The 230,686-nt window shown below is 60.2% G+C and carries 204 protein-coding genes, 2 tRNA genes, 1 other RNA gene and 2 pseudogenes (2 of these 209 only partly in view); 91 read left to right on the top strand and 118 right to left on the bottom strand.

Translation table 11 applies throughout. The features are described from left to right. On the top strand, window positions 1–1,407 hold the 3' portion of the coding sequence (kefC, locus tag HYX42_RS07790; protein WP_293402426.1) for a glutathione-regulated potassium-efflux system protein KefC. It extends 453 nt beyond the left edge of the window; only the last 1,407 of its 1,860 coding nucleotides appear in the window; its start codon lies off the left edge, out of view; its stop codon occupies window positions 1,405–1,407. A gap of 444 nt (window positions 1,408–1,851) precedes the next feature. Here kefC and HYX42_RS07785 read toward each other — a convergent pair whose 3' ends face one another. Continuing rightward, window positions 1,852–2,271 (bottom strand): XRE family transcriptional regulator, encoded by a 420-nt coding sequence (locus HYX42_RS07785; protein WP_293401547.1) that lies wholly within the window; start codon window positions 2,269–2,271, stop codon window positions 1,852–1,854. Window positions 2,272–2,363: 92 nt separating this feature from the next. On the opposite strand from HYX42_RS07785, the gene HYX42_RS07780 reads away from it, so the two are divergent. Further along, entirely contained in the window at window positions 2,364–3,731 is a 1,368-nt protein-coding gene (locus tag HYX42_RS07780; RefSeq protein WP_293401545.1) for a site-specific DNA-methyltransferase, read from the top strand. Between the two features lie 30 nt (window positions 3,732–3,761). Beyond that, window positions 3,762–4,247 (top strand): hypothetical protein, encoded by a 486-nt coding sequence (locus HYX42_RS07775; RefSeq protein WP_293401543.1) that lies wholly within the window; start codon window positions 3,762–3,764, stop codon window positions 4,245–4,247. Window positions 4,248–4,411: 164 nt separating this feature from the next. On the opposite strand, the gene HYX42_RS07770 is transcribed toward HYX42_RS07775, so the two are convergent. After that, window positions 4,412–6,424: a serine/threonine-protein kinase gene (locus HYX42_RS07770; RefSeq protein ID WP_293401541.1), complete on the bottom strand. Its 2,013-nt coding sequence runs from the start codon at window positions 6,422–6,424 to the stop codon at window positions 4,412–4,414. A gap of 130 nt (window positions 6,425–6,554) precedes the next feature. Continuing rightward, the gene (locus HYX42_RS07765) at window positions 6,555–7,445 is read right to left on the bottom strand and encodes an adenylate/guanylate cyclase domain-containing protein (protein WP_293401539.1); all 891 of its coding nucleotides are present in this window, start codon (window positions 7,443–7,445) and stop codon (window positions 6,555–6,557) included. Window positions 7,446–7,784: 339 nt separating this feature from the next. Here HYX42_RS07765 and HYX42_RS07760 point away from each other — a divergent pair, with 339 nt between their 5' ends. Both HYX42_RS07760 and HYX42_RS07755 read left to right on the top strand, forming a co-directional pair. Next, a complete protein-coding gene (locus HYX42_RS07760) occupies window positions 7,785–9,035 on the top strand; it encodes an adenylate/guanylate cyclase domain-containing protein (protein WP_293401537.1) in 1,251 nt (416 codons plus the stop codon). 8 nt (window positions 9,036–9,043) lie between these two features. Then, a complete protein-coding gene (locus HYX42_RS07755) occupies window positions 9,044–12,310 on the top strand; it encodes a response regulator (RefSeq protein ID WP_293401535.1) in 3,267 nt (1,088 codons plus the stop codon). A gap of 19 nt (window positions 12,311–12,329) precedes the next feature. Here the strand turns inward: HYX42_RS07755 and HYX42_RS07750 are convergent, their stop codons facing one another. The 5 genes from HYX42_RS07750 to HYX42_RS07730 all read right to left on the bottom strand — a co-directional run bounded on the left by HYX42_RS07750 (window position 12,330) and on the right by HYX42_RS07730 (window position 16,819). After that, a complete protein-coding gene (locus HYX42_RS07750; RefSeq protein ID WP_293401534.1) occupies window positions 12,330–13,322 on the bottom strand; it encodes a tripartite tricarboxylate transporter substrate binding protein in 993 nt (330 codons plus the stop codon). 284 nt (window positions 13,323–13,606) lie between these two features. After that, window positions 13,607–14,386, bottom strand: coding sequence for a sulfite exporter TauE/SafE family protein (locus HYX42_RS07745; protein WP_293401533.1), 780 nt, complete (start codon window positions 14,384–14,386; stop codon window positions 13,607–13,609). 82 nt (window positions 14,387–14,468) lie between these two features. Continuing rightward, window positions 14,469–15,059 carry a malonic semialdehyde reductase gene (locus HYX42_RS07740; RefSeq protein ID WP_293401531.1) on the bottom strand — a complete coding sequence of 197 codons (591 nt, stop codon included), beginning with the start codon at window positions 15,057–15,059 and terminating at the stop codon, window positions 14,469–14,471. Between the two features lie 126 nt (window positions 15,060–15,185). Then, window positions 15,186–16,166: a tripartite tricarboxylate transporter substrate binding protein gene (locus tag HYX42_RS07735; RefSeq protein WP_293401529.1), complete on the bottom strand. Its 981-nt coding sequence runs from the start codon at window positions 16,164–16,166 to the stop codon at window positions 15,186–15,188. A gap of 35 nt (window positions 16,167–16,201) precedes the next feature. Continuing rightward, window positions 16,202–16,819 carry a nuclear transport factor 2 family protein gene (locus tag HYX42_RS07730; protein ID WP_293401527.1) on the bottom strand — a complete coding sequence of 206 codons (618 nt, stop codon included), beginning with the start codon at window positions 16,817–16,819 and terminating at the stop codon, window positions 16,202–16,204. Window positions 16,820–17,053: 234 nt separating this feature from the next. On the opposite strand from HYX42_RS07730, the gene HYX42_RS07725 reads away from it, so the two are divergent. After that, window positions 17,054–17,827 (top strand): IclR family transcriptional regulator, encoded by a 774-nt coding sequence (locus tag HYX42_RS07725; protein ID WP_293401525.1) that lies wholly within the window; start codon window positions 17,054–17,056, stop codon window positions 17,825–17,827. 5 nt (window positions 17,828–17,832) lie between these two features. Here HYX42_RS07725 and HYX42_RS07720 read toward each other — a convergent pair whose 3' ends face one another. From HYX42_RS07720 to HYX42_RS07700, 5 genes are all read right to left on the bottom strand, one after another. Continuing rightward, window positions 17,833–18,534 (bottom strand): hypothetical protein, encoded by a 702-nt coding sequence (locus HYX42_RS07720; protein WP_293401523.1) that lies wholly within the window; start codon window positions 18,532–18,534, stop codon window positions 17,833–17,835. 112 nt (window positions 18,535–18,646) lie between these two features. Continuing rightward, window positions 18,647–19,924: a TRAP transporter large permease subunit gene (locus HYX42_RS07715; RefSeq protein ID WP_293401522.1), complete on the bottom strand. Its 1,278-nt coding sequence runs from the start codon at window positions 19,922–19,924 to the stop codon at window positions 18,647–18,649. After that, entirely contained in the window at window positions 19,921–20,490 is a 570-nt protein-coding gene (locus tag HYX42_RS07710) for a TRAP transporter small permease (RefSeq protein WP_293401521.1), read from the bottom strand. Before HYX42_RS07710 ends, HYX42_RS07715 begins: the two co-directional genes overlap by 4 nt. A gap of 1 nt (window position 20,491) precedes the next feature. Beyond that, window positions 20,492–20,950: a type II 3-dehydroquinate dehydratase gene (locus HYX42_RS07705; RefSeq protein WP_293401520.1), complete on the bottom strand. Its 459-nt coding sequence runs from the start codon at window positions 20,948–20,950 to the stop codon at window positions 20,492–20,494. A gap of 19 nt (window positions 20,951–20,969) precedes the next feature. Beyond that, window positions 20,970–21,986: a TRAP transporter substrate-binding protein gene (locus HYX42_RS07700; RefSeq protein WP_293401518.1), complete on the bottom strand. Its 1,017-nt coding sequence runs from the start codon at window positions 21,984–21,986 to the stop codon at window positions 20,970–20,972. 178 nt (window positions 21,987–22,164) lie between these two features. Here HYX42_RS07700 and HYX42_RS07695 point away from each other — a divergent pair, with 178 nt between their 5' ends. Beyond that, window positions 22,165–22,944 (top strand): IclR family transcriptional regulator, encoded by a 780-nt coding sequence (locus HYX42_RS07695; RefSeq protein ID WP_293401516.1) that lies wholly within the window; start codon window positions 22,165–22,167, stop codon window positions 22,942–22,944. An 11-nt stretch (window positions 22,945–22,955) separates the two neighbouring features. On the opposite strand, the gene HYX42_RS07690 is transcribed toward HYX42_RS07695, so the two are convergent. Both HYX42_RS07690 and HYX42_RS07685 read right to left on the bottom strand, forming a co-directional pair. Beyond that, window positions 22,956–23,258 carry a Dabb family protein gene (locus HYX42_RS07690; protein ID WP_293401514.1) on the bottom strand — a complete coding sequence of 101 codons (303 nt, stop codon included), beginning with the start codon at window positions 23,256–23,258 and terminating at the stop codon, window positions 22,956–22,958. Window positions 23,259–23,274: 16 nt separating this feature from the next. Then, window positions 23,275–24,120 (bottom strand): intradiol ring-cleavage dioxygenase, encoded by an 846-nt coding sequence (locus HYX42_RS07685; RefSeq protein ID WP_293401512.1) that lies wholly within the window; start codon window positions 24,118–24,120, stop codon window positions 23,275–23,277. Window positions 24,121–24,251: 131 nt separating this feature from the next. Between HYX42_RS07685 and HYX42_RS07680 the strand changes: the two genes are divergently transcribed. Continuing rightward, complete coding sequence (locus HYX42_RS07680; RefSeq protein WP_293401510.1) at window positions 24,252–25,181, top strand: LysR family transcriptional regulator; 930 nt, start codon at window positions 24,252–24,254, stop codon at window positions 25,179–25,181. A gap of 209 nt (window positions 25,182–25,390) precedes the next feature. Here the strand turns inward: HYX42_RS07680 and hsdR are convergent, their stop codons facing one another. The 5 genes from hsdR to HYX42_RS07655 form a co-directional block, all read right to left on the bottom strand. Continuing rightward, window positions 25,391–27,751, bottom strand: a complete 2,361-nt coding sequence (gene hsdR, locus HYX42_RS07675; protein WP_293401508.1) for an EcoAI/FtnUII family type I restriction enzme subunit R — start codon at window positions 27,749–27,751, stop codon at window positions 25,391–25,393. Next, window positions 27,748–28,869, bottom strand: coding sequence for a protein adenylyltransferase Fic (gene fic, locus HYX42_RS07670; protein WP_293401506.1), 1,122 nt, complete (start codon window positions 28,867–28,869; stop codon window positions 27,748–27,750). Before fic ends, hsdR begins: the two co-directional genes overlap by 4 nt. A gap of 257 nt (window positions 28,870–29,126) precedes the next feature. Then, a complete protein-coding gene (locus tag HYX42_RS07665) occupies window positions 29,127–30,326 on the bottom strand; it encodes a restriction endonuclease subunit S (protein ID WP_293401504.1) in 1,200 nt (399 codons plus the stop codon). Then, window positions 30,323–31,777, bottom strand: coding sequence for an N-6 DNA methylase (locus HYX42_RS07660; protein WP_293401502.1), 1,455 nt, complete (start codon window positions 31,775–31,777; stop codon window positions 30,323–30,325). Before HYX42_RS07660 ends, HYX42_RS07665 begins: the two co-directional genes overlap by 4 nt. A gap of 302 nt (window positions 31,778–32,079) precedes the next feature. After that, window positions 32,080–32,982 (bottom strand): LysR family transcriptional regulator, encoded by a 903-nt coding sequence (locus HYX42_RS07655; protein WP_293401500.1) that lies wholly within the window; start codon window positions 32,980–32,982, stop codon window positions 32,080–32,082. A gap of 269 nt (window positions 32,983–33,251) precedes the next feature. On the opposite strand from HYX42_RS07655, the gene HYX42_RS07650 reads away from it, so the two are divergent. Genes HYX42_RS07650 through HYX42_RS07640 form a run of 3 tightly spaced genes read left to right on the top strand, consistent with a single transcriptional unit; the run spans window position 33,252 to window position 36,542 of the window. Next, the gene (locus tag HYX42_RS07650; protein ID WP_293401498.1) at window positions 33,252–34,232 is read left to right on the top strand and encodes a PDR/VanB family oxidoreductase; all 981 of its coding nucleotides are present in this window, start codon (window positions 33,252–33,254) and stop codon (window positions 34,230–34,232) included. Between the two features lie 20 nt (window positions 34,233–34,252). Continuing rightward, entirely contained in the window at window positions 34,253–35,365 is a 1,113-nt protein-coding gene (locus tag HYX42_RS07645) for an aromatic ring-hydroxylating dioxygenase subunit alpha (protein ID WP_293401496.1), read from the top strand. A gap of 37 nt (window positions 35,366–35,402) precedes the next feature. Beyond that, window positions 35,403–36,542 carry an ABC transporter substrate-binding protein gene (locus HYX42_RS07640; protein WP_293401494.1) on the top strand — a complete coding sequence of 380 codons (1,140 nt, stop codon included), beginning with the start codon at window positions 35,403–35,405 and terminating at the stop codon, window positions 36,540–36,542. A gap of 64 nt (window positions 36,543–36,606) precedes the next feature. Here the strand turns inward: HYX42_RS07640 and HYX42_RS07635 are convergent, their stop codons facing one another. Genes HYX42_RS07635 through HYX42_RS07620 form a run of 4 tightly spaced genes read right to left on the bottom strand, consistent with a single transcriptional unit; the run spans window position 36,607 to window position 40,314 of the window. Further along, window positions 36,607–37,665 carry a maleylacetate reductase gene (locus HYX42_RS07635; RefSeq protein ID WP_293401492.1) on the bottom strand — a complete coding sequence of 353 codons (1,059 nt, stop codon included), beginning with the start codon at window positions 37,663–37,665 and terminating at the stop codon, window positions 36,607–36,609. 32 nt (window positions 37,666–37,697) lie between these two features. Further along, window positions 37,698–38,903: a 3-oxoadipyl-CoA thiolase gene (pcaF, locus tag HYX42_RS07630; protein WP_293401490.1), complete on the bottom strand. Its 1,206-nt coding sequence runs from the start codon at window positions 38,901–38,903 to the stop codon at window positions 37,698–37,700. Between the two features lie 40 nt (window positions 38,904–38,943). Beyond that, window positions 38,944–39,585, bottom strand: a complete 642-nt coding sequence (locus HYX42_RS07625) for a 3-oxoacid CoA-transferase subunit B (RefSeq protein WP_293401488.1) — start codon at window positions 39,583–39,585, stop codon at window positions 38,944–38,946. A gap of 12 nt (window positions 39,586–39,597) precedes the next feature. Then, on the bottom strand, window positions 39,598–40,314 hold the full coding sequence (locus HYX42_RS07620) for a 3-oxoacid CoA-transferase subunit A (RefSeq protein WP_293401487.1): 717 nt from the start codon (window positions 40,312–40,314) through the stop codon (window positions 39,598–39,600). Between the two features lie 170 nt (window positions 40,315–40,484). On the opposite strand from HYX42_RS07620, the gene HYX42_RS07615 reads away from it, so the two are divergent. After that, window positions 40,485–41,297: an IclR family transcriptional regulator gene (locus HYX42_RS07615; protein WP_293401486.1), complete on the top strand. Its 813-nt coding sequence runs from the start codon at window positions 40,485–40,487 to the stop codon at window positions 41,295–41,297. 24 nt (window positions 41,298–41,321) lie between these two features. On the opposite strand, the gene HYX42_RS07610 is transcribed toward HYX42_RS07615, so the two are convergent. Next, window positions 41,322–41,543, bottom strand: a complete 222-nt coding sequence (locus HYX42_RS07610) for a hypothetical protein (protein ID WP_293401484.1) — start codon at window positions 41,541–41,543, stop codon at window positions 41,322–41,324. Between the two features lie 197 nt (window positions 41,544–41,740). On the opposite strand from HYX42_RS07610, the gene HYX42_RS07605 reads away from it, so the two are divergent. After that, window positions 41,741–42,175, top strand: a complete 435-nt coding sequence (locus tag HYX42_RS07605; protein WP_293401483.1) for a DUF1841 family protein — start codon at window positions 41,741–41,743, stop codon at window positions 42,173–42,175. 262 nt (window positions 42,176–42,437) lie between these two features. Here HYX42_RS07605 and HYX42_RS07600 read toward each other — a convergent pair whose 3' ends face one another. Next, window positions 42,438–43,103, bottom strand: a complete 666-nt coding sequence (locus HYX42_RS07600) for a c-type cytochrome (protein ID WP_293401482.1) — start codon at window positions 43,101–43,103, stop codon at window positions 42,438–42,440. Window positions 43,104–43,271: 168 nt separating this feature from the next. Here HYX42_RS07600 and HYX42_RS07595 point away from each other — a divergent pair, with 168 nt between their 5' ends. From HYX42_RS07595 to HYX42_RS07560, 8 genes are all read left to right on the top strand, one after another. After that, window positions 43,272–44,126 (top strand): MoxR family ATPase, encoded by an 855-nt coding sequence (locus tag HYX42_RS07595; protein WP_293401481.1) that lies wholly within the window; start codon window positions 43,272–43,274, stop codon window positions 44,124–44,126. A 32-nt stretch (window positions 44,127–44,158) separates the two neighbouring features. Then, the gene (locus HYX42_RS07590) at window positions 44,159–44,395 is read left to right on the top strand and encodes a hypothetical protein (protein WP_293401479.1); all 237 of its coding nucleotides are present in this window, start codon (window positions 44,159–44,161) and stop codon (window positions 44,393–44,395) included. Window positions 44,396–44,397: 2 nt separating this feature from the next. Then, window positions 44,398–44,988: a GNAT family protein gene (locus HYX42_RS07585; RefSeq protein WP_293401478.1), complete on the top strand. Its 591-nt coding sequence runs from the start codon at window positions 44,398–44,400 to the stop codon at window positions 44,986–44,988. Window positions 44,989–45,094: 106 nt separating this feature from the next. Continuing rightward, window positions 45,095–46,315 carry a VWA domain-containing protein gene (locus tag HYX42_RS07580; RefSeq protein ID WP_293401476.1) on the top strand — a complete coding sequence of 407 codons (1,221 nt, stop codon included), beginning with the start codon at window positions 45,095–45,097 and terminating at the stop codon, window positions 46,313–46,315. A 21-nt stretch (window positions 46,316–46,336) separates the two neighbouring features. Next, complete coding sequence (locus tag HYX42_RS07575; protein WP_293401474.1) at window positions 46,337–48,370, top strand: BamA/TamA family outer membrane protein; 2,034 nt, start codon at window positions 46,337–46,339, stop codon at window positions 48,368–48,370. Beyond that, window positions 48,370–52,371, top strand: coding sequence for a translocation/assembly module TamB domain-containing protein (locus tag HYX42_RS07570; protein ID WP_293401472.1), 4,002 nt, complete (start codon window positions 48,370–48,372; stop codon window positions 52,369–52,371). The genes HYX42_RS07575 and HYX42_RS07570 overlap by 1 nt, the downstream gene beginning before the upstream one ends. Before the next feature lie 84 nt (window positions 52,372–52,455). Beyond that, on the top strand, window positions 52,456–53,511 hold the full coding sequence (locus HYX42_RS07565) for a hypothetical protein (protein WP_293401470.1): 1,056 nt from the start codon (window positions 52,456–52,458) through the stop codon (window positions 53,509–53,511). Between the two features lie 140 nt (window positions 53,512–53,651). Further along, window positions 53,652–53,726: transfer RNA gene (locus HYX42_RS07560), tRNA-Arg, on the top strand. Window positions 53,727–53,940: 214 nt separating this feature from the next. On the opposite strand, the gene HYX42_RS07555 is transcribed toward HYX42_RS07560, so the two are convergent. Continuing rightward, window positions 53,941–54,501: a PAS and helix-turn-helix domain-containing protein gene (locus HYX42_RS07555; RefSeq protein WP_293401468.1), complete on the bottom strand. Its 561-nt coding sequence runs from the start codon at window positions 54,499–54,501 to the stop codon at window positions 53,941–53,943. Window positions 54,502–54,620: 119 nt separating this feature from the next. Between HYX42_RS07555 and HYX42_RS07550 the strand changes: the two genes are divergently transcribed. From HYX42_RS07550 to HYX42_RS07525, 6 genes are read left to right on the top strand one after another with little or no spacing between them, the layout of a single operon-like run. After that, window positions 54,621–55,787: an acetyl-CoA acetyltransferase gene (locus HYX42_RS07550; RefSeq protein ID WP_293401466.1), complete on the top strand. Its 1,167-nt coding sequence runs from the start codon at window positions 54,621–54,623 to the stop codon at window positions 55,785–55,787. Beyond that, window positions 55,784–57,337 (top strand): AMP-binding protein, encoded by a 1,554-nt coding sequence (locus tag HYX42_RS07545; protein ID WP_293401464.1) that lies wholly within the window; start codon window positions 55,784–55,786, stop codon window positions 57,335–57,337. Before HYX42_RS07550 ends, HYX42_RS07545 begins: the two co-directional genes overlap by 4 nt. A 43-nt stretch (window positions 57,338–57,380) precedes the next feature. Continuing rightward, on the top strand, window positions 57,381–58,007 hold the full coding sequence (locus HYX42_RS07540) for a VOC family protein (protein ID WP_293401462.1): 627 nt from the start codon (window positions 57,381–57,383) through the stop codon (window positions 58,005–58,007). Between the two features lie 13 nt (window positions 58,008–58,020). Further along, window positions 58,021–58,623, top strand: coding sequence for an NAD(P)H-dependent oxidoreductase (locus tag HYX42_RS07535; protein WP_293401460.1), 603 nt, complete (start codon window positions 58,021–58,023; stop codon window positions 58,621–58,623). A 60-nt stretch (window positions 58,624–58,683) separates the two neighbouring features. Beyond that, the gene (locus tag HYX42_RS07530) at window positions 58,684–59,013 is read left to right on the top strand and encodes a hypothetical protein (protein ID WP_293401458.1); all 330 of its coding nucleotides are present in this window, start codon (window positions 58,684–58,686) and stop codon (window positions 59,011–59,013) included. 55 nt (window positions 59,014–59,068) lie between these two features. Beyond that, window positions 59,069–60,055 (top strand): tripartite tricarboxylate transporter substrate-binding protein, encoded by a 987-nt coding sequence (locus HYX42_RS07525; protein ID WP_293401456.1) that lies wholly within the window; start codon window positions 59,069–59,071, stop codon window positions 60,053–60,055. Between the two features lie 68 nt (window positions 60,056–60,123). On the opposite strand, the gene HYX42_RS07520 is transcribed toward HYX42_RS07525, so the two are convergent. The 4 genes from HYX42_RS07520 to HYX42_RS07505 all read right to left on the bottom strand — a co-directional run bounded on the left by HYX42_RS07520 (window position 60,124) and on the right by HYX42_RS07505 (window position 65,417). Continuing rightward, complete coding sequence (locus tag HYX42_RS07520; protein ID WP_293401454.1) at window positions 60,124–60,531, bottom strand: hypothetical protein; 408 nt, start codon at window positions 60,529–60,531, stop codon at window positions 60,124–60,126. Window positions 60,532–60,535: 4 nt separating this feature from the next. Continuing rightward, a complete protein-coding gene (locus tag HYX42_RS07515) occupies window positions 60,536–61,522 on the bottom strand; it encodes a tripartite tricarboxylate transporter substrate binding protein (RefSeq protein ID WP_293401452.1) in 987 nt (328 codons plus the stop codon). A gap of 68 nt (window positions 61,523–61,590) precedes the next feature. After that, a complete protein-coding gene (locus HYX42_RS07510; protein WP_293401451.1) occupies window positions 61,591–63,345 on the bottom strand; it encodes a hydantoinase B/oxoprolinase family protein in 1,755 nt (584 codons plus the stop codon). Next, window positions 63,342–65,417 (bottom strand): hydantoinase/oxoprolinase family protein, encoded by a 2,076-nt coding sequence (locus HYX42_RS07505; protein WP_293401450.1) that lies wholly within the window; start codon window positions 65,415–65,417, stop codon window positions 63,342–63,344. Before HYX42_RS07505 ends, HYX42_RS07510 begins: the two co-directional genes overlap by 4 nt. Window positions 65,418–65,655: 238 nt before the next feature. Here HYX42_RS07505 and HYX42_RS07500 point away from each other — a divergent pair, with 238 nt between their 5' ends. From HYX42_RS07500 to ligD, 3 genes are all read left to right on the top strand, one after another. Beyond that, a complete protein-coding gene (locus HYX42_RS07500) occupies window positions 65,656–66,375 on the top strand; it encodes a TetR/AcrR family transcriptional regulator (protein ID WP_293401449.1) in 720 nt (239 codons plus the stop codon). A gap of 321 nt (window positions 66,376–66,696) precedes the next feature. After that, window positions 66,697–67,713, top strand: a complete 1,017-nt coding sequence (locus tag HYX42_RS07495; RefSeq protein ID WP_293401447.1) for a Ku protein — start codon at window positions 66,697–66,699, stop codon at window positions 67,711–67,713. A 21-nt stretch (window positions 67,714–67,734) separates the two neighbouring features. Further along, a complete protein-coding gene (gene ligD, locus HYX42_RS07490) occupies window positions 67,735–70,353 on the top strand; it encodes a DNA ligase D (RefSeq protein ID WP_293401445.1) in 2,619 nt (872 codons plus the stop codon). On the opposite strand, the gene HYX42_RS07485 is transcribed toward ligD, so the two are convergent. After that, window positions 70,350–71,744, bottom strand: coding sequence for an MFS transporter (locus HYX42_RS07485; RefSeq protein WP_293401443.1), 1,395 nt, complete (start codon window positions 71,742–71,744; stop codon window positions 70,350–70,352). The two genes, ligD and HYX42_RS07485, sit on opposite strands and share 4 nt — an antisense overlap. Window positions 71,745–71,965: 221 nt before the next feature. Here HYX42_RS07485 and HYX42_RS07480 point away from each other — a divergent pair, with 221 nt between their 5' ends. Then, window positions 71,966–72,676, top strand: coding sequence for a carbonic anhydrase family protein (locus HYX42_RS07480; RefSeq protein WP_293401441.1), 711 nt, complete (start codon window positions 71,966–71,968; stop codon window positions 72,674–72,676). A 126-nt stretch (window positions 72,677–72,802) separates the two neighbouring features. Here HYX42_RS07480 and HYX42_RS07475 read toward each other — a convergent pair whose 3' ends face one another. Continuing rightward, window positions 72,803–73,375: a hypothetical protein gene (locus HYX42_RS07475; protein WP_293401439.1), complete on the bottom strand. Its 573-nt coding sequence runs from the start codon at window positions 73,373–73,375 to the stop codon at window positions 72,803–72,805. Window positions 73,376–73,463: 88 nt separating this feature from the next. Continuing rightward, window positions 73,464–73,685, bottom strand: a complete 222-nt coding sequence (locus tag HYX42_RS07470) for a CsbD family protein (RefSeq protein ID WP_293401437.1) — start codon at window positions 73,683–73,685, stop codon at window positions 73,464–73,466. A gap of 217 nt (window positions 73,686–73,902) precedes the next feature. On the opposite strand from HYX42_RS07470, the gene HYX42_RS07465 reads away from it, so the two are divergent. Then, on the top strand, window positions 73,903–74,319 hold the full coding sequence (locus HYX42_RS07465) for a MarR family transcriptional regulator (RefSeq protein WP_293401435.1): 417 nt from the start codon (window positions 73,903–73,905) through the stop codon (window positions 74,317–74,319). A gap of 82 nt (window positions 74,320–74,401) precedes the next feature. Next, complete coding sequence (locus HYX42_RS07460) at window positions 74,402–74,800, top strand: 4-oxalocrotonate tautomerase (RefSeq protein ID WP_293401433.1); 399 nt, start codon at window positions 74,402–74,404, stop codon at window positions 74,798–74,800. Between the two features lie 15 nt (window positions 74,801–74,815). Here HYX42_RS07460 and HYX42_RS07455 read toward each other — a convergent pair whose 3' ends face one another. The 6 genes from HYX42_RS07455 to HYX42_RS07430 form a co-directional block, all read right to left on the bottom strand. Further along, a complete protein-coding gene (locus HYX42_RS07455) occupies window positions 74,816–75,553 on the bottom strand; it encodes a 1-acyl-sn-glycerol-3-phosphate acyltransferase (protein ID WP_293401431.1) in 738 nt (245 codons plus the stop codon). A 2-nt stretch (window positions 75,554–75,555) separates the two neighbouring features. Beyond that, window positions 75,556–76,866 (bottom strand): dihydroorotase, encoded by a 1,311-nt coding sequence (locus HYX42_RS07450; RefSeq protein ID WP_293401429.1) that lies wholly within the window; start codon window positions 76,864–76,866, stop codon window positions 75,556–75,558. Between the two features lie 163 nt (window positions 76,867–77,029). After that, window positions 77,030–77,992, bottom strand: coding sequence for an aspartate carbamoyltransferase catalytic subunit (locus tag HYX42_RS07445; RefSeq protein ID WP_293401427.1), 963 nt, complete (start codon window positions 77,990–77,992; stop codon window positions 77,030–77,032). Window positions 77,993–78,064: 72 nt separating this feature from the next. Continuing rightward, the gene (gene pyrR / locus HYX42_RS07440) at window positions 78,065–78,577 is read right to left on the bottom strand and encodes a bifunctional pyr operon transcriptional regulator/uracil phosphoribosyltransferase PyrR (protein WP_293401425.1); all 513 of its coding nucleotides are present in this window, start codon (window positions 78,575–78,577) and stop codon (window positions 78,065–78,067) included. Continuing rightward, window positions 78,574–78,990 (bottom strand): Holliday junction resolvase RuvX, encoded by a 417-nt coding sequence (gene ruvX, locus HYX42_RS07435; protein WP_293401423.1) that lies wholly within the window; start codon window positions 78,988–78,990, stop codon window positions 78,574–78,576. Before ruvX ends, pyrR begins: the two co-directional genes overlap by 4 nt. A gap of 55 nt (window positions 78,991–79,045) precedes the next feature. After that, on the bottom strand, window positions 79,046–79,633 hold the full coding sequence (locus HYX42_RS07430; RefSeq protein ID WP_293401421.1) for a YqgE/AlgH family protein: 588 nt from the start codon (window positions 79,631–79,633) through the stop codon (window positions 79,046–79,048). Between the two features lie 76 nt (window positions 79,634–79,709). On the opposite strand from HYX42_RS07430, the gene HYX42_RS07425 reads away from it, so the two are divergent. Beyond that, a complete protein-coding gene (locus tag HYX42_RS07425) occupies window positions 79,710–81,185 on the top strand; it encodes a deoxyribodipyrimidine photo-lyase (protein ID WP_293401419.1) in 1,476 nt (491 codons plus the stop codon). A gap of 68 nt (window positions 81,186–81,253) precedes the next feature. Here HYX42_RS07425 and HYX42_RS07420 read toward each other — a convergent pair whose 3' ends face one another. The 6 genes from HYX42_RS07420 to HYX42_RS07395 all read right to left on the bottom strand — a co-directional run bounded on the left by HYX42_RS07420 (window position 81,254) and on the right by HYX42_RS07395 (window position 91,360). Further along, a complete protein-coding gene (locus tag HYX42_RS07420; protein ID WP_293401417.1) occupies window positions 81,254–87,412 on the bottom strand; it encodes an Hpt domain-containing protein in 6,159 nt (2,052 codons plus the stop codon). Between the two features lie 65 nt (window positions 87,413–87,477). Further along, the gene (locus HYX42_RS07415) at window positions 87,478–89,772 is read right to left on the bottom strand and encodes a methyl-accepting chemotaxis protein (RefSeq protein WP_293401415.1); all 2,295 of its coding nucleotides are present in this window, start codon (window positions 89,770–89,772) and stop codon (window positions 87,478–87,480) included. Window positions 89,773–89,801: 29 nt separating this feature from the next. After that, window positions 89,802–90,332, bottom strand: coding sequence for a chemotaxis protein CheW (locus tag HYX42_RS07410; RefSeq protein WP_293401413.1), 531 nt, complete (start codon window positions 90,330–90,332; stop codon window positions 89,802–89,804). A gap of 20 nt (window positions 90,333–90,352) precedes the next feature. Beyond that, window positions 90,353–90,718 (bottom strand): response regulator, encoded by a 366-nt coding sequence (locus tag HYX42_RS07405; protein WP_293401411.1) that lies wholly within the window; start codon window positions 90,716–90,718, stop codon window positions 90,353–90,355. After that, complete coding sequence (locus HYX42_RS07400; protein WP_293401409.1) at window positions 90,718–91,116, bottom strand: response regulator; 399 nt, start codon at window positions 91,114–91,116, stop codon at window positions 90,718–90,720. The genes HYX42_RS07405 and HYX42_RS07400 overlap by 1 nt, the downstream gene beginning before the upstream one ends. A 70-nt stretch (window positions 91,117–91,186) precedes the next feature. Further along, the gene (locus tag HYX42_RS07395) at window positions 91,187–91,360 is read right to left on the bottom strand and encodes a rubredoxin (RefSeq protein ID WP_293401407.1); all 174 of its coding nucleotides are present in this window, start codon (window positions 91,358–91,360) and stop codon (window positions 91,187–91,189) included. Window positions 91,361–91,442: 82 nt separating this feature from the next. Between HYX42_RS07395 and HYX42_RS07390 the strand changes: the two genes are divergently transcribed. Further along, the gene (locus HYX42_RS07390; protein WP_293401405.1) at window positions 91,443–92,414 is read left to right on the top strand and encodes a bifunctional hydroxymethylpyrimidine kinase/phosphomethylpyrimidine kinase; all 972 of its coding nucleotides are present in this window, start codon (window positions 91,443–91,445) and stop codon (window positions 92,412–92,414) included. A gap of 13 nt (window positions 92,415–92,427) precedes the next feature. Next, a complete protein-coding gene (hemL, locus tag HYX42_RS07385; protein WP_293401403.1) occupies window positions 92,428–93,729 on the top strand; it encodes a glutamate-1-semialdehyde 2,1-aminomutase in 1,302 nt (433 codons plus the stop codon). 34 nt (window positions 93,730–93,763) lie between these two features. Here hemL and purH read toward each other — a convergent pair whose 3' ends face one another. Genes purH through dusB form a run of 3 tightly spaced genes read right to left on the bottom strand, consistent with a single transcriptional unit; the run spans window position 93,764 to window position 96,684 of the window. Continuing rightward, entirely contained in the window at window positions 93,764–95,335 is a 1,572-nt protein-coding gene (purH, locus tag HYX42_RS07380; protein ID WP_293401401.1) for a bifunctional phosphoribosylaminoimidazolecarboxamide formyltransferase/IMP cyclohydrolase, read from the bottom strand. Window positions 95,336–95,383: 48 nt separating this feature from the next. After that, window positions 95,384–95,620, bottom strand: a complete 237-nt coding sequence (locus HYX42_RS07375) for a Fis family transcriptional regulator (protein ID WP_293401399.1) — start codon at window positions 95,618–95,620, stop codon at window positions 95,384–95,386. Further along, a complete protein-coding gene (dusB, locus tag HYX42_RS07370; protein WP_293401397.1) occupies window positions 95,617–96,684 on the bottom strand; it encodes a tRNA dihydrouridine synthase DusB in 1,068 nt (355 codons plus the stop codon). The genes HYX42_RS07375 and dusB overlap by 4 nt, the downstream gene beginning before the upstream one ends. A gap of 148 nt (window positions 96,685–96,832) precedes the next feature. Here dusB and HYX42_RS07365 point away from each other — a divergent pair, with 148 nt between their 5' ends. Continuing rightward, window positions 96,833–97,327, top strand: coding sequence for a YqaA family protein (locus tag HYX42_RS07365; RefSeq protein ID WP_293401395.1), 495 nt, complete (start codon window positions 96,833–96,835; stop codon window positions 97,325–97,327). A 2-nt stretch (window positions 97,328–97,329) separates the two neighbouring features. On the opposite strand, the gene HYX42_RS07360 is transcribed toward HYX42_RS07365, so the two are convergent. Together HYX42_RS07360 and ychF are read right to left on the bottom strand one after the other, a co-directional pair. Then, window positions 97,330–98,034, bottom strand: coding sequence for an rRNA pseudouridine synthase (locus HYX42_RS07360; RefSeq protein ID WP_293401393.1), 705 nt, complete (start codon window positions 98,032–98,034; stop codon window positions 97,330–97,332). Window positions 98,035–98,162: 128 nt separating this feature from the next. Beyond that, window positions 98,163–99,254, bottom strand: a complete 1,092-nt coding sequence (ychF, locus tag HYX42_RS07355; protein WP_293401391.1) for a redox-regulated ATPase YchF — start codon at window positions 99,252–99,254, stop codon at window positions 98,163–98,165. Here ychF and HYX42_RS07350 point away from each other — a divergent pair. Further along, window positions 99,253–101,115, top strand: a complete 1,863-nt coding sequence (locus HYX42_RS07350; protein WP_293401389.1) for a 7TM diverse intracellular signaling domain-containing protein — start codon at window positions 99,253–99,255, stop codon at window positions 101,113–101,115. The genes ychF and HYX42_RS07350 overlap by 2 nt on opposite strands. A gap of 35 nt (window positions 101,116–101,150) precedes the next feature. Here the strand turns inward: HYX42_RS07350 and HYX42_RS07345 are convergent, their stop codons facing one another. Next, complete coding sequence (locus tag HYX42_RS07345) at window positions 101,151–102,044, bottom strand: MOSC N-terminal beta barrel domain-containing protein (RefSeq protein ID WP_293401387.1); 894 nt, start codon at window positions 102,042–102,044, stop codon at window positions 101,151–101,153. 81 nt (window positions 102,045–102,125) lie between these two features. Between HYX42_RS07345 and HYX42_RS07340 the strand changes: the two genes are divergently transcribed. From HYX42_RS07340 to HYX42_RS07330, 3 genes are all read left to right on the top strand, one after another. After that, window positions 102,126–103,229 carry an FAD-dependent monooxygenase gene (locus tag HYX42_RS07340; protein WP_293401385.1) on the top strand — a complete coding sequence of 368 codons (1,104 nt, stop codon included), beginning with the start codon at window positions 102,126–102,128 and terminating at the stop codon, window positions 103,227–103,229. A gap of 22 nt (window positions 103,230–103,251) precedes the next feature. Further along, window positions 103,252–103,983, top strand: a complete 732-nt coding sequence (locus tag HYX42_RS07335) for a DsbC family protein (RefSeq protein ID WP_293401383.1) — start codon at window positions 103,252–103,254, stop codon at window positions 103,981–103,983. 85 nt (window positions 103,984–104,068) lie between these two features. Beyond that, the gene (locus tag HYX42_RS07330) at window positions 104,069–105,937 is read left to right on the top strand and encodes a peptidase M61 (RefSeq protein WP_293401381.1); all 1,869 of its coding nucleotides are present in this window, start codon (window positions 104,069–104,071) and stop codon (window positions 105,935–105,937) included. A gap of 6 nt (window positions 105,938–105,943) precedes the next feature. Here the strand turns inward: HYX42_RS07330 and HYX42_RS07325 are convergent, their stop codons facing one another. Then, window positions 105,944–106,762: an enoyl-CoA hydratase-related protein gene (locus HYX42_RS07325; RefSeq protein WP_293401379.1), complete on the bottom strand. Its 819-nt coding sequence runs from the start codon at window positions 106,760–106,762 to the stop codon at window positions 105,944–105,946. 101 nt (window positions 106,763–106,863) lie between these two features. On the opposite strand from HYX42_RS07325, the gene HYX42_RS07320 reads away from it, so the two are divergent. The 9 genes from HYX42_RS07320 (at window position 106,864) to mdoH (ending at window position 116,945) form a co-directional block, all read left to right on the top strand. Next, complete coding sequence (locus HYX42_RS07320; protein WP_293401377.1) at window positions 106,864–107,652, top strand: enoyl-CoA hydratase; 789 nt, start codon at window positions 106,864–106,866, stop codon at window positions 107,650–107,652. 49 nt (window positions 107,653–107,701) lie between these two features. Next, window positions 107,702–107,778 (top strand) — tRNA-Met (locus tag HYX42_RS07315). A gap of 66 nt (window positions 107,779–107,844) precedes the next feature. Then, the gene (locus HYX42_RS07310; protein WP_293401375.1) at window positions 107,845–108,306 is read left to right on the top strand and encodes a hypothetical protein; all 462 of its coding nucleotides are present in this window, start codon (window positions 107,845–107,847) and stop codon (window positions 108,304–108,306) included. 67 nt (window positions 108,307–108,373) lie between these two features. Then, window positions 108,374–109,726: a tRNA (N6-isopentenyl adenosine(37)-C2)-methylthiotransferase MiaB gene (miaB, locus tag HYX42_RS07305; protein WP_293401373.1), complete on the top strand. Its 1,353-nt coding sequence runs from the start codon at window positions 108,374–108,376 to the stop codon at window positions 109,724–109,726. Between the two features lie 71 nt (window positions 109,727–109,797). Beyond that, the gene (locus tag HYX42_RS07300) at window positions 109,798–111,183 is read left to right on the top strand and encodes a HAMP domain-containing sensor histidine kinase (protein ID WP_293402425.1); all 1,386 of its coding nucleotides are present in this window, start codon (window positions 109,798–109,800) and stop codon (window positions 111,181–111,183) included. A 25-nt stretch (window positions 111,184–111,208) separates the two neighbouring features. Continuing rightward, window positions 111,209–111,802, top strand: a complete 594-nt coding sequence (locus tag HYX42_RS07295) for a hypothetical protein (RefSeq protein WP_293401371.1) — start codon at window positions 111,209–111,211, stop codon at window positions 111,800–111,802. Further along, a complete protein-coding gene (locus HYX42_RS07290) occupies window positions 111,799–113,172 on the top strand; it encodes a sigma 54-interacting transcriptional regulator (RefSeq protein ID WP_293401369.1) in 1,374 nt (457 codons plus the stop codon). Before HYX42_RS07295 ends, HYX42_RS07290 begins: the two co-directional genes overlap by 4 nt. 210 nt (window positions 113,173–113,382) lie before the next feature. Then, complete coding sequence (locus HYX42_RS07285) at window positions 113,383–114,963, top strand: glucan biosynthesis protein G (RefSeq protein WP_293401367.1); 1,581 nt, start codon at window positions 113,383–113,385, stop codon at window positions 114,961–114,963. Further along, on the top strand, window positions 114,939–116,945 hold the full coding sequence (gene mdoH, locus HYX42_RS07280; protein ID WP_293401365.1) for a glucans biosynthesis glucosyltransferase MdoH: 2,007 nt from the start codon (window positions 114,939–114,941) through the stop codon (window positions 116,943–116,945). Before HYX42_RS07285 ends, mdoH begins: the two co-directional genes overlap by 25 nt. Before the next feature lie 256 nt (window positions 116,946–117,201). Here the strand turns inward: mdoH and ffh are convergent, their stop codons facing one another. Then, entirely contained in the window at window positions 117,202–118,560 is a 1,359-nt protein-coding gene (gene ffh, locus HYX42_RS07275; protein ID WP_293401363.1) for a signal recognition particle protein, read from the bottom strand. A 90-nt stretch (window positions 118,561–118,650) separates the two neighbouring features. Here ffh and ccsA point away from each other — a divergent pair, with 90 nt between their 5' ends. The 9 genes from ccsA to HYX42_RS07230 all read left to right on the top strand — a co-directional run bounded on the left by ccsA (window position 118,651) and on the right by HYX42_RS07230 (window position 129,461). Beyond that, on the top strand, window positions 118,651–119,451 hold the full coding sequence (ccsA, locus tag HYX42_RS07270) for a cytochrome c biogenesis protein CcsA (RefSeq protein ID WP_293401361.1): 801 nt from the start codon (window positions 118,651–118,653) through the stop codon (window positions 119,449–119,451). Next, window positions 119,448–119,693 carry a PP0621 family protein gene (locus HYX42_RS07265; RefSeq protein ID WP_293401359.1) on the top strand — a complete coding sequence of 82 codons (246 nt, stop codon included), beginning with the start codon at window positions 119,448–119,450 and terminating at the stop codon, window positions 119,691–119,693. Before ccsA ends, HYX42_RS07265 begins: the two co-directional genes overlap by 4 nt. Beyond that, window positions 119,690–121,390: an ATP-binding protein gene (locus HYX42_RS07260; RefSeq protein WP_293401357.1), complete on the top strand. Its 1,701-nt coding sequence runs from the start codon at window positions 119,690–119,692 to the stop codon at window positions 121,388–121,390. Before HYX42_RS07265 ends, HYX42_RS07260 begins: the two co-directional genes overlap by 4 nt. Before the next feature lie 5 nt (window positions 121,391–121,395). Further along, the gene (locus HYX42_RS07255; RefSeq protein WP_293401355.1) at window positions 121,396–122,892 is read left to right on the top strand and encodes a sigma-54 dependent transcriptional regulator; all 1,497 of its coding nucleotides are present in this window, start codon (window positions 121,396–121,398) and stop codon (window positions 122,890–122,892) included. A gap of 2 nt (window positions 122,893–122,894) precedes the next feature. Continuing rightward, window positions 122,895–123,491, top strand: coding sequence for a 1,6-anhydro-N-acetylmuramyl-L-alanine amidase AmpD (gene ampD, locus HYX42_RS07250; protein ID WP_293401353.1), 597 nt, complete (start codon window positions 122,895–122,897; stop codon window positions 123,489–123,491). A 545-nt stretch (window positions 123,492–124,036) separates the two neighbouring features. Then, the gene (locus tag HYX42_RS07245; RefSeq protein WP_293401351.1) at window positions 124,037–126,946 is read left to right on the top strand and encodes a ribonucleoside-diphosphate reductase subunit alpha; all 2,910 of its coding nucleotides are present in this window, start codon (window positions 124,037–124,039) and stop codon (window positions 126,944–126,946) included. A 144-nt stretch (window positions 126,947–127,090) separates the two neighbouring features. After that, window positions 127,091–128,341: a ribonucleotide-diphosphate reductase subunit beta gene (locus tag HYX42_RS07240; RefSeq protein WP_293401349.1), complete on the top strand. Its 1,251-nt coding sequence runs from the start codon at window positions 127,091–127,093 to the stop codon at window positions 128,339–128,341. A gap of 211 nt (window positions 128,342–128,552) precedes the next feature. Further along, on the top strand, window positions 128,553–128,990 hold the full coding sequence (locus HYX42_RS07235; protein ID WP_293401347.1) for a histone H1-like DNA-binding protein: 438 nt from the start codon (window positions 128,553–128,555) through the stop codon (window positions 128,988–128,990). A 72-nt stretch (window positions 128,991–129,062) separates the two neighbouring features. Beyond that, a complete protein-coding gene (locus HYX42_RS07230) occupies window positions 129,063–129,461 on the top strand; it encodes a DUF167 domain-containing protein (RefSeq protein ID WP_293401345.1) in 399 nt (132 codons plus the stop codon). Here HYX42_RS07230 and HYX42_RS07225 read toward each other — a convergent pair. The 7 genes from HYX42_RS07225 to HYX42_RS07195 form a co-directional block, all read right to left on the bottom strand. Beyond that, complete coding sequence (locus HYX42_RS07225) at window positions 129,454–130,347, bottom strand: carbohydrate kinase family protein (protein ID WP_293401343.1); 894 nt, start codon at window positions 130,345–130,347, stop codon at window positions 129,454–129,456. The genes HYX42_RS07230 and HYX42_RS07225 overlap by 8 nt on opposite strands. 33 nt (window positions 130,348–130,380) lie before the next feature. Next, window positions 130,381–131,520 carry a DUF3426 domain-containing protein gene (locus HYX42_RS07220; protein ID WP_293401341.1) on the bottom strand — a complete coding sequence of 380 codons (1,140 nt, stop codon included), beginning with the start codon at window positions 131,518–131,520 and terminating at the stop codon, window positions 130,381–130,383. Between the two features lie 69 nt (window positions 131,521–131,589). Further along, window positions 131,590–132,480 (bottom strand): 50S ribosomal protein L11 methyltransferase, encoded by an 891-nt coding sequence (gene prmA / locus HYX42_RS07215; RefSeq protein WP_293401339.1) that lies wholly within the window; start codon window positions 132,478–132,480, stop codon window positions 131,590–131,592. A 137-nt stretch (window positions 132,481–132,617) separates the two neighbouring features. Beyond that, entirely contained in the window at window positions 132,618–133,967 is a 1,350-nt protein-coding gene (accC, locus tag HYX42_RS07210; RefSeq protein WP_293401337.1) for an acetyl-CoA carboxylase biotin carboxylase subunit, read from the bottom strand. A gap of 18 nt (window positions 133,968–133,985) precedes the next feature. Next, window positions 133,986–134,441 (bottom strand): acetyl-CoA carboxylase biotin carboxyl carrier protein, encoded by a 456-nt coding sequence (gene accB / locus HYX42_RS07205; protein ID WP_293402424.1) that lies wholly within the window; start codon window positions 134,439–134,441, stop codon window positions 133,986–133,988. A gap of 384 nt (window positions 134,442–134,825) precedes the next feature. Continuing rightward, window positions 134,826–135,362 (bottom strand): TlpA disulfide reductase family protein, encoded by a 537-nt coding sequence (locus tag HYX42_RS07200; protein WP_293401335.1) that lies wholly within the window; start codon window positions 135,360–135,362, stop codon window positions 134,826–134,828. 19 nt (window positions 135,363–135,381) lie between these two features. Then, window positions 135,382–135,990: a hypothetical protein gene (locus tag HYX42_RS07195; protein ID WP_293401333.1), complete on the bottom strand. Its 609-nt coding sequence runs from the start codon at window positions 135,988–135,990 to the stop codon at window positions 135,382–135,384. 78 nt (window positions 135,991–136,068) lie between these two features. On the opposite strand from HYX42_RS07195, the gene mpl reads away from it, so the two are divergent. Then, a complete protein-coding gene (mpl, locus tag HYX42_RS07190) occupies window positions 136,069–137,496 on the top strand; it encodes a UDP-N-acetylmuramate:L-alanyl-gamma-D-glutamyl-meso-diaminopimelate ligase (RefSeq protein ID WP_293401331.1) in 1,428 nt (475 codons plus the stop codon). Window positions 137,497–137,709: 213 nt separating this feature from the next. Here mpl and HYX42_RS07185 read toward each other — a convergent pair whose 3' ends face one another. The 4 genes from HYX42_RS07185 to rodA all read right to left on the bottom strand — a co-directional run bounded on the left by HYX42_RS07185 (window position 137,710) and on the right by rodA (window position 142,386). Further along, the gene (locus tag HYX42_RS07185) at window positions 137,710–138,021 is read right to left on the bottom strand and encodes a hypothetical protein (protein WP_293401329.1); all 312 of its coding nucleotides are present in this window, start codon (window positions 138,019–138,021) and stop codon (window positions 137,710–137,712) included. 105 nt (window positions 138,022–138,126) lie between these two features. Next, window positions 138,127–139,272, bottom strand: coding sequence for a 3-deoxy-7-phosphoheptulonate synthase (locus tag HYX42_RS07180; protein ID WP_293401327.1), 1,146 nt, complete (start codon window positions 139,270–139,272; stop codon window positions 138,127–138,129). Between the two features lie 345 nt (window positions 139,273–139,617). Further along, entirely contained in the window at window positions 139,618–141,153 is a 1,536-nt protein-coding gene (gene tldD / locus HYX42_RS07175) for a metalloprotease TldD (protein WP_293401325.1), read from the bottom strand. Window positions 141,154–141,231: 78 nt separating this feature from the next. Then, complete coding sequence (rodA, locus tag HYX42_RS07170) at window positions 141,232–142,386, bottom strand: rod shape-determining protein RodA (RefSeq protein WP_293401323.1); 1,155 nt, start codon at window positions 142,384–142,386, stop codon at window positions 141,232–141,234. 63 nt (window positions 142,387–142,449) lie between these two features. On the opposite strand from rodA, the gene HYX42_RS07165 reads away from it, so the two are divergent. The 4 genes from HYX42_RS07165 (at window position 142,450) to HYX42_RS07150 (ending at window position 146,897) form a co-directional block, all read left to right on the top strand. Then, the gene (locus tag HYX42_RS07165) at window positions 142,450–143,040 is read left to right on the top strand and encodes a YqiA/YcfP family alpha/beta fold hydrolase (RefSeq protein WP_293401321.1); all 591 of its coding nucleotides are present in this window, start codon (window positions 142,450–142,452) and stop codon (window positions 143,038–143,040) included. Window positions 143,041–143,114: 74 nt separating this feature from the next. Then, the gene (locus tag HYX42_RS07160) at window positions 143,115–145,196 is read left to right on the top strand and encodes an RNB domain-containing ribonuclease (protein ID WP_293401319.1); all 2,082 of its coding nucleotides are present in this window, start codon (window positions 143,115–143,117) and stop codon (window positions 145,194–145,196) included. Between the two features lie 60 nt (window positions 145,197–145,256). Further along, window positions 145,257–146,105, top strand: coding sequence for a TonB C-terminal domain-containing protein (locus HYX42_RS07155; RefSeq protein ID WP_293401317.1), 849 nt, complete (start codon window positions 145,257–145,259; stop codon window positions 146,103–146,105). Between the two features lie 39 nt (window positions 146,106–146,144). After that, window positions 146,145–146,897 (top strand): transglycosylase domain-containing protein, encoded by a 753-nt coding sequence (locus HYX42_RS07150; protein WP_293401315.1) that lies wholly within the window; start codon window positions 146,145–146,147, stop codon window positions 146,895–146,897. 20 nt (window positions 146,898–146,917) lie between these two features. Here the strand turns inward: HYX42_RS07150 and HYX42_RS07145 are convergent, their stop codons facing one another. After that, on the bottom strand, window positions 146,918–147,904 hold the full coding sequence (locus tag HYX42_RS07145) for a tripartite tricarboxylate transporter substrate binding protein (RefSeq protein WP_293401313.1): 987 nt from the start codon (window positions 147,902–147,904) through the stop codon (window positions 146,918–146,920). A 222-nt stretch (window positions 147,905–148,126) separates the two neighbouring features. On the opposite strand from HYX42_RS07145, the gene HYX42_RS07140 reads away from it, so the two are divergent. The 4 genes from HYX42_RS07140 (at window position 148,127) to HYX42_RS07125 (ending at window position 151,023) form a co-directional block, all read left to right on the top strand. Continuing rightward, complete coding sequence (locus HYX42_RS07140) at window positions 148,127–148,738, top strand: lysophospholipid acyltransferase family protein (RefSeq protein ID WP_293401311.1); 612 nt, start codon at window positions 148,127–148,129, stop codon at window positions 148,736–148,738. Next, entirely contained in the window at window positions 148,738–149,718 is a 981-nt protein-coding gene (locus HYX42_RS07135; RefSeq protein WP_293401310.1) for a phosphatidate cytidylyltransferase, read from the top strand. The genes HYX42_RS07140 and HYX42_RS07135 overlap by 1 nt, the downstream gene beginning before the upstream one ends. A 5-nt stretch (window positions 149,719–149,723) precedes the next feature. Further along, window positions 149,724–150,236 carry a crossover junction endodeoxyribonuclease RuvC gene (gene ruvC / locus HYX42_RS07130; protein ID WP_293401308.1) on the top strand — a complete coding sequence of 171 codons (513 nt, stop codon included), beginning with the start codon at window positions 149,724–149,726 and terminating at the stop codon, window positions 150,234–150,236. 283 nt (window positions 150,237–150,519) lie between these two features. Further along, a complete protein-coding gene (locus HYX42_RS07125) occupies window positions 150,520–151,023 on the top strand; it encodes a hypothetical protein (protein WP_293401306.1) in 504 nt (167 codons plus the stop codon). A gap of 35 nt (window positions 151,024–151,058) precedes the next feature. Here HYX42_RS07125 and HYX42_RS07120 read toward each other — a convergent pair whose 3' ends face one another. The 21 genes from HYX42_RS07120 to HYX42_RS07020 all read right to left on the bottom strand — a co-directional run bounded on the left by HYX42_RS07120 (window position 151,059) and on the right by HYX42_RS07020 (window position 176,643). Beyond that, the gene (locus HYX42_RS07120) at window positions 151,059–151,235 is read right to left on the bottom strand and encodes a hypothetical protein (protein WP_293401304.1); all 177 of its coding nucleotides are present in this window, start codon (window positions 151,233–151,235) and stop codon (window positions 151,059–151,061) included. A 23-nt stretch (window positions 151,236–151,258) separates the two neighbouring features. Next, window positions 151,259–152,182, bottom strand: coding sequence for a UDP-3-O-acyl-N-acetylglucosamine deacetylase (gene lpxC / locus HYX42_RS07115; protein ID WP_293401302.1), 924 nt, complete (start codon window positions 152,180–152,182; stop codon window positions 151,259–151,261). A 182-nt stretch (window positions 152,183–152,364) separates the two neighbouring features. After that, a complete protein-coding gene (gene ftsZ / locus HYX42_RS07110) occupies window positions 152,365–153,594 on the bottom strand; it encodes a cell division protein FtsZ (RefSeq protein ID WP_293401300.1) in 1,230 nt (409 codons plus the stop codon). A gap of 154 nt (window positions 153,595–153,748) precedes the next feature. Then, entirely contained in the window at window positions 153,749–154,978 is a 1,230-nt protein-coding gene (gene ftsA / locus HYX42_RS07105; RefSeq protein ID WP_293401298.1) for a cell division protein FtsA, read from the bottom strand. 4 nt (window positions 154,979–154,982) lie between these two features. Then, window positions 154,983–155,786 (bottom strand): cell division protein FtsQ/DivIB, encoded by an 804-nt coding sequence (locus tag HYX42_RS07100; RefSeq protein WP_293401296.1) that lies wholly within the window; start codon window positions 155,784–155,786, stop codon window positions 154,983–154,985. Beyond that, window positions 155,783–156,712 (bottom strand): D-alanine--D-alanine ligase, encoded by a 930-nt coding sequence (locus tag HYX42_RS07095; RefSeq protein ID WP_293402422.1) that lies wholly within the window; start codon window positions 156,710–156,712, stop codon window positions 155,783–155,785. Before HYX42_RS07095 ends, HYX42_RS07100 begins: the two co-directional genes overlap by 4 nt. Window positions 156,713–156,834: 122 nt before the next feature. Next, complete coding sequence (gene murC / locus HYX42_RS07090; RefSeq protein ID WP_293401295.1) at window positions 156,835–158,250, bottom strand: UDP-N-acetylmuramate--L-alanine ligase; 1,416 nt, start codon at window positions 158,248–158,250, stop codon at window positions 156,835–156,837. Beyond that, window positions 158,247–159,326, bottom strand: coding sequence for an undecaprenyldiphospho-muramoylpentapeptide beta-N-acetylglucosaminyltransferase (gene murG / locus HYX42_RS07085; RefSeq protein ID WP_293401293.1), 1,080 nt, complete (start codon window positions 159,324–159,326; stop codon window positions 158,247–158,249). The genes murC and murG overlap by 4 nt, the downstream gene beginning before the upstream one ends. Further along, window positions 159,323–160,567 carry a putative lipid II flippase FtsW gene (gene ftsW, locus HYX42_RS07080; protein WP_293402420.1) on the bottom strand — a complete coding sequence of 415 codons (1,245 nt, stop codon included), beginning with the start codon at window positions 160,565–160,567 and terminating at the stop codon, window positions 159,323–159,325. The genes murG and ftsW overlap by 4 nt, the downstream gene beginning before the upstream one ends. Before the next feature lie 5 nt (window positions 160,568–160,572). Then, window positions 160,573–162,342 (bottom strand): UDP-N-acetylmuramoyl-L-alanine--D-glutamate ligase, encoded by a 1,770-nt coding sequence (gene murD / locus HYX42_RS07075; RefSeq protein WP_293401291.1) that lies wholly within the window; start codon window positions 162,340–162,342, stop codon window positions 160,573–160,575. Further along, the gene (gene mraY / locus HYX42_RS07070; protein WP_293401289.1) at window positions 162,339–163,517 is read right to left on the bottom strand and encodes a phospho-N-acetylmuramoyl-pentapeptide-transferase; all 1,179 of its coding nucleotides are present in this window, start codon (window positions 163,515–163,517) and stop codon (window positions 162,339–162,341) included. Before mraY ends, murD begins: the two co-directional genes overlap by 4 nt. Next, complete coding sequence (murF, locus tag HYX42_RS07065) at window positions 163,507–164,901, bottom strand: UDP-N-acetylmuramoyl-tripeptide--D-alanyl-D-alanine ligase (protein ID WP_293401287.1); 1,395 nt, start codon at window positions 164,899–164,901, stop codon at window positions 163,507–163,509. The genes mraY and murF overlap by 11 nt, the downstream gene beginning before the upstream one ends. Further along, window positions 164,898–166,388, bottom strand: coding sequence for a UDP-N-acetylmuramoyl-L-alanyl-D-glutamate--2,6-diaminopimelate ligase (locus HYX42_RS07060; RefSeq protein ID WP_293401285.1), 1,491 nt, complete (start codon window positions 166,386–166,388; stop codon window positions 164,898–164,900). The genes murF and HYX42_RS07060 overlap by 4 nt, the downstream gene beginning before the upstream one ends. Next, window positions 166,385–168,118, bottom strand: a complete 1,734-nt coding sequence (locus HYX42_RS07055) for a penicillin-binding protein 2 (RefSeq protein WP_293401283.1) — start codon at window positions 168,116–168,118, stop codon at window positions 166,385–166,387. Before HYX42_RS07055 ends, HYX42_RS07060 begins: the two co-directional genes overlap by 4 nt. Further along, window positions 168,115–168,468, bottom strand: coding sequence for a cell division protein FtsL (gene ftsL, locus HYX42_RS07050; protein WP_293401281.1), 354 nt, complete (start codon window positions 168,466–168,468; stop codon window positions 168,115–168,117). Before ftsL ends, HYX42_RS07055 begins: the two co-directional genes overlap by 4 nt. A gap of 181 nt (window positions 168,469–168,649) precedes the next feature. Further along, complete coding sequence (gene rsmH / locus HYX42_RS07045) at window positions 168,650–169,561, bottom strand: 16S rRNA (cytosine(1402)-N(4))-methyltransferase RsmH (RefSeq protein ID WP_293402418.1); 912 nt, start codon at window positions 169,559–169,561, stop codon at window positions 168,650–168,652. Window positions 169,562–169,570: 9 nt separating this feature from the next. Next, the gene (gene mraZ / locus HYX42_RS07040; RefSeq protein WP_293401279.1) at window positions 169,571–169,999 is read right to left on the bottom strand and encodes a division/cell wall cluster transcriptional repressor MraZ; all 429 of its coding nucleotides are present in this window, start codon (window positions 169,997–169,999) and stop codon (window positions 169,571–169,573) included. A 478-nt stretch (window positions 170,000–170,477) separates the two neighbouring features. After that, complete coding sequence (locus HYX42_RS07035) at window positions 170,478–172,355, bottom strand: STAS domain-containing protein (RefSeq protein WP_293401277.1); 1,878 nt, start codon at window positions 172,353–172,355, stop codon at window positions 170,478–170,480. A gap of 42 nt (window positions 172,356–172,397) precedes the next feature. After that, entirely contained in the window at window positions 172,398–173,495 is a 1,098-nt protein-coding gene (gene dksA / locus HYX42_RS07030; protein ID WP_293401275.1) for an RNA polymerase-binding protein DksA, read from the bottom strand. A gap of 478 nt (window positions 173,496–173,973) precedes the next feature. Continuing rightward, window positions 173,974–175,038, bottom strand: coding sequence for a GTP-binding protein (locus HYX42_RS07025; RefSeq protein ID WP_293401273.1), 1,065 nt, complete (start codon window positions 175,036–175,038; stop codon window positions 173,974–173,976). Window positions 175,039–175,461: 423 nt separating this feature from the next. Next, window positions 175,462–176,643 (bottom strand): class I SAM-dependent methyltransferase, encoded by a 1,182-nt coding sequence (locus tag HYX42_RS07020; protein ID WP_293401271.1) that lies wholly within the window; start codon window positions 176,641–176,643, stop codon window positions 175,462–175,464. A 128-nt stretch (window positions 176,644–176,771) separates the two neighbouring features. Between HYX42_RS07020 and HYX42_RS07015 the strand changes: the two genes are divergently transcribed. Then, complete coding sequence (locus HYX42_RS07015; RefSeq protein ID WP_293401269.1) at window positions 176,772–178,526, top strand: 7TM diverse intracellular signaling domain-containing protein; 1,755 nt, start codon at window positions 176,772–176,774, stop codon at window positions 178,524–178,526. Here HYX42_RS07015 and HYX42_RS07010 read toward each other — a convergent pair. The 3 genes from HYX42_RS07010 to dapF form a co-directional block, all read right to left on the bottom strand. Next, window positions 178,523–179,500 (bottom strand): tyrosine recombinase XerC, encoded by a 978-nt coding sequence (locus HYX42_RS07010; protein WP_293402416.1) that lies wholly within the window; start codon window positions 179,498–179,500, stop codon window positions 178,523–178,525. The two genes, HYX42_RS07015 and HYX42_RS07010, sit on opposite strands and share 4 nt — an antisense overlap. A 68-nt stretch (window positions 179,501–179,568) precedes the next feature. Then, entirely contained in the window at window positions 179,569–180,261 is a 693-nt protein-coding gene (locus tag HYX42_RS07005) for a DUF484 family protein (RefSeq protein ID WP_293401267.1), read from the bottom strand. A 33-nt stretch (window positions 180,262–180,294) separates the two neighbouring features. Further along, window positions 180,295–181,167, bottom strand: coding sequence for a diaminopimelate epimerase (gene dapF, locus HYX42_RS07000; RefSeq protein ID WP_293401265.1), 873 nt, complete (start codon window positions 181,165–181,167; stop codon window positions 180,295–180,297). A gap of 42 nt (window positions 181,168–181,209) precedes the next feature. Here dapF and HYX42_RS06995 point away from each other — a divergent pair, with 42 nt between their 5' ends. After that, window positions 181,210–181,776 carry a carboxymuconolactone decarboxylase family protein gene (locus HYX42_RS06995; RefSeq protein ID WP_293401263.1) on the top strand — a complete coding sequence of 189 codons (567 nt, stop codon included), beginning with the start codon at window positions 181,210–181,212 and terminating at the stop codon, window positions 181,774–181,776. A 31-nt stretch (window positions 181,777–181,807) separates the two neighbouring features. Beyond that, on the top strand, window positions 181,808–182,353 hold the full coding sequence (locus HYX42_RS06990) for a carboxymuconolactone decarboxylase family protein (RefSeq protein ID WP_293401261.1): 546 nt from the start codon (window positions 181,808–181,810) through the stop codon (window positions 182,351–182,353). An 11-nt stretch (window positions 182,354–182,364) separates the two neighbouring features. Here HYX42_RS06990 and HYX42_RS06985 read toward each other — a convergent pair whose 3' ends face one another. Beyond that, window positions 182,365–183,339, bottom strand: coding sequence for a tripartite tricarboxylate transporter substrate binding protein (locus HYX42_RS06985; protein WP_293401259.1), 975 nt, complete (start codon window positions 183,337–183,339; stop codon window positions 182,365–182,367). Between the two features lie 26 nt (window positions 183,340–183,365). On the opposite strand from HYX42_RS06985, the gene HYX42_RS06980 reads away from it, so the two are divergent. Both HYX42_RS06980 and HYX42_RS06975 read left to right on the top strand, forming a co-directional pair. After that, window positions 183,366–185,027 (top strand): MBL fold metallo-hydrolase, encoded by a 1,662-nt coding sequence (locus HYX42_RS06980; protein WP_293401257.1) that lies wholly within the window; start codon window positions 183,366–183,368, stop codon window positions 185,025–185,027. After that, window positions 185,027–185,530, top strand: coding sequence for a DUF2127 domain-containing protein (locus tag HYX42_RS06975; RefSeq protein WP_293401255.1), 504 nt, complete (start codon window positions 185,027–185,029; stop codon window positions 185,528–185,530). Before HYX42_RS06980 ends, HYX42_RS06975 begins: the two co-directional genes overlap by 1 nt. Before the next feature lie 46 nt (window positions 185,531–185,576). On the opposite strand, the gene nhaR is transcribed toward HYX42_RS06975, so the two are convergent. Beyond that, a complete protein-coding gene (nhaR, locus tag HYX42_RS06970; protein WP_293401253.1) occupies window positions 185,577–186,473 on the bottom strand; it encodes a transcriptional activator NhaR in 897 nt (298 codons plus the stop codon). A 287-nt stretch (window positions 186,474–186,760) separates the two neighbouring features. On the opposite strand from nhaR, the gene HYX42_RS06965 reads away from it, so the two are divergent. Continuing rightward, window positions 186,761–187,249, top strand: coding sequence for a tripartite tricarboxylate transporter TctB family protein (locus HYX42_RS06965; RefSeq protein ID WP_293401251.1), 489 nt, complete (start codon window positions 186,761–186,763; stop codon window positions 187,247–187,249). Between the two features lie 7 nt (window positions 187,250–187,256). After that, window positions 187,257–188,768 (top strand): tripartite tricarboxylate transporter permease, encoded by a 1,512-nt coding sequence (locus HYX42_RS06960; RefSeq protein WP_293401249.1) that lies wholly within the window; start codon window positions 187,257–187,259, stop codon window positions 188,766–188,768. A gap of 40 nt (window positions 188,769–188,808) precedes the next feature. On the opposite strand, the gene rnpB is transcribed toward HYX42_RS06960, so the two are convergent. Then, window positions 188,809–189,153, bottom strand: an RNA gene (gene rnpB / locus HYX42_RS06955) — RNase P RNA component class A. Between the two features lie 264 nt (window positions 189,154–189,417). Between rnpB and HYX42_RS06950 the strand changes: the two genes are divergently transcribed. From HYX42_RS06950 to HYX42_RS06940, 3 genes are read left to right on the top strand one after another with little or no spacing between them, the layout of a single operon-like run. Next, window positions 189,418–191,043, top strand: coding sequence for an NAD(P)/FAD-dependent oxidoreductase (locus HYX42_RS06950; RefSeq protein ID WP_293401247.1), 1,626 nt, complete (start codon window positions 189,418–189,420; stop codon window positions 191,041–191,043). A gap of 2 nt (window positions 191,044–191,045) precedes the next feature. Continuing rightward, window positions 191,046–191,666: a flavin reductase family protein gene (locus tag HYX42_RS06945; RefSeq protein ID WP_293401245.1), complete on the top strand. Its 621-nt coding sequence runs from the start codon at window positions 191,046–191,048 to the stop codon at window positions 191,664–191,666. Window positions 191,667–191,702: 36 nt separating this feature from the next. Next, window positions 191,703–192,428 carry a ProQ/FINO family protein gene (locus tag HYX42_RS06940; protein WP_293401243.1) on the top strand — a complete coding sequence of 242 codons (726 nt, stop codon included), beginning with the start codon at window positions 191,703–191,705 and terminating at the stop codon, window positions 192,426–192,428. 54 nt (window positions 192,429–192,482) lie between these two features. Here the strand turns inward: HYX42_RS06940 and HYX42_RS06935 are convergent, their stop codons facing one another. Then, a complete protein-coding gene (locus tag HYX42_RS06935) occupies window positions 192,483–194,321 on the bottom strand; it encodes an ABC transporter ATP-binding protein/permease (RefSeq protein ID WP_293401241.1) in 1,839 nt (612 codons plus the stop codon). Window positions 194,322–194,366: 45 nt separating this feature from the next. On the opposite strand from HYX42_RS06935, the gene HYX42_RS06930 reads away from it, so the two are divergent. Continuing rightward, window positions 194,367–194,804 carry an acyl-CoA thioesterase gene (locus tag HYX42_RS06930; RefSeq protein ID WP_293401239.1) on the top strand — a complete coding sequence of 146 codons (438 nt, stop codon included), beginning with the start codon at window positions 194,367–194,369 and terminating at the stop codon, window positions 194,802–194,804. A 6-nt stretch (window positions 194,805–194,810) separates the two neighbouring features. Here the strand turns inward: HYX42_RS06930 and HYX42_RS06925 are convergent, their stop codons facing one another. The 8 genes from HYX42_RS06925 to HYX42_RS06890 form a co-directional block, all read right to left on the bottom strand. Further along, the gene (locus HYX42_RS06925) at window positions 194,811–195,299 is read right to left on the bottom strand and encodes a thioesterase family protein (RefSeq protein ID WP_293401238.1); all 489 of its coding nucleotides are present in this window, start codon (window positions 195,297–195,299) and stop codon (window positions 194,811–194,813) included. A 27-nt stretch (window positions 195,300–195,326) separates the two neighbouring features. Then, the gene (locus tag HYX42_RS06920) at window positions 195,327–196,616 is read right to left on the bottom strand and encodes an RNA polymerase sigma factor (protein WP_293401237.1); all 1,290 of its coding nucleotides are present in this window, start codon (window positions 196,614–196,616) and stop codon (window positions 195,327–195,329) included. A gap of 32 nt (window positions 196,617–196,648) precedes the next feature. Then, window positions 196,649–197,062 carry a VOC family protein gene (locus tag HYX42_RS06915; protein ID WP_293401236.1) on the bottom strand — a complete coding sequence of 138 codons (414 nt, stop codon included), beginning with the start codon at window positions 197,060–197,062 and terminating at the stop codon, window positions 196,649–196,651. Window positions 197,063–197,091: 29 nt separating this feature from the next. Continuing rightward, window positions 197,092–197,625: an SRPBCC family protein gene (locus HYX42_RS06910; RefSeq protein WP_293401234.1), complete on the bottom strand. Its 534-nt coding sequence runs from the start codon at window positions 197,623–197,625 to the stop codon at window positions 197,092–197,094. Window positions 197,626–197,669: 44 nt separating this feature from the next. Then, window positions 197,670–198,095, bottom strand: coding sequence for a YciI family protein (locus HYX42_RS06905; RefSeq protein WP_293401232.1), 426 nt, complete (start codon window positions 198,093–198,095; stop codon window positions 197,670–197,672). A 105-nt stretch (window positions 198,096–198,200) separates the two neighbouring features. Further along, window positions 198,201–198,587, bottom strand: coding sequence for a YciI family protein (locus HYX42_RS06900; RefSeq protein ID WP_293401230.1), 387 nt, complete (start codon window positions 198,585–198,587; stop codon window positions 198,201–198,203). Between the two features lie 330 nt (window positions 198,588–198,917). Then, window positions 198,918–199,397 (bottom strand): aromatic-ring-hydroxylating dioxygenase subunit beta, encoded by a 480-nt coding sequence (locus HYX42_RS06895; protein WP_293401228.1) that lies wholly within the window; start codon window positions 199,395–199,397, stop codon window positions 198,918–198,920. Between the two features lie 151 nt (window positions 199,398–199,548). Beyond that, on the bottom strand, window positions 199,549–200,832 hold the full coding sequence (locus tag HYX42_RS06890; RefSeq protein WP_293401226.1) for an aromatic ring-hydroxylating dioxygenase subunit alpha: 1,284 nt from the start codon (window positions 200,830–200,832) through the stop codon (window positions 199,549–199,551). A 123-nt stretch (window positions 200,833–200,955) separates the two neighbouring features. Between HYX42_RS06890 and HYX42_RS06885 the strand changes: the two genes are divergently transcribed. The 8 genes and pseudogenes from HYX42_RS06885 to HYX42_RS06850 form a co-directional block, all read left to right on the top strand. Further along, window positions 200,956–201,858 (top strand): LysR family transcriptional regulator, encoded by a 903-nt coding sequence (locus HYX42_RS06885; RefSeq protein WP_293401224.1) that lies wholly within the window; start codon window positions 200,956–200,958, stop codon window positions 201,856–201,858. 92 nt (window positions 201,859–201,950) lie between these two features. Then, window positions 201,951–202,904, top strand: a complete 954-nt coding sequence (locus tag HYX42_RS06880) for a LysR substrate-binding domain-containing protein (RefSeq protein WP_293401222.1) — start codon at window positions 201,951–201,953, stop codon at window positions 202,902–202,904. Window positions 202,905–203,312: 408 nt separating this feature from the next. Further along, window positions 203,313–204,212: a transporter substrate-binding domain-containing protein gene (locus HYX42_RS06875; protein ID WP_293401220.1), complete on the top strand. Its 900-nt coding sequence runs from the start codon at window positions 203,313–203,315 to the stop codon at window positions 204,210–204,212. A gap of 149 nt (window positions 204,213–204,361) precedes the next feature. Next, window positions 204,362–205,084 (top strand): amino acid ABC transporter permease, encoded by a 723-nt coding sequence (locus HYX42_RS06870; RefSeq protein WP_293401218.1) that lies wholly within the window; start codon window positions 204,362–204,364, stop codon window positions 205,082–205,084. 1 nt (window position 205,085) lies between these two features. Further along, a complete protein-coding gene (locus HYX42_RS06865; protein WP_293401216.1) occupies window positions 205,086–205,772 on the top strand; it encodes an amino acid ABC transporter permease in 687 nt (228 codons plus the stop codon). A gap of 55 nt (window positions 205,773–205,827) precedes the next feature. Next, on the top strand, window positions 205,828–206,565 hold the full coding sequence (locus HYX42_RS06860; RefSeq protein WP_293402414.1) for an amino acid ABC transporter ATP-binding protein: 738 nt from the start codon (window positions 205,828–205,830) through the stop codon (window positions 206,563–206,565). Window positions 206,566–206,589: 24 nt separating this feature from the next. Continuing rightward, window positions 206,590–207,333, top strand: a pseudogene (locus tag HYX42_RS06855) (caspase family protein); the annotation flags it as partial. A gap of 315 nt (window positions 207,334–207,648) precedes the next feature. After that, window positions 207,649–208,482: pseudogene (locus HYX42_RS06850) on the top strand (amino acid ABC transporter substrate-binding protein); the annotation flags it as partial. 144 nt (window positions 208,483–208,626) lie between these two features. On the opposite strand, the gene HYX42_RS06845 reads toward HYX42_RS06850, so the two are convergent. Genes HYX42_RS06845 through HYX42_RS06835 form a run of 3 tightly spaced genes read right to left on the bottom strand, consistent with a single transcriptional unit; the run spans window position 208,627 to window position 211,514 of the window. Then, a complete protein-coding gene (locus HYX42_RS06845) occupies window positions 208,627–209,655 on the bottom strand; it encodes a DctP family TRAP transporter solute-binding subunit (RefSeq protein WP_293401214.1) in 1,029 nt (342 codons plus the stop codon). A gap of 36 nt (window positions 209,656–209,691) precedes the next feature. After that, a complete protein-coding gene (locus HYX42_RS06840; protein ID WP_293401212.1) occupies window positions 209,692–210,990 on the bottom strand; it encodes a TRAP transporter large permease in 1,299 nt (432 codons plus the stop codon). Next, entirely contained in the window at window positions 210,987–211,514 is a 528-nt protein-coding gene (locus tag HYX42_RS06835; protein WP_293401210.1) for a TRAP transporter small permease, read from the bottom strand. Before HYX42_RS06835 ends, HYX42_RS06840 begins: the two co-directional genes overlap by 4 nt. 194 nt (window positions 211,515–211,708) lie before the next feature. Here HYX42_RS06835 and pyrC point away from each other — a divergent pair, with 194 nt between their 5' ends. The 4 genes from pyrC to htpX all read left to right on the top strand — a co-directional run bounded on the left by pyrC (window position 211,709) and on the right by htpX (window position 215,333). Further along, complete coding sequence (gene pyrC / locus HYX42_RS06830; protein WP_293401208.1) at window positions 211,709–212,791, top strand: dihydroorotase; 1,083 nt, start codon at window positions 211,709–211,711, stop codon at window positions 212,789–212,791. Continuing rightward, window positions 212,791–213,567 (top strand): NYN domain-containing protein, encoded by a 777-nt coding sequence (locus HYX42_RS06825; protein WP_293401206.1) that lies wholly within the window; start codon window positions 212,791–212,793, stop codon window positions 213,565–213,567. Before pyrC ends, HYX42_RS06825 begins: the two co-directional genes overlap by 1 nt. 83 nt (window positions 213,568–213,650) lie before the next feature. After that, entirely contained in the window at window positions 213,651–214,322 is a 672-nt protein-coding gene (locus HYX42_RS06820) for a DUF3025 domain-containing protein (protein ID WP_293401204.1), read from the top strand. Between the two features lie 126 nt (window positions 214,323–214,448). Further along, complete coding sequence (htpX, locus tag HYX42_RS06815; RefSeq protein WP_293401202.1) at window positions 214,449–215,333, top strand: protease HtpX; 885 nt, start codon at window positions 214,449–214,451, stop codon at window positions 215,331–215,333. 176 nt (window positions 215,334–215,509) lie between these two features. On the opposite strand, the gene HYX42_RS06810 is transcribed toward htpX, so the two are convergent. From HYX42_RS06810 to argB, 13 genes are all read right to left on the bottom strand, one after another. Further along, window positions 215,510–216,295, bottom strand: coding sequence for an enoyl-CoA hydratase (locus tag HYX42_RS06810; RefSeq protein WP_293401200.1), 786 nt, complete (start codon window positions 216,293–216,295; stop codon window positions 215,510–215,512). A gap of 155 nt (window positions 216,296–216,450) precedes the next feature. After that, on the bottom strand, window positions 216,451–217,290 hold the full coding sequence (locus tag HYX42_RS06805; protein ID WP_293401198.1) for a thioesterase family protein: 840 nt from the start codon (window positions 217,288–217,290) through the stop codon (window positions 216,451–216,453). 28 nt (window positions 217,291–217,318) lie between these two features. Then, the gene (locus tag HYX42_RS06800) at window positions 217,319–218,209 is read right to left on the bottom strand and encodes an alpha/beta fold hydrolase (RefSeq protein WP_293401196.1); all 891 of its coding nucleotides are present in this window, start codon (window positions 218,207–218,209) and stop codon (window positions 217,319–217,321) included. A 225-nt stretch (window positions 218,210–218,434) separates the two neighbouring features. Further along, the gene (locus HYX42_RS06795) at window positions 218,435–219,634 is read right to left on the bottom strand and encodes an acetyl-CoA C-acyltransferase (RefSeq protein ID WP_293401194.1); all 1,200 of its coding nucleotides are present in this window, start codon (window positions 219,632–219,634) and stop codon (window positions 218,435–218,437) included. 49 nt (window positions 219,635–219,683) lie between these two features. After that, window positions 219,684–220,187 (bottom strand): DUF4442 domain-containing protein, encoded by a 504-nt coding sequence (locus tag HYX42_RS06790; RefSeq protein ID WP_293401192.1) that lies wholly within the window; start codon window positions 220,185–220,187, stop codon window positions 219,684–219,686. A gap of 2 nt (window positions 220,188–220,189) precedes the next feature. After that, complete coding sequence (locus tag HYX42_RS06785; protein WP_293401190.1) at window positions 220,190–222,604, bottom strand: 3-hydroxyacyl-CoA dehydrogenase/enoyl-CoA hydratase family protein; 2,415 nt, start codon at window positions 222,602–222,604, stop codon at window positions 220,190–220,192. Between the two features lie 396 nt (window positions 222,605–223,000). Then, window positions 223,001–224,797, bottom strand: coding sequence for an acyl-CoA dehydrogenase C-terminal domain-containing protein (locus HYX42_RS06780; protein WP_293401188.1), 1,797 nt, complete (start codon window positions 224,795–224,797; stop codon window positions 223,001–223,003). A gap of 7 nt (window positions 224,798–224,804) precedes the next feature. Continuing rightward, entirely contained in the window at window positions 224,805–225,446 is a 642-nt protein-coding gene (locus HYX42_RS06775; RefSeq protein ID WP_293402412.1) for a TetR/AcrR family transcriptional regulator, read from the bottom strand. A 266-nt stretch (window positions 225,447–225,712) separates the two neighbouring features. Next, window positions 225,713–226,576, bottom strand: coding sequence for a fumarylacetoacetate hydrolase family protein (locus HYX42_RS06770; RefSeq protein ID WP_293401186.1), 864 nt, complete (start codon window positions 226,574–226,576; stop codon window positions 225,713–225,715). A gap of 95 nt (window positions 226,577–226,671) precedes the next feature. Continuing rightward, window positions 226,672–227,322 carry a nucleoid occlusion factor SlmA gene (slmA, locus tag HYX42_RS06765; protein WP_293401184.1) on the bottom strand — a complete coding sequence of 217 codons (651 nt, stop codon included), beginning with the start codon at window positions 227,320–227,322 and terminating at the stop codon, window positions 226,672–226,674. A 191-nt stretch (window positions 227,323–227,513) separates the two neighbouring features. Then, window positions 227,514–228,953, bottom strand: coding sequence for a sensor histidine kinase (locus HYX42_RS06760; RefSeq protein WP_293402410.1), 1,440 nt, complete (start codon window positions 228,951–228,953; stop codon window positions 227,514–227,516). A gap of 111 nt (window positions 228,954–229,064) precedes the next feature. Further along, complete coding sequence (locus HYX42_RS06755) at window positions 229,065–229,763, bottom strand: response regulator transcription factor (RefSeq protein ID WP_293401182.1); 699 nt, start codon at window positions 229,761–229,763, stop codon at window positions 229,065–229,067. A gap of 102 nt (window positions 229,764–229,865) precedes the next feature. Further along, window positions 229,866–230,686, bottom strand: partial view of an acetylglutamate kinase gene (gene argB / locus HYX42_RS06750; protein ID WP_293401180.1) — the 3' portion only. 76 nt of this gene lie beyond the right edge of the window; only the last 821 of its 897 coding nucleotides appear in the window; the start codon falls outside the window, past its right edge; it ends in the stop codon at window positions 229,866–229,868.

The raw sequence follows: 230,686 nt of genomic DNA, 5'->3' as shown, positions 1-230,686 counted from the left end.
TCCATCCTGCTGTTCCAGGACGTGGCCGCCATCCCCATACTGGCGCTGCTGCCGCTGCTGGGCGCGATGTCTGGCGGTGATGCGGTCGAGCATGGCAACCGCGCACTGGAGGCGCTGAAGATCGTCAGCGTCATTGGCGGCATCATCCTCGGCGGCCGCATTCTCTTGCGGCCGGTGTTGAAATGGATTGCCAACAGCGGCACGCCCGAGATCTTCACCGCCGCATCGCTGCTGCTGGTGGTCGGCATCGCCGCGCTCATGCAGTTTGTCGGCCTGTCGATGGCGCTGGGGGCGTTTCTTGCCGGCGTACTGCTGGCTGAGAGCGAATACCGGCGCGAGCTGGAAACCGACATCGAGCCCTTCAAGGGCCTGCTGCTGGGCCTTTTCTTTATCGCCGTCGGCATGAGCATCGACTTTGGCGTGCTGCTCAAATCGCCTGGCCTGATCGCCGCCATCCTGTTCGGGTTTTTGGGCCTCAAGCTGGTGGTGATCTACGGCCTGGCCAAACTCATGAAACTGCCTTACCAGGAGCGTCCGGTGTTCACCGTGCTGCTGGCCCAGGGCGGCGAGTTTGCGTTTGTGGTGTTCCAGGCGGCTGCGGGCGCCAATGTGTTCTCTGCGGAAACATCGTCGCTGCTCATAGGCGCGGTTGCGCTGTCCATGCTGCTCAGCCCCCTGCTGCTGATTTTTGTCGACAAGGTGCTGCTGCCCAGCTACGCGAAACACAAGGGCCCGCAGCTTGAAGAGATTTCAGAGCAGCAGGAAAAACCCATCATCATTGCCGGCTTCGGCCGCTACGGCCAGATCGTGGGCCGCATGCTGTCGGCCCAAGGAATGTCGGCCACCGTGCTGGACCATGACGCCGACCTCGTCGAAACCATTCGGGCCTTCGGTTTCAAGGTGTTTTACGGCGACGCCACCCGGCTCGATTTGCTGCGCACCGCAGGCGCGGCCACGGCCCGAATCCTCGTGGTTGCCGTCGATGACATCGAGCAGTCGCTGAAGATTGTGGACATCGCGAAAGAGCACTTCCCGCAGCTTGAAATCGTCGCTAGAGCCCGCGATGTGACCCACTGGAACAACCTGAGGGATCGTGGCGTGATGAAGGTCGAACGCGAGCTGTTCGAGTCCAGCCTGCGCAGCGCCCGCTCGGTGCTGGAGCTGCTCGGCCAGCCACCGCACGAGGCGCGCCAGTCCGCCATGCGTTTTCGCCAGCACAACATCGAACTGTTCGAACGCATGTACCCGCACCGCAAGGACCGCAGCAAACTCATCGCTGTGGCGGTGCAGGGACGCCTGCAGCTGGAAGAACAGATGGCGCAGGAGCGCGAGCAACTCGCCCAGCGCCGGCCCGCAAGCTGGGACAAGGAAGCCGGGGCAGGGGCCAGGGAGGGGCCGGTGCCCTGATCCTCCCTGGCTCCCTCTCCTCTTGGGAGAGGGCTGGGGTGAGGGCTCTTCATCTGCGGCTGGATGCGACAGGTTTGAATGCCAAACCACCCCTCACCCCAACCCTCTCCCGCCAGCGAGCGAGGGAGCAAGAAATAAGAAGGAAGCAGCCAAAATTGCTATGAATTCAGTAGCTGCTCACGCCCGTATTTAAAGGGCTGCAGCCATTTTTACGCCTCAAAATCAGCTTTTTTTGACGTTTTTGATGCCAAAACAGGCTGTCGGGCAGCAATCAAAAGCGAGTTTTGCCGTATACGTTAAATTTTTAATGTATACGGCAAAAACACCAATTATCCATGTCATCCGGGGCTTGACCCGGGAGCCCTGCCGGATGTGGGACTGCCGCTCAAGCAGCGCCGGCTGAGGCGTCTGCCGTAGGTGATCTCGCCGGGTCTTGCAGCGCGGCTATTTACCGGGTTTGGCAGGTGGCACCGCTTCGCCATGCGCCCTGGCAAAAGTCAGGATCACTTCCCGCACCACCTTGCGCTGCGGCGCCGGCAGCGTGAGGAAGGCCGTAAACGTTTCCTTGTCCAGGTAGTCCAGTCCCTCGCCCCACTGCTTGCGATGCTCCTGGACGGAATGCCGCACAGCTTCACCGTAGCGCAGTGCGTGCGGCTCGACCTTGAGCCACTCGGCGAGCACCTGCAACTTGTCCTGTGAGGGGATGGCTTCACCGCGTAACCAGCGCCGCACCGCCTGCAGGGTGACCGACTTGCCGTAGTAACGCGTGTTGAACTCCCTCTCAAGGATGACTGGCCGCAGCGGATAGCCGGCTTGCGTCATTGCTTCCCGCAGGCGCCTTGCAAATTCTTCTTTTTCGGTCATGACCTGAAACTACGCAATCAGGCCTTCAAAAAAGAACTGTCTGTTCACTTTAAACTAAACTCTGTGTTTATTTTTTTATTCAACAGGAAGTCATGGCCAACTCCCTTCTGGAGCAATTGCCCGTCATCGTCGCCAACGGCCGCAAGGAGGCCGGGAAGATACAGCGAGGCATTAAAAACCGGCACCGCATGACCTTGCAGACCCGCGAAGTCGTGCTGCCGGCCAGGGGACAGCTTGCACAGGGCCCATCGGACGATCACCCCCCTGGTTCTGCGCTGACCCTGGACAAGCCCTGGGCCAACCGCCTCATCTACGGGGACAACCTGCTGGCCATGGGAGCGCTGCTGGCGGGCGATGAAACAACGCCCAGCCTGCGGGGAAGGGTCGACCTGATTTTTTTCGACCTGCCTTTCGGCGGCAAGGCCAACTACCGCACCGGCAGAATCACGCTGCCGGGGGGTGAACTGAAGCAAAAGCCCACGCCCATCGAGCAGTTTGCCGATTCAGGCACATGGCTTGACGGCATGGCTTTTTATCTCGCCATGATGACGCCGCGCCTGATACTGATGCGTGAGTTGTTGGCGGATACAGGCTCGATTTACCTGCATCTGGAGGGGCATGTGGGGCACTACGTGAAGGTGCTGCTGGATGAGGTTTTTGGGCAGGGCAACTTCACAAGCGAATTGATCTGCAATCAGCAAATGGCGCATGACGGCTCCAGCGGTTTGTTCCCCGTGGCGCATGACGCCCTCCTGTCCTTCGGGAAATCCGCTGCCTGTCACTTTCAGGCCCACTATCGGGCTCAATGCGAGCCGCATTCAGAAAAACCCATGAACGACAGCCAACGGGCTGAAAAGCTGCTCGAACGGATCATCCGGGCATCGTGTCCGGAGAAGGGCCTGGTCGCAGACTTCACCGGCGGTTCCGGCAACACTGCCGCAGCAGCCGAAAAATCCGGCCGCCGCTGGATCACCACTGACGCCGCTAAACCCGCATGCATGATCATGCGAAAGCGCCTGGTTGACCAGGGCGCAACACCCTTTCTCTACCAGACCGTGGGCGACGGTCCTGCAAAGGCCGCAACAAGCGCCAAAGCTCCCCTGGTTCCCGACTGCCGTATCGGCGATCTTTCGCACATCGTGCTCTCCCTGTACGGTGCACTCCCGCTGCCTCAGGACGTCAATCCGGAGTGCAATCTGGGCCAGATTGCAGGCATTGCCCTCGATGCACATCGCAGCAGCAAAACGCTGGTGCTGGCCGACTCCCCCAACAAGCTTACAGACGCGGCCACACTCGCAATGGCGATTGCCCAACGCGACAGGCTGATGGGCGGCTGGGAAAAGGTGGTGGTGCTGGGCTGGAACTTTGAGCCTTCAATGGGTGAAACGATCACCGCGCTGAACGATCCCCGGCTGGAGGTTCTGGTGATTCCGCCAGACCTGATGGACAGGCTGAAGTAAAAAGGCAGACTGGACAAACTGCGCGGGCAGTTGCGGTTCTCGTCGCTGCAACACCTGACGATTTACCCCATTGAACGCAGGACAGAAGGCGCGCAAGAGACCCTGACGGTCAAGCTCAAAAACCATGTGCTGCTCTCACCTGGAGCCATCAACCTCGACGATGCCAGCCGCGCCCGGCTTCAGGCGGTGATCGAAAGGGAACCACTGGCCCTGATCGACTATTGGGCGGTGGACCCGGACTACGATGGCAAGGTCTTTCGCTCCGTCTGGCAGGACTACCGGGGCAATACCGCCAGCGGCCAGGACGAACTTCGCGTCGCCACACAAGCGCTTGTCACAACAAGTGCAAAAGCCGGGCCGCGCAAGGTTTGTGTGCGGGCTGTGGACGTCTTTGGCTTTGAGGCAGAAGTGGTGAGTACGGTGGCGAACTGGACTTTGCCCGTTGAGGCCGCAAGCCAGCGCCTCGCTGCAGGAGCGCCCGCTTCGGATGGGCAGCAATCGCTATCAATTCAATAGCTGCTCTCGCACGTCCCTATTGACCTGGGGGCCAATTTGATACCTGGAAACGGCTTTTTCAGAGGCTTTTCAGGCCTTCGGCCTGCCCGAAAACCGCCAACAAGACCACTGGCAGGCCAAATGTTAACTTCCATATTAACAATTGGCCTTACGGGCCATTCAGGTTACCGGGACAGCCTTTCAGCCTCGCGCCGCTGCTCGATGGCGCGGCGCTCGACGCAGATGGCTGTGTTGGCGAAGGCGGGTTTGGCGCACTGCTCACTCATGCAGGTCTGATAGCCAAGCAGCATGCGGCCTTCGCAGGCCTGTTGCGGGGTAGCGGCAGCCGCAGGGGCTGCGGTGGCTGGGCGGTCGGTGGAATGGCTGGTGGATGGCGATGCGGCGGATGCGGTTTTGGCCGGTGCGGGTTTGGCCGCCTTGTCCTTGTCTTTTTCCTTGTCGGCTGCGGCTTTTTTGGCTGCTGCGGCACGTGCAGTTGCCTGTGCAGAGGCAGCAGCCTGCGGACTTGAAGCTGGCGCAGCAGGCGCCGAAGCAGACATCGATGCGGCAGGGGCAGGCGCACCGGCGGCCGAGGCGGCAGCAGCAGGTGCAGAAGCAGCCAGCATGGCCGATGCCGGATCAGCTGGCGACGATGGCGCGGAGGGCGACATCAATTTGTAGGCAATACCCGCGGCGGCCAGCACGGCAATGGCAGCACCTGCCATCAGGGCTGTTTTGGGTTTGGCAGTCGCGGACGCAGCAACCGGCGCAGCCGCTGCGGGCGCCGCTGCAACTTCAGCGGGCGCGGGAGAGGAAACAGCAGCCACTGCAGGAGCCGCCGTGCCCAGCCTTGTAGCGTCGGGGTCGGCGTCAGCCGCAGCAGATGGCAGGGCCTGGCCAAGCGGCAGCGATGGCGTTTGCGCAGCAACGGCTTCAAGCGCCTGCCAGGCAAGGTCTGTCTTGTCTGCAGTTTTTTCATCAGCATCACCGGCAGGGCCGGCCTGCAGCCCCGTCCTGTCCGGCGTGGGCGAGCCGCTCAGTTGCGTGACGGTGCCAGACCGCGTACCCACATCGGATTCATCGCCAGATACGCCGAGCTTTTTCAGGCGGCGGCGCGCGAGGTCAGCGTAAATGCCAGACGGAAACTTGGCGAGGAAGCCCTGGATGTCTTCCACATCAACCGATTCCTTGATGTCTTTCCAGTAAACCAGCTCCAGTTCCTGCGTGACGATGGAGGAACTGGTGGCACTGGTTCCGCTTGTACCGCTGTTCGTGCTGACGAGCGACTCGCCAGCCAGCATGGTGGCTGTCCAGGTGGCGTTGCTGCCCTTGCCCGGCACGGCTGCGGGCGGCACCACGGTGATGTCGTTGGCATCGCGGCAGGCGGCTGCCAGCGCGTTTGAAAACTCCTGCGCAGTGGGGTAACGCTGGTCGCGCGATTTGGCAAGCGCCCTGGCCACCACGGCATCAATGGCCGGTGGCAGGCGGTCGTTGTAGTAAGTCGCCGCAGGCGGCGTGTGGTTGACGATCTGCTGTATGACTGCAAAGTCGGTATCGCCATCAAAGGGCCGCTTGCCGGTCAGCAACTGGTAGAGCACTACGCCGGCAGCGTAAAGGTCGGCGCGCGCATCAATGGGCCGGCCCTGCAACTGCTCGGGCGACATGTATTTGAGCGTGCCGACGATGGTGCCCTGCGTGCGTGTGGCCTCGCCTGAATCCTGGATGCGCGCCACGCCGAAGTCGGCCAGCTTGACTCTGCCATCGGGCTCTATCAGCAGGTTGGCGGGCTTGATGTCGCGGTGAACGATGTTCTGCCGGTGTGCGTAGTCCAGCGCAGACAGCAGGTCGGCCATGATGCGCTGGCTTTGCTCCAGCGTGTAACGCTCGCCCTTGTCCAGATGGTGCTTGAGGTCGTCGCCCTGGATGAATTCCATGACCAGGAAGGCAATGTCGCCGTCGCGGTCTGAGTCGTAGACGCTGACGATGTTGGGGTGCTGCAGGCGCGCGGCGGAGCGGGCCTCGGTACGAAAGCGCACTTCGTATTCGGCGGCCGACTCGTCGGAGAGGTTTTCGACCTTGATGGTCTTGATGGCGACGCGCCGGTCGAGGTTGGGGTCCCGGCCCTCGTACACCAGCCCCATCGCCCCCTTGCCGAGCACGCGGACCAGATCGTAACGGCCAAGCTTTTTAAGACTCATGAGGGGTGGCAAAAGTGAGAAGGCGGGAGGGCGAGACAGGACCGGAACCTAGCCTCGAAGCAAAAAAGATTCTAGCCTGCATGTCCCGTGCCAGGCCGGGTTTTATGGGGCTATACCGCCAGCGTTCCGGTCAATTACGTACCGAAAACGCGATCAGAGGCGCGTTGTCATCAGCCTGCTCGCAGCCCGGCACGATCTGCCCGCTGCCGACCAGGTAACACTCGGTGCGCCGCAGCACCACGGGCTCACCCTGGTTGCCCAGGTAGACCCAGGTGCCGTAGCTTGATGCATCGGTCAGCACGAAATGCCCGCCGCGCCATTCCAGCGTGGCATGCATGCGCGAGACACGCGGGTCGTTGACAGAGAGCGTGGCGTCTGGCGAACGGCCCAGGCTGAGCTTGCCGCTTCTGGAGTCAAGCCGCACGCTTTTGCCGCCGAACTCCAGCTGCAGAAAACCCTCATGGTTGACCGCGAACATCGAACGGCCGGCCATGGTGGCGTCTTCATCGCGCCCGGTCTGCCACTCGACGCGGTAAACGTGGCTGGCTTCCGCCCTGCCCCGCAAATACATGGGTCCCATGCTGCGCAGCGACGCTTTTTGCACCGGCAGCAATGTTTTGAAAACGTGTTCAGTGGTGAGGATCTGCGCCGCACCGGCCAGGTCGGCCAGCCGCGCGGCAGAGTTGACGGTGTCGCCAAAACAGTCGCCGTCAATCTCGACGACTTCACCCGACTCTATGCCTATCTGCATCTGCACCGGCGCGCCTGTGCCGCCGGGCTGTATGGGTTTGCCCTCCAGCCGCTTTTGTATGTTGATGCAGGCAGCGAGCGCATCGCCCTCGGACTCGAACACCACAAACAGCCCGTCGCCCAGCACCTTGACCACACGCCCGTGGTGCTGCTCGAACACCTGGCCCAGCACGCCCATCAACTGGTTCACAAAGCGCGACGCAGCCTCGTCCCCCAGCCGCTCGTACATGCTGGTACTGCCTACAAGATCAGCAAAAACGACAGTGGTCATGGAAGTGGCTCAAGGACTGGCGAAGCAGACGTCAACACGCTGGCATGCGTCACAAAAAATTGTTGTCAATATATCAGTACCCCTTTTGAGAAACCCGTCGCAACAGACATCCGGATGAACAAAGCCGCCGTCATGCCTACACCATGTCGGGCTTTATCCGGGCGCTGATCCGGGTACCATGCGCTTGGTTTTGCGAGCATTCGAATGATAAAATCTCACTGTCAGTTTCATCAAAAAAATCATATTGATCATTCATAATGATTTTTACCGGTGCAATCGATTCGGGTTGACGAAATCCTGGTCGCCAGGTCCATCAGCCACCTTTTTCCAAGGTTTGCCATGAATCAAGACCCCCCCTCGCTGCCGACGACGCCCCCCAACCCCGGCACCGCGAACCCCGTGCCACGTTCACGCGTGCTTGTCGTCGACGACACGGAGGACAACCTGTTTCTGATGACAGGCCTGCTCGAGGACAAATACGATCTTCTGCTGGCCTCGTCTGGCAGGGAGGCCCTTGCCATCATCATGTCCCAGGCACCGCCTGACCTGATCCTGCTCGACATCATGATGCCGGAAATGGATGGCTATGAAGTGCTGCGCCGCATACGCCAGCACCCGCCGACAGCCACCATCCCCGTGATCTTTCTCACTGCCCTGAGCACCATGGAGGAAGAACAGCTGGGGCTGGACCTGGGCGCGGTTGACTACATTACCAAACCCATAAGCCCGCCCCTGTTGCTGACCCGCGTGCAATCGCACCTGGAGCGCAGCGGCAACGCCAGGCGCCTGCAGGCACTGTCTGAAAAACTGTCGCGCTATCTCGCACCTCAGGTTTACCAGTCACTGTTTGACGGTTCGCAGCAGGCCGAGATCCACACCGAACGCAAAAAGCTCACGGTGTTTTTCTCCGACATCAAGGACTTCACGGGTTCCACATCGAAGTGGCAACCGGAGGACATCACGCGCCTTCTGAACAGCTACTTTTCCGAGATGTCGCGCATTGCCGCTGAATATGGCGGTACGGTGGACAAATTCATCGGCGACGCCATGGTGATTTTTTTCGGCGATCCGCACAGCCGTGGGGTGCAGGAAGACGCGCTGCAATGCGTCAAGATGGCCATCGCCATGCAGCGTGCCATGACGGACCTTCAGGAATTGTGGCGCGATACGGGCGTGGGCAAGACCTTTCGCATCCGCATCGGCATCAACACCGGCTTTTGCGACGTCGGCAATTTCGGCAGCGACCTGCGCATGGACTACACCATCATCGGCCCGGAGGTCAACCTGGCTGCGCGGCTTGAACAGGCGGCCGAGCCGGGTGGCATCCTGATCTCGGGTGAAACCTACGCACTGGTCAAACACGAGATTGACACCGAGCCTTCGGTTTCCATCGACGCCAAGGGATTTTCCGAACCCATCACGGCTTATGCGGTGCGCGACAAGAGCGATCCGGGGGCGGGTATCCGCCAGCTGGTCCAGCGCGAATTGCAGGGTGTGTCCGCAAAGCTCGACCTGCCGGGACGTCCTGCAGCTGACCGCGCGGTGGTAGCCCAGGAGTTGCGCGCCATGGCAGACAGGCTCGGCACTTGAAGGCGGGCATGCGTCACGCGCTGCAAAAATACCTCGCCCGCATCCCCCTGCTGCAACATCTGATGGGGCGGCCCTCCGCGGCGGAGGAATCGCTCTCCACAGCGCTCACGGCGCAGGAAAAACGCATCAAGCACCTGACGGCGTCACAAACCTTCCTGACCAACGCCCTGAACGCCGCACCCGATGGTGTTCTGGCCATCCATTTCGCAAGCGGCGCAAAATACGTCAACCCACGATTCACCGAGATGTGGGGCCAGGCCCCCGATGCGCTGATGGCGCCAGGGCAGGAAATTGCCCTCATGACCCTGCACGCATCCCTGGTGAAGGACGGCGACCGATTCATCGCTCGCGCCAGGGAGCTGTGGATACACATGGACGGCGAGGTGTTCGACGAAATCGAGATGAAGGACGGCCGCCTTCTTGAGCGCGTCATTACCCCGGTGGAATCCAACGGCAAACGCGTGGGCCTGGTCTTCAACTTCCGCGATGTCACCGAGCGCACCCGCGCAGAGCGCAAGATTCGCTTCAACCAGCTGGTGGTTGAAAACTCCGGCCCGCTGTTCTGGCTGGACCCGGTTGCAAAACGCGTGGTGTATGCCAACAAGGCCGCTTGCGAAGAACTCGACTACCCGATTGAAGAATTCGTCGGACTTGAACTGTCTGCACTTGACGTGGACACCAGCACCGAGGCCGTGGCGCAGATCAGGGTCAGCCTGGAGGACTCTCCCAAACCGCTGCAATTCGAAAGCCGCTTTCGCTGCGGCAACGGCAAGCTGATTGATGTGGAGATCACGGTGTTCCTGGCGCAGGATGAAGAACGTGCCGTGCATGTGGCGACCTTCAAGGACATCACGGAGCAGAAACGCGCCGCCAATGAAATCAGTCGCCAGCGCAGCACCATGCGCGCGCTGGTCAGCTCCATCCCTGACCCGATTTTCTACAAGGACCATGAGGGCCGTTACCTCGGTTGCAACGATGCCTATGCGGCCATGGTCGGGCGCAGCATCGCGGAAATCCGGGGCCTGAGTTGCGAGGACCTGTTTCCGCCTGACGTGGCCGCCGCCATGCGCGCCCGAGACGAGGTCACGCTGCAGTCATTGCAGAAAATATCTGCCGAGCATTGGGTCACCTACCCCGATGGCCGGCGCGTGTTGCTCGACACCATGGTGTCCCCGCTCTGGTATGAAGACGGAAAGCAGGGCGGCCTGCTTGGCGTGAGCCGCGACATCACCGACCGCAAGCAGGAGGAGGACGCGATACGCCGCGCAAAGGAGCTGGCAGAAGAAGCCACCCGGATGAAATCCGACTTCCTGGCCAACATGAGCCACGAAATCCGCACCCCCATGAATGCCATCATCGGCATGTCGCACCTGGCGCTCAAGACCGACCTGACACCACGCCAGCGCGACTACATCGGCAAGGTGCAAAGCTCGGGCCAGCACCTGCTTGGCATCATCAACGACATCCTCGATTTCTCGAAAGTCGAGGCCGGCAAGCTCAGCCTGGAAAACATCGACTTCGAACTGGACAAGGTGCTTGACAACGTTGCCAGCCTGATTACCGACAAGTGCAGCAGCAAGGGCCTGGAGCTGGTGTTCAACGTCGAACCCGACGTGCCGCCCGCACTGGTCGGCGACTCGCTGCGCGTATCCCAGATTCTCATCAACTACGCCAACAATGCGGTCAAGTACACGGAGACTGGCGAGGTCGTGATCGCGGCACGCGTGAAGGAACGTACAGCGCACGATGTGCTGCTTCACTTCTCGGTCAGCGACACCGGCATAGGCCTCACCGACGAGCAGATCTCCCGGCTGTTCCAGAGTTTTTCGCAGGCTGACAGTTCGACCACGCGGCGCTTCGGAGGCACCGGCCTGGGGCTTGCAATTTCCAAGAATCTCGCCGGCCTCATGGGGGGCGATGTCGGCGTGACCAGTGTGCCGGGCTCCGGCAGCACCTTCTGGTTCACGGTCAGGCTGGGCATCAGCACCCTGCCCCGCCGCGTGCTGCTGCCCAACCCGGACCTGCGCGGCCGCCGGGTGCTGGTGGTGGACGACAACGTCCATGCCCGCGCCGTGCTGCGCGGGATGCTCGAGGGCATGACCTTCAGGGTGGCCGACGTGGCCTCCGGCGAGGCGGCCATGCGCACGCTGCGGTCCGCCGCGGCCGAAGGCGAACCGTTCGACATCGTCTACCTCGACTGGCGCATGCCCACCATGGACGGGATGGAGACGGCCAGGCGCATACGCGCGCTCGAACTTGAGCCTGACCCGATCATCCTGATGGTCAGCGCGCACGGCCGGGAAGAGATGATTCACGAGGCCGAAACGCTGGGCCTGAGCGGGGTGCTGGTCAAGCCCGTGAGTCCGTCCATGCTGTTTGACACCACCATGCAGGCGCTGGGTCAGGTGCGGCCCGAAAGCCGCTTCGGCGCACTCGGCGGCACCACAGGCATCGATCAACTGGCCACCGTGCAGGGCGCGCGCATCCTGCTGGCCGAAGACAACGACATCAACCAGCAGATTGCCTGCGAGCTTCTTGAAGATGCCGGCTTCTCGGTCGAAGTTGCAGAAAACGGGCAGGTGGCGCTCGACAAGGTGCAGAAGTCCAGCTATGACCTGGTGCTGATGGACATGCAGATGCCTGTGATGGACGGTATTGAGGCCACCCTGGCGATACGCCGCCTTCCCCGCCTGCAGACATTGCCGATTGTGGCGATGACGGCCAATGCCATGGCAGAAGACCGCCAGAGTTGCCTCGATGCCGGCATGAACGACTTTCTGTCCAAACCCATAGACCCCGATGGCCTGTGGCGCATGCTGATCAAATGGATACCCGGGCGCGGCGTGCTGCCCGGCCCCGCAGTGCCTGCTGCGCCGCCTGCAGCCGCCGATGCGCCAGCGGACAGCGGCCTGCCCGAAGGCATGGCCGGCCTGGACGTGCAGACCGGCCTGTCGCACATGATGGGGAAAAAGCCGCTCTATCTCGCGATGCTGCAGCGCTATGTGACGGGACAAAGGGACTGCGCCGACAACATCCGGCTGGCACTGGCTGCCGGTGATGCAGCGACCGCGCAGCGGGCAGCCCACACCCTCAAGGGCGTGTCGGGCACCATAGGCGCCACAGACGTTTCATTGCTGGCGGGGGCAGTGGAAACTGCCATCCGCGACCGGCAGGGCGACGAGAAGGTTGCAGCGGCCATCGGCGAGCTGGCTCCCCCGCTGACGGCCTTGACGGCCGCGCTGCACGACTGGCTGGCCCTGCACGCCCCGACCTGAGGCGGGAGTTGCTGCGGCCTTATTCAGGCTTGATGTTGAGCTTGTCGAGAACGCCCTGCCAGGTCCTGCGGTCCTGGTTGATGTACTGCACCAGTTGCTCCGGTGTGCCGGGGCGCGGGTAGGTGCCGAGTTCACGCGACTTGGCGATCACATCGGGCATCCTCAGCACATCGCCCATGTCCTGGTTCATTTTGGCCAGCATGGCGGGGTCCACACCCTTTTTGGCGATGACGGCAAACCAGCCGTAGGCCACGGCGCCCGGCACTGTGGCGTTGGCCAGCGGGAACTGCTCCAGGCCGGGCTCGACACGGTCACCCATGGAGGCCAGCACACGCATCTTGCCGCCCTGCACATTGCCGGCCACCACGTTGTAGGTCTCGACCATCATCTTGGTCTGGCCACCCAGCGTGGCCTGCATGGCCTGTGCGCCGCCGGGGTAATGCACCTCAAGAAACTGCGCGCCCGACTGCAGGCCCAGCAGGGCTGAAGCCAGGTGCGGCGCAGTGCCCCGGCCGTTGTCGGCCACTTCAATGCTGCCTGGTTTGGCTTTGGCTGCGGCGACAAATTCGCCCAGGGTTTTATACGGTGAGTCTGCAGGCACCGTGAGTACAAATGGCAAAACGGCAGCCAGCGTAACAGGCACGAAATCGCGGTTGAAGTCGTAGTTCACGCCCTTGATGGTGCTGGGCGCCACAGAAATGGCAGAGCCCTGCACAAAACCAAACACACTGCCGTCGGTGGGCGACGACAGGATGGTGTTCATGCCGATGACACCACTGCCGCCCGGCTTGTTGTCAACGATGACGGCCTGGCCCCATTTTTCGGTCAGCTTGACGCCCACCAGACGAATCAGCACGTCGGGTGCGGAGCCTGCGGGGAAAGGCACCACAAATCGCACGGGGGCGGTGGGCCATTTGGTGGCGGCTGTCTGGGCTTGCGCCATGGGACCAGCGGCCAGTGTTGCGACGGCCAGGGCCAAAGCAGCGCGACGCGCCATCGATACGTGAATCATCTTGTCTCCAGTCGGTTTTTATCGGTCTTGATCAGCCGACGCGCAGTTTGCGTCCGGCATCCGGAGGATGTTATTGAGCGGACAGGGGCTTGTCCATGCAAATTCGTTAATGACCGGAATTGACGGCGCTGATACTGCAGATTGTCGGCTTGCCCAGCTCTCACCCCGACCCTCTCTCAAAGGTAGTGGGAGGAATGCCGAAACGAAGCGAGGTTTTCGCAAGCAGAGCCGTGGAACCGGCTCAGCCGGGCCACAGGCGGGCGGCCCCCTCGGGGGGCAGGGCGCTACACGGAGTGAGCAACCGTGGGGGCTATAAAACCATCCCAGACCAGTTTGCAGCCGGTCAGCAGCATGCCGGCATAAAGCAGCCGGTAGAAAAGCACGGCGCTCATGGTCTTCGCCAGGCGCACGCCCACCCAGACACCCAGCGGCGCCAGCGGGATCAGCACCAGGGAAGTCGCCATATTGCGCGCATCAATCAGCCCCAGCCAGGCGTAGGGAATCCACTTGGACAGGTTGATGAAGAAAAAGAAATATGCCATGGTCGATGCAAACACCAGCGGCGACAGGCGCATGGGAATCACATAAAACGCGACCGGCGGCCCGCCCGCATGCGCGACAAAGCTGGTGAAGCCCGACACCGAGGTCAGGATCGCGCCGACCCAGCGCGGTGGATGCGGGGCGTCAGCACGGGGCGGAAACATCAGGCGCTGCGCGAGAAAAACGAGAATGAGGATGCCGACGATGCCGGCAACGATGCGGGCATCCAGCACCTTGAACAAAAGCGCCCCGATCACCGTACCCAGCAATCCAAACGGCAGAAGAAATTTCAGCAGTTTGAGGTCAACGCTCCTGCGGAATGCGGCCAACCCCAGCAGGTCAATCAGCAGCAGTATGGGCATGAGGATGGCCGCCGCCTGCGGCACCGTCACGGCCAGCGCCATCAGCGGCGCAGCAAGCGAGCCAAAACCCGCGCCAAAGCCGCTCTTGCTGATACCCATCAGCAGAACGGCGGGGATGGCGACGGCGTAGAAAAACGGGTCGGTGATGACAGGAAAACTCAAACCCGTCTTTTCTTGAAGCCCGCCCCGCGAGGGGCGGGTTGGGTGGGGGGAGCGTAAGGAATGCTGAAAGCCTGCTTCGTGCTTACAGCACGGAACAAGCCTGTTCAAACGACAGGCGCGGGTTGCGGTCAAACAGCTTGCTGTTGTCGCCGTAACCGAGGTTGATCAAAAAGTCGGCCTTGAAGCGGCCGTCAGGGAAGAACTCTGCATTGACCTTGGCCAGGTCGACACCGCTCATGGGGCCGCAATCAAGGCCGACTGCGCGTGCGGCAATCATGAAGTAGGCACCGCTGAGCGTGCCGTTGCGCACCGCCGTGCCCCCGGCCATGGGCGCATTGCCTTCGAACATTTCTTTCGCACCCGGCTTGTGCCAGATCTGCGGCATGTGCTCGTAAAAACGCGTGTCGTAGGCCACGATGACCGTGACAGGCGCGTCACGGGTCTTGTCGAGGTTGCCGGGCGACAGTGCTGGCAGCAGGCGTGCACGCGACTCGGCGCTGTTCAGAAAGACATAACGCGCGGGTTGCGTGTTCATCGAGGTCGCGCCCATCTTCGCGATGTCATAGACCTCCTTGAGCAGTTCCAGCGGCACAGGCTTGTCGATAAAACCGTTGGCGGTGCGTGCGTTGAAGAAGAGCTGGTCCAGGCTGGCCTGGGCAATTTTTGTCGTCATGATTGTTGTGCCTGAAAATAAAAAAGACAGCGCGATTAAACCACCGCGCTGCCGGATCTGCCGGACATGGGTTTTACAGGGGGGCCATGCGGGTTTTAACCCAGCCATGCCTGCCCCGCATGCGCCCTATTCCGCCTTGATGTCCAGTTCGCGTATCAGTTTTGACCAGAACTCGGTGTCACGCTTGACCAGCGCACGCGTCTCCGGCAGGGACAGGCTCAGCGAGCGCCCGCCCGCCTTGCGGAAGGTGTCGCTGACATCGCGTGAGGCAATGATGGTGTCCATCTCCTTACGCAGGCGTTCCAGCACCTTGGGCGGCGTTTTGGCTGGCGCAAAGAGGCCAAACCACGATTCAAGCTCAAGCTTTGCAACCCCGCTGTCGCGGATGGTCGGCACGTCGGGCAGCGTGGGCTGGCGCGTGGCGCCCGACACCGCGAGGGCGCGCACATTGCCGCTTTCAATCTGTGGGCGGGCCGTGGGCGAGAGGTCAAAGAACATGTCGACGCGTCCGCCTATCAGGTCCTGGTAGGCCATCTGCGCACCGCGGTAAGGCACGTGCGTGATGTCGACACCGGCCTGCTGCCAGAGCGCCGCGGCGAGCACATGCTGGCCAGAACCAACGCCAGCCGAGGCGTAGGTCAGCTTGCCGGGGTTGGCCCTGGCGTAGGCGATCACGTCCTTCAGCGTCTTGTAAGGCAGGTCCTTGCGGCACATCAGCGTGTAGCTGTACGAAACTGCCAGCCCCAGCGGCTCGAAGTCGCGCAGGCTGTTGTACGGCGGGTTCTTGTACAGGCCCATATTGAGGGCAATGTTGGAGATCGAACCGACCACCAGCGTGTAGCCATCAGCGTCGGCCTTCGCTGCCAGGTCGGTGCCATTGAGCGTGCCCGAACCAGTGCGGTTTTCAACCACCACAGGCTGCTTCAGCGCCTTGCCGAGCCTGTCGGCCAGCAATCGGCCCACCACATCAAAACCACCACCGGGTGGCTGCGGCACGATGACGCGCAATGGTTTGTTTGGAAAGGCCGGCGCCTGGGCAAACACTGACGGCGCACCGGCAGCGGCCAGCGCCGCAAGCGCCGTCCGGCGGTTGAGGGAATAGGTCATGAAGGTCTCCTGCGAAAATATTGGGGATCAGCTGTTCATCGTTCGAGCACACCACCGGCCAGCCAGCGTGCACCACGCGCATAAAGCTCATCGACCACGGGCCCCTGCAGCATGGGCATGTCCATCTTCACGGTGTAGCCGATGCGGGTCTGGATGTAGGCGAGGTGGCGGTAGCCCGCCGGCATGGACGCCAGCACCTTCGCATCCAGCCTGAGCTGCGCGGTCGAGTCCAGCGGATCAATGCGGTCTTTTTCGTAGATCGGCTGGCGATGCAGCACCTTCCACTCGCCTTCATGTTTGGTCATGAAGTCATAAAAGCGGCCTGTGCAGACCACGTCGCACATCACCGGGCCGTCTTCACCCTCGACGTTGCCGCGCTGGGAAATCGTCATCTTGGTTTGCGCAATCGCGCGGTCGCCCTTGACCTCGATAGCCGAGCCACCCAGAAAGTGAAGAATGCTCACACCCTTGGCCCAGCCTTCCTGGGTCACGCGGATGAAGTCGGCAAACGGGCCCTGGAACCAGGTCGCTTCCATGCGGCCTTCGGGGTGCCAGACGGTGGCAAAACGCGCCCAGTCACCGGCATCGCGCCAGACGGCCCAGCGTTCTATGGTCTGGCGTATGCGGAGTTCGTCGTTCAGGGTATCGGTCATCAGTGTCTTTCGGTGCAGTTTTTTGTCAGTTCATATAAAGAAACAAGTTCTTGTATATGAACTTTAATCAGGCAGGGCACTGACAGCTCCAAGGGTTTTCACTGATTTTTTGTATGTGCTGCGGAAAATTCATTTGTGAAATATGGAACGATGCTTCTGGTATCGATGGACAGAGTGCAGCTACTATCAGTTTTCTTGTTCACATATATAAACAAAATGTAAAATGCCAAGCGAATGACAGAACCCGCCACAGCCGTCAAATCTGCAGACCGTGTACTCGATGTGCTCGAACTGCTGGCGCAGCGCGGGCAGGACATGTCGCATACCGACATGTCCGAAGCACTGGGCATTCCCAAAAGCAGCCTGACACAGCTGCTGCGCAACCTCACGGCGCGCGGCTACCTTGATTACTCGGCAGTGTCGCGCGGCTACCGGCTGGGTGAAGCGGTGTCACGCCTGGCGGGGCGGGCCATGCAGGGCCGCAGCATCCTCGGCATCGTCGAGCCGGTGCTGGCGGAAATCACCGAGGCCTGCCGCGAATCGAGTGCCTTTAATCAGCTCTCAGGCATGCAGTCGGAAGTGGTGGCATCTGTCAGCAGCTCGCAGCGCCTGGTATCGCACATGCGCAAGGGCGACCTGGCGCCGCTGTATGCCACCTCGGGCGGCAAGGCGCTGCTGGCCTTCATGCCTGAAGCCGAACGCGAAGCTTATTTGCGCAGCGTGAAGTTCGAGGCTGTTACGCCCAACACCATTCGCAGCGAGAAAGAACTGCGAAAGCAGATCAGGGCCGTGCGGGAAACCGGCGTGGCTTATGTGTCTGAAGAATTCACGCCCGGTATCTGCGGCGTGGCCATGCCGGTGCTGTCAAGCGCGGGCATGGCGCTGGGCTCCATCAACGTCGCCGTACCGGCCGTGCGTTTCGACGACGTGGCGCGCGAACGGATTCTGAAAGCGCTGAACAAGGCACTGGTCGCCATACAGCGCAGTCTGGCGGCGCAGGCCGGCTGACTGCTTTACAGCGAGCCCTGCGCAGCAGGCTTCAGGTCGTGTTTCCCCAGTGAAAACGAGAGCGCGTAGATGTCATGTGTCATGGCTTCGACGGCGCCTGCAGCCTTGAGGCTCTGTGGCGACAACTCGTTCGCCAGGGCGTGTTGCAACACCTCTGTTTCATAAGACGACAGCAGCACGATCCAGTCGGCGACGGCATCTCCGCCGCGGATTTTCTGCTCCTGCGTCATGGCTGCCTCGGGCGTTTTGGTTTGCAGCAGGTGTGCCCCGGTGATGCCCCTGCTTTCAGCCAGGCGGGCAAGCAATTTTTCGAGCCAGTCCAGCAAGGGACCTTCCTGGCCCTCAGCAGGTGAAAGGCGAATCGTCAGCATGGCCCGGCCCAGTCCGCCGCCAAAACTGCTCTGCAGCTTGCACTGGCTGCGCACCATGTGCAGGTGGTGCGGCATCATCTTCATGGACCAGGGCGTCGGATTGTTGAGGCTTTGCAGGTAACCCGGCGACGTCAGCGTTTCATAGGACGCCAGCTCATACATCACAAAGAAGCCGGGCCCGCCGTCGATGTTGGACCAGCGTGAACCGCGGAGGAAGCCTTCAATGCCCATGCGCTCCGGAAAATGTTCGCGCGAGTGCCAGTCCTGGAACTCCTCGCGTTGCGCAGGCAGGATGTCCCACCACATGGCGACTGCAGCATTACCTGAAAGTGTCATAGCTAACCCTATTCCATTTCTAATTTATTGCGAGACCAGGCGCCCTGCCGCAGACAGTGTTGTAGCACGGCAAGGCGGGGCAACAACGTATCGTGATGAAGTAGAAATGGAATCAGTAGAACCAGCTTGCCGGCACGGTAACCAGTTTCGGAAACACCACCATCAGGAACATGATGGCGAACTCCGCGATCATGAAAGGAATGACACCCCTGGTGACATCGTCCATGCTGATCTTGCCGACACCCGCCACCACATTGAGCACCGTGCCCACCGGCGGCGTCACCAGCCCTATCGAGTTGTTGATGATGAACAGCACGCCGAAGTAAACCGGGTCTATGCCCGCGGCCTTGACCACGGGCATCAGCACCGGCGTGAGGATCAGGATGGTGGGCGTCATGTCCATCGCCGTGCCGACGGCCATGACCAGCACCATGATGGCGAACATCAGCAGAATGGGGCTGCCCATGAAAGGCTTGAGCAGTTCCACCACCATGGCCGGCAGGTTGGCGACGGTGATCAGCCAGGCACTGACCATCGCGGCAGCAATCAGGAACATCACGATGGCGCTGGTCTTGGCTGACGCCACGAACACGGCGTAGAGCTGCGACAGCTTGAGTTCGCGATAGATGACGGTGGACACGAACAGGGCGTAGACGGCAGCCACCACGGCCGCCTCGGTCGGCGTGAACACGCCCATGCGCAGGCCGACCAGAATGATGACCGGCAGGACCAGCGCCCAGGTGGCTTCGCGGAAGGCCTTCATGATCTCGGTGGCCGACTTGCGCGGCGGCGGCACGATCTTCTCGCTGCGCACCAGCCAGGCCCAGGTGATCCAGAGTGCGCCGCCAATCAGCAGGCCCGGCACGATGGCCGCCAGGAAGAGCTTGGAGATAGACACGTTGGCCGCGACGCCGAAGATCACCAGCCCGATGCTGGGCGGAATGACCGGACCGATGACACCCACGGAGGCGATCAGGCCACCGGCACGTACCTTGTCGTGCCCGGCCTTGACCATCATCGGCAACAGCAGCGCGGTGAGCGCGGCCGCATCGGCGACCGCCGAGCCGGACAGCGCCGACAGCAGGCAGCCGGCCATGATGGTCACGTAGCCCAGCCCGCCCTTGACGTGGCCGACCAGCGCCAGCGCGAGGTCGACGATGCGGCGCGACAGGCCGCCGACATTCATGATCTCGCCGGCCAGCATGAAAAAAGGCACAGCCAGCAGCGGGAAGCTGTCGGCGCCGCCGACCAGGTTCTGTGCCAGGATCTGCGCATCGAAGAGCTGCAGATGCCACATCAGGGCCACACCGCTGGCGAGCAATGCAAACGCAATGGGAATGCCCAGGGCCATGGCGGCCAGCAGCGAGCCGATAAAAATGGCAATGGTCATGAACGCGCTCCGATTTTGTCTGACTCTCGCGCGTCGTCCAGCACCTGCTTGAGCTGCACGGCCTCTTCCGACTCCTGCACCATGACCAGCTGGTCATCCGACAGCTGGCCGCTGACGACCTTCCACAAATCCAGCAGCAGCAGCCCGCATGCAAGCACGCCGAACACAAGACCCGAGAGATAGACGATGGACATCGACCAGCCGGTCGTGGGCGCAGTGACGTCCAGGTTGATCTTGACCTGCTCCCAACTGCCCATGGCCAGCAGCACGACGATGAAGATCATCAGCACGTGGCCGACGATGAGGCAGATCTTCTTGCCGATGACGGGCAGCTTGCCAACGACCATGTCGATGCCAAGGTGACCGTGTTCGCGCAGCGCGACGAGGGCACCGAGGAAGGTGCCCCAGATGAAGAGCCAGCGCGACACTTCTTCGGACACCGTGATGCCCGAGTTGAAGCCGTAGCGCAGCACGACATTGCCGAACACCAGCACGACCATGATGGCCAGGCCGAGTGCGATGAGGAACTCGATGCCCTTGCAGGCCTTGTCGACAAACTTGTCCATGTCAGTTTTGCGCGGCAGTGGCCTGCGCTTCACGCGCGATATCGGTCACGACCCGCAAGCCCTCTAGGTACGAGCGCGGACCGAAGCCCTGGATCGTGCCCTTCACGGCCGGCGAGATGATCGAGTGGTGGCGCCAGGGTTCACGTGTCGCAAGGTTGGACATGTGCACCTCGATCACCGGGAAGGGCATGGCCTTGATGGCGTCGTGCAGCGGCACGCCATGCTGGGTGAGCCCGGCGGGGTTGACCAGCGCGCCCTGCGCCGAGTCGATGTTCTCATGCAGGAAATCAATCAGCGCGCCTTCATGGTTCGACTGTATGGTCTCCAGCGTGACGCCCAGTTCCCCTGCCAGTTTTGCCAGCATGTCGTTGATCTGTGCGAGCGTCGTGGTGCCGTAGATGTGCGGCTCGCGCCGGCCGAACAGGTTCAGGTTCGGCCCGTGAAGGACAAGTATTTTCATGGAACTCAATTCATGGGGATCAGAACTTCGACACCCGCTCCAGCTCGGACTTGAACAGCGTCACGACGGCAGGGTCATAGGCGGCGGAGAACTTGTCATAGACGGGGCGCACTTCGGCGCGCATCTTGGCAAGCTCGGCAGCCGGAACGTCGTTGTACAGCATGCCCTTGGCCGTCAGTTCACCCAGCGCCTTGGCCGAGACTTCACGGCTGACCACACGCTGCCAGTTTTGTGCTTCGATGGCGGCATCCGCCAGGATCTTCTGTTCGGCAGCCGAGAGGCGGTCCCAGAAGCGCTTGCTGATCTGGATAGGGTTGGTCGCGTAAACGTGATTGGTGCCGCTCACGTACTTCTGCACTTCGTAGAACTTGCTCGACGCGATGACCGCGAAGGGGTTTTCCTCGCCATCCACAGCCTTGCTCTCAAGCGCTCCGTACAGCTCGGCAAAAGGCATGGGCACAGGGTTGGCCTTGAAGGTCTTGAAGGTTTCAAGGAACACCGGGTTCGGGATCACGCGCAGCTTCAGGCCTTCCAGGTCGGCACCCTTCATGATGGGGCGCTTGCTGTTGGTGACGTTGCGAAAGCCCAGGTCGAAGAAGCCCAGAACGATCACGCCCTTTTCAGGCAGTTTGGAGGTGAGCATCTTGCCCAGGGGGCCGTCGACCAGCGCGTCGGCCTGCTTCGCATTGGCGAAGAGGAAGGGAAAGTCCAGCAGGCCGAATTCCTTGACGATGCCGTTCAATGACGTGGTCGACGCGACCAGCATTTCCTGCACACCGCCCTGCAAAGCCGATTGCTGCTGCAGCTCATTGCCGAGCTGGGAAGCCGCGAATTCCTGCACCTTGATCTTGCCGCCGGTCTTGGCTGCAACGATTTCGGCGAACTTGCGGACGCCCAGGCTGGTCGGGTGGTCAGGGTTGTTCAGGTGACCAAACTTGATGGTGCGTTCCTGGATCTGGGCCATGGCGGGCATGGCAAAAGCAAATGACAGGGCGGCTGCAAGGCCAAGGGCGAGCGGGCGGCGGGTGAATTTCATGAACGGTCTCCTGATGAAGTTTTGAGGAAGTGGCGGGATTTTGCATAAATTTTCCACAAGAATGGAAAGTCTTTCCATAATGGAAAACCATTACCATTAATCAATTGCAGCCCCGCCTTGGGCATGGCCCAATAGCCCGGTTCAAACCGAAAAAACACGATACAACGCGACCCACGACATGAGCAACCTGCTGGAAAGAAGCTTCAAAACGCTGGAACAACTCGCGGTGCACCCCGAAGGGCAAACCGTCTCCACCATCGCAGCGACGCTGGACATGCCGCTCAGCGCGACCCACCGGCTGCTGGCCGAACTGGTGCGCTGCGGTTATGTGCGCCAGGTCAGGGAACAGGGTGAGTATGTACTCACCATCAAGCTGGTCTCACTGGGACTGGGATTTTTGAGCGCGTCTGGCGTGGTCGATGTGGCCCAGCCGCTGCTCGACCGCCTGGCTGAAGAATCCGGCGAGCTGGTACGCCTGGCCGTGGTGGATGGTGACGACCTGACCTTTGTGGCGAAGGCTCAGGGCGCGCGGCGCGGCCTGCGTTATGACCCAGACATGGGCCTGTCGGTGAGTTTGTCCTGCAGCTCGGCCGGCCATGCCTGGCTGTCGACCATGACAGATGAAGAAGCGCTTCAACTGGTCGCAAAACAGGGTTTTGGCAAGCCGCAGGATTTCGGTCCCAACGCGCCCACGACCGTGCAAGAGCTTCTCAAGTACATACAAACGGCGCGCAAACGCGGCTTCGCCACCATCAGCGAGGTGTTCTCGCCCGCCATGAGCGCCATGGCCGCGCCCATACGCTCGCCCTCGGGCACCATTGGTGTGGTGACGATTGCCGGCCCGCTGATTCGCCTGACCGAAGCGCGCATGGAAGAACTCTCCAATGCGCTGATCAGTACCGCCGAAGACATACAGGCCGCAAGCGGCGCGTCGGCGATGTTCAAAAAACGCGCCTGATTAGGCCGCGATCAGCCCGCCGTGTAATCGACCTGGTGCCTTGCAATACGCAAGTCACCAAGTTCGCCTTTGACACGCAAATGCTCGGGGTGCACCGCGTAAGCATCGAGCGCAGCCTGCGAATCAAACTCTGAATACAGCACGACATCGCAGGCGTAGTCAATGCGGCTGCTGTCCACGCCGATTTCAAGATTTAAAAGCCCCGGCACCTTGCCGCGCAGGCTTTCAAAGGCCTGCTTGAGTCTGGCGACGCCGGCGGCTTTTTCAGCCGCCGTGTCGCCGCGCACATTCCACATCACGATGTGTTTGATCACGCTGGGTGCCCGCGTTTCAGGCTTTGGCAGTCTGTTTGACCGGGTTCAACACAAAGTCGTATTCGAGGTCGTAGGTGCCGTCGGGCTTTTTCTTCCAGTCGGCCACCAGCGATGAGCGCACGCCAAACACCACGTCCGACTCGAGGTACTGGTCTTCGTCACGGAAGACGTGGGTGATGAGCTTCTCGTAACCCGGCGCGTCGATCATGAAGTGCAGGTGGGCGGGGCGCCAGGGGTGGTTCTTTGTCGCCTTGAGCATCGCGCCGACAGGGCCATCGGTCGGGATGGGGTAGGCCTCGGCCAGGATGGTCTTGAAGTAAAAGTTGCCGTTTTCATCGGCATTCAGAATACCGCGCGCCTGCGGTTTGGCCAGGTGTGCGTACTGCACGTCGTAGTTGCCGTCGGCATCGGCCTGCCAGACATTGATGAGGGCGTTGGGCACGGGTTTGCCGTCCAGCGATTTGATGGTGCCGTGCACCAGGCAGGGCTCGCCGCTGGCACCGCCGGCGACGTCTTCACCGAGCTTGAAGCGCGGTGCGTCTTCCAGAAAGAAGGGACCGAACACCGTGGGCTCTGTGCAGCCGGCGGGTTTGTCGTTGTTCATCGCCACCGTCAGCATCGACAGGCCCAGCGTGTCGCTCAGCAAAATGAATTCCTGGCGCTTGTCGTCGCACTTGTGGCCGGTGGCGGTCAGGAACTGTATGCCCTGCATCCATTCTTCTTCCGTCAGCTTCACCTCGCGCGCAAACGCGTGCAGGTGCTGGACCAGGCTGGTCAGGATTTCCTTCAGGCGCGGGTCGGGGGTGGTGGCCAGGCGGGCAATGACGGCCTGGGTGATGGTGTCCTGGTTAAGATTTCTCATGGGTGTCTCCTGTTGTTCGTGAATGTGGGCGTGAGATGGATGGTGGATGAATATAGACTGCGTCTGGCGGAATAAAAGCCTTCATACGAAAATCAGTTTTCCGCTAAACGAAAAACACACCGCTTCAAATCATGGACCGCTGGACTGAAATCGAACTGTTTGTGCAGGTGGCCGAAGCCGGCAGCCTGAGCCGCGCGGCTGAGGCGCTGGGCCTGTCGAATGCCGCCGCCAGCCGCCACCTTGCCTCGCTGGAAGCGCGCCTGGGCGCGCGGCTGGTCGAGCGCAACACACGCCGCCTCTACCTGACCGACACCGGGCAGGAGTTTTTTGCCCGCGCCAAAACCATACTAGGCGACCTGGGCGATGCCGAATCTGCCGTCAACGCCACGGCGCTCAACCCGACCGGCGTGCTGCGCATCACCGCCTCGCTGTCGTTCTCGCTGAACCACGTCGCGCCGCTGCTGCGCGAGTACACGGCGCGTTACCCCAATGTCACCGTGCATGTCGAGTCGGGTAATCGCTACATGGACATCATCGACAACAACATCGACGTCGCCATCCGCACGCGCGAGGTCGAGCCCGACTCCAACATCACCATCCGCAAGCTGGCCGAAACCCGGCGCATCCTCACCGCCTCACCGCGCTACCTGGCGCAGCACGGGGTGCCCAAAACGCTTGAAGACCTGCAGCGCCACAAGCTGCTGATCTACACACTGGCCAACAAGCCGCACGAGTTCAGATTCACCCAGGCCGGCAAAACAACGACGCTCAACCTGAAGGGCGTGATGGAAGCCAACGACGGCCAGATCCTGCGCGCCGCCGCGCTCGACGGCATGGGCATCCTGGTGCAGCCTTCGTACATCGTCTATGAAGACATCGTCGCCGGCCGACTGGTGCCGCTGCTCGACGACTGGGACCTGCCCCGCCTGGCCATCAACCTCGCCTACCCCAGCCGCAAACACCTGTCGGCCAAGGTGCGGACGTTCATCGACTTCATGGCCGAACACTTTGAAAAGATGGACTATGAGCGCAAGTGGACGGGGCGATTCGGGGTGTATTGACGCGCGAGGTCAGCCCTAGCCCCAACCCACGTGTAAAGTCGACTTTACATTTTGGCGGTTTGGTCGGTTCCGAACCGCAGTTTTGGCCAAAAATCGTCCAAAAAATGCCGTTTTTGAGTGCCAAATATGGCTGTAGACTAATGAATTCGTGCGTGAGCAGCTATGAAAAATGTAGCAAATCGAGGAACTGATCACGTTGTGCAGCCAGCTCAGCGCTGGTACAGATACTTCTGGAAGCCCACAAACACCTGCCGGATCTGCTCGGGTTGGCCGAGATCCCTCACCGCATCGGCGATGGCACCTTTGTACCTAAGCCTGAGCATGGGCGCCAGTTTCTCGCCGTCCAGTTCATCAACGCCCTGGTCAACATAGTGGCCCAGCACAAAGTCCAGAAAGGCCTGCTGTTTCGTATTGAAGTGCTGGTGCACCTGCGCCGTTGCCTTGTTCGCCCGCTGGGTCCGTGTCTCAACCGGCATGGCATAGGCTACGTGGGCCAGCACATCGAACAGGTCACACTTCTCTGCGTCGATGATCTTCTGCATTTCGGTGAGCGGGCCTTTGCCAAACCCTTTGTCAGCCAGGCCGTCCAGCAATGCCTTGCGGGTTTCCGGCTCACTCCAGAGGGTACGCAGCTCGGTTTCGTCTTTGAAGAACTCGGGCAGCGCGCCATACAGGCTGCCCAGAAATTCGGCCGCAGACAGTGGCTTGCCGTCCGGCCCCCAGTAGCTGGTGGCGCTCATGCTTTGAATCGTGCGCTCCTTGCCGTCGGCCAGTTTGACCTTGATGCGCGCGGGCCGGGGCGGTGGGTCGCCCCGTGGAGGCGGCTCCGTCACGCCCGCCGGGCCCTCGCCGGGTGGCCGGGGTACCGGCGGCGTTGGGTCCATCGGCTCACCATCCCACTCCGGGTCCGAAAACAGCTGGTGCGCCTTCACAAAGTCGTAAATCGTGAAGTAGTCCTTGCCCTCATACAGCCGGGTACCGCGCCCGATGATCTGCTTGAACTCGATCATCGAGTTGACGGGCCGCAGCAGCACGATGTTGCGTACATTGCGTGCGTCCACGCCGGTTGAAAGTTTTTGCGACGTGGTCAGGATGGTCGGAATCGTCTTTTCGTTGTCCTGAAACTCGCGCAGGTGCTGATCGCCCAAAGCGCCGTCGTTGGCAGTTACACGCTGGCAGTAGTTCGGGTCTGTGCTTGTCTTGTTCTGGTTGATCAGGTCGCGTACGGCCAGTGCGTGCTCCTGGGAAGCGCAAAACACCAGCGTCTTCTCGCGCTGGTCGATCATCTGCATCAGCTTTTTGACACGGTATTCCTCGCGCTGGCGGATTTCAATGATGCGGTTGAAGTCCGACTCCATGTAGCGCTTGCCCGCTTCTACCTCGCCCTGAACCAGCGTGTCGTCAGAGGTGTAAACGTATTCATCCAGCGTCGTGGCAATCTGCACCACCTTGAAGGGCGTGAGAAAACCGTCGTTCACGCCTTCTTTGAGTGAATAGGTGTAAACCGGCTCGCCAAAATAAGCGTAGGTATCGATGTTGTCCTTGCGCTTCGGCGTAGCCGTCAGGCCCAGTTGCACGGCCGGGGAGAAATATTCAAGTATGCCGCGCCAGTTGCCCTCGTCATTGGCGCCGCCGCGGTGGCATTCGTCGATGATGATGAGGTCGAAGAAGTCCTTCGGGTAATCGCCGAAGTAGCCTTGCTTTGCACTCTCGCCAGTTTCAGATTCAGACTCTTTTACAGAGCCACTCATGAAGGTCTGGAAGATGGTGAAAAACACACTCGCGTTTTTCGGTACCTTGCCCTTCTTGCGTATTTCTTCAGGGCTGATGCGAGCCAGCGCGTCTTCTGAAAACGCGCTGAACGATGTGAAGTCGTTGTAAGCCTGGTCGGCCAGTGTGTTGCGGTCCGCCAGAAACAGGATGCGCGGCTGCCGCGTGGGTTCGTCCTTGCTCTTCCAGTCTTTCAGGTTCCAGCGGCTTTGAAACAGCTTCCACGCAATCTGGAAGGCAATCGACGTTTTCCCGGTGCCCGTCGCCAGCGTCAACAAAATGCGGTCGCTGCCGGCGCTGATTTTTTCAAGTACCCGGCTGACGGCAATCTCCTGGTAGAAACGAATGTCCCAGGTACCGCTTTTGTTCGGGTAGGGCACGGCCGCAAACCGGTCGCGCCAGGCATTTTGTTCAGCAAAGGTCAGCGACCACAGCGCGTCAGGGCCGGGGAAGGCCGCAATGTCGCCTTCAACACCGGTGGCCATGTCAATGCCGTAAATCGCCTGGCCATTGGTCGCGTAGCTGTGGCGTATCGCCAGCTTGCCGGCGTAGCTCTTGGCCTGCGCCACGCCTTCGGTATGCGGTTTGTCCCAGGCCTTTGCTTCAATCACCGCCAGTTTGGTGTTGCGGTACACCAGCACGTAGTCAGCAATCTCAGGCTTGGCGCGCACGCCACCGCCTTGCAGCCGACCCTGGGTAATACGAAACTCGCGCCGCACCACACTGCCTTCCACCACGCCCCAGCCTGCGGCTGTCAAGGCGGGGTCGATGTGCTCGGCACGGGTTTCGGCTTCATTCATGTGGGCATCACATAAGGTTTGAATTCGTTGCTGTCACGGGTAAGCAGTTGCATCAGCTTGGGGTGAATGAAAAGCTTTTCCTTGGCCTCGGCGTTTTCAACCAGCACGCCAATGTCTACCAGCTGCTTCAAATACACCGATGCTGTCTGGCGCCTGGCAATGCCTGCATCCGTCAGGTTGCTGATGCGGCAGTAGGGCAGCTCAAAAATCAGACTCACCAGTTCGTGGGTGTATATCTTGGGCAGGCGGCTTTTGACATACGCCGTGGTGTGTTCGGTCAACGCACGCATGGCGGCAATCTTGGCCGTGGTCCACGTGGCGGTTTCTTCAATGCCTTTGAGGATGTAAATAATCCACGGCTCCCACTGTTGTTCACGCGTCACCTGCAGCAGCAGGCGGTAATAGTCAGCCTTGTTCTTAATGATGTAGCGGCTCAAATACAGAATCGGCAAGGTCAGCAGGTTTTCTTCAATCAGAAACAGGCTGTTGATGATGCGCCCCGTACGCCCGTTGCCATCGGTAAACGGGTGAATGGCCTCAAACTGGTAATGCCCCACTGCCATGCGGATCAGCGGGTCATGATCTACCTCGTTGTGCAGGTAACGCTCCCAGTTGCCCAGCAGATCGCGCAGCACGCCCTCACCCTCCGGAGGCGTGTACACAATCTCTCCGGTTGCGCCGTTGGACAGCCGCGTGCCCGGCGTGCGCCGCACCGACATTTGCACGGCCTTGATATGGGTGCAGATGTCTTCGGCGCTGCGGGTGCCCAGCGGGTACTGGCCGAGCGCGCCAAAACCTTCCAGCAGCGCGCGGCTGTAGCGCAAGGCCTCTTTCGTTGCCGGGTCAGCATGTTCTTCATTGCGCTGGTGTTGAAACAGCTTGTCTGCCGTGGTGACGATGTTCTCAATCTCGGAGCTGGCCCGCGACTCCAGCAATGGCAGGGTGTTGATCAGCACGGCCTGGTTGGGTATCAACTGCGCCGCCTGCTTCAGTTCAGCCAGCGCCGCCCGCGCCGTGATGCACTGCTTGAGCACGGCCCGCGTCTCCAGTTCCGCGCCCGGTGGCAGCGGCGGCAGAGTGTTGTAGGGCTGGTCAGCCCGCCAGAGTACAGCGCTCATGTTTAATTTTTATTGTTTTATCGACACGACCTTAGGTTTGGGGCAGTTTATGTCGATGGCATCGACACGTCAACCCGTTATGTCGAAATTTATCAATTAAATCGACGCATCTTCTCCATGTGTCGATGGCTTCACCGGTCTCTGGTCGCTCATGTATAGAAAACCGAGATTTCTTATCGGGTTGATGCCGATATGTTCATAAAACAGCGTTATCCCTTCACATGAGTCCAGCGCCACCGCCGAATTAAAAAATTCAACTACAAAGCGCCGGTGAAGGCTTGGTGCAGCAGCGACTTTTTGAGCTCGTCGAGGGCGGCGAGTTTTTGCTGGTAGATGGATTCGAGACGTTGGGTTTCTGCTCGCAAAGTATCGAGTTTGGTGACGGCTTCTCGTTGTTGAGGTAACGGCACTCTTGGAACAAGAAAATTACGCAGTATCTTGAGCGACACCGTTTTCTGCGCGGTGCCGGTGGCTCCATCATCAGCTTGTTTAAAAACTTGCGGCGCCAACAACAGATAGTTGAGCCAAGCGCTATCCGTAGTCGGTTTCGGGCGTACCAAGCCGATGTGTCGCTGAAAACAGAACTCCACGTCATCCTCAACAAGAACAGGTATTCCGAAGGAGCCTGTAACTGTATAGAGAACGTCTCCTTTTTTAGGCTTTCGGTTTGGCTTTAGATTTTTTAGATATTCATGCGACACCATATACGTGTCGCTGAAATCAATTTTTCTTGTCTTCTTGTTGATGTTCCCGATAGTGATGAAAGGTACACCGATCTCGCATTTAGGTGGCGGCATATGGTCGCCATCGGTGATGTCCGTCGCCAGTTCCGACAGCGCGACTAGCTCGCATGTTTCAGAAGCCGTAGTGAAAATGCCTTGCAGATAACTCTCAAACAGCGCACGAGCATTCCGCAGGTTCTTTTCGGCGTTGGCTTCGGCGGTGGCGATGCCGTCAAACGCTTCGTCGAGGATGGCGACGATGCGCTGCTGCTCGTGCAACGATGGATGCCGGATCGTGAACTCGCGCAATGTTTCAAGGTAAATACCCTTCTGCGCAACACCCCGTGCTTTTTCGTTCAAACGATCCGCACTATGCATGAGCGCAAGCATAAGGAAACGAGGAAGTACTTGATCTGTATGAGGCTTGATCACCGCCACGCTCCGCTGGAGTGCAAACAAAGGTGCATCGTCCAGGACCACGGCTGTACGCCCAATGGTTCCAACAATTGTGAGAAGAACATCACCCTTTGCGACTTTGGTGCGCCGATGTTCTAAGGCAAAGTCCTCCGCTGAAAGGTAACGGGGATTTTCGAAATTAATTTCATCATCCAGCACATTTTTGGAACTGAGCATCAGAAATTCGCTCTGCTCCATTCCCTTAGGGGGGTTGTGACTGCCATCGGTGATTCGCGTGGTGATTTCCGCCAGCGTACTAATTTTCCATTTGCTGCTCACACCAAACCCCGAATGGTCGCAAGCAGTTCTGTGCTCTCGGCATCCAGCGTAGCAATTTCATCCATGATGTCTTGAGGGCTACGATGCGCCACCTCGTCACCTCCGTTCGGATTCTTCACCGACAAATCAAACGTGCCAGTGTTGATCGCACTCATTTCCGCCGACCAAGACTGCGCTGACTTAGCGAAGGTCTTTTGTAGCTCGACGAAGTGCGTCAGGTCTTTGTCATTAAGCGCATTGGTCTTGCCCATGTTCCGCCCCGGGTCCAACTGGTAATACCAGACCTTGCGCGTGGGTGCGCCCTTCTCAAAAAACAGCACCACGGTTTTCACACCTGCACCCTGAAACGTGCCGCCGGGGCAATCGAGCACGGTGTGCAGGTTGCAGCTCTCCAGCAGCAGCTTGCGCAGGCTGACGCTGGCGTTGTCGGTGTTGCTTAAAAAAGTGTTCTTGATGACGATGGCGGCGCGGCCACCGGGCTTGAGAATCTTGATGAAGTGCTGCAGAAACAGGAATGCGGTTTCGCCTGTCTTGATGGGGAAGTTCTGCTGAACCTCCTTGCGCTCCTTGCCGCCAAAGGGTGGGTTGGCCAGCACGATGTCGTAGCGGTCCTTGTCCTGAATGTCCTGAATGTTGTCGGCCAGCGTGTTGGCGTGCACGATATTGGGTGCCTCGATGCCGTGCAGGATCATGTTCATGATCGCAATCACGTAGGCCAGGCTTTTCTTTTCCCGGCCGAAGAAGGTGTTGGTCTGCAGCGTGCGGTGGTCGCGGGTAGACAGGTTGGGTTTGGCGCTGAGGTAATCAAACGCTTCGCATAAAAACCCCGCTGACCCCACGGCACCGTCATAAATGCGCTCGCCAATTTTGGGAGCCGTCACCTGAATCATGGCGCGAATCAGCGGACGTGGCGTGTAGTACTCACCCCCATTGCGGCCGGCGTTGCCCATGTTCTTGATCTTGGCCTCGTACAGGTGTGAAAGCTCGTGCTTTTCTTCCTGCGAGCCAAAGCGCAACTCATCCACCAACTCAATCACTTCACGCAGGTTGTAACCGCTCTGGATGCGGTTTTTGATCTCGCCAAAAATTTCACCAATCTTGTATTCAATGGTGTTGGGCCCGGTGGCCCGCTGCTTGAAACCGTGCAGGTAGGGAAACAGCTTGCCGTTCACAAACTGAAGCAGGTCTTCACCCGTCATGGCGTTGTTGTGGTCGGGCTTGCCTTTGGCGTCTTTGGGCGCGGCCCAAGCTTCCCAGCGGTAGTCGGCGTCCAGGATGGCTTTGTACTTTTTGCCGTCCAGCGCAGCCTCGGTGGCCTTGTCGGTTTCAAGTGCGTCAAGGTATTTGAGAAAAAGCAGCCAGGACGATTGCTCGGTGTAATCCAGCTCGCTGGTGCAGCCGGCATCCTTGTGCAGGATGTCGTCGATATTCTTGAAAGTCTGTTCAAACATGCGGGGGCTGGTCAAAATCTTGTAGAGGCGGGATGAACACCATCCCGGAGGGGGAAGGTTACAGGAAATGAAGCGCTCTCCTGCCCAAAGCTAGCAATGACGTGATTCATGGCCGCCAGATAAAATGTAAAGTCGACTTTACATTTGCAGGCTTTGCGCAGTCCGGCAAGGCGGTTTTGGCCGAAAACCGTTCTGAAAATGTCGTTTTTGACTACCAAATATGGCTGCAGGCCAATAAATACGTGCGCAAGCAGCTATCGAATTAATAGCAAACTGACACTCCAGGCTGCTGTTCAACCGGCTCATGCAGCCGCTTCTTCGGCCATAAATCCCTCCAGATGGGTGGCCAGCCAGTCCACCAGCGCCTGAACACGTGCCAGCTTGTGGCTGCGGCGCGGCAGGTAGGCGCGAAACCAGGTCTCCTGCAGCGGGAATTTGCCCAGCAGCGGCAGCAGCTGCCCGGCGGCGAGTGCGTCACGCGCCACATACAGGGGCAGCGCCACCACGCCCATGCCGCGCACTGCCGCATCGAGCAGGGTACGGTTGTCATCGGCCAGCAGGCGCGGCCTGACCTCGACGCTGATGGCGCCCCGGCTGCTTTCGAACTGCCAGTTCACCCCGGTGGGTGCAAACACCAGGCAGCGGTGGTCGGCCAGCTCGCGCGGGTGCGCGGGTTCGCCGTGCGCGGCCACATAGCCCGGCGACGCAAACAACATGGTCTGCACGGCGCACAGCGGCACATCCAGCACGCCGTCATAGCTGGCGGTGCGCCCGCTGATGGCCATGTCAAAACCGCGCTCCTGCGGGTTGGTGGATTGGTCCACCAGCGCCAGCTCCATGGTGATGCGCTCGTGTTTTTCAAGAAAGGCGTTGATCACCTGGCCGAGGTAGACCATGGTCAGGGTGGTCGGCGCCATCACGCGAATATGGCCCTCCAGCTTGCTGTCGTCGCGCTGCACGGTGCTGACCAGCTCGTCGAAATCGGCCATCAGCACCGCTGCCCTCGCCTGTAACTGCTCGCCTGCCTCGGTCAGCACCACGCTGCGGGTCGAGCGCTCGAACAGGCGCGAGCCCATGGTTTTTTCAAGCTGGGCGATGCGCTTGGCCACCACCGAAGGCACCACATGCAGCTTGCGCGCCGCCTCTGAAAAGCCGCCACCGCTGGCCACGGCCAGAAAGGTTTTGAGGTTACCCAGCACGTCCATATTGATTCCAATTAGAGATAAGTGATCACTCTTTTTATCACCACTATTCTCATGCATGAATCAATAAACTGCCAGCACCCACAGAACACGGAAAAGAACTTCTGTCATCCCGGACTCGATCCGGGATCCATCGGTGATGAATCACCAGTGGTGGCAAGAACGGGAATCGGCGCTTGCATACGCCGTCTGGATTGCGGATCAAGTCCGCAATGACGAGCGGGAGAGTTCTGAAGACCCGTGGTTATGACAAGTAGAACGCTGGAGACAAGTTGCCAAAGAAAGAACACATCGCCGTCGTCGTCAGCGCGGTCACACAACTGACGCCGCGCATACGCGAGTACCTGCTGGCCGCAGGCGATGGCAGGCCCCTGCCCGCTTATGAGGCTGGCTCGCACATAGAAGTACTGATCAACCCCGAAGGCATTGGCGAAACCGTACGGCATTACTCGTTGATAGGCGGCACTGAAACGATTGACGATGGACGCAGCGCCTACCGTATCGCCGTGCAGCGAGAAGACCGGGCGCGCGGCTCGGCACATATTCACCACACACTTGAGGTTGGCTCGCAGCTCGCCATCTCGGCGCCGAAAAACGAGTTCAGGCTGGACCATCGCGACAGCAAAAGCCTGCTGATTGCCGGCGGCATAGGCATCACACCCATCTTCGCGATGCTCCGAAGCCTGGTGCAACGCAGGCGCCCTTTCGGGATGGCCTACACGGGCCGCAGCCGCGGCGAGATGGCGTATGTCGATGCAGTTCAGCGCCTGGCCGGACCGCACGCCCACATTCATTGCAATGACGAAGGCGGCCTGCTGGATGTGAAGGCGCTGCTCGCCGCGCAACCGGCCCACACCAGTGCCTATGTTTGCGGGCCTGCAGCGCTGATAGACGCTGTGCGTCATGCAGCGGCCGAACTCGGTTGGGATACACAGCGCGTGCGCAGCGAACTGTTCACACCGCCACCGACCGGCGACGAGGTGGCGTTTGATGTGGTGCTCAAACAATCCGGCCAGACGATCCGGGTCGGCGCCAACACCAGCATTCTTGATGCGCTGAAAAACGCCGGCCAGCACCCGCTGTTCGACTGCAGGCGCGGTGAATGCGGCCTGTGCCCTCTGGGCATTCTTGAAGCTGACGGCCCAATCACCCACCGTGACCGTTATCTGTCAGACGCCGAAAAAGCTTCCGGCAAGACGCTGTGCGTGTGTGTGTCGCGCCTGCAGGGCTCGCGGCTGGTGCTGGACGCATAGAACCTGGTGAAAGGCAACCCATGAAAACCATTCAACTCAAATCAATTCCTGCGATCACGGCAACAGACACCTATGCGTTCGCGCCTGGCGGTTTCGCAGACCACACGACGCCGCTCATCCTCAACTGCTGGTATGTGGCCGCGCTGGCCAGCGAGGTCTCGCGCGACATCATCAGCCGGCGCCTGCTGGGCACAGAAGTGGCGATGTACCGAACGCTTGCCGGCGAGCCAGTCGCCATACGCAACCGATGCCCGCACCGCTCTTTTCCGCTGGCCAAGGGCAAGCTCGACGGCGACATCCTGCAGTGCGGATACCACGGCATGCAGTTCGACCCCTCGGGCCGCTGCGTCAACATGCCCTCGCTGCCCATCACCCCCAGCAACGCCAGCGTGCGCAGCTTTCCGATGGTCGAACGCGGTCCGCTCATCTGGATCTGGATGGGCGAAGCCGACAAGGCCGACGAGGCGCTGATCCCCGACACGCACTGGCTCCATGATGCGAAGTGGAAGAGCGTGCAGGGCAGCTATTACATGAAATCCGACTACATCTCCATGCACGAGAACCTGCTGGACCAGACGCACTTTCCCTTTCTGCACCCCGGCGCCATCGGCACGCCCGAGTACGCACGCTCGAAACTCGATGTGCGCCAGGACGGCGAGGTCATCATCATCGACAGGCAACTGAAAAACTCACCGCCGCCCGGTGTGTACGGCGTGCCGACGGGCCTGACCGGCAAGCCGGTGCACCGCTATTCGGAAGCACGCTTTGCATCGCCCGCGCTGCACGTGGCCTTCGCCAGAATCGTCGACCCAACGCCTGCCGAAGGCGCGCAAAGCGACTACCGCTTCAACATCACGCACATCTTCACGCCCGAGAGCAACGGCGCCATTCACTACTGGTGGTTCAACTCGCGCGACTTCAAACTAAATGACCAGGCCGCTGACGACTACCTGCATGAAGCGTCGGCCAAAGCCTATCTCGAAGACGTTGACGCCCTCGAATGGATTCTGGATGTGGTGACGCAGGACGCACAACCGCAGTTCGACCTCAACTTTGCACCCGACAAACCAGGCCTGCTGATGCGCCGCGTGATCCATGATCGCGCTGCAAAAGAAGCCGGCGCCAGTTATTGAATTACCACTGTTTTTATATCAACCGAAGGAGACATGAATGGACAAGCGCAGTTTGATCAAGGCCATGGCTGCAACGCCACTGGCATGGGGTATGCAGAAGGCAGGAGCGCAGACCGCCGCTCCCTTCAGGATCGGCCTCCTGGCACCCATGACGGGGCCGTTTGCATCCACAGGCAAACAAATGGAGGCCGGTGCGCGGCTGTATATGGCGATGTACGGCAGCACCATCGCCGGTCGCAAGATCGAGCTGATCCTCAAGGACGATACGGGCGTGCCCGACATCACCAAACGCCTGGCACAGGAGATGGTGGTCAACGACAAGGTCGATGTGCTGGCCGGGTTTGGCCTGACACCGCTGGCACTGGCCGCCGCACCCATCGCAACGCAATCCAAAACGCCCATGATCAACATGCTGGCCGCGACGGCCAGCGTGATTGAGGCCTCTCCTTATATGGTGCGGGTGTCCATGACCCTGCCGCAGGTCACGATTGGCGTAGCCGGCTGGGCAGCAAAAAACGGCATTCGCAAGGTGGTCACCCTGGTGTCTGACTATGGCCCAGGTCTGGATGCCGAACGCACCTTCCGCGAACGCTTCGCTTTTAATGGGGGGCAGGTTCTTGAGTCGCTGCGCGTTCCCCTGCGCAGCCCCGACTTTGCACCCTTCCTGCAGAAGGTGCGCGACCTCTCGCCCGATGCGCTCTTCGTTTTCGTTCCCTCCGGCATCGGTACCGCAGTCATGAACCAGTTCAATGAGCGTGGCATGGCAAAGGCGGGCATCAAGCTGATTGGCACCGGTGACGTGGTGGACGACGACATTCTCAACAGCATGGGCGACACGGCGCTGGGCATTGTGACGTCCTACCCCTATTCCACAGCGCATCCGTCGGCCATCAACAAGAAGTTTGTTGATGAATATAAAAAAATCAACAAAACCATGCGCCCCAACGCGGTGGCCGTCTTCGCCTTCGACGGCATGCGCGTCATTTACGAAGCCTTGAAAAAGACGGGGGGCCAGGGTGGTGGCGATGCGCTTCTGGCGGGCATGAGGGGCCAGCTTTTTGAAAGTCCGCGGGGACAGGTTTACATCGATCCGAAAACACGCGACATCGTCCAGAACATTTATATGCGCAAGGTCGAGCGCAAGAACGGAGAGCTCTACAACATCGAGATGCCGTAAGCGCCAGTCCTGCCTGCCGCGATTTCCGGAATTCGCGGCGGCGGACGGGGCTTGCAGCAGGCGTTTAACCGGGCCGCGTCCCCTCAAACGCATCCTGAAACAGCTGCCGTATCGCCGTGCGTTCGAGAGGGCGAGGATTGTCGTACTGGTTTTGCATGGCGATGTCGCAGGCCTTGTCGAGGTCTGCTTCCTTCATGCCTATGTCTTTCATCGCCACGGGCGCGCCGTTGTTTTTGGCGAGGTCGAACACGGCCTGCGCAGCATTCTTGCCGCCCAGAGCTTCAGAGATCACCTGCATGGCCTGCGGCGCTGCGGCGGCGTTGTAGGCCAGCGCGTGCGGCAGGACGATGGTGTGGGTTTCTGCGTGCGGCAGATTAAAACTGCCACCCAGCGTGTGGCACAGCTTGTGGTGCAGCGCCATGCCGACATTGCCCAGCACCATGCCGCACAGCCAGGTGCCGTAGAGCGCATCGCTGCGCGCCTGCATGTCGTTGGGCGTTTTTTTGATGGCGGGCAGTGCACGCCCCATGGCGGCGATGCCTTCCCTGGCCATCAGGTCCATCACCGGGTTGCTGTCGGTGGCGTACAGGCCTTCGGCGGCATGCGCAATCGCGTTGATGCCGCTGGTGATGCTCATGCCGACCGGCAGGCCTGCGCTGAGTTCGGGGTCGTAAATCGTGGTGCGCGGCAGCACGCGGGCGTCCTTGCCGGTCTTCTTGATGCCGGCCTCGGTGATGCCGTAGATGGGCGTCATCTCGGAACCCGCGTAGGTCGTGGGGATGGCGAGTATCGGCAGACCCGAGTCAAGCGCAATCGCCTTGCCCAGCCCGGTGGTCGAGCCGCCGCCAATCGCCACAGCGCAGTCAGCGCCGAGCCGGTTGGCCACTTCACGCGCTTCACGTGCGGTTTCAATCGGCACGTGCATGACGGCGCGGTCAAACACACCGGCTGCGCGAGCGCCCAGCAGGTCGGCAATCATCTCGGCTGACTTGCGCTGCTCTGGCGTGGACAGCACCAGCGCCTTGGTGGCGCCGAGCAGCTCGATTTCGCGCAGCAAATGCTGCAGGCTGCCCGCGCCGAACACCACACGTGAGGGCTGGCCGTTGTAGACAAAACTTTTCATGGCCAGATCCTCACTTGCAGTTTTTTTGACGATCAGACGCGTTCAACGATCAATGCAATGCCCTGACCCACGCCTATACACATGGTGCACAGCGCGTAGCGGCCGCCCGTACGGTGCAACTGGTTGACGGCTGTGGTGACAAGTCGTGCACCGGATGCGCCCAGCGGGTGGCCGAGTGCAATCGCGCCACCGTTGGGGTTGACGCGCGGGTCGTTGTCCTGCAGGCCCAGTTCGCGCAGCACGGCCAGGCCTTGCGCCGCAAAGGCTTCGTTCAGTTCGATGACGTCCATCTGCTCAAGCTTCAGGCCGGTCAGCGCCAGCACCTTTTGCGTGGCGGGTGCGGGGCCTATGCCCATGATGCGCGGTGCCACACCAATCGTGGCCATGCCGACGACGCGGGCGCGCGGCGTGAGGCCGTTTTTCTTCGCGGCTTCTTCGGTGCCTATCAGCATGGCGCAGGCACCGTCGTTGACGCCGGATGCATTGCCTGCGGTCACGGTGCCGTCAGGGCGCACAACGCCCTTGAGCTTGGCCAGCGTTTCCATGGTGGTGGCGCGCGGGTGCTCGTCTTTGCTGACAACAATCGCGTCGCCCTTTTTTTGCGGGATGGTGACGGGCACGATTTCCGCATCAAACACACCGGCGTTTTGCGCGGCCACTGCCTTGAGCTGCGACGCCAGCGCCATCTTGTCCTGGTCTTCGCGGCTGATTTTGTAGTCGGTGGCGACGTTCTCTGCCGTTTCAGGCATCGCATCAACGCCGTATTTTTCCTTCATCAGCTTGTTGATGAAGCGCCATCCGATCGTCGTGTCATACATCTGCACATTGCGGCTGAACGGGCTGTCGGCCTTGCCCATGACATAAGGGGCGCGGCTCATGCTCTCGACACCGCCGGCAATCATCAGCTGTGCTTCACCGGACTTGATCGCGCGTGCTGCGGTGCCCACGGCATCCATGCCCGAGCCGCACAGGCGGTTGATGGTGGCGCCCGGCATTTCAATCGGCAGGCCGGCCAGCAGGGTCGCCATGTGGGCGACGTTGCGGTTGTCTTCACCGGCCTGGTTGACGTTGCCGTAGATCACATCAGTGACGGCCAGCCAGTCGACATTCGGGTTGCGGGCCATCAGCGCCTTGAGCGGCACCGCGCCGAGGTCATCGGTGCGTACGCTGCTGAGTGCGCCGCCGTAACGGCCGAAAGGGGTGCGCACTGCGTCGCAGATGAAGGCTTGTTGGGTCATGAAGATCTCCTGTTGATACTAAAAATTAATCTGTTGAAGCTCAGGCTGCGATGGACAGGCCGACCAGCTTTTCAAGCTCGGCATGACTCAGTCCATCCACCATGTCGATGAGCTTGAGGCCGTCCGGCGTGCAGGCCAGCGTGGCGATGTCTGAATAGATGCGCTTGACGCAGCCTATGCCCGTCAGCGGGTATGTGCATTTGTCGACGACCTTGCTCTCGCCTTTTTTGGTCAGCAAATCCATCATGACCCAGGTCTGCTTGGCACCTATGGCCAGGTCCATCGCGCCACCCACGGCGGGAATGGAGCCGGGCTCGCCGGTGCTCCAGTTGGCAAGGTCACCCGTGCTTGAGACCTGAAAGGCGCCGAGGACGCAAATGTCGAGGTGGCCGCCGCGCATCATGGCGAAGCTGTCGGCATGGTGAAAGAAAGCGCCGCCCTTGAGCAGCGTCACAGGCTGCTTGCCGGCGTTGATGAGGTCGTAGTCTTCTTCGCCCTCAGCGGGGGCCGGGCCCATGCCCAGAATGCCGTTCTCGCTGTGCAGCAGCACTTCAAGCGTGGAAGGAATGTGGTTGGCCACCAGCGTGGGCTGGCCTATGCCGAGGTTGACGGTCGCGCCTTCGGGAATGTCCTGGGCGACGCGTGCAGCGAGCTGGTCTTTGGTGCGTTTTTGGTAGGTCATTTTTTGCTCCGTTCAGGCAGCTTTTTTCGCGCCACCCGACTGGGTCGCCACGCGGTCAATCTTGACGATCTGGCTCACAAAGATTCCTGGCGTCACGACGGCCTCGGGATCAAGCCCGCCAAGCTCGACGATTTCATGCACGGTAGCAATCGTCTTTTTCGCGGCCATCGCCATGACAGGGCCGAAGTTGCGCGCAGCCATGCGATAGGTCAGGTTGCCCCAGCGGTCGCCGCGCTCGGCGCGTATCAGCGCCACGTCGCCGTGGATGGGCATTTCCAGCACATAGTGCTTGCCGTTGATCTCGCGTGTTTCCTTGGGCGAGCCGTCGGCGTTCTTGGCCAGCTCTGTGCCGTAACCCGTGGGCGAGAAGAAAGCACCCACACCGGCACCGGCGGCGCGAATGCGCTCGGCCAGGTTGCCCTGGGGCACCAGCTCGAGTTCGACCTTGCCGCTGCGGTACAGCCCGTCAAACACCTGGCTGTCGGCCTGGCGCGGAAAGCTGCAGATCACCTTGCGCACCTGCCCCGCCATGAGCAGAGCGGCCAGCCCGGTTTCGCCATTGCCGGCATTGTTGTTCACCAGGGTCAGGTCCTTTGCGCCCTGCGCGATCAGGCCGTCAATCAGTTCGATGGGAATGCCTGCGGTGCCGAAGCCGCCTATCAAAACGGTCGAGCCGTCCTTGACGTCGGCCAGCGCATCCGCGACCGAGCGGGCTATCTTGTTGATCATTGATTTGTCTCCGTTGGGTGCGGTTCAAAGGCTCCGCAGCGATCGCGGCAGGCCCCGCCAAGCAACCGATATGGATAAGAAACCCATTGCCTCCATGCCGATCATCCTTGAAAAATGTTCGACATAAGAACAATAGTTCGTATAATGAATTTTAGGAGATTTCACCCCACATGGCAAATGCCGCCTCACAACGAATTGCAGGTAGTGCAGACCTCAAGCCGGGCGACGCCTATGTGCAGTCGTTTGCGCGCGGGCTGGAGGTCATTCGCTCTTTCAGCGCCGATGCGCCCCGCCAGACGCTGACAGAGGTGGCCGAGCGCAGCGGTCTCACGCGGGCAGGCGCACGCCGCATTCTGCTGACGCTTCACTCTCTGGGTTATGTCACGCTGGAAGGCAAGGTCTTCAGCTTGAGCCCGCGCATTCTTGATCTCGGCTTTGCCTACCTGTCGTCGATGCCGATCTGGAACCTGGCAGAGCCGGTGATGGAAAAGCTGGTGGCCGAGGTGCGCGAGTCGTGTTCGGTTGCGGTGCTGGACGACACCGACATCGTTTATGTGCTGCGCATTCCCACGCACAAGATCATGAGCATCAACCTCGGTGTGGGCTCACGCCTGCCCGCCTATTGCACCTCGCTGGGCAGGGTGTTGCTGGGGGCTTTGCCGGATGATGAGCTGGCAGATCGCCTGGAACGCTCTGACATCACCACACGCACCAAATACACGGTGACGGACATGAATGATTTGCTGGCGCGCATTGAACAGACCCGCAAACAAGGCTGGTCCATGGTGAACCAGGAGCTTGAAGAAGGCCTGGTGTCTATGTCGGCACCGATTACAGATCGCGCGGGGCGAACCGTGGCGGCGCTCAATATCAGCGGGCAGGCCAACCGCACCAGCGCCAAGATCATGCAGGAGACGATGCTGCCGCAACTGCTGGCTGCGGCGAAAGATATCTCGCGCATGCTGACAATTCAACGCGCCTGAGCGCGTTGAACGTCAGGGCTACTTTCAGGACTTCCGGAATCCGGCTACTAAAACGATAGCGCCAAGAGCGACGGCACCCAGGCTCAGCCACTGGGGAATATTGACGGACTCGCGCTCCTTGACAGTCAGCTCGATGGGGCCGACCTTGGCGGCCGTCTTGTCCTTGGTGAAGCTGAAGCCACCCGTGAAAAAGCCTGCCAGGCCGATCACGACCAGTAGGATGCCTGCGATTTTTGCTGCGTTCATTTGGTTTTCCCCTCGCCGGGTTGTTGATAAAGATGTTTGGTAGCGCCGCGGCCCGGAACCGCATCACCCTGAGCCGTAATGTAGAGATGGGCACCAAAATCGTCTGTAGGACTCTGCCGGACAGCTGCGTCAACAAATTGCGTGAAGGCAAAACAGCACGCCAACAGCGGGAAAGGCCTGCGCGATAAACTCCCCGCATGTTCACGCCGTCACAAGCCGATGTCCGCCGTTTTTTCTGCGCGGTGCATGCCAAAACCAAAACCGGCCAGCCCATGGAGGCGATTGAAACCCTCGCCAGCCAGTGGATTGCCGAGCACCCCGAATACCACGCCGATTTTGAGGACGCCGACATGGCGCTTGAAAAGATGTACGACGTGGAAGGCGGCAAGACCAACCCGTTTTTGCACCTGTCCATGCACCTGTCGATCAGCGAACAATGCTCGATAGACCAGCCGCGCGGCATACGGCAGGCCGTTGAACTACTGACAGCAAGGCGCAACTCGCTTCATGATGCCCATCACGAAACCATGGATTGCCTGGGGCAGATGGTGTGGGAAAGCCAGCGTTCGGGACGTCCACCGGACGGCGCAGCCTATATCGACTGCGTGCAACGCAGGGCAACAAAGGATTAGCCCCCACGCTGTTTATTGGGGTCAGACGCCAATTTCGCTGCGGTGCGAAGCACCGAACCCTTCGGGCAAGCCACAGGCTTGGCGAATTTGGCGTCTGACCCCAATAACCAGCTGCCCCAGAGGGGGCCGCTGCGCCTGCGGTCTGGCAAAGCCAGTCCCGCGGCCCCTGCTTGCGAAGACATCGCTTCGACTAATGCACTCCCAATCTTCCGGAAACAAAAAAGCCGCTGAATCAGCGGCTTTTTTATGTGCGACTCCGTTTTTAGCGGAAGCGGCTTTCAGGAACAGTCTTCAATTCGCCGTCAACCGATGACAGATAACCAGCCAGAGCCTTCAACTCGGCATTGGTGTACTGCTTGGCCATGCCGGCCATGATGGCGTTGCCGCGGCCGACCTTGGCGTTGCCGGGGTCCATCTTGTAGGACTTCAGGGCCACAAACAGATAGTCAGCGTGCTGGCCCGCGATCTTGGGGTAGCTCGGGTCAATCGGCTTGCTGAAGTTGGCGCCGTGGCAGGACGCACAGTTGGCCTTGTTCAGCAGGGCCTGCACGGCAGGGCTGGGTGCCTTTGGGTCGGCAGGCAGGGTAGCACCGGCCACTACACCGCTGGCGCTGTAGTAGGCGGCCAGGTCGGCGATATCCTGGTCGGTCAGGCTTTCTGCGATACCGCGCATGCTGGGGTACTTGCGGTCGCCCTTCTTGTAGGCGTGCAGTGCAGATGAGATGTAGGCGGCGCTCTGGCCGGAGATCATCGGCACCTTGTAAATCTCGGGAAAAGACGACTGGTAGCCCTTGATACCGTGGCAACCAATGCACATGGCATTCTTGGTTTCACCGGCCTTGGCATCGCCCTTGATTTCCTGGGCCTGGCCTGAGGCCGTCGCAAATGCGACAGCTACAGCGAATATCGTAGTAAAAAGCTTGTTCATTTTGCGCGCACAATCGAGTGGGATTCAGGTGGGGATTGTTGTTATAAACAGCTTTTGATTATATCTGGGCGCGCCCCGCCAAAGCGCCGCCCGGCCTGAAACAGCGCAGATAGCGTCCCAAACCCCCTTCCCTTCACCCGGCAAACGACACAGAACGCACTTTTGAACATGAAATTCCAAGGCTCCAAAAACTACGTCGCCACCCAGGACCTGATGCTGGCCGTCAATGCGTCCGCCACCCTCAAAAAGCCCTTGCTGGTCAAGGGCGAGCCCGGTACCGGCAAAACCATGCTGGCCGAGGAAGTGGCCGAGGCCATGGGCCTGCCGCTGCTGCAGTGGCACATCAAGTCAACCACCAAGGCCCAGCAGGGCCTGTATGAATACGATGCCGTCTCGCGCCTGCGCGACTCGCAGCTCAGCAGCGTCGATGGGGGCGAAAAGGTCAAGGACATCCACAATTACATCGTCAAGGGCGTGCTCTGGCAGGCATTCACGTCTGAAACGCCAGTTGCACTGCTGATTGATGAAATCGACAAGGCCGACATCGAGTTCCCGAACGATTTGCTGCGTGAAATCGACCGCATGGAGTTTTATGTGTACGAAACACGCGAACTCATCAAGGCCAAACACCGGCCGCTGGTGTTCATCACCTCCAACAACGAAAAGGAACTGCCGGACGCCTTTTTGCGCCGCTGCTTCTTCCACTACATCAAGTTTCCCGATGCAGACACCATGCGCCAGATCGTGGACGTGCACTTCCCGGGCCTGAAAAAAGAACTGCTGGCCGCGGCCATGAAAACGTTTTACGACGTGCGCAACCTGCCCGGCCTGAAAAAGAAGCCCTCGACCAGCGAACTGCTGGACTGGCTCAAGCTGCTGGTCGCGGAAGACATTCCGCTCGAAGCGTTACAAAGCAAGGACGACAAGGTCGCGGTGCCTCCGCTCGTCGGTGCCCTGCTCAAGAACGAACAGGATGTGACCCTCTTCGAAAAGCTGGTGTTCATGCAGCGCAATAACCGCTAAACCAGCACTTCACTCATAAAAAAGAGACCTCCATGAACCAGAAATCGCTTCTTTTAGAAGGCCTGTCCGACGCCATTGGTTTTGTCGGCGGCGCCTTGCTCGGTTTCTGGATAGGAAAACTTCTGGGCCTGAATATTTTTGACGCCGGCTACAGCAATAGCAGCATCTTCGGTATCGTGCTGGTGGGACTGGGCGGCGGACTGGGCCTGCAGGTTGCCCGCCGCTGGCGCAACCGCAAAAAGCCCGATGCGGACAGCGCGGACACCTGACAATGGGTTTTGTTGATCCGGTCACACTCGAAGCGAGGGGCGTCAGGCTCGTACCGCTGGCGCTGCAACACGAATCGGGGCTGGCGGCAGCAGCTGCCGACGGTGAACTCTGGAAGTTGCGCATCACATCGGTGCCCGGACCGCAGGAAACCCGCAGCTATATCGAAACAGCGCTCAGCACCAGCAATCGCCTGGCTTTTGCTGTAACAGACGCCGAGACGGGCGAGGTGCTGGGTTCCACCAGCTATCACGATGTCGTCGCCAACCTCAAACGCGTGGAAATTGGCTACACGTGGTACGCGGCGCGTTGCCAGCGTACACACGTCAACACCACCTGCAAACTGTTGATGCTCACGCATGCCTTTGAAACACTGGCATGCAATATCGTGGGCTGGCGCACCGACAACTTCAATTTCGCTTCGCAAAAAGCCATCGAGCGCCTTGGCGCCCGAAAAGACGGTGTGATTCGCGGCCATGCCCTGCGCCGCGACGGCACCATTCGCGACACGGTGATGTACAGCCTGAGCGCCGGCGAATGGCCCGAAGTGAAAGCGCAACTGCTCTACCTGCTCGACAAGCCACGAGACCGATGACCCCCACGCTTTTCCCTTCGTGTAATACGCTGCCCCCCGAGGGGGCGTTGCTTGCTTGGGGCGGCCCGGCGCTGCGCAATCGCTCCATATAGCCGGAGATTTAGAAATGCTCATTGATTTTTTCTACACCCTGCGCTCGGCCAAACTGCCGGTCTCCGTCAAGGAGTACCTGATGCTGCTCGAAGCGCTGGAAGCCGGCGTGGTCGGGCCCAACAGCGGCAGGGATGAAGCGGACGGCTCACCTGGCGAAGGCGCGTACAAGATCGACGATTTCTATTACCTCAGCCGCACAGTGCTGGTGAAAGACGAAAAACACTACGACAAGTTCGACCGCGCCTTTGCGGCCTACTTCAAGGGTGTGGAGATGCTCACGGACTTCACCAAGGATGTGCCGCTTGAATGGCTGCGCAAGAACCTTGAGCTTGAACTGAGCCCTGAAGAAAAGGCAAAGATTGAAAAGATGGGCTGGGACGAGCTCATGGAAACGCTGAAAAAGCGTTTTGAAGAACAGAAAGAACGCCATGAAGGCGGCAGCAAGTGGATTGGCACGGGCGGCACCTCGCCCTTCGGCGCCAACGGCTTCAACCCGCAGGGCATACGCATAGGCCAGGAAAAAAGCCGCAACAAGAGTGCCGTCAAGGTCTGGGACCAGCGTGCCTACAAGGATTACGACGACACGCAAGAACTGGGCACGCGCAACATCAAGGTCGCATTGCGCCGCCTGCGCAAGTTTGCACGTGAAGGCCACGTGGAAGAGCTGGACCTGGACGACACCATCAAGTCCACCGCCGCCAACGCCGGCTGGCTGGACATCAAGATGGTGCCCGAGCGTCACAACAATGTGAAGGTGCTGCTGCTCATGGATGTGGGCGGCACCATGGATGAGCACATAGCGCGTGTTGAAGAAATGTTCTCCGCCGTGAAGACCGAGTTCAAGCACCTGGAGTTTTATTACTTCCACAATTGCGTGTACGACTTCATGTGGAAGAACAACCGCCGCCGCTTCAGCGAGAAGTTTGCGACCTGGGACATCATCCGCAAGTACAACAAGGACTACAAGCTCATCTTCATCGGTGATGCGACCATGAGCCCTTACGAGATATTGCAGCCCGGCGGCAGCGTTGAATACAACAACGAGGAAGCCGGTGCCGAATGGATGCAGCGGCTGACCAACGCCTTTCCCAAGTTCGCGTGGATCAACCCCGAACCCCAGGGCGTCTGGCAATACCGGCAAAGCATCAGCGTCATCCAGCAACTCGTCAACCAGCGCATGTACCCCCTGACCATCAAGGGGCTTGAAGAAGCCATGCGCATGCTCTCGAAATAGTGCTCAAGTAAACTGGCTGGCGTGACCCACACGCGTACATGCCAGGCGTGGCTGAGCCCGAAAGCGCTGCTGATGGCCGCAGCCATCGCGCTTGCAACATTCACCTCCCAGACCCAGGCGCAAAACACTGCGCCCCGCGTGACCGCGACTGTGGCGGGCGCTCCGGCCACAGCGCCCAGACCGGGCGAGAGCGCACCTGCAGCGACGTCGATGACTGCGGTGGCCACGCCTGCCTCCAACGTGACCCAGACCGCACCAGCCCCGGCCCCGCCGCCCGCCAGCGTCCAGGCGCCGCCCACACCCGCAGGCGCGACTGGGCCGTCCAGCGCCACACCCGAAGTCACGGCCTTCGATATCGTGGTCCGGGCACCAGCAGCCGTCAAGGAACTGGTGGAAAAACACATTGAACTGCAGCGTTACCGTGCAGTGACCGATCTGGATGACGCAGAACTCGCGCGCCTGGTCGTTCTGGCCGAGCGCAATGTGCGCAACCTGGTCGGCACCCTGGGTTATTTCAGCCCGGAGATCAAAATCACCCGGGAAGGCGCGGCCACCCAGCACCCGACCATCATCGTAGCCATAGACCCTGGCCCGTTCACGCGAACCGATGAAGTCGCGATTGATTTCTCCGGTGACATCGCCACCTCTACCGACAGGGATGCAGTCGCCCAGCGCAATGAAATCCGCCGTGACTGGCGGCTGCCGCAGGGCCAGCGCTTCACGCAGGATGCCTGGGACGGCGCCAAGACGCAGGCCCTGCGCGAACTTGTGGCACGGCGCTACCCTGCGGGCAAACTGGCCGACAGCCTGGCCGACATTGATGCGCCTGCGCAGTCCGCACGCCTGTCGCTGAAGCTGGATTCCGGCCCACTCTACCGCCTGGGCCCCATGCAGGTCAGCGGGGTTGAGCGCTATGACCCGGTCCTGGTGCCGCGCATCGCACGCCTGGCGCAGGGCTCGGTCTATGACCAGAAGCAGCTCGCCGATGCGCAGCTGCGGCTGGCATCGAGTGGCTACTTCGATTCGGCCTATATTTTTGTCAACCCTGAAAGTGACCCGGCTGCCGCGCCCGTGCAGGTGCAGGTGCGCGAAACAAAACTGCAGAAGATCACCCTCGGCGTGGGTGCCAGCACCGACAACGGCCCGCGCGTATCGCTGGAGCACACACACAACCGCGTGCCCGGTACCAACTGGCGCGCAGTCACCAAACTGCAGCTTGAAAGAAAGTCACCCTACGCGCAGACCGAGTGGACATCCATGCCCGACGCCGACAACTGGCGCTGGGTGGCACTGGGCCGTGCCGAGCGCATGGAAGACAAACAGCTCATCACGCGCTCACAACGCCTGCGCTTCGGCCGCACGCAATCGGGCGACAGCATAGACCGCAACATCTATGCACAGTACGACCGGGCACGGGTCCAGGACCTGAGTGCCACAGGCCTGTCCGCCGCCGACACCGGCGATGGCTCGGCACTCAGCGGCAACTATGTCTGGACGGGCCGTTACTTTGACAGCCTGCCCTTTCCGAGCAAGGGCTACGGGCTCGGGTTCGAGATGGGTGGCGGCGTGACGCTGGGCACCAAACGCCAGCCCTTCTTGCGGGCCGTGGGGCGTTACCTGGGCGTCACGCCGCTGGCCAATGGCCGCATCGCCACCCGTGCAGAAGGCGGCGCGGTAGTCGCAGCCAATGAGGCACGCGTGCCGAGCGCACAACTCTTTCGCACAGGCGGCGACAGCACGGTGCGCGGGTACGGCTATCGCGACATCGGCATTCCGCTCACAGGCGGCGTGGTGGGGCCGGGCCGCTACATGGCGGTGGGCAGCGTTGAGTGGCAACGTCCCATATTGAAAGACGGCTTGCCCAGCGAGTGGGAGCACACGGTGTTCATGGATGCAGGCGCGGTGGCGGATCGTGCTCAGGACCTCAAGCCCTCCGTCGGCATAGGCACGGGCCTGCGCTGGCGCAGCCCCATAGGCCCGCTGCAGATTGACCTGGCTTACGGCGTGAAGGTCAAGGCGCTGCGGCTGCACATCAACGTGGGTTTTGTTTTCTGATGCAGGCCGAAGACACCACACTGCACAACGCGCCACCCGAGGCTCGTTCCGCTCCGCGCTGGCTGAAGGCTCTGGCTGCAGCACTGGGCGGCATCGTGGTGCTGGCGGTACTCGCAACAGCCGGACTATGGTGGTGGGCGGGCAGCGATGGTTCACTGGCTACCGGTTTGCGCTGGGTCGCGCAGTACCAGCCACTTTCTTCTGAAGGTGCCATCGGTTCACTGCGCAAGGGCGGCGCGGTCAAGCGCCTGGCGTGGCAGCAGGACGGCATGACGGTGGAAGCCCATGATGTCGCCTTCTCATGGCAACCCTGGTCATTGCTGCACGCCACGCTCAAGCTCAACAGCCTGTCTGCGGCAACGATTCGTGTCGATGACCAGCGGCCTGCTTCAGCCGCACCTTCTCTGCCGCCCACGGCACTGGGCTTGCCGCTGCAAATTGCGCTGGATGACTTTGCAGTCGGGCGTTTTTTATGGGAGGGACCGCCTGTCGTAGAGGTGCAGGGTATTTCGGGCAACTACCTTTACACGGGTCTGCGCCATGAACTTGCACTGAAAAATGCGCAGTTTGCAAACGGCCACTATCAGGGCAAGGCCACGCTTGCATCAGCACAACCGCTTGAGCTTGATGCCCTGCTTGAAGGAACGGTGCAGGCGCCGGTGCCCGGGCGCACCACCACACTGCCACTGACATTCAACGCCAGCGCCAAAGGCCCGCTGGCGGAGCTGGCGCTCAAGGCCGTGCTGCAGATGCAGACTGGTACGGCAACTGTTGCAGGCCCTGTACCGCATGCAACTGCAACCGCTCGCGTCACCCCATGGGCGGCACAGCCGCTGCCCGAGGCAGATACCGACTTCCGCGCGCTGGACATTGCAGCGCTGTGGCCCGATGCACCGCAGACCCGCCTGACAGGGCGCGCCAGTGTCCGGCCTGCGACCACCACCACATCTGCCTGGGTTCTTCAAACACAGCTCGTCAATGAGGTGCCCGGGCCCTGGGACAAAAAACGCCTGCCGCTTGAAAACCTGCAGGCCCAGGGTGAATGGCGTGATGGCGCGGCCGTTGTGCGCACCCTCAAGGCCGGACTGGGCGGTGGAGAATTGAATGCCACGGGTGAATGGCTGGCCAGCCCCCAGGCATCAACGCCGACCACAGGCAGCGCAACAGCACGCCAGGACTGGGCGCTGCAAGCCACCCTCAAACAGGTCAACCCCGCAGCCCTGCATACGCAGTTCGCGTCGTTGCCGGTCAATGGCCGCGCCGATGTAAAAAGCCAGGGCAGCGCCATCGCTTTTGATGCCAGCCTTCAATCAGCAGATGGTGGAAATGCCAGACTTGCATCGCCACGCAACAGCAACCAGCTGCCCCTGCGCGATGCGACCGCTACAGGCCGCTGGGATGCCGGCCAGGCTGGTGGCACGCTGGCGCTTTCAGCCTTTCGCGTGCGCACTGATGATGCTGAAGCTGCAGGCTCGCTTGAAGCACAACCCGCAGCAAAGGCCGGCAAGGGCCGCTTCACATTCACAGCTCCCGGCCTGCAGGCGCAGGCGCAGGGCGAGCTGCGGCAGGCAAGCGGTGCAGGCACGCTGGAGGTGCAGGCAAAAGATGCTGCACAGGCGCTGCGCTGGCTGCAAAAACTGCCGGGCATGCCATCGGACATTCAAACTGCAAATGCCTCGGGTAACGCAGCACTCACACTCAACTGGCAAGGCGGCTGGCAAGACCCTGCACTGCAGGCAAAGCTGCAGGTGCCATCGCTGGACTGGCGCAGCAGCCCATCAAAAACGGCTGCAGCCAAAGCCACGCCATCAATGTCAGTGTTGCCTGCTACAGCGACGCAAGTTACCAGCGCTGCGGCGCCTGCAAACGTATTGAAGATCCGCGCGCTCGAAGCCAGCATCAACGGCAAACTCAGCCAGGCGCAAATCGCATTGCAAGCCAGGGTTGAAAGCGGCACACGCCGCTATGCACTGCAACTGACTGCAGATGGCGGGCGCATCACGGCTGCACGTCAGGGCGCACTGGACGGATGGGCGACTTCCGCATGGCAGTCAGTCGTGAAGCAATTCAGCCTGTCGCTTGAAGACCCGGCTTTGAGTGAAGGTGCGTGGCGCCTGTCAACACGCGGAAATGTGGCGGTGCGCTGGTCACCGGGTGCTTCGGGCGGCACTTTTGAAGCCGGCGCTGGTGAGGCAGTCCTCGCCGCGCCGTCACGCGCCGGTACGGCAACGCCTGCAGCGCCCCCGTCGCAGGCCATCGTGCAGTGGCAGCCCATACGCCGGCGCGGAGGTGAACTCAGCACCGCCGGCAGGATCACCGGCCTGCCCCTCGCGTGGATAGAACTGGTAGCAGGCCCGCAGATGGCCGGGGCAGGCCTGGCAGGCAACCTGGTGTTTGACGGCACATGGGATGCACAGCTGGGCGAGACCCTGCGCGTCAAGGCCAGCCTGGCGCGCAGCAGCGGCGACATCAGCGTGCAGGCAGAGACCGCGCAGGGCATTTCAAGCCGCGTTGCAGCCGGTGTGAAAGAAGCCAGGCTGTCGCTGGACAGCAGTGGCGATGCATTGACGCTGGCCCTGCGCTGGGACAGCGAACGCGCAGGCACCGCTGATGGGCAACTCACCACACGCCTGGCCAAAGACAGCGCAGGCGGCTGGGCCTGGCCTGACGATGCACCCCTGCGCGGCCAGTTGCGTGCGCAGTTGCCGCGCATAGGCGTCTGGTCTGTGCTGGCGCCGCCGGGCTGGCGGCTGCGCGGCACGCTGGGCGCCAATGTGGCCATCAGCGGCACACGCGCGCTGCCGCAACTCGCCGGCGACCTGACAGCCAATGACCTTGCGCTGCGGTCGGTGGTGGACGGCATAGAGTTCGGTAACGGCCGGCTGCGTGCGCGGCTTGACGGCACCCGCATGCGCATCAACGAGTTCACCTTGCAGGGTGCAGGCACCAGCAACACCGGCGGCACGCTGACGGCGCAGGGTGAAGCCGCCTGGCTGGACGGCAAGGCCCAGGTGCAGCTTGATGCCAGGCTTGACCGCCTGCGTGCCAGCATACGTACCGACAGGCAGGTCACGCTTTCGGGCGACCTGCAGGCAAAACTTGAAGGCCGGCAGGCGCAGTTCACAGGCAATCTCAAGGTCGATCAGGCGCGCATCCTGCTGCCCGATGAAGACACACCGCAACTCGGCGAAGACGTGGTCGTACGCAGCACCGGCGGCGCGGCGATGGGGAAAAAAGCGCCTGCCGAGGCCAATGCAGGCACGCCTGCTGCCAGTGAATCAGGCAAGCTGAAACTCGCAGTCAACATTGACCTGGGCACAGATTTCCGGGTGCAGGGCAAAGGCATGGACACCCGCATACGCGGCACCCTGGCGCTGACGGGCGATTCGATCACGGAGCCTCGCCTGGTCGGCACCGTCAATACCTTCGGCGGCCAGTACCGCGCCTACGGCCAGCGGCTTGACGTCGAGCAGGGTGTGCTGAGGTTCAGCGGCCCCATTAACAACCCGGCGCTGGACATACTCGCCATCAGGCCCAACCTCACGCAGCGCGTCGGCGTACAAATCACAGGCACCGCCCTGCTGCCCCGCGTGCGCCTGTACGCGCAACCCGAACTGCCCGATGCTGAAAAACTCTCCTGGCTGGTGGTCGGGCGCGCCTCCGCATCGGGCGGCGCAGAGGCCGCGCTGTTGCAGCAGGCTGCGCTTGCCTTGCTGGGCAGCAAAAACGGCGGCATGTCTGGCGGGCTGGCGTCATCTCTCGGGCTGGACGAACTGTCCTTCAGGGGCGCAGCCAGCAACACCGACGGCACCACCACGGAAGGCGCCGTGACGCTGGGCAAACGGTTTTCACGCAATTTTTATGCAGGCTACGAACGCAGCATTTCAGGCGCGCTCGGCACCCTGTTCGTGTTTTACGAACTGTCGCAACGTTTTACCGTACGGGCACAGGCCGGACAGCAAAGTGCGGTGGATCTGATCTACACCTTCCAGTACGACTGACCGAGAAAGCCATATTTAGTCGGTCTGTAGTTGGACTATCCTACGTACCTGCAAGATACTAAAAACAGATACGGGAGTGCAAAAGTGAAGCTAAAAAAGTTTGCAGTTGAACTATTGCTGGTATTTGAATTAACCGCAGTCAATGCAGTGGCGCAAGAGTGGCCAAAATTGTTGAATCCCACTCTGAATCAGCCAGAGTGCACGACAGCTCTTCATCTTGCACAATCTGCACACAAATCAACAGCCTTCAATCTCTGGGAGCCACAGCCGCTGCCTGATGACCTGGAAGGCACTTTGGTATTGGGGCCGCAAGGTGTGGATTTGTCCGGCGGAGACGCGCTTGATGTGAATCTGGAAGTATTCACCAAGGTTCCGCGTCCCGACTACCCGGCCCGGAGCATTTATTGGCAGAAAAAATCAAGTCACAGCAACCGCCTTGCTATTGAAGAGATACCGCATGGATGGCGCGGCGATGAATACGCTGTCCGTCTGGTTCCAGTAACGCTGACCACCGATGAATATTTTTCAACAACGAACCGCCGAGCAGGCAGCAAGCTAACAACCCTGATAGATGGAACGTGGCGAGCGCCATTGATCTTCCAGAACAGGACGACCAACAATCTGTGGCTCGTATATGTAGGTGAGCCTTATATGTTTTCTCCGGACTGGGTTGTCTACTTGCCGATTGACGGTCAACTTCAAGAGGTGTGCAAAGTTCAATTTCGTCCGGATGTGCGTCATGCCGCATTGCTACTGCCGGGCTCCGTTCAGCGACTTGCAACACTTCTTGATAAATCAATAGGCAACGGTGAAAACGAAGGAACGCTACGGCCCACAGCGCGTTTGAGAATCAATGTCAGCCAGGCTTGGGCAAATGCGGCATTGAGGCCTTGGGCTATGGGAACTCCATACAACTCCCGCGAAGAAGTCGACATGGGCCTATTCGCATGGGCACAAAGAGATAAGGTATCTCGTAAGACCTACGCAGAAATTCAGGCTCAATACAAAATAGCCGAAAAGGCACTTCAGGCCTATTACAGGAAGCAATTCAATATTCCGGCGGCTGAATCGCAATCCACCGCCCGCAGTGCATTAGACGCAGCATTTAGAACACACTACGTTTTTCCGAAGCCACGCTGATATTTGCTCCAGCCCGATCTTTTTTACTGGGCATGTGAAAAGCATCACTTCTTGCTCTACACCCAGCAGTACGACGGAGCAGGCGGCAAGCTCCGACCCAGCGAATACAATCCGGGCTTCCCTGCAGCAAAGCAGGGGTTGCGGCCATAGTTCAATGGATAGAACGGCCCCCTCCTAAGGGGCAGATAGGGGTTCGATTCCCTTTGGCCGCACCATTTCTTCCGCGTGATGGCCGGCAAGACGCCTGCAATGGCACTGCTTTTGCTATTGATTCAGTAGCTGCTCACGTGCGTATTTATTGGCCTGCAGCCGTTTTTCTCCCTCAAAATCGGGCTTTCCCAGGCCTGGAGCCGCGTTTTTTGGCGTCCGGATCGGTTCAGGCCATCAAAATGTAAAGTCGACTTTACATGTTGCTTTTGCAGATGCTGGTCAGGGCCGTCCCACCAGCTTGGCAATCAACTCGCTGGTGCTTGACACGCCGAACTTGCGCATCAGCCTGGCGCGGTGGGATTCGATGGTGCGAAAACCTATGCCAAGCTCGATCGCAATCTGTTTGCTGCTTTTACCGTTGACCAGGAACTGGGCGATCTCGCGCTCGCGTGCGGTCAGGTCTGTGGTGACCGGGCGGGCCGAAGAGATGTCTTCAAATACCCAGACCGCCACGTCAAACGGGTTCTGGCGGTCTTTGGTGCGGCCCGAGACGTGACACCAGAAGAGCTGGCCGTCGGCCTTGCGCATGATGCGGTCGTCGGCGTAGGCGCCCGTGGCCTGCATGGCGACGAAGGCGCGCTCGCCCGTGTGATCGAACTCCTGGCGCGAGGGGTAGATGCGTTCGAACGATTCGCCGCGCAGGGCTTCAGGGGCATAGCCAAAGATGTCGCAAAAAGCCTGGTTGTATGACTGGATGACCCTTTTCCGGCTGACGAGCAAGCCCACCGGGGCAATGTCGAACACCAGCAGCAGGTCGTCGTCGTAGTCAGGTAAAGCCATGTCTTGAAAGATGCGTGGGAGGGGTGAAAGTACTGGGAAACCCTAGCGTATTTTGACGCCTGTTCGAATCAGGCTGGCCGCCGTAAAGTCCTGCCTCTGACTATACAGAGGAGCTTGCAATGCCCGTTTCAATTGTGGGTTGGGGCCATCTCCCCTTCGGTAAATTCGACGGCATGCGCCTTGAAGACCTCATCGTCCGCGCCGCACGCGAGGCCTTGAGCCATGCGGGCGTGACCGGCAAGGATGTGGACGGCACCTGGCTGGGCAACCTGAACGGCGGTTTTGCGCCTGACATTTTTGCGTCGTCGCTGGCCTTTCATGCCGATGAAGGCCTGCGCTGGAAACCCGCCACCCGCCTTGAAAATGCCTGCGCGTCGGGCTCGGCAGCCATTTACGCAGCCTGCGATGCGATTGAATCGGGCCGCGCAAAAATAGCGCTGGTGGTGGGTGCAGAAAAGATGACCGATGTCAGCGGCGCAGATGTCACACGCATACTCGGCGACTGCGGCTATTCGGGCGAAACCGGCTCGCCGCCTGGCGGCTTCCCCGGCATCTTCGGTGCCGTGGCTGATGACTATTTCAGGACTTACGGCAACCAGTCTGAAACACTGGCGCGCATCGCCGCCAAGAACCATGCGAATGGCGCGCTCAATCCGTGGGCCCACATGCGGCGCGACCTTGGTTTTGATTTCTGCAACACCGTCTCTGACAAAAACCCCATCATTGCCGGCCCTTTGCGCAAGACAGACTGCTCGCTGGTGTCTGACGGCGCAGCTGCGCTGATCATCGCCAGCGATGATGTGGCCAAGGACTTCCCCCTTGCCGTATCCATACGCTCGCGCGTGCAGGTCAATGATTTCCTGCCGCTCAAAAACCGCCGCGCTCTGGACTTTGAAGGCCCGCACCGCGCCTGGAAGGCCGCCCTGCAGCAGGCCGGATGCTCTATCTCCGACCTGTCGTTTGCCGAAGTGCATGACTGCTTCACCATTGCAGAACTTCTCAGCTACGAAGCCATGGGCCTGGCGCCGGTTGGCCAGGGTGCGCGCGTCATCAACGACGGCACCGTCATGAAGGGCGGCAGGCTGCCGGTTAACGCCTCGGGCGGGCTGAAGGCCAAGGGACACCCCATTGGTGCGACCGGTGTGTCCATGCATGCCATCTCCGCCATGCAGCTCACTGGCCAGGCAGGCGACATACAGGTTCCAGGCGCCACCATGGCAGGTGTCTTCAACATGGGCGGCGCTGCTGTCGCCAGCTACGTCAGCATCCTGGAGCGCCGCCAGTGAACATTGCACAGCTGCTGCGCAGGTCTGCGGAAGTTTTTCCGGACCGGCCTGCCCTGTATTCAGGCGCAAAACTGCTGCTGGATTACCGCACGCTGGCGCAGCGCACGGCGTCGCTGGCGGGGTACCTGAAAGAACAATGCGGCGTCAAGGCGGGGGACCGCGTCGCCATTTTTTCCGCCAACTGCCCTGAATACCTTGAGGCGCTGAACGCCATCCTGTGGGCCGGCGCCATAGCCGTGCCGGTGAACTACAAGCTGCACGTGAAAGAGCTGGCCTATGTGCTCGGCGATTGCGGCGCGCGCGTGCTGCTGGTTTCCCCGGTGCTTGCAGGCGATGCGGCCACGGTGGCGGGTGCCGATGTGCGGCTGCTCACGTTTGCGTCCGGCGCCTATGCCGCGGCGGTGCAACACACACCGGCGTCCATGCAGCACCGCGAGCCCGAAGACGTGGCCTCGCTGTTCTACACCTCGGGTACCACGGGCCGGCCCAAGGGCGTGATGCAGACACACCGCAACCTGCTGGCCATGACCGCGTGCTACTTCACTGATGTCGACGACGTGGCCGCGCCTGACGCCATCGTCTATGCCGCGCCCATGTCGCACGGCGCCGGTCTCTACAACTACGCCTTCACGCTCAGGGGTGCGCGCCACGTGGTGCCCGCCTCGGGCGGGTTTGATCCCGCGGAGCTGGTGGACCTGGCCCGTGACGTCGGCAGCCTGTGCTTTTTTGCGGCGCCCACCATGGTCAAGCGTCTGGTGGACCACATCAGCGTGGTGAGGGCCGAGGTCAGCGGCTTCAAGACCATCGTCTACGGCGGCGGGCCCATGTATGCGGAAGACATCAAACAGGCGCTCGAAGTGATGGGCCCCCGCTTCGTGCAGATTTACGGCCAGGGTGAAAGCCCCATGACCATCACCGCCCTGTCGCGCGAACAGCTTGCGGATGCAGGCCATTCCAAATGGGAGCAGCGCATTGCGTCCGTTGGCGTTGCTCAGGCGCTGGTCGAAGTGCGCGTGGTCGACAGCGCCGGCCAGGCTGTACAGCAAGGCGTGGTCGGCGAGATTGTGGTGCGCGGCGACACCGTGATGCCCGGCTACTGGAACAAGCCCGAAGCGACCGCCGACACCCTTCAGACCGGCTGGCTCTACACCGGTGACACCGGCTGCATGGATGCTCACGGTTTCCTGACGCTGAAAGACAGGTCCAAGGACCTCATCATCACCGGCGGCTCCAACGTCTACCCGCGCGAGATTGAAGAAGTGCTGCTCACCCACCCCGCCGTATCAGAGGTGGCCGTGGTCGGTCAGGTCGATGCAGAATGGGGCGAGGTGCCCGTCGCGTTTGTGGTGTTGCGTGAGGGCAGCGGCCCCTGCGACGCCGAGCTTGATGCCTGCTGCCTGCAGGCCATCGCACGCTTCAAGCGGCCCAAACATTACCGTTACGTCAGCGCGCTGCCCAAGAACAGTTATGGCAAAGTGCTGAAGACGGATTTGCGGGCGCAGCTCCAGGCGACTGAAGCTACGGCCAAACCCGCAGCCGTAGCAGGTTGAGTTTTCTGACGTGTGATTTTTCAATGATTAAAAAGGAGACACCATGACGACAAGCGTAGCCACCAAACCCGAAGCCAGCACCGCTGCCCCCAACAGCGAAGCCCCCAACCTGATGTTCAGCCACATGGGCTTTGCCGTGAAGGACATGGCGAAGATGGAAGACTTCTACACCCGCGTGCTGGGCTTTACCGTCACCGACCGCGGGCATGCCGTGGGCATGGACCTGATCTTCCTCTCACGCGACCCGCAGGATCACCACCAACTGGTGCTGGTGTCGGGAAAACCGGACAACATTCCGCCCAACCCCTTCAATGCACAGTTCGGCAGCGTGATCAACCAGATCTCCTTCCGTGTGGGTTCACTCGACAGCCTGCGCAAGCTGCAAAAGGTGCTGGAACGGGAAAACGTCCAGAACATCTTCCCCGCCAACCACGGCATTGCGTGGAGCATCTACTGCCATGACCCTGACGGCAACAACCTGGAGTTGTTCGTCGACACCGAGTGGTACTTTCCGCAGCCCTTCCTGATCCCGCTGGACCTGACCCAGTCGAACGATGCGATCTACAAACAGACCAAAGAAATGGCGGTGGAGCAGCCCGGCTTCGAGATGAGCACCGACTGGAGAAAGCGCATAGGCGCACGCATGAACCGTTTTGTGCCCGGCGTTTGAGAAGGCAGCTGACATGACCACACTGTTCAAGCTGACCACCAGCATCTTCGGCGACCAGGGGCAATCGACCCAGCTCGTGGAGCGTTTTGCCACCTCCTGGCTGGCGAAGAACCCGGGTGCCAAAGTCATATCGCGCGACCTGGGGCTGAACCCGCCCCATCACCTTGAAGCGCCGGCATTCCTGGCCTCACGCGTTCCTGCTGCAGACCGTACGCCGGCGCAAAACAAGCTGCTCGAATACTCGGACTCGCTGATTGAGGAGCTTCGCCAGGCCGACGTGATTGTGCTGGGCCTGCCCATGTACAACTTCGGCATTTCGTCCGGAATGAAGGCATGGTTCGACCACATCGCACGAGTCGGCGTGACCTTTATGTATACACCCCAAGGCCCCAAGGGCCTGCTGCCCGAAGGCAAAAAGTGCTACATCCTGGCGACTCGGGGCGGCATTTATGCAGGTACCAACCGTGACACGCAGACTGGCCATGTCACCAACTTCCTGAGCCTGATAGGGATTTCCGACATCCAGTTCATCTACGCAGAAGGCCTGAACATTCCGGAAAAAAAGGCAGCGGCCATTGAAGGCGCAGGTGCGCAACTCGCGCAGTGGCTGGGTTGACGCAAGCGCCGGCCTCAAGATTTCAGACAGCCCCGTCCCGCAACCCGACAAGGAAAAACAATGTTCATGCGATGCGCCTACCTCATAGGCCAACCCCGACCCGGCAAGGGTGACGACCTGCAGAAAGCCCTGCGCTCTGCATTGAAGATGTACATGAAGTTTGAGCGCATCGTGTCGGCGAGGCTGTTGCTGGGCCAGGACCATGAGGAGGGCGCACCCGCCATCTACGCGACGCTGGAATTCTGGTTTGCATCCGAAGCCGACCTGCACGCCGCGCTGGACAAGCCCTACCGGCAGGAGTTCCGCACCTGGTTTGCAGCCAACGTGACGCCACTGTTCGACGGGGTGGTCAAACACATCAACCAGGATGTGACCGAACAAAACCCCTGAGCCTTTGCGGCGCCGCTCCATTTTTGACAACAACGACAACACACAGAAAGCCTTCATGATCCGACGCAAACTCCTGGCTGGCGCAGCCGCCGCCATTGCCCTGCCCCTGTCATTCACGCAATCCGCCTTTGCGCAGGCCGCAGCCAAGGTCTCACGCGTGATTGTTCCCTTCCCTGCGGGCGGTGGCACCGATGCGGTGGCGCGCCTGACGGCTGAAAAGCTGCGCGCCGACTACCCGGCCGGCATCATCGTCGACAACCGCGCAGGTGCATCGGGCCGGCTCGGCTCCGAGTACGTGCGTGACAGCGAAGCCGACGGCAGCACCATGCTGTTCACGCCCGACTTCGTCATGACCATCTTCCCCTACAGCTTTCGCAAGCTGAGCTACAACCCACTGCAGGACTTCGCACCTGTGGCACTGGCATCGAAAACGGGCTATGCACTGGTCGCCGGCCCCGGCCTGCCCGCCAGCGTGACCAACCTGCAGCAGTTTGTCGCCTGGGCCAAAGCCAACCCGAAGCAGGCGTCATTCGCATCGACTTCTGCCGGCAGTGCATCGCACTTCACCGGCATCATGCTGTCGCGCGCCATCAATACCGAGCTGCTGCACGTGCCTTACAAGGGCGGCGCGCTGGCGCTGCAGGATCTGATGGGCGGCCAGATCCCCATCAGCATCAACCCCATCGGCGAAGTGCTGCCGCACCTGAAAAGCGGGCGCGTGCGTGTGCTGGCCACCATGGGCGCACAACGCAGCCGCTTCGTGCCCGATGCACCCACGCTGGTTGAAAGCGGCCTGAAGGACATGGTGATCGAATCCTGGCTGGGCTTTTTCATGCCAGCCAAAACACCACCCGCCACCATCGCCAAAGCATCAGCCGCCATCAACGCCGTGCTGCAGCGCCAGGACATCAAGGACGGCTACGCAGGCATAGCCATGGACACCGTGCAAAGCACCCCCGCCAGCTTTGCCGCCGTCATCAAGGCCGACCAGGAGCGCTGGGCACCCATCGTCAAAGCTTCGGGTTTTACGGCGGAAGACTAAAAAAAACGACCCGGTACGACAACCGGACGCAAAAAAAGGGCCGAGGCATCTGCATGCCCCGGCCCTTTTTATGCCATCGCCAATGCCTCGGCCTGCGGCAAATCCCTCAGTGATGGCGCTTCAATCAGGTGCTGCTCGGCAAACGAAGTCAGGGATCGCTCGATGTCACGAATCAGCGCGCATTCCGCAATGCCCAGCGTCGGCAATTGCGCCAGCTCAGTCAGGAAGGTGTTGAGGCTGCCCGCTTCACCTTCCACGTAAGCGCATTTGCTGAAGAGACCATCCACGCCGGGCGTGCCGGCATGGGTGTCATGCAGGTAATCCAGCATGGGCTGCTCGAACGCACTGGCGGACAGGCTGCCGACACCCAGGTTGCACGCGCATGACAAGCCATTGAGGGCCACATGACCCTGACGTATCTTCTGCCACGCGGATACCAGCCTGATGACCCGCAACGCCGAAGCAGTCGCCGGCATCAGCTCACTCCGCCTTCAGGCCGGCCGCCTTGACAAGCTCACCGTATTTTTTGACTTCCGCTGCCCTGAATTCGTTGAACTGCTCGGGCGTCGACCATTTTGGTTGCGTCGACAACTCGGCGTAGCGCTTGATCAGCGCCGGGGACTTGAGGGCTTTCTGGACGGATGCGTTGATCCTGTCGATCACGCTCCTGGGCGTGCCCGCCGGTGCATCAAGACCGACCCAGACATTCAGTACAAAGCCGGGAATGCTTTCAACCATGGCCGGCACTGCGGGAAAGTCCGGCACGCGCTTGTCCACAGTCACACCAAGCGCCTTGATGCGGCCGCTCTTGACGGTGGGCACTACCGAGATATCACCAAACAGGTAGTCGATCTGGTCGCCCTGCAGTGCCGTGAATGCGGGCGCCGTACCCAGGTAAGGGATGTGCGGGACATTCACGCCGGTGGCCTGGTTGAGCATCACGCCCGCCAGGTGCGGCAGACCGCCGGGGCCGGATGAACCGTAGTTCATGGTAGTGCCCTTTTCCTTGATCAGGGAGACAAGCTGCGCCGCCGTCTCGATCTTCAGGCCGGGCCGCACCGTCAGTATCAGTGGCGACTCCGCAAACACCGACACGCCGGTCAGGCTGGTCGTGTAGTTATAGGTCAGGTTCCTGATGACCCAGGGGGCGACTGCGTGCTGGCTGGTGCTGACCAGCAGGGTGTAGCCGTCTGCAGGCGCGCGCGCCACATAACCCGCGCTGATGGTGGTGCCGCCGCCGGGCTTGCTGTCAAGCAGCACTGGCTGGCCCCACTCAGCCTGCAATTCCTGCGCCAGCAGTCTGGCCATCACATCGACGCCGCCGCCGGCCGGATAAGGGTTGATCAGTGTGACCGGTTTGGTCGGGAACTGCTGTGCCCAGCCTGCCGGTGCGAACGCCGCAGCGAGCGCAAGGCCCAAACTCATGGCCGCTTTTTTAACGGACATCGCTTTCAGGGAATCTTTCATGTCGTCTCCTTCAGTTATCAAAAAATATACCGCGCAGGCCCATGGGGATTGCGCGGCAACCACTCACCTCAAGCCTGCCGGCGCACGGCCCTTTGCCTGTCCGTCGCAGCTATATCAACCCGGCCTTCCGCAGTCAGCACAGCCTGGTACACATCGCGTGCCCGTTCGGGGCTGACATAACCCTGCAGCACGTCATTGGCCAGCGCAACAGCTGAACGCTCCTCAGGCGGGCCAAAGCCACCACCGCCACCTGCGCGAAGATGCAGCTTGTCGCCGACCTTCAGCCGCTGGTTGCGCACCTTGGCGCTGGGCTCGACCGGTATGGAAGAACCCTTGCGGGTAATGAAGACTTCGTTGGCCAGGCCCGAATGCCCGCCTTCCAGCCCCCAGGGCGCGCAGTGCATGCGCTCGGCCTGCACATCCACCGTGAAAGGCGTTCTTGCGTGGTACACCACCTCGGTGCCCAGGCCCCCGCGCTGGCGCCCGGCGCCGCCCGAGTCTTCACGCAGTGCGTGCCGCTCGATCAGGATGGGGTATTTGCTCTCCAGCTGTTCACAGGGGCTGTTGTGTGTGTCGCCATCGTTGGAGCAGACCACGCCGCTCATGCCGTCTTCAGACTGCTTGGCGCCCCAGCCGCCGCCGGTGGGGCCAACAAAGCCCAGGAAGAACTGGCCGTTCTTCGGCTCTATGCCGTGGAACATGGAAAACACCAGGTCGGCGTGGTGGGCGGCGATGGTCTTGTCCGGAATGGCGCTGACCATGGCCTTGAAAATCGTGTCGACCACCGTCATCGGGAAGGTCATCCACCAGCGCATGGCGGCGGGCTTCACCGCGCTGATGACGGTGCCTTCAGGGCATATCACCTTGAGCGGGCGGAAGCTCCCCTCGTTGATGGGGTAGTCGGTCGGGGATGTCAGGCACTTGTACGCCACCTGCGCGCACGAATAGCCGGTGCTGGGCCCCGAGTTGAAGAAGCCCCTGACCTGCGGGCTCATTTGCGACAGGTCCACCGTCAGCTCGTCGCCTTTCTTGATCACGCGGACCTTGATCGGTATGCGCACCCCCAGCTCAAGGCCGTCATCGTCCATGAAGGACTCCGCCTCGTAGGTGCCGTCGGGTATCAGCACCGTGCGCGCCCTGGCAGATGCCTCCGACCTGTCCATGATGTTGGCGACGGCTGCCAGCGTCTGCGTGCGGCCGTAACGTTCCAGCAGTTCAGTGAAACGTTTGGTGCCGGTGGTGACCGCCACAATCTGCGCCCGCAGGTCACCCATCGCGCGGTCGGCCACGCGCACATTCATCCTGATGATCTCCAGCAGGTCGTCGTTGACCTGCTCACCCTTCTGGTATTTCATGATGGGAATCTGCAGGCCTTCGGAATAGATGTCCGTGGTGACACCGCCCAGCGTTCCGCCCACATCCATCCAGTGGGCCATGCAGCAGGACCAGCCGGACAGCTTTCCACCGAGAAATATCGGCTGCGCAAACGTGAAGTGGTTCAGGTGGCTGCCGGTGATGTAGGCGTCGTTGGTCACCAGGATGTCGCCCGGGCTGATGCCGTCAGCGCCGTATTTTTCGCGCATGGCATTGACGGTGTTGGCCATGCCCTTGATGAAGCTGGGCAAGCCTATGCCTATGGATATGGTTTCGCCTTCTGCCGTGAACAGGCCCACCGTGAAGTCCAGCGCTTCATAGATGATCATGTTGTAGGCGGTGCGCATGAGGTTGGTTTTCATCTCCTCTGTCACCGCCAGCACGCCGTTACGGATGATTTCCGTCAGCACCGGATCGGGCTGCGCGGAAGCTTGTTCTTTCATGCTCATGCTGACATCTCTCCAATCTTGATTCGAAGGCTTCCGAAGCTGTCCACTTCCAGGACATCACCCGGCAACAGCACCGTGGTGGACGCGTGCTCTTCCACCAGCGCAGGGCCGGTGATCTGGTTGCCCGCGAGCAGTTTTTCGCGGTCATACACCCTTGCAGATGTGCGGCCTTTCAGTTCCGAGAAATAAACCTCACGCTCACCGCGGTGCGCGGATTCAGGCGGCGTGGCGGTGCCGGCCTCCACCCGCTGCATGGCCGGCTTGGGCATGACACCGGTGACCGCAGCGCGCAACGTGACGATCTCGACTTTTTCCTTTGGCGCGCACGTGCCGTAGCGCTGCTGGTGCACCTCGTCAAACTGGCGCTTGATGCCTGCGCTGTCGCGGCTGGTGAATTGCGCCAGATCCAGGTCCACGGTGACAGAGTGCTCCTGGCCCACATAACGCATGTCGGCCGAATAGCCGATGTGCACCGACGCAGGCTTGACGTCACTTTCCTTCAGCGCCTTCTGGCCAGCTGCAGCAAGCTCCACAAAAGACTTTTCGATCTCGCCGAAGTCCATGTCTTCGAGCTTGCGGAAGGTGGTGCGCACCGAGTCGTAGCGCAGGTCGGAGTGCAGCATGCCGAAAGCACAGAAATGCCCCGGCGCGCGGGGGATGATGAGGTCTTTGATGCCGATTTCACGCGCGATGGCCGAGGCATGCAGGGGGCCTGCACCACCGTAGGCAATCAGCGTGAAAGCCGCCGCATCAAAGCCGCGTTCCGTCGACACGCCCTTCACCGCGTAAGACATCTTGGTGACCGCGATGCGCAAAATGCCTTCTGCCGCCAGCGTGGCGTCCAGGCCCAGCGGCGCGCCAACCTTCGAGGCGATGGCCTGCTCTGCCGCAGCAACATCAAGTCGCATTTCACCGCCCAGAAAACGGTCTGCACCCAGCCTCCCGAGCAGCAGGTTGGCGTCAGTCACCGTGGGGAAGCTGCCACCGCGGCCATAGCAGGCCGGGCCGGGCTCTGCACCTGCGCTGTGCGGGCCGACGCGCAGCGAGCCACCGACATCCACATCTGCAATGCTGCCGCCGCCCGTGCCCACTTCAAACACGTCAACCAGCGGTATCTGTATCGGCAGGCCCTGCTGGTAGCCGCCCACAAAAGCCAGGTTGGTGGTCAGCACCTTGTGGTTGTGTATGACACCCGCCTTGGCGGTGGTGCCGCCCATGTCAAAGGCAATCGCGTTCGGCAGGTTCAGCTCGGCGCACAGGGCATGCGCACCAATCACCCCAGCTGCAGGGCCGGATTCGAGCATGCGCACGCACTGCACCTGCGCCTGGTCTGACTCATACAGTCCGCCGGTCGACTGCACCAGCAAAAACGCACCTTCAAAACCTTCGCCCTTGATGCGCGCGTCTATGCCTGAGATGTAGTTGCTGACGATGGGGCCCACATAGGCATTGGCAACGGCGGTCGAGCAGCGCTCGAACTCGCGGTACTCCTGCGACAGCTCGTGTGAGGCGGTGACAAACGCTTTGGGCAGACGGCCCTGCACGATCTTCTTGACTTCCAGCTCATGCGCAGGGTTGGCGTAGCAATGCAGCAGCAGGATGGCGACAGCCTCGACGCCTTCCTTTATCAACTCGTCGCAAATCGCATGCACGGCGTTAACGTCAAGCGCCCTGTGAACTGTGCCTTCGGCGGTCAGGCGCTCGGGCACTTCAAAGCGAAGTCTTCGCTCAACCAGCGGCACGTGTTTTTTGAAGAACAGGTTGTAGGCATCAGGCCGGTTGATGCGGCCTATCTCGTAGATGTCCCTGAAACCCTCGGTGACCAGCAGGGCGGTTTTGGCGCCCTTGCGCTCCAGCAAGGTGTTGATCGCCACCGTCGAGCCGTGCAGAAAGGTCTCGGCATTTTTGTAGCTGGTGCCGGCCTTATGCACGCCTTCGGAAATGCCGTCCACCATGTTTTTGGGTGTGCTGAGCGATTTGCCCAGCGTGATCGCGCCGGTGGCCGGGTCGAAGTAGGCCACGTCGGTGAAAGTCCCGCCGATATCGGCGGCAAGGCGGCTACCCTTCAGCATGGGCTGCTTTCAAGCAAGGCTGGGGAGGCCGGGCGGCGCCGGCGGGAGCGGGATGGATGGTCGGGCTTTGTGGTCATCGTCTGGTTCGGTCCGTATGATTGAAAAGTGCCTGAGGGCTGGGTTAGGAAAAATCTGCCGGTGCCGGGCGGCGTTAAAGCTGCCCACATCGAAATATCTGAATAAATGAATATTTAGTGAATGCTATTCACAAATTAACTTCCGGGGATTGGTAGAAACCATGAGTTCCGCATCGGAGAAGGTAGTCACTACCGCAAAAACCCGCGCCAAACGGAGCGTTGGGCGTCCAAAACAGGTTTCAATGGAGCAGATATTTGCTGCGGCGGCCACCATTGGGCTGGGCAACCTGACGCTTCAGGCCGTCGCCGAAGCCCTGGGCGTGACGCCGCCCGCGCTCTACCGGCATGTGCAGGGCCGCGAAGACCTGATTGCAAAATTTGTGAAACATGTGGTTGAGCGCTACCCCGCTCCCGAGTACCACGGCGAGGGCTGGGCGCACTGGGCCACGCTTTACGCCCGGGCCCTGATGGATGTGTATGGCGCGGTGCCGGGCCTGGCCGACTACAGCATTCGCCGCACAGACACCGGCCACAACATCCTGAACCGCCACGAAATCTCCATCAAGGCAGCCAAGGACTCTGGCTTCAACGAAGTCAGCGCCTTTTACGCCACCCGCGCCATCATCGAATTTGTCGCCGGCTGGGTGGCGCGCCACGAGCGCAGAAACGTCTTTGAGCGCGAACTCAAGGTCCACCCGGATGTGGAGTTCAAGACCCATGTCCTGGAAGAAACCGGCGACGACTACCCCAACCTCAAGGCAGCCGTAAAGGCTGTGACACAGCTTTCCGCATCACACCGTTTTGAGTTCACATTGCGTGCCCTGATTGCCGGACTGGAAAGTACCATGGCAGCGGAAGCAGCCTCAAAAACAAAAAATTGACGTACACATCCAATTTTTAACGTGTATGTTAAAAAACTTGAGAAAGTTAACTTCCATGTTAACTTTTAGCGTTCCCGCAAGCGCAAAACGGCCAAAAACACCTGAAAAAGGCCATTTTCAGATGCCAAATCGGGCTGTAGCCCAATAAATATGCACGTGAGAAGCTACTAAATTTATAGCAATTGCAATGTCGTCTCGGGTGGCTGTGCACGCGACCGATGGCAAACCAGCGCGCGCCAATACCCACGGCGCGCCGACAGGGGCCATTTGCCTTGTCCTACCGGTCAAACGGGCGGTACGCGCGAACATGAAGTGCCCTTCATGCGGCTCTCGCCACTCTATCGAAAGCACAACATGGCCGAAGCATCTTCACGTGTCCTCTGGAAAGGCGCCATCACCTTCGGGCTGGTACACATCCCTGTCGGCCTGCATTCGGCCACGTCCGAGCAGGGCATCGACTTCGACTGGCTGGACAAACGCAGCATGGACCCGGTCGGCTACAAGCGCATCAACAAGAAGACCGGCAAGGAAATTGCGAAGGAAAACATCGTCAAGGGCATTGCCTATGAGCAGGGTGAGTACGTCATCCTCAGCGAAAAGGAGATTGCCGATGCCTACCCCAAAACGACGCAGACCATAGAGATAGAAGCGTTTGTCGATGCGGGCGAGATTCCGTTCGTGTACCTGGAGCGGCCCTATTACATCGCGCCCATCAACAAGGGCGCCAAGGTTTACGCCCTGCTGCGCGAAACCTTGCTGAAAACCGGCAAGGTGGGCGTGGCGCGCGTGGTGATCCAGACCAAACAGCATCTGGCTGCGCTGATTCCTTCGGGCAAGGGCATGGTGCTGAACCTGCTGCGCTGGGGCGACGAGATTCGCCCCTGGACCAACCTTGAGCTGCCGCCCGAAGGCATCAAGTCAGCCGGCATACGCGACAACGAGATGAAGATGGCCGAGCAGCTCGTCAAAGACATGAGCACGAAGTGGGACCCCGAGGATTACAAGGACGAGTTCAAGGACGCCATCATGAAGCTGGTGCACCAGCGCGTGAAAGCCGGCAAGACAGAGACCGTCACCCCGCTGGAGCCTGTGGAGGATGGCGCCTCCGGCGGTGCGCAGATCATTGACCTCACCGAGCTGCTCAAGCGCAGCCTGAAAAAGCCGGGTGCTAACACCGGCAAGGCTGCGGCGACCGAAGAAGAAGATGATGACGACAGCGCGGAAGAAGCCGCGCCGGCAAGGAAAAAAGCTGCGTCAGGCACTGCCGCCAAAAAGACGGCGGCGAAGTCGCGCACTGCAGCGCCCAAAAGCGCAGCGCCCCGGCGCAAAGCTGCATAGCCGTCATTCGCAATCTGCGCCATGGCCAAAAACGATTCGCTTGAGCTCTACCGGCAAAAGCGTGACTTCGGTATCACGCCCGAGCCGGCCCCCAATGACAAAGCCAACGGCAAACCCAATGCAAAGGCGCTGGCCTATGTCGTACAAAAACACTGGGCCAGCCGGTTGCACTATGACTTCCGGCTGGAGTTTGAAGGCACGCTGAAAAGCTGGGCCGTGCCCAAAGGCCCCAGCCTGGACCCCAAGGTCAAGCGCATGGCGGTGCAGGTGGAGGACCACCCGCTGTCTTATGGCGACTTTGAAGGCACGATACCGGCCAAACAGTATGGCGCAGGCAAGGTCATCGTCTGGGACCGCGGCACCTGGTCGCCGCTCGAAGACCCCGTTAAGGGATTCAAGGCCGGCAAGCTGAAATTCGAGATTCACGGCGAAAAGCTGCGCGGCAAATGGACTCTTGTACGCATGAAGGGCAATGGCGAAAAGCAGGCGCCGTGGCTGCTGATCAAGGAGCACGACAGCGAAGAGCGCCCAACTGCCGACTACGACATCACCGAGGCCCTGCCTGACAGCGTGATGAAAAAACCCCGGCCCGCATCACGTCATCCCGGACCTGATCCGGGATCCATGACCCCGCGTGTCCCCAAAACCAAGCCTCTGCGGAAAACTGCGGCTGGATTGCCTGCCGCTGCAGTCAACACAAGGCTGCCATCCATGATCGAACCGCAGCTCGCGACGCTGGTCGAAACCGCGCCGGGGGGCGACTGGCTATACGAGCTGAAGTTCGACGGCTACCGGCTGATGACGCGGCTGGACGGCGACAAGGTGAACTGCTTCACACGCAACGGCCATGACTGGACAGCGAAGATGCCGCAACTGGCGAAGGCATTGAAGGCGCTGAAGCTGGACACCGCCTGGCTGGACGGCGAGATCGTCGTGCCCGACGAGGACGGCATCCCCAACTTCCAGCTCTTGCAGGGCGCTTTTGTAAGCCGTGGACGAAAGGCAGCACCCGCCAGCGCCAATGCGGCAGGCATCGTCTACTACGTCTTCGACCTGCCTTTTTATGCAGGCCATGATTTGCGCGATGTGCCGCTGGCAGAGCGGCGCGCCCTGCTGCAAAAAATCATGGCGAAGAACAAGTCACCCAGCCTGCGTTTCAGCGACGCTTTTGATGCACCATCTAAAGACCTGGTCAGCACAGCCTGCAAGCTGGGGTTTGAAGGGCTGATCGGCAAGCGTGCCGATGCGCCTTACCAGTCGCGCCGTTCGCCCGACTGGATCAAGATCAAATGCGGCAACAGACAGGAATTCGTCATCTGCGGTTTTACCGAGCCCAAGGGCTCGCGCAGCGGGCTGGGCGAGCTGCTGCTGGGCATCCATGATGACAAAGGCAAGCTGCAGTACGCGGGCAATGTGGGCAGCGGGTTCAATGACAGATTACTGCTGGCCCTGCGCGCGCAACTCGACAGACTTGAAACAGGCATATGCCCCTTTGACAGCGGGACTACAGTGGAAGGCAGGCCGCACTGGGTCAAGCCCCAACTGCTGGCTGAGATCTCGTTTGCGGAGTGGACCCATACCCATCGCGTGCGGCACGCGGTGTTCAAGGGCCTGCGCAGCGACAAAAAGCCGCAGGCCATTACCCGGGAGAAAGTCGTGAAAGCTTCTGACCTGAAAACTGCCGACAGGCCCGTCAAAAGGGGCACCGCGAAAACGCCTGTCACGGCGCCGCTGCCGAAATCCCTGCGCGTGACGCACCCCGAGCGGGTCATAGACAAACAAAGCGGCCTGACCAAGCTGGACCTGGTGAAGCACTACGCCGCAGTCGCCGGGGTGATGCTGCCGCACCTGAAGGGCCGGCCGGTATCTCTTGTGCGCGCACCGTCGGGGACAGGCGGTGAACTGTTTTTTCAGAAACACGCCAAGGGAGATGAACTCCCCGGTGTGAAACTGCTGGACCCCGCGCTGGACCCGGAGCACGACTCTTTGCTGGAGATCAGCAACATCAGCGGGCTACTGTCTGCGGCACAAATGAACACGATCGAGTTCCACACATGGAACGCCACGGCATCCAGCATAGGCAAACCCGACCGCATGACCTTTGACCTTGACCCTGGCGAAGGGGTGACATGGCCACAGATGCAGGAAGCCGCATTGCTGGTGCGCACGCTGGTGGAGGAACTGGGCCTTGTGCCTTTTCTGAAAACCAGCGGCGGCAAGGGCCTGCATGTGGTGATACCTCTCAAGCGCCTGCATGACTGGGACACGGTCAAGGGGTTCTCACAGTTCATCGTGCAGCACCTGGCGCGCACCATACCGCAGCGCTTTGTCGCAAAAAGCGGCCCCACCAACCGCGTTGGGAAAATTTTTGCCGACTACCTGCGCAACGGCTTTGGCGCGACGACGGTGAGTGCGTGGTCTGCACGGGCGCGGCCTGGCATGGGCGTGTCGGTGCCAGTCGCCTGGGATGAACTGCCCAAGCTCACCGGTGGCGCGCACTGGGATGTACAGAACATCGGTGAGCGGCTGGCAACCGGCAACAAACCATGGGATCGCTACCCTGCGTCCGCAAAGGCATTGACGGCGGCCATGAGATTGATGGACTTCAAGCCTGCCAAACCCCGGGCCCCAACACGCTAAAGGTGTCTGATGCGCAGCGCGCTGAAGGTACCCGCCACCGCGGCAAAACCAGCAGCCAGCCACAGGGCAATCAAAGGCCCCTTGCCGTCATGCGGATCGAACACACCGAAGATCATCGCCAGCAACACGGCGCCCATGATCTGCCCGGTCAACCGTGCTGTGCCCAGCATGCCGCCCGCGCCACCGCTGCGATGGGCAGGCGCGGAAGTGAGGATGATGTGGTTGTTGGGTGACTGGAAAAGGCCGAAGCCCATGCCGCAGATCAGCATGCGCCAGACGATGTCTGCATTAGTGGGTTGCGTGGGCAGCAGCGCCAGCAAGGCCAGGCCCAGGGCCATCAGGCCGAGGCCCGTACCGCCCAGCACGCCACCCGAAAGGCGGCCAATCAGCCTGCCCGCCACCAGCGCCGTCATCGCAATGCCAACAGGCCAAGCCGTCAACAACAGCCCCGCCTCAAGGTGGGTACGGCCATAACTGTCGAGAAGCAGAAAGGGAAGGCCCACATAGGCCAGCATCTGCGCGCAGAAAGCGCCTATCGAGGTGCCCATCGAGAGCGCAAACACAGGGATGCGCAGGAGGTCCACAGGAAAGAGCGGCAGCGGCTGCTTCAACTGCCTGCGCACGTAAAAGACGCCGATCGCGACACCCAGCGCCAGCTCTGCAGCCCCCAGCCACACGGGCACGCCCTGCCCTGCGGCACCCTGCACCTCCGGCCGTACACCCAGCCCGTCGAGACCCAGCACAACGAGGGTGAACATGAGGATATTGAGGACCACGTCAAGCCATGAAATGCGCGGGGTGTCAGCCCGGGGAAGGTTGTGCGGCAAGGCGCTGCGACCCAGCAGCAGGCAAAACACGCCGATGGGGACGTTGATGGCAAAAAGCCACGGCCACGATGCCACCGAGAGGACGGCCGCGGCAATCGAAGGCCCGGCGACTGTGCCGCCTGCCACCACCATGGAGTTCAATGCGATGCCGCGGCCCAGACGTGCACGCGGATAGGTCAGGCGTACCAGCGCCGCATTCACGCCCATGATGCCTGCCGCACCTACACCCTGCACACCCCGCGCCAGTGCAAGCGTGGTCAACGAATCTGCAAAGGTACAGGCCACCGATGCCGCCGTGAAAAGCGCCATGCCGAACAGGTACACACGCCGGTAACCCGCAGCGTCACCCAGTGTTGCCAGCGGCAGCAGCAGGGCAATGATGGCGATCTGGTAGGCGTTGATGACCCAGATGGACTGGGCTGCGGTGGCATGCAGCTCACGCGTGATGTCGGGCAGTGCCAGGTTGACGATGGTGCCGTCGAGTACCGTGACGAGGATCCCCGGAATAATCACCCACAGCGCCCGCGTGCGCTCACGCGGGGGCAAACCATCCTGAACAAACATGCTGACCTTTTTTGCAGGGATGCAGGCCAGCTGATGGCCATGCGCGTGCGCACCATGGGCTGGCCGGGAAAACCGCCTAGTTTAAAAGTATCGGGAGTAGAGGCCAGCCGCAGCCAAAAATGCTGTGCAAATACCCACCCACGGGTTTACCCACCTCAGTAAACCACCCTATTTGTAACAGAATACGCTCCCAATTTATAACTTTTACAGGGAGCTCAGCCATGGTTTCACGTCGCCAGTCACTGAAGAATTTTGTTGGTTTTGCAGCTTTGACCGGAGCTGCAGTGACCTCCGCCCAGGCGCAGGAGAGTTGCGCGGTATTTACCAAGGACAGCCAGACGGCCATGACACCGGATGCGGCATTAAAGCGCCTGCAGGATGGCAATGCCAGATTTGTTGCCGGCAAAACCGTCAATTGCGATTTGGTGAAACAGGTCAGGGAAACCGCCAATCAGCAATCACCCATTGCAGTCATCGTGGGCTGCATTGACAGCCGCGTACCGCCGGAGCTGGTGTTTGACCAGCGCCTGGGTGACATTTTTGCAGCGCGTGTCGCCGGCAATTTTGTCAATACGGACATCCTCGGCAGCCTCGAATTCGCGACCAAACTGGTAGGCTCCAAACTGGTCGTGGTGCTGGGCCACACCGAGTGCGGCGCCATCAAGGGGGCCGTGGACGACGCCAAACTGGGCAACCTGACCGCCATGCTGGCCAACATCCGGCCATCCATGAGCAAGCTCAAATACTCCGGCGTACCGAGCTCAAAGAACAAGGAGCTGGTGCAGCAGCTGGCAGACCAGAACGCCAAAGACGCTGCAGACATGGTGCTCAGGAAAAGCCCGGTGATTGCAGAACTGGTCAGGGATGGCAAAGTGAAGATTGTTTCTGCCATGCACGACGTCGCTACGGGGAAGATTACCTGGTTTGCGTGAGTCAGGATTTGCAGTGACCTGCTGCTGCGGCATTGCAGAGCTGATCCGCCATCCATGATGAACGGAGCGGTGATAAAAAAACCCGGCCATGCGCATGCATGCCGGGTTTTGTAATCTTCAAAGTGCTTACTTCATGCCGAACTTCGCCTTGGCGTCATTCACGCACGAATCTTTGGGTGCGCCTGCGAGCGCATCACAGCGCTCTTTTGCGGCCTTGTAATCGGCTTCGTTTTTTGCCTTGTTCGCGTCCTTGCTCGCATCGGTAACCTTGTCGCTTCCTGCCTTGTTCACGTCAGCCGAAGCCTTGGCAACTTTCGCATCTTCCTTTGCCTTGACCCGCGCGGCCCTGGCGTCCTTCACACAAACGTCTTTGGCATTGCCGGCCAGGTCATCGCATCTTTCTTTTGCGGTGTCGTAGGCGGCATCAGCCTTGGCGAAGCCCACCTTCTCCATGTTTTTGGGTGTGGGCTTGTACTGGGATTCGAGTTCGGCTTTGGCGACTTTTTCAGCGCCCTTCGCCTCGGACACGCAAATGTCCTTCGCGTTCGCCTTCAGGCCATCGCACTTTTGCTTGTTGACCTTGTAATCTGCAGAAATGCGGTCTTTCCCCGCCTTGTATTCGCCTTTCGTCAGCGCCATGGCGTTGCCGGCGAGAGTGCAGGAAAGTGCCATGGTGAGCACGAGCAACTTGTGTTTCATGATGGGGGACTCCTTTTGAAAGTAGGGTGAGTTTTACTGATCGAAATGCATACGGGGTCAGAAGCGCTGGTTGAGGGGCTCCGCAAACTCAGTAGCGTTCAAAAAAATTGGTCGGGTTTTTGGCATGCCAGTCGGTCACCTGCTGCTCGGCTTCATCACGGGTAATGCCGTGGCGCTCCTGGATACGCCCCAAGAGCTGGTCGCGCTTGCCTGCAATGATGTCGAGGTCATCGTCCGTCAGCTTGCCCCACTGCTCCTTGACCTTGCCCTTGAACTGGAGCCAGTTACCTTCAGCGGTGTCTTTGTTCATGATGATCTCCTTGGGTGATGAACGGGGCCGTGTCAACGAGGCAGAAATGCCTGATTGCCAGCCTGCCGCTTCACCTTAGTACTGCGCCTGCCGGCCGCTGGTAGTCCCCCGGAAGTGATGGTCGTAGGTAGCTGCCTACATCGGGCAGGCTTGCTGCCGGACATCACCTGATCAACATACAGTTGCATAGCTAATTAATATTTGCTAGACTTGCTGCATGTTTGAACACTGCCTGTATTTCAATACCACCGCCCTGGCCCGGCTGGTTGACAAGGAATGGACCATTGCCTTCAAGCCCTTCGGCGTGACACCGTCCCAGGGGTTCATGCTGCGCCTGGTACTCAAAAAGCCCGGCCTGCCGCAGCACCAGATTGCCGACGAACTGACGATTTCCCGGCCCACGGCCACGCGCCTGCTGGACGGCCTTCAGACCCTGAAGCTGGTGGAGCGCAGAAGCATCGAATCGGATGGCCGGCACTGGGCTGTCTACCCGACTGCAGATGCTGAAGCCATGCACGCCGCCATCAACAAGGCCAGCGGTGAGGTCACGCGCCGCATTCAACAAACCATAGGAAAGGACAATTTTGATGAAACCGTAGCCCATGTTCGCAGCGTGTCCGCCGCGCTGAAATAAACATGACAGCGCCAAATTTCCATTCACCCTTTTTTTATCCACATAGTTGCATAGCTAACCATATATTCAAGGAGTTACCAAAATGCCCATACTCAACGTCAAGGTCAGCCAGCCTGCCAGTGCACAACTCAGCACGCAAATATCTGAAATGCTGCTGGAACTCACCACGCGCATCCTGCACAAGAAGCGCGAGCTGACATCCATCGCCATCGACTACATCGCGCCCGAGCACTGGACAGTCGGCGGCAGCTCACTGGCGGTGCAAGGCAAAAACAGCTTTTATTTCGACATCAAGGTGGTGGACGGCACCAATACCAAAGACGAGAAGGCGCAGTACATTGCAGAATCATTCCAGGCTTTTGAAAAGCTGCTGGGCAATGTGCACGATGAAAGCTACATCCATATTCACGATGTGCGGGCGGAAGCCTACGGTTTTGGTGGCCGGACGCAGGAGTGGCGCTATATCAAGGCCAAACCCTGAACGGGTCAGGGGCGATCAGGCCTGGCGCAGGGCAGCGACGTCTTCGCGCAAGGCATGCGCCCACTCACGCCGGTCCTTGCCTTCAGCTAGTTGCGGCGCGCCAAAGGTGATCACCACAACAATGCCGGAGGCGCTCAGGGTGCGCCAGATTGAGCCCAGAAGCGTGTCGTCATCAACATAACAGGGGGCGGCGCTGCGCTGCCCCGTCGAGCTGTCAACAAACGAGATGGCGACAGGCTGCACAGGCACACCGGCAACGATGGCCGCCTGCAACAGGTTGGCGTGGAAGGGCAGCAGGCTTGTGCCGTCGCTGGTCGTGCCTTCAGGAAAGACGCCAATCACGTTGCCCTGGCGCAGGCTGTCTGTCATGTGGTGCACCACACGCATGGCGTCGCGCCGGGATTCACGTTCGATAAAAAGCGTGCCCACACCTGTGGCCAGACGCCCTATGAGCGGCCACTGCTTGATGTCGGCCTTGGAGACAAAACGGCAAAAGCGCGCGGCATGCAGCGAGGTGATGTCCAGCCAGGAGATATGGTTGGCCACCAGGAGCAGCGGGCCGGGAACAATGACATTGCCCGTCACCCGCAGCTCAATGCCGATGCAGGCCAGCATGCTTGCGGACCAGACCTGAATGCGCTGCTCGCGCTGCTCCTGCCCAATGCGCGGAAACACCAGCAGGATGGTGAAAAAACCCACCAGGACATGCAGCAGGGCACGAGCCAGCCTGATGCCGGCCTTGAAACTGCTCAAGCTCAGGCCTCGGGTTTCATCTGGTAGGCCAGATGACCGCCGACTATGGTGTATCGAACCCTGCCTGGCAACTGGTAACCCGAGAACGGCGTGTGTTTGCCCTGGCTTCGCAGTGCGGCGGGCTCGACCGTCCACATTGCAGCGGGGTCAAACACGCAGACATCGGCAACACCACCCTCAACCAGGCGGCCGGCGCTGGCCTGCAGCGACCCGAGGGACTCGCCAAGCACACGTGCCGGCTCACTGGTCAGCACGGCGAGCGCACGCGTCAGGGTTGCCGCCCCGCCACTGTCACCTGACCATTTGCAGGCCAGCGACAAAAGGAGTTCAAGACCGGTCGCGCCCGGTTCGGCTTCGGCGAAGGGCAGTGTCTTGGCGTCTTCATCCACGGGAGTGTGGTCAGACACGAGCGCATCGACGGTTCCGTCAGCAAGGCCGTGGCGCAGGGCGTCTCGGTCGCGCTGCTGGCGCAGCGGTGGGTCAAGCCGCGCGCGGCTGTCGAAGTAACCGATATCAACATCCGTCAGGTGCAGGCTGTTGATGCTGACATCACAGGTCACCGGCAGGCCCTGCGCCTTGGCTGCGGCCACCAGCGCCAGGCCGGCCGCGCTGCTGATGCGGCAGAAATGCACACGTGCGCCAGTGGAGCGCACCAGTTCGATGATGGTGTGCAGCGCAATCGTTTCCGCAGCAACGGGCACCCCGCTCAGGCCCAGCCGGGTTGCCAGCGGACCACTGGCCGCAACACCCTTGCCGAGGTGAATCTCCTGCGGCCTGAGCCAGACCGTGTAGCCAAAGCTCGATGCATATTGAAGCGCACGCATCAGCACCTGCGTGTTGCCTAGCGGAATTTCTGCCTGGCTGAAACCGACACAACCGGCCTCGGTCAGCTCGATCATCTCGGTCAGGGTCTCGCCCTTGAGCCCGCGGGTCAGGGCGCCCAGCGGAAACACGCGCGACTGGTGCAGTTTTTCTGCGCGGAACTTGAGCATCTCGACCAGCCCGGGTTCGTCAAGCACAGGGTCGGTATCGGGCGGGCACACCATGCTGGTCACCCCACCAGCCACAGCGGCCGCCAGTTCACTTTCAAGCATGCCTTCATGCTCATGGCCCGGTTCGCGCAGACGTGCGGACAGGTCAATCAGGCCCGGCATGACGATGCAGCCGGCGGCCTCAATCACCTTGTTGGGAGCAAAATCTGCGGGCGCGCTCTTCAGCGACACGATGCGGCCGCCTGCTATGGCCACATCACCCACCGCATCGAAGCTGGACGCGGGATCAATGATTCGCCCATTTTTGATAAGTATTTTCATTGTGTTATTCCACCGCAGAATAAAAGCAGATCCGGCGACTCAATTACAAGCGAAGAATATTCAGGCAAGCCAGGGCCGCGGAACCGGCTTCGCCGGGCCGCAGGCGCAGCGGCCCCCTCGGGGGGCAGCGCATTACACGAAGTGAAAAGCGTGGGGGCCACATTCATGCCTCGTTCCCCGCCACTATTCCCATTACCGCCATTCGTACCGCGATACCAAAGGTGACCTGCGGCAGGATCACACTCTGTGCGCCGTCGACCACAGCCGAGTCGATTTCCACACCCCGATTGATAGGGCCAGGGTGCATGACGATGGCATCCGGTTTGGCGAGCTTGAGCTTTTCAGTCGTCAGCCCAAAGCTCTTGAAAAATTCCTGGCTGCTGGGCAACAGGGCGCCCGACATGCGCTCATTTTGCAGGCGCAGCATGATGATGACGTCAGCCCCCTTGATGCCTTCTTCAAGCATGTTGCAGACACGTACACCCATTTGCGCCATGTCTGCAGGCACGAGGGTCCTGGGGCCCACAACACGCACCTCGGGGCAGCCCAGCGTGGTGAGTGCGTGGATGTCCGAGCGTGCAACGCGCGAATGCAGAACATCGCCCACGATGGCGACCGTCAGGTTGCTGAAGTCCTTTTTGTAATGGCGGATGGTGTACATGTCGAGCAGCCCCTGCGTGGGGTGCGCATGGCGGCCATCGCCTGCATTGATGACATGCACATGCGGCGCGACGTGCTGGGCAATCAGGTAAGGCGCGCCGGACTCGCTGTGGCGCACCACAAACAGGTCGGCGGCCATGGCGCTGAGGTTGGCAATGGTGTCGAGCAGCGATTCGCCCTTGGAAGCAGAGGAGCGTGCAATGTCGAGGTTGATCACGTCTGCCGACAACCGGGTGGCGGCGATATCGAAAGTAGTACGGGTGCGGGTGGAGTTTTCAAAGAAAAGGTTGAACACGGTCTTGCCGCGCAGAAGCGGGACTTTTTTGACCTCGCGGTCGCTGATGCTGACGAAATTGGCGGCTGTGTCGAGAATCTGCGTGAGGATGGCTTTGGGCAAGCCTTCAATGGAGAGGAGGTGAATGAGTTCACCGTTCTTGTTGAGTTGCGGGTTTCGTCGGTACAACACGTTTTAAGCTCCTCGGGCATGTTCTGGCTTGTTCATCTGCCGGTTTTCATGTGATTTTCTGGTCATGCGGGCTCACGCGTCCCTGTCCTGGACCTTGAAACTGAACTGCCCATTGTCGAGGCGCTCGAGCTCCAGGCTTTGCGACGCGGGCAGGGCCACACGCGCGATGGCCAGATCAGGCTGCACCGGCAGTTCGCGCCCGCCACGGTCAACCAGCACCACCAGCTTGACACTCGCGGGGCGCCCGTAATCAAAAAGCTCATTGAGCACTGCGCGTATGGTGCGGCCCGTGTAAAGCACGTCATCCACGACCACCAGATGCGCGCCGTTGACGTCAAAGGGCAGCATGGTTTGTGCGCTGGATGCCAGGCCACGGCTTGAAAAATCATCCCTGTGCATGGATGACGACAGAATGCCGGGCTCACCGGGCAGGCTGAGATCGCTTTGCAGGCGCCGGGCCAGCCAGGCACCGCCCGATGCGACACCGACCAGCAGGGGCAGCTCGTCATAGGTGGCCATCAGTTGCTGCATGTTGCGATGCAGGTCGCGGTACAGCGCTTCTGCGTCCAGCGTCAGGCTACTCATGGAAGACTCCTTAAAAACTGCTCCAGAATTATGCAGGCTGATGCGGCATCTGCGTCGCGGGCACCTGCAGAAAGCGCCTCTGTCGTGCTGTAGCGCTCGTCAACCTCAAACACCTGAAGACCAAAACGCCCGCGCAACTGGCGCGCAAATTTTCGTGCGCGCTCCGTGTTTTCGTGGCTCGCACCGTCGGGATGAAAGGGAACGCCAACCACCAGCGCGTCAGGCTGCCACTCCTTGATCCTTGCAGCGATGACAGGGAAGCGGGCATCGCCCTCTGCCGAAATGGTCAGCTGGGGTGTGGCGGTGCGGGTCAGGACATTGCCGGAAGCGACACCGGTACGTTTCAAGCCGAAATCAAAAGCCAGAAAAGTTTGCAGGCCGGCGGCCGGGGAAGGCATGGCCGTGAGGCTCATTGGACGGCCTTTGCACTCCGTGCTGCGGTATTCGCCCCGGGGCGGCCCGGCGGCTTCATGCGTGGCCGGCCTCGGGAGACAGCATCCAGCTTTGCAGGCCCAGCAGCAGCAGGGCCTTGTCGTAGCGCTCTTCAACCGGGGTGTCGAAGATCACGGCAGGGTCGGCCGCCACGGTGAGCCAGCTGTTGTCGGACAGCTCGGATTCAAGCTGGCCCTCGCCCCAGGAGGAATACCCCAGCGACACAAAAATGCGCCGGGGGCCATTGCCGGTGGACAGCGCCTCAAGGACATCCTTGGAGGTGGTCATTTCAAGCCCACCGGGGATGGTCATGGTCGATGCGTAGACAGACTCATTGCCAGGCATCATGGATTCGTGCAGCACAAAACCGCGCTCGGTCTGCACCGGGCCGCCCTGAAAGACGGGGGCCAGCGTGAGGTCCTGCCGGTGCAGGGGAAGCTCAACCTTGTCAAAAAGATTTTTGAGGCTGATGTCGCTGGGCTTGTTGATCACGAGGCCGAGGGCGCCACGCTCGGAGTGCTCACACATGTAAACCACGCTTTTGGCGAAGGTCTCGTCGTTCAAACCCGGCATGGCGATCAGGAAGTGATGCGTCAGGTTGATCGGCGATGAGTCGAGTGGCATGACCGCATTTTACGCCCAGCAGGCGGTGGCGTGGATGCAGTCACGCGGCCCAGGTTGCCTCTGTAAGATATGTTTCATGCAGAAAAAGTACAACACCGGCCTGATGTGGTTCAGGCGCGACCTGAGGCTGGAAGACAATGCCGCCCTCTATCAGGCGCTCAAATCCTGCCGCCGGGTGTTCTGCGTTTTTGTTTTTGACACGGCCATCCTGGACAGCCTGCCACGCGCGGACCGCAGGGTCGAGTTCATACGTGAGTCACTGGTAGAGCTGGATGAGGGTTTGCGCAGGCTTGCAGGCAAACATCACATCCAGCACGGCGGGCTCATCGTCACCCACGCTGTCGCCAGCGATGCGCTTCCGCTGCTCGCCACCCAGCTGTCGGCTGACGCGGTATTTACCAATCACGACTACGAGCCGCAGGCGCGGGCGCGCGATGCTGTTGTACAGGCAAAACTTGAACAGGAAGGCCGGGCATTCCACACCTTCAAGGATCATGTGATTTTTGAAAATGCAGAAGTGCTGACCCTGGCGGCCAAGCCTTACAGCGTCTTCACGCCCTACAAGAACGCCTGGCTCAAGAAGGTCGACGGGTTTTATCTCTCGCCCTACCCCGTGGAGAAATATGCCGGCGCGCTGGCGCCCCGGCCGGCTGAACATCAACGTGCTGTGCCAACACTGAGAAAACTGGGCTTTGAGGAAACAAACCTCAAGGCCCTGAAAATCCCGACCGGCATGAGTGGCGGCATACAGCTGTTTGAGGACTTTCTGGGTCGCATGACAGCCTATGGCGAGACCCGCAACTTCCCGGCGGTCAAGGGGCCCAGCTACCTGGGCATACACCTGCGCTTTGGCACGGTATCGATACGCAGGCTCACCTCCACTGCGCTTGAGCGCCAGAAAATGGGCGACGAAGGTGCAGCCGTCTGGCTCAGTGAACTCATCTGGCGCGATTTTTATGCGCAAATCCTCAGCAATTTTCCGCATGCCGCTACCGAAGCCTTCAAGCCTGAATATGACCTGATAGATTGGGAAAAAGGCCCCGAGGCCCAAGCCCTGTTTGACGCCTGGTGCGAAGGCCGTACCGGCTATCCGCTGGTCGACGCAGCCATGGCACAGATCAACCAGACCGGCTACATGCACAACCGCCTGCGCATGGTGGTCGCAAGCTTTCTGACCAAGGATCTGGGGCTGGACTGGCGTTGGGGCGAACGTTATTTTGCAGAGAAGCTCAATGACTTTGACCTGGCTTCGAACAACGGCGGCTGGCAGTGGGCTTCAAGCAGCGGATGCGACGCGCAGCCCTACTTCAGGATATTCAACCCGACGAGCCAGAGCGAGAAGTTCGACCCCGAGGGAAAGTTCATCCGCAGGTATTTGCCTGCGCTGGCCGGTCTGCCGGGCAGCGCCCTGCATGCGCCATGGCTGGCAAAACCGCTGGAACTCAAGTCCGCAGGCGTAGAGCTGGGCCAGAACTATCCCATGCCTGTTGTGCAGCACGATGAAGCGCGTGCACTGACGCTGCAGCGCTATGCCGTGGTCAAGAAATCGTGAGCGATGACGGCCCGGCAGCGAGTTGACGCTGAAAGCGGGGCCGCAAAGCGGACACCCGCATCAAACATTCAGGCCGAAGCAGGTACTGCCGTGTTGCAGTAATGACGTACCAGGCTCATCAACTCTTCTTCAGAGTAAGGTTTGCCGAGGTAATGATCGACACCCAGTTCCCTCGCATGCTCGCGGTGTTTTTCCGCGATGCGTGACGTGATCATGACGATGGGCAGGCTTGCCAGCCGCACATCACCGCGAATGTTTCGCGCGAGGTCGAATCCATCCATGCGCGGCATTTCGATGTCGGACAGTACCACCGCAGGCCGCTCTTCCTGAAGACGCTCAAGTGCCTGCAGGCCATCAGCGGCCATGGCGACCCGGTAGCCTTCGCGCTGCAGCAGACGCTGAGTCACACGGCGCACGGTGATGGAATCATCAACCACCAGAATCAGGGGAATCTGCGGGGTCACCTGTGTCAGTGCAGGCACCTGCGAACTTGCAGCGGAACCGGCTGAGGCAGTCTCCAGCATGTGCGGCTCTGCCTTGTCCGAGCTCAGGGCCCGGGCCACCTGGCCATACACCGACGCCAGGGCGACAGGATTGTAGATCAGCACTACAGCACCGGAAGCCAGAACAGACATGCCGGCCAGACCGGGCAGGCGCGAAAGCTGTGGCCCGAGGTTCTTCACCACAACCTCCTGGTTACCCAGCACTTCATCAACGTGCAGGGCAATTCGCTGGGCAGCGCTTCGGAAGATCACGACAGGTGTTGTTTTTGCCTGCGCTTCATTGCTGTTATGGGAGGACTGCAACAATGCACCCGACCAGAAGAAAGGCACTGATTCACCAGCGACATCCATTGTTCCGCTGTTGTAGGCTTGCTGGAGTTCCTTGGCCGTGGCGCGCCGGACGGTTTCCACCACGTTGGCCGGCACACCGACCGACAGGTTGCCTGCACGCAGCATCACGACCTGAGTCACAGCAGTTGTGAGAGGCAGTACAAGCTTGAAGTGTGTTCCCTTGCCCGTCACTGTCGATGTTTCGATACGCCCGCCGACCGCGTTGACCTCGGCGCGGACGACATCCATGCCAATGCCGCGTCCGGAGAGTTCCGTCACCTGGGATGCCGTTGAAAACCCCGGCATGAAAATCAGGTTGGCGGCATCCTGTTCGCTCAAAACCTGGTCAGCAGACACAAGCCCCAGGCTGATGCCTTTTTCACGAATGCGTTTGAGGTCAAGACCGGCGCCGTCATCGCTGAAGTCCACGGATACGTCATTGCCCTCCTGGCGCAGATTCACCGTGATCAGACCGGCGGCATCCTTGCCTGCGGCCACACGCGCTTCGGGGCTTTCAATGCCATGCGCCACACAGTTACGCAGCAGGTGTTCAAAGGCCGGGGTCATGCGGTCCAGCATGCCACGATCCATCTCAATGGTGCCGCCCAGCAGGTCAAGCTTGACCTGCTTGCCGGTTTCCTTGGACGCCAGCCGCACCACACGGTAGAGCCGGTCGGAGATGCCTTCAAACTCGACCATGCGGGTGCGCAAAAGATCGCGCTGAAGCTCCCGCGTCTGACGTGCCTGCGCAATCAGGTCGTCTTCGGTCGCTTCCACGGTGCGTTGCAGGGTGCGCTGCACGGTTGCAACGTCGTTCACGGACTCGGCCATCATTCGGGTCAATTCCTGGACACGCGTGAAACGGTCAAACTCAAGCGGGTCAAAGCCTGCCTGATCTTCCTTGGCCTGGGCCATGCGCGATTGCATCTGGCTTTCAGCCTGGACCTCAATGTCACGCAGTTGTTGACGGAGTCTGTTCAAGTTGCCACTCATGTCACTGAGCGAGCCGCGCAGCTGTGAAAGCTCGACCTCAAGCCGCGAACGCGTGATCATGACCTCGCCAGCCTGGTTGACCATGCGGTCCAGCAATTGTGAGCGTACACGGATGGAGGCAGAAGCCGCCTGCCGCAAGGGTTGCATGGCCATGGCCTGCGGCGCTGGAACCAGCGTCCTGGCAACGGGTGCAGGTGATGGGACAACGGGCGCATGATCTTCAGCGCCTGGTGTTGCAGGCACTGGCTCCACGCGCCCGGTGGTTTCCGGAGGCGCGACGGCCACAACGGCAACGGGCTTGCGTTCTACCGGCTCCTGCGCCTGGACAACAGCAGCATCGCCCTTGCGCAATGCGTCAAGCGTGTGCTCCATCGCATCGAAACGGGCCAACAGGGGTTCAAAATCCTGCTCGGCGGCCGACTCGGATCCCAGGAACTCGATTTCCGACTCAATGTGGTGGGCCATTTCACCTAGCCGCAAGGCGCCGGCAAGACGGGCACTGCCCTTGAGCGTATGCAAAGCGCGCAGGACTTCCATACGCGCACCCGCGTTGTCAGGTCTTGCTGACCACTGACGCAAAGCCGCACCTAGTTGAGGCATCAACTCGGCGGCCTCCTCGTCAAATATCGGGAAGAGTTCCGGATCAATCGCATCGACTGCATCGATGTCGTCGTCGTCATCTGGAAAAATTTCCGCTGGTGTTGATACGAAATTTTTCACCTGGGCGGGCGCATCCCGAACCAACGCAAGCAAAGGCTCTACAGACGCAGGCACGGGGATGGCCGCTACGGGCGGTCGATCCTCAGGCGCTGTTACTTCTGCTCTTGAAGGTACCGGAGCCTCTCGCTCCCCGTCCACGTGGGCAGGCATCTCATCGCCCTTCACACTCTCATCAAAACCTGAATCCAGATCCACCGGCCCAGAAGGAAATACGGAAGCGGGATCGGCAAACTCGAGGTCACGCAGCTGCGCCATAAGGATGGCATCAGGCTCCTTCAGGAAACCCGCAGCAAACTGATGCAGAAGGCGGCGAATATCCTCAGCCGCGCCGACAAAGAGGTCTGCATATTGAGTGGCAGAGCTGTGACTGTGGTGTGTCTGCGATTGCTGGAGAACGTGTTCCAGCAAGCGCGCAATTTCAGAAAGGGCTTCGAACCCCACCGTTGCCGAACTGCCAGCCAGCGAATGCGCCAGCGCAACGGTGGAATCCCCGATCGGATGGTCAAGCTCAAGCGCCCACTCGGACATCTCGGTTACCAGGCGACGCGACCATTCATCAGCTTCATTGAGATATACGTTGTAAAGCGGAATACCGATACGCAATGTCCCTATCACCTTGACTTGCTCATCATTACCGGCAAAAGCGCCCGATGCACCGGCTTGCGCTTGCAACGCTGCAGCATCCCCGGCTTCGGCCAAAACGAACTCGGGCAATGCAACAGCAACTTCAGAGGGCGCGGATTCGGCCGTGTTGCCTGCTTCGGCGGGCACTTCAAGGGACTGAAATTCAATGTCAAAGTCGGCGTCGGACAGTTCCACCGCCATGTCTGCTGCAGCCGACGCTGCCTCTGCAGGAGAGTTCAGTTCAAAGGACAGTTCAGGAACCTCAACAGCTTCGGCGACAGGCACTGCAGGTGCACCATCACCAATGGCGGCAGTGGCTTGCGGGACTGCGGAAAGCGCCGACAGGCTTTCGAAATCTATCCCCTGAATTTCTGCAACTGGCTCAGGTACGACTGCCGGTGCAATCGGCGGGGCAGGCTCCACTGTTCCGAAGAAATCATCGAAGTCAATATCGGCGTCACCTGCAGGCGCGGCAATATCGGATACCGGCGCTTCTGTTGCCAGCACAGGCGTTTCCGGCAAGGATGGCGCTGGCGCCGGCTCAGTCGACACACGCGCCTCAGGCGCCTCAGGCGCGCCGCCAGGCAGTACAAGGCCCACAAGCCGACCTTCCGAGCGCATCGCATCGGCACTGATACGAAATGTGGCAGCAGACCAGGCGCCATCACGATTACCTGCAATGTCTTCAATCCAGTTCGAAAAGGCCGTGAGCGCATTGGTTGACAGGAGCATCAGCTCCTCGCTGGCCGGTTTCTGATCAGCAAGCCAACTGTTGAACAACTGCTCAACGGACCACGCGGCTTCGCCGAATTCGTTGAGGCCCACCATGCGCGAACTTCCCTTGAGCGTGTGGAAGACACGCCGCAATACGGTCAACTCGCCTACATCACCCGGATTACGGGCCAGCGCCGCAAGAGCCTGCTGGCCATTGGCCGCCACCTCGCGCGCTTCCTCCAGGAAAATATCCCGCAGATCGTCTTCTTCGAAATCGACTTCCTCCGGCTGGCTTGCTGCCACGACAGCTGGCGGCGCCACAGAGAAGGCCAGGGTACTGAGTGCGCTAGCGGCGGCCTGCTCGTTATGCCCCGCGACCGCAACCAGCGCATCATGCGCATTTTTCGCAAGCCCCGGCTGGCCGGCGAGGGCAGCGTGCGTGGCAAGCGTATCCAGTTCAAAAGTAAGTTTCTCGGCAGACACACCGGCATCGGCATGCTGCACCAGGGAAATCACCTCCTCGGATAACAGCTCACTGCTGGTGGTGACGCTTGCAGCATCATCGGGCTTCTGCGTTCGTCCCATCAGGGGTCTGAGTTCACCCTTGATGTCATCGTAGACAAAGAGTTTTTTGGCCAGCGCAGGCTGGTAATTCAGCATATCGATAAGAAAGCTCAGAGCACCCAGATTGTTTCCAAGCTGCTCGAAATCTCCGGCCGTTCGCGCCGATTGCTGGTCGGTTTCGCCAACCATCATTTTTTCGACACTCTCCCGCATGCGCAGAACGGCCTGCGCCGCCTGCTCGAGTCCGAGCACCGACAAAACGCCACGCATCTGCGACAACTGCCCCGGAACTTCACGCAAAATCGTTCTGTCTTCAGGTTTGCGGAAAAACATGTCCAGGGATTTTTCAAGCTCACCCAGCGAGATGCGCAATTCCCCAACGACGCTTCCCATGGTCTGCTTGTCACTGACGCGCCGGTAAAGCTCTTCCATCCACGGCTCAAGCGGCTGTGGCTCACCACCTGCCCGAACGCCCTCAAGACGCTCGGCGAGATGTTTGGTACGGACAGTCAGCTGCGGGTCGTTGGGATCAAGGTCGTCAAATGCAGCCTCAAGATACAGCACGGAGGTCGCGACTTCCATGGCCAGACCAATGGGTGGAGCCTGCCCGGACTTAGCAGTGACATCAACGGCCCGCGACAAGGCCTGAGCCAACGGTTCACTGGGGGGGTGCAGTTTGACCAGGGAATCAGTGACCAGGCTGAACTGGTCAACAACCACTTTGAACTTTCCTGCATCGCCCGCAGAAAGAGACGACCATGTCTCCTTGGCCGAGAGGATGCGTTTGCGAGCCTGTGCCAGCAGGGCTGGGTCAAATCGCCCAAACTGCACGGCCTCGTAGTCCACCGGCTTGAATCGGGCTAACCCGTAAGCAGCCCGCACGGCAGACAACACGGGTGCATCACTTGCACGTGCAGCTACTGCCTGGGAACAGAAAAAAAGCAGATCCTGCGCAAGCCGCTCTGAAATTGCCGGATCGCCTTTTGCAAGGGAAGCGTATTGCAAAAGGATTCGCGAGGCAGCACGACGCACATGAATGTCGGACGGCAAAAGGTCATGGACCAGTGCCTGGAAATAAGCGGCCGCGATTTTCCAGAAAACCCGCGGCTGCCGCTCTGTCTGGGCGGCAGCAAAGGAAAGACTCATGTCTGCCAGGGTTTGTGCGGCCTGAGGAGCCTTGCCCTTCATGATTTGCAATACAGACTGGTCAAGCACCGATCTCGATGCAGATCCATACAGCTGCGGTTGCACCGCAGCACCTGTATCAGGCTCTATCCAGCGCCACTCGTAGGTCCAGAGATCTGCGGGATGAATACGATCGGCCTTGATCAGTTCCTGAACTTCGCGATACTGCGGAAACAGGGAAACCGGGGAAATTGGCTTGTCCGCCAACACGCCTTCCAGATACTCCGTCAATGCAAAACTGGCCCGCTCGATCCTGGCGGCAGCATCCTGCGTGCAATGCTCAGGTTGCTGCACGAATTTCTGAACCGCAGCCTCCATGGCGCGCAGCACCAGTGCAGGAGCAGCGAGGCCAACCATTTCAAGGGCTCCCACCGCCTGGTGCAGCTGCTGCCGGGCTATGCGTAGCTGGCTGGCATCAATCGCGGCAAGATCAGAACCGCGCGTCGCCTCGGCGTCCCGAACAAAGCGCTTGAGGGCCTTGGCCGAACCGTCCAGGGACTTTCGCAGCTCTTCAAGTACCCAGGCAAGAGGGCCGAGATCATTGACTGCCAGATCCAGGTCAGCGGCTGTTGAATTCTGGGCGTTGGATTGCATAAATAACGGACCGGTTCAAAGACGTAGTTCGCCGACAGGCACTAAAGGACAGGGACGCCGCGATATCAGGCAATCTTGAATCGTGACACCGACTGGCGCAACTCTTCTGCCATGCGGGACAGGTCTCGCACCTGCTGGGCTGTTGAACGGGTACCTTCTCCAGTTTGCTCAGTCACGGCAAAAATGTGCTGGATGTTTCCGGCCACCACGTTGGCAGACTCGGCTTCACGTGATGCAGAATTGGAAATCTGCTCGATCAGCTCAGCAAGGCGGCGCGACACCTGGTCAATCTCGGTCAGTGCGGTACCCGCGTTGTCGGACAGTTTGGCCCCTTCAACCACACCCTGCGTGGAGCGTTCCATAGCGGCAACCGCATCCTGGGTATCGGTCTGAATCGCTTTCACCAGTGCAGAAATCTGGCGCGTAGCATCCGCAGAACGTTCAGCAAGGCGCTGCACCTCTTCCGCAACCACGGAGAATCCGCGTCCGGCTTCACCGGCTGATGCCGCCTGAATGGCGGCGTTCAGTGCCAGCACGTTGGTCTGCTCGGTAATGTCCGAAATCAGCTCGGTAATTTCACCAATCTCCTGCGAAGACTCGCCCAGCCGCTTGATACGTTTGGAGGTTTCCTGAATTTGGTCGCGGATGGAATTCATACCGCCGATGGCGTTTTGTACGGCTTGAAGTCCCGACTCTGCAGCTGTCAGCGACTGACGCGCAACCTGGGACGATTCCTGCGCCTGCGCGGACACTTCGTTGATTCGGGATGCCATGTCCAGCACGGATTGGCCTGTTTCGCGAATCTCCCGGAGCTGCTCGGTAGAGGCTGCGAGAAGTTCGGTCGATGTACTTTCCACCTGCGCCGTCGTCTGCGCAACGCGGGTAGCCGTGTTCTGTACGTTACCTACAAGCTGGCGCAACTCTTCAACCGTGTAGTTCACCGAGTCGGCAATCGCGCCGGTAATATCTTCGGTCACGGTCGCTTCCTGTGTCAGGTCACCTTCAGCAACTGTCTGCAATTCATTCATCAAACGCAAAATGGCGGCCTGGTTGGCGTCATTCACGCGCTTTGCGTCCTGCTCCTGGCCACGGGCTTCAAGCTGCCGTTGCTCTGCAACTGTCTGACGCTGGCGACTGTCCTGCAGCTGGACGCGGGCAATACCAATCGCGCACAACAAACCAAAAAGTGCAGCCACCACCAGAGCCGTCACAGATCCGGCACTCAAGCCCGACTGCGAGGAGAGTTTGCCCTGCAGATCCTCAAGGTTCCTGCGAAGCGGCTCACTGTCAGCAATGATTGAGGCCTGGGCTTCACGCGCAGACACCAGGCCCTGAAGGTTACCCAGAATGGCGCCGGCCTGCACACGGGTCTGTTCATACAGAGCCATCAGGGCCTCCAGTCTTTCGCGTGTCTGCGGATCTTTGGCGCCAGCCAGCCGCAACTCGGGGCTGCCTTCCTGCAGGCCCTGTGCGATTTCCTTGAAGGAGTTCAAATCCTTGCCCAGCAGGAACACCGCCTCGGGACTCACACCTTCCATCGTCAGGAATTCGTTGGCTGATTTACCGATTCGCTGCGTCAACATCACCAGCTGGCCCGAAGCGGAGATTTCAGCAGGAGCTGCATTTTGTTGCAGCTTGAGGGAAGAGACAGTCTCGGCAATTTCCAGCAGGTCTGACGACTGGCGGTTAATGGTCCGGAGCGCATTGCCCACCTGCGTCAGAATATCCTTCTGGCCCATAACGGTTGCCGCGTTCTTCTCGGCACGCTCCATCAGCGGTGTAATCTTTTCGATATCAGGCTGAAGCTCGGCATTGACAGCTTCAACGCGAAGTGCCTCATCACCGGACTTCAGGCCACGAACCGTTTTGGCCATCACATCCGAACTTTCTTTAACGTCCGGGAATGCCTGGGCGCTACCCACCAGAGCCTGAGACACGGATTTCGCAAGACGCTGGGACTGCATCAGCGATTGGCCGGTTGCAGCCACCTGCTGGGCGACCGTGTCAGCCTGAGACAGCGCGCGGTAAGCCACCACACCCAGAACCAGCACCGACAGACCCAGCAGTATCAGCAGTATCCGCTGATGCTGCGCGATGGTGCGGCGCCCGAGAATGGGGAGCCTCAATAAATCCGGATTTTCGATGACCTCCGCCTCTTCTGGCGTTGCCATGCGACTTGGAGCAAAGTCTTCTTCGCCAGCCGCAGCAACCGAAGACGTTGCGGCATTGACGGCCGTCTGCTCCATGGCGCCGGTTGCCAGAGGGTCCGCAGGAATGCCGACCGAAGCAAGATCCATACTGTCGTCAGGCTGTGCGGACTTTGTTTTGAACAGATTCTGGATTTTTTCGATAACAGACATGGTGAGCCTTCCGGGGGAAACGTGGTGCGCTAGGCGCCGATAGTCAAAAAGTGTGCTTGCTGGGCAAGAGATTGGAGGTTGATTTCCTGCCAGGATGCGCCATTTTGATCCACATACAAGGGACCAAAAAATTCTGGCGCGTCTGGCGCCCTTTCCCTGAAATCGCTGAAAGCCTGCTGATTACGCAGGCCTGCCAGACGGTCGATCAACAGAGCGCAATTGACTTCAAGTGCCGCATTCAAGGCGATCAGCCGCGATTCCTTGCGCGCAATTTCCGTTTTGGGCGCAGCATTCTGTCCCGTTACATAATTGGCCAGATCGACAACCCCGAACAAGCCTCCCCGCAGGTTGGCTACACCGAGAAACCAGGACTGGGTATAAGGAACAGCCTGAGTCGCGCTCATCGGGAATATCTCGCCAGCCTGCGACATGGGAAAGAGATAATTTCTTCCACCTGCCTCAACTGCCAGCCAGGACGCCGCGACACCCTGCGTTCGCGCGATCTGCAATCTTTCAGCCAACCGGGTCTGGAGCTCTCTGAGTGCCTGTCTATTCGCCATGGTCAGCTATTTGGGGTGGATCAGCCCAGGGCCTTGATTTTTGCCATTAGTTCGCTCGCGTCCACTGGTTTGGTAATGTAGTCGCGGGCACCCTGACGCATACCCCACACACGATCGGTTTCCTGATTTTTGCTGGTGCACATGAAAATGGGAATGTCCGAGTACAGCGGGTCGCGTGTGATGGCGCGCGTTAGCTGAAAGCCATTTTGCCCCGGCATCACCACGTCCATCAGGATTAGCTCGGGTTTTTCCTCCGCCAGACGACGAAAGGCATCTTCAGCGTTCTCGGCGGTCTTCACGGTAAATCCATTCTTGACCAAAAGGTCAGTGAGGAACATCAATTCCGTCTTGGAATCATCAACTATCAATATCTTTTGAACTGCCATTACGCTACTCCTTGTTTGGCGCTGCCCAACTCCTGCACGGTCTGGAGCAGCTGGTCTTTTGTAAAAGGTTTGGTCAGGTAGTCCTGTGAACCCACCATTCGGCCCCTGGCCTTGTCGAATACGCCGTCCTTGGAGGACAGCATGACGATGGGGACATCTGCAAACCTGGCATTGCGCTTGATGATGGCGCACGTCTGATAACCGTCAAGACGCGGCATGAGGATGTCACAAAAAATGAGGTTGGGTTGATAGTCGTTGACCTTGGCCAGTGCATCAAAGCCATCCTCAGCCAAAAGCACTTCGTGCCCGCCCTGCTTCAGAAATATCTCGGCACTGCGACGAATGGTGTTGCTGTCGTCGATAACCAAGACCTTGAGTCCGGAACTTGTAGTGCTCACTGTCTTCGCTCCTCTGTTTGCAACTCTGCCAAAGCCAGGACGGCATGCAGTTGTCGTGCCACCCCGAATGTCAGATCTGCACCATTTCGAAGTCTTCCTTGCGTGCTCCGCATTCCGGACAGGTCCAGTTCATGGGCACCTGCGCCCAAGGGGTCCCGGCCGCAATCCCATGTTCCGGCGCACCGGTCTCCTCGTCGTAAATCCACCCACAAATCAAGCACATCCAGGTCATTGTTTGAGTCACAGCTTAAGTTGCCTTCGAATAGAATGCAACAATTGTATCGAGCCAGCGTTGCTTATTCGCGTACAGGGCAAAATCGCAGCCTATGGCAAACCCCACCCCCCCCTCGGTTGACAGCCGACAGATTCAAGCCGATGGCGCAGATGAGGCCCCTGCCTGCGTCATGACATTCAATGCCAGCGACCCCAGCGGCGCAGGCGGCTTGACTGGAGACATCACGGCGATTTCATCTGCTGGCGGTCACGCCATGGCGGTGGTGACCGGCGCCTATATCCGGGACACCGCTGAAATATTTGATCATTTTTCATTTGATGAAGAAGCGGTGACCGAGCAGGCAAGGACGGTGCTCGAGGATATGGCCGCAAGCGCGATAAAGGTCGGCTTTGTAGGCAGCCCCGAAAATATCAGCGCGATCGCAGAGATCGCTTCCGACTATGCCGATGTCCCCCTTGTTGCCTATATGCCCAACCTGTCATGGTGGGACGAAAACCAGATTGACAGCTATCTGGATGCATTTCGCGAACTCCTGCTGCCGCAAACCACAGTGCTGATCGGGAACCACAGCAGCCTCTGGCGCTGGCTTTTGCCAGACTGGCCGGGAGAGCGCAATCCCTCGGCCAAAGACATTGCCAAGGCAGCATCCGAGCTCGGCGTTCCGTACACGCTGGTTACCGGCATTCCCCTCCCCGACCAGTTCATAGACAACGTGCTCGCGACACCGCAAGCAGTCCTGTACAGTGAAAAATTTGAGCGTTTCGAGGCTGTTTTTGCGGGCGCTGGCGACACACTCTCTGCGGCGCTGGCCGCCCTGCTGGCCAATGGGCACGACCTGCAAACCGCCACCTCAGAGGCTCTGACTTATCTTGATCACAGCCTGGACGCCGGCTTTCACCCGGGGATGGGCCACATCGTGCCGGACCGACTTTTCTGGGCGCAGGCTGATGTCGACGAAGCAGACGAAGGAGACGGTCTTGAAGAAAAACCGCCTGAATCCGGTCTGGACCCCACTTCAAAGTCCTTTTTTGACCTGCCCCCCAACGGAACAACCAAGCATTAGAAAAGGCACGCCAGTGTACGGAACCTCACGCAATGAAATCCTGTTTGACCGCGCAAAGAAACTGATCCCCGGAGGGGTGAACTCACCAGTCCGGGCCTTCAAGGCGGTGGGCGGTACGCCCCGCTTCGTGCAGCGTGCCAATGGGTCACATTTCTGGGATGCAGATGGCAAACGTTATATTGATTACATAGGTTCCTGGGGACCCATGATTCTTGGGCATGGGCATCCTGCAGTTGTTGACGCTGTGCAGAAAGCCATGCTGGACGGTTTTTCCTACGGTGCACCCACTGAACGCGAAGTAGAGCTGGCCGAGGAAATCGTCCGGCTGGTCCCGTCCATTGAAATGCTCAGGCTGGTCAGCTCTGGTACGGAAGCTGCAATGAGCACCATACGGCTGGCGCGCGGTGCAACTGGTCGTAGCAAGATCATCAAATTTGAAGGCTGTTATCACGGGCATGCCGATGCCCTGCTGGTCAAGGCTGGCTCCGGCCTGGCCACCTTTGGCAACCCGACCAGCGCGGGCGTACCACCAGAAGTGGTGCAACACACGCTGGTACTTGAATACAACAACCTGGCGCAACTTGAAGAGGCCTTCGAGCTGCACGGCAGGGAGACCGCCTGCCTGATGATGGAGCCTATCGCCGGCAACATGAATTTTGTCAGAGCCAGTGTTCCTTTCATGAAACGCTGCCGCGAGCTTTGTACGCAGTACGGTGCGCTGCTGGTGTTCGACGAGGTCATGACCGGATTTCGCGTCGCGCTGGGCGGGGCACAGAGCGTCTACGCCAAAAGCCTTCCGGGTTTCAAGCCCGACATGACGGTGCTCGGAAAGGTCATTGGCGGCGGGATGCCACTGGCGGCTTTTGGCGGAACTCGTGCAGTCATGGAGCAACTGGCTCCACTGGGACCCGTCTATCAGGCCGGCACGCTCTCAGGCAATCCGGTTGCGACAGCCTGCGGTCTGGCCACCTTGCGCGAGGTACAGAAACCTGGCTTCTACGACGTATTGGCTGAGCGTACACGCACGCTTGTCTCCGGCCTGACAACGGCGGCCAGCAATGCGGGAGTTCCATTTTCGGGAGACAGCGAAGGCGGAATGTTCGGATTTTTCCTCTTCAACGACCTGCCGCAAAACTACGGAACAGTGATGACGACCGACGGCCCCGCCTTCAACCGCTTTTTTCACGCAATGCTGGACGCGGGCATTTATTACGCGCCGGCCCTGTACGAAGCGGGTTTTGTAAGCGCCTCCCATAGTACCGAAGATATTGCGGCCACTGTTGACGCGGCCGCAAGGTTCTTTTCGGGTCTTTAGTCGACCGATTCGCGCGCAGGCTTGTTCGGGCGATTCAATGCCTGAAATGCCTGACGCCCGACAGCACCATGACGACGCCCCGCTCGTTGGCTGCAGCGATCACCTCGTCATCACGCATTGAGCCACCTGGCTGGATCACGCAGGTAGCGCCTGCGTCGACAACAACGTCCAGCCCGTCACGGAAGGGAAAAAACGCATCGCTCGCGACCGCCGAGCCCTGCAGTTCCAGCCCTGCATTGGCCGCCTTGATCGATGCAATGCGCGCTGAATCGATCCGGCTCATCTGGCCTGCGCCCACACCAAGCGTCATGCCTGCGGAGCAGAAAACAATGGCATTGGATTTCACGTACTTGGCAACCTTCCAGGCAAACAGCAGGTCCTGCAGCTGCGCAGGCGTCGGCTGCAATTTACTCACAACTTTCAGGTCAGCCAGCGCAAGCTCGTGGTTATCGGCGGTCTGCATCAGCAAGCCCGAGCCGACCCGCTTCACATCCATCAAATTGCGGCCCTGTTTCCATGCGGTGTCTCCGCCTGGAGGCAAATCAATCTGGAGGATGCGCACATTGACCTTGGTCTTGAACACTTCCAGCGCCTGCGGTGTGAAGGCTGGCGCCATCAATACTTCGACAAACTGCTTTGAAATCTGCAGGGCGGCAGTTTCATCCAGCGTGCAATTCAGGGCAATGATGCCCCCGAAAGCCGAGGTTGGGTCTGTCTTGAACGCCTTGCTGTAGGCATCAAGAGCATCGGCGCCGATGGCCACACCGCACGGATTCGCGTGTTTGACAATCACACAGGCCGCCTCAGTGAAACTCTTTACGCACTCCCATGCGGCATCTGCATCCGCAATGTTGTTATATGACAGCTCCTTGCCCTGCAACTGCTTTGCAGTGACGAGCGAACCGGGCGCAGGGTGGAGATCACGATATAGTGCCGCCTGCTGATGGGCGTTCTCGCCGTAACGCAGTTCCTGCACCTTGATGAATCGGCCGTTGGCCTGGCCTGGAAACATGCTGTGCGTTCCGTCATCCTGAATGCCGGACAAATAGTCGCTGATGGCTCCGTCATATTGGCTGATACGGTTGAAGGCAGCGACGGACAGCGCAAATTTTGTTTTATCAGCCAGTTTACCGTCCGCTTTCAACTCTTCTAGCACACCCGCATACTGCGACGAGTCGGTCAATACACCTACATCCCTCCAGTTCTTGGCCGCCGACCGGACCATCGCAGGGCCGCCGATGTCAATGTTTTCAATAGCGTCTTCGAGGGAGCAACCTGGTTTGGCCACAGTCGCCTCAAAAGGGTAGAGATTCACAACCAGCAGGTCTATGGTGTCTATCCCGTGCTCCTTGATGGATGCCATGTGGGCGGGCAGATCGCGTCGCGCGAGGAGGCCGCCGTGGACCTTGGGGTGCAGGGTTTTCACACGGCCATCGAGCATTTCGGGGAACCCGGTATGGTCTGCAACCTCGGTGACTGGCAAACCTGCATCACCCAGCAATTTGGCGGTGCCGCCTGTGGACAGAAGCCTGATGCCCAGTGAATGCAGGGCCTGTGCAAATTCAAGGATGCCGGTCTTGTCGGAAACGGAAATCAGGGCGTTCATTTAATTGTTGTCTGGTTATGTTGAAAAAACAGGCGGGTGCTGGTGGGCTTACCTGATCAGTTTGTGATCAAGAAGTTTTTTGCGCAGGGTATTGCGGTTGAGTCCCAGCCACTCGGCAGCGCGCGATTGATTCTGGTCGGCGTGCTGCATCACAACCTCCAGCAACGGCTTTTCAACCACTCGCACCATCATGTCGTACATGCCATCTGGCTCGGTGCCGCGCAAATCCCTGAAGTAGCCTTCAAGACTGCTACGTACGCAGTCTTCGATCTGTTTTTTGCTCATGCAGCGGATTCCTCGATATTTTCATATTGTTTCAGTCCAGGCACCAGTCCGGCACGTTCATTCCCCGCCAGCGGAATCCGGTCCATCTGCCCCCCCAGGCTGTCAAAAAAAGCAGCCACGGCCAATAGTTGGGCATCGGCATCCTCCAGCAGATTCATGGCCGCACGGAAGGCCTCGCCACCGGGCAGGCTCTTGACATACCAGCCGATATGTTTGCGCGCGCTGCGTACGCCCGTAAATGCACCATAAAGCGAATAGTGATCCAGCAAATGATCAACCAGCAAACGCTTCACCTCAACCACCAATGGGGGTGCAAGGTGCGTGCCAGTGGCCATGAAATGCGTCACCTCGCGAAATATCCAGGGACGACCTTGCGCCACGCGGCCCAGCATCACGGCATCGGCCCCGGTGTAAGCCAACACGTCGCGAACTTTTTCAGGGCTGTCGATATCACCATTGGCCACCACCGGAATACGCAGCCAGGTCTTTACCTCGGCAATCGTGTCATATTCAGCAAAGCCCTTGTAGCCCTGCTCCCGGGTACGGCCATGCACAGTCACCATCTGCACGCCCGCACCCTCCGCTGCACGCGCAATCACCACAGCATTTTTATGTTCCTGCGCCCAACCGGTCCGCATTTTGAGTGTGACGGGCACGTTCCGCGGCGAACAGACAGCAACCACTGCTTCGACAATCTGCAATGCCAACGTCTCATCCTGCATCAGCGCCGATCCGGCCCATTTGTTGCAGACCTTCTTGGCCGGGCATCCCATGTTGATATCAACGATCTGTGCGCCTCGATCAATGTTGTAGGCGGCTGCATCTGCCATCATCCGTGCATCGGTGCCCGCTATCTGCACGGCAATCGGTTCCGCCTCTCCTTCGTGGTTGGCACGGCGCGAAGTCTTGAGCGTATCCCACAGGTCACGACGGGATGTCACCATTTCACTAACGGCGTAACCAGCACCAAGCGCCTTGCACAACATCCGGAAAGGCCTGTCCGTCACGCCGGCCATGGGCGCGACAAACACATTGTTTGCCAGGGCGTAAGTGCCGATTTTCATGTGGGTCAGGGAAGGCTTTGCTCAAAAAGAAGGCATGATTGTAGCTGCCTAAAATTTCAGCAATTGAAATCCGAGAGTCAGTTACCCACCTGGTTGCAGGTATCTTCCTGACAGCTCGCGTTGACCACCTGCCTATACTTGAAAACGAATGGAAGCCTGGATACAACACCTGATAGACCTGCTGGCGCTGCCTGAGTACGGCTTGAGCACGGTGTTTGTCGTGTCATTCATATCCGCGACCTTGTTGCCACTGGGCTCTGAACCAGTGGTGTTCGGGCTGGTGAAAATCAATCCCGCGATGTTCTGGCCTGCCGTACTGGTAGCGACAACCGGCAATACGCTGGGCGGCGCGCTCGATTGGTGGATAGGTTATGGAGCGCACAAAGCCGTCGACAAATATCAACACTCATCTCACCATGGGCGGGCGGTGCGATGGCTTGAAAAGCTGGGCCCCAAGGCTTGCCTGCTCGCCTGGTTGCCCGTGGTGGGTGACCCGCTGTGCGCAGTCGCCGGCTGGCTAAGGTTTTCCTTCTGGCCTTGCCTGGCTTATATGGCGATCGGCAAATTCCTTCGTTATTTCCTGATGACCGGCAGCCTCATCTGGGCCTTTCCGGGCACGGCAGGCAGGTTGTTCGGGGCCTGAGCTTAAAAACGCTCTTGAGGCAACAGATAACGCCAGTGCCCGATCGCCAGGCTGCTCATGGGCACGCGGCCTACCCGTATACGTTTCATGGCTTCAACGCGCAATCCAACGCTTTCGCAGAAATATGCAATCTGACCTGGACGCTCACCCTTGAGCGCAAAGCGCAGACGGGTTTCGTTTTGCCAGCTGACTTTTGCCGGCGGAAGCAATACGCCATTGAAAGTGAAGCCGTGATCGACCCGGTTCAGCCGTTCAAGCCCACCGGGTTTCATGTCACCACTGACATCGACAATCACCTCATGCTCCATTACTGCAGCGTCTTCACGCAGCTTGCGCGCAACACGCCAGTCGTCCGTGAAAACCACCAGTCCGCTGGCGGGGATGGCCAGCGGGCTTACCAGTTCGGCGGCACTGAAGTGTTTTTTGAGTTGCTTGATGCCTGAGCGGTCTTCAGGCGAGTGCGTGGCCAGTGACAAATCCGCCTCGTGACCTGCCGGCTTGTGCAACAGAATGGTCACCGATGCCGGTGCCAGAAGACTGGCATCCTTTGCCACTTCGATCAATTGCGCTGCAACGCGAAACTGCGGCTCTTCCACAACCACGCCATCAACCGTAACCCAGCCGCCCTCAATGTATTGCTCGGCCTCGCGACGAGAGCACCGGAGCATTTCCGCAAGTCGTTTGGCGAGGCGCACCGGCTCTGTCATGGCGTCTGTGTTGCCCGATTGCGCCAAGCCCAAGCCGCCGCGGAACCGGCTTTGCCGGGCCGCCAGCGGCGTCCCCTGCAAGGGCAGAATGGGCTACACACGGTGAGCACAGGCAGGGGTGTACATGGCTAGCTGCTAAACAGGAAGTTCATGACGTCACCATCCTTGACGACGTATTCCTTGCCTTCGCTACGCATCTTGCCGGCATCCTTGGCACCCTGCTCGCCCCTGAAAGAGATGTAGTCGTCAAAGGCAATCGTCTGGGCCCGGATGTAGCCCTTCTCGAAATCCGTATGGATCACGCCAGCGGCCTGAGGCCCCGTATCACCGACATGAATGGTCCATGCCCTGACCTCTTTCACGCCAGCGGTGAAATAGGTTTGCAGGCCAAGCAGCTTGTAGGCCGCCATGATGAGGCGATTGAGTCCGGGCTCTTCCTGACCGATCTCCGCGAGAAACATTTTTTTGTCCTCTTCGTCCATATCCGCCATCTCGGCTTCCATCTTGGCGCAAATGGCAACCACAGGCGCATGCTGCGCAGCAGCGTAAGCCTTGAGGCGATCAAGGAAAGGATTGTTCTCGAACCCATCTTCGGCAACATTGGCCACGAACATGGCAGGCTTTGCCGTAATGAGGAAGAACTGGTTCACGAGCGGGCGCTCTTCCTTGCTGAAATCGATGGTTCGAACCGGCTTCGTATCGTTGAGGGCAGCCTGGCACTTCTCAAGTATGGCGACCAGCTTGACAGACTCCTTGTCGCCCGAGCGGGCAGTCTTCGTGACGCGATGCAAAGCCTTCTCGACAGCCGCGAGGTCAGCCAGACACAACTCGGTCTGGATTACTTCAATGTCGGAGATGGGGTCCACCTTGCCGGCCACATGAATCACGTTGTCATCTTCAAAGCAGCGGACCACATTGACGGTGGCGTCGGTCTCCCGGATATGGGCAAGAAATTTGTTGCCCAGACCTTCGCCCGTGCTGGCACCCGCAACCAGCCCTGCGATATCAACAAATTCAACTATGGCGGGAACGATACGTTCGGGCTTGACGATTTCCGCCAATTGCGCCAATCTCGCATCGGGCAATTCCACCACGCCCACGTTCGGCTCGATAGTACAAAAAGGATAATTTTCGGCAGCAATCCCGGCCTTGGTCAACGCATTGAACAGGGTGGATTTACCGACGTTAGGCAAGCCTACAATGCCGCACTTCAAACTCATGACAAACCTTCAAAAACAGGTTGCAAAGTGTATTCGATACGACTTCCGGCCCGTATTCCTGCGCGAGGCAAGGTCATTGCACGGCCGATTTACTTCGTTTCTGGCAGCCTGTCTGCCCCTGCTGTTCTGCGTCGCGACCCATGCACAACCTGTCACCACGCTGACCGACCAGACACCCATGATAGACGTCAGCGGCGCCAGCAATTCATGGATAGATGTCGAAGGCAAAGCTGGCACTGACCTGATTGCAGCAGCCTCGCGCAAAGCCCTGTTCACTCCATCCAGAGCTGGCCAGGTCTATGCCCTGGGAAGGGAAGGCGTGCTCTGGCAGCACTACCGCTTTTCCAAGGCCGAGACATCGCAGCAGGAGTGGGTGCTGGCATTTCCACAACCTTTGCTGGACAGGGTCACGGTCTACCAGAGCACTGCTGCAGGAAACTGGAACAGCCTCACTGCCGGCGATACCTTAGCCGTAGCCACCTGGCCAGTGCCAGGTCGCTATGCCCAGTTCCAGTTGCGCTTGCCTGACTCCGGCGTACACGATGTCTATGTACGCATCCAGAACGTCACAAGCATGAGCGTGCCGGTCAGTGCAAGTACCCAAATCAGCCAAAGCCAGCGCCTGCAATTCGAATACCTGGTGGCCGGGCTGGTGTCCGGGGCCCTGCTTCTGCTTGTCGTGGCCTGCATCGTGCAAAGCCGCATTTACCGGGACCGCGCTTATGGCTGGTATGCACTCTACGCATCCATATTGACACTGGTCATGGCGGCCTGGACCGGCGTTGCAGGACATTTGCTCTGGCCCAACGCCGATGGCTGGAATGACCTTGCACCGGGCGTCCTGGGCATACTTGCCGGTGGTGCGGCCCTGCTGGTCATACACCATCTCTGTGGGCTTGGCTTGCGGCACCGCTGGTTTGAGCATGCCGGCCACCTCGCAGGCGTTGCGTCGCTCCCGCTCGCGCTGGCCTACGCCGTGCTGGAACGCCATATTGGCGTTCCCATGGTTGCAAGCTATTTAAGCCTGGTCGTGGTGATTGGACTGGCCCGAGCCTGGACGACCTGGAAACGCAATGACGTGATAGGGCTGTGGACACTCGCAGCCTTTACGCCCATGGCAGTCGCTACGCTGCTACTGCTCGTCAATGTCGTCGGCTTCATGCCGACGACCTGGCTGTCACGCTATGGCTTGATGATCGGGTTGATTTTCGAAATGCCGCTTCTTCTGATTGCCCTCAACATGCGGTCGAGGGAACGGCACAGCGTAGAGGCACGGGCACAGGCCCTTGTCAGCCAGGATGCACTCACGGGCCTGCTGACCCCCCACATTTTCCAGGACCGCTTCAAGCAGATTGTGGCGCGGGCAAGACGGCACCGCGAAGACGCAGCGGTGGTTTACATCGAGCTTGTGAACTACAAGTACATCAAGAAGACCTGGGGTACGGCAGTGGCAGAACAGAGTCTTCTGCGCAGCGTCATCAAACTTCGCCGTATCCTGCGCGATGTAGACACCGTAGGGCGCGTGGACGAGGCAAGGTTCGGCCTGGTTCTCGAAGGTGTTTCAACCCGTGGCCCAGTGACCGAACTGGCAGCCCGGCTGATTGCAGCAGGACTGATGCCGCTCAAGGGCCTCAAGCCTGAAATCGTGCTGCAATTTCATATAGCTGCCGTCTTGCTCAATGAGCGTCAGGGCAGCGACACCGAGATTGGCCAGGCGCTGGCGGACCTTGTTCAGCAAATGGGCCCACGAAGCCGGCGGCCGATTCGTTTTCTCGAACCCGAAATGACCAAACCGATGCCGCTCATGTCCGGCGAAGAAACCCCGGATGACGCTGCCCTGATGGAGCCATCCAGAGCCTGAGGAGGGGCTGGCCACCATAGCCCCCTTTTCATGCCCTAGTCAAAGCGGTAACTGGCGCCAACAGCCTGCCCCACCTTGAGAACATGCTCCAGACCCTCGAGAATGATGGCGTTCATGCCGAAGGTGACGGCACCGTCCACGCGGGCATCCTGCCTGTAGGCCTGCAGCGTGTCCCCGACTTCCGTGCCCGGGACAGCTGTCACCGGGTCAATGTTCGGTATCGGGCAACGCGGGCAGGGCTTGACTGGCCGGAGCCGCACCAGGCCCTGGTCTGTCGGAATGCCCAGCATGTCTAACCTGTCCTCATCGTGCGGTGACAAATCCTGTCCGGAATGGCCCAGGACCAGATTGGGGCGAAAACGTTCCATGGTCACTGCCGACGCTCCGGACTTAACCAGTTTTTCATTCAAGAAGTCCAGTGATGCCTGGCTAATGACCAATACCGGAAATCCATCGCTGAACTGGTTCAAGGCCTCAACCCCACCGGTCCAGTGGCGGCTACTGACCCGTTTGTGATCAGGGTCAAACCGCACGAGACGAGCAGTGACACCGAGGAAATCCGTGAACCACTGGGCGGCGATTGCCCCCATGTCGTAGGCCTTGACTTCCTCGTCCCAGATCCTGGCGTGCATCGGTTCTTCCACCTCGTTGAGGTTGACATGCAGGGCCAACATGCCGGGTGCGCGCAGCACCATCTCGTAGTTTTTCAGTTGCGGCCTGATGAGTGCCATACGCGGCAGCTGACGTTGCGTCAGGAATTCCCCCTGCCCATCCACCACCATCCAGGCCCGGTCAAACTCCAGGCCGGTTTCCGTGAGGATGGCCTCCTGCACCTCAATGCCAGCACATGATTTGACCGGATAGATGAACAGCTGCGAGATGACTGCATTCGCATCGGCGTCGAAATTTTCTTTTGATACATCGCTCACGAAAACGTCCTTTTAAGAAAACGGCAGTTGGCCAGGAAAAACTCCGCCACGCGATTTTGCGCCAGCCTCCTAGAATGAGGAATGTCCCAGCACTTTGATGTCTGTATCCGCGGCGGCGGCGTGGTCGGCCACACGCTGGCCCTGCTGCTTGCCCGCGAACGCCTGCGGGTCGTCCTCACGATCAAACCTGCCGTCCCGGTAGCCAGAAGCGAAGACGTTCGGGCGTATGCCCTGAACAATGCCTCCCGGGAACTGCTTGAAAGCCTCAGGGCGTGGCCTGAAGGGCTCAGCACAACTCCCGTTTCAAAAATGGAAATCTGGGGCGACGACGGCAGCGAAATTGATTTCACGGCCAGCGAAAACCCCCTCGATGCGCTCGCCTGGATAGTGGATGTTCCGGCACTTGAGCACCAGTTGGCGCAGGCAGTACGTTTCCAGCCGCAGATTGAATTACTTGCGGAGCCTGTCAAAGCCGCTCTGCAGGTCATTTGCGAAGGTCAAAAGAGCAGCAGCCGCAGCGAGTTCGGTGCCACCTGGACCGTCAAGCCCTACCCCCAAAAAGCGGTTGCTGCACGCCTCACATCAAGCCAGCCGCATCAGGGCATCGCACGCCAGTGGTTCAAAAACGGTGAGATTCTGGCGCTTTTGCCAATATCCGGCGCCGCCGGGAACTCTCTGGCGCTGGTGTGGTCTGTCTCTGCGGAGCGTGCAGATGCCTTGCAAAAACTCGGGGCCGAAGCGTTCTGCGCGGCCTTGCAGGCCGATTGCGGCGGCAAGCCCGGCCAGCTGACCTTGGCCAGCGAACGCAGCAGCTGGCCTTTGGCTCTCTCAAAGGCAGACCGCTGGGTGGGACCTGGCTGGGCCCTGGCAGGTGACGCAGCGCATACTGTGCATCCGCTGGCAGGCCAGGGCCTGAATCTCGGTCTGGCAGATGCGGCAGAACTGGCTGGCGTGATTGGCCAACGGGAATACTGGCGCGGATTGGGCGACGAAAAGCTTCTCAGGCGTTATGAACGTGCCCGCAAGGCGGACGTAGCAGCCATGGGTACGGTGACGGATGGCCTGCATGGCCTGTTTGCCCAGACAGACGTACGCTGGCAGGCACTGCGGCACTGGGGATTGAAGAATTTTGCGCGCAGCGGCCCACTCAAATCATGGGTGGTCCGGCAAGCAACAGGTTTATAAGTTTCGAGAATCAGGATTGAGCATGACATTTTCAAAAACCGCCTGGGCCCTGGGTCTGCTGATCACCGGTGTTGCCTCCATTGGCTGGGCTGCGCCGCCCTTGCCACAGGAAGCAACCATACGGAAGAATCTGGCGGAAAGGCTGCCCGCGTTCTCAAAAATCGACGAGGTCAGCAGGACACCCATGAACGGCCTGTTCGAAGTGCGCGTGAACGACAGTGATATTTTTTACACCGATGGCGAAGGCAACTTCCTTGTGCAGGGCAACCTCATCGACACAAAAGCCAAACGCAATCTGACGGAAGAACGTGTCGAGAAACTCAATGCCATTGAATTCAGCGCGATTCCGGTCAAGGACTCTTTCACGATCGTACGGGGTAACGGCAAACGAAAGCTGGTCGTGTTTGAAGACCCGAATTGTGGCTACTGCAAGCGGTTTGAGCGTGACCTGCAGAAAGTGACGGATGTGACCATCCACATGTTTCTCTACCCCATACTGGGTACAGACTCCACCGACAAGGCAAAAAACATCTGGTGCGCCAAAGACAAGGGCAAGGTCTGGCAGGACCTTATGGTGCGCGACCAGCCTGTACCCAAAGCCAGCTGTGATACCACGGCTCTTGAACGCAATATCGAGTTTGGCCGCAAATACAAGATCACAGGCACGCCCACCCTCTTTTTTGCGGATGGTTCGCGCGTGCCCGGTGCCATCAGCTCACAGCAGGTCGAGAAGTTCCTGGCGGATGCAAAGTAAAAAACCTTAAGGTTCTGGTTCGCCAGCAGGGCTGAAAAGCCCCGTGACAACCATGCCGCGGCGGCAGTGCGGTATTCTTTTACCCATGCCCCGCACCGTCCCCACACAATCATTGCCCGCCGCCCGCGTTGCCGCAAGCGCCCCCGTCCACTACCGCATTGAGATCGCCGACCCCAATGCCCACCTCTTCAGCATCACGCTGACGGTTGCAAAGCCTGCCGCGGAACAGCGGGTTTCGCTGCCTGTGTGGATTCCTGGCAGTTACCTCATTCGCGAGTTCTCCAAAAACCTGGGCGGGCTTGAAGCGAGGCAGGCCGGACGCGCAATTGCCGCAAAACAGCTGGACAAAAACACCTGGCAAATCAACTGTACGACAAAGCAGCCGCTGGTATTGCGCTACCAGGTCTATGCGTATGACAACTCGGTCCGCACAGCCTGGCTGGACAGGACCCGAGGGTTCTTCAACGGCACCAGCCTCTGCCTCAAGGTAGAGGAGCAGGAACACACGGCGCATGTACTCGAATTGCCTCAACCTGCAGGTCGCGACGCGGTTGAAGGCTGGTCGGTGGCCACAGGCCTCGCCGCAAAAAAAATCAACAGGCAGGGCTTTGGCAGCTACGTGGCGGCCGATTACGATGAACTCGTTGATTGCCCGGTCGAGATGGGCAATTTCTGGAGCGGCAGCTTCAAGGCCTGCGGCGTGCCACATCGTTTTGTCGTGGCAGGCGCACTGCCGGCTTTTGACGGTGAGCGCCTGCTTGAAGACGCCAAAAAAATCTGCGAAGCGCAGATCCGGTTCTGGCACGGCAGCAAGAAGCCCCCATTCAAAAGTTATCTCTTCATGCTCAATGCAGTGGACGATGGATATGGGGGCCTGGAGCACCGCAACTCAACGGCGCTGATCTGCAAACGACAGGATTTGCCGCGCCTGCCGGCACCTGACGAAACAAAATCCGGCAAGGTGTCGGAGGGCTACACCATTCTGCGTGGACTCCTCAGCCATGAATATTTCCACACCTGGAACGTGAAACGGCTGCGCCCGGCAGAATTTGCGCGTTACGACTATGACCGTGAAAACTACAGCGAGTTGCTTTGGTTTTTTGAGGGCTTCACGAGTTACTACGACGACCTGTTCCTGCGCCGGACAGGTTTGCTCGACAACGCTGGCTACCTGCGCCTGCTGAACAAGACCATCAACCAGGTCATGCAGACGCCAGGCCGCCTGCTGCAATCGGTGGCTGAGGCAAGTTTTGATGCGTGGGTGAAGTATTACCGGCAGGACGAGAACACCCCGAACGCCACGGTCAGTTATTACACCAAGGGCTCACTGTTAGCCCTGTGTTTCGACCTGACCCTGCGCCTCGAAGGCAAAACGCCGGCATCGTCGCTTGACGAGGTGATGCGCACGCTCTGGCAAAGCTGCAAGGCCGGACCCATGCGTGAAGAAGATTTTTCAGGGGCGTTGCAGGCAATTGGCCGGCGTTCATTTGCAGCAGAGCTGGCTGCCTGGGTGCATGGCAAGGGTGAACTGCCCTTGAAAGAGCTTTTGCAGGCACACGGGGTGTCGGTGTTTGAAGATCCCGCGCAACTTGCGCATCGCCTGGGAGTGCGTGTAAGTGAAAGCAATGGCCTGCAGGTCAAGGCAGTGCTGCGCGGCGGCATCGCGGAGAAGGCCGGTTTTGCTGCCGGTGATGAATGGCTGGGCGTAGAAACTGCAACAAAAATAAAGGCTGGCAATCCCACCACGGGTTGGCGCATTAACCGACTTGATGACCTGCCGCTTTACGCAGGCGGCGCCAAAAAAGTTATTGCACTGGTATCGCGCGACAAGCGTTTGCTGCGGCTTGAACTGGCCATGCCGCCGTCGCTCACGACCTGGCGGCTGGCGGTGCAGGATGCGACAAAAGTCGACCGCTGGCTGGGCGCTGAGCCAGCCCATGCCGCATCAACGTGAATCTGTTTACTCGCCTTGAAAAGCAGCAGGCCGCTTTTCAAGAAAGGCCGTCACACCCTCGATGTAGTCATGGGTCCGGCCCATCTCTGTCTGAAGATTGCGCTCGGCATCAAGCTGCTGATGCAGGGTTCGTGTCGTTCCCTCCCGCAGCAGATGCCGGGTAGCGACCAGCGCCTGTGTGGGCATGACAGCCAGGCGCTGGGCCATGGCCAGTGCGGCGGCTACTGCGTCATCCGCCACTTCCCAGATCATTCCCCATTCCTTCGCCTGCGCAGCAGACAGCTTGTCGCCGGTCATGGCAAGCATCGTTGCCCGCGCCAGTCCCAGCTTCTGGACCAGCAGCCAGCTGCCGCCCGCATCAGGCACCAGGCCGATTTTGCTGAAGGCCTGCACAAAACTGGCGTTGGGCGCGGCAAAGGCGATATCGCATGTCAGCGCCAGCGACGACCCCGCACCCGCCGCCACACCGTTGACGGCTGCAATGGTCGGCATCCGCAGGCTGGTGAGCCGGCGCGCGGTTGGGTTAAAGGCCTGCTCGATGACAGGCCCCGGATCGGCGCGCTCCACCAGGTTGGGGCCGGGCGCCAGGTCAAATTCGGACAGATCGGCACCGGCGCAAAAGCCGCGCCCGGCTCCGGTGATGACGAGCGCGCGTATGGTCCTGTCGGCCTCGGCACGGTCCAGTGCGGCACCCAGATCGCGGTGCATCTGGCGCGTGAAGCTGTTCAACGCCTGGGGGCGGTTCAGCGTCACCAGTGCGACGGCACCCTGAGTTGAATAAAGGACGGTTGTTTCGGCGCCGGCCGCAGGCCCGGGGTTTGTCATGGGATGTCTCCTTGGAAGTTTGCGCGTATCAGCATGCTCATTGTGCCTTTATGACGGTGCGGGCCATGGCATGATGGCATCCTGCAAAAAAGGAGACCTCCGTGACTTACGAAACGATTTTGACCTCGACCCAGGGCCCCAATACACGCAAGGTGGGCATCGTCACCCTGAACCGCCCCAAGCAGCTCAATGCGCTCAACGACCAGCTCATGGATGAACTGGCCAGCGCCCTGAAAGCCTTTGATGCCGACGACACGGTAGGCTGCATCATCCTCACGGGCAGTGAAAAAGCCTTCGCCGCCGGCGCCGACATCGGCGCGATGGCGCAGTATGGCTTTGCCGACGCCTACGGCAAGGACTTCATTACCCGCAACTGGGAACAGATTCGCGGCATACGCAAGCCCGTGGTTGCAGCAGTCAGCGGCTTTGCGCTCGGCGGCGGCTGCGAGCTGGCCATGATGTGCGACTTCATCATTGCGGCAGACAATGCAAAATTCGGCCAGCCCGAGATCAAGCTCGGCATCATCCCGGGCGCAGGTGGTACGCAGCGGCTGCCACGCGCAGTCGGCAAAGCCAAGGCCATGGACCTGGCGCTGACAGGTCGCATGATGGACGCCACGGAAGCCGAGCGCTCCGGCCTCGTCAGCCGCGTCGTGCCGCTGGACAAGCTGATGGAAGAAGCGCTGGGCGCGGCCCTGATGATTTGCGGCTACGGCCAGTTGGCTGTGATGGCGGCCAAGGAGTCGGTGAACCGCGCCTTCGAAAGCTCGCTGAGCGACGGTGTGATGTTCGAACGGCGCATGTTCCATTCGATGTTTGCCACGCACGATCAGAAGGAAGGCATGGACGCCTTCGTCAACAAGCGCAAGCCGGCCTTTACGCATTCCTGAAACCCGGCCCCGGCGCCGGTCTTTCAAGCCGCTATAATGTCGGCCTGACGGTGATATAGCTCAGTTGGTTAGAGCGCAGCATTCATAATGCTGATGTCGGTGGTTCAAATCCACCTATCACCACCAAAATTCAAAAGCCTCAGGCCTCAACACCCTGGGGCTTTATCACTTCACAGCCTCTGGATATAAACCATGAACCGCTGCACACATGTATTTCTTGCCTGCCTCCTGGCTGCAATGGGCATGGCACCGCTGACGCCCCCGGCACTGGCCCAGACGGGCGAAACCGTCAAACCCAACATCAGGCAATTCCCGAAACTCGCCAGGCGTGGCGAGCTGGTGATTGTCACCCCGCCAGATGTGGCCCTGGACGGCAAGGCAGACCGCCTGTCACCCGGCATTCGCATACGCGATGCCAACAACAACCTGGTGCTCTCCGGCACGCTTGTCAACGTGAAATTGCCGGTGAGGTACCTGCGGGACAACACTGGCCTGTTGCAGCAAATCTGGGTGCTCAATGCTGAGGAAGCCCGGCAAAAAATGCCTGGCGAGGACGGCGGCGGCATTTTGAACAACATCCGCTCCATGTTCGAGACGACACCTGCGTCTGACGACGGCAACACGCCCTACGACAAGCTGCCCCCGTACAAGTAACAAGGCCCTGCCCGGGCCCACGCCGGCATGTGCGGCAGCGCATCGGCGACACACTGGACAACAAATCATGAGCAAAAAAGTATTCATCAAGACCTTTGGCTGCCAGATGAACGAGTACGACTCGGACAAGATGTCCGACGTGCTGCGTGCCGCCCAGGGTTACGAGCCCACGCTGGACATGGATCAGGCTGATCTCATCCTGTTCAACACCTGCTCGGTGCGCGAAAAGGCCCAGGAAAAAGTCTTCAGCGACCTTGGCCGCGTCAAGCATCTCAAGGCCAAGGGCGTGCTCATCGGCGTGGGCGGCTGTGTGGCCAGCCAGGAAGGCGCGGCCATCATCCAGCGTGCGCCTTATGTCGATGTGGTGTTTGGCCCGCAAACCCTGCACCGCCTGCCCGACATGCTTGAAAAGCGTGCCCGCCTCAACAAACCCCAGGTGGACATCAGCTTTCCCGAAATCGAAAAATTTGACCACTTGCCCCCGGCACGCGTGGAAGGCGCAAGCGCTTTTGTGAGCATCATGGAAGGTTGCTCCAAGTACTGCAGTTACTGCGTGGTGCCCTACACCCGCGGCGAAGAAGTGTCCCGGCCGTTTGAGGATGTCCTGGTGGAGGTCGCCGTGCTGGCCGACCAGGGCGTCAAGGAGGTCACCTTGCTGGGTCAGAACGTCAATGCCTATCGCGGCCCCATGGGAAAGACCGCGGATATGGCGGACTTCGCCACGCTGCTTGAGTATGTGTCTGACATTCCCGGCATAGAGCGGATCCGCTACGTCACAAGCCACCCGAATGAATTCACGCAGAGCCTGATTGACGCCTATGCAAAACTGCCCAAGCTGGTCAACCACTTGCACCTGCCGGTTCAGCACGGTTCTGATCGCATACTGATGGCCATGAAGCGCGGCTATACCGCGATGGAATATAAAAGCACCATCCGCAAGCTGCGCGCCATCCGCCCTGACCTGGCCATGAGCAGCGACTTCATCGTCGGCTTCCCCGGTGAAACCGAAGATGACTTCGACAAGCTGATGAAGCTTATAGACGACGTGGGTTACGACACCTCCTTCAGTTTCATTTACAGCCCCAGACCAGGCACGCCTGCGGCCAACCTGCAGGACGATACACCGCACGAGGTCAAGCTCAGGCGACTGCAACGCCTGCAGGCCGCGATCGACGAGAACGTCCGCGCCATCAGCGCCAGCCGCCTGGGCACAGTGCAGCGCGTGCTCGTCGAAGGTGCGGCACGCAAGACGACTGACGCGCTCTTTGGCCGAACCGAATGCAATCGCGCTGTTGTGTTCAACGGCCCTGAAAGGCTGATAGGCCAGCTGGTGGACGTGCGCATCACCGAAGCACCGCAACGCTCATTGCGCGGTGAGGTCGTTCAGCTTGAGGCCCAGGACCTCGTCGTCACCGCCTGATAAAACCACCTGACGAAGGCACAAACGGAACAACAGTGTTCAAGCGGATTTCATTTCGCCAGCTTCTGGTGATGGCTTTTTTGCTCATCGCAGCGCTGCTGGGTGCCTCGTCGCTGCGTGCGCTCTACACGCTTGAATCTCTGACCACCCAGAGCCGGCAAAGCGCGGCAAAAGCGCTCGAGCTGAGCGCCGCAGCACAGTCACTGACGGAGCGCAGCGTCTCCATGGAGCGCGCATCGCGCCAGGCCATCGTGCTGGAGGACAGGGTGCTGCGCGACCGCTTCATCACCGCCGCGCGAGACGCAGCGGCAGTTCTTGAACGCCTGGCCAGGCAGGGTGTTCCCGACGAACTGATTACCCAATGGAAAACCCGTGTCGAGGCCATCACGACCCTCTTGACGGGGCCCATCGCCAGTGCCGTGGAGCGTGAGCAGCAGGTTGCGCGCGAGTTCCGCGAGATGGATGTCGTCAGCACCGCCATCGCCCAGCAGGTGCAGCAAACCATCGAGGCGCAAAACCGCGGCCTGCTGGACACGCTGGAATCCAGCCGCGCATCGCTGGCACGACAGGTGATTTCTGCGGTCGTGCTGGCCATCGCCCTTGCACTGGCATTCGGCATCTGGCTGACAAGGCCGCTCAGGCAGCTTGAGAAAGCCATCATCGGCCTCGGTGAAAACCGCCTCGATGAATCCATCGCCATTCAGGGACCTGCCGACCTGCAACTGGTCGGCCAGCGACTTGACTGGCTGCGCCTCAGGCTGGTCGAGCTGGACGCCGACAAGGCGCGGTTTCTGCGGCACATTTCGCACGAACTCAAGACACCGCTGGCATCACTGCGTGAGGGCGTGTCGCTGCTCGAAGACGGTGTGGCGGGCGAACTCAGCGACAACCAGCGCGAGGTCGCCAGGATACTGCGCCACAACACCGGCGTGCTGCAGGGCCAGATTGAAGACCTTCTGCAGTTCAATGCCGCAGCATTTGAGGCGCGCCAGCTGCACCGCGAAAAGACCGACCTCGTCCAGCTCGTGGAAGCCCAGGTTGAAGCACAACGCCTTCAGTGGCGCGCGCGCGAACTCAGGGTCAGCGTCGAAGGCGAGGCCGTGCAGATGGAAGTCGACGCTGAAAAAATCGGCACAGCCATCGCCAACCTGATTTCAAATGCCATACGCTTTTCTCCTGTCGGCGGCCTGTTGCGCATCCGGCTCAGGAAACTGCCGGAGAGTGTTTGCATTGACATTCAGGACGAGGGGCCAGGCATTGCTGAAGCCGATCGCAAACGCGTTTTTGAGCCTTTTTTTCGCGGTGAACGCCAGCCGCTTGACGCGATTCGCGGCAGTGGTATTGGCCTGTCCATCGTTCACGAATATATTTCCGCACATGGTGGCCGCGTAAATCTCATCCCCGACAGCCCCGGTGCACACTTCAGGATTGAACTTCCGCATGCTTTCAGACATTGATATACCGGCAAGGACGCGGCGCGCTGTGACAACAGCCAACGCGCTGCTGGCCATGTGCTTTTTTGCAGGATGCAGCACCGCTGTCACGCAGCCAGTGCAGCAGGTAAAGGCCGGCCCCGTCGCCGTGGAATTGCAGTCAGCACCCCCTGCCGTCACGCCGCCGCAGCCAGCCGCCGACGCCCTCACCCCCGTACTGGCCTATGCCGACAGGATTCGCACCCTCCCGGGCAACGAGCTCGCGCAGGAAATTGCGCGCCTGGGCGACGCCCCGACACCTGATGACCAATTGCGCCTGGCTCTCGCGCTGATACAGACCAGGCAGCTCTACGACCTCGTACGCGGGCAGGATCTTCTGCAGCGTGTTCTTGCCAGCGGCAGCGCCGAGGCACGCGCCCTGCACCCACTGGCCAGACTGCTGGCTGCACGCTACGCTGAACAACGGCGTGTTGAGGACCAGCTCGATCGACAGGGGCAGCAGTTGCGCGAGACCCAGCGCCGCCTCGACCAGACCAACGACAAACTCGAGGCCCTCAAGGAAATCGAACGCAGCCTCACACCACGGCCCGGAGCCTCGGCGCCGGCGGCCTCGCGCGGCCGGGCCAGAACGGCCATTCCGTGACGCAGAACACCGCACACCTGCTGGTCGTCGATGACGATGCGGACATGCTGCGCCTGCTCACCATGCGGCTCAATGCCGCCGGCTACAAGGTCAGCACAGCCACTTCAGCAGAAGCAGCCCTTAACCTGCTCGACATCGAAAGGCCGCAACTGGTACTCAGCGATGTGCGCCTGCCGGGCCGTGACGGCCTGGCCCTCTTTGACGACATACGCGCTCGCCACCCGTCGCTGCCGGTGATTTTGCTGACCGCACACGGCACCATTCCCGATGCGGTGGAAGCTACCGAACGCGGCGTATTCACCTACCTCACCAAGCCTTTCGACGGCAAGGCGCTGGAGGGCAAGATTGCGCAGGCCCTGGCGTTGAGCTCGCCGCCCTCCCCGGTGCAAAGCGGCGGCAAAAGTGACAGCTGGCAGGCCGAGATCATCAGCCGTTCCAGCCGCATGGCCGAAACGCTTGCTGAAGCCCGGCTGATCGCGCAATCCGATGCCAGCGTCATGCTGCGCGGTGAAAGCGGCACCGGCAAGGAGATGCTGGCCCAGGCCATTCACCGCGCCAGCGCGCGCGCCTCCCACCCGTTTATCGCTGTCAACTGCGGCGCCATTCCCGAGGCCCTGCTGGAGTCAGAACTCTTTGGCCACGTCAAAGGCGCCTTCACTGACGCCGTGGCCAACCACAAAGGCCTGTTCCAGGCGGCTGAAGGCGGCACCCTGCTGCTCGATGAAATCGGCGATATGCCGCTGGCCCTGCAGGTCAAGCTGCTGCGGGTGCTGCAGGAACGTGTCGTCAGGCCGCTGGGTTCCAGCCAGTCCATACCGGTGGACGTGCGCATCCTCTCGGCCACCCACAAGGACCTGGACGCCGCCATGGCCGACGGCCAGTTCAGGACCGACCTTTATTACCGCCTCAACGTGGTCACCTTGACCCTGCCGCCACTGTCCGAGCGGCGTGAAGACATCCCCCTGCTGGCCAACCACTTCCTGGTCAAGCTGGCGGCAAAATACAGCAAACGGCTCAGCGGTTTCGCGCCCGAAGCCCTGAAGGCACTGGCGACTGCGGCCTGGCCGGGCAATGTGCGCCAGCTTTACAACGTGGTCGAGCAGGTCTGCGCTCTGGCCACCACGCCCCTGATTCCCCTGACATTGATACAGCGCGCCCTGCGGGTGCCCAGCATCCAGGTGTTGACGCTGGCCGAGGCTCGCCAGCGCTTTGAACGTGGCTACCTGGTCGACCTGCTCAAGCTGACCGACGGCAACGTGGCCGATGCGGCCCGACTGGCCGACCGCAACCGTACAGAGTTCTACCGCCTGATGCAAAAGCACGGCCTCACGCCCGGCCACTTCAAGCCCGAAACTCAGGGTAATCCCTGATTTGACGTCGCTTGTCAGCGACTTCATAAGTGTTTGATTTAAAAGGATAAAGACCTTTTCCCTCGAGAATTTGTCGCCAGTTGGAGACAAAAAGTGGCTTTTTGCGGTCTGGTTTGGCGCTGATACAGTTTGTCACTGGAGATTTTCCCTTTAAGTCTTTGATTTAAATAGATTTTTTCCAACTGGCACAGGGTTTGCCCTAGTAGGGGCATGCAAGCCATTTCTATCCCCCTGATCACCGGCCAGACACTGGCCGGCTGGGCAGGCAAGGCAGCACGCACAACCCTGGTCCTGACTATCGGGCTGCTGGCTTTTGGTGCCCAGGCCTGGAACCTGGAAGACGTCGCCACACTGGCAAAAACACGCGCACAAGCGCCTTTCCAGGCTATGGGCCAAACGGTTCCAGCCGAGCTTGCGGCACTGGATTACGACGGCTACCGCGATATTCGTTTCAACACCGACAAGGCACTCTGGCGCTCAGAAGGCCTGGTTTACGAGACAAATTTTTTCCACGTCGGCCCACATGGCGACATCGTCCGCATCTCTGAAGTCACGGCCGACAGCGTCAAGACAATTCCCTACAGCGCGGGCAATTTCAGCTTTGGCAAAAACCGCCTGCAGCCGCAACCCTGGGGCGACCTCGGGTTCGCCGGTTTTCGCGTTCATACCGCCCTCAATTCGCCCAGCTACAAGGATGAGCTGATTGCCTTTCTGGGTGCCAGCTATTTCCGCGCCCTGGGTGCAGGCCAGCGTTACGGACTGTCGGCGCGCGGCCTGGCCGTGAACCCGACGGGCCCAGGTGCGGAAGAGTTTCCGCGTTTCACCGATTTCTGGCTCGAAAAGCCAGTTGCCAATGCCCCGCCCGGCACGCCACTGGTGATGTACGCACTGCTGGATTCGCCGCGCATGGCGGGTGCCTATCGTTTTGAAGTCAAACCCGGGGAACAGACCACAGTCGATGTGCGCGCGAAAATTTTCATGCGCGCAGGCGTCGCCCCTGCAACGACGCTGGGGATTGCACCGCTCACCAGCATGTTTTTCTTTGGCGAGAACCAGCCCCGCGCGGCAGATTTCCGCCCCGAGGTGCACGATTCGGACGGCCTGATGATGGTGACCGGTGATGGTGAATGGCTGTGGCGCCCCTTGCAGAACCCGGCGGCCACGCTGGTCACTTCTTTCGCCATGAAGTCGCCGAAAGGTTTCGGCCTGATGCAGCGCGACCGCGAATTCAAAAGCTACGAAGACACCGAAGCGCGCTACGAATTGCGCCCCAGCGCCTGGGTCACCCCGGTCGGTGACTGGGGCCCGGGCCGGGTGGAGCTTCTGCAGTTCAACACACCTGACGAAACGCACGACAACACCGTCGCCTACTGGGTGCCTGAAAAGCTGCCGCAACCCGGCGAGAGCATCGAACTGGCCTACCAGATCGCCTGGCAGGGCAGGAACCAGCAGTTGCCGCCCAACGGCTGGGTCACGCAATCCCGACGCGGCACAGGCTATTCACGGCTGGACGCGCAGGCTCTGAGCCAGCAGGTGCAGTTTGTCATCGACTTTGCCGGCCCTGCGCTTGACGCGCTGCCTGAAGGTGCACCTGTCAGGGCGATGACCAGCACCGATGCCAATGGCCGCGTGCTTGAAAGCCTGGCCTACAAAAACCCGGCAACCGGCGCCTGGCGCGCCACCCTGCGCGTGCAGCGCATGGACCCGGCAAAACCGGTCGAGCTGCGCGCCTTTCTACAGCACAACAGCAACTCAGTGAGCGAAACATGGACCAACCTGATCACACCGTGACATCTACAGTGAGCACCCGCAGCGCCCTGCGTGAAGAGCGTCACCCGAACTCGGTAACGGCGCCGCCGGTCAACCGCGGCTCCATGATGCCGAGGCCGTGGCGCGGCTTCTGGAACAGCATGGGCGCACTGACACTGAGCCCCCTGGTAGCACTGGTGAGCCCTGCCAAACCCGCTCCGTCCCGCAGGCAGCGCCAGGCTGAAAAGCTGCAACCGTGGCAACAGGCTGCCAAACGCCGCCGCGCCACCTTCCTGCTGCTGACGCTGGTCAGCACCGTCATCGCCACACGCCTTTTCATCGACATGCAGCCCGACTACGACAACGCCGGGCTGCAGTACGGCCAGATCGCTCTGTTTGCGCTGCTGTCGGCCTGGGTGGTGACCGGTTTCATGACGGCCATGATGGGTTTTTGGGTCACGCTGTTCGGTGACAAGCACACGCTTTCCAGCAAGAAAGTCCAGCACCACACGCTGGACCCATCGACGCGCACAGCCATCATCATGCCGATCTGCAATGAAGATGTGCGCACCGTGTTTGCCGGCCTGCGCGCCACCTGCGAGTCGGTGTCCACCACCGGCCACACCCGCGCCTTCGATGTGTTTGTGCTGTCCGACAGCAATGACAAGGCCATCATCAAGGCCGAACGCGCCGCCTGGGAAGAACTGCGCACACAGCTGGCCGGCCACCCCGAGCAGCCGCAGATCGAGGTCTACTACCGCCTGCGCAAACGCCGCACCGACCGCAAGGCCGGCAACGTGGCCGATTTCTGCCGCCGCTGGGGCAAGGACTACCGCTACATGGTGGTGCTGGACGCCGACAGCGTGATGAGCGGCGACTGCCTGGTCTCCATGGTCAAGCTGATGGAAGCCAACCCGACCGCCGGCATCATCCAGACCGCGACCCAGGCCATAGGCCACGTCACCCTGCACGCACGCGCGCAGCAGTTTGCCTCGCGCGTCACTGGCCGCCTGTTCACGCTGGGCATGCAGTTCTGGCAGATGGGCGAGTCGCACTACTGGGGCCACAACGCCATCATCCGCATCAAACCCTTCATGCAGCACTGCGCGCTGGCCCACATCAAGGGCACCGGCGGCATGGCCGGCAGCATCATGTCGCACGACTTTGTAGAGGCTGCGCTGATGCGCCGCGCCGGTTTTCATGTCTGGCTGGTGGCCGACCTGGTCGGCAGTTACGAGCAGCAGCCGCCCGACTTGCTGGCCGAGCTGCAGCGCGACCGCCGCTGGTGCCAGGGCAACCTGCAGAACTCTCGCCTGATTGCCGAGCCCGGCATTCACCCGGTTCACCGTTCCATGTTCGGCACCGGCGCCATGGCCTACCTGTCGGCCCCGCTGTGGCTGTGTTTCATGACACTGGGCACGGCCTTGTGGCTCTCGGGCTCGCCCATGATTGCCGACTGGGAACTGGTGCCTGCCGAACTGCTCGCGCTCTGGACCTGGACGCTGTGCATGCTGTTCTTGCCGCGCATTCTGGGCATCGTCGCCATCCTGATCAACCGCCAGCAGCAGTCATATGGCGGCACGGTCGGCCTGTTGCGCAGCGCCATGCTTGAAACGCTGATTGCCATGCTGCAGGCACCCGTGCGCATGCTGGCACATTCGCTGTTTGTCGTCGTGGCGCTGACCGGCCTGAAGCTGGAATGGAAGTCGCCCCCGCGCGAAGCCGCCGCCGTGCCATGGCGCCACGCGCTGCGCCAGTTGGCACCCATGAGCGGCCTGATCATGCTGCTGGCCGTCGGCATCTTTTTCATCGACGCCCGCGCGCTGGTCTGGCTGCTGCCGGTCGGCCTGCCGCTTCTGCTGGCGATTCCGATGACCGTCATTACCAGCAAGGTCGGTGTCGGCACCCTGATGCGCGCACAGAACTTTTTGCTCATTCCCGAAGAAACCCGCTCACCCGCGGTGCTGCGCCGCGCCTGGTTGCATGCCAGCAAGCGCGCCAAGCCGCTGCTGGTGGCAGCCTGATCAGCTGGTCATGGAAGATCTGGACCTTGGGGCAACCGATTGCTATTGATTTAATAGCTGCTCACGTGCGTATCTATTGGTCTGGATTCCGATTTTATGCCTGAAATCGGCCTTTTTTGCGCCTTTTCGGGCCTCAAAACACAGTGTGGAGCGCTTTCACAGCGCTGAAATGCTGATTTTTAATGTATACGGCAAAAATTTAACGTGTACGTTAAAAATTAACGTCTGAGGCCTGCAAACGCTCCTGCCTGGCTGGCTAGAACCTGGGCATGCCTTTCATGCCACCCATGCGCTTCATCATCTTCATCATGCCGCCACCCTTGAGCTTTTTCATCATGCCCTGCATCTGCTCGAACTCGTTGAGCAGGCGGTTGACTTCCTGCACGTGAACGCCTGAACCGGCGGCGATGCGGCGCTTGCGGGTAGCCTTGATGAGTTCGGGCTTGCGGCGCTCCAGCGGGGTCATGCTCTGGATGATGCCTTCCTTGCGCTTCATGTCTTTTTCGGCCTTGTCCATGTCGACCTGGCCGGCCTTGGCGGCCATCTGTGACGGCAGCTTGTCGAGCAGGTTGGACAGCCCGCCCATGTTTTTCATCTGCTGCAGCTGGCTCAAAAAATCATTCAGATCAAAACCGTCGCCCGACTTGAGTTTTGCCGCCAGCTTCTGCGCGGCCGCCACGTCGACACCGGCCGTGACCTGCTCGACCAGCGCGACGATGTCGCCCATGCCCAAGATTCGGCCGGCGTGGCGCTCGGCGTCGAAGACTTCAAGGCCGTCCAGCTTTTCACTGGTGCCCGAAAACTTGATGGGCGCGCCGGTGATCTGCCGCACCGACAGCGCTGCACCGCCGCGTGAATCGCCGTCGGTCTTGGTCAGGATGATGCCGGTCAGCGGCAGCGCCTCCTTGAAAGCCTTGGCGGTGTTGACCGCGTCCTGGCCCTGCATGGCATCGACGACAAACAGCGTCTCGACCGGGTTCAGTATGGAATGCAACTCCTTGATTTCGGCCATCAGGGCTTCGTCAATCGCCAGCCGGCCGGCGGTATCGACCAGCAGCACGTCGAAGAAATGCTTGCGCGCGTAGTCGATGGCGGCCAGCGCGATGTCGCTCGGTTTCTGGTCCGGCGTGCTGGGGAACCACTCGGCGCCGGCCTGGGCCGTCACGGTCTTGAGCTGCTCGATGGCGGCCGGGCGGTACACGTCGCCCGACACCGTCAGCACTTTTTTCTTGCGCTTTTCAATCAGGTGTTTGGCCAGCTTGGCGGTCGTCGTCGTTTTGCCCGCGCCCTGCAGGCCGGCCATCAGGATGACTGCTGGCGGCTGCGCGGCGAGGTTGATGTCGCTGACGCCTTCGCCCATGGTGGCGGCGAGTTCCTTGCTGACAATGCTGACCAGCACCTGGCCGGGGTTCAATGAGCCCATGACTTCCTGGCCCAGCGCCTTTTCTTTTACGCGGGCAATGAAGTCGCGTACCACCGGCAGCGCCACGTCGGCTTCCAGCAGCGCCATGCGCACCTCGCGCAGCATGTCCTGCACATTGGTTTCAGTGATGCGGGCCTGGCCACGCATTTCCTTGACTAGGCGGGTGAGTTTGTCGGTAAGGGCTGAGGCCATGGGAAGGCCCCACGAACGTGGGGCAGTTAGGTGGGAAGGTCGGGCGGGAAAGCGGGCTGCCGCAATGGCAGTAAAGGCTAAACTCTAGCCATGATTTTAGCTTTCGGCGCCTGGTGGGGTCTTGTGGCAGCGGTGGGTGCTGCCGTGAGCTATGGCATGCTGGCACTTGCCGCCTCCCGCCTGAGCAGCAACACGCTGCGCACCGTGCTGTTTGCCGCCTGGCTGTTTCATGCCGTGGCGCTGGCGGCGGGCCTGCTGGGCGAGCCGCCGCAATTTGGCTTTGCGCCGGCTTTATCGATGACCGTCTGGCTGGTGCTGACGGTGTATGCGATTGAAAGCCGGCTCTTTCCGCAACTGCAGGCGCACTGGGCATTGGCGGGGCTGGGCAGTGCGGTGGTGGTGCTGGCTGCGATCTTTCCAGGTGCTGCCTATCACAGGGTGGCCTCACCATGGCTGCCACTGCACTGGGCATTGGGCATTGCCTCATACGGCCTGTTTGCCGCCGCCGTTGTACATGGCTGGTTGATGACCCGTTCTGAAAAATCCATACGCCAGGCAGCGCAAAACAATGCTGGCGTTCCGCTCATGACGCTGGAAAGGCTGACCTTCCGTTTTGTCGAAGCCGGCTTCGTTCTGCTGTCGGCCACGCTGTTTGTGGGCTGGCTGTTTGCCGAGCAGCTCTATGGCCCCGGCCTGGCCTGGAAGTGGAACCACAAGACTCTTTTCTCGGTTCTCGCTTGGCTGGTGTTTGCAGGCCTGCTCATAGGCCGGGCGCGCCTGGGCTGGCGCGGGCTCAAGGCGGTGCGCGTGCTGTACCTGGGTTCGGGCCTGCTGCTGCTGGGCTATGCGGGCTCGCGTTTTGTACTTGAAGTGGTGTTGCACCGCACATGAAATACCTGCTCATACTCGGCATCGTGATGGGCGTGCTGTGGCTGCTCAAGAACAAGCGCAGGCTGGACCGCGATGAGCAGACCCCGCCACCCGCGGCCAAACCACGCACTGGCACCCAGCTCACCACGACCGAAATTGTCGCCTGCGATGTTTGCCATGTGCATCTGCCGCGCAGCGAAGCGCTGACCGGCCCCAAAGGCACTTACTGCAGCGCTGCCCACCGGCAGCAGGCCGGCGGATGAGCGAAACCTCCTCCTGGTTCGACGCGGCAGGCAGGGCGTCGGGCGTCTGGGAGGCCGAGACGGAGCAGGGTTCTTTCGGGCGTTTGTGGCGCGCATTCATGTCGGCACGCGTCACGATCGCAGCCATGCTCGTGATCCTGCAGGGCTCCATCTATGCGCTGGGCAGCCTGCCCAGCCGTTGGGCTGTCGTCATCTGCATCGGCTATCTGTGTGCCACCCTGGTGGTACGTGCGCTGGCCAGGCCCCGTCCGCCCAGCAACAACTTTGACCTGCAGTGGCTCTACACCATCGGGGTCGACGTGATGGCTTTTTCGGCGCTCAGCTACCTGCAGTCGGGCGGCGTCAACTACACGCCGCTGTTCGCGTTGCCCGTGCTGCTGGCATCCATCCTCGGGCCGTTGCTGCTCGCGCTTGGCACAGCCGCCAGCGTCACGCTGTTCCTGCTGGGCCATGCATGGTTGTTGTCCCTGCTGGCCATAGGCGAGTTGCCCTCACGGTTTTTACAGGCGGGCCTGAGCGGCTCGGGCTTTTTTGCGGTGGCGCTGCTGGCCAACCAGCTTGCGCTGCGGCTGGCACGGGAAGAACAGCGCGCAGAAGCCAGCCAGTCGGCGGCGCGCATGCAGACCCAGGTCAATGAACTGGTGGTAGAGACCCTCAGCGACGGTGTTCTGGTGATCGATGCCAGCGGCATTGCACGGTCCGCCAATCCGGCATCCGTACGCCTGCTGGCAACACGCCAGGGGATGCGCTCAGCGCCTTTTGTGCTGGCCAACGAACCGGCATGGCAGCCGCTTGCTGAAATCACAAGCCGGACCTTCATGCTGGGTACGCCCCAGGAAGGCGACGTCAACCTGGACGCCAGGCGCCTGCACGTTCGCACGCGCCTGGCCACATCGCAGGACGGCCGGCATGAAAGCCTGTGCGTGATGTTCCTCGAAGACCTGCGTGAAATGGAGGCCCGCGTACGCACTGAAAAAATGGCTGCCATGGGCCGCATGTCGGCTGCGGTCGCACATGAAATACGCAACCCGCTGGCCGCCATTTCACAGGCCAACGCCCTGCTCGAAGAAGACCTGCAGGACCCGGCCCACAAACAGCTGACCGCCATGGTCAGGCAAAACGCCCAGCGCCTGGCCAGAATTGTCGATGAGGTCCTCAACATCTCCCGCGCCCAGGTGGCGGAACCAGAACAGGCGGTCACCGCACTGGTGCTTGATGAATCCGTCCTTCGCGTCAGCGCGGACTGGGCCGCACAGACCTCGTCGGGCAGACTGATGAAGGTGAACACCGGGGCTGTACTGGCAGAGGTGATTTTCGATGCCGAACATCTTCGCCGCGTGATGATCAACCTTCTCGACAACGCGCTGCGCTACGCCACTGGCCAGCCTGGCGCCATTCAGGTCTCCACCCAGGGGCCTGCACAGGGTCAGGCGCGACTGTCGGTGTGGAGTGATGGTCAACCGCTTGAAAAAACCGTGCAAACGCATCTGTTTGAACCCTTTTTCTCGTCGGAAAGCCGCTCTACAGGTCTGGGTCTATACATTTGCAGGGAACTCTGCGAACGGTACGGCGCGGTGATAGGCTACCAGCGGACCACGCGCCAGGCCGTCGAAGGCAATGAATTTTTTGTACTCTTCAGGGCGCCAGTAGGCGCATCCAGTCCCGGATCAACATCCACAAGCACTTTTGCCGCCTGAACACGATGTCAACCCAAACCGCGCAGCCCCCCACACACGCCGCACCGGCACGCATCCTCGTGATTGATGACGAGCCGGACCTGCGCACGCTCTATGAACTGACCCTGCTGCGCGAAGGCTACCGGGTGGAAGCTGCAGGCGACCTGGCACAGGCACGCGCGCAACTTGAAACCAGCCAGTTTGATGCCGTCATCACCGACATGCGCCTGCCCGATGGCCTGGGTCTCGAGCTGCTGCGCGACATGGTCATTCAGCAGCGCCCCGAACGCTGCGTGGTGATCACTGCGCATGGCTCGGCCGAAAACGCAGTTGAAGCCCTCAAGGCCGGTGCCTTCGATTACCTCACCAAGCCGGTGGACCTCAAGCAGTTCCGCAATGTGGTGGCTTCGGCAGTGCAGGGCTCGCGGTCTGCCGCTGGCGCGACACCCGAACGTACAAAAACCCGGCATGCAGGCGCAGCGCCAGCCGCCTCTGCCCCAACAGGGCCGGATGCGGCCGTGCTGCAGCGCCTGGTGGGCAAATCTGCCGTCATGCAGGCCGTCAAGGCACGTGTGCTGAAGGTGGCCAAAAGCATGGCGCCCGTCCTGATACAGGGCGAATCGGGCACCGGGAAGGAACTGGTCGCGCGGGCAGTCCATGGCTGCAGCCACCGCGCCAGCGGCCCGTTTGTCGCTGTCAATTGCAGCGCGATTCCCGAAAACCTGCTGGAAGCGGAATTTTTCGGCGCGCGCAAGGGTGCCTACACGGGCTCGGCCCAGGACCGCCAGGGTTATTTCCAGGCGGCCAAGGGCGGTACGCTGTTTCTCGATGAAATTGGCGACCTGCCCATTGCCATGCAGTCCAAGTTGCTGCGCGCCATCCAGGAAAGGGTGGTCCGGCCGCTCGGTTCCGCACAGGAAGACACCGTTGATGTGCGCATCGTCAGCGCCACCCACAAGGAGCTTGACGCTGAAGTGCACGCCGGGCGCTTTCGCCAGGACCTGTATTACCGGCTGAATGTCATCGTGATCGGCGTGCCGCCACTGCGTGAGCGCCGCGAAGACCTGCCCGAGCTCTGCGAAGCACTGCTCGCACGCATCTGCCAGGAATCAGGTCTTGCCGTACCCACACTCACCGCATCAGTGATTGAACAGCTGAAGGCCTATGCCTTCAATGGCAATGTACGTGAACTTGAAAATGTGCTGCACCGGGCCGTGGCCCTGAGCGAAGGCGGCGAGCTGCACCTGGACCCGCCGGCCGCCAGTCATGCAGAGGCACCCGCCAGGGCAATGCCTGTCGGGGTACCGGGCAACCTGCAGGACTACCTCGACACACAGGAGCGCGACATTCTATGCAAGGTGCTTCAGGAAACGCGTTTCAACCGCACGGCGGCGGCTGCGAAACTGGGGCTCAGTCTGCGGCAGATCCGCTACCGTATCGCACGCCTGAACATCGCCACGCCGGACGGCGACAGCAACACTGATGGGGCGGATGTGAACGATGGCGAACCTGAACGTGCCTGAACATGGGTGAAGCAAGACCCGCCGGGCAGGCTGCATCGCTCTGGGACAAAGGCTGGTATCGCCACGCCCGGGCAGCGCCCTCACCCAATTTCGGCGCACGCCCTGCGGCAGCACAGACGGACCTGCTGGTAGTCCATTCAATCAGCCTGCCGCCCGGCGAATACGGCAACGGCAATGTGCAGCGCCTGTTCAATAACGAACTGGACTGGGATGCCCACCCTTACTTCCAGGGCATACGCGGCCTGCAGGTGTCATCGCACTTCTTTGTCAGCCGCGCAGGCGAACTCTGGCAATTTGTGAGCTGCGATGACCGGGCCTGGCACGCAGGGCAATCAAGCTACCGAGGCCGCGGTAACTGCAACGATGATTCCATAGGCCTGGAGCTGGAAGGCCTTGAAGGGCAAACCTTTGAGGCGGCGCAGTACGAAACACTGACGGGCATCTGCGCGGCGCTGATGGCGCAATACCCCATCCAACATATCGCGGGACATGAACACATCGCCGCCGGACGCAAGTTCGACCCCGGGCCTGGCTTCGACTGGCGACTGTTGCAGCGCAGCCTCTCGGCACCGGATCGGTACTTTCCCTTGGTCGCCTGAAACTTCGGCGAGCATGCCCGTGCGTGGTGCGTCCCGCACGCCGACGTCACACGCATTCAGACTCAATACACACAAGCTTTTGCAGCCCAAAAGCCCTTGCAGACCGCATGGATGTGCGCTTTGCACAGCAGGCTATCGACAGCACAAGCCTTCACGCACCCCCGCACTTCCCGGGCATTTGCATATGCCTGAAAAATGCCCCGAATCGGGCTCAAACGTAAGAAAAAGTTTCCAGTACAAATAGAGTGCGAAACGCTACCTGTAGTGCTTGAATTCACCCCAGACCCTAGGTATAGTGTGTAAGCCCGATCAAGTTTGACGTGATTATTTGACATGTTTGGTAACTGCGGCGCCCATACCTGGTGAACTTCTCAACCGGTATCAGCCCACAGAACAAGGCCTGTCAACAAGGGCCATCCGCAAGAGCAGTTGCAGCAAGCAGGACAGACATGAAAAAACAGACGTCAAGCAGCAGACAAGCACACACAGCAGATACGCAGACCTAGCGCTTATCCAGAACAACAAAGCCAACAAGAGGAAGATCAATGCAAACAGCCCAGAGCACCGTACCCACCGCCACCAGCGTGCCGACCTTCTCCCCACAAGGCAACGACAGCACTCCCCAGACCAACCCCTTCAGCAATTACCAGATCATCCGGCGCAATGGCGCCGTTGTTCCTTTTGAGCCGAACAAGATCGCCGTTGCCATGATGAAGGCCTTCCTTGCGGTGCACGGCACCCAGGGGGCGGCATCGGCCAGCGTGCGTGAGACGGTTGACGAGTTGACCCAGGCCGTCATGCGCGCCCTGATGCGCTCGCGCCCCGGCGGCGGTACCTTCCATATAGAAGACGTGCAGGACCAGGTCGAACTCGGCCTGATGCGCGGCGGCCACCATGAAATTGCACGTGCCTATGTGCTTTACCGCGAAAAGCGTACGCAAGAGCGCGCCCGCCAGCCGCAAGCCCAGGCACCAGCAGCAGTATTGCTGCACGTCATGGACGGCGGCAAAAAAGTCGAACTCGATGTCCGCAACCTGCAGGCCCTGATTGAAGCGTCCTGCGCCAACCTGGGCGCAGACGTCAAGCCTGACCCCATCGTTGCAGAAACCATGCGCAACCTGTATGACGGCGTGCCGATTGACGAGGTCTACAAGGCGTCCATCCTGGCAGCCCGTACCCTGATCGAAAAAGACCCTGACTACACCTACGCCACCGCGCGCCTGCTGATGCACACCATACGCCGCGAAGTGCTGGGCGGTGAAGTCACCCAGGAAGACATGGCGACCCGCTATGCCGAGTACTTCCCGAAATTTATCGCCAAGGGCGTGCAGAACGAGTTGCTGGACGAAAAACTCCAGCAGTTCGACCTGGAGCGCCTGGGCGCAGCCCTCAAGCCCGAGCGTGACCTGAAGTTTGACTACCTCGGCCTGCAGACACTGTTTGACCGTTACTTCCTGCACGTGCGAAAGCAGCGCATCGAACTGCCACAGGCTTTCTTCATGCGCGTGGCCATGGGCCTGTCACTCAACGAGATTAACCGCGAAGAGCGCGCCATCGAGTTCTACGAAATCCTGTCGTCCTTCGACTTCATGTCGAGCACGCCAACGCTGTTCAATGCCGGCACGCTGCGCTCACAGCTCTCGTCCTGCTACCTGACCACCGTGGCTGACGACCTGGGCGGCATCTATGACGCCATCAAGGAAAACGCTCTGCTCTCCAAATTTGCAGGCGGCCTGGGCAACGACTGGACACCGGTGCGCGCACTCGGCGCTCATATTAAAGGCACCAACGGCGAATCACAGGGCGTGGTGCCGTTCCTCAAAGTCGTCAACGACACCGCAGTTGCGGTCAACCAGGGCGGCAAGCGCAAGGGCGCCGTCTGCGCTTATCTCGAAACCTGGCACCTCGATATTGAAGAGTTCCTTGAACTGCGCAAGAACACCGGCGACGACCGCCGTCGCACGCACGACATGAACACCGCCAACTGGATTCCCGACCTCTTCATGCGCCGCGTGATGGAAAAAGGGAGCTGGACATTGTTCTCGCCATCCGACACGCCAGACCTGCACGACAAGTTCGGCAAGGAGTTTGAAGCCATCTACACCGCCTACGAAGCCAAAGCCGAGCGCGGCGAGATCAAACCTTCCCGCAAGGTCCAGGCGACCGACATGTGGCGCAAGATGCTGTCCATGCTGTTTGAAACCGGCCATCCCTGGATCACCTTCAAGGATGTCTGCAACATCCGTTCACCGCAGCAGCATACCGGCGTCGTGCACTCGTCCAACCTGTGCACCGAGATCACGCTCAACACCAGCGACACCGAAACGGCTGTCTGCAACCTGGGTTCCGTCAACCTCGTCCAGCATTTGAAGGACGGTGCGGTTGATCACGTGAAACTGCAAAAGACCATCACCACGGCCATGCGCATGCTGGACAACGTGATCGACATCAACTACTACGCCGTCAAGAAGGCCCGCGACTCCAACATGCGCCACCGCCCGGTGGGTCTCGGCATCATGGGTTTCCAGGACTGCCTGTACGAACTGCGCGTGCCTTATGCATCGCAGGAGGCCGTCGAGTTTGCCGACAAATCGATGGAAGCCGTCTGCTACCACGCCTACTGGGCGTCCACCGAACTCGCCAAAGAGCGCGGCAAGTACGCCAGCTACAAGGGCTCGCTGTGGGACAAGGGCATCCTGCCGCTGGACACCCTGGACATGCTGGCCGAGCAGCGCGGCGGCTATGTTGAAGTTGACCGCTCCTCCAGCCTCGACTGGGAGGCCCTGCGCAGGAAGATCGCCCAGGACGGCATGCGCAATTCCAACTGCGTGGCCATCGCACCGACGGCAACCATCTCCAACATCATCGGTGTTGACGCCTGCATCGAACCCTGCTTCGGCAACCTGTCGGTGAAGTCCAACCTGTCCGGCGAGTTCACCGTCATCAACCACTACCTGGTACGTGACCTGAAGCGCCTGGGCCTGTGGGATGACGTCATGGTTGTTGACCTGAAACACTTTGACGGCTCACTGCGCCCCATCGACCGCGTGCCACAGGACGTCAAGGCCCTGTATGCCACCGCGTTTGAAGTCGAGACCCAGTGGATTGTCGAAGCTGCAGCACGCCGCCAGAAATGGATTGACCAGGCGCAGTCGCTCAATATCTATATGGCAGGCGCCTCGGGCAAGAAGCTTGACGAGACCTACAAACTCGCCTGGCTGCGCGGGCTGAAAACCACCTACTACCTGCGCACACAGAGCGCAACGCATGCCGAGAAATCGACAGTGACTGCAGGCAAGATGAACTCAGTGGCGTCCAGCACCACCACTGCACCCAGCGCCATGAGTGCGCTTGATGCAGCAGCGGCCGCAGCACAGGCGCAGATGAATGCAACGCCTGCCACTGACATCAAGTTTTGTGCAATCGATGATCCAGGTTGCGAGGCCTGCCAATAAAAATTTCTCGCATGATGATGCTCAGTTGCATCGCCTGATCTGATCAAAGCGATGCAATTGAGCAACACAATTTTGTAGCGATGTGAATGAACACTTTTCATTTTGTATCGCTGCTTTCATAATCCCAAAGTATTGGAAATCTCTATGTTGACCTGGGACGAAGAAGTCAAACCATCATCGCAAAATCATCTTGCCAGCGGCTCTCCTGAAAGCCGTTCGATGGAACTTCCGCCTTTTTCTGTAACGTCCCCTTCGACATCTTCAGCACAACCACCAGTTCAGGCACGCATGCTGAACGATGGTGTATTCACTCCTGCACCTGCAGCAGCAACTCCTGCAACGCCAGCCGCTGCAACCGCCACAGCTCCTGCAGTACACAAGCGCGTCAAGGCTTCGGACAAACGCATCATCAACGGCCAGACCGACGTCAACCAGCTGGTGCCTTTCAAATACAAGTGGGCCTGGGAAAAATACCTCGCCACCTGCGCCAACCACTGGATGCCGCAGGAAGTGAACATGACGCGCGACATCGCGCTCTGGAAAGACCCGAACGGCCTGACCGAAGACGAACGCCGCCTGGTCAAGCGCAACCTCGGCTTTTTTGTCACCGCTGATTCGCTGGCAGCCAACAACATCGTGCTGGGCACCTACCGCCACATCACGGCGCCCGAGTGCCGCCAGTTCCTGTTGCGCCAGGCTTTTGAAGAAGCCATCCACACACACGCCTACCAGTACATCACCGAGTCGCTGGGCCTGGACGAAGCCGAGATCTTCAACGCCTACAACGAAGTCCAGTCAATCAAGGACAAGGACCAGTTCCTGATTCCCTTCATCGACGCGATCTCCGACCCCAACTTCAAGACCGGCACGCCCGAAACCGACCAGACCCTGCTCAAGTCGCTGATCGTTTTCGCCTGCCTCATGGAGGGCCTGTTCTTCTATGTCGGCTTCACGCAGATTCTTGCGCTGGGTCGCCAGAACAAGATGACGGGTGCAGCCGAGCAGTACCAGTACATCCTGCGCGACGAGTCCATGCATTGCAATTTCGGCATTGACCTGATCAACCAGCTCAAGCTTGAAAACCCCCATCTCTGGACGGCAGAGTTCAAGGCCGAGATCAAGGCACTGTTCCTCAAAGCCGTCGAACTTGAGTACCGTTACGCTGAAGACACCATGCCGCGCGGCGTGCTGGGCCTCAACGCATCGATGTTCAAGGGCTACCTCCGCTACATCGCCAATCGCCGTGCCACACAGATTGGGCTTGAAACATTGTTCCCGAACGAAGAAAATCCGTTCCCGTGGATGAGCGAAATGATTGACCTGAAGAAGGAACGCAACTTCTTTGAAACGCGCGTCATTGAATACCAGTCGGGCGGCGCCCTGTCCTGGGATTGATACGCATCAGATCAGAACGAATTGAGACGACACCCGAACAACATGATTTCAAGAATTGCAATGACCAGTGACAGCGCCGCAGAAGCGCGCACCGGGTATTGCTCCTGTGTTCGCGGCGCTGGGCCCGGTTTATCCGAAGGCCCAACGCCGTGAATCGCTTTACGTACTCCAAACGTGAAGTGCTCTTTGCAATGTGATCAAGGAGAAAACTATGGCAACTGCGAAAAAACCTGCGGCAAAAAAAGTAGCCGCGAAAAAAGCACCGGCAAAAAAAGTAGCGGCAAAAAAAGCCCCTGCTAAAAAAGTAGCGGCGAAGAAAGCCCCTGCCAAGAAGGCGCCGGCCAAGAAAGTAGCAGCAAAGAAGGCCCCGGCCAAAAAAGCTGCAGCTAAAAAGGCTCCTGCCAAAAAGGCTCCGGCTAAAAAAGTCGCTGCCAAGAAGGTAGCGAAAAAGGCTCCTGCCAAGAAAAAGGCTGCTGCCAAGAAAGTAGCGAAGAAACCCGCTGCGAAGAAAGCCGCGAAAAAGCCTGCTGCGAAGAAAGCCGCGAAAAAACCCGCTGCCAAAGCACCTGCTGCACCGGCTGCCCCTGCGGCTCAGACTACTCTGAACCCGCAAGCTGCCTGGCCGTTTCCGACAGCCAGCAAGCCGTAAGCAGTAAGGTACTTCTGCTTAAAAGCCCAGCGTCCTTGATGCTGGGCTTTTTTTATGGGCAAACATCAAAGCATGGCAACAGGAAACTCAGCCCTCACGGCACAACTCACCGGCGTTTCAGGAATGCCCTTTGTGCGCGAGGACAAAAGCGGCGGCGTCATCATCGACATACAGGTGATGCCCAACGCAAACAAAACGCAGGTTGACGGGCTTTATAACGAGGATGGCCCCACCAGTCCGGTTGCATTGAAGCTCAGGCTGAAGGCACCGCCTGTTGAGGGCAAGGCCAATGAAGCCCTCATCAAATGGCTGGCATCCCAACTGGACATCGCCCGCAACTCACTGGAGCTGGTGCGAGGACAGACTTCACGCAGAAAGCAGATCCGGCTTTCTGCGGAAACTGCAGCCACTGCGACCTGGCAGCGGCTGACAGATCAGCTTCACCGGCAGGCCGACTGCCGCTCTACTTGATGCCGTCGAGCGTGTAGTTCTGGCCGCCACGGTAGGCGATCTTGTGGGCGCCTACGCGGTTGCCCAGCTCGGCACACTTGACCAGCGACCAGCCCTGCTCCAGGCCAAACAGCAGCGCGCCGCGGAAGGCATCGCCGCAGCCGGTAGGGTCCACCACTTCTTTGGCCTTGCTAGGCGCAACCAGCGTTTTCTCGCCGCCGACCCATACCTCGGAGCCGTGGGCGCCCAGGGTGACGATCAGGCCTTCAACACGTTTTGAGAGTTCGGCAATCGACAGTCCGGTGCGGTCGCTGAGCAGCTTGGCTTCGTAGTCGTTCACGGTCACCCAGGTCGCCAGTTCGACGAAATGTGCGAGGTCCTTTCCATCAAACATGGGCAGGCCCTGGCCCGGATCAAACACGAACGGAATATTCGCAGCCTTGAACTGCTCTGCATGCTGCAGCATGGCATCGCGGCCGTCAGGGGAGATGATGCCAATCCTGATGTCGCTGCGCGCTTCGATGCGGGTAATGTGTGCCTGCATCATGGCGCCGGGGTGGAAGGCCGTGATCTGGTTGTTGTCGCGGTCAGTCATGATCATGGCCTGCGCCGTATAGGCATCAGTCACCTCGCGCACAAACTCCGTACTGATGCCCATGCCCTTCATGCGTGCGGCGTATTCGGCGCCATCACTGCCCACAGTGGCCATAGGCAAGGGTGTGCCGCCCAGCTGCTTGAGCGCATAGGCGATGTTGCCTGCACAGCCGCCGAACTCGCGGCGCAAGGCCGGCACAAGGAAGGACACATTGAGGATGTGCAACTGATCGGGCAATATCTGCTCCGAAAATTTTCCCTCAAAGGTCATGATGGTGTCAAAGGCGAGGGATCCACAAATTACAGCAGGCATTGTTTTCTCGTTTTAAAAATTTCAGGGAAAGGGTCAGGGATAAAAAGCAAGCATGCGGTAGCCGGCCACCCGTAGCGGGACAGCCGCTGATGCAGCAGCGGAGGTATCTGCAGCCAGCACCTGCATGACGACAAAACCGGCAAAGTCAGAACCAGAGACCAGCATGGTGCTGGAGGCGCCAAACTGGGCCGGGGAAAGCACACGCCTCACAACAGCCTGGTCCTGCATGTCGGTCAGCGTCACTTCAAGATGGGGCATGGCCACCGGCGTCGCACCAGTGTTTTTCAGGGAAAAACTCAAGCGGTAGGAATCGGCGTCCATCTTGTTGAAGGCAGAGCTGTCGATCACCACACTTTCGATACGGCGCAGCGGCCCGACATCGCAGTGCATCTGCTCGCAGACGGCATCAAGCCAGGGCCTGAGGGCAGGTTGCAGGGCAGCGATCTGGTCACGCTGCTGTATGGCTACCTGCAGCACAAGCCCGGCCGCGAGCAGCAGGCTCAACGCCACCAGCACCACACGCACAGCCGGCTTGCGCCAGAAGGCCTTGCGCCTGGCGTCCCTTACAAAAGAGACGTCATGCGAGGTAGCAGATTCATCCAGCAAGTGCCCCCGGACGGAGTCCTCTGTATAGAGCGGCGTTGAATGGTTGTCGCCATCCCTGTCCTGCGCCTCTGCCGCCATGACGCGCACGGCTTCACCGTATTCATCAGCTTCCACGCCATCGCGGTGATAGGGCTCGCGCTGCGGCTCGTCTTCCGGGACTGAAGCAGCCCGAAAGCTGTTGGCATGACTCTGGCCAGGCACAGCTTGTTCAACGTAGGGCTGCGAAGTGGAGACAGGCGGCCGGCTGTTGAAAAACACGCCAGGTGTCCAGGAGGGGTCATCCTGTAGTTGTTCAGCCTGAACAGGCTGAGGCGCGTGCTGGACAGGCGCGGACTCCTGTGGCGGCAGGTAGCCCTGAGGTGGCTGCCCGGCATAAGCATGCTGCTGCGGATCGGCGTCATGCGATGAAGGAGTCTGGGGCGTCGTTTGCGCGGGCTGAAGATGCAGAGAGGCATCAAACACTTCCGAGCAATGCCCGCATCGCACCCAGCCCTGCGAGACTTTGAGTTGGTCGGCCACGACTTTGAACATCGTGCCGCAGGCGGGACAGCGCGTGATGAGGCTCATCTAGCGCTGTATTGTAAGGGGCTGAAAGCTCCTGAATCAGGAGCAAAAAAGGCGAGCAGGCAGGCGGAATCAGACCCGGGCGGTCATCAGAATCCAGCCGTCCTCAGTATCAGCCACTTCAAGCGCGCACCATGGTGCGTAGGCGGCCTTGAGCTCGTCGGCCTGGCGCTCAAGAATACCTGCCAGCAGGAGGTTGCCGCCCTTTTCAACATGTGCGCACAGCAGCGGCGCCAATACCTTGAGCGGTGTTGCAAGGATGTTGGCCAGCACTGTCTGGTAAACGCCCTTGGCCTTGTCGGGCAACCCCGCATTCAGGGTGACGTGGTTGGCTTCGGCGTTGGCGCGTGTTGATTGCACAGCGGCTTCATCGATGTCCACTGCATCGATATCCATTGCGCCAAACTTTCCTGCACCTATCGCCAGAATGCCTGAGCCGCAACCATAGTCGAGCACGCGGCCCAGGGCTTTTCCGGCAGCGCCCTGCCCCGCTATCCAGCGCAGGCACATGCGTGTCGTCGGATGCGTGCCCGTACCAAAAGCGAGGCCCGGGTCCAGACGTATCAGCTGCTTCGCCTGTGCAGGCGGTTCATGCCAGGTCGGGACGATCCAGAACTCCGGCGTGATCTCTACAGGCGCAAACTGCGATTGCGTCAAACGAACCCAGTCCTGCTCGGGCACCGGCTGAATGGCGACCAGTTTGCACTCCGCAAAAAAATCCTGTGCCTGCAGCAGACTGCTGGCCTCCCGAGCCAGCGCCTCAGTGGCAAACAGTGCCACCACACGGGAGCGATCCCAGCCGTCTTTTGGGGGCGGCATGTCGGGCTCACCGAACAGCGCACGCTCGGCGGGGGTCTCGGCATCGGCGTCTTCGACCGACACACTGAGCGCGTCCAAAGCGTCAAGTGCCTCGCTAATGTTTTCGACGCCTTCTGCAGGTACCAGCAATACAAGTTCAAACATCTATGCCACGCACAGTAGAAGAAACAAAGTGTCCATGCTCTTAGGCAAGCAGGGGCCGCGGGACCGGCTTTGCCGGACCGCAGGCGCAGCGGCCCCCTCGGGGGGCAGGGAGCACACGCAGTGGACGACCGTGGGGGTCATCTGTCACGCTTTGACAACCACTCTTCCAGATAGTGGATGTTGGTGCCGCCATCGGTGAACTTGGCGTCCACCATCAGCTCTCGGTGCAGCGGGATGTTGGTGTTGATGCCTTCGACCACCGTCTCTGCCAGGGCCGTGCGCATGCGGGCCAAAGCCTGGTCGCGGGTGTCACCGTGCACGATGATCTTGCCGATCATGGAATCGTAGTTCGGCGGCACAAAATAGTTGGCATAGATGTGCGAGTCCACGCGCACGCCGGGCCCGCCCGGTGTGTGCCAGGTCGTGATGCGGCCTGGCGATGGCGTGAACTTGTAGGGGTCTTCTGCATTGATACGGCACTCGATAGCATGGCCCTTGAGTTGCACGTCGCGCTGCACGAAGGGCAGTTTTTCACCGGCAGCCACCATGATCTGGGTGCGCACGATATCTATGCCGGTGATCCACTCGGTGACCGGATGCTCGACCTGCACGCGGGTATTCATCTCAATGAAATAGAACTCGCCGTTTTCGTAAAGGAACTCAAAAGTGCCTGCACCGCGGTAGCCTATCTTCTTGACCGCCGCCACGCAGCGCTCGCCGATTTTTTCGATCAGCTTGCGGGGAATGCCGGGCGCTGGTGCCTCTTCAATCACCTTCTGGTGGCGGCGCTGCATGGAGCAGTCGCGCTCGCCCAGCCAGACAGCGTTTTTGTGCTGGTCGGCCAGGATCTGGATTTCAATGTGCCGGGGGTTCTGCAGGAATTTCTCCATATAGACCTCCGGGTTGCCGAAAGCTGCGCCAGCTTCGGCCTTGGTGGTCTGCACCGCGTGCAAAAGCGCCGCTTCGGTGTGCACCACACGCATGCCGCGCCCGCCGCCGCCGCCTGCGGCCTTGATGATGACCGGGTAGCCGACCTGCTTGGCCGTGCGCTTGATGGTGGCGGCATCGTCAGGCAATGCGCCTTCAGAGCCGGGCACGCATGGCACGCCAGCCTTGATCATGGTCTGCTTGGCCGAAACCTTGTCGCCCATGATGCGGATGGAATCCGGCGTCGGGCCTATGAACTTGAAGCCGCTTTTTTCGACGCGTTCGGCAAAGTCGGCGTTTTCGCTCAGGAAACCGTAGCCGGGGTGAATGGCTTCTGCATCCGTCACCTCCGCCGCCGAAATAATGGCCGGCATATTGAGGTAGCTGTCCTTGGACGGCGCCGGGCCTATGCAGACCGACTCATCGGCCAGCCGGATGTATTTGGCATCGCGGTCGGCTTCGGAATAAACCATCACGGCCTTGACGCCGAGCTCCCGGCACGCGCGCTGGATTCTCAGCGCGATCTCGCCGCGGTTGGCGATCAGTATTTTTTTGAACATCGTCTGGTCACCCCACCATCACTCAATGGTGAAGAGGGGCTGTCCATACTCCACGGCCTGGCCGTTTTCGCACAGGATCTTGGTGACCGTACCGGACTTGTCGGCCTCGATCTCGTTGAGGATCTTCATCGCCTCGATGATGCAGATGGTCTCACCCTCCTTGACCACGCTGCCGACCTCGACATAGGCCTTGGCGCCGGGTGCCGAGGACCGGTAGAAGGTGCCCACCATGGGCGACTTGACGGCGTGGCCGGCAGGTGCAGCCGGGGCGGCTTCAGCGACTGGAGCCGCCGCGCTGGCAGCAGGTGCGGCCGCCGGTGCTGCTACCATGGCCATGGCCGGTTGCTGCATCACAAGCGGTGCGCCGCTGGATTTGACGATGCGGACCTTGCCTTCGGCTTCGGTGATTTCGAGTTCGGACACATTGGACTCTGAGACAAGGTCAATCAGGGTCTTGAGTTTTCTTAAATCCATGGGGTCTCCAACGACGGTAGATGCCAGCGCGATCGGGTCGCTGTCAGGCTGTTGAGGCTTTTTAATCTGCATGTCACTCCGCGAGTGATATGACTGCGAATCGAAGGGCGGCACAAGGCCATTCTTCGTTAACTTTCGCTTACTTTCAGCTTTTACCCTTTAAAGCAATTGAAGGTCTTTTAAACGGCTGCAAGGCATTAAGCCACAGCGTCAGACCCGACCGGGAAAGCGCAGAGTGTACATCATGCAAGAGGATGTAAATCGGAAAATCGGCGGCGTTACGATTTTCGCGATAACCATCTTTAGATGACTTTTAAATTACTTTTGTCGTAATTTAGATGAGATACGCCACGGGCACCTGATTCAGATCCCAGATCTCAGATCTCAGGCTGCCGCCCATAGTTTGAGCTCTTCCGGCGTCACTTTGCCAATTTTGCGGTGCTGCACCTGCCCCGCCGCATCAAATACAACCGTAAACGGCAGGCTGCCTGCCGTGTTACCCATGGCCTTGCTGAGCTCAGTACCGCCCAGCCCCGCCATGCCGACCGCAAAATCCAGCGGTTTGGCCTGCAGCCATTTGCGGACTGCGCTCGGCTGGTCGACGGCCAGGCCCAGCAATTGCCAGCCCCTGGCCTTGTTGGCGACATAAAAACTGTTGAGCAGGGGCAACTCTTCAATACAGGGCGGACACCAGGTTCCCCAGAAATTGACCAGCAGCGGCTTGCCGCGAAAGGTATTCATGGTCAGCGGCCGGCCATCCGGCGTATCAAAACTCAGGCTCCAGAAGGGGTCGGCGCCGTTGGCCGAAGCAGAAACCGCCGAAACGGTCTGGTGCGGCTGAATCTTCCGCCACGCCACGCCAGCCCCGGCTGCGGCGGCGACTGCGGCAGCGCCGCCGTAGAGCATGCTTCTGCGATTCATATATATATAGGTGGTCCGCTCAGGTGGCTTCAGGCTGGTTGCTCTGCATGGCCACCAATTTTTGCACGGCGGCGATATCGCCCCGGGGCGTACGGCCTTTGGCGTCGGGCCTGAGCGCACCGCGCAGGTCGTTGTGGTCATACACCATGAAATGCACACCCACATTTTCATCGAGCGGCTTGCACAGGCTGCTCAGGCTCAGCGCCTCAACGCTGCCACCGGTAAAGCCCTTGACGGTGCGCGGCTCGTAATCAACGTTGTGTTCAATCAGCGCTATTTCGGCTGATTTGGGGTCATCACAGAACAACTGTATATATATGTCGGACAGCCGCGTGGCCGTTCCGTGCCAGACCGCACCGGCCAGATACGGCCGGAAGCCGCTCATGCGCTGCATCCATACCAGCGCCAGTTCGCGCAGGGCGCGCAGTTCGACAGGCTGGGTGTCGGCGCAAAAGATGGCGATGTATTCCAGCACTGCGTCCTCTATCAGGTCGTTGCCCGGCAGCTCGGTGCGCTGCGGCAGGGCCATCTGCTTGACGGCGCGGCGCTTGGCCTGGCCGTACTCCAGCCCTTCTTCCACGACCAGCGCAGCGGCGGTGGCGGCAATTTCGGATTGGAGTGTGTTCACGGTCTGATGCAAATGTCGGGCAAAAGAGGAGTTTAGGCCACGGCCGCCAGCATGCAGCCGCCTTCTAGAATACCCGCCATGCACATACATATTCTGGGGATTTGCGGCACTTTCATGGGCGGCCTGGCGGCGCTCGCGCGCGAGGCCGGCCACAAGGTGACGGGTTGCGACACCGGCGTCTACCCGCCCATGAGCGATCAGCTCCGCGCCCTGGGGATAGAGCTGATCGAAGGCTACAGCGCCGACCAGATGGCGTTTGAACCGGATGTGTTTGTGATCGGCAATGTGGTCTCACGTGCACGTTTGCCCGATGGCAGCGCCAAATACCCGCTGATGGAAGCCATATTGAACAGCGGCCTTCCGTACACCAGCGGCCCGCAGTGGCTGTCCGGCCATGTACTGCATCACCCCACGCACCATGCGACCGGCCCGCGCCATGTGCTGGCCGTCGCAGGCACACACGGCAAGACGACAACCACGGCCATGCTGACCTGGATTCTGGAAAGCGCAGGCCTGAAGCCGGGCTTTTTGGTCGGCGGCGTGCCTTTGAATTTCGGCGTCTCGGCCCGTTTGGGCGAAGGCAACACCTTTGTCATTGAAGCCGATGAATACGACACCGCCTTCTTCGACAAGCGCAGCAAGTTTGTGCACTACCGCCCGCGCACGGCCATCCTCAACAATCTTGAATTCGACCACGCCGACATCTTTGACGACCTCCCGGCCATCGAAAGGCAGTTTCACCATCTTGTGCGGACCGTGCCGTCACAGGGTAGTGTGGTCGTCAATGCGCAGGAAGCCAGCCTGCAGCGCGTGCTCGACAAGGGCTGCTGGAGTGAGCGGGTACTCTTTGGCAGCAGCCCATCGAATGTTGAAGGCTTCACCGCCGACGGCGAACCCAACGACTTCAGGGTGCTGAAAGCCGGCAAGCCTGTGGCCCGCGTGCAGTGGGCCGTCAGCGGCGTGCACAACCAGCTCAATGCGCTTGCCGCCATTGCCGCAGCCGAACATGTGGGCGTGGCGCCCGAAGTGGCGGCCGAAGCACTGGCGAGCTTCCAGAACGTCAAGCGCCGCATGGAAGTGCGCGGCGTGCTGCACCAGGGCGGCGGTGATATCACAGTCTATGACGACTTCGCCCATCACCCGACGGCCATACACACCACGGTGGACGGCCTGCGCCGCCAGCTCAACGCGGCAGGCAAAAAGGCCGACCGTATCCTCGCCATCTTCGAGCCGCGCAGCAACACCATGAAGCTGGGCACCATGACCGCCCAACTGCCGTGGAGCCTGGAAGCCGCAGACCTGGCGTTCTGCCATTCAGGCGGCCTTGACTGGGATGCGCAGGCTGCCCTTGCCCCCATGGGCACGCGGGCACAGGTGGCCGGCACGATTGATGAGGTGGTCAATCAGGTGAAGGCGGCTGCACGGCCTGGCGACCATTTGCTGTGCATGAGCAATGGCGGTTTTGGCGGCATTCACGCCAAACTGCTGACGGCGTTGAAAACCTGAAAACCGGCAATGTTAAGTTGCAAGTTAACAAATCGCCAAAATGTTAACCTGCAACTTAACATTTTGGTGTTTTGACGGTCTGGACAGGCTCAAAACCCGAAAAATTGGTTTAAAAAGGCCATTTTTAGAGGCTCAATCGGCCTCCAGACCAATAAACATGTACGTGGGCAGCTATAAAAATAGTAGCAAACAGAATGCCGGATCGGGTTGAAGTCAGTAGCTGATGCTCAGCGAGCCGACATCCACGTGCACCACCGGCTTGCCCAAAGCGGCGCTGGCGGCTCGCGCAAACTCATTCGACCATTTCGGCTCGGCAAACTTCGCCAGGCCTGCCGCTTCAGCGACGACGACCACCTTGTCGGCGGTCAGCAGCTTGCCCGTCGGGCGCAGCGGCTCGCAACCCATCTGCGTGAACTGGTCGTCCAGCCACCAGCGCGCCACATCGTGCGGCATGGGCTGGACTTCATTGAGGTCGATGCGCACCGGCGGCGCACCCTTGAATGTCACGCTGACTTCACTGCGCATGGCCGCTCCTTGCTGTATCGACTATGGATGTCACAGCGCGATGGTCGGCACTTGAAGGCTGGGCGGCAATTCGCGGAAACCCGCAAGCTGCCGCCGGGCTGGCGCTTACTTTTTAGCGCGGCGCGTCTCAACGGCCTGCGACAGCACATCCAGCACCTTGAGCGAATCGTCCCACGACAGGCAGGCATCGGTGATGCTCTTGCCGTATTCGAGCTTGCTGGAATCGTCCTTGCCCGGCGTGAACTTCTGCGCGCCGGCGTGGAGGTGGCTTTCGACCATCAGGCCGAACACCTGTTTCGAGCCGCCAGAAACCTGGTTGGCGATGTCGCGCGCCACGTCGAGCTGCTTTTCATGCTGCTTGGAGCTGTTGGCGTGGCTGCAGTCGACCATCAGCGTGGCCGGCAGTTTCGATGCTTCGAGCTCCTTGCAGGCCGCCGACACGCTGGCCGCGTCGTAATTGGGGGCCTTGCCGCCGCGCAGGATCACGTGGCAGTCGGGGTTGCCGTTGGTCTGGACGATGGCGACCTGTCCATTTTTATGCACCGACAGGAAGTGATGCCCGCGCGCCGCCGCCTGGATGGCGTCGGTCGCGATGCGGATGTTGCCGTCGGTGCCGTTCTTGAAGCCTATGGGCGCCGACAGGCCGGATGCCAGTTCGCGGTGCACCTGGCTTTCAGTCGTGCGCGCACCAATCGCGCCCCAGGCAATCAGGTCGCCGATGTACTGGGGTGAGATCACGTCCAGAAATTCACTCCCCGCCGGCAGGCCGAGACGATTGATCTCGATGAGCAGCTGGCGCGCGATGCGCAGGCCTTCGTCGATGCGGAAGCTCTCGTCGAGGTAAGGGTCGTTGATCAGGCCCTTCCAGCCGACGGTGGTACGCGGTTTTTCGAAGTACACACGCATCACGATTTCCAGCGTGCCGGCGTATTTTTTGCGCTGCTCCATCAGGCGGCGTGCGTATTCAAGAGCGGCGACCGGGTCGTGGATGGAGCAGGGGCCGATGACAACCAGCAGGCGGTCGTCAGTGCCGGCCATGATGTTGTGGATGCTCTTGCGGGTATTGCTGATCAGCGATTCAACGGGCGTGCCGCGAATCGGGAAGAAGCGGATCAAATGCTCTGGAGGGGGTAACACGGTGATGTCCTTGATGCGTTCGTCGTCGGTCTGGCTGGTTTTTTCGACGCTCGCATACCAGCTCTCGCTGGCTGGTTTGGACGGATTCGCTGTGGGGGTGGCTGGAGCATTCATCGCAATCTTCCTTCTTTGATTTCCTGAAACTTCAATGACTAAACAGTAAAAACGATTTGAAACCGGGCAAAAAAAAACCGCCGGGGGTCCGGCGGTTTTGAGAATCTTGTTGCGTTTTTTGAGGTTACGCGAAAGTCTCTCGACGGCCGGAGGCGGTTGAGAACCAAAAGTAACCAAAATAAAACGTTGCGGAGTGCATAAGCTGAAATGTAGCACAGCTTGAAATGGGGCCCAAAATACCTCTGCCGTTTTCAGATCAGGTGTGAACGCGAAGGCCCGCCGCAGACAGTGCTACAGCACGGCAAGGCGAGCCGACAAAGTGCACGCCTGATCTGGAAACGGCAATCAGGCCGTGCCGCCCACGGTCAGGCCATCAATGCGCAGGGTCGGCTGGCCGACGCCCACAGGCACGCTCTGGCCTTCCTTGCCGCAGGTGCCGACACCGCTGTCGAGCTGCATGTCGTTGCCCATCATGGTCACGCGGGTCAGTGCATCCGGGCCGTTGCCGACAATCGTTGCGCCCTTGACCGGATAAAGAATCTTGCCGTTTTCGACCCAGAAGGCCTCGCTGGCCGAGAACACAAACTTGCCCGAGGTGATGTCGACCTGACCACCGCCGAAATTGGTGGCGTACAGGCCCTTCTTGATGCTGGCAACGATTTCTTCAGGCGCCTTGTCGCCGCCCAGCATGTAGGTGTTGGTCATGCGCGGCATGGGCACATGGGCGTAGCTTTCGCGGCGGCCGTTGCCAGTCGGCTTGACCTTCATCAGGCGCGCATTGAGCGAGTCCTGGATGTAGCCCTTCAAAATGCCGTCCTCGATCAGCACATTGCGCTGGCTGGCATTGCCTTCGTCATCAACGTTGAGCGAACCGCGGCGGTCGGCAATCGTGCCGTCGTCCAGCACTGTCACGCCCTTGGCCGCGACGCGCTGGCCGATCTTGCCGGCAAATGCGCTGGAGCCCTTGCGGTTGAAGTCGCCTTCAAGCCCGTGGCCAATCGCTTCGTGCAACAAAATACCGGGCCAGCCGGAACCAAGCACCACCGTCATCTCGCCTGCCGGTGCAGGGCGCGCTTCGAGGTTGGTCAATGCCGCCTTGACGGCATCGGCCACGTACTGGCCGATCTGCTCGTCGTCGAAATAGGCCAGGCCGAAACGGCCACCGCCGCCGCCAGAACCCATCTCGCGGCGTACCTCGCCGCCTACCTTTTTCTCGGCAATCACCGTCACGCTCAGGCGCACCAGCGGGCGCACATCGGCGGCCAGCGTCCCGTCTGCGCGCGCGACCATGACGACGTCGTATTCACTGGCCAGCCCGGCCATCACCTGCACGATGCGCGGGTCTTTGGCCTTGGCGAGTTTTTCAACTTTTTCCAGCAGCTTGACCTTGGCCGTGCTGTCCAGCGTGGCAATCGGGTCCAGGTCCTGGTAGAGCGAGCGGCTGCTGGCCACCTTGCGGCCCGGCGTCTTCACACGGGCAGATTTGCTGGCGGCGGCGATGCTGCGCACGGTGCGGGCGGCGTCGAGCAGAGATGCGTCGGAAATATCGTCGGAATAGGCAAAGGCGGTTTTTTCGCCGCTCACCGCGCGCACACCCACACCCTGGTCAATGCTGAACGAACCGGTCTTGACAATGCCTTCTTCAAGGCTCCAGCCTTCGCTGCGGGTGTACTGGAAATAAAGGTCCGCATCGTCCGCGCCGTGGGAGGTGATTTCGCCAAGTGCCCGGCTCAAATGCGCTTCTGTCAGGCCAAAGGGCTTGAGCAGCAGGTTTTGCGCAATCTCCAGCCGTTCGGACGTTGACGCTGCGGTCGGCCTGACCGTGGAAGACGTCGTGGAAGCGTTGAGTTTTGAGGCCGGGGAAGAGCGGAGTGAGGTCATCAGGCCATTGTAGGCAGTCCGGCCTTATGGCGCGCCGGAAAGGGTATGCCGCGTTTTCAGGCCGTCAGGGCCAGGTGCTCATGACTGGACCAGCCGCTTGGCCTTGGCAATTGACATCAAAATCCCCACCGCCAGCCCCAACGTCACCATGGCCGTGCCGCCATAGCTGATGAAGGGCAGCGGCACACCCACCACCGGCAGGATACCGCTGACCATGCCCATATTGACAAAGGCATAGGTGAAAAAAATCATGGTCACGGCACCAGCCAGCAGGCGGGAAAACAGCGTGGGCGCCTCCATCGCAATCGCCAGCCCGCGCAGGATGAGAAAGATAAAGGCGGCAATCAGTAGCAGGTTGCCAGCCAGGCCGAATTCTTCTGAAAAGGCTGCAAAGATGAAGTCGGTCGTGCGCTCGGGAATAAATTCAAGGTGGGTCTGCGTCCCGGCCATGAAACCCTTGCCAAACACGCCGCCAGAACCAATGGCAATCATGCCCTGGATGATGTGAAAACCCTTGCCCAGCGGGTCACGCGACGGGTCCAGCAAGGTGCATATGCGCTGCTGCTGGTAATCATGCAGGATGGGCCAGCGTGCCCCGTCAGCGCACAGGCGCGGTTCGAACCAGACGACCAAAAAGACGGCGACCAAGCCCAGCACGACTGGCGGGGCAATCAGCTTCCAGCTCAGGCCGGCAAAAAATATCACGGCCAGGCCTGCAGCCAGCACCAGTAGCGAGGTGCCCAGGTCGGGCTGCTTCATGATCAGCCCGACCGGCACCACCAGCAGCATTCCGGCCACCAGGAAGTCCAGCGGGCGCAACTGACCTTCACGTTTCTGGAACCACCAGGCCAGCATCAGCGGCATGGCGATCTTGAGGATCTCGCTGGGCTGTATGACCACGCCCACATTGAGCCAGCGGCGTGCACCCTTTTTGGTGATGCCGAAAATCGCCACCGCCACCAGCAGGGCAACGCCAAAAACATAAAGCGGCACGGCAAACGCCATCAGGCGCTGGGGCGGCACCTGCGCCACCACAAACATGATGGCGCCGGCAATCAGCATGTTGCGGCCATGGTCCACAAAACGGGTGCCGTGGTCATAACCCGACGAATACATGATCATGAGGCCCGCGCAGGCCAGCAGGAAAACCGCAAACGCCAGCGGACCGTCAAAGCCCTGAAACATCGGCATGGAACGCTGGAAAAGGGAAGGTTTGTCGAAAACTGCGGCCATGATGCGGATTATCCGTCAGCTACCCATACGGCCACAGCGAAGGCCATGCCTTTACGATAGGCCATGCCCACCACCCACCTGCTCTACCTCCACGGCTTTCGCTCATCACCGCAGTCCGTCAAGGCACAAAAAATGGCCGCACTGGTGGCCAGCGGGTACCCGCAAGTGACCTGGTGGTGCCCGCAACTGCCCCCCTCGCCCAGACAAGCCATGCAGGAGGTCATGGACACCCTCAAAACATGGCCGCATGGCGATGGCATGGCCGTGGTCGGCTCGTCCCTGGGCGGGTTTTACGCGACCTGGGTGGCAGGGCAGACGGGCTGCAAGGCTGTGCTGCTGAACCCGGCTGTTGAGCCCTCGCGTGACCTTGGCAAATACATAGGCGAGCAGACCTCCTGGCACGACCCGGCAGAGACTTTTTTCTTCCGGCCCGAATTTGTGGATGAACTGAAGGCCTTGCACGCTGGCCCGCTCAAGCATCCCGGCCACTACTTCGCCGTGATTGCCAAAGGCGATGAGGTGCTGGACTGGCGCGAAATGACAGCGCGTTACAAAGGTGCCCGGATCAAACTTCTGGAAGGCGGCGACCATGCTCTCAGCGATTTTGACGACCACCTGCCGGCCATCCTGGACTTCCTGGATCTGGCGCGCTAAGCCATTGCAGGTGGGCTGATTACACTGGATGCCCTTCTCCTGACGACATTTGAAGACATTTAAAGGCGCACGTTTTGTTTGTATTGTTTGAAGAAGCCGGCAAGTTCCTGGCTGGCCGCATTTTGTCCGAGGCTGACAGCTCACTGCAGGTCGAGCTGGACTCGGGCAAGCGTGTCAAGGTCAAGGCCGTCAATGCGCTGCTGAAATTCGAAAAGCCCTCGCCCGCCGAACTGGTGGCCGCGGGACAAAAGCTCAGCCAGGACATAGAACTCGAACTCGCCTGGGAATTCGCCAGCGACGATGAATTCGGCTTTGCCGACCTGGCACGTGACTACTTCAGTGCCGACGGCAAACCCGCCACGCAGGAGCAGCAGGTCGCCGCGCTCTTCAGGCTGTTTGAAGCACCGCATTACTTCAGGCGCGCCGGCAAAGGGCGCTTCAAGAAAGCGCCCGCCGAAATTTTGCAACTCGCACTGGCCGCCATTGAAAAGAAAAAACAGGTTGCGCTGCAAATCACCGCATGGGCCGAAGAACTTGCCCAAGGCGAGTGCCCGGCACCCATACGCGATCAGCTCTACAAAATTCTTTTCAAGCCCGACAAGAACAGCGCCGAATACAAGGCCGTGGTCGAGGCCTCGCGCAACACCCACACCGCCCCGCTGGACCTGCTGCAAAAAGCCGGCGCCATCACCTCGGCCTACCAGTTTCACTGGAAGCGTTTTCTCTTCGAAAACTTTCCCAAGGGTACGGGGTTTCCGGCGCTGCAGGCGCCCTCACACAAGGAAAAACTGCCGCTCGCCAATGTCAGGGCGTTTTCGATTGACGATTCGGCCACCACCGAGATTGACGACGCGCTTTCAGTGCAGGGCCTGGGCACGGGCACCGTCACCCTGGGCATACACATTGCCGCGCCGGGTCTGGCCGTGCTGCCGGGCAGCCCGATTGACAACGTGGGACGGTCGCGGCTGTCCACCGTTTACATGCCGGGCTACAAAATCACGATGCTGCCCGACGAGGTGGTGCAAAACTACACGCTGCAGGCGGGCCGCAACTGTCCGGCGGTCTCGCTCTATGTGACGCTGGACGAAGCGACGCTCGAAGTGCGCGGGACGGACACGCGCATTGAACAGGTGCCGATCGAAAGCAACCTGCGCCACGATGTGCTGGACAGCACCTTCACTGAAGCGTTTTTTGAATCTGCGCAGACCACGCCACCACCGGCGGATGTAGCCTGGGCCAACGAAATGGTGTTTTTGCACCAGTTGGCAAAACACCTGAAAGCGCAGCGCGAGATCGCGCGCGGCAAGCCCGAGAACTTCAACCGCCCCGACTACAACTTCAGGCTGGACAACCCTTCCGGCCAGGAGCCAATAGGCAACGAGGTCGTAAGCATCACAACACGCCACCGTGGCGCCCCGCTCGATCTGATCGTGGCCGAGGCCATGATCCTGGCCAACAGCACCTGGGGCCAGTGGCTGGCTGAGCTGGGCGTGCCGGGCATTTACCGCAGCCAGGCCAGCATGGCGCCCGGCGTGAAGGTGCGCATGGGCACGAAGTCGCTGCCGCATGCGGGCCTGGGCGTGAAAAGCTACGCCTGGAGCACCTCGCCGCTGCGCCGCTACACCGACCTGGTCAACCAGTGGCAGATCATTGCCTGTGCCAAAAACGGGCCGACGGCCGCGCTGGTTGCCCCCTTCAAGCCCAAAGACGCTGAACTGTTTTCCATCATCTCGGGTTTTGATGCGGCTTACAGCGCCTATAACGGTTTCCAGTCGGGCATAGAGCGCTACTGGACGCTGAAGTACCTGCAGCAACACGGCATCACCGAACTGACAGCGACCTCCTTCAAGGACAACCTGGTGCGCGCCGACGAATTGCCGCTGGTTCTGCCTGCCGCCGGCGCGCAGGGCCTGCCGCGCGGCGCCGGGGTGCGGGTACGGCTGGGTGAGATCGATGAGATCACGCTGGACGTGAATGGCACCGTGATAGAGCGCCTGGACGTGGTGGCTGACGCAGATGCCGTTACGGCCGAAGAGCTGGATGAAGAAGATGAGGAAACCCTGGCCTCAGGCCCGATCCTGATCGCTGTCGACATGAGTGAGCCCGCAACTGATGCGGCAGGTATGGCGACGGGTGTTGTTTCTTCTGCATCCTGAGCCGGGCGCGCAGCGGTTTTGTCCGCCCTGCAGGCGTTCTTCAGCCGATAATTGACCCCTGTGAAAACCTTCAGCACACTGCAAATCGCCCTGGGCGCGTCCGTCCTGGTTCACGCGGTGGTGCTGACAACGCGTTTTGTAGACCCGGAGAGCTTTAACCGGGTGTTCCAGGACACGCCGCTGGAGGTGATCCTGGTCAACGCCAAATCGAATGAAAAGCCCGAAGTGGCCAAGGCCATCGCGCAGGCCTCGCTGGCTGGCGGCGGTGAACTTGAAAAAGGCCGTGCCGCCTCGCCGCTGCCGCCGTCTGCCCTGACGGAGCTGGGCGATGCCGCCGAAGAGGCGCAGCGCAAGGTCGAGTCCATGCAGCAGCAGCAGACGCAGTTGCTGGCGCAGATCAAAAAAGAACTGGCCGCCATGCCGCCGCCTGACCCCACGCTATCGGCCAATGACCCGGCGCAGGCGCAGCGCGAAGAAAAGCGCAGGCAGTTGATCAAGATCCTGGCGGAAATTGAAAAGCGCATCAACGAAGAAAACGCGCGGCCCAAAAAGCGCTACATCAGCCCCGCCACACGCGAAGAGGTGTACGCCACCTATTACGACAACCTGCGCCGCAAGATAGAGGAAAAAGGCACGACCAACTTCCCCGAGCTTGCAGGCAAAAAACTTTATGGCGAACTGACCATGATCGTCACCGTCAATTTTGATGGCCGTATCCTGGCCACCGAAGTGGTTGAAACCTCCGGCAACCTGACGCTGGACAGGCGCGCGCAAACCATCGTCAGGGGTACCGGCCCCTTCGAACGCTTCAGCAGTGCCATGCGCCGGCGGGCCGACCAGATTGTGGTGGTCTCACGCTTCAGGTTCACCAGGGACGAAACGCTTGAAACCAAACTCACCAGCCGCTGAGTTGCACCGCATGGCCATCACCAGGAAAAATCACCTCGTATGAAAGCCTTGATGCGCCTGGTGGGGCTGATCGTGATTGCCGGGTTGGCCTTACAGCTGTATTTCGTGGCGCGCATCGCCGTGATGATTGCGGTCAACCCCGAGTCAACAGCCTTCCAGCGCTCGGAGACTTACCGCGTGGCCACCACTACCGGCAGCCTGAAATGGCGACAGCAGTGGGTGCCTTACGACAAGATTTCGGACAACCTCAAGCGCGCCGTCATCGCCTCTGAAGACGCGAGTTTCATCGAGCACGACGGTGTCGACATCGAGGCGCTTGAAAAAGCCTGGGACAAAAACGCAAAGGCCGAGCAGCGCGTGCAGAAGCAGGGCAGCCGGGCAACACCCTCGGGCAAGGCACAGCTTGCACCGGCGAAGGCACCGAAAATTGTGGGCGGCTCCACCATCACGCAGCAGCTGGCAAAAAACCTGTTTCTCTCGGGTGAGCGCACGCTGCTGCGCAAGGGCCAGGAACTGGTGCTGACCCTGATGCTTGAAATGATGCTGAGCAAGGAACGCATCCTGGAGATCTACCTCAACAGCGTGGAATGGGGCGAAGGCGTGTTCGGCGCCGAGGCCGCAGCGCAGCATTACTACCGCAAGCCCGCAGCCGGTTTGAGTGCCTATGAAGCCGCACGACTTGCCGTGATGCTGCCCCGCCCCAAATACTTCGAAACGCGCTCTGGTTCGGGTTACCTGGCCTCGCGTGCAGGCACCATCGCCGCGCGCATGGGCGGGGTCGAGCTGCCCTGAGTGCCCCGTCCGCAGGCTATTTATTCGCCTGATATGGACAGCGCGGTGATGGTGTTGGACCAGAGCTTGTAGTCCGCCTGCAGGATGTCGCGCAACTGCGTCGGTGTCACAGGTGCGCGCACCATGCCCAGGCCCTTCAGGCGCTCGGCCACTTCGGGCAAGGCTGTCACACGGTTGATTTCCTGGTTCAGCAGGTTTCTGCGGGTGGTGTCCATACCTTTGGCGGCAAACACGCCGTACCAGTTGGTAACTTCAAAGCCCTTCAGTGTCTCGGATGCGCTTGGAATGTCGGGCAACAGGTCAGAGCGTGTCGACTCGGTCACGGCAATAAGGCGTACCTTGCCGCTGCGGGCATGGGGCAGGAGCAGCGACGCACCACCGGCAAACATGTTGACCTCACCCTGCACCAGCGCAGCCACCGCCGGGCCACCGCCCTTGTAAGGCACGTGCACGATATCGAGATTGGCAACTTTGGCCAGCATGGCCAAAGTCAGGTGATTGTGCGAGCCCATGCCACCCGACGAATAGTTGAGCTTGCCCGGGTTGGCGCGTATGTAGGCGAGCAGTTCGGGAAAGGTTTTGACTGGCAGGTTGCTGGAAACCGCAATCACGTTGATCGCATAGGCCAGCATGGCCACGGTATCGAAGTCATTCATCGGGTCAAAAGGCAGCTTTTTGTAGAGACTGCCATTCATGGCATGGGTAGACATGGCGCCTATCTCCAGTGTGTAGCCATCGGCGGGCGAACGCGCCACAAGAGCGGCACCTATGTTGCCACTGGCACCCGCAACGTTCTCGACCACAAATGGCTGGCCTGCTGCAGGAAACATGTTCTTGCCAACCAGACGCCCCAGGATATCGGTCGAACCACCAGGAGAAAAAGGAACAATCAGCCGCACCGGCTTGTTCGGATAGGCACTGCGGTCCTGCGCGCCGGCGCCAAACGGAAGCAGCGCACCGGCCAGGCCAGCGCCCATCATGGCGCGGCGAATGTGTGAAAAAGTCATGAGGTCAGGATCTCCGTTATTTATGGTCGCTGGGGATGCATGCGCTTCAAATGTTGCTGAAGCCAGCTGGCCCGTTCAATGTTTTAATAGATAAAACAATGTATCTCTGAATATAACGATATTAACCCGCGGCCAAGCGCTGAAAAATAGGGGAAGTCCCCATGCAGGCACATGCCCCCAGCCCGGGGGTGAAAGGTCTCGACAGCCGCTTATCATTGCCCCATGCTCGCAAAGTTGATGGGTTGGTTTTTACTGGGCCTGATACGCCTGCTCACGGGCGCACAGGCGCGCTGGCTGGGTTGCCCGCCCAAGGCAGAGCAGCGCATTTATTTCGCCAACCACCAGAGCCATGCCGACCTGCTGCTGATGTGGGCCGCGCTGCCTGAAGAGCTGCGCAGCATCACTCGCCCCATTGCCGCGAAAGATTATTGGACCAAAACCGCCTTCAAGCAGTGGGTGACCACGGCGGTATTCAACGCCATCTATGTGGACCGCGCCAAGACCAGCGACCAGGACCCGCTGGAGCCGCTCATCGAGGCCCTGACCAATGGCGACTCCATCATCCTTTTCCCTGAAGGCACGCGCGGCAACCAGGAAGAGCCGCAGAGCTTCAAATCCGGCCTCTACAACCTGGCGAAAAAATTCCCTGATGTTGTGCTGGTTCCCGCCTGGATCAATAACGTGCAGCGCGTCATGCCCAAGGGCGAGGTGGTGCCGGTGCCCATTCTGTGCTCGGTCACTTTCGGCGCACCGATTGCGCTGGACGCCGATGAAGAACGCGGCCACTTTTTGACCCGCGCGCGTGATGCCGTGATGGCGCTGAGGGAAGCCTGATGAACAGCTTCCTGCGCAACCTCTCGCCGTCCAACCAGGTCGCGCTGCTCTTCGTCGTTGTGTTCGGCCTGCTGGCCATCATCAGCGTCGTTGCCTTTGTGATGGCCCTCAGGGACCACCGCGAAGACGATGTCTACACGCAGAAGCTGCGCGAGTTCAGCCGCCTGCTGCGCACCTCATGGGCCATGACCACCGTGTTCTGGGTCGGCTGGGCGCTGGGCGAGACTGTGGCGACTGTGCTGTTCGGGCTGGTCGCATTTTTTGCGCTGCGCGAATTCATCACGCTGTCGCCGACCCGCAAGGGCGACCACCGCAGCCTGGTGCTGGCGTTTTTTGTCGTGCTGCCGGTGCAGTTTGCGATGGTGATCACGCGCTCGTTCAATCTCTTTACGGTGTTCATCCCGGTCTATGTGTTTTTACTGCTGCCGGTGGTCAGCGCGCTGGCCGGTGACACACAGCGTTTTCTGGAGCGCAACGCCAAGCTGCAGTGGGGCATCGTCGTCTGCGTCTACGGTTGCAGCCACGTGCCGGCGCTGTTGCTGCTGAACTTTCCGCAGTACCAGGGCAAGAACGCCTTTCTGGTGTTCTTCCTGGTGTTTGTGGTGCAGAGCTGCATGATCGTGCAGCACCTGGTGGGCCGAAAGCTCAAGCGCCCACCCAGTGCGCCTGACGTCAGCAAAAGCTTTAACTGGACCAGCTGGATGATTGCCGTGGTCGTCGGCAGCCTGCTGGGCGGCCTGATGGCCGGGCTCACCCCCTTCAAGCCGGCGCAGGCCGTGGCGATGGCGTTTATTGCCTGCGTCTCCGGCTCGCTGGGGCACCTGGTCATGAAAGCGCTCAAACGTGACCGCGGCATTCCCAACTGGGGCAAACGCGGTATAGGCGTCACAGGCGCCAGCGGCCTGCTGGACCGGGTGGACGCGCTGTTTTTTGCAGCGCCTGTGTTCTTTCATTCGGTTCGCTGGTACTTTGGGGTCTGACCAGAATGAGAATTTTAGGCATCGACCCCGGCCTTCAGATCGCAGGTTTTGGCGTGGTGGACGTTGATGGGCATGAGCTGCGTTACGTCGCCAGCGGCACCATCACCACCAAACACCTGGACACCCGCAACCTGCCCGCGCGGCTCAAGGTGCTGTTCGACGGCGTGCGTGAAGTGATAGACCGCTACCAGCCCGACTGCTCGTCTGTGGAGATCGTCTTCGTCAACGTGAACCCGCAAGCCACGCTGCTGCTGGGCCAGGCACGCGGCGCCTGCGTGACGGCGCTGGTGTCTGCCAACCTGCCGGTGGCGGAGTATTCCGCGCTGCAGCTTAAAAAATCAATCGCCGGTTACGGCAAGGCCGGCAAGGCAGAAATGCAGCAGATGGTGATGCGTTTGCTCAAGCTGCCCGCCCTGCCGGGCAAGGACGCGGCAGATGCGCTGGGCCTGGCCATTACACACGCGCATGCGGGGCGCTCTGCCGGCCTGCTGGCTGCAGCTTTGGCGTCAGGCAGATGACTTAATGCTTCATATATAAAGCGTTAATTACTTAATGATTTATTTATGACACATTAAATGTTGAACAGGCAAATTTGACCTGTTTTAGCCCGCCAGAAGCGCCAAAAAAGGCCTTTTTGAGGCATTTTCAGAGGCCTTTTTGGTCTGTAGCCCTTTAAATACATGCGTGAGCAGCTACAAAATATATAGCAAACAAGGATCTGGCAAGACGATTTTCTTTACCGATGGCGGCACATTGCTCACCCGCCAGACTTTCCCCACCATCAACCACTGAGGAGACAAGATGAGAACCCCGCTTTTGACACCAGGCCTGGTGCTGATGGCATTTTTGACAGGTTGCGCCAACCTGCAGCCGGCCATTCCGGAGGGCTACACAGGCCCTAAAGCCACGGTCCGGGATTCAGGAATGCCCGTGGCCGGGAATCTGGCACACGTTTTTACCGTCAGTCAGGTTGACGGGCGATCCATCAGAAACAGCCGGGGAGCGACCCTGAGCGCCAACTATGGCAGAGGGTTTTCGATCACGCCGACCGTGATCGCGCGAGACGTTCCTGCAGGTAGCCTCAAGCTGACCTTGAGCGGACAGACCATGTATGCAGCACCCATCCTTGCCATGATGAACCCGACCTGCACGGTGGAAGGTGTGGTCGAAGTGTTTATTGAGAAAGACACGCCATATATCGTCAAGGGCTTGCTCGACCAGAACGCGTGTTCTGTCTGGCTGGAAGAGGACCGCGAATCCGGAAAAATCGTCGGGACCAAAATCACCGGACCTGGCGTGAAATAAGCCTGCTTCCGCGGGGCCTGAGGCCCGGATTGATGTCAGGCGATGCGCTCAAGCACCAGCACCGCGAAGAATCCCAGCCCGGCAAGAATCGTCCATTTGAGGATGATGAGGCCGATGCGCTTGAAGCGCGCCTGCCCTGTGCCAGCGTAGAACATGAAGGAAACGATGGCTGCAAGCAGCAGCAGGAAGATGAGCCAGCGAATAAGGAGCATGGGCGCTTGAATCTGCAGCCGGCCTACCAGGCCCTGGCCAGGGTGGCAAACCCTTGGGGCGCACGCTTTTCGTCATCGAAGGTGACGATTTCATAAGCATCGCTGCGGGACAGCAACTCGCGCAGCAGCTTGTTGTTCATCGCATGGCCGGAGCGGAAGGCGCTGTAGGCGGCCAGCAGCGGCTTGCCCAGCAGGTGCAGGTCGCCCATGGCGTCGAGTATCTTGTGTTTGACGAACTCGTCGTTGTAACGCAGGCCGTCGCTGTTGAGCACCTTGTAGTCGTCCATGACGATGGCGTTGTCCAGCCCGCCGCCGAGCGCCAGGCCGTTGGCGCGCATCATCTCGACATCCTTGGTAAAGCCAAAGGTACGGGCGCGCGCAATGTCGCGGGTGTAGGAGCCGCTACCCATATCAAATTCGACGCGCTGGCCGGTCGAATCCACCGCCGGGTGGGCAAAGTCAATTTCAAAACTGAGCTTGTAGCCGTCATAGGGCGTCAGGCGCGCCCACTTGGTCGAAGCGCCCTCGCCCTCGCGCACTTCCACCGGCTTGATCACGCGCACAAACCGCTTGGGCGCATCCTGCAGCGCAATGCCTGCCGACTGCAGCAAAAATACAAATGAAGAAGCCGAACCATCGAGAATGGGCACTTCTTCGGCCGTGATGTCAACATAGAGGTTGTCGATACCGAGGCCGGCGCAGGCCGACATCAGGTGCTCGACGGTATGGACCTTGGCGTGGCCGGTCGAGATCGTCGATGCAAGTCGCGTGTCGGTCACGGCGATTGCAGAGATCGGAATGTCCACCGGCTGGGGCAGGTCAACACGCCTGAACACAATGCCTGTATCGGGCGCGGCAGGCCGCAATGTCAGCTCAACCCGCTGGCCGCTGTGCAGGCCCACGCCTACTGCCTTGGTCAGGGACTTGAGTGTTCGTTGTGCAAGCATGCTGCTATTTTAAAGAGGGCAGATAAACCGTACGTAAAGCACGGTCGATGCTGTCGTCATTGCGCCGGGCGCGCATGACAAGGCGTCATCCCGGGCTTGACCCGGGATCCATGACCCCAGCCCCGTAAGCAGGAGCGGGATCATGGATTGCGGATCATGTCCGCAATGACAGTTGCGGGTTTTTAGTCTGCCTGTTTACGGAGAAACGCCGGGATCTCGAAGTCATCCATACCGCCAGAAGCCAGCGCATCGACCTTGGCTGCGGCCTGCGTACGGTTGGTGCGCCAGACGCTTGGCACAGCCATGTTGCCGTAGTCAGGCTGCGCCGTTCCCATCGAAGGCTGCGCCACGTTACCGCCACCAGCCACCGAGTTCAAGGTAGGCACGTTGAAAGGAACGTTGTCGGTGCCAGTGCGCAGCACCTGCAGCGGCGGGGCCGTGCGACGCACGCCCTGGCGGCTCAGGCCGGTGGCCACCACGGTGACGCGTATGTCTTCGCCCAGCTCGTCGTCATAAGCTGTTCCGTAGATCACATGCGCATCAGGCGATGCGTAGGCGCGTATGGTGTTCATCGCCAGCCTGGATTCGCTCAGCTTGAGCGAGCCTTTGGCGGCGCTGATCAACACCAGCACACCCTTGGCGCCGGACAGGTCAATGCCTTCGAGCAGCGGGCAGGCCACTGCCTGCTCGGCCGCGATACGGGCACGGTCAGGGCCGTTGGAACGCGCAGTGCCCATCATGGCCTTGCCGGGTTCACCCATGACGGTGCGCACGTCTTCAAAGTCGACGTTCACATGGCCCGGCACATTGATGATCTCGGCAATGCCGCCGACGGCGTTTTTCAGCACGTCATTGGCATGGGCAAAGGCTTCGTCCTGCGTGACGTCGTCGCCCAGCACTTCGAGCAGCTTTTCGTTCAGCACCACGATCAGCGAGTCGACATTGGCTTCCAGCTCGGCCAGACCCAGGTCGGCGTTGGTCATGCGGCGGCCGCCTTCAAACTCGAAAGGCTTGGTCACCACACCGACGGTGAGGATGCCCATTTCCTTGGCGATGCGTGCAATCACGGGTGCTGCGCCGGTGCCGGTACCACCGCCCATGCCGGCGGTGATGAACAGCATGTGCGCGCCGTCGATGGCCGTGCGGATGTCGTCCACGGCCAGCTCGGCTGCATCACGGCCCTTGTCAGGCTTGCTGCCCGCACCCAGTCCGGTGCCGCCCAGCTGTATGGTCTTGTGTGCGCTGCCGCGGCTGAGCGCCTGCGCGTCTGTGTTCGCGCAGATGAACTCGACGCCCTGGACGCCGCAGTCAATCATGTGCTCGACGGCATTGCCGCCGCCGCCGCCGACACCAATCACCTTGATCTGTGTGCCCTGGTTGAACTCTTCGATTTCAATCATTTCGATGCTCATGGGGAGCCTCCGTTTCAGTAATTTGCAGTTGCCAAAAATTTATGAATCTGTTGTTGTATTGACGTGTTTTCATGAAGGTGGGTCTGCGCCCCCTGACCGCGTGCATCTGGGGGCCGCCCGAATCAAACCAAAAAAGTGTTTCATTCATTGCCCCTTAGAAATTACCGACAAACCAGTCCTTGACCTTGCCGAAAGCGTTGTGAACGCTGCCCGCCTTCTGCGCGACCTTGTAGCCGCGCATGCGCGCCATGCGTGCCTCCTCGAGCAGGCCCATGACCGTGGCGGCGCGCGCCTGCGCGACCATGTCCGACAGGGCGCTGGAGTAACGCGGAATGCCGCGCCGCACCGGCTTCAGAAAAATGTCTTCACCCAACTCGACCATACCGGGCATCACGGCGCTGCCGCCAGTGATGACGATGCCTGACGACAGCACTTCCTCGTAACCCGACTCGCGGATCACCTGCTGCACCAGCGAATAAATCTCTTCAATACGCGGCTCGATCACGCCAGCCAGCGCCTGCTTGCTCAGCATGCGCGGTGCGCGGTCGCCAAGGCCCGGCACCTCGACCTGCGTGTCGGGGTCTGCCAGCAACTGCTTGGCGTAACCACTTTCGACCTTGATGTCTTCTGCGTCCTTGGTCGGGGTGCGCAGCGCCATGGCAATGTCACTGGTGATCAGGTCGCCAGCGATCGGGATGACGGCCGTATGGCGGATTGCACCGCCCGTGAAGATGGCCACGTCGGTCGTGCCTGCACCTATATCCACCAGCGCAACACCAAGCTCCTGCTCGTCCTGCGTCAGTACGGCCAGGCTGGAGGCCAGCGGGTTCAGCATCAGCTGGTCCACTTCAAGCCCGCAGCGGCGCACACACTTGATGATGTTTTCAGCCGCGCTCTGCGCACCGGTGACGATGTGCACCTTGGCTTCAAGACGGATACCGCTCATGCCTATGGGTTCGCGCACGTCCTGGCCGTCAATGACAAACTCCTGCGGCTCGACCAGCAACAGGCGCTGGTCGGTCGAGATGTTGATGGCCTTGGCGGTTTCAATCACGCGCGCCACATCGGCCTGCGTGACTTCCTTGTCCTTGACCGCCACCATGCCGCTGGAATTGATGCCGCGTATATGGCTGCCGGTGATGCCGGTATAGACACGCGCAATCTTGCAGTCGGCCATGAGCTCGGCCTCTTTCAGCGCCTGCTGGATGCTCTGCACAGTGGCATCGATGTTGACCACCACACCGCGCTTGAGCCCGTTGCTGGCGGCAATGCCGAGGCCGGCGAGTTTGAGCTCACCGCCGGGCAGGACTTCCGCCACCACGACCATGACCTTGCTGGTACCAATGTCCAGACCCACCACGAGATCTTTGTATTCTTTGGCCATATCGTTACCTTTTGACTTTCCTGTCCTCTTTGTCACCTGGGTTGATGGTGGTGACCCCTCTTAACCGGATGGCGTAACCGTTGCCGTAGCGCAGGTCGGCTGATTCGAAATCCTTGCCGTATTTGGCGGAGACCTGGGTGAAGGTCGAGATGAAGCGTTGCGCGCGCGCCTGGATTTCATCCAGCGAGCCATGACCCAGCTCAAGCGCTGCGCCGGTGTCGAGCCGGGCGCGCCAGCTGCCCTGGCCGGTAAGCTCAAGACGCGTCACGGCGGTATCCAGCTTGTCGAACAGCGGCGCCAGCATCTGGTAGGCCTGCAGCACCAGCCCCGACTGGCCTTGCGGGCCGGCCAGCTCGGGCAACTCTTCGGCTTCGACCTCGCCCTGGTTGGCTTCAAACACTTCACCAAAACTGTTGACCAGGCGCGATTCGCCTTCGGGGCCCCAATAGGCGATAGGCTGGTGCTCCTGCAGCACCACCTTGAGCCGGTTCGGGAACTGGCGCTTGACCACAGCCTTGCGCACCCAGGGCACCGACTCAAACACGGCGCGCGTGCGGCCCAGGTCCACCGTAAAAAAGTTTCCGGCCAGCCGCGGCGCAACGTTGGCGCGAAGGGTGACGGCGTTGTTGTGCGCGAGGTCGCCCTGAACGCTGATGGCGCCCAGGTTGAACAGGGGCTGGCGTACCAGCCAGGCCACAGCTACCGCCAGCACCATGGCCACAAACGCCAGGATGAACAGGGCCGACAGGCCGTTCATGAACCTGACATCGGCCGGTATCTGGATGGGCTGTGGCGTTCTGCGGCTCAAGCGGCGCCCTCCTGTTTGTAGTCGAGTGCTGCGGTCTTCAGCAGCTCAATGCACAGGTCTTCATAGGACAGGCCTGCAGCACGCGCCGACATGGGCACCAGCGAATGCCCGGTCATGCCCGGCGAGGTATTGATCTCAAGCAAATATGGCTTGCGAGTGGTCCTGTCTATCATCACGTCGGCCCTCGCCCAACCGCGGCAATTGAGCGTGCGGTAGGCCTTGACCACCATGTCCTGGATGACGGCTTCTTCACCGGCGGGCAGACCGCATGGGACGATGTACTGCGTGGTGTCCGTGAAGTATTTGTTCTGATAGTCGTAATTGCCTTCAGGTGCAACGATGCGAATGACCGGCAAGGCCTTTGCGTCCGGACCGCTGCCCAGCACCGGGCAGGTCACCTCATCACCTGAAATGAACTGCTCGCAGAGGATGTCGGCATCGAGCTTTGCAGCCTGCTCAACGGCTGCGGCCATACCGGATGCGTCCACAACCTTTGTCAGGCCTATGGAAGAACCCTCACGCGCAGGTTTCACGATAAGCGGCAAGCCCAGCGTGGTGGGTACGGCATCAACGTCAGCAACGCTGTAGGCACCACGGCGCAGCAATACATATTTGGGGGTGGGCAGGCCTTCAGCGAGCAGCACACGTTTGGTCATGACCTTGTCGATGGCCATGCTGGAAGCCATCACACCGGAGCCGGTATAGGGAATGCCCAGCAGCTCGAGCGCGCCCTGCACCGTGCCGTCTTCACCGAAGCGGCCATGCAGTGCAATGAAGCAGCGATCAAAGCCCTCTTTTTTGAGTTCACCCAGATCACGTTCTGCCGGATCGAATGCGTACGCATCCACACCGCGCGACTTGAGCGCCTGCAAGACACCACTGCCCGACATCAGCGAGATTTCGCGCTCGGCAGACATCCCGCCCATCAACACAGCGACTTTACCGAATATGGCCCCCACGCTTTCCACTTCGTGTGATGCGCTGCCCCCCGGGGGGGCTGTGCTTGCTTGGGGCGGCCCTGCGCGGCGCACGTTGTCGGCATTGACGGTCATGCCTTGCCCTCCTCTGCCCAGACGATGTCCACCACCTTTGCAGGCACGGCGCCTATAGACCCGGCACCCATGCACATCACCACATCACCGGCGCGCGCGTTGTCATAAATCGCTTGCGGCATGGCATCTATGTCGTCGACAAAAACCGGTTCGACCCTGCCAGCCACACGTATGGCGCGCGCCAGTGACCGGCCATCTGCCGCAACAATGGGCGCCTCCCCCGCTGCGTAGACCTCGGACAGCAGCACCAGATCGGCCTCCCCAATGACCTTCACAAAATCTTCAAAGCAATCACGTGTACGGGTATAGCGGTGCGGCTGGAAAGCCAGCACCAGCCGGCGGCCCGGGAACGCGCCGCGAGCAGCCGCAAGCGTGGCGGCCATCTCGACGGGATGGTGGCCGTAGTCTTCAATCACCGTGAACTGCCCGCCATCGCCGGCACGCAGGTCGCCATAACTCTGGAAGCGGCGGCCCACACCCTTGAAGTCAGCCAGCGCTTTCTGTACGGCTGCATCGGGAACGTTGAGTTCTACCGCCACGGCAATCGCCGACAGCGCATTCAGCACGTTGTGCTGCCCCGCCAGGTTCAGCTCGATGTCGAGGTCAGGCAGGGTCACACCGTTACGGCGCTGCGCGGTGAAGTGCATTTGTGCACCCACAGGCCGCACATTCACCGCACGGACCTGTGCGTCTTCACCAAAACCATAGCTGGTGATGGGGCAGGACACCTGAGGCACGATCTCACGCACCGCAGGATCGTCCGTGCACAGAATCGCTGTGCCGTAAAAAGGCATGCGGTGCAGGAAATCGACAAAGGCTTTCTTCAGGTTGCCGAAATCATGGCCATAGGTTTCCATATGGTCGGCATCGATATTGGTCACCACCGCCATGACGGGCAGCAGATTGAGAAAGGATGCATCGGACTCGTCAGCCTCGACGACGATGTAGTCACCGGAGCCGAGCTTGGCATTGGCGCCCGCGCTGTTGAGCCGGCCACCGATCACAAAGGTCGGGTCCAGCCCGCCCTCGGCAAGAATGCTGGCCACCAGGCTGGTGGTGGTGGTCTTGCCATGTGTGCCTGCAATGGCGATGCCCTGCTTGAGGCGCATCAGCTCTGCCAGCATGAGCGCGCGCGGCACCACAGGTATGCGCTTTTCACGTGCGGCCAGCACCTCGGGGTTGTCGGCCTGCACTGCGGTAGAGGTCACAACGGCATCTACTGTGGCCAGATTTTCAGCCGCGTGACCCACATAGGTCTTGATGCCAAGCGAAGCCAGGCGCCTGAGCGTCGGACTGTCCGAAAGGTCGGAGCCTGAAATGACATACCCAAGGTTGTGCAGCACCTCGGCGATGCCGGACATGCCGGAGCCACCCAGGCCGATGAAGTGAATGTTTTTGATGGCGTGTTTCATGTGGCCAGCTCCTCACAAGCGGCGACCATGCGCGCTGTGGCCTCTGTCTTTTGCATTTTTTTGGCCTGTACGGCTTTGTCAAGCAACGCAGTGCGCTGAATGTTTTTCAGGAAGTCCGCCAGTTTTTCGGCAGAGAGATCGCGCTGCTGTTCCATCCACCCACCACCCTGATCGACAAGGAATGTCGCATTGGTGGTCTGGTGGTCATCGACAGCTGCAGGGAAAGGAACGAACAGCGCCGCCGCACCAATGGCAGCAATTTCCGTGACCGTACTTGCGCCTGCACGGCAGATCACAAGGTCGGCCTGGGCAAACGCTGCAGCGGTGTCATCAATAAAAGGCGTCAGCGTCGCAGTGACGCCTGCAGCCTCGTAATTGGCGCGCAACTCGTCAATCTGTTTGGCGCCGCTCTGGTGTGTGACGACTGGTCGCCCAGACGGCTCAATCAGTGCGAGCGCTTTGGGAACCACGGTGTTCAGGCCGCGTGCTCCAAGGCTGCCCCCCACGACCAGCAGTTGCAGTGGGCCCGTGCGGCCGGCAAAACGCGCTGCCGGATCGGCTTGTGCGGTGAATGCGGGGCGCAATGGATTGCCCACCCATTCGGCGTTCTTGAACACCTTGGGGAAAGCGGTAAACACCCGGTCGGCCACCGTCGCAAGAATGCGGTTGACCATGCCGGCGACGGAGTTCTGTTCATGCAGCACCAGCGGTTTGCCCAGCAGCACGCTCATCATGCCGGCAGGAAAAGCGATGTAACCGCCCAGCCCCACGACCACATCGGGCCTGACCTTGCGTATCACCTGGATGCTTTGCCAGAAGGCCTTGAGCAAACGCAGCGGCAGGAAGGCCAGCGTGGTCAGGCCCTTGCCGCGTACGCCCGAAAAATCAATGGTTTCAAATGCAAAGCCGCGCGGGGGTACGAGCTGGCTTTCCATGCTCGGATGTTCAGCGCTGCCCTTGCCACCCAGCCAGTGGACGCGCCACCCTTTTTCCCGCAAGGCGTCTGCGACGGCCAGCCCCGGGAAGATATGCCCGCCGGTACCGCCAGCCATGATGAGCGCGCAGTGCTGTGTCATGCACGGCCTCCGCGCATAAGCAATCGATTCTCGTAGTCAATCCGAAGCACCACCGCCAGAGAAACAAGGTTCATCAGGATGGCGGAGCCACCGTAACTCATGAGCGGCAAGGTCAGGCCCTTGGTAGGCAATGCGCCCAGATTGACGCCAATATTGATAAAGGTCTGGAAGCCCATCCAGATGCCCACACCCTGCGCCACAAGGCCAGCAAACAGGCGGTCCAGTGCAATCGACTGGCGGCCTATGTGCATGATGCGGCGGGTCATCCACATGAACAGGCCGATCACCACCAGAACGCCGATGAAACCAAACTCTTCGCCAATGACTGCCATCAGGAAGTCAGTGTGCGCCTCGGGCAGCCAATGCAGTTTCTCAACACTGCCGCCCAGCCCCACACCAAACACCTCACCTCGCCCAAACGCAATCAGCGAATGCGAGAGCTGGTAGCCCTTGCCCATTGAATACTTGTCGCTCCACGGGTCAAGGTAGGCAAAGATGCGCTCGCGCCGCCAGTCACTGAGCATGACCATCAGGCCGAATGCGACCACCACCACGGCAGAGATCACAAAAAACATCCGGGCATTGACGCCACCCAGGAACAAAATGCCCATCGCGATTACCGAGATCACCATGAAGGCGCCCATGTCGGGCTCTGCAAGCAGCAACAGACCGACGATGGCAATCGCAATCGCCATCGGCATGACGGCGCGGAAGAATCGCTCCTTCACATCCATCTTGCGAACCATGTAGTCGGCGGCATACAGCAGCACCGCAAACTTCGCCAGCTCGGACGGCTGGAAGTTCATGAAGCCCAGCGTGATCCATCGGCGTGCGCCGTTGACGCCCTTGCCGATAAAAGGCACCAGCACCAGGATGAGCAGCATCAGCGATGCCACAAACAGCCAGGGCGCCACTTTCTCCCATGTGGTCATGGGCACCTGGAAGGCGAGTACGGCGACGATGAATGCAACGATCAGCGAAACCACGTGGCGCGTCAGGAAGTGGGTATGCGCATAGCGCGCAAATTTCGGGTTGTCGGGCATCGCCACCGAAGCGGAATAAACCATGACAAGGCCCCACATCAGCAAGGCCACAATGACCCAGACCAGCGCTTTGTCAAAACCCGCCATGCTGACCGGTGTCGATGGGCTGCGCGACAGGCTTTGCCCGCCCAGGCGTACCGGCAAAACATCCGATGTGGCTTTACCCAGACCGGAGAACCAGCCTGACAAACGCGTGATGGCAGTCACAGCGTCACCCCCTCATCAAGCGCCAGCGCCTGCACGGCAGCGTGAAAGACCCTGGCGCGGTGTTCGTAGTTGTCGAACATGTCAAAACTCGCGCAGGCTGGCGACATCAGCACGGCATCGCCGGTTTTTGCATGCTGTGAAGCCATGCTCACGGCCTCTTCCATGGTCACGGCATCCATGAGCGGCACCGACGTCCCCTCAAGCGCAGAACGTATGGCCGGGCCATCGCGCCCGATCAGCACCACCGCCCTGGCATAACGGGAGACCGGTGCAGCCAGCGGCAGAAAGTCCTGCCCCTTGCCTTCGCCGCCCATGATCACCACCAGCTTGCGATCTTCGCCCAAACCTGCCAGCGCAGCCACTGTGGCGCCTACGTTGGTGCCTTTGCTGTCGTCAAAATATTCAACGTCACGAATCACCGCGACGGACTCCACACGGTGGGGCTCGCCGCGATATTCGCGCAGGCCGTGCAGCATGGGTGCCAGATTGCAGCCCGCAGCGGTAGCAAGGCCAAGCGCTGCCAGCGCATTGGTGGCATTGTGCCGGCCGCGGATGCGCAGCGCGTCCATGGGCATGAGACGCTGGATAAACAGCACCACTTCTTCGTCCTTGCGGCGCTTGAAAGTTTCGTCAGCTTCAGTTGCACGCACCAGCCAGGCCATACCGTTGACTGTTTCAATGCCATAGTCGCCGGGACGTTCCGGACTGTTGCTGCCGAAGGTGATGTAGGGGCGCGGCGGAGGCTGCTTGCCTTTGACCGGCGGCGATGGCTTGGGCAGTGCCGCCATCACAGCGGTGTCATCGCGATTGAGCAACATCAGCCCATGGCCGTAGATGCGGTTCTTGGCCTGTGCGTAGGCCTCCATGGTTTCATGCCAGTCGAGGTGGTCCTGCGAGATGTTGAGCACCGTGGCGACTGTTGGCTCAAAATTATTCACGCCGTCCAGCTGAAAGCTGGAAAGCTCCAGCACCCACACTTCGGGCAATGCGGGCAGCGCCGGCAGGGGTGGTGGCTCTGCAGCAATCGTCGCCATGACCGGGATCAGGGCAGGTTCATCAGACTCATCTGTCCCAGGCAACTCGCCAGCTTCAATGGATTCAACGCCCTCACCCTCATCAGGCATGTCTTCTGTATCCGCATCAGGAGAGACAACAGGAGACACAGGCAACGCAGCAACCTGCTGTTCAGCAGCTTTTTCTTTCTCCTGCTCTTCTTCCTCCGCCTTCGCAGCAGCATCGGCCTGCGCCTGCAACGCTGCATCCAGCTTCTCGGCCAGTGTGTCCAGAAGCGTAGGTCCGATATTGCCGGCTACGGCGACAGTCTTGCCGGCACGTTGTACCAGTTGCGCGGCGAGCGATGTCACCGTGGTCTTGCCATTGGTACCAGTGATGCCTATGACCTGCGGCGAATAGCCGCGGTCATGCCTGAGATCTGCAAGTGCATGCGCAAACAGGCTGAGTTCGTTGCCGCGTGCAGTTCCCCTGGCCTCTGCCGCATTCATGACGCCGGCAATGGAGGCTGGCGACAGCCCGGGACTGCGCAGCACCATGTCAAACGGCGCACTGGCGAACAGGGCTTCGTTCATATCTGAATGCACAAAAACCACATCGGGCAGGCTGCTCTTGAGGGTTTCAAGCTGCGGGGGTGCAGCCCGGGTATCGGCAACAGTGACCCTGGCTCCATGGCGGACGCACCACCGCGCAAGGGCCAGGCCGGACGCACCCAGGCCCAGCACAAGAATGTTTTTCTGGTCGAGGTGTTTCATCTCAGCTTGAGTGTTGAAAGACCAACCAGGCACAGCAGCATGGTGATGATCCAGAAACGCACAACCACCTGGGTTTCTTTCCAGCCGCTCTTTTCAAAATGGTGGTGCAGGGGCGCCATCTTCAGGATGCGCCTGCCGGTGCCAAAACGCTTCTTGGTGTATTTGAAATACACGACCTGCAGCATCACCGACAGGGCTTCAGCCACAAATATGCCGCCCATGATGGCCAGCACAATTTCCTGGCGCACGATGACGGCCACAGTTCCCAAAGCTGCACCCAGGGCCAGCGCGCCCACATCGCCCATGAAAACCTGGGCTGGATGTGTGTTGAACCACAAAAATGCAAGACCCGCACCGGCCATGGCCGAACAAAAGATCAGCAACTCGCCGGAGCCCGGAATGTAGGGAAAGAGCAGGTACTTCGAGAAAACCGAACTGCCCGTCACATAGGCAAACACACCCAGTGCAGAACCCACCATCACTACAGGCATGATGGCCAGGCCGTCCAGGCCGTCAGTCAGATTCACGGCGTTGCTCGATCCCACAATGACCAGGTAGGTCAGGATGACAAAACCGAACACGCCCAGCGGATAGCTCACCTCCTTGACGAATGGAACCAGCAGACCTGCCTTGGGCGGAAGGTTGACATCAAACCCTGACTGCACCCAGCTCACAAACAGCCCGATCACCCGCAGGTTGGAACTCTCCGAAATGCTGAACACGAGGTAGAGCGCGGCAACCAGGCCGATCAGCGATTGCCACAAGTATTTCTCGCGCGAGCGCATGCCTTCGGGGTCTTTGTGTACGACCTTGCGCCAGTCGTCAGCCCAGCCGATGGCGCCAAAGCCCAGCGTCACCAGCAGCACGATCCAGACAAAACGGTTGGACAGGTCTGCCCAAAGCAGCGTGGCGATCGCAATCGCCAGCAGTATGAGTACACCGCCCATGGTTGGCGTCCCGCTCTTGTTGAGGTGGGTCTGCATCGCGTATTCGCGTATTGGCTGGCCGATCTTCAGCGACACCAGCCTGCGGATGACAAAAGGACCGGCAATCAGGCCGATCAGCAGTGCCGTCAGTGCAGCCATCACCGCACGCAGGGTCAGGTATTGAAAGACACGGAAAAAACCGAGTTCAGGGGAAAGCGACTGGAGCCACTGGGCCAGGTTAAGCAGCATGACGTTCCCCCTCAGGATTCTTTTGTGTGTAGTCGGTCATCGCCTGCACCGCGCGCTCCATCTTCATGAAACGCGAGCCCTTGACCAGTACGCTGCCAAGCCCGGAAAGCTCGGCGAGCACCGCCTTGTTAAGCGACTCGATGTCGGCGAAATGCCGGCCAGCCCCAAAACTGCTGGCCGCCAGTGCCGACTGCACGCCGAGCGCAAACAGTTTGTCGACGCCGCGTTCGCGGGCATATCCGCCGGCTTCACGATGAAAGGCCGGGCCTTCATTGCCCACCTCGCCCATGTCGCCCATCACCAGCAGACGCGGCCCAGGCAGTTCAGCCAGCACGTCAATCGCTGCACGCATGGAATCGGGGTTGGCGTTGTAGGTGTCATCCACCAGGTTGAGCGGCCTGCCGCCGACCTGGATCACCAATGCACGTGAACGCCCCTTGACCGGTTCGAAGGTGGAGAGTCCGGCAGCGATGTTCGTCAAGGGACAGCCTGCAGCCAGCGCACAAGCCGTCGCGGCGAGTGCATTCTTGACGTTATGACGGCCTGCGATCCGGAGCGTGAAATCAACAGGACCCCGGGATGTTTGCGCCTGGACGTCCCACGAATTTCCCGACCAGCGCGCTGAGCCCGTGACATCAGCAGTGCCGGCAGCTTCCGCAAAAGTCAGCACCTTGCGGGAACCAGCCAGAGATTTCCAGAGTGGTGTGTAGACATCGTCCGCCGGGAACACGGCGGTGCCCTCCCCGCCCAGCGATGCGATGACCGATCCGTTCTCCCGGGCGACAGCTTCCACTGTGGCCATGAACTCAAGATGTTCACGCTGCGCATTGTTGACCAGCGCTACCGTAGGCCGCGCAATCCCTGCAAGATAGGCAATCTCACCGGGGTGATTCATGCCCAGTTCGACCACACCCGCGCTGTGGTGCTGCCTCAGGCGCAACAACGTGAGCGGCACACCGATATCGTTGTTGAGATTGCCTTCGGTTGAAAACGCATCGCCCTGCTTCCATGCACGCAGGATGGAGGCAATCATCTGCGTCACGGTGGTTTTGCCATTGCTGCCCGTTACGGCAATCAGCGGCAAGTCGAATTGGGCGCGCCAGCCAGCTGCGAGACGCCCGAGGGCCAGCCTTGAATCCATGACTTCAAGGCCATCAAGTCCGGCAGCCGCCAGGCCGCCATGGGAAATGGCCGCCGTCGCCCCCTGCTGCCTGGCCTCGGACAAAAACAAATTCGCATCGAAACGCTCGCCCTTCAGCGCGACAAACAAATCCCCTTCCTGCAAGGTGCGCGTATCGGTATGCACACGCTTCACCGCCAGCAGGGGATTGCCCACCAGGACACCGGAGCCAACCCAGCCGAGCGCTTGCTGCAATGTCATCATGAGGCGCTCCCCATGGCAGGCGGCCTTGCAGCCAGTTCGGTTTCAGCGTGCGTTCGGTCAGAAAAAGGATGTCTGACGCCCTTGATCTCCTGGTAGTTTTCGTGCCCCTTGCCGGCAAGCAGGATGACATCAGCGGCTTTGGCTTCGCGTATGGCCTGCCTGATGGCCGATGCCCGGTCAGCTTCAACGTATACGGCATCACTGTGCGTCAGCCCGAGCAGGATCTGGCTGATGACGGCTGCAGGATTCTCACTTCGCGGGTTGTCACTGGTGATCAGCAAGCGGTCTGCATTTTTTTGTGCGACCGCGGCCATCAACGGACGCTTGCTGGCATCCCTGTCGCCACCGCAACCGAATACACACCACAGGCGTCCGTTGCGGCTTTGCGCCACGGGCTGCAATGCCATCAAGACCTTTTCAAGCGCATCAGGCGTATGGGCGTAGTCGATGACAACCAGCGGCATGCCTGCCAGGGCCAGTGTTTCAAGACGCCCCGGTACAGGCGACAAATCTTCACAGGCATGCGCGGCGTCTCGCAGGCTCACACCCAGAGCACGCATGGCGGCCATGACGCCAAGAAGGTTGGACACGTTGTAGAGGCCGACCATGGCTGTTGACAAACGTTGCCTGTCTGCGCCCTCAACCACATCAAATGAAAGACCTGCGAGGCCATGGTTTATCTGCTCGGCCCTGATGCGGGCGGGCCCGCCAACCGAGACCGTCCACACATCAAGGCCTGTACCCGACAGCACCCCGTCAAGTTCATGGCCACGGTCATCGTCGAGATTCAGGACGGCAGCTTCGAGGCCGGGCCAGCTGAAAAGCTTTTGCTTCGCTCCCCAGTACTCCGCCATCGAGCCGTGGTAATCGAGGTGGTCCTGGGTGAAGTTGGTAAAGATGGCCACCTTCACACGGGTCGCGTCGAGACGCTGTTCGGCGATGCCTATGGATGAGGCTTCCAGCGCGCACGCGGTGAAACCTTCATCAACAAAACGCCTGAGCTGCTGCTGCAGCAAAACCGGGTCTGGGGTGGTCAGGCCGTTAAAGACCATCGCGCCCGGCTCTCCTATGCCCAGCGTGCCGACAATGCCGCAGCGGCGACCGGTCTTTCCCAGCGCCTGCGCCAGCCACCACGCCGTCGAAGTTTTTCCGTTCGTTCCGGTCACAGCAACAACCTGCAGGTGTTTGCTGGGCTCTTCAAAATATGCGGCAGCTATGGGTGCGGCGGCAGACCTCAATCCGGCATAGGTCGCAATTTTTTCGTCCGCAAAATTGAAGCTGGCCGAGCCTTCGTCTTCAACCATGCAGGCCTGGGCGCCCGCTTCAATCACATCGCCCACATATTGCCTGGCATCGGTGGCCGCACCTGGCCAGGCAATGAACCCGTCACCGGCACCCACCTTGCGGCTGTCTGCCCACAGGCTGCCGGTGACGCGCGAACGCAGCCAGCCGGCGGCTTCAAGGGGTGTGTTCAGCCGGGTGTTCAAAACGACTCCACAACAGACTGGGTGACGATCTGCGGCTTGACCGACATGTCGGGCTGGACGCCCATCATGCGCAGGGTTTGCTGCACGACCTCACTGAATACAGGCGCGGCAGCCACCCCACCGAAGTAGTTGCCATCGCTGGGCTCATCGATCATCACGGCCACGATGATGCGCGGCGACTCGATCGGCGCCATGCCGGTAAACCATGCGCGGTACTTGTTGCTCGCGTAGCCCTTGCCCACCTGCTTGTGTGCCGTGCCGGACTTGCCGCCCACCGAATAACCGAGGGTCTGCGCCAGCTGGCCGGTGCCGCCCGGTGCCGCCGCCATCTGCAGCATGCGGCGCACGGCCTTTGCGTTTTCAGGCGAGAAAACCTTGATGCCGGCCGCAGGCTCGCTGCTCTTGAGCATGGTCACGGGAATGATCTGGCCGTCGTGCGCAAATGAGGTGTACGAATGCGCCATCTGGAACAGCGAGGCCGACAGGCCATAACCATACGACATGGTGGCCTGCTCGACTGGCCGCCAGGTCTTCCAGGGCCTGAGCCTGCCTGTCACCGCACCGGGAAACTGGATCTGCGGCTTCTGTCCATAACCAAGCGCGGTGTATGTGTCCCACATTTCATGTGGGCTCATCTTCTGTGCAATCTTCAGCGCACCGACGTTGCTCGATTTCTGGATCACACCTTCGACAGACAGCGTGCCGTAGTTGTGTGTGTCACTGATGGTGAAGCCGCCTATGTTGTACCGGCCTGGGGAGGTTTCAATCACCGTGTGGGGCGTGACACGCCCGGCCTCCAGAGCCATGCCGACCGTGATCGGCTTCATGGTGGAGCCCGGTTCGAACGTATCGGTCATTGCGCGGTTGCGCAGCTGTTCGCCAGTAAGATTCTGGCGCCTGTCTGGCACATAACTGGGGTAGTTGGCGAGTGCAAGCACTTCGCCGGTGATGGTGTCCAGCACCACCACGCTGCCACCTTTGGCCCTGCGCAACGTCACGGCATCGCGCAGCTTCTGGTAAGCGACGAACTGCACCTTGCTGTCGATGCTGAGCTGTATGTCCTTGCCTTCGAGCGGCGGGACCTGCTCGCCCACATCCTCCACCACACGGCCCAGCCTGTCCTTGATGACACGACGCGAGCCGGCGCGGCCCGAAAGATCCTTGTTGAAGGCGAGCTCGATCCCCTCCTGCCCGCGGTCTTCAACATTCGTGAAGCCGACAACATGCGCTGCGGTTTCGCCTTCAGGATACTGGCGTTTGTATTCCTTGCGCTGGTAAATGCCCTTGATGCCCAGCGCAGCAATCTTCTGCGCAACCGGGTCATCAACCTGGCGCTTGACCCAGACAAAAGTCTTGTCTTCGTTGCCGAGTTTTTTATTCAGTTCTGCCAGCGGCATCTCCAGAAGTTTGGCCAGTTCAGCCAGTTGCTGCTTCGTGGCTTCAACGTCTTCAGGAATGGCCCAGATGCTGGGCGCCGGCACACTCGATGCGAGAATCAGCCCGTTGCGGTCAAGAATGCGGCCGCGGTTGGCAGGAAGCTCCAGTGTGCGGGCAAAGCGAACCTCACCCTGGCGCTGGAAAAAGTCATTGCCGAACACCTGTACATAAGCCGCCCGCCCTGCGAGGCCTGCAAACGCAACCGCAATGCCGGCCACGATGAGCTTGCTGCGCCATACCGGCGTCTTGCTGGCCAGCAAGGGGCTTGAGGTGTAGAGAACGCTTTTGCTCATGGCGTGCCCCCACTCTGGCGTGCGGTCGCGCCGGTCTTCTTTTCAGTCTTCTCAACCACGGTCGCAGAAGCGGCAGCCCTGGGCGCACTGCTGTCCGTTGCGTACTGCGTGATGGCCGGCGTGACCGTTCGCATCTGCAGGTTTTCTTTTGCGAGCTTCTCGACGCGCAGGGGTGTGGCCTGGGCGCGTTTTTCGACCTGCAGGCGTTCGTTGTCGGATTCAAGCTTGCGGCTTTGCGCAGCAGCTTTTTCAAGCTCGACATACAGGCGGCGCGACTCATACTGCGTGCGCACAAGATAGAGCGCACTCGCCAGAACGGCAATCAGCAGTACGAGATTAAGCCTGGTCATGTGAACATGACCCCCACGCCTGTCACCGCGTGTATTGCGCTGCCCCCCGAGGGGGCCGCATTTTGCCTTGCGGCGGCACGGCGGCAAAATATCGCCCCCACGCTTGTCACTGCGTGTACTGCGCCGCCCCCCGAGGGGGCCGCATTTTGCCTTGGGGCGGCCCGGCGGCAAAACATTGCGCTCATGCTTCAGTCCTCTCCGCAACACGCATCACGGCACTGCGTGCGCGCGGGTTGCCCGCCACTTCTGCGTCGGAAGGCCTGATGCGCCCCAACCCCCTGAGCCTCATCTTTTTGGGCTCGGCGAAGGGCGCACGACGGTCGAACACTTCTTTCGAGTGCTCGGCAATGAATTGCTTGACGATACGGTCTTCAAGTGAATGAAAACTGATTACCACCAATCGGCCTCCCGTTTGCAATACTTTCAGCGATGCAGCTAGCGCCTGTTGAAGCTCTTCAAGCTCGGCGTTGATGAAAATCCGAAAAGCCTGAAATGTGCGCGTTGCAGGGTCCTTGCCCGGCTCGCGGGTTTTGACCGCGCCAGCCACGACTTCGGCCAGTTCAGCGGTGCCTCGAAGAGGGCCCCGTTCCTGTCGGCGACGATCAATCGCCTTTGCAATCTGCCCAGCAAACCGTTCTTCACCATAGTCACGAATCACCTCCGTCATGCTCTCGATGGATGCATCTGCCAGCCAGTCGGACACACTCTGGCCGCGCGTGGTGTCCATGCGCATGTCCAGTGGGCCGTCCGAACGAAACGAAAATCCGCGGGCAGGGTTGTCGATTTGCGGTGAGCTGATGCCAAGGTCCATCAGGATGCCCATGGCGCTTGATGCAGGCAATTCGCCGAGCTGGTTGAAGCCCTCGTGGCGAATCGAAAATCGCGCGTCCTTGATGCTGCCGGCCTCGGCGATCGCTTCCGGGTCCTTGTCGAAGGCCGTCAGCCGGCCCTCGGGCGACAGGTGCGAGAGGATCAGCCGTGAATGTCCGCCGCGCCCAAAGGTCGCGTCGATGTAATGTCCATCCGGCTTGATGTGAAGCGACTCTATGGCTTCGTTCAACAAGACGGTGCGGTGTGTCCATGTGTCCTGCACCGTCATCTTTCAGAACGAAAAGTCCTTGAAGACGTCGGGCATTTCGCCCTTCATCTGTTCGGCTTCCTGGGCGGAGTATGTAGCCGCATCCCAGAGTTCGAAGTAGTTGCCCATTCCAAGGAGCACGGTGTCCTTGCTGATGCCGGCGGCGGCGCGCAATTCGGGCGACACCAGCACGCGGCCGGTGGCATCCATGTCAACATCCATGGCGTTGCCGAGAAAGATGCGCTTCCACCACTGGGCCTGCATGGGGAGCGATGCGATGCGGTCACGGAATTTTTCCCACTCGCTGCGGGGGAAAATCATCAGGCACCCGTGCGGGTGCTTGGTCATGGTCAACTGGCTTGCACTGGTGGCGCTCAGGACGTCCCTATGCCGGGTTGGCACGGAGAGCCGACCCTTGGTATCGAGAGTTACAAAAGAAGCGCCCTGAAACACAGTTAAAAACCCTTAGAAAACACTTTTCACCACTAAATTGCACTTCCTCCCACTTTAGCAGGAAAGATTTACCACGCAAGGGCTTTGAAACAAATTTTTTCAATGAAATCAATGACTTAGAAGCATCTCTACAAGTCTTTTGAAATTCAAAAGATGTTCTACATTAAGCACTTAGCGCGTGCAATGAAAGTAGTGCTTTAAGGCTTCGGTGTTTTTTTGTTCAGGTTTGGGAAGATCTGTGCCTGACAGGACGGCATTTGCGCCAGGAACGGCCAGGCCACTGAAGCGCGTGCAACTGCCCGCCGGAATGCCACTCCATCGACAGGCAAGATCCCGCCAAACCCGATGTCTCGCGAGACAGGAGACCGCCGAAGGCCACCTGCGCACACGGACAGCAAAGGAAGGTGAGGGAAAGGAAGCGAGCGGAGTGGAGCAGAAGAGCAGGGAATGCCGCACACCGCGCGGGGTGCCTGCGGGGTCAGTCCACGCGCGTGAAAACCCGGGCGTGCTCGGTGATACCGATCACATTGAAGAAGGCCGCAACAAGGCGGTTCACATCTGAAAACTGGACACTGCGGTTCTCGGCCTGCCTTGCAGATACCCAGTTGAGCAGGGTACCGGCAGCGGAAAAATCAACGCGTATCAGCCTGGAGCATGAGATAACCATGATGTCGGCACCCAGGAGCTTGTTCTCCAGCTGGTCAAGCATGCCTATGGCGTCCCCCACAACCTGTCCCGACAACTCAATCGACATCACACTGCTCATCTGTGAGGACATCCCTTCCATCTGGGTGTCCCCATCCATATGACTGCTCAGGCCGGATGGTGCGGAATCGCGATAGGCTTCACCGATGATGGTCTGGCCAGCGATGGCGCTGCCGTCTTTCTCGATGTGTTTGTACTCGCAGCGGGCGCTCTCCCATGAGGGCGGGGAGACCTCATAGGTCACACAGAAGTCCAGCGCAGCGAGTTCAAATTCGTCCGGCCGGTGAGTGACACGCAAGGCTTCCATGCGCAACTGCCACCAGTCCTGCGGCGTCTCCTGCTGCCCGGAGGGCGTGGCCTTCTGCAGCACCTGCTGCAGCTGTGCATCCCCCATGAAGCGAAGCTGCACCGGCTGCGCGGACCAGCTGCTGAACACCTGGCACAGCGGCGTGACTGCCGCCTGGTCAATGGATTTGAGGTTGCTCCAGTCCAGCCGCCAGGGCATGGGCGCCTTGGCGAGCGCAGCCTTCATCGCCGCAATGGTTTGCACGCCCATGGATGAGGGGCTGATCCAGTCGGCGGCCTGCCCGGAGGCGGCCGCCGGGGCTCCGGACGAGCCTATTTGATGGACCATGTCGGGCATGGAAAACCACTGCGGTGCAGAACGGTCAAACATCTGCACAAACTGTATGGCTGCGCTCTCGAACTTGTCCTGCTGCGCTGTCGCGCGGTAAAAATCAAAAAGGGCCATCCATGTTTCAGGGTGGGCTACCCGGGCACCACCGGGTGCCAGCATTTCCAGCAGCCCGGCCTCTGCGCCGGCATCATCGCCGTTGGCAAAGCGGATGGAAGCCTCTTCGAGTTCCGCATCGTGGGCTACTTCGGCCACATCAACCGCCATCATGCGGGACGGCGAGAAGCCGCTGGGCGCGCCCTCGTCACTGACACCCACACCGGCAAGGCCGCCGAATTTTGCGGCCTGCACGGGCGCATTCGCAACCATCGGCCGAGAGGGGGCAGAAGGAGGCGGCGGCGAGAAAGAGGGGAAATCAAGCGGGGCCAGATCGATGCGCGGCGCCGGCGCGTCAGCCGGCGGTTTTGCCGCAGCCGCAGCGGCCTTCTGCGCCGCCAGCCTGGCCATCATTTCGAGGTTGGCGGGCTCGGTGCTCGCATAACCGACAGGCACCGAGTTTGGAGGTGCCGAAGACGCCATGGGCGGGGGAGCGTTTACAGGTGCGCGGCTGGAGGGATACAACGAGCTGTTGACCGAGTCAGCAGTGGAGGCACCACCCTGCTTGGTCTTCCACCACTGCATGGACATCTGCGCCTCGATCTCGTCGATCTTCTTGAGCGTGTTGGCGCGGTCATCCGGCTTGGACGGCATGCTGCTCTGGAAAAACGAGGGCCTTGCGCCGGGGTCCTGACCCACCATGGCTTCGCGCTTGCGCATCTTGCGCAGCATGTCGAACTCGCGCTTGCGCACAAAATCGTTGCGCCGCTTGCGCTCTATCATTTCCTTGAGCAGTTGCTTGCTCAGGGCTTCGTCCCGGTCTGTTTCCTTGTTGTCAAGATCAGACCAGCTCGTCGCAGGGTTGCGGACGAACTTCACTACCTTGGAGAGCAAACCCGCGGAGGTGTCTTCTTTGGACATGGGACGCGCTTCAAAGGCCTTTAAAAGGTGCCGGGCCTGGCGTTAATCGCCAAACATTTTCTGCTTGAGCTCACGTCGCTGCTGGGCTTCAAGAGACAGGTTGGCGGTGGGTCGGGCAATCAGCCGGCCCACGCCGATGGGTTCGCCGGTTTCGTCGCAATAACCATAGTCACCGGAGTCAATGCGCGCAATCGACTGCTCGATCTTCTTGAGCAATTTCCGCTCCCTGTCGCGGGTGCGAAGTTCAAGTGCGTGTTCTTCTTCAATCGTGGCGCGGTCTGCAGGGTCAGGCACCACGACCGTGTCTTCACGCAGGTGCTCGGTGGTTTCGCCGGCGCTGTTGTGGATGTCCTGCTTGAGGATGGACAGCTTGTGGCGGAAGAAGGCCATCTGCTTTTCGTTCATGTACTCGCTGTCGGGCATGGCCTTGACCTCTTCGTCGGTCAGGGTTTCGGCAGATTTCGTCTTCCAGTTATTGGCAAGCTTCGGGTCTTTTTTGGCGGCCACATGGGGTGGCGGCGCGATCACGCGTTCGGTCATTGTTGAGTAGCTGGCTTTGGCTGCGTCTGGCGCATGGGTAGGCACCATCGGTGCGGGGGGGGGCATTTGTGCATGTGCACGGGCAGAACTCCTGCGCCCGGGCTTCAGGGGCGGGGGCGGCGGGAGTTGTGAGGATTTTTCAGCAGGCCGGACGACGGGTGCTGCGACCGGTGCCGGGGCTGGTGCTGCGGCTTTCACCGGGCTGGCTGCCTTGACAGGTTTGGCTGCTGCTTTCGGAGCCGCCTTGGCAGGAGGTTTCGCAGGCGCTTTTGCTGGCGCCTTGGCGGCAGCCTTCACCGGCTTGGCAGCCTTGGCGACCTTGGCCGGAGCGGCCGGCTTTTTTGGTGCCGGTTTGGCGACAGGTTTGGCTTTGGCGGCCGGTTTTTTTGCAGCAGGTTTCACGGGGGATTTGGGCACAGGTTTTTTGGCAGCGGCAGGCTTGGCAGTTTGTTTGGAAGCAGGTTTGACAACGGCCTTGACGGCAACCGGCCTGGCGACAGCTTTCGGCTTTGTTTTCGCAGCGGCTTTCACCGCAGTCTTTCCCACAGGTTTGGCCACGGTTTTAACCGGTGCCTTCGTCTTCTTTGCAGGTGCTTTCACTCGATGTCTCCTCTGGATGCCGCTTTTATCGCTTCAACAGAAAACCTGGCTGCAAACCCTGTGCCCTGGCTCAGGGCGCAGGCCCGGGTATTGCAGTCGGCGCGCGATTGTAGCGGCTGGCCGGGAGGCCGTGAGCGTCTTGAAACAAACCGTTGGGGAATCGATACAAACATGAGGCTCCACCACGCATTTCAGCGTTTTTCCAGAAAGTCTGGACAGCCTACATCAAATTAGGGCCTGTCATCCCATAAATCACTTCCGCGTGGCCCCCGGAAAGGATTGCAATCTAGGCGCGAAACGAAGCCGGGGTAATCCCCGGTGAGGCTTCGCAACAACGAGTGCAGTCTTTTCCGGGGGCCACCCGAAGGGCTGGGCTGCAAGGGATGCCCCGCGTCGTTGCAACCCTTGACCGGGGATGACCCCGGCCTGCGGTCTGCGCCTAGCGCTGCATCCCTTGCAGTCCCAGCGCGGAGGCGATTTATGGGATGGCAGGCCCTAGGCACTGCTCCAGACCCTGCATCAAAATATCCTTGGGCAGGTCGATGCCGATGAAGACCATCTTGCTGTTGCGTTTCTCGTCAGCGCCCCAGGCCGGGCCAAGGTCGCTGCCCATGAGCTGGTGCACGCCCTGGAAGATCACCTTGCGGTCCGTGCCTTCCATATTGAGTACGCCCTTGTAGCGCAGCATGCGCGGGCCGTAAATATTGACGATGGCGCCCAGGAAGTCTTCCAGCTTGGCGGCGCTGAAGGCCTTGTCGGAGCGGAAGACAAAACTCTTCACGTCATCATCATGGTGGTGATGGTGGCCGTGGCCTTCATGGGCGTGCGACGGGTGGTCGCAGTGCTCGCCATGCTCGTGGTCATGCCCGGCATGGTCATGGTCATCTTCCTTGAGGAACTCGGGGTCAATCTCCAGCTTGGAATTGAGGTTGAAGCCGCGCAGGTCAAACACGTCATTGATGGCCACTTCGCCGAAATGCACCGTCTTTTGCGGCGCGCGCGGGTTCATGTGCTTGAGGCGGTGCATCAGCGCATCGACCTCGTCCTTGGCGACAAGATCAGACTTGCTGATGAATATCTGGTCGGCAAAACCGACCTGGCGGCGCGCTTCCTGACGGTCATTGAGCTGGGTGGGCGCGTGTTTGGCGTCTACCAGCGTCAGGATGGAGTCCAGCAGGTACTGTTCGGCGATCTCTTCGTCCATGAAAAAGGTCTGCGCCACCGGGCCGGGGTCGGCCAGGCCGGTGGTTTCAATCACCACGCGGTCAAATGTCAGTTCGCCCTTGCGCTTTTTGGTGGCCAGCAGCTGCAGCGTGTCGCGCAGGTCTTCGCGGATGGAGCAGCAGATGCAGCCGTTGTTCATCTGGATGATGTTTTCCTCGACATCGTTGACGAGGATGTCGTTGTCGATGTTTTCTTCACCGAACTCGTTTTCGATGACGGCAATCTTCTGGCCATGGGCCTCGGTGAGGATGCGCTTCAACAGCGTGGTCTTGCCAGAGCCGAGGAAGCCGGTGAGTATGGTGACGGGAATCAAGCTCATGGTGTCTGCCTAAAAACTGAAAACTGGTGAAACCGCAGCGAAAACCGCTGAATAAAGCGCCGTAGGCCGCTGGCCAGCCTCAAAAGGACGGGCCTGCGGCTGTCGGCGAAGCAAGGAGTTTAGCGGTCAGGCCCCGCAGCGTACTCAGGGCCTCTGAATACCTGCTTTGACGTACCTGTTTCACATTCCGGTTTGCAGATTTTGCTATTTAATTTATAGCTCCTCACGTGCGTATTTAAAGGGCTAGAGGCTGTTTTGATGCCTGAAATGAGGTCTTTTTTGACATTCTGGAGCTGCTTTTTCGCGTTCCGGGGCACCCAAGGCCCTCTGGATGTCAAATTTTAATGTATACGTTAAATTTTTGACGTATACAGCAAAATTCTCTGGCAGGCCTTCGCCGGCCATTGCGCCAACCGCCCGGCGTTACTTTCTGACCAGCACCAGTCCCTTGAGGTATTCACCCTCGGGAAAGGTCACCGTCATGGGATGGTCAGGCGCGCCGCCCATGCGCTCGCTGATAAAGGCGTCCATCTGGGCATCAATGCCGGCCGAGGCGACGATTTTGTGGAACAGGTCGGCGCTGATGCCGCCCGAACAGGAATAGGTAAACAGCACGCCGCCCGGTTCAAGCAGGGTCAGCGCCAGCCGGTTGATATCCTTGTAAGCGCGCGCGGCGCGGTCGGCGTGCGCGGCGGTGGGCGCAAACTTGGGCGGGTCGAGCACGATGGCGTCAAAGGTCTGGCCTTCGGCGATGAACTGCCGCAGCGAGGCGTTCACATCGGCGTCCATCATGGTGGTGCGGCTGGCGTCAAAACCGTTGAGGGCCACATTGGCGGCGGCGCGTTCAATCGCCGGGCCGGACGAATCGATGGACGTGACGTGCGCCGCGCCACCCGCCAGCGCCGCCACAGTGAAACCGCCCGTGTAGCAATAACAGTTGAGCACGCGCTGAAACTGCCTGCGTTTTGTATATTGCGCAAACTTGTAGCGGCTGTCGCGCTGGTCCAGGTAAAAGCCGGTCTTGTGGCCTTCGGCGATGTCCAGGCTCAATTTCCAGTCGTGTTCGGTCAGGGTGATGGCGGTACTGCCAGACCCCGCCAGCCACCCTGTGGCTTCCGGCAGGCCTTCAAGCGAGCGGACGCTTGCGTCTGACCTTTCATACAGGCGCTTCAGACCGGTTTCAGCCAGCATCGCCTTGACGATGACATCCTTCCAGCGCTCGGCGCCGCAGCTTGAGAACTGCGCGACCAGGGTATCGCCATAGCGGTCCACCACCAGGCCGGGCAGCCCGTCCGACTCGCCATGCACCAGCCGCATGCCATCGCTCTGGATGTCAAACAATTGCCGTGCCGCAATTGCGCTTTTGATGCGCGCCGCAAAAAAGGCGTCGTCAATGCGCTGGGCCTCATCAAAACTCCAGACCCGCGCTCGGATTTTCGATTCAGGGCTGAACGCAGCCCAGCCGAGGAAGCGGCCGTCATGGCCCTCGACCCTGACTGTTTCACCCGCATCACCGCTGCCTTTGGCAATCGCGCCGTCAAAAATCCAGGGGTGGCGCCGCAGCAGGGATTTTTCCTTGCCTTCTCTGAGTCTTAAGGTCTTCATGCCGCTATTGTCGCGTGCGCAGCCAGATGGCCGCAGGAACTGTCAGCCACGGCGCGCCGCAAGCGCCAAAACTTTGCGACAATGCCTGGTTAATGTTTTTTAAGTACATATCGATGCAGATGCGGGCAATGTTGCTTGCAATACTTGCAACAGGCTTGTTTGCTGCCCTTGCAAGCCCGGCGGCGTGGTCACGCACCGTGCTTGACCTGGACGTCCAGCGACAGCCCGTGGCGCTGGAAGACTGGGGCGACTACTGGATAGATGCCAGCGCGAAATTGACCGCACTGCAAGTCGCCGCCGGAGCAGGCGTCAACTGGCAACCGACGGACAGGAACGCGATCTACAAGGCCACGGCCGGCAGCGTCCTGTGGATACGCTTTACCGTGCCACCGGCCCCCGACGCGGAACGCTGGTATGTCGAGCTCCCCTATTCGTCCATCAACAGGGCTTCGCTCTACACACTGGACATGTCTGGCCAATGGAACGAGCAAAAGGCCGGTGACCTGGTGGCCGTCAGCAAATGGCCGGTGCCCCATCGCCATCCATTACTGCCTATCGCCGTGTCAGCGGAGACGCCCAGCCAGTACCTGCTGCGCCTTGAGAACGGTCACCGGTTCAGCGCCCCGCTCCAGTTTGTCAGCGAGGGGTTCCTGAACCACTCGGAGCAGCGGGTTTCGCTGATTCTTGGCATCTTTTTTGGCCTGGCCGGCCTGGCTGTCCTTGTCTCGGCCATCAGCGCCATCTCGTTGCGTGACCATGCCTACGGCTGGTACGCCCTGTCGGTCACACTGATGGCCCTGACGCAGGCCACGCTGACCGGCATTGCGGGCCTGCACCTGTGGCCAGACGCAGCCTGGTGGAACGACGTGTCGACATCCGTGCTCCCCACGCTCGAACTGGCCAGCACGCTGATGTTTGTGTCGGCCGCCATTTCACTGCCCGAGCGTTCGCTGCGGCTGCACCGCGGCCTGATGGCCGTGGCTGTGCTGGGCGTGGTGATGGCCGTGGCGCTGGCGCTGGTTCCTGTCGAACGCCGGATGGGCATCTTCTCGCTCTATGTGTTTTTGCCGCAGGTGCTGGCCGTCTACGCCATGGCCTGGGCATGGAAGCGTGGCGACCGGTTCGCCCCGTGGCTGATGATTGGCCTGTCCCCCATATTGATTGCGGGTGCGTGGCTGATGGCGCGCAACGCCGGCCTGGTGCCCATCAGCTTCATGACCATGCACGGCTCCCAGCTGGGTGTGGCCATCGAGTTGCCCATCGTCATGGTCATCCTGATGCTGCGCAGCCAGCACCGGCGCGAAAACACACGCCGGATCCAGGGCCTGGACCGGGTTGACCCGGCCACCGGCCTGATCAACGGCCATGTCTTTGCCGAGCGCCTGATGCGCATGATTGCACGCTCCGAAAGACTCAAGCACCAGAGCGCCGTGATGATCATTGACATCGTCAACACCGACCAGATACAGCGCGACTTTGGCCGCAAGGCCGCGGAGGATTTGCCGCTGCGCGTGGCAGAGCGCCTGCTCTCGACCGCGCGCGAGATCGACAGCGCCGCACGCCTGTCGGAGCGGCGCTTCGGCATGCTGGTTGACGGCCCCTTCAGCGCCGAAGACGCGGCCACACTGGGCCCACGCATCGTCGCGCGCTGCCTGATGCCTTACAAGGGCATGCATGTCGACTGCATCGCGCAGGTCCGCATCGCCTATGCGCTGGTGCCCTACCAGGGCTCGAACGCACAAGGCGTCCTGACGGCACTGGAGGAAAAACTTGCTTCGGTATCAATTGAAGACAGAAAAGCCGTCTTCATGCTCGGCGAAACCACGCCGTCCAAACGCCGCCGCCAGAGGCCGCGCCCCGAGCGCCAGACCGATACCGTTTAGGTTTTTGTCTTGCCCGCGGCTTTTGTCGCCCGGGGATGTGCCGCGTCATACACCTTTGCCAGATGCTGGAAATCCAGCCGCGTGTAGACCTGTGTGGTCGTGATGTTGGCGTGGCCCAGCAGCTCCTGCACTGCACGCAAATCACCGCTGGACTGCAGCACGTGGCTGGCAAATGAATGACGCAACATGTGCGGGTGCACGGGCGTTGCCAGCCCGGCGCTGAAGGAGCGTTTTTTGAGCCGCACCCGGATGTGCTGCGGCGTGAGGCGGCCGCCGCGCGGGTTGATGAACAGCGCCGCATCATCCCTGGCCCAGCCCTGCCGCGCAGACATCCATGCCTTCAGGGCTTCCATGGCCTTGCTGCCGACCGGCACGCTGCGGCGCTTGCTGCCCTTGCCAAGCACATGCGCCTCGGCCGCATCCAGGTCTATCCAGCCGCGCGCCTGTGCGCTGGCCTGCACGTCCAGGCCTACCAGTTCACCGATACGCAGGCCGCAGCCGTAAAGCAGCTCGGTGATGCAGCGGTCACGCGCCTCGGCAAGAGGGTTGCTCTCAGCGCCCCCGTGCACATTGCCCTGGTAACTGGCCAGTTGCACGGCCTCGTCCACACTCAATGCCTTGGGCAAGGGCTTGGCGGCTTTGGGTGAGCGCACATCCTGGACCGGGTTGCTGACCACCAGCCCTTCCCGGCCCAGCCAGGTGTAAAAACCGCGCCAGCCGGAGAGGATGAGCGCAATGCCGCGCGCACTTCGGCCACCCGCATGCATCTGCGCCACCCAGCGCCGCATGTGGGTGTTCTGTACCGCCGTCAGCCCCACACCGGCCTGCAGACAATTGGCCTGCAGCTTTTGCAGGTCAAGGGCATAAAGTTCTGTGGTGCGCTGTGCGAGGCGTTTTTCAACCCGCACATGCTCAAGATAGCGCTCGACCAGTGGATCGGCCTCCAGCACCACCTCTGGCACCGCATCCTGCAGCGCAGCAGACGGACTGTCCGCGACCTGCGTTGCGGAACCCCGGCCGGCGGCGCTGCTCATGGCGAGGTCTATTCGGCGTCGGCCTGGGGCAGCAGCCGCGTGAGCGCGGCGCCGGCGAGGTCGCCGATCTGGGCAAGAAACTCGGTACCCATGTCGCTCTGGAAACGCTCCGGGTCAGGCGAGGCCAGCACCAGCATGCCAAAGGCCTCCTGGCCCACTGCCGAGCGCAGGGGCACCAGCGCGATCGACATGGCCGAGGCGGGTTCCGGCAGCCAGGTGGCCGCTTCGAAACCGGAGTTGACGCCGCAATAAGGCGCGGTCAACGACGATGCAAAAGCCCGCGCATCGTCACTGATGCCGCTGCTGAAAGACTCGCCCGAAAAAATGCCGTTCACGGTCCAGACCTTGATGGCCGCCTGCGGCACGGCGAACTGCTTTTTGAGCTCGCCCACAATGGTTTCGGGCAGGTCGCGCGCATGGGCGGTGAGCAGCAGGTTGCGGGTGCAGCGCTGCAGCTTTTCGGCAATCGCCACGTTCTCCTGGCCGTGGCGGATCATCTCGACCACCTTGGACTCCAGCCCCTTGATCTTGTCACGCAACAGGCCGGCCTGGCGCTCCTGCAGGCTGACGGCGCGGCTGCCATGGCCGCTGGACAGCTGCACGGTCGCCAGCAACTCGGCATGGCGCTCAAAAAAGTCGGGCGTGTTCGCCAGGAAGTTGGCGATGTCGTCTTCGGTGATGGAGTGGTCGGTTGGGTTCATGTGAAGGATTGTCCAGTCTTTCTGCTGTTGAAGCTAGATGTCATCGGGGACGGTTATTTCGGATTCAAACACGGTGGTCGCAGGCCCTGTCATCATCACGGGCGCATTGAGCCCGCCAGACCATTCAATCGTCAACTGGCCGCCATGCGTCTCTACATCGACACGGTTGCCCAGAAGCCCCAGCCGTATGCCCGCCACGACTGCCGCGCAAGCGCCTGTGCCGCAAGCCAGGGTTTCGCCTGCGCCGCGCTCATAGACGCGAAGTTTTATCTGGTTGCGCGAGACGACCTGCATGAAACCTGCATTCACACGTTTTGGAAAGCGCACATGGTTTTCAATCAGCGGACCGGTCTCAAGCACCGGGGCAGCCTCGGCGTCATTGACGACTTGAACAGCATGCGGGTTGCCCATGGACAGCACTGCCACCATCACCGGGGCGGATGTCCCCTCAAGCACCAGCGGCCACATTCCCCAGGCGCCATAGGCCACAGGCAATGCACCAGTCGCGTCAAAAGGCACCCTGGACAAGTCAAACACGGGCGCACCCATGTTGACGCGCACGCGGCCATCGGCCTCCATGCGGGGTTCGATGATTCCGCTCAGGGTCTTGACCACCACGGAGTCCTTGGCTGTCAGACCCTGCTCACGCACGAACTGCAGGAAGCAGCGCGAACCGTTACCGCACTGTTCAACCTCGCCGCCATCGGCGTTGTGAATGACGTATTCAAAATCAATGCCGGGAGCAGGCGACGGTCGCACCGACAGGATCTGGTCGGCACCAACACCGAAATGGCGGTCAGCCAGAAAACGGTATTGCGCGGTGGTCAGGCCCAGCAGGCCTTTGGTCTCGTCGAGCATGACAAAGTCGTTGCCCGCGCCCTGCATTTTTGTAAAGCGGATTCGCATGGGCCAATTATCGCGGCATGTTGAGCGGAGCATGTTGTACTCTTGCAGTTCTACCAACTTCCCGAGCCTGCCATGCGCCTGCCTGAATGGACCCCCGAACTCAAACCCCAGCCTGAAGACCTGGTACAGGCCGTGCTGCAACGCCGGGGCGGCAAACTGTTGCCACTGGACCGTGGCCTGCTGTGGAGTGAGCCCTTCACACGCGGCTGGAATGTTTTTGTCAAGGCCGTGCGCATGGACATGGGCGGCAGCAAGAAGCTGCGTGAACTGGCGATTTCGACCGTATCGCTGCTGACCGGCGCCGATTTTGAATACCAGGCGCACTCAAAAGAGTTCCTGGCGCAGGGCGGCACGCAGGCCGAGCTGGACGCCATGAAAGACGCGCTGGCGGACAACCCCCGCGCGCCTGCAGCCAGCACCACGCTGGGCGCGATTGAGAAAGTCGTGATCCAGTACGCCGCGCAAATGACACTCGACGTGAAGGTGCACGACACCGTGTTTTCGGAACTCAAAAAACACATGGATACGACCGATATCGTTGAACTCACAGGCGCCATAGCCACCTACAACATGGTGGCGCGCTTTCTTGTAGCCCTTGAGATCACCTGATCTCACCTGAACCCATTTGAATATTGCCATCATGCGAATTCCCGACTGGTCCAACGATCTCAAACCGCAACCCGACGAACTTGTAAAGGCCATCCTGGCGCGTCGCGGCGGCGAACTCATCAACCTCGACAAGGCATTACTCTGGAGCGAGCCCGTCGCGCGCGGCTGGAATGTCTACCTCAAGGCGGTGCGTACCGAGTTGCCGACCAGCCGCAAGCTGCGCGAGCTGGGCATCTGCACAGTCGCCCTGCTGACCGGTGCGCACTACGAATTCCACCACCATGCGCCGGACTTCATCACGGCCGGCGGCTCACAGGCCGAACTCGACGCGCTGCAGGCCACGCTGAAGGAAAACCCGCGTGGCGTGCCCGCCGCTGCGGTGCTGGGTGCCGTGGAAAAGCTGGTGATTCAATACGCCGCGCAGATGACACTTGACGTCAAAGTGGGCGATGAAGTGTTTGCCGCGCTGAAGCAGCATTTCGACACGACGGAAATAGTGGAACTCACCACCGCCATCGCAACCTACAACATGGTGGCGCGCCTGCTGGTGGCGCTGGGCGTGACGCCGGAGGAATAGCCGGAAACGGTCTAGTCTGCTTTTATGTTGTTGTCCTTGACAACCTTGGCCCAGATATCCATCTGCCGGTCGACAAAGGTTTTTGCCGATTCGGGTGTTCCGCCCACCACGTCAATGCCCTGCGCCGCCAGCTTGCTGGCGATCTCGGGGTTCTTCAGCGCCTTGTTGATTTCTTCATTCATGCGCCTGACGATCTCGGGCGGTGTTTTGGCCGGGGCCAGCACCGCCCACCAGGCGGGTGCCTCAAAACCCGGGTAGCCGCTCTCGGCCATGGTCGGCACGTCGGGCAGGTTGGGGCTGCGTTTTGAAGTCGTCACAGCCAGCGGGCGCATGCGCTTGCTGTCGATATGCGGCTTGGTGACAAACACCGAGCCAATCGACAAAGGCACATGCCCGGCCACCGCGTCATTCATGAGCGGGCCGCCGCCCTTGTAAGGCACATGCGTCCACGCAATGCCGCCGTTCTTGCCCAGCAGTTCCATGGCCACATGGCCCAGGCTGCCCGAGCCTATCGTGCCGTAGCTGACGTTTTTCTTCGCCTTCGCGGCAGCCACCACATCGGCAAAGGTTTTGTAGTCGCTGCCTGCAAAGGTGGCGAGCACCATGGGCGAGGTGCCCACCAGGATGACGGGCGGCAAATCCTTCTTGCTGTCGAAAGGCAGGTTGGGAATCAGCGCCGGGTTCACACCATGGGTGTCAAACACCACGGCAAAGGTGTAACCGTCTGCGGGTGATGCGGCGACAGCTGCGGCGCCTATGGAGCCGGACGCGCCGCCCTTGTTTTCAACAATCACGCTCTGCCCGAGTTGCACCTGCAGGGGCTGCGCCAGAATGCGTGCGACCTGGTCTACCGAACCGCCGGGCGGGAACACCGCCACCAGCTTGATGGGACCACGCATGGGCCAGGCCGGCCCGCTCTGGGCCCAGGCACCAGCCGCAGCGGAAAGAACCAGAATACCCAACAGCATTTGACGTTTTGCAAGCATTCCGGTCTCCGTGATGTAATGTTTTGATGGTACGAACAAAGCAACTCCTTTACCCTCAGCGCAAACCCGCAGACCTTCGTGCTGCCGCCACAGTCCTGCTGCTGCGCGACTCGGCAGACGGCATTGAGGTGCTGATGACACGCCGCTCCATGAGCGCCAGTTTTGCCCCGGGTGCCTATGTGTTCCCCGGCGGCGGCATTGATGCTGCGGATGCACAGGCACACGGCCAGTCCACCCGGCGGCCGGGACAGAGCGACCTGCACCTGACGCAGGCAATTGCCGCGATACGTGAAAGTTTTGAGGAGCTGGGTGTGCTGCTGGCGCGGCATGCCGATGGCACACATGCCACAACAGCCGACATCGCAGCACTGGATCGCAAGGCCCCGTTTGCAGCGCAATGCAAGCAGCGTGGCCTGACGCTGGCGGGCGACGAGGTGTTTGTGCTGGCGCACTGGATCACGGACCGCGACCTGCCGCGCCGCTTTGACGTGCCGTTTCTTGTCGCACGCATGCCGCATGGGCAGGAACCGGTGGCCGACGAAGCCGAGCAGTTTGAGCCGATGTGGGTGCGGCCTGCTGACGCACTGGCAAAACACCAGGCCGGAAATTTTTTCATCATCTTCCCGACCATACGCACGCTTGAACGCCTGCAGCATTACCCCAGCGTGCACGCCGTGCTGGAGGCCTGCGCATCAGAGCAGCCCCTGTGGACATCCTGCCCGCGTGCGGGCTTTCTCGGTGGCAAGGAAGCGCGCTACATGGAGCATGAATCGCCCTTCGGCGAACTGGCCCTGACCAGCCCCGACGGGCAGATGGTGCACCACCTCGACTGGCAGACAGACCAACCCGTGGCGCTTTTGAAAAACGTCATGCGCCTGACCGCGCCCAACCCCGGCGTGATGACCGGCCCGGGCACCAACAGTTACCTGGTGGGTGATGCGGCTACAGGCTATATCGCCATAGACCCCGGCCCGCTCGATATCGACCACCTGCAGCGCCTTCACGCTGCGGCGGGCGGTGACATCCGCCAGATTGTCTGTACACACTCGCACCCCGATCATTCACCCGGCGCCAAACCCCTGCAGGCGCTGGTCGAAGCCGGCGGCAGGCCCAGGCCGCCGATTTACGGCCTGCCCTCTCTGCCCACCGCACGTGCCGACAGCCAGTTCACACCGGACATCGTACTTGCACACCATGCACACCTCGTCCTGTCTGGCGAAGGCGCTGATGGGCCCATCACCCATAGCCTCAAAGCAATCCACACACCCGGCCACGCGGCCAACCATGTCTGCCTGGTGCTGGTCGAAGACGGCCTGCTCTTCAGCGGTGACCACGTGCTCAACGGCAGCACCACCATCGTGAACCCGCCTGACGGTGCGATGACCGCGTACCTCGATTCACTCGACGCGCTGAGCGCCGCCTGCGACGAACACGGCATAGCCTTCATACTGCCGGCCCACGGTTATGTACTGGGCGATGCCAAAGGCGCGATTGCACAGCTCAAAAGCCACCGGCTCAAGCGCGAGGCGAAAGTGCTGGCCGTGATGCAGGCCAACCCGGGCGGTACGCTCGACGACTGGGTGCCGCTGGCCTACGACGATGTGCATGAGCGCGTCTGGCCGATTGCCAAACGCTCGCTGCTCGCGCATGTGGAGCGCATTCGGGAGTTGCAGCAGGCAGGCCATTGATGGGCGAAGAAAAGCCACATCATTCGCATCCCGATGCAAGGCGGCGTGCGCTGCACGCGATTGCGCTGTTTGAGGCCGTCAAGGGCCTTGCAGCACTCGCCGCCGGGCTGGGACTGCTGGGGCTGCTGCACTATGACGTTCACCGCCTGGCGCTCGCGCTGCTCTGGCGTTTTCATCTCGACCCGCAGATGCATTACCCCGAGTTGCTGCTGCACTATGCAGACCTGCTCAACGCCATCAACCTGCGGACCATGGCGCCTGTGGCCATCGCCTACATAACCGTGCGCTGGCTGGAGGCCTGGGGGCTTTGGAAAGAAAAGGCCTGGGCTGAATGGCTGGCGGCGCTCTCGGGCGCGCTCTACATTCCGCTGGAGGTCGCGCACCTGGTACACAGGCCCGGCCTGATCAATGCAGGCGTGTTGCTTGCCAATATTGGCGTTGTTACCTTCATGGCCTTCCAGCTATGGCGAAGACTGCACGGTACGCATCAAGCCGAGAGTTGAGAGCTCGGCAGCAAACGCCGCCTTGAGGTTGCGGCCGGGAAAAGAATCAAGTCATGGCAAGCTGTTTGCGTGCTGCCTGCGTGATGGCGACCACGCAAGGGTGCTTCACACGCCGCTCGACTGATACCGCATAAAAGTGCTCCATTATTTCGTCGGAGTGTCCAATCGCCTGCACGCCATATTGGGTGACGGTTTCCTTGTCCAGCACGCTGGCCGCCATGAATACGCCGCGACCCTCGCGCCCAAAGGTTTTCATCAATGTGCCGTCATCAAATTCGCCGACCATGCGGGGCTTGATCTGGTACTTGGTAAGCCATGCCTCCAGCGGCTTTCGGATGGATGCGGATGTGCCCATGACCAGCATGGGGGCACCGTCAAGGCATTGGGGAAACTCTCCCTTCAGCCTAGCCCTGACGGCGGGCGTACCGTAAAAACTCATGGGTGAGCTTCCCAGCGGATGGTTGAAAGCCTTGATATTGGTCCGGCTGGTAATTGGTTCTTCGGCGATCACCAGGTCCAGTCGGTTCAATGCCATCTGCGCCAGCAGTTCGGGGAACTTGCCTTCGCTGCAGATCAGCCTGATTGGCCGCCCGATCGACAGCGTGGGTTCCAGCAGGCGGTAAACCACGGACTTGGCAACCGACTCTGCGACACCGACCCGAAACTCCAGGGCGGTCGGACTTTCCTGCGCCTGCCCCAGGACATTTTGCATATCCGAACCCAGCGCAAATATCTGGTCCGCATAACCAAGCGCCAGCCGTCCCTCATCGGTGAGCTCAAGTTGTCGCCCCCTCTTGCGAAACAGCCGCACCCCCAGGGACGACTCAAGCAACTTGATCTGGCCCGACAGGGTTTGCGGCGTGGTGTGCAGTTGTTCGCCCGCACGAACAATGCCTCCAGCCCTCGCCGCGACCCAAAAGTAGTGCAGATGCTTGAAATTCATGGCGTGCCCAAGTGCTGTGTAAGACGCCCCGATTTTAGGTTTGTCTCATGCATTGATCGTTTTTTTCGAAGTAAAGCCTCGCTAAATACGAATTTACGCGAAATGCGATCGGCCCTACCCTTCGGCCTGCTGCTCGCAGATGACAGCTGAACTGGCAGCCGGGGCCCGCTTCAGCACCGGCTTGCTGGTTTGCAATGCAGGCATGTAACAACTGCTCTGAGTCGCACTGAATAGTTTGGCTCGGTACCCAGCGGGCAGCCTGCTTTTTTATAAAACGGAGACAAAACTTGCATATCAAAAACCAGCCTGACTTTTACTGCGGCCTCATGTTCCTCGGAGTGGGCACCGCCTTCGCATGGGGTGCGACAAATTACAACGTCGGTGACGCCGCCCGGATGGGGCCTGGCTATTTCCCGCTCATGCTCGGTGTTCTCATGGCACTGGTGGGTGTGGGCGTTGCTTTGAAGGCCATAGGCCGAAGCGGATCCGACCCTGAAAAAATCGGCAAATGGGCGTGGCGACCCCTGGTCTACGTCATCGCAGCGAATGTCGTGTTTGGCCTGCTGCTGGCGGGACTGCCAGCAATCGGGCTGCCCGCATTCGGAATGATCGTGGCCATCTACGCCCTCACCTTCATCGCCAGCATGGCCCAGGCGGACTGGAAGTTCCGCGCCACTTTCATCCTCGCAACCACTCTGGCCATAGGCAGTTACCTTGTATTTGTCCTGGCGCTGAAACTGCAATTCCCCGTCTGGCCGGGATTCATCACAGGCTGAGAACGACATGGAAATACTTTCACACCTTTCCCTGGGATTCGGCGTGGCTTTCACGCCCATCAACCTTGTTTATGCATTTGTCGGATGCCTGCTGGGCACGCTGATCGGCGTATTGCCGGGCATCGGCCCTGCAGCGACCATCGCAATGCTGCTGCCGGCCACCTACGCATTACCGCCAGTGTCTGCCCTCATCATGCTGGCCGGCATCTACTACGGCTCGCAATATGGCGGTTCCACCACAGCCATTTTGGTGAACCTGCCCGGCGAGTCATCGTCGGTCGTGACCTGCATTGACGGCCACCAGATGGCCAAGAAAGGCAGGGCCGGCCCCGCACTGGCGGCTGCAGGGCTAGGCTCGTTTTTTGCCGGCTGCGTCGGCACGGTGATGATCGCTGCCTTTGCGCCTGCTCTCACAGAGCTGGCCTTCAAGTTCGGGCCGGCTGAATATTTTGCACTGATGGTGCTTGGCCTGATTGGTGCCGTGGTGCTGGCATCGGGCTCCCTGCTCAAGGCCGTTGGCATGATCCTGCTGGGATTGCTGCTCGGACTGGTTGGAACAGATGTGAACTCCGGCGTGGCGCGCTTCAGCTTTGACGTTCCTGAGCTCACCGACGGCATCGGTTTTGTGGCCATCGCCATGGGCGTCTTCGGCTACGGCGAAATCATCAGCAACCTCGCGCAGCGGGAGGACCAGCGGGAAGTGTTTGCAGTCAAGGTGCAGGGACTGTTCCCCACAAAACAGGATTTCCGCGACATGACACCGGCCGTTCTGCGAGGCACCGCATTGGGCTGCGCGCTCGGCATACTGCCCGGCGGTGGCGCACTGCTGTCGGCCTTTGCGGCATACACCGTAGAGAAAAAATTGAAGGCCCGTCCCGGCGAGGTGCCCTTCGGCCAGGGCAACATACGCGGCGTGGCCGGCCCCGAGGCAGCCAACAATGCAGGAGCCCAGGCGTCGTTCATTCCCTTGCTGACACTGGGCATCCCCTCCAATGTGGTGATGGCGCTGATGGTGGGCGCCATGACGATTCATAACATCCAGCCCGGACCTCAGGTCATGACCGGCAACCCGGAGTTGTTCTGGGGGCTGATCGCCTCGATGTGGATTGGCAACGCCATGCTGGTGATCCTGAACCTGCCGCTCATCGGCATCTGGATCAAGCTGCTCACCGTGCCTTACCGCTTTCTGTTCCCCGCTATCGTGTTGTTTTGTGCAATTGGCGTCTACTCGACCAACAACAACACCTGGGACATCTGGGTGGTGGGTGTTTTCGGCGTAGTGGGCTATATCTTCAACAAGCTGAAAGCCGAGCCGGCGCCCCTGCTGCTAGGGCTCATCCTTGGCCCCATGATGGAAGAGAACCTGCGCCGCTCGCTGCTGCTGTCGCGCGGGGACTGGAGCACATTCGTCACGCGACCAATCTCCGCAGGCCTGCTTATCGCCTGCATCGTCTTGCTGCTTATAGTGCTGCTGCCGGCGGTCAGGAAAACGCGCGAGGTGGCCTTTGTTGAAGAATAGGCCCGCTGATGGTTGCGCAAGCACGTCCGCCTTGAATAAAGTGTGAAGCCCGCCGATAAGCCGGATTCTGTGCGCCGCGTCATCTTGCGATGCGCGCGGTGTGACCGCCATTAATCTGGGCCGGGGGTCGCCCCCACGGCTCGGTGCTACCTACCCGCCAGCTCTGCGGAGCTACATCAACGCTGGCCTACTTGGTATTGCTGCGCGTAGAGATTGCCCGTTTCACCCGGCGATCCGGGTTGCCCCAAAAAGCCGACTCGTCTCTGTTGCTCTGATCCTCACCTCACGGTGGAGAGGTGTTACCTCCTACGCTGTCCTGTGCAGTCCGGACGTTCCTCCAGTGCTTCCTTTCGGAAATTGCACCAGCGGCGGTCTGGCAGGCTTCACAGAGTGATTATCGGGGCAATATGCAACAGCACTCAAAAACAGCTGTTATAGCTATAACAGCTGTTTTAAAGCCATTTCAAAGGCCTTGCGCTCCATCCAGCACCCCGATTCAACCCCAAAAGGGGCTATTTTTGATGCCAAAAACGGCTGCAAGCCAATAAATACGCACGTGAGCAGCTGCCAAAATCGTAGCATTTTGATCAATTGACCACCCGCCTAAAATACGTGCTGATCCGGAAAACAGATCCCACGAAAGTCCAGAATGATTCGCCTGACCGAACTCAAGCTCCCGCTTGACCATGCGGAAGATGCACTCCCCGCATTGATCGCCAGAACGCTCGCCATACCGCCGGGCGACATTGCCAGCCACAGCATCTACAAACGCAGCTACGACGCGCGCAAGCAAAAGCTGCTGCTGGTCTACATCGCCGACGTCGCCCTCACCTCCCCCGAACTCGAAGCCCGCCTGCTGCAAAAATTTGAAGGCAACCCGCACATACGCCCCACGCCAGATCAGGCCTACTACCCCGTCACCCATGTGGATGCCGCACCCGAAGTCCGGCCTGTGGTGGTCGGCTTCGGCCCCTGCGGCATCTTCGCGGCATTGCTGCTGGCGCAGATGGGTTTCAAACCCATAGTGCTGGAGCGCGGCAAAAAAGTGCGTGAACGCACGAAAGACACCTGGGGCCTGTGGCGCAAAAAGGTGCTCAACCCCGAATCGAATGTGCAGTTCGGTGAAGGCGGCGCCGGCACGTTTTCAGACGGCAAGCTCTGGAGCCAGATCAAGGACCCGCGCTTCCTGGGCCGCAAGGTGATGACGGAATTCGTCAAGGCTGGCGCACCTGAAGAAATTTTGCTGGTCAGCAAACCGCACATCGGCACCTTCAAGCTGGTCAAGGTGGTCGAGAACATGCGCGAGCAGATCATCGCGCTGGGCGGGGAAGTGCGCTTTCAGCAACGCGTGAGCGACGTGCAGATCGAGGGTGGGCAGATTCGCGGCCTCAAGGTCGAGAACCTGGCCGACGGCAGCAGCTACGAAATGCGCGCCGACCACGTCGTGCTGGCGCTGGGCCACAGCTCACGCGACACCTTCGCCATGCTGCATGAACGCGGCGTCTACATGGAGGCCAAGCCTTTTTCCATAGGCTTTCGCATCGAACACCCGCAAAGCCTGATTGACCGCGCACGCCTGGGCCAGCATGCCGGCCACCCCCTTCTGGGCGCGGCCGACTACAAGCTGGTGCATCACGCCGCGAACGGGCGTTCGGTCTACAGCTTTTGCATGTGCCCGGGCGGCACGGTGGTGGCCGCAACGTCTGAAGAAAACCGCGTGGTGACCAACGGCATGAGCCAGTACTCGCGCAATGAACGCAATGCCAACGCAGGCATCGTTGTGGGCATCTCACCGGCTGATTACCCCGGTGGACCGCTGGCGGGCATTGCCTTCCAGCGCCAGCTGGAGTCGCATGCCTTCACGATGGGCGGCAGCAACTACGAGGCGCCTGGCCAGCTGGTAGGTGACTTCATCGCAGGCAAGCCATCCACGCAACTCGGCAGCGTCGAACCGTCTTACAAGCCGGGCGTGCTGATGACAGACCTCGCCACCGCCCTGCCTGAATACGCCATCACGGCGATGCGCGAGGCACTGCCGGCTTTCGGCAAAAAGATACGCGGCTTCGACATGCACGATGCGGTGCTGACCGGCGTCGAGACGCGCACCTCGTCACCGCTCAAAATGACACGCGGCGATGACTTCCAGAGCCTGAACGTCAGGGGCCTGTACCCTGCAGGCGAAGGCGCCAGTTACGCGGGCGGCATTTTGTCGGCCGGTGTCGATGGCATTGAAGTGGCCGAAGCCGTGGCACGCAGCAGTACCAAACAAAGTTGAACATGAACGAAGACATCCACTTTTACGAACCATCCAAAGGCCACGGCCTGCCGCACGACCCTTTCAACGCCATCGTTGGACCGCGCCCCATAGGCTGGATGTCGACGCAGGATTCAGAAGGCCGGCTCAACCTCGCGCCCTACAGTTTTTTCAACGCCTTCAACTACACGCCGCCCATCATCGGCTTTGCCAGCATTGGCGCCAAGGACAGCCTGCGCAACATCCGGCAAACCGGTGAATTCGTCTGGAACCTGGCAACACGCCCCCTCGCCGAACAGATGAACCAGACCTGTGCTGCCGTGCCGCCCGATGTCAGCGAGTTCGAGCTGGCCGGCTTGACACCTGGCGCCTCGCGCTGCATCAAGGCCCCGCGCGTGGCTGAAAGCCCCGTCTCCTTCGAATGCAAACTGACACAGCTGCTGCAGTTGCAGGGCCTGGATGGCGTGCCCGTCGACACCTGGCTGGTGCTGGGTGAAGTGGTGGGCATTCACATCGCACGCCACCTGCTCAAGGATGGCATTTACGACACCGTCACTGCACAACCCATACTGCGCGCCGGCGGCCCTGCCGATTACTTTGAAATCACACGCGACAATCACTTCAAGATGTACAGGCCGCGCTGAAGCGCAACGGCGACCTGCAAACCAACTGGACAAGTAATGACCGACATGACAACCTCTGCAGCCGCCGCCCCGGCCGAAAACGCTGGCAAGCCAGATGCGGCGCGCAAGCCCCGCCCCCAGGGCAACAGGCGACCACATCCTGCCAAAGCTGCACCACAGGCGCGCCCGCAGCGTGAGGTCAATCCGCTTCTGGAAAAACTGTTTGAGCTGCACCCCAAACTGTTCGGTGCGCAGTTCCTGCCGCTCAAGCTCGGCATTTTTCAGGACCTGCTGGCAAGGCACCCGGACGTGTTCAAAAAAGATGAACTCAAGCTCGCCATGGGCCAGCATGCGCGCTCAACACGCTACCTCGAAAGCGTGGCCGCCGGGCTGGCGTGCCATGACCTTGACGGCAACGCAGTAGAACCCGTGTCGCCAGAACACGTGCACCACGCCATCCTCGAAGTCTTCCGCCGCCGCCAGGCGCGCTCGAAAGAAGACCTCAGGCCCCGCGTGATCGCAAGGATAGTCGCCGCCATCGAAGCGTCCGGCCTGCCGCGTGAGGAATACGCGGAACGTGTCAGGGTGCAGGACGAGTCTGCGAATTCACTTGTCGATGAGGCACTTTCCCAGCTCAAGCTCGAGGCAGCCAAACGTGATGCATTGATGGCCACCTTCAAGGCCAGCGGGAAGACCGAGGCCGAGTTTGCCGAGATGTACGGGATGGATGTGCGTGAGGTTGCGGCTGTACTGGAACGGGTCAGGCGGGATCAGGCGGCCTGACAGGGCCGGTCAGGTTGCCGGCTTGCGGCCGCGCCCTTCACCCCAACCAGAACCTCACTCGGAGCTTTGCTGCAAGGTCCACATCTTCAAATACCTCTGCCCCAAAGCCAGAAGTTCAGCGTGCGTTCCCCGCTCGACAATCCGCCCCTCTTCCATCACCAGGATCTCGTGCGCATCCACAACGGTAGAGAGCCGGTGTGCAATCACCAGCGTGGTCTTGTTCTGCGCTGCGGCCCGCAGTTCGGCTTGAATCGCACGTTCGTTCGCTGAGTCCAGCGCAGAAGTAGCCTCATCAAAAATCACGACCGGCGGGTTCTTGAGCAGCGTTCGGGCAATCGCCACACGTTGTTTCTCGCCACCGGAGAGTTTCAGGCCGCGTTCACCCACCATGGTGCTGTAGCCCAGAGGTGTCGAGGCGATGAAGTCGTGAATGCGCGCCGCACGGGCCGCGGCCTCGACCTCCGCATGCGAGGCGCCGGGTTTGCCGTAGGCGATGTTGTACTCAACCGTGTCGTTGAAGAGCACCGTGTCCTGCGGGACGATGCCAATCGCCTGGCGCACGCTGGCCTGCGTGACTTTTTTGATGTCCTGCCCGGCGATGGTGATGCGGCCGCCCTGCACGTCGTAAAAGCGGAACAGCAGGCGCGCCAGTGTGGACTTGCCGGCGCCCGATGACCCAACCACCGCCACGGTCTTGCCGGGCGGTATTTCAAAACTCACGTCTTTAAGGATGGGCCTGGCCGGCTCATATGAAAAATTCACATTTTCAAAACGCACCGCCGGCTCTTCACGAATCTGTAGCGGCTGCGCGCCAGGCTCGTCTGCAATCTCACGCTCTTTCTCAAGCAGCGTGAACATCTTGTCGAGGTCGGTCAGGCTCTGTTTGATCTCGCGGTAAATCACACCCAGAAAACCCAGCGGAATATAGAGCTGGATCATGAAGGCGTTGACCATCACCAGGTCGCCCAGCGTCATGCGGCCATCGACGACGCCCTGGGTGGCACGCCACAGCATGGCCACCAGGCCCACCGCAATGATGAGCTGCTGGCCGGTGTTGAGCATGCTCAGCGTGCGCTGGCTCCTGATGGCGGCGCGCCGGTACTTCTGAAGACTGCCGTCGTAACGGTTCGCCTCGAAAGCTTCGTTGTTGAAGTATTTGACGGTTTCGTAATTGAGCAGCGAGTCGATCGCATGGCTGTGCGCGGTGGAGTCCAGCGCGTTCATCTCCTTGCGGAACTTGGTGCGCCACTCCGTTACCGTCACGGTGAAGGTGATGTAGAGCACCAGCGCTGTCAGCGTGATCCATGCAAACCAGGCATCGAACTTGACCGCCAGAATGCCCAGCACCAGACCGACTTCAAACAGCGTGGGGATGATGCTGTAAAGCGAATACGAGATCAGCGAATGCACGCCGCGTGTACCGCGCTCGATGTCGCGCGTCATGCCGCCGGTCTGCCGCTCCAGGTGAAAGCGCAGGCTCAGCGCGTGCAGGTGGCGGAACACTTCCAGCGAAATCTTGCGCGACGCGCCTTCAGTTGCCTTCGCAAACACCAGTTCGCGCAACTCGCTGAACAGCGAGGTCGACAGGCGCAGCAGGCCATAACCCAGCAGCAAGGCGACAGGCACAACCAGCACGGCCTGCACATTGCCGGGTTTGAGGCTCATGGCATCAACCAGGGTTTTGAGCAGCACAGGCACACCCACATTGCCCAGCTTGGCCGCAAGCACAAACATCAGGGCCGCCAGCACGCGCCACTTGTAGTCCCACAGGTAGGGGAAAAGCCGTTTGAGCGTGCCCCAGTCAGACCGTGGGGGCGGCGGAACAGCGACACCGTTCACCAGAACAGGCGGCAGGGCATGGAAAGAATCAGGGCTGGAGGCACGGGAGCGCATGGAGGACAATCGTTGTGTTGTATTTACTTTTTGCAGATTGTGCCTATGTCTTCTGAATCAAGCGCCCACTCGGGTACTCTGCCCGAAACCCTTCACGTCGAATTGCCAACCGACAAGGAGCTGGTGCTCAAGGTCATCCCCATGCCGGGCGACTGCAATGCCAATGGCGATATTTTCGGTGGCTGGGTGATGTCTCACGTCGATCTTGCTGGCGCGGTTCTTCCTGCGCGTTATGTAGACGGCCGCATGGCTACGGTCGCCGTGAACCAGTTCATCTTCAAGCAGCCGGTACGCGTGGGTGACCTGCTGTCTTTTTTTGCATCCGTCACGCGCGTCGGCACAACGTCAATCACAGTGCAGGTTGAGGTGTATGCGGAGCGCCTGCGTAGCCAGGGCAAATACGTCAAGGTGACCGAAGCCAGCCTGGCCTATGTCGCGATTGACGATTTTGGCCGGCCGCGCAAGATAGTCAAACCAGCATAGGTCATCTCAGGAAACGATATAGGCCGCAGCGCCCGTAGACAGCAGCGTGCCGTCAGCACCAAAGAACTCCATGCGTGTGCTGGCCACGCGTGAACCCAGGCGCAGCACTTCGGCCTGAAGTTCGAAATGGTCGCCAATGGCCGGGCGCAGGTAGTCCACCCGCAAATCTATGGTACCGAGCTTCGCAAAGCGGTTGATCCGCTGCAGCGGCGTCTCGTCCATGTGGCGCGCGCCTATGGCCGCCATCACGGCCAGGCCAGCCAGCGCGTCGAGTGCCGCACTCACCACACCGCCATGCACGCGGTGATAGCTGTAGTGGCCCACCAGCTCGGGCTTCATGTCGACGCGTGCCCTCACCAGTTCAGGCTTGAGCACGGTCACCTTGAGCCCCAGCACCTTGTTGAAGACAATCCTGTTTTCAAACAGGTCGGTGAGGCCTGCAATGAACTCTTCTTCAAACACGGCAGGTGCAGGCGCGGGATGTGATTTCGTCATGTCCGGATTGTCACGCAGGCTGAAAGCTCAATGCGCATGGAGCTGCGCAGCCCTCTCCAGCAACAACTCACGCTCGCGCACATTGCCTGCCAGTTGCGCCGCGCGTTCGAACTCTGCCCTCGCTTCGCTGGTGCGGCCCAGTTTCGCCAGCAGGTCACCGCGCACGCTGGGCAGCCACTGGTAGTTCTGCAATGACTTGTCTGCACCCAGCACATCGACAATCGCCAGCCCCGCCGCCGGCCCGAAGGCCATGCCGACGGCGACCGCGCGGTTGAGTTCGATGACGGGTGACGGCGTGGCTTGTGCCAGTGCGTCGTAAATGGCGACTATCCGCGCCCAGTCGGTATCTTCGCCTCTTGCCGCACGGGCATGACAGGCCGCAATCGACGCCTGAAGTGCATAAGAGCCCAATGGCCTCGCGCCTGAATGCGCAAGCGACTCGGCGCTCTTCAGGGCGGCCAGTCCGCGCCGTATCAGGAGGCGGTCCCAGCGGCTGCGGTCCTGTTCGAGCAGCAGCACCGGGCGCCCTGCCTTGTCCACACGCGCTGCGGCGCGCGAGGCCTGCAGTTCCATCAGGGCCAGCAGTCCCTGCACCTCGCCTTCGTCGGGTGCGAGGCCGCCCAGCATGCGTCCCAGTCGCAGCGCCTCATCGGTCAGCGCAGGACGCATCCAGTCCTCGCCCGCTGTTGCGGTGTAACCTTCATTGAAGATGAGGTAGACCACTTCGAGCACCGAAGCCAGCCGGACATTGAGGTCGTCGCCGGCCGGTACTTCAAACGGCACTTCCGCCTCGCTCAGGCTGCGTTTGGCGCGCACGATACGCTGCGCAATCGTCGGTTCGGGCACGAGGAAGGCACGGGCAATTTCATGCGTGGTCAGGCCGCCCAGCAATTTGAGCGTGAGCGCGACCCGTGCTTCGGTTGAGAGCAGCGGGTGGCAGGCGGTGAAGATCAGCCGCAGCAGGTCGTCGGCGATTTCGGCCTCCTGCCTGGCGGCGTCCAGGCCATCGACAAAGTCGGGCACGACGTGGATCTCCTGCGCTTCCATGTCGTGGCCGACCTGCTCGAGTTTGCCCTGCAGCGACTTCTCGCGCCGCATGCGGTCAAGCGCCTTGTTTTTGGCCGTAGCCATCAGCCATGCGCCAGGGTTGTCAGGCACACCGGACGCGGGCCAGTGCTCCAGCGCGGAGACCAGCGCGTCCTGAGCGAGCTCTTCGGCCAGACCAATGTCCCGCACCATGCGCGCCACTGCACCGACGATTTTGGCGGACTCTATGCGCCATACGGTGGCTATGGCCTGGTGGGTGGCTGAATGCATCCGTCGAGTTTCCCGGATTCGGCGAGAAAGGTTCAGGCGGCTGGAGAAGCTGCATTAGGGTCCATCCAGAAGACCTCCCACACGTGTCCGTCAAGGTCGGTAAAGCCATGCGCATACATGAAGCCGTGGTCCTGCCGGGGGTTGGGAGCGGTACCGCCAGCGGCCAAAGCCCTGGTCACCAGTTCATCAACCTCCTGGCGGCTTTCGCACGACAGCGCAATCAGCACCTCCGTCGTTTTGGTGGCATCGGCAATCGCCTTCTTCGTGAAACCCTGGAAGAAGGATTCAACCAGAAGCATGGCGTAGCTGTGGTCCTTGCTGATGATCATGCAGGCGCCCTGATCGTTGGTGAACTGCGGGTTGAACTCGAAGCCCAGGCTTTTGAAGAAGGCCTGGCTGCGCGCCATGTCCTTGATGGGCAGGTTGATGAAGGTTTGACGTGACATGTGGTTTTCCCTTGAGGTGGCGATATGAATCAGGCCTGCTCGGCCTTGCGCTTCAGCGCGGCCAGGCCGTCGGCGAAATCCTTGCCTATCATCTTGTCCATATTGAAGATGACGCCCATGAACTTCGAGATGAAAGGCGCAGGCCCGGCCATGGCCCAGGTGACGGATGTCTGCGCGCCCTCGGGCAAAAGCGTAAAAGTGATGACGTTATCGGCCTTGAAGGGCGCGGTCATCAGCAGCCGCATCTGCACCTGCGAAGGCGCCTGGGCCTGCGTGATTTCAAAAAAGCCGCTGCCGGACTTTCTGCTTTCAAAGTCATAGTGCGCGCCGGGGCCGCTGGCCGGGCCAGCGTAGCTTCCCTTCATGGCCGGGTCCTTGTGGTTGTAGGGATTCCACGTGTTGAAGGCGTGCACATCGTTGATGAGCGGGAAGATTTTTTCTGCCGGTGCGGCAATCACCGTGCTGCGCGCAACGCTGAAGGTATCGGGCCGCTGCGACGCCATTGCCGCAACGACGGCAATTGCAAGCACCAGCAGGCCGAGAAGGGTAAGGGCGATGTGCATGACTTTTTTCCTCATTTCCGGATCGCTTCTGAATGACTTCTGAATCACTTCTGACTGGGGGTGTTCATCTCCCGAAAGCGCTCTACCTGCTCATTAGGCTCAAAGTCGTCCAGTTCATACAGCTGGCGCACTTCGACCACCGCAGGCTTGCCTTCACCTGCCGGGTTGGGGTAGCGGCGCGACCACTCCATGGCTTCTTCGCGGTTGCGCACCTGGATGATCGTGAAGCCGGCAACCAGCTCCTTCGCTTCTGCGAACGGGCCGTCGGTGATGCTGCGCTTCTGGCCGTCGTAGTGAATACGCCAGCCCTTGCGGCTGGGTTGCAGGCCGGCGCCGTCGAGCAGCACGCCGGCGCGCGACAGCTCTTCCATGTAGTCGGCCATGTCGGCCATCAGTTTTTCGTCCGGTGCCTGGGGGGTGGTTTCGGCCTCGAATTCGGGTGTCGATTTGACAATGATCATGAAACGCATGGCGGTCTCCTGGTTCAACAGAAAGGAAAAAACAGGCCAAAAATCAGGCCCTCACCCATACGACGAACGGCTCGCAGGGGAATCGACACCCCGCCGGCAAAAAAATCAGTTCAGCCTGAAAGTGGAGTCGGCATCGGCATCGTCGTAGCAGGGGCCAGTGGAGCGCACCTCAACGGTCGCCCACTCTGCCGCCGGGCACTGCTGGGCAATGGCGACGGCTTCGGCCCAGGTCTTGCAGCTGAGCAGGAAGAAACCGCCAATCATCTCCTTGGCTTCGGCAAACGGGCCATCGACCACCGCCGCCTTGCCGGCACGCAAGTTGACCCGCGCGGCGCTGGCATGAGAGCTGAGCGACTCGCTAGCCACCAGCACCCCACGCGCCTGCAGATCCTGGCCGAAACGCACCATGCGCTCATACACCGCTTCACCCTCGGCAGCGGTTCGCGTACGGCGCTGGGCGGGGTCTTCAACGATCAACAACATATAAGACATGGGATCCGGGCTCCAGTGATCAGGTGTTGCAGGCCGGCAAGGTGCTGCCGGTCGATGTGGAGGCATTGTCCCGGTTTTTGCGGGGCAGCAAAATACGCCGGATTTACTATATTTTTGATAGCTGCTCACGTGCGTATTCATTGGGCTGCAGCCTGATTTGGCAGCTAAAAATGGCCTTTTTTAGCCATTTTTCGGCCTGGACGGGCCCGCCGGACCGCCCAAAGCCCCAATATGTAAAGTTTACTTTACATATCCTGGCCAGGTCTTCCCGCATCGTCTCCCGGACAAGCTCTCCCGCTAACGCATGCCGTGCAGACCGCCTGTCGTTCCTCAAATCGGGTAAATGATGGAGTTCGGGATCATCTCGCTGTCGTAGATGCAGTGGCGTGATTCGAACTTCAGGCCGTCGGGCGTCCTGACCACCACGTCGATATAGCGGCCGGTGTTGAACACCGTGCTCTCCTGCGAGAGCTTGGTGCGAAAGACAGCGTAATTGGCTTCGCTTTCAAAACGCTGGCCGTCAGCCTTGTGGATGATGGGCGCGCCGACCACGTGGCGCTGGTAGTAGGGGTCATGAAACAGCGTCTCGCGGATGCCGTAGGCGCGGTCTTTCAGCATGCCTTTACTTTCGAACATCAGCGTGGCCAGCGGAAAACCGCGTTCATGGTTCTCGCGCGGCACCAGCTTGTACGAACACTCTTCAGTGAAAAACTCGGGCCACAAATCCCAGTCGCCTGAGTCGACGGCTTTGGCGTAGTTGGCGTAAAGCTGCGTGAGCTGGAAGTAATCCTGGAAGTCGATGGCGATCATTTCAGTTCTCCGCCAGATCTCATTTGATCCGGGACTGCAAAACGCGAAGACAGAGGCAAGGAGACCGCGGGACTGGCTTCGCCAGACCGCAGGTCTCGCCCCCTTGAGGGTGGGAGGGCCTTACACGACGTGAAGGCCAACGGGGGTGTTTTCATTTTTCTTCCATGACCTTGCGCCAGTATTTGTACATGCCGCGTATCAAGGTTTCCGTGACCATGTGATCCGTGTCTTCAACACCGCGCCCGCCCAGCTCGGCCAGTGTGCGGTGAAACGGTTTCTGCTCAAAACCCTGCTGAGAGAACTCGATGACCTCACCATCGTCAGCCGACACAAAACCCGCCGGGCCGAACAGGTTGGCCTGGCGCAGGCGGCGCTGCGTCATCTCGGGGGTGTCTTCTTCAAACCCGAAATGCGTCCAGACAAAATCAAACTTGCCGTGGCCCACCGGCTGTATGTGCCGCGTCGACACACTGTTGACCTGCTGCTGCAGGATGACGCTGGGGAAGATCGTCATCATCACCGCCGTCGGCCCGCCCCACCAGGGCTCGGGCACGATGTCCAGGAAGCGCGGGTCGTTCAGCTCCATGCTCTCCTTGAAGCTGGACACCTGCGTGACCTGCTCCGACTTGCCGGCGCTGCCGCGCGTGGAGATCATGGCCGCGTGGCGATGGTGCGCGTCCATCTTCAGCTCTGACTTGTTGTCGGCGCGCCAGAGGCCGAAGGTCACAAACCAGGTGTGCAGCAGCCCCGGGTGGTAAGGGTCCTTGATGTTTTCCTGCATCAGCTTCCAGTTGCCGGGAATGCGCTGGCGGTTGTAGCCCAGGATGGTGAGCTTGCGGCCGTCGAAGAGGCGGTCGAAATAGCCGAGGATGGTCGGGCCCATGAAGTCTTCAAACGACTCGATGTCATGGTCGAAGCTGGCGAACACCACACCGCCGCGCGTGGCGACCTTCAGTTTTTTCAGGCCGTGGTCTGCTGTCTTGAAGTCCTCCGGCATGCCGCCATTGACCTTGCCATCCACCCGCACCCCACGCCTGAAGGGCACACCCAGCAAATCGCCCTTGAGGTTGTAGCCCCACTGGTGGTACGGGCAGACAAAACCCTTTTTGTTGCCGTGGCGCTCGCGGCAGAACTGCATGCCGCGGTGCGCGCAGACGTTCTCGACCACATTGATTTCGCCGTCGCCACCGCGCGCCATGATGACCGAGCGCTCGCCGATCACCGTGCGCTTGAAGTCGCCATGGTTGGGAATTTCGGCTTCCAGCCCGACGTAGCACCAGTGGTTCTTGTAGAAAAAGCGCTCCAGCTCTTTTTTGTGCAGTTCATCACCGGTGTAGGCCATGAAGGGGATGCGGCTGGTGCCGTCGGACTCCCAGTGAATCCCGGACGGGAAGGTGGGGTTGGCCTCTGGAGCGGCCACACTTTGTTCAGTCATTGTTGTCTCCGTTTATCTGCCCTCGCAGAACGGGGCACGCCCATGATCCCGCAGCCTGCGAAATCAGTCAATGCAATGGTGATAATGCAATTCATCATCTGAATCAATAATCATGGAGACACCATGGAACTCGAAGACCTGGATCTGAACCTGCTGGTGGTGTTCAACCAGCTGCTGACTGAACGCAAGGTGTCAAAGGTGGCGGAGAACCTGGGGCTGGGCCAACCTGCGGTGAGCAACGCGTTGGCGCGCATGCGCAAGCTGTTTGGCGATGAGCTGTTTTTACGCACATCGCGCGGCATGGAGCCGACGCCCTTTGCAGCGCAGCTGGCCGGGTCGGTCACGGAAGGGCTGGGACTGATCCACAGTGCCATCAACCGCACCAGCACGTTTGAGCCTGCCACCAGCCAGCGGCGCTTTTCGATGGGCATGACGGATATCGGTGAAATTTATTTTTTGCCGCGCCTGATGCAGGAAATTGCCCTCATCGCGCCCGCCGTGACCATCAGCACCGTGCGCAACAGCCAGGCCCGGCTGAAAGACGACATGGAAGCCGGGCGAATAGACCTCGCGATAGGTTTGCTGCCGCAACTCGACAGCGGCTTCTTCCAGCGCAGGCTGTTCATGCAGAAATATGTCTGCCTGTTCCGCAAGGGGCACCCGCTGGACAAGCCCAAAATGTCCCCGGCCGATTTCTTCGCCGCAGACCATGTGGCCATCGTTTCTGCAGGCACAGGCCACGGCAAGGTCGACGAGATCATCGACAGCAAGGCGGTGAAACGAAAGATCAGGCTGACGGTGCCGCACTTTGTGGCGGTCGGGCACATTCTGCAATCCACCGACATGGTCGCCACCGTGCCGGAACGGCTGGCACACAGCATGGTGCAGCCGTTTGATCTTGCATACCTGCCGCATCCAGTGAAGCTGCCACAGATAGCCATCAACCTGTTCTGGCATGCGCGGGTGCACAAAGACCCGGCAAGTCAGTGGCTGCGGACGCTGGTGTTTGATTTGCATTCTGGTTGAGGCCGGTCAGCTTCGAAAGAGTGCCCAAACCAAACAGCGCCGCATGGAATTCCCCTAGCAGCCCGGGAAATCCAACCCCTCATAATTAAAAGATGGAAACCAAATGGCTGGAAGATTTTGTAAGCCTGGCTGAAACCCGCAGTTTCAGCCGCTCGGCCCAGTTGCGCCACGTGACGCAACCCGCGTTCTCCAGGCGCATACAGGCGCTGGAAGCATGGGCCGGCACCGACCTGGTCGATCGCAGCTCCTACCCGACCCGGCTCACACCGGCGGGCGAAACGCTCTACAGCCAGTCACTTGAAATGCTGCAGGGACTGCAGTCCACGCGGGCCATGTTGCGCGGCCATACGTCTGCGGGGCAGGACGTCATCGAGTTCGCCGTGCCGCACACGCTGGCGTTCACGTTCTTCCCGGCATGGGTCAGCAGCCTGCGCGAGAAGTTCGGGCCCATCAAGAGCCGGCTGATTGCGCTCAATGTGCACGATGCCGTGCTCAGGCTTGTCGAGGGCAGTTGTGACCTGTTGATTGCCTATCACCATGACTCCCAGCCTTTCCAGCTCGACCCTGACCGTTATGAAATGGTCACCCTGGGGCAGGAGGTGCTGTCGCCTTACGTCAAGCCCGATGCCGAGGGCCAGCCCATGTTCCGCCTGCCCGGGCGTGCGGGCCAGCCGCTGCCCTACCTGGGTTATGCGCCGGGTGCCTATCTGGGCCGGGTGGTGGACCTGATCCTCAAGCAATCGGGCACGGCCATCCATCTGGACCGGGTCTATGAAACCGACATGGCCGAGGGCCTGAAAGCCATGGCGCTTGAAGGCCACGGCGTGGCGTTTTTGCCTTCCAGCGCAGTCAAGAAGGAATTGCGCGCGCGAAAGCTGGTGAGCGCGGGTGACAAGCTGGAGATGACCATGGACATTCGCGTTTACCGCGAGCGCCCGGTGGCCAACGCCTCTGCAAAAGGGCACGCGCAGGCGCTTTGGATTTTTCTTCAGGCGCAGGCTGGCGCCAAGGCCGTGCCGCAGGGTGGCAGAAGTTCGGCTAAGTAGTAACCCTTGGCCCTTATTAAAAAAATGCATGATCGTTGCCTCAAACAGCATTGGTGTTTTAAGGGCGGCAAATTTACAGTTCGGGACCGCTGAACGAGAACGCACAGGGCATTACAGGCTGACATAAATCTTGCGATGACAGGTGCCGGGCAGGGGCTGGCACAAAGACTGCTTGCAAAAGGTGTCATGATGGCCATCGGTTCGCGCGCACCACATTGGGGCCGCTCCGGAGCTGCTCATGAATCCCCTGTAAAGACAGTAATCAAGACAGCATTTTCAGGTCTCTGAATCAACGTAAACACCTCTCAAAACGTTCTGGAAGGGCACGGGTAAACCTTGGGGTTAGCCCTTGTATCGACTCTCTAGAATGGCATTCACCAACCGTTTCATTTCAATACAGGAGATAGCATGAAACTCAAACTAGCCGCCCTCTCAATCGCCTTGCTCGCTACCGGCGGCGCCTTTGCCCAGGCCAACGACACCATCGCCAAGGTCAAGGCCTCCGGCGTGGTCACCATGGGCGTTCGTGACTCCTCTGGCGCCCTGTCTTACACCCTTGGTGACGGCAAATACACCGGTTACCACGTTGAAATCTGCAACGGCGTGATCGCCGCGCTTGAAAAGGCCGCCGGCCGCAAGCTGGAAGTCAAATACCAGCCCGTGACCTCGCAAAACCGCATTCCACTGGTTCAGAACGGCACGGTTGATATCGAGTGTGGTTCCACCACCAACAACGCGACCCGCCAGAAGGACGTGGCTTTCCTGCCAACCACCTTCGTTGAGGAAGTGCGTATCGCCGTCAAGGCCAATTCCGGCATCACCGCCATTGCCCAGCTCAATGGCAAGAACGTCGCCACGACCACGGGTACCACCTCTGTGCAGACCCTGCGCAAGAATGAACGCGCCACCGGCGTCGACTTCAAGGAAGTCTTCGGCAAGGACCACTCCGACAGCTTTTTGCTGCTTGAGTCCGGCCGTGCTGACGCGTTCGTGATGGACGGCTCCATCCTGGCCGGCAACATCGCCACCGCCAAGAACCCCGCAGACTTCAGGATCGTCGGTGAAGTGCTGAGCGTGGAGCCCATCGCCATCATGATCCGCAAGGATGATCCGGCTTTCAAGAAGCTGGGCGATGACACCATCAAGGCCATGATCAAGAACGGCGACCTGGACAAGCTCTGGACCAAGTGGTTCCTCAACCCCATCCCGCCAAAGAACACCAGGGTCGGCCTGGCACTGAGCGAAAGCACCAAGGCTGCGTGGGCGAACCCCAATGACAAACCGATGGAAGACTACGCCAAGAAATAATCCGGCCTGAGTCCGCTTATCAGTACCTGAAGAGATACAAACCCCGTCCCTGACTACTGTTCGTGGCGGGGTTTGTCATTTGCCGAAAGGCTTTGTGTTTTCGTTTTTCGTTTGAGCAACAACATCAATAACAGTAGGCTGGAGTAACCATGACCTGGGACTGGAAAGTATTTTTGCAAGATGACGGCAGCGGCCGTACCTACCTGCAGTGGATGTTCGATGCCTGGGGCTGGACGCTGTCAGTGGCCGGCGCCTCGTGGGTCGTCGCCATGATTTTCGGCGCGCTCATAGGCACCATGCGCACCCTGCCCAACAGCCCGTGGCTGGTCCGGCTGGCCAACGCTTGGGTTGAGCTTTTCCGCAACGTACCGCTGCTGGTGCAGATCTTCATCTGGTACTTTGTCATCCCCAAGATATTCCCGGCGATGAAAAACCTGCCGAGCTTCATCCTGGTGGTGTTTGCGCTCGGTTTTTTTACCTCGTCGCGTATTGCAGAACAGGTCAGGGCCGGTATCCAGGCCCTGCCGCGCGGACAGCGTTACGCCGGCATGGCCATGGGCTTCACGACGGCGCAAACCTACCGTTATGTGATCCTGCCGATGGCGTTTCGCATCATCATCCCGCCGCTCACCAGCGAGTCCATGAACCTGCTGAAAAATTCATCTGTGGCGTTTGCCGTGTCGATTGCCGAGCTCACCATGTTCGCCATGCAGGCACAGGAAGAAACCTCGCGCGGCATTGAAATCTACCTGGCCGTCACCCTGCTGTATGCGGCCTCGGCCTTTGCGGTCAACCGGGTGATGGCGGTGGTTGAGAAGAAACTGCAGATACCGGGCTTTGTGGTGGCCGGTGCAACTGGTGGAGGACACTGACATGTTTGGACTCGACCTGAGCTTCCTGAGCTGGGACATTATTTCCAAGTTCGTCATCAAGGGCTTTATCTTCAGCATTGAGCTGACGGTGATTGCCACCGTAGGCGGCATCATCTTCGGCACGATACTGGCGCTGATGCGGCTGTCGGGCAAGAAATTCCTGATGATCCCCGCGACCTTTTATGTCAACGGCATGCGCTCCGTGCCGCTGGTCATGGTGATCCTGTGGTTCTTCCTGCTGGTGCCGGCCAGTTTCTACGCCATCATTCCCGGCGGCAGCAACTACCGTGCAGAGATCTCGGCCATCATCACCTTCGTGGCGTTCGAAGCGGCTTACTTCAGCGAGATCATGCGTGCGGGCATACAGTCCATTTCGCGTGGCCAGGTCAACGCCGGCCGTGCGCTGGGCATGACCTACGCGCAGAACATGAAGCTGATCATCCTGCCGCAGGCTTTCCGCAACATGGTGCCGATTCTGCTCACGCAGACCATCATCCTTTTCCAGGACACCTCGCTGGTTTACGCCATCGGCGCCTACGACCTGCTCAAGGGTTTCAGCACTGCCGGCAAGATCTACGGCCGTCCTGAAGAGGCCTACCTGCTGGCTGCCGTTGTTTATTTTGTGATGTGTTTTGCACTGTCCTACATGGTCAAGCGCCTGCAGGTCAGGATTGCAATCATTCGTTAAGCCTGCCTGCGCAGCCCAAGACAAAACTTAAGAATTACCGGAGTTAAAGATGGCCATGATTGAAATGAAGAATGTGTCCAAGTGGTATGGACCGGTGCAGGTGCTCAACGACTGCACGACCAGCATCGAAAAAGGTGAAGTGGTGGTGGTGTGCGGCCCGTCGGGTTCCGGCAAGTCCACGCTGATCAAGACCATCAACGCGCTGGAGCCTTTCCAGAAGGGCGAGATCTTTGTGGACGGCCAGGCCGTGCACGACCCCAAGACCGACCTGCCCAAGCTGCGCAGCCGTGTCGGTATGGTGTTCCAGAACTTTGAACTCTTCCCGCACCTGAGCGTGACAGAAAACCTGACGCTGGCGCAGATGAAGGTGCTGGGCCGTAATGCCACCGATGCCAAGGCTCACGGCCTGAAGTACCTTGATCGTGTGGGCCTGATGCTGCACAAGGACAAGTTCCCCGGACAGCTGTCGGGCGGCCAGCAGCAGCGTGTGGCGATTGCCCGTGCGCTCAGCATGGACCCGATTGCCATGCTGTTTGACGAGCCCACCTCTGCGCTTGACCCTGAAATGGTCGGCGAAGTGCTCGATACCATGATGGGCCTGGCGCTGGATGGCATGACCATGATGTGCGTGACGCATGAAATGGGCTTTGCCAAAAAGGTCGGCAGCCGCGTGATCTTCATGGACGTGGGCGGCAAGATGCTTGAAGATTGCTCGAAGGATGAGTTCTTCAGCCACCCCGAAAACCGCCAGCCGCGGACCAAGGATTTCCTCAACAAGATCCTGGCGCATTAGTCGTATTGACCACGGGACGTTCGCATGCTCACACGTTTCTTCGTATCACTAGTAATAGTGGTATTGGCTAGCGTTGTACATGCTCAGTCGCCTAAGCGGTTTGCAATTGTTATCGGCAACGATGCATATCGGACTGTCGAGCCATTGAAGAATGCTCGCAATGACGCAAGGCTGTTCGCTCAGGCAATGCGCGATGCAAAATTCGAGGTTATTGCGCAGGACGACTTGAGCCGGGATCAGTTTTGGGGCCTTATCGATAAGGTTAAAGCACGGATAAACAAAGGCGATGAGCTTGTGTTTTATTTCGCCGGGCATGGCGTGCAAATTGGTGCGAATCAATATTTGCTACCCGTCGATATTCCGTTGCCTGACAGTGATCGTCAAGTTGAGCGAAGTGCTATACCTCTCGTTGAAGTACTCGATTCTTTTTCTGATGCTCGCGTTTCCGTGTTTGTAATTGATGCCTGCCGAGACAATCCATTTCCCAAAAAAGCGACACGCAGCATAGGTAATACTCGCGGACTGGCGCGTCCCGAACCAACCACGGGTCAAATAGTTATCTTGTCTGCTGGACGCGATCAAAAGGCTTTGGATTCTGTTCCGGGAAATGGGAGTCGCAATGGACTTTTTACCTGGGAATTGGTACAGGTGATCCGGAACAATAATCCCGAAGTAAGGAGTGCCTTTGAGGCCGTGAAGGAGCGTGTGGACGATATTGCACGAAAAGTGAATCATCAACAAAGACCCGCTGTTTCGCATGATTTACGCGGAAATTTTTTCTTCTTCCCCGGGGCGGGACAGGCAGTTGCCGCTTACACACCGCCAGTACAGAGAGCAGAGACAAAATTCCCATCAATAGAAGAAGTTGAAGTCCAAGCTTGGGAAGATACGCAACGCGTAAATACTGCTGGAGCTTATCAAGCATTCTTGACCGCTTATCCCGCGAGTCGTTTCGCTGGTCGTGCGCGAATTGGGCTGGCTGCTCTTGTTTCATCTCCCTCGCTTCCTGCAGGAGTAACGACGGCTGTTCAGAATAGTCCGAGGCAACAGGAGTATTCCTTATCAGCCTCCGGCGATTTCAGTAGCAGTGCGACCCTCCAAAAAATAGCATCATCTGGCCGGATAACGATGGGGGTGCGTGAGGCCTCAGGGGTGTTTTCTTATTCACTAGGTGGAGGTCGGTATGCTGGCTACCATGTCGAAATTTGCCAGAAGGTAATTGGAGATATCGAAAAGCGCCTTGGTCGTCGGATCGACGTCCAGTACGTACCGGTAACATCGCAAAACCGCATCCCGATGATTCAGAACGGAACGGTGGATATTGAGTGCGGTTCTACTACCAATAATGCTATTCGGCAAAAAGACGTGGCTTTTCTCCCCACGACTTTTGTTGAAGAAGTGCGCATGGTTGTGAGGGCTAACTCTGGGATCAGCAATATCGGGCAACTCGGTGGGAAAACCGTCGTAACCACCACCGGCACCACCTCTGCGCAGACGCTACGTAATCGCGCCACCGGCGTCGACTTTAAGGAAGTCTTCGGCAGGGATCACTCCGACAGCTTCCTGCAACTGGAATCTGGCCGTGCCGATGCGTTTGTAATGGACAGCTCAATTCTGGCTGGCAATATTGCTGCGTCGAAGAATCCTTCAGATTTCCGAATTGTGGGTGAAATATTAAGCGCTGAACCTATTGCGATCATGATCCGTAAAGATGACTCCGGGTTTAAGAGGTTTGGGGAAGAAACTATTGTGGGTTTGATCAAGACAGGTGAGATGAGTCGCCTTTGGGATAAATGGTTTACACAGCCAATTCCTCCAAGGAATCTTCGTTTGGGGCTAAATCTTAATGAAAGCACGAGGGCCGCGTGGGCGGTGCCGAATGACAGACCTGTAGAGGACTATTTCGCCAGGAGATAGCTTCTGCATGAGACTTAACTGGCATCTTTTTTTGATAGCTCGTTTTATCACACGTACAAATCTGATTGCAGGTGAGTTAATGGTTTCGTCAAAGAAAATAAAAAAGCCCCGCACTGCGGGGCTTTTTTGTTGACGCGGGATTTCTTATTTCTTGCGTGCCGCAATCGACTTTTCAGCCGTGCTGACCAGGCCCGCGCCGATCTGGTTCTTCCACTTGTCGTACACAGGGCGGGTGGCCTTGACGAACTCTGCGCGTTCTTCAGGCGTCAGCTGGGTGATGGTGGTGCCCAGGGCTGCAATGTCTTTCAGGAGGGGCTTGTCGGCTTCAATCAGGCCTTTGCGGGCGATGGCGATTTCCTGTTTGCCGGCTTCGATGGCAGCCTGCCTGACGATGTTGCGGTCAGCTTCGGTCCAGGATGCCCAGACTTCCTTGTTGACGACAAAAATCAGCGGGTCATTGACGTAGCCCCACATCGTGATGTGCTTTTGCGCAGAGTTGTGCAGCTTGGCCGCGGTGTAGATCGACAGCGGGTTCTCCTGGCCGTCAACCGCGCCGGTTGCCAGCGCAGGCTGCGCATCGGCAAAACTCATCTGCGTCGGGTTGGCGCCCAGCGCGGTGAAGGTGTCCAGGAACAAGGGCGAGCCCACCACGCGGATTTTCAGGCCCTTCATGTCGGCAGGCCTTTTGATGGCCAGCTTGGAGTTGCTGATTTCGCGGTAACCGTTTTCGCCCCAGGCGAGTGGCACCACGCCGGCCTTGTCGATGACCTTGAAGATTTCCTTGCCCACGTCACCCTGCGTCAGCGCGTCAGCTGCCGCGAAGTCGGGCATCAGGAAAGGCAGGGAAAACACATTGAGTTCCTTGACCTGCGGCGACCAGTTGATGGTCGAGCCCACAGCCATGTCGATCACGCCCTGGCGGATGGCGCTGAACTCGCGCGTCTGGTCGCCCTGGATCAGCGACACGCCGGGGTAAAGCTTGATGTTGATACGGCCCTGTGTGCGCTCACGCACGAGGTTGGCCCAGATTTCGCCGCCCTTGCCCCAGGGGAATGCAGGGCCGACGACCAGCGACATCTTGTATTCGGACTTGTAGGTCTGCGCAGGCGCAGCAGCGGTGAAGGCCAGCGAGGCGCAGGCCAGCGCAAGGCCGAGGACGGTTTTGAATTTCATTGGACGAGTCTCCTTGGTAAAAATCGATAGTTGTTTTTAATAGCCGAGCTTGTGGGGCAGCCACAAAGCCAGTTGCGGGAAGGCAATGACAGCCACCAGCACGAGGAACATGGCCAGCATCATCCAGATTACCCAGCGCACGGTTTCTTCCATGCGCACATTGGCGATTCGGCAGGACACCATGAGATTGACGGCCAGTGGCGGCGTGAACTGGCCTATTGCGACCTTGAGCGTGAGGATGACACCGAACCACACCAGGTCCCAGTTATAGTGCTGCGCAATCGGCAGCAGCAGCGGCACAAAAATCAGGAAGATGGAGATGCCGTCGAGAAACATACCCACGGTGACCAACATCAATATCAGCAGCGCCATGATGCCGTACTCGCCGAGGCCCGAATTGGTGATCGCGCGTGTGAGGGGATCAATCACGCCCAGCGTGCTGAGCGAATAGGCAAAGATGCCTGCAAGCGATACCACCAGCAAAATCACGGCCGACAACTCGCCCGACTCGCGCAGGATTTCAAACAGGTCGCGGAACCTGATGGTCCGGTGAATCACCATGCCGACAAACAGCCCGTAAAACACCGCGACCACTGCAGCTTCGGTCGGTGTGAACCAGCCCGCACGCATGCCGCCCAGAATGAGCACCGGCGCGGCCAGCCCCCAGATGGCATCACGAAAGCTGGCCCAGAACGGAGGCTTGGGCATGTCTGCTTCAAGCGCGCCCATCTTGTATTTGCGCGCAAGCCAGACGGAAGGGACGATAAGCGCCAGCCCGGCCAGGATGCCGGGGATCATGCCGGCTGCAAAGAGCGCTGGCACCGAGGCATTGGGCACCAGTACCGAGTAGACGATGAACGCGATCGACGGCGGAATCAGAATGTCGGTGGAGGCTGCAGCGCCCACCACGCTGGCAGAGAACGACGGCGGGTAGCCGGCACGCGACATGGCGCTGATCATGACGGCGCCGACGGCCGCTGCGCAGGCCGGGCCGGAGCCTGAAATGCCGCCCAGAAACATGGCCACAGCAATCGCGACCAGTGGCAGCATGCCCGGGCCACGCCCTACGATGGCGACCGCAAAATTCACCAAGCGCAGCGCAACGCCCGAACGGTCAAAGATGGAGCCGACCAGCACAAACATGGGAATCGCCAGCAGCGGGTACTTGCCCAGCCCGGCATAAAAGTTTTGCGGCACCGCCATGAGGCCGAACAACTGCGCATCAGAATTCGCGAGTGCAATCGCGGCGGCACCGGCCAGGCCCAACGCTGCGCCAATCGGCACGCCAACCAGCATCAGCACAATGAAGGCAATAAAAAGAAGGGTGGGGATCATTCGCGGCGCCCCCGGCGAATGAAGAGGCCGACAGCGCGCAACGCCATGCCAAGAGACAGTATCGGCAGCCAGATGGAATACCACCACTGCGGAATGCCTATGCCCGGCGAGGTTTCGTTGAAGCGATAGTCGTCCCACACCAGACGCACACTCAGCACGGCGATCAGGCCAAACAGGATGGCGACCATCACCGCGCCCAGTTGCGCCAGCCTTTTGCGCCTGGCCATGGAGCCGCCTTCAGAGAAATACTCGATGCGGATATGGCGGTCGCGTGCAATGGCGGCCGAGCTGCCCACCAGCGCCAGCACGATCATCAAAAAGACAGAGAACTCTTCCGTCCAGGCAAATGACTGGCTGGTGAAGTAGCGCACCAGCACATTCGCAAAGGTGAAAAGCGCCAGCGCGCCCATCACGATGACGGTGAGCCAGTCTTCAATCCTGAGGGAAACCTTGACGGGTTCGTCGACCGCATCCAGGGGCGGCATGGCTTCTGGCGCGTGACCAGATTCGGGGGGCAGATGCATGAAAACTTCTTGTAGTGGGGTGCGGCCGGCGATGGTGACGCCTGTGCAGCCTTTTTGTGGCTGGCCAGCGATGGTAACTGCTGGCCAGCCAGCCCTGCATCAGGGCTTTCCTTAGGCGGGCGGCCACCGCGCACAGCGGCGATCAGCGGTCCATGTACATGCGCTGCAAATGAGACAATTGAAGGATGAATTCCATGACCACATCGACCTCTGTTACTGCACCCGCCCCGTCACGTGCCGCCCTGACCATCACACGTCCGGACGACTGGCATTTGCATGTGCGCGACGGCGACGCGCTCAATACAGTGGTTCCGCACACTGCCGCCCAATTTGGCCGCGCGATCATCATGCCGAACCTGCGGCCGCCCGTGACTACCGCGGCACAGGCTGTTGCCTACCGTGAGCGCATACAGGCCGCTGTGCCGAAGGGCGCGAAGTTCGAGCCGCTGATGACCCTCTATCTCACCGACAACATGCCGCCGGATGAGATCAGGCGCGCCAGAGAGGCCGGTGTGGTCGCACTCAAGCTCTACCCGGCAGGCGCCACCACCAACAGCGATGCCGGTGTGACCGACATGCGCAAGGCCTGGAAGACGCTGGAGGCCATGCAGAAGGAAGGTCTGCTCTTGCTGGTTCACGGCGAGGTAACGAGTGCCGACATCGACCTGTTTGACCGTGAAGCCGTGTTCATAGACACGCAACTCATCCCGCTGCGCAAGGACTTCCCCGAACTGAAAATCGTCTTCGAGCACATCACGACCAAAGAAGCCACGGTGTATGTGCGCGATGCCGACCGCTTCACCGCTGCCACCATCACGGCGCACCACCTGCTTTACAACCGCAACGCGATCTTCACCGGCGGCATTCGTCCGCACTACTACTGCCTGCCGGTACTCAAGCGAGAAACCCACCGTGTCGCACTGGTTGAAGCCGCCACCAGCGGCAGCAACAAGTTCTTCCTGGGCACCGACAGCGCGCCGCACCCCGCACATTTGAAAGAGCACGCGACGGGCTGCGCAGGTTGCTACACCTCGCACGCCGCGATGGAACTGTATGCCGAAGCCTTTGAGGCCGCCGGTGCGCTCGACAAGCTCGAAGCTTTTGCAAGTTTTAACGGCCCGGCCTTCTACGGCCTGCCGCGCAACAAAGGCACCATCACGCTGAAAAAGGAAAGCTGGACCCCGCCTGAGAGCTATCCATTCGGCGACGCGGAGCTCAAGCCGCTGAGGTCGGGTGAAAGCCTGGCCTGGAAGCTGACCGTTACCGGAGAAGGTTGATGGAACGCAAACCACGGGTGGCCCTGCTCATTGATGCCGACAATTCTCCGGCGTCCAAGATCGACCTGATCCTCAACGAGTTGTCCACCTTTGGCGAGACGAATATCCGGCGCGCTTACGGCAACTGGAAGAAGAACGAGCTGAAGGGCTGGGAAGAGGCGTTGCATGAGCATGCCATCCGGCCCATGCAGCAATTTGATTACAGCAAAGGCAAAAACGCCAGTGACATGGCCATGGTGATTGATGCACTGGAACTGCTTTACACAGACCGTCCCGATGCATTCGGCATTGTCTCGTCGGACGCGGATTTCACGCCGCTGGTGATGCATCTGCGCGCCAAGGGTGCGGCTGTGTATGGTTTTGGCGCACAGAAAACGCCCGAGCCTTTTGTCAACGCATGCTCGCGCTTTCTTTATCTTGACAAGCTGCGGCCGATTGCTGGTACAGACACGCAACCTGGCAGCCGTGAAGAAGCGGAGGCCGTCGCTGCCACACCCCTTCGCGCGACACCGGCGCAACTCAAGCAGGACGCCCGGCTGGTCTCACTGCTGCGTAATGCCGTGCAGGCGGCCGCCAACGATGAAGGGTGGGCGCGCGTTGGGGCGGTGGGTACGCAGATCGCAAATCAGGCCTCGTTTGATCACCGGAACTACGGTTACGCCACCTTGACCAAATTACTCGTAGCCACGCAGCTTTTTGAGATCGTGGATGAAGGCAAGTCCACTGTCATGGTTCGCGATAAAAGACAGCCGCGCCAGAGCGCAAAAAGCGGATGAATGCCTGCGCACCTGCTGAAAATTTCCTTGTAGACTGGACCTGTCCGTGGCTTGCGCCCCTGCGCGATACGGGGCAAAAAGTCATGAGTGAAGTGGCACACGGCGCTGACCTGCATCAGGCCTTGAGCCGACATACTGCGTTCAGGCGATTTGTTCCGCAATCTGCCCTGCCCTCCGGCACCGCCTACGAACAATTCATCTTCGACACCGGCACAGTCCCCACACGCGCCAACGCGCATGACTTCTTCAACGGCCTGTGCTGGATCACTTTCCCGCAGACCAAAAAGAGACTCAACGAGCTGCAGGCGGCCGAGATTGCCAAAGCCGGTGTGCAGAATAGTCGCGGCCCTGTGCGGGACGCACTGACGCTGTTCGACGAGAACGCAGCCTTCCTGCTGGCGCCGCAGGCCATCTGGGACGCGCTGGAGGCGCGTGACTGGAAGCGCCTGTTCGTTGATTTACGACCCCTCTGGGCAGAAGCGCAACTGGTGCTCTTTGGCCATGCCCTGCTTGAAAAGCTGCTCAACCCCAGAAAACCCATCACCGCCCACGTCTACCAGGCATCTCCGGCGGGCGGCTCGATCCCTGAACTTGACGCCTGGGTGGCGGCCAGCCTAAGCGCCGATAGGCTGGCAGGAAAACCTTTTCTGCCTTTGCCGGTGCTGGGCGTGCCGGGCTGGTGGCCGGAGAACGAGAACTTTTCCTTTTATGATGACTCTTTCGTATTCAGGCCGCGCACGCAAAACAACCCGTAAAAATGTTGTGCGGCAGCTGTAGCAGCCGCTTGATTTGGGTGTGCCCTCCCCCATTTAAGCGGTGACGCGGCTTTTGACGGCCTTCGCCGGCGTCGTTTAATTAAAGTGTTTCCACACGGAGAACCCATGAAACGCATTTTTCTGTTTGTACTGACCAACCTTGCTGTGGTTGTGGTGCTGGGCATTGTGGCCAGCCTGCTGGGCGTCAACCGCTACCTCACGCCGCAAGGCCTGAACCTCGGCATGCTGCTGGGTTTTGCCGCCGTGATCGGTTTTGGCGGCGCAATCATTTCGCTGCTGATCAGCAAGCCTGTCGCCAAGTGGAGTTCAGGCGTGCGCCTGATCAATGAGCCGCAAAACGCCGACGAAGCCTGGATTGTGGAGACCGTTCGCAAGCTGGCCACCACCGCCAACATCGGCATGCCCGAAGTCGGCATCTTTGAAGGTGCGCCGAATGCCTTTGCCACGGGCGCCTTCAAGAACTCGGCACTGGTCGCCGTCTCGACCGGCCTGCTGCAAGGCATGACGCGCGAGGAGATCGAGGCAGTGCTGGGCCACGAAATCGCCCACGTTGCCAACGGCGACATGGTGACCATGACGCTGATTCAGGGCGTGATGAACACCTTTGTGGTGTTCCTGAGCCGCGTGATCGGCTACGCGGTGGACAGCTTTTTGCGGCGCGGCAGCGACAACAATTCCGGCCCCGGCATAGGCTACTACATCAGCACCATCGTGCTGGACATCGTGCTCGGCTTCGCCGCCGCGATTGTGGTCGCCTGGTTTTCGCGCCACCGCGAGTTCCGCGCTGATGCAGGCGCGGCCAGCCTGATGGGCAGGAAGCAGCCCATGATCAATGCCCTGGCGCGCCTTGGCGGCATGGTGCCCGGCGAGTTGCCCAAGACGATTCAGGCCATGGGGATTACCGGCGGGATTGGCAAGCTGTTTTCTACGCACCCTCCCATTGAGGAGCGGATTGCAGCTTTGCAGAATGCCCAGCCCGGGCAGGTTTGAGATTCAACCAGCCTGAGTTGAGGTAGTAGCCCTTCACTGGCAAGCCGGGCAACCCCCGGCCTCTGCGTGAAGGTCGACACAAACCGCTGTACGCAGGCTCCGTCAACCCGCAATCCCATTCAAACAAAAGCGGGGAAAAATCCCGGATCAGGTCCGGGATGACAGGCAGGCTTGTTTCAGAGTGCAGAGAAATCGGGCTTGCGCTTGCCGAGGAAAGCCGTGAACGCTTCCTTCGCTGCCGGCTCCGTCAGCATTCGGCCAAAGCTGGCTGCTTCTTCCATCATGCGTTCGGCGACGACGCCAGCATTGCCCTTTTTCATCAGGCGCTTGGTTTCAATCAGCGAGCTCATGGGTTTGGACGCCAGCTTGCGCGCCTGCTGTTGCGCGAGTGCATTTGCCTCGCCCGGCGGCACGATGCGATTGATGAGGCCCATCTCGAGCGCGCTTTCAACACGGAAGGGCTCCCCCAGCAACAGCGCCTCGGCTGCACGCGGGTAGCCCATGAGCTGCGGCACCAGAAAGCTGGAAGCCGCTTCAGGGCAGAGACCAAGGTTGACAAAAGGCAATGAGAACGCGGCGTTGTCGCCTGCGTAAATCAGATCGCAATGCAGGAGCATGGTGGTGCCTATGCCGACCGCCGGGCCGCAGACTGCGGCGACCACTGGCTTGCTGAAACTGCTGATGCCGCGCAGGAAGCGGAACACCGGCGCATCTTGCTTCGAAGGCGGCTTGTTCAGAAAGTCGCTGATGTCGTTGCCGGCAGAGAAAATGGTTTCATGACCCTGGATGACAAAGGCGCGCACGCTGCTGTCGTGCTGGGCCGCCTCGATGGCATCGGCCATGGCCGCATACATGTCGGCTGTCAGCGAATTTTTCTTGTCAAGGCGGTTGATGGTCAGCGTCATCACACCGGCTTCGATGCTGGTGAGGATTTCGGGAATGGTATTGAGCGTAGCGGTCATGTTGTCTCGATTAAAGATTGGGAAACGATTTCTGGATTTTCGCCGAAGCAAGGTTTTCGCAAGCAGAGCCGCAGAACCGGCTACGCCGGGCTGCAGGCGAACGGCCCCCTCGGGGGGCAGGAAGCTACACGCAGTGAGCGACCGTGGGGGCTCATCTACTCTTTGAAGTAGACAAGTTGATGGCTCGTGACCAGCAATGTGCCTGCCTCGCTCCACAGCTGCGCAGCCTGGTCAAAAAAGCCGTGGCGGAACGCCTGGCCCTGGCCTTGCGCCAGCACATAGCCGGTGCCGACTTCCTTCAGTTGCGCGGTGCTGGCATGAAAGTAGGTGGTCATGGACACTGTACCGCCCGGCACCCGCAAGGGACGGCGCAGCCAGATGCGCGGGTAAAACACATCGGCCATGGCGGCGATGGAGGTGAAGTCCAGCGCACGCGGCACGTCGTCGCGCACCCAGATTTGGGTCACGCTGTCGGGCGAGCGTTTTTCGTCGCCGTGCCAGTCTGTCGGAATGGCACCGCGTGCAAAGCGCATTTCATAGCGATTGAGCCATTCCATCGCGCCGCGCATGTCGGCGCGCGGCACATCCTGCGGCTTCGCCACCTGAGGCATGGGCATGTCGTTCAGGTGCCAGGTGTCGCGGCGCAGCGCGGTCATGGCAGTGGCCGTCATCGCCACCTGTTCATGGCCCTGTGCATCGGGCTGGCTCAGGCTGATGACCCAGTGCTGGGTCGAACGATTGGTGCGCACCGGCGTGGCGGTGATGTTGAACGCGCCCTCGCTGGTGGCGGCTGCGTAGTTGACGGTGAGCGACACCGGCTCCCCCAGCAAGGCAGGGTGCTGCAGCACGGCCTGCAGTGCCGTCGCAGCAGTCGAGCCGCCAAAGGGGCCGACCATGTTCCAGTAAGCGGGGCTGGTGTGGCCCATAAAAGTGTCGGGCCTGTCTGCGCCCGCAGGTTCAAGCGCAAGCGCCTGGTCAAAAGGATGTTTGGTCATGCGCTTGAGTTTGCCCTGAACTGCGCGATCAGACAGTCGTATTCGTGACGCCTGAAGGCGGTAGTTTCGCCATGTCGCCCAGTATCTTCAGGCTGCGCGGCCACAGGGTGCTGCTGAACTGCTCGCGAAAGAAGCCGAAGTGCCCGATGCGTTTGGCCTGCACGTCAGCAGGCGCAATCTGCTCAACGCTGCGCGGCGCGTTGGCGTACAGGTTGATCAGGTTGTGCGTGCCGCGCAGGGTCATGAGCTCATCGTCGGTGATGGACAGCGCGCGTACGGGAAAGCCGACGCGGCCGTAGCTCTGGCGTGCGCCCCCGCCTTCTGCGCCCACGCTGTAGTGCGGGTTCAGGCACCAGCGACGCCACTGAAGCATCACACCGGCAGGCAGGTCGCCGACTTTTTTAAGCCTGCGGCCAGGGAAATAGCCGAACAGCCGGGTTGCGACCGGAACCAGCACGTACCAGAAATAGAGAATCAACCGCCTGAGCTGCGGTGCGTTGTCGCGCCAGTAGCCGCTGCCCGCTGCCACGCTCAGCAGGCCGTTGACCCTGTGCTGGTTGGTGAGGAGCCCGGGAAGTTGTGCGCCCAGGCTGTGGCCCAGAAGATAAAGCGGCGCATCGGGCAAGGCAGCCTTGGCGTCGTCAATGACGGCTGCGTAATCGGCAGCCCAGTCAAACAGATTCGCCCTGAAGCCCCGCAGGCCGCCATGAGCGGTGTCAGGCAAGGAATCGCCGGAGCCACGGTAGTCAAAGGTCGTGACCCGAAAGCCCTGGCGACACAGCCACTGCGCAAACGCGGCGTAGTAGTCCTGCCGCACACCCATCGCACCGCCTATGACCACGCTGGCGTGGCTGTCGGCACTGTCGTAGACCTTCAGCGACAAGCTTGCGCCTGATGTCATCAATGTCCGGGTCTGCATCGCGTCTCCAGTACTATTTTTAACTTCCATTTACTATCATTTTGATAGCTCTTCACGCGCTTGTCTAAAGGGCTGGAGGCCGATTTGATGCCCGAAAAGCCGGTATTTAAGGCATTTTTTGACTTTAAAACCGGTTTTCTGGCTGCTGCAAGGCAAAAAGTTAACTTCCATATTAACTTTATTAAGCTGGAACTTAACTTTTCCCGTTCCAGCGCCCTGCAAGGCTTAAACGCGTTCGAAGATGCCGGCTGCACCCTGGCCCATACCGACACACATGGTCACCATGCCGTACTTGAGCTGATGACGGTGCAGCGCGTGGATCACTGTGGCCGCGCGGATCGCACCGGTCGCGCCCAGCGGGTGACCCAGCGCGATGGCGCCGCCCATACGGTTGACCTTGCTGGCGTCGAGCTTGAGCGTGTTGATGACGGCGAGCGACTGGGCGGCAAACGCCTCGTTCAATTCAAACCAGTCGATGTCCTGTTGCTGCAGGCCGGCGTAGCGCAGCGCAGCGGGAATCGCTTCAATCGGGCCAATGCCCATGATCTCGGGCGGCACGCCCTTGGCGGCGTAGCTGACAAAACGCGCAAGCGGTTTCAGGCCGAAGTCCTTCACGGCCTTCTCACTGGCCAGCACCAGTGCGCCGGCGCCGTCGGACGTCTGTGAGCTGTTCCCGGCTGTGACTGAACCGCGCGCCGCGAACACGGTCTTGAGTTTGGCCAGTCCTTCGAGCGAAGTGTCGGGGCGCGGGCCTTCGTCGAGGTTGACGGTGCGGGTCTTGCTGACAACTTCACCTGTTTCCAGATTCGCCGTGCGGTCGGTCACTTCGACGGGTGTGATCTCTGCCGTGAACTCGCCGGCCTGTTGCGCCTTCATGGCTTTCTGGTGCGACTCCAGTGCGAACTGGTCCTGCGCCTCGCGGCTGACCTTCCACTGCTGCGCGACCTTCTCGGCCGTCAGGCCCATGCCGTAGGCGATGCCGACGTTCTCGTCATTCATGAACATGTTGGGCGACAGCGAAGGTGAGTTGCCCGACATGGGCACCATGCTCATGCTTTCGGTACCTGCAGCAATCATGACGTCAGCCTCACCCACACGAATGCGGTCCGCCGCCATCTGTATGGCCGACAGGCCGGACGCACAGAAGCGGTTGACGGTGATGCCACCCACACTGGTCGGCAGGCCGGCGAGCACGGCGCCAATGCGCGCCACATTCAGGCCCTGCGGGCCTTCCGGAATCGCACAGCCGCAGATGATGTCTTCAATCGCCTTGGGGTCGAGCGAAGGCACCTGCGCCAGCGCCGCCTGCAAAGCTTTCACCAGCAGGTCGTCGGGCCGCATATTGCGGAAATAACCCCGACCCGAGCGCCCGATGGGCGTGCGCGTGGCGGCAACGATATAGGCTTCCTGGACTTGTTTGGCCATGATGTGTTCCTTGGGATTTCGGTTACTTCGTTTGCTCTGTCTGAGCTGTCTATTCGTTTCGAGGGCCGGATGGAATCCAGGCCCATACAAATTCGCACTCGACCGGGTTGATGCCGGCCTCGTCTGTCACGGTGACCTGCACTGTCACTTCACCCTTGTCGCTGGCCGCCATGGCCGCGCGCTGCTCGGGTGTGAGCGTGGCGACAGCGCGCAAACCACCGGTAGCGCGTTTTTTGAACGCCATCCTCATTTCCTTGGCCAGCGGAATGCAGTCGTCACGCACATTCATGCCCACCACCATGCCTGTCGCGGTTTCAGCCAGCAGGTTCATGGCCGAGGCGTGCACACCACCGATGTGGTTCTGCACCTTCTTGACGTTGTCGATGGCGATCTCTGTGCGCTCCTGCGACATCTCGACAAAGCGCAGGCCTGCGGTACCGGTAAACGGCACGGCGCGGCGCAGCACAACGCTACGGAACCAGGTGCGTGCAAAAGCCGGCACTTCTTCCAGGCGCTCGAGTTGCCGCTCCAGGCGGTTGGGTGGGTGTTGCATGTTCAGTTGCGGACAGGCTTGCCCGTGCTCATCATTCCCATGATCCGCTCTTGCGTTTTTGGGTTTTCAAGCAGTGAACAGAAGGCCTTGCGCTCCAGCGTCATCAAATATTCTTCGGTCACCATGGTGCCGGCATCGACATCACCGCCGCACACCACGTTGGCGATCAGGCTGGCGATGTGGAAGTCGTGTGCGCTGATAAAACCGCCGTCGCGCATGTTGACCAACTGCCCCTTGATGGTGGCGAGGCCACTGCGGCCCACCACCGGGAACTGGCGCTTGTGCGGTGCGCGGTAGCCGGAGTTGAACATCGCGCGCGCCTCGTTCATGGCCACGAACAGAAGCTCGTCCTTGTTCGGCACGATGATGTCGCTGTCGAGCAGGTAGCCGATCTTGCGGCTCTCAATGGCGCTGGTGCCGACCTTTGCCATGGCTGCAGCGGTGAAGCCTTCAGTCAGGAAGGGCAGCATGTCCTTGTTGGTGGATGTCGTGGCATTTTCTGCAGCACGGCGGGCGATGTAGGCCAGGCCGCCCGCGCCGGGCACCAGGCCCACGCCGACTTCAACCAGGCCGATATAGCTTTCCATCGCGGCGACGCGTTTGGCCGAGTACACCGCCATCTCGCAACCACCGCCCAGCGCCAGGCCGCGCACTGCCGCCACCACCGGCACGGTCGAATAGCGCAGCTTGAGCATGACCTGCTGCAGCTCGGCCTCAATGCCTTCGATCATCTTTACGCCGCCCGCCATGAAGGCCGGCAGCATGCCCTGCAGGTCGGCGCCCGCAGAGAACATCTCGTCGTTGGACCAGATGACCACACCCTTGTAATCCTTCTCGGCCAGGTCGACTGCCATCGCCAGGCCTTCGGCCACGTCGGGGCTGATGGCGTGCATCTTGGTCTTGATGCTGGCAATCAGCACATCATCATTCGGCGCTGGCAGCGTCCAGAGGCGGATGGCATCGTCTTCATGCAGCGTGGTGCCGGCTGTGGCGAAGTCCGCAGCTTTTGAACCCAGCACGTCTTCGGGGAAAAACTGGCGTTCGTACACCGGCAACTGGCGGCGGGGAATGAATTTTTTGGCCGATGCGCTCCATGAGCCTTCAGCGGTATGCACGCCGCCGGCATCGGCCACCGGGCCCTTGAACACCCAGTCGGGCAGCGGCGCTTTGGAGATCGCCTTGCCAGAATCAATGTCTTCCCTGATCCATTCGGCGACCTGCTTCCAGCCGGCCTGTTGCCAGAGTTCAAACGGCCCCTGCTTCGAACCAAAGCCCCAGCGCATGGCGAAGTCGATGTCGCGTGCCGTTTCGGCAATGCTTTCAAGATGCACGGCAGCGTAATGAAACTGGTCACGCAGGATGGCCCACAGGAAGCGCGCTTCGGCGCCCTCGGCTTCTCGCAGCAGCTTGAGGCGTTCCCCCGCAGGCTTTTTCAGCATGCGGCCGACGACATCATTCGCCTTGGCGCCACCGGCCACGTACTCCATGGACTCCGGGTCGAGCCGCATGATGTCGCGGCCAATCTTCTTGTAAAAACCTGCGCCTGTCTTCTGGCCCAGGTTTTTGGACTCCAGCAGTTTGGCGAGCACGGGAGGTGTGCCGTACATGTCCGAGAACGGGTCAGGCGTTTTGTCCGGGCCGAGGTTGTCCTGCAGCGTCTTGACGACGTGTGCCATGGTGTCCAGACCCACCACGTCCGCCGTGCGGAAGGTGCCGGAGCTGGCGCGGCCCAGCTTCTTGCCGGTCAGGTCGTCGACCACGTCGTAGGTCAGGCCGAAAGCTTCAGTCTGTTTGATGATGGCCAGCATGCCGGCGATGCCAACGCGGTTGGCGATGAAGTTGGGCGTGTCGTGCGCACGGATGACGCCCTTGCCGAGTGCGCTGGTGACAAAGGCTTCCAGGTCGTCAAGTACTTTGGGCTCGGTGGTCGGTGTGTTGATCAGCTCGACCAGCGTCATGTAGCGCGGCGGGTTGAAGAAGTGGATGCCGCAAAAACGCGGCTTGATGGATTCGGGCAGCGCCTCGCTGAGTTTGGTGATCGACAGGCCCGAGGTGTTGCTGGCCACGATGGCGCCTTCGGCAATAAAGGGCGCGATCTTGTGATACAGGTCGGTCTTCCAGTCCATGCGCTCGGCAATGGCCTCGATGATGAGGTCGCACTCCTTGAGCACATCCATGTTCTCTTCATAGTTGGCCTGCTGGATCAGCGCCGCATCTTCAGGCACACCCAGCGGTGCAGGCTTGAGCTTTTTCAGGCCCTCGACCGCCTTGATGACGATGCCGTTCTTCGGGCCTTCCTTTGCGGGCAGGTCGAACAGCACCACAGGCACCTTGAGGTTGACCAGATGCGCGGCAATCTGCGCGCCCATGACGCCAGCGCCCAAAACGGCGACTTTTTTTACCTGAAAACGTGACATGTTCTATTCCTTGTCATTAACGTATCTGTCGGACCCTGCCAGTGGCAGCGTGGAACCGGCTTCGCCGGGCCACAGCTGCCGCCCCTGGAAGGGGGGTCGCGCCTACACGAAGTGAGACGCAGGCGGGGTGTAAGGGCCTGCTCGCACTATTTTCAGGAGTGCGAACGCGGTGAAAACAGCGCCAATCAAGGCGCGCGACGACGGCAAGGCTCTTGCCTTGCCTAGGAGTGCAACGCCGAGTGGCGCTGTTTTCACCCCGTTCCCTACGGGTTGTGATCAAAAAGGCCGTGCGCGGCGTTGCAAAGCCTTGATGGGGTCTACCCCATCTGCGTTTTGCGCCTTGCTCACAGCCTTTTTGACTCACAACGCATCTCCTGAAAATAGTGCGAGCAGGCCCTAAGCCAATGCTTCGTCGGTTTCCATCAGCGACTTGCTGCCAGCGCGCGCAGTACGCATCAGCGTCGCGGTCTCGGGGAAGAGCTTGGCGAAATAAAAGCGCGCGGTCTGCAGTTTTGCAACGTAGAACTTGTCGGTGTTGCCGGCAGCGATTTCACGCAGCGCTGTTTGTGCCATGCGGGCCCAGAAATAACCGAACACCAGGTGGCCGGCCACCCGCAGGTAATCGACGGCTGCGGCGCCCACTTCATCGGGGTTCTGGAAACCCTTGAAGCCGAGTTCGGTTGTGAACTTGGTCATCTGGTCCGCCAGATAGGCCAGCGGGTTGATGAACTCGGCCATCTTTTCATTGACGCCTTCTTCCGCGATCAGCGCGCCGATTACCTTGCCGAATTTCTTCAGTGTGGCGCCGTTGTTGCCCAGTATCTTGCGGCCTAACAGGTCCAGCGACTGGATGGTGTTGGTGCCTTCATAGATCATGTTGATGCGGTTGTCGCGCACAAACTGCTCCATGCCCCATTCCTTGATGAAGCCGTGGCCGCCGAAAACCTGCATGCAGGCGTTGGTGGCGATGTGGCCGTTGTCGGTCAGGAAGGCCTTGACGATGGGTGTGAGCAGCGCAACGATTTCTGCGGAGTCCTTGCGCACTTGCTCATCAGGGTGATGCAGTTCCTTGTCGAGCAGCACGGTGCAATAAATGGCGAGCGCGCGGCCGCCTTCGGCATAGGCCTTGGCGGTGAGCAGCATCTTGCGCACATCGGGGTGCACGATGATGGGATCGGCTGGTTTGTCTTTGGCTTTTACGCCGGAGAGCGAACGCATCTGGATGCGATCCTTCGCGTAGGCCAGCGCATTCTGGTAAGCCACTTCAGTCAGGCCGAGTGACTGGTTGCCCACGCCGAGGCGGGCCGCGTTCATCATCACAAACATTGCAGCCAGCCCTTTGTTGGGCGCGCCCACCATGGTGCCGACGGCGTCTTCGAGCACCATCTGCGCTGTGGCATTGCCGTGAATGCCCATCTTGTGTTCGAGGCCGCCGCAGTAAATGCCGTTGCGCGAGCCGATGGAGCCGTCAGCGGCCACATTGAACTTGGGCACGGCAAACAGGCTGATGCCCTTGCTGCCCTGCGGCGCGTCCGGCAGGCGTGCCAGCACCAGGTGCACGATGTTGTCGGCCATGTCGTGTTCACCGGCACTGATGAAGATCTTGTTGCCGGTGAGTTTGTAAGTGCCATCGGGCTGTGGTTCGGCTTTGGTTCTAAGCATGCCGAGGTCGGTGCCGCAATGCGGCTCGGTCAGGCACATGGTGCCGGTCCATTCACCGCTTGTGAGCTTGGGCAGGTAGAGTTTTTTCTGCTCGTCCGTGCCGTGCGCATGCAGGGCTTCGTAAGCACCATGCGAGAGGCCTGGGTACATGGTCCAGGCCTGGTTGGCCGAGTTCAGCATTTCGTAGAGGCACTGGTTCATCACAAAAGGCAGGCCCTGGCCGCCATATTCCGGGTCGCAGCTCAGTGCGGCCCAGCCGCCTTCAACATACTGTTTGTAGGCGTCCTTGAAACCCGTGGGTGGTGTGACTTCATGCGTGGTCTTGTCCAGCTTGCAGCCCTCTTCATCACCACTGATGTTCAGCGGAAAAGTGACCTGCGAGGCGAACTTGCCGGCTTCCTCAAGCACCGCATTGATGGTGTCGACGTCAACGTCGGCATGCTTTGGCATGGCCTTGAATTCATCGGTGACCTTGAACACCTCGTGCATGACAAATTGCATGTCGCGAAGCGGTGGGTTGTAGATGGGCATTGCTGAATTACTCCTTGGAGGCTTTGGTTGATTTTCTGGCGGCAATAGAGGACACAACGGCCTCGTTGCCATAACGTTTGATGATGTTGGCGAAACCTGCGTTGGCGCGGTCCATGGAACCGGGCGTCTTGAGGAAGCGGGCCTCGTAATGCAGCGCGAGGATGAGGCCGTGAATCTCAAAAGCCATCTGGTGCTCTTCGGCGTCGGCGCGAAGGTGACCGGTTTCCTTGGCCTGTACAACAGCACGGTACATGGCTGCCAGCCAGGTTTGGACGGAGCCGGCGAGTGCATCACGCACCGGGCCAGGCCGGTCGTCAAATTCCACAGCGCCGCCTATGTAAAGGCAACCTGAATCGATTTCGGTGGATGTACGCACCATCCAGTTCTGGAACAGCGCCTGCAAACGTGGCAGGCCACGCGGCTGGCGGAGCGCGGGGTAAAAAACCTCTTCTTCAAACCGCGTGTGGTACTCACGGATGACGGAAATCTGCAGTTCTTCACGCGAGCCGAAGTGGGCAAACACGCCCGACTTGCTCATGTGCATGACCTCTGCCAGCGCGCCAATGCTCAGGCCTTCCAGGCCTATCTGTGTCGCCAGACCCAAGGCCGCATCAACAATCGCGGCCTTGGTTTGCTGGCCCTTGTGCATGGCAGGGGCGCCGGACTGCACTTCACGGCCACCCAGGGTGTCCTTTGACGGGCGGGCGGCTTTGGCAGATAAGTCAGTGACGGACATGGCATCCAGACATGAAAGGAATAAAACGAACGGTCGTTCTATTTTGCAGCAAATTGCTGTCCGTCAAGTCATTTACTTAAACAAAGCAGGATTTATAGGGTCTGCGCTCTAGGTGAGTCGCGGGTTAACCCTTGGACAACCATGGGCTGCTGCCCATGGCTTTTGGGGACTGTCTTGTCTTAAAGCTTGAAAGGCACGACCAGCTGGCGCTGGTCACCAAGGCCGCTGATGCCGGCCGTCATCACGTCGCCCTTTTTCAGGAAGATGGGCGCAGATTTGCCATCCTTCTTCTTGCCCATGCCGACGCCAGGTGGCGTGCCGGTGGTGATGATGTCACCGGGTTCCAGCGTCATGAACTGGCTGACGTAGCTCACGAGTTTGGCCACGCTGAAAATCATGGTCTTGGTCGAACCGCTCTGCATGCGCTCGCCGTTGAGGTCCAGCCACATGTCCAGCTTTTGCGGGTTGGGCACTTCATCGCTGGTCACCAGCCACGGGCCGATGGGGCCGAAGGTATCGCACCCTTTGCCCTTGTCCCAGGTGCCGCCGCGCTCGATCTGGAACTCCCGCTCGCTCACATCGTTAATAACGCAATAACCGGCAACGTGGCTCAGGGCGTCTTTCTGCGAAACATAACGGGCGCGCGTACCTATGACCAGGCCGAGTTCGATTTCCCAGTCACCCTTGACCGAGCCCTTGGGCAGCATGACGTTGTCGTCCGGGCCCTGGATGCAGCTGGTGGGCTTCATGAAAATCACGGGCTCTTTGGGCAGCGGAAGACCGGCCTCGGCTGCGTGGTCTGCGTAGTTCAGGCCTATGGCCACGAACTTGCGCGAACCGGTGACGGGGCAACCCATGCGCGGCGAGCCCTTGACCAGCGGCAGCTTGTCGGTCTTGATCTTGCGCAGTTTGGCAAGAGATGCCGCGCTCAGCTCGGCCGGCCCGAAGTCCTTGACATGTGCGCTGAGGTCACGCAGCTTGCCTTCGGTATCAATCAGGCCTGGTTTTTCTTTTCCGGGGTTGCCATAGCGAACGAGTTTCATGGTGCTTCCTTGGTTTTATTGATGAATCTGGAGTATGGACGAGAGCGCGGATCACAAAGCGGTCACCGGCAGGCACCGGCAACCCCGACATGAACTCAGGACAGGATGATGGCGAGGCTGGCGTCCAGATGCTCGGACGGCAGGCGCTTGAAGCCTGAACGAGCAAAGCGCTGCAGGCGGCCAACCATGAAGGACACGATGACAGAAGCACGCACCTGGGCATCAACCGTCGGGGTGGCGGCACCGCTGGCCGTGGCCGCATCACGCAGGCTCTGCTTGAGGCTGGATTCCAGTTTGTCGAAAAACTGGTTCATGCGTTCCTGCAGGCGATCGTTCTCAAATACAAGTGCATCACCAACCATGACACGGGTCATGCCGGGGTTCTTTTCGCCAAATTGCAGGACCATCACCACCAGCTTGCGGGTGCGCAGGGCATGATCGGCCTCACGCTCGCCGATCTGGTTGACCAAGGTAAAAACGCTTTGCTCTATGAACTCGATGAGGCCCTCAAACATCTGGGCCTTGCTGGCGAAGTGACGGTAGAGTGCGGCCTCACTTACTTCGAGCCTCGCCGCCAGCGCCGATGTGGTGATGCGCTCTGCACCCGGCTGTTCCAGCATGGTGGCCAGCGCCTCCAGGATCTGGACCCTGCGCTCACCCGGCTTGGGCCTTTTGCGAACCGGCGCGTCGGCTGCGGCGGACGGGGCATCAGGACTCTGTTCGGCATCGAGCGTCAGGTCGGACATATGGGCGTTCGGGTTGAGGGAGTTTGTTTCAAAAAACCGGGTATCGTTTCAATTCATTCTCGCACAGCGCCCTCTGGATTCCCCCCGGGAGGCACCCCGGTCTGGCCTGGGCCGTGGGGTAAAAAGAACAACCAGGCAGTTCAAGGTCAGGCGCAAAACCGCAAGGCAGGCCAGCCATGCCCACTTTTGGCTTACAGCCGAAGGCGCACCCTCAGCCCACCGACACCTTCGGGGCCGTGGCCGGCGTCATCAAGCTCGAGCTGGGAGTGGTGCACCCGGGCGATTTCATCGGCAATCGCCAGGCCCAAACCATTGCCTTCACCGACCGTACCCAGGACCCGGTAGAAACGCTGCAATGCCCTGGCGCGCTCTTCCGCTGCGATTCCAGGACCATCGTCCTCCACTTCCAGAAAGACGCCAAACGAGCGATTGGCAGACTCTTGCGCCATGGCACTGCGGGAGTCCAGCGTGCCGCAGCGGATCGTGACAGTGCCGCCGGCAGGCGTGTATTTGACGGCGTTGTCCACCAGGTTGTTGAGCAACTCGCGCAGCAGCCACTCGTAGGCGCTGGCCTGGGCCGGCTTTGCATCAAGGCCGAGGTCAATGCCTTTGGCCGTGGCTGCATCCAGGTGCAGCGGCAGGATGGACTCGCACAAATCCTTGAGGTCCACCCGCTGCATGGGCTGCGCCGCGGCCGTGGACGCATCGGCCCGGGACAGCGCCAGCAACTGATTGGCCAGTTGGGAGGTACGCCGGGTGGCAGCCCGCAAACGCAGTATCTTGTCCGCGGGCAAGGTCACCGCAGCATTGCCTGCACCCGCCCCTTTGCCCTGGGCGGCACGCGCCTGTTGCGCCCAGGCTTCAACCTGGGCCTGCAAACCCGCCAGCGGTGTACGCAGCTGGTGCGCAGCATCAGCCACAAACCGGCGCTGGCCCTCAGCCTGCGCATTGACCAGCCCGAACAGCCGGTTGAGGGCGCTGACCAGCGGCTGCACTTCCACCGGCGTGGCCTGCGGATCGATGGCGCTGAGGTCGCGGGGGCTGCGCCGCTCGACCGCATCCGTGAGTTCAATCAGGGGCCTGAGCGCGCGAGTGACAGCCCAGTTCACGGCAAAACCGGCAACGATGACCAGCACCAGGTTGGGCAGCAAGACCTTGAGCCACACCGATCTCACCCACTGCTGGCGAGCGTCCGATCCGTCTGCGAGCTGGAGAATCAGTTCACCAGCTGCGGTTTCCACACGCTGGGCGACAAGGCGGTAGGTGATGCCGTCCTCCTCGACGCTCTGGAATTCGGGCTCATAGGTTGCGGGAACAACCCCGGCAATCCAACCCTCGCCAATCAGAAAACCCCCGGCCGAGTCCGAAATGCGGAAACCTGCGGAACCGGCACGGCTCTTCATGAAGTCCTCGACCTCGGGCGCCAGCAGCAGAAGCGGCACGCCCTCCTGCGCCGACCCCGGCGCAAGGACGGAATCAGCAAGCAGGGGAATCAGTCGACGCAGCTGCTGGTCTTTCTGCAAAGCCACATTGCCCGCGGTCTGGTAGTCGAAATAAACGCTGACCAGCGCAAAAATGCCCAGGGGGAGCAGCAACAGCAGCAACAGGCGCCGCTGCAGCCCGGACTTCATGGCGGTGGGCACCATGCTGCTGCCGGTCGCGAGAATTCGCGCGCTGAAAAATTGCTGAAGACGGCTGGCCCAGGAGCCACGGGATGAGCTCATGGGAGCCTTGGGTGGAACCTATTCAGCGCCGGTGGTGACTGACGGCAAGGGCTCCACCAGTTCCAGGCGGTAACCAAAACCACGGATCGAACGCACTGCAATGCCACAGGGTTCCAGCTTGCCGCGCAGGCGCGAGATATACACCTCTATGGCGTTCGGCGTGATTTCCTTGTCCCAGCCTGTCAGGGCCTGCAGCAGCTTGTCCTTGCTGGCCGGCTTGGGCGCGTTGATGAGGAGGTACTCCATCACCGTCCATTCGCGCGGACCCAGTTCCATCAGTTGACCATTGGCGCGGGCCTCGCGCCTGGCCGAGTCCAGTTCAAGCGCACCAAAACTCAGAATGGCGCTTGTAGCGGCCTGCGAGCGACGAAGCAGGGCGCGCAGGCGTGCCAGCAATTCAGGCAATTCAAACGGCTTGACCATGTAGTCGTCAGCACCAAGGTCCAGCCCCTGGACGCGGTCCTGCAGGGCATCACGCGCCGTCAATATGAGCACCGGCATGGTCAGCCCGCTGGTGCGAAGCCGCCGGGTGAGTTCCAGCCCGTCGATTTTGGGCAGGCCGATGTCGATGATGGCGGCGTCAAAGGATTCCTTGAGCATGACCTCTTCGGCACGCTCCGCGCTGCCCACCCAGTCCACGGCATAACCCGCATCGGTCAGGCCCAGCTTGATGCCACTGGCCACCATCACATCGTCTTCAACCAGAAGGAGTCGCATAGTGCGTGAGCATAGGGGTTGCGGGGCCGCGCCTTACTCGGGAATACACCAGCCGGATCAGGCCCGACAGGCAAATGTCAGAAATGCCGGCCGCCTGCTCTCTCAATGGGAGCGGATCATGGTGCCGAAGGCCTGCTCGGTCAGGATTTCAAGCAGCATGGCGTGCGGTACGCGGCCGTCAATGATGTGGACCGAATTGACACCACTTTTGGCGGCGTCCAGCGCGCCGGCGATCTTGGGCAGCATGCCGCCGGAGATGGTGCCGTCGGCAAAAAGATCATCAATCTCGCGAGCGGTCAGGTCGGTGAGGAGGTTGCCCGCCTTGTCAAGCACGCCCGGGGTGTTGGTCAGCAGCACAAGCTTTTCGGCCTTCAGCACCGTCGCCAGTTTGCCCGCCACCACATCGGCATTGATGTTGTAGCTTTCATTCTGCTCGCCAAACCCGATGGGGCTGATGACGGGAATGAAGGCGTCGTCCTGCAGGGCCTTCACCACGCTGGGGTCAATGGCCACGATGTCACCGACGAAACCCACGTCATGTTCCCTGGAGGGGTCCTTGTTGTCCACCATCTTGAGCTTCTGTGCGCGGATCAGGCCGCCGTCGCGCCCGGTCAGGCCCACAGCCTTGCCACCGGCCTGATTGATCAGGCCCACGATGTCCTGCTGAACCTGCCCTGCCAGAACCCACTCCACAACTTCCATGGTTTCTTCGTCAGTGACCCGCATACCCTGGATGAACTCGCCCTTTTTACCCAGGCGATTGAGCGCAGTTTCAATCTGCGGCCCGCCGCCGTGCACGACAACCGGGTTGATGCCGACCAGCTTGAGCAGCACCACGTCTTCGGCGAAGTCCGCCTGCAGTGCGGGGTCCGTCATGGCATTGCCACCGTATTTGATGACCATGGTCTTGCCGTGGAACTTGC

Origin of the sequence: Polaromonas sp., assembly GCF_016185115.1 — a bacterium.
In the GTDB taxonomy this organism is placed as follows: Bacteria; Pseudomonadota; Gammaproteobacteria; order Burkholderiales; family Burkholderiaceae_C; genus Polaromonas.
This window is presented reverse-complemented; position numbering and strand designations above follow the sequence as displayed.

Excerpts from the sequence above, each read along its gene's own strand:
- HYX42_RS06875 (WP_293401220.1), top strand. The coding sequence starts at position 203,313 with ATGAAACTCAAACTAGCCGCCCTCTCAATCGCCTTGCTCGCTACCGGC.
- HYX42_RS06795 (WP_293401194.1), bottom strand. The coding sequence starts at position 219,634 with ATGGCCAAACAAGTCCAGGAAGCCTATATCGTTGCCGCCACGCGCACG.
- HYX42_RS06810 (WP_293401200.1), bottom strand. The coding sequence starts at position 216,295 with ATGACCGCTACGCTCAATACCATTCCCGAAATCCTCACCAGCATCGAA.
- accC (WP_293401337.1), bottom strand. The coding sequence starts at position 133,967 with ATGTTCAAAAAAATACTGATCGCCAACCGCGGCGAGATCGCGCTGAGA.
- HYX42_RS06940 (WP_293401243.1), top strand. The coding sequence starts at position 191,703 with ATGACCGACATGACAACCTCTGCAGCCGCCGCCCCGGCCGAAAACGCT.
- HYX42_RS07390 (WP_293401405.1), top strand. The coding sequence starts at position 91,443 with ATGGCAAACCCCACCCCCCCCTCGGTTGACAGCCGACAGATTCAAGCC.
- HYX42_RS07035 (WP_293401277.1), bottom strand. The coding sequence starts at position 172,355 with ATGTCCAAAGAAGACACCTCCGCGGGTTTGCTCTCCAAGGTAGTGAAG.
- HYX42_RS06905 (WP_293401232.1), bottom strand. The coding sequence starts at position 198,095 with ATGCGTTTCATGATCATTGTCAAATCGACACCCGAATTCGAGGCCGAA.
- HYX42_RS07460 (WP_293401433.1), top strand. The coding sequence starts at position 74,402 with ATGCCCATACTCAACGTCAAGGTCAGCCAGCCTGCCAGTGCACAACTC.
- HYX42_RS07265 (WP_293401359.1), top strand. The coding sequence starts at position 119,448 with ATGAAATACCTGCTCATACTCGGCATCGTGATGGGCGTGCTGTGGCTG.
- HYX42_RS06880 (WP_293401222.1), top strand. The coding sequence starts at position 201,951 with ATGGAAACCAAATGGCTGGAAGATTTTGTAAGCCTGGCTGAAACCCGC.
- HYX42_RS06985 (WP_293401259.1), bottom strand. The coding sequence starts at position 183,339 with ATGCTTGCAAAACGTCAAATGCTGTTGGGTATTCTGGTTCTTTCCGCT.
- HYX42_RS07505 (WP_293401450.1), bottom strand. The coding sequence starts at position 65,417 with ATGCTGAAGGGTAGCCGCCTTGCCGCCGATATCGGCGGGACTTTCACC.
- HYX42_RS06820 (WP_293401204.1), top strand. The coding sequence starts at position 213,651 with ATGAGTGAAGTGGCACACGGCGCTGACCTGCATCAGGCCTTGAGCCGA.
- HYX42_RS07310 (WP_293401375.1), top strand. The coding sequence starts at position 107,845 with ATGAACCGCTGCACACATGTATTTCTTGCCTGCCTCCTGGCTGCAATG.
- HYX42_RS07540 (WP_293401462.1), top strand. The coding sequence starts at position 57,381 with ATGACGACAAGCGTAGCCACCAAACCCGAAGCCAGCACCGCTGCCCCC.
- HYX42_RS06925 (WP_293401238.1), bottom strand. The coding sequence starts at position 195,299 with ATGACGAAATCACATCCCGCGCCTGCACCTGCCGTGTTTGAAGAAGAG.
- HYX42_RS06805 (WP_293401198.1), bottom strand. The coding sequence starts at position 217,290 with ATGACCAAACATCCTTTTGACCAGGCGCTTGCGCTTGAACCTGCGGGC.
- HYX42_RS07365 (WP_293401395.1), top strand. The coding sequence starts at position 96,833 with ATGGAAGCCTGGATACAACACCTGATAGACCTGCTGGCGCTGCCTGAG.
- purH (WP_293401401.1), bottom strand. The coding sequence starts at position 95,335 with ATGAACGCCCTGATTTCCGTTTCCGACAAGACCGGCATCCTTGAATTT.
- HYX42_RS06760 (WP_293402410.1), bottom strand. The coding sequence starts at position 228,953 with ATGAAGTCCGGGCTGCAGCGGCGCCTGTTGCTGCTGTTGCTGCTCCCC.
- HYX42_RS06865 (WP_293401216.1), top strand. The coding sequence starts at position 205,086 with ATGTTTGGACTCGACCTGAGCTTCCTGAGCTGGGACATTATTTCCAAG.
- HYX42_RS07360 (WP_293401393.1), bottom strand. The coding sequence starts at position 98,034 with ATGACAGAGCCGGTGCGCCTCGCCAAACGACTTGCGGAAATGCTCCGG.
- HYX42_RS06800 (WP_293401196.1), bottom strand. The coding sequence starts at position 218,209 with ATGCAGACCCGGACATTGATGACATCAGGCGCAAGCTTGTCGCTGAAG.
- HYX42_RS06975 (WP_293401255.1), top strand. The coding sequence starts at position 185,027 with ATGGGCGAAGAAAAGCCACATCATTCGCATCCCGATGCAAGGCGGCGT.
- HYX42_RS07750 (WP_293401534.1), bottom strand. The coding sequence starts at position 13,322 with ATGATTCACGTATCGATGGCGCGTCGCGCTGCTTTGGCCCTGGCCGTC.
- HYX42_RS07580 (WP_293401476.1), top strand. The coding sequence starts at position 45,095 with ATGCTCATTGATTTTTTCTACACCCTGCGCTCGGCCAAACTGCCGGTC.
- accB (WP_293402424.1), bottom strand. The coding sequence starts at position 134,441 with ATGGATTTAAGAAAACTCAAGACCCTGATTGACCTTGTCTCAGAGTCC.
- pyrC (WP_293401208.1), top strand. The coding sequence starts at position 211,709 with ATGACCACATCGACCTCTGTTACTGCACCCGCCCCGTCACGTGCCGCC.
- HYX42_RS07415 (WP_293401415.1), bottom strand. The coding sequence starts at position 89,772 with ATGTCTGTTATCGAAAAAATCCAGAATCTGTTCAAAACAAAGTCCGCA.
- fic (WP_293401506.1), bottom strand. The coding sequence starts at position 28,869 with ATGAGCGCTGTACTCTGGCGGGCTGACCAGCCCTACAACACTCTGCCG.
- HYX42_RS06910 (WP_293401234.1), bottom strand. The coding sequence starts at position 197,625 with ATGCACATCGCCCTTACCCTTCTCGGCCTGCTGGTGCTTGCAATTGCC.
- HYX42_RS07145 (WP_293401313.1), bottom strand. The coding sequence starts at position 147,904 with ATGACTTTTTCACACATTCGCCGCGCCATGATGGGCGCTGGCCTGGCC.
- lpxC (WP_293401302.1), bottom strand. The coding sequence starts at position 152,182 with ATGCTTGCACAACGAACACTCAAGTCCCTGACCAAGGCAGTAGGCGTG.
- HYX42_RS07260 (WP_293401357.1), top strand. The coding sequence starts at position 119,690 with ATGAGCGAAACCTCCTCCTGGTTCGACGCGGCAGGCAGGGCGTCGGGC.
- HYX42_RS07420 (WP_293401417.1), bottom strand. The coding sequence starts at position 87,412 with ATGCAATCCAACGCCCAGAATTCAACAGCCGCTGACCTGGATCTGGCA.
- HYX42_RS07760 (WP_293401537.1), top strand. The coding sequence starts at position 7,785 with ATGAATCAAGACCCCCCCTCGCTGCCGACGACGCCCCCCAACCCCGGC.
- HYX42_RS06990 (WP_293401261.1), top strand. The coding sequence starts at position 181,808 with ATGCGAATTCCCGACTGGTCCAACGATCTCAAACCGCAACCCGACGAA.
- HYX42_RS07495 (WP_293401447.1), top strand. The coding sequence starts at position 66,697 with ATGCGGCTCTCGCCACTCTATCGAAAGCACAACATGGCCGAAGCATCT.
- HYX42_RS07120 (WP_293401304.1), bottom strand. The coding sequence starts at position 151,235 with ATGCTCCTTATTCGCTGGCTCATCTTCCTGCTGCTGCTTGCAGCCATC.
- HYX42_RS07135 (WP_293401310.1), top strand. The coding sequence starts at position 148,738 with ATGAACAGCTTCCTGCGCAACCTCTCGCCGTCCAACCAGGTCGCGCTG.
- HYX42_RS07230 (WP_293401345.1), top strand. The coding sequence starts at position 129,063 with ATGGCAACAGGAAACTCAGCCCTCACGGCACAACTCACCGGCGTTTCA.
- HYX42_RS06775 (WP_293402412.1), bottom strand. The coding sequence starts at position 225,446 with ATGCACAAGGGCCAGCAAACCAAGGCCGCGATTGTTGATGCGGCCTTG.
- HYX42_RS06885 (WP_293401224.1), top strand. The coding sequence starts at position 200,956 with ATGGAACTCGAAGACCTGGATCTGAACCTGCTGGTGGTGTTCAACCAG.
- HYX42_RS06945 (WP_293401245.1), top strand. The coding sequence starts at position 191,046 with ATGAACGAAGACATCCACTTTTACGAACCATCCAAAGGCCACGGCCTG.
- HYX42_RS06895 (WP_293401228.1), bottom strand. The coding sequence starts at position 199,397 with ATGATCGCCATCGACTTCCAGGATTACTTCCAGCTCACGCAGCTTTAC.
- HYX42_RS06860 (WP_293402414.1), top strand. The coding sequence starts at position 205,828 with ATGATTGAAATGAAGAATGTGTCCAAGTGGTATGGACCGGTGCAGGTG.
- HYX42_RS07150 (WP_293401315.1), top strand. The coding sequence starts at position 146,145 with ATGAAAGCCTTGATGCGCCTGGTGGGGCTGATCGTGATTGCCGGGTTG.
- HYX42_RS07470 (WP_293401437.1), bottom strand. The coding sequence starts at position 73,685 with ATGAACAAAGACACCGCTGAAGGTAACTGGCTCCAGTTCAAGGGCAAG.
- ftsL (WP_293401281.1), bottom strand. The coding sequence starts at position 168,468 with ATGACCAGGCTTAATCTCGTACTGCTGATTGCCGTTCTGGCGAGTGCG.
- murD (WP_293401291.1), bottom strand. The coding sequence starts at position 162,342 with ATGAAACACCTCGACCAGAAAAACATTCTTGTGCTGGGCCTGGGTGCG.
- HYX42_RS07330 (WP_293401381.1), top strand. The coding sequence starts at position 104,069 with ATGCCCCGCACCGTCCCCACACAATCATTGCCCGCCGCCCGCGTTGCC.
- HYX42_RS06835 (WP_293401210.1), bottom strand. The coding sequence starts at position 211,514 with ATGCATCTGCCCCCCGAATCTGGTCACGCGCCAGAAGCCATGCCGCCC.
- HYX42_RS07525 (WP_293401456.1), top strand. The coding sequence starts at position 59,069 with ATGATCCGACGCAAACTCCTGGCTGGCGCAGCCGCCGCCATTGCCCTG.
- HYX42_RS07465 (WP_293401435.1), top strand. The coding sequence starts at position 73,903 with ATGTTTGAACACTGCCTGTATTTCAATACCACCGCCCTGGCCCGGCTG.
- HYX42_RS07185 (WP_293401329.1), bottom strand. The coding sequence starts at position 138,021 with ATGCGCAGTGAAGTCAGCGTGACATTCAAGGGTGCGCCGCCGGTGCGC.
- HYX42_RS07480 (WP_293401441.1), top strand. The coding sequence starts at position 71,966 with ATGGTTTCACGTCGCCAGTCACTGAAGAATTTTGTTGGTTTTGCAGCT.
- HYX42_RS07710 (WP_293401521.1), bottom strand. The coding sequence starts at position 20,490 with ATGGACAAGTTTGTCGACAAGGCCTGCAAGGGCATCGAGTTCCTCATC.
- HYX42_RS07605 (WP_293401483.1), top strand. The coding sequence starts at position 41,741 with ATGTTCACGCCGTCACAAGCCGATGTCCGCCGTTTTTTCTGCGCGGTG.
- HYX42_RS07780 (WP_293401545.1), top strand. The coding sequence starts at position 2,364 with ATGGCCAACTCCCTTCTGGAGCAATTGCCCGTCATCGTCGCCAACGGC.
- HYX42_RS07645 (WP_293401496.1), top strand. The coding sequence starts at position 34,253 with ATGAAAACCATTCAACTCAAATCAATTCCTGCGATCACGGCAACAGAC.
- HYX42_RS07765 (WP_293401539.1), bottom strand. The coding sequence starts at position 7,445 with ATGACCACTGTCGTTTTTGCTGATCTTGTAGGCAGTACCAGCATGTAC.
- HYX42_RS07530 (WP_293401458.1), top strand. The coding sequence starts at position 58,684 with ATGTTCATGCGATGCGCCTACCTCATAGGCCAACCCCGACCCGGCAAG.
- dapF (WP_293401265.1), bottom strand. The coding sequence starts at position 181,167 with ATGCGAATCCGCTTTACAAAAATGCAGGGCGCGGGCAACGACTTTGTC.
- HYX42_RS07610 (WP_293401484.1), bottom strand. The coding sequence starts at position 41,543 with ATGAACGCAGCAAAAATCGCAGGCATCCTACTGGTCGTGATCGGCCTG.
- HYX42_RS07375 (WP_293401399.1), bottom strand. The coding sequence starts at position 95,620 with ATGAGCAAAAAACAGATCGAAGACTGCGTACGTAGCAGTCTTGAAGGC.
- HYX42_RS06780 (WP_293401188.1), bottom strand. The coding sequence starts at position 224,797 with ATGCCCATCTACAACCCACCGCTTCGCGACATGCAATTTGTCATGCAC.
- HYX42_RS07165 (WP_293401321.1), top strand. The coding sequence starts at position 142,450 with ATGCCCACCACCCACCTGCTCTACCTCCACGGCTTTCGCTCATCACCG.
- HYX42_RS07335 (WP_293401383.1), top strand. The coding sequence starts at position 103,252 with ATGACATTTTCAAAAACCGCCTGGGCCCTGGGTCTGCTGATCACCGGT.
- HYX42_RS07405 (WP_293401411.1), bottom strand. The coding sequence starts at position 90,718 with ATGGCAGTTCAAAAGATATTGATAGTTGATGATTCCAAGACGGAATTG.
- ampD (WP_293401353.1), top strand. The coding sequence starts at position 122,895 with ATGGGTGAAGCAAGACCCGCCGGGCAGGCTGCATCGCTCTGGGACAAA.
- ychF (WP_293401391.1), bottom strand. The coding sequence starts at position 99,254 with ATGAGTTTGAAGTGCGGCATTGTAGGCTTGCCTAACGTCGGTAAATCC.
- HYX42_RS07515 (WP_293401452.1), bottom strand. The coding sequence starts at position 61,522 with ATGAAAGATTCCCTGAAAGCGATGTCCGTTAAAAAAGCGGCCATGAGT.
- HYX42_RS07660 (WP_293401502.1), bottom strand. The coding sequence starts at position 31,777 with ATGTTTGAACAGACTTTCAAGAATATCGACGACATCCTGCACAAGGAT.
- HYX42_RS07140 (WP_293401311.1), top strand. The coding sequence starts at position 148,127 with ATGCTCGCAAAGTTGATGGGTTGGTTTTTACTGGGCCTGATACGCCTG.
- HYX42_RS06915 (WP_293401236.1), bottom strand. The coding sequence starts at position 197,062 with ATGTCACGTCAAACCTTCATCAACCTGCCCATCAAGGACATGGCGCGC.
- HYX42_RS07695 (WP_293401516.1), top strand. The coding sequence starts at position 22,165 with ATGAGCAACCTGCTGGAAAGAAGCTTCAAAACGCTGGAACAACTCGCG.
- nhaR (WP_293401253.1), bottom strand. The coding sequence starts at position 186,473 with ATGAATTTCAAGCATCTGCACTACTTTTGGGTCGCGGCGAGGGCTGGA.
- HYX42_RS06790 (WP_293401192.1), bottom strand. The coding sequence starts at position 220,187 with ATGCAACACCCACCCAACCGCCTGGAGCGGCAACTCGAGCGCCTGGAA.
- HYX42_RS07095 (WP_293402422.1), bottom strand. The coding sequence starts at position 156,712 with ATGGGCGGGATGTCTGCCGAGCGCGAAATCTCGCTGATGTCGGGCAGT.
- HYX42_RS06900 (WP_293401230.1), bottom strand. The coding sequence starts at position 198,587 with ATGTCTTATATGTTGTTGATCGTTGAAGACCCCGCCCAGCGCCGTACG.
- HYX42_RS07240 (WP_293401349.1), top strand. The coding sequence starts at position 127,091 with ATGTTGACCTGGGACGAAGAAGTCAAACCATCATCGCAAAATCATCTT.
- HYX42_RS07485 (WP_293401443.1), bottom strand. The coding sequence starts at position 71,744 with ATGTTTGTTCAGGATGGTTTGCCCCCGCGTGAGCGCACGCGGGCGCTG.
- HYX42_RS07555 (WP_293401468.1), bottom strand. The coding sequence starts at position 54,501 with ATGGCTTTACCTGACTACGACGACGACCTGCTGCTGGTGTTCGACATT.
- tldD (WP_293401325.1), bottom strand. The coding sequence starts at position 141,153 with ATGACCTCACTCCGCTCTTCCCCGGCCTCAAAACTCAACGCTTCCACG.
- HYX42_RS06845 (WP_293401214.1), bottom strand. The coding sequence starts at position 209,655 with ATGAAATTCAAAACCGTCCTCGGCCTTGCGCTGGCCTGCGCCTCGCTG.
- HYX42_RS07700 (WP_293401518.1), bottom strand. The coding sequence starts at position 21,986 with ATGAAATTCACCCGCCGCCCGCTCGCCCTTGGCCTTGCAGCCGCCCTG.
- HYX42_RS07755 (WP_293401535.1), top strand. The coding sequence starts at position 9,044 with ATGCGTCACGCGCTGCAAAAATACCTCGCCCGCATCCCCCTGCTGCAA.
- HYX42_RS07685 (WP_293401512.1), bottom strand. The coding sequence starts at position 24,120 with ATGAGAAATCTTAACCAGGACACCATCACCCAGGCCGTCATTGCCCGC.
- mdoH (WP_293401365.1), top strand. The coding sequence starts at position 114,939 with ATGGACCAACCTGATCACACCGTGACATCTACAGTGAGCACCCGCAGC.
- HYX42_RS07255 (WP_293401355.1), top strand. The coding sequence starts at position 121,396 with ATGTCAACCCAAACCGCGCAGCCCCCCACACACGCCGCACCGGCACGC.
- mpl (WP_293401331.1), top strand. The coding sequence starts at position 136,069 with ATGCACATACATATTCTGGGGATTTGCGGCACTTTCATGGGCGGCCTG.
- HYX42_RS07520 (WP_293401454.1), bottom strand. The coding sequence starts at position 60,531 with ATGCCGGCGACTGCTTCGGCGTTGCGGGTCATCAGGCTGGTATCCGCG.
- HYX42_RS07300 (WP_293402425.1), top strand. The coding sequence starts at position 109,798 with ATGGCTTTTTTGCTCATCGCAGCGCTGCTGGGTGCCTCGTCGCTGCGT.
- HYX42_RS07235 (WP_293401347.1), top strand. The coding sequence starts at position 128,553 with ATGGCAACTGCGAAAAAACCTGCGGCAAAAAAAGTAGCCGCGAAAAAA.
- miaB (WP_293401373.1), top strand. The coding sequence starts at position 108,374 with ATGAGCAAAAAAGTATTCATCAAGACCTTTGGCTGCCAGATGAACGAG.
- HYX42_RS07615 (WP_293401486.1), top strand. The coding sequence starts at position 40,485 with ATGGCAAATGCCGCCTCACAACGAATTGCAGGTAGTGCAGACCTCAAG.
- HYX42_RS06920 (WP_293401237.1), bottom strand. The coding sequence starts at position 196,616 with ATGCATTCAGCCACCCACCAGGCCATAGCCACCGTATGGCGCATAGAG.
- HYX42_RS07500 (WP_293401449.1), top strand. The coding sequence starts at position 65,656 with ATGAGTTCCGCATCGGAGAAGGTAGTCACTACCGCAAAAACCCGCGCC.
- ffh (WP_293401363.1), bottom strand. The coding sequence starts at position 118,560 with ATGGCCTCAGCCCTTACCGACAAACTCACCCGCCTAGTCAAGGAAATG.
- HYX42_RS07450 (WP_293401429.1), bottom strand. The coding sequence starts at position 76,866 with ATGAAAATACTTATCAAAAATGGGCGAATCATTGATCCCGCGTCCAGC.
- HYX42_RS06980 (WP_293401257.1), top strand. The coding sequence starts at position 183,366 with ATGGTACGAACAAAGCAACTCCTTTACCCTCAGCGCAAACCCGCAGAC.
- HYX42_RS07785 (WP_293401547.1), bottom strand. The coding sequence starts at position 2,271 with ATGACCGAAAAAGAAGAATTTGCAAGGCGCCTGCGGGAAGCAATGACG.
- HYX42_RS07620 (WP_293401487.1), bottom strand. The coding sequence starts at position 40,314 with ATGATCAACAAGATAGCCCGCTCGGTCGCGGATGCGCTGGCCGACGTC.
- HYX42_RS07200 (WP_293401335.1), bottom strand. The coding sequence starts at position 135,362 with ATGAATCGCAGAAGCATGCTCTACGGCGGCGCTGCCGCAGTCGCCGCC.
- HYX42_RS07735 (WP_293401529.1), bottom strand. The coding sequence starts at position 16,166 with ATGACCTATTCCCTCAACCGCCGGACGGCGCTTGCGGCGCTGGCCGCT.
- HYX42_RS07225 (WP_293401343.1), bottom strand. The coding sequence starts at position 130,347 with ATGCCTGCTGTAATTTGTGGATCCCTCGCCTTTGACACCATCATGACC.
- HYX42_RS06960 (WP_293401249.1), top strand. The coding sequence starts at position 187,257 with ATGGAAATACTTTCACACCTTTCCCTGGGATTCGGCGTGGCTTTCACG.
- HYX42_RS07595 (WP_293401481.1), top strand. The coding sequence starts at position 43,272 with ATGAAATTCCAAGGCTCCAAAAACTACGTCGCCACCCAGGACCTGATG.
- HYX42_RS07245 (WP_293401351.1), top strand. The coding sequence starts at position 124,037 with ATGCAAACAGCCCAGAGCACCGTACCCACCGCCACCAGCGTGCCGACC.
- HYX42_RS07325 (WP_293401379.1), bottom strand. The coding sequence starts at position 106,762 with ATGACAAACCCCGGGCCTGCGGCCGGCGCCGAAACAACCGTCCTTTAT.
- HYX42_RS07430 (WP_293401421.1), bottom strand. The coding sequence starts at position 79,633 with ATGCCACTCGACTCATCGCCGATCAACCTGACGCATCACTTCCTGATC.
- HYX42_RS07730 (WP_293401527.1), bottom strand. The coding sequence starts at position 16,819 with ATGACCGATACCCTGAACGACGAACTCCGCATACGCCAGACCATAGAA.
- HYX42_RS07285 (WP_293401367.1), top strand. The coding sequence starts at position 113,383 with ATGCAAGCCATTTCTATCCCCCTGATCACCGGCCAGACACTGGCCGGC.
- HYX42_RS07220 (WP_293401341.1), bottom strand. The coding sequence starts at position 131,520 with ATGAGCCTCATCACGCGCTGTCCCGCCTGCGGCACGATGTTCAAAGTC.
- pcaF (WP_293401490.1), bottom strand. The coding sequence starts at position 38,903 with ATGACCCAACAAGCCTTCATCTGCGACGCAGTGCGCACCCCTTTCGGC.
- ftsZ (WP_293401300.1), bottom strand. The coding sequence starts at position 153,594 with ATGAGCATCGAAATGATTGAAATCGAAGAGTTCAACCAGGGCACACAG.
- HYX42_RS07425 (WP_293401419.1), top strand. The coding sequence starts at position 79,710 with ATGCAGAAAAAGTACAACACCGGCCTGATGTGGTTCAGGCGCGACCTG.
- HYX42_RS07180 (WP_293401327.1), bottom strand. The coding sequence starts at position 139,272 with ATGAATGCTCCAGCCACCCCCACAGCGAATCCGTCCAAACCAGCCAGC.
- HYX42_RS06785 (WP_293401190.1), bottom strand. The coding sequence starts at position 222,604 with ATGTCACGTTTTCAGGTAAAAAAAGTCGCCGTTTTGGGCGCTGGCGTC.
- murG (WP_293401293.1), bottom strand. The coding sequence starts at position 159,326 with ATGACACAGCACTGCGCGCTCATCATGGCTGGCGGTACCGGCGGGCAT.
- HYX42_RS06770 (WP_293401186.1), bottom strand. The coding sequence starts at position 226,576 with ATGAAACTCGTTCGCTATGGCAACCCCGGAAAAGAAAAACCAGGCCTG.
- HYX42_RS06825 (WP_293401206.1), top strand. The coding sequence starts at position 212,791 with ATGGAACGCAAACCACGGGTGGCCCTGCTCATTGATGCCGACAATTCT.
- HYX42_RS06840 (WP_293401212.1), bottom strand. The coding sequence starts at position 210,990 with ATGATCCCCACCCTTCTTTTTATTGCCTTCATTGTGCTGATGCTGGTT.
- HYX42_RS07410 (WP_293401413.1), bottom strand. The coding sequence starts at position 90,332 with ATGGCGAATAGACAGGCACTCAGAGAGCTCCAGACCCGGTTGGCTGAA.
- HYX42_RS07005 (WP_293401267.1), bottom strand. The coding sequence starts at position 180,261 with ATGAACCCAACCGACCACTCCATCACCGAAGACGACATCGCCAACTTC.
- HYX42_RS07550 (WP_293401466.1), top strand. The coding sequence starts at position 54,621 with ATGCCCGTTTCAATTGTGGGTTGGGGCCATCTCCCCTTCGGTAAATTC.
- HYX42_RS07350 (WP_293401389.1), top strand. The coding sequence starts at position 99,253 with ATGACAAACCTTCAAAAACAGGTTGCAAAGTGTATTCGATACGACTTC.
- HYX42_RS06755 (WP_293401182.1), bottom strand. The coding sequence starts at position 229,763 with ATGCGACTCCTTCTGGTTGAAGACGATGTGATGGTGGCCAGTGGCATC.
- prmA (WP_293401339.1), bottom strand. The coding sequence starts at position 132,480 with ATGTTTGAACTTGTATTGCTGGTACCTGCAGAAGGCGTCGAAAACATT.
- murF (WP_293401287.1), bottom strand. The coding sequence starts at position 164,901 with ATGATGACATTGCAGCAAGCGCTCGGCTGGGTTGGCTCCGGTGTCCTG.
- HYX42_RS07585 (WP_293401478.1), top strand. The coding sequence starts at position 44,398 with ATGGGTTTTGTTGATCCGGTCACACTCGAAGCGAGGGGCGTCAGGCTC.
- mraY (WP_293401289.1), bottom strand. The coding sequence starts at position 163,517 with ATGCTGCTTAACCTGGCCCAGTGGCTCCAGTCGCTTTCCCCTGAACTC.
- HYX42_RS07680 (WP_293401510.1), top strand. The coding sequence starts at position 24,252 with ATGGACCGCTGGACTGAAATCGAACTGTTTGTGCAGGTGGCCGAAGCC.
- HYX42_RS07705 (WP_293401520.1), bottom strand. The coding sequence starts at position 20,950 with ATGAAAATACTTGTCCTTCACGGGCCGAACCTGAACCTGTTCGGCCGG.
- HYX42_RS06890 (WP_293401226.1), bottom strand. The coding sequence starts at position 200,832 with ATGACTGAACAAAGTGTGGCCGCTCCAGAGGCCAACCCCACCTTCCCG.
- HYX42_RS07715 (WP_293401522.1), bottom strand. The coding sequence starts at position 19,924 with ATGACCATTGCCATTTTTATCGGCTCGCTGCTGGCCGCCATGGCCCTG.
- HYX42_RS07625 (WP_293401488.1), bottom strand. The coding sequence starts at position 39,585 with ATGACCTACCAAAAACGCACCAAAGACCAGCTCGCTGCACGCGTCGCC.
- HYX42_RS07535 (WP_293401460.1), top strand. The coding sequence starts at position 58,021 with ATGACCACACTGTTCAAGCTGACCACCAGCATCTTCGGCGACCAGGGG.
- HYX42_RS07020 (WP_293401271.1), bottom strand. The coding sequence starts at position 176,643 with ATGAAGACCTTAAGACTCAGAGAAGGCAAGGAAAAATCCCTGCTGCGG.
- HYX42_RS06930 (WP_293401239.1), top strand. The coding sequence starts at position 194,367 with ATGTCTTCTGAATCAAGCGCCCACTCGGGTACTCTGCCCGAAACCCTT.
- slmA (WP_293401184.1), bottom strand. The coding sequence starts at position 227,322 with ATGTCCGACCTGACGCTCGATGCCGAACAGAGTCCTGATGCCCCGTCC.
- HYX42_RS07640 (WP_293401494.1), top strand. The coding sequence starts at position 35,403 with ATGGACAAGCGCAGTTTGATCAAGGCCATGGCTGCAACGCCACTGGCA.
- HYX42_RS07025 (WP_293401273.1), bottom strand. The coding sequence starts at position 175,038 with ATGAGCTTGATTCCCGTCACCATACTCACCGGCTTCCTCGGCTCTGGC.
- HYX42_RS07720 (WP_293401523.1), bottom strand. The coding sequence starts at position 18,534 with ATGACACTTTCAGGTAATGCTGCAGTCGCCATGTGGTGGGACATCCTG.
- HYX42_RS07725 (WP_293401525.1), top strand. The coding sequence starts at position 17,054 with ATGACAGAACCCGCCACAGCCGTCAAATCTGCAGACCGTGTACTCGAT.
- dusB (WP_293401397.1), bottom strand. The coding sequence starts at position 96,684 with ATGAAAATCGGCACTTACGCCCTGGCAAACAATGTGTTTGTCGCGCCC.
- pyrR (WP_293401425.1), bottom strand. The coding sequence starts at position 78,577 with ATGAGTAGCCTGACGCTGGACGCAGAAGCGCTGTACCGCGACCTGCAT.
- rodA (WP_293401323.1), bottom strand. The coding sequence starts at position 142,386 with ATGGCCGCAGTTTTCGACAAACCTTCCCTTTTCCAGCGTTCCATGCCG.
- HYX42_RS07475 (WP_293401439.1), bottom strand. The coding sequence starts at position 73,375 with ATGAAACACAAGTTGCTCGTGCTCACCATGGCACTTTCCTGCACTCTC.
- HYX42_RS06935 (WP_293401241.1), bottom strand. The coding sequence starts at position 194,321 with ATGCGCTCCCGTGCCTCCAGCCCTGATTCTTTCCATGCCCTGCCGCCT.
- ccsA (WP_293401361.1), top strand. The coding sequence starts at position 118,651 with ATGATTTTAGCTTTCGGCGCCTGGTGGGGTCTTGTGGCAGCGGTGGGT.
- murC (WP_293401295.1), bottom strand. The coding sequence starts at position 158,250 with ATGAAACACGCCATCAAAAACATTCACTTCATCGGCCTGGGTGGCTCC.
- HYX42_RS07015 (WP_293401269.1), top strand. The coding sequence starts at position 176,772 with ATGTTGCTTGCAATACTTGCAACAGGCTTGTTTGCTGCCCTTGCAAGC.
- ftsA (WP_293401298.1), bottom strand. The coding sequence starts at position 154,978 with ATGGCCAAAGAATACAAAGATCTCGTGGTGGGTCTGGACATTGGTACC.
- htpX (WP_293401202.1), top strand. The coding sequence starts at position 214,449 with ATGAAACGCATTTTTCTGTTTGTACTGACCAACCTTGCTGTGGTTGTG.
- ruvC (WP_293401308.1), top strand. The coding sequence starts at position 149,724 with ATGAGAATTTTAGGCATCGACCCCGGCCTTCAGATCGCAGGTTTTGGC.
- ruvX (WP_293401423.1), bottom strand. The coding sequence starts at position 78,990 with ATGAGCCTCACGGCCATGCCTTCCCCGGCCGCCGGCCTGCAAACTTTT.
- HYX42_RS07055 (WP_293401283.1), bottom strand. The coding sequence starts at position 168,118 with ATGAGCAAAAGCGTTCTCTACACCTCAAGCCCCTTGCTGGCCAGCAAG.
- HYX42_RS06950 (WP_293401247.1), top strand. The coding sequence starts at position 189,418 with ATGATTCGCCTGACCGAACTCAAGCTCCCGCTTGACCATGCGGAAGAT.
- HYX42_RS07510 (WP_293401451.1), bottom strand. The coding sequence starts at position 63,345 with ATGAGCATGAAAGAACAAGCTTCCGCGCAGCCCGATCCGGTGCTGACG.
- HYX42_RS07340 (WP_293401385.1), top strand. The coding sequence starts at position 102,126 with ATGTCCCAGCACTTTGATGTCTGTATCCGCGGCGGCGGCGTGGTCGGC.
- HYX42_RS07635 (WP_293401492.1), bottom strand. The coding sequence starts at position 37,665 with ATGAAAAGTTTTGTCTACAACGGCCAGCCCTCACGTGTGGTGTTCGGC.
- HYX42_RS07600 (WP_293401482.1), bottom strand. The coding sequence starts at position 43,103 with ATGAACAAGCTTTTTACTACGATATTCGCTGTAGCTGTCGCATTTGCG.
- HYX42_RS07570 (WP_293401472.1), top strand. The coding sequence starts at position 48,370 with ATGCAGGCCGAAGACACCACACTGCACAACGCGCCACCCGAGGCTCGT.
- HYX42_RS07590 (WP_293401479.1), top strand. The coding sequence starts at position 44,159 with ATGAACCAGAAATCGCTTCTTTTAGAAGGCCTGTCCGACGCCATTGGT.
- HYX42_RS07125 (WP_293401306.1), top strand. The coding sequence starts at position 150,520 with ATGAGAACCCCGCTTTTGACACCAGGCCTGGTGCTGATGGCATTTTTG.
- HYX42_RS06870 (WP_293401218.1), top strand. The coding sequence starts at position 204,362 with ATGACCTGGGACTGGAAAGTATTTTTGCAAGATGACGGCAGCGGCCGT.
- HYX42_RS07740 (WP_293401531.1), bottom strand. The coding sequence starts at position 15,059 with ATGACGACAAAAATTGCCCAGGCCAGCCTGGACCAGCTCTTCTTCAAC.
- HYX42_RS07655 (WP_293401500.1), bottom strand. The coding sequence starts at position 32,982 with ATGGACGTGCTGGGTAACCTCAAAACCTTTCTGGCCGTGGCCAGCGGT.
- HYX42_RS07770 (WP_293401541.1), bottom strand. The coding sequence starts at position 6,424 with ATGAGTCTTAAAAAGCTTGGCCGTTACGATCTGGTCCGCGTGCTCGGC.
- hsdR (WP_293401508.1), bottom strand. The coding sequence starts at position 27,751 with ATGAATGAAGCCGAAACCCGTGCCGAGCACATCGACCCCGCCTTGACA.
- ligD (WP_293401445.1), top strand. The coding sequence starts at position 67,735 with ATGGCCAAAAACGATTCGCTTGAGCTCTACCGGCAAAAGCGTGACTTC.